Source organism: Eubacterium sp. AF19-12LB, assembly GCF_003479125.1.
Lineage (GTDB): Bacteria > Bacillota > Clostridia > Lachnospirales > Lachnospiraceae > Eubacterium_U > Eubacterium_U album.
Window position 1 is genome coordinate 189,634 of record NZ_QUGP01000001.1, and the last position, 204,399, is coordinate 394,032.

The following is a 204,399-nucleotide window of genomic DNA, read 5'->3' on the forward strand; positions in this document are numbered from 1 at the left end:
GAAGTATATGCAACTGTTAAGGAAACTGCAGAATATGGCGTAGTTTCTAAAGGAAAAACAGCATCAACATCAGGAGCAGAGACAGATGCAATGGCAGCAGCAAATGCATTTGATGGAGATGAAGGAACGAGATGGTCATCAAATTTTGCAGATGATGCATGGATTTCAGTTGACTTAGGAAAAACATATGCAATTGATAAGGTTGTACTTAACTGGGAAGGTGCATATGGAGAATCATATAAGATTCAGACATCAACAGATGGAAAGAATTGGACAACAGCAAAGGATGTAACAGGAAAGAGCGGAGGTATAGATACAATTACATTTAACACAGTAAATGCAAGATATGTAAAAATGCAGGGTGTTAAGAGAGGACTTCCGTATGGATACTCATTATGGGAAATGCAGGTATACGGAAAGTAAAATACTAGATTAAAGGACAGGTATTAAAGAGGCTTCATGGCATGAAAAAGGGCTATGGGCCTCTTTTATATAATTATATTAGGAAAATTGGAGGGTAAAAAATGAACAGGAGAAAGTTAGTGTCAATGGCACTTTCTTTAATGATGGTTACCGCATCATTAGGAACAATTAACGGAACAGCTTCGGTAAAAGGAGCAGACACATGGAGAAGTAGTTTATATCCGAGTAACTGGACACCCGGATACACGAACAGTAGCGGACAGTTTTTACAGGATTTTTCATATGCAGGATATGAAAAAGGTGAAAAAGAAGTTCCAACTCAGATGAGTGGAATGTATGTAAATGTAGTAAATTATGGAGCTGACAGTACAGGAGCGAAAGACTCAACATCAGCAATTCAAAATGCAATCAACGCTGTTGAGGCATCAGGTGGTGGAACAGTATATCTTCCGGAAGGAACATACAAGGTAAAGCCAACTACTTCAAATTCAGCAGCTTTAAGAATAAAAGACAGCAACATCTTATTTAAAGGAGCAGGAAAAGGAAAGACTTTTATAAGATGCTATGCGGAAAATATGAGATATAGTCAGGTTATTAATGTATCTCCAAATGGTGGTACATGGAATAGTGCTGACGATGGAAATTATTATAGTTTGTCACAGGATATACCAAAAACACCAACAAATAAAATTTATTTGAGTAATGTTGGAAATTTAAAAGTTGGTGATTGGGTAATTATCAGAAGTGACAGAACAGCTGCATGGATTAATGAACATCAGATGTCAGGATTCTGGTCAGCAAGTGTAAATCCTACAACAATGGGAACAACATTTTATAGACAGATAACAGCAGTAGATAAGAATAGTAAGACAATTACAATTGATATCCCTACAAGATATTATATGAAAACAAGAGACAATGCCAGAGTTTATAAAGTAACTCCAAAGCAGCAGAATGTAGGATTGACAGACTTTTCCATTGGAAATAAAGCCAACAGCAAGACAAATGGCTGGGGAGAGGAAGACTATAAGACAAGTGGAACAGGAGCATATGATGCAAATAATGCATTTTTGATTAAATTTGCATTAAATGTAAACTGTTTTGCAAAGAATATTTCTACATATCAGGCAGAAAATGCAAGTCAAATTCATATGATTTCGAACGGACTTGATTTAAGCCAGTGCAGAAGCATTACAATTGACAGCTGTGATTTCAGTCATCCACAGTATGAAGGTGGTGGCGGAAACGGTTATGGAATGAATGTTTGTTCACAGGAAGCATTAATTAAAAATTGCTCATCAACAAGTGCAAGACATAGTTTTTCATTTAAATATGCATATACAAGTGGAAATGTAATTTATCATTATACATCAACAAATCCAAAATACGGAAGTGATTTCCATATGTATTTAAGTATGTCTAACTTAATTGATAATGAAGAACTTAATGGTGATTTTGTTGAATCAAATGTAAGACCATATGGTGGCACTGCAGGAAACAGACATGGTTATACATCAACAGAAACTGTTTTCTGGAACACAAAAGGAAATTATTATAAGTCAGGAATGAATTATATTATTGATTCAAGACAGTTTGGAAATGGTTATATTATAGGAACTCAAGGTGCTGCTACAAATGTTAAGACAACACCTACAACAATGTCTTCACAGTATGGAACTGTAAATACAGCACCGGAAGACTATAAAGAAGGAATTGGAAAAGGAGCAACATTATATCCACAGTCACTTTATTACGATCAGCTTGAAAAGAGACTTTCGAAATCAAGTGGAGGAGAGACAGTAACAGAAACAGCAAAGAAAATTCCGGGAACAATTAATGCAACTGAGTATGCAAGTGCTACATCAGGAATAACAAAGAATACATCAACAACACCAAATTATGTGGGAAATCTTGTGTCAGGGTCTTCATTAGAATATAAGGTTAATGCAGAAGACGGAACGTATAAGGTAAATATAGGTTTAGCAGCAGGAGATGTAAAATATAATGCAAAGAACATTACAGTAAAAGTTGATGGAACAAATGCGATAAATGTACCGGTTATAGGAAGTACAAGTTGGACAGAATTTGTACAACACAATTTACAGCTGACATTATCAAATGGTGAACACACAATTGCAATTAGTTCAGTTGATGGAGCAGTTAATATTGGAGATATTGTATTTACTAAGAAAATAGTAAAAGAAGAAGCGACTAATGTAGCTAAGGGCAAAAATGTTACAACTTCAGGAAATGAAAATAATGAGTTTGCAGGTAGTAATGCAGTAGATGGAAATAAAGATACAAGATGGTCATCAAATTTTGCAGATAATGCATGGATTGCAGTAGATTTAGGAAAGACATATGCAGTTAGTAAAGTTGTACTTAACTGGGAAGCAGCATATGGAGAAGCATATAAAATCCAAATATCAACAGATGGAAATAACTGGACAACAGTAAAGGATGTAACAGGAAAGAACGGAGGTATAGATACAATTACATTTAACACAGTAAATGCAAGATATGTAAGAATGCAGGGTGTTAAGAGAGGTTTACCATATGGATATTCATTGTGGGAAATGCAGGTGTTAACAAAATAATGCTTTGCAGAAAAAACGGATAATGCCGGTGTTACAATTATTGACATTGACCAAATAATACTTTGAAAATCATAGGAAGAAATTTAATTATCTTATAAAATAATTTCTTATCCTTCACCCCATTTGGGCAGAGTACAATTTACCCAAATGGGGTATTTTAATTTGACAAAGAAATTAATATTCTCTATACTCCATATAGTAGTAAATTAACAATGATTTATATATTGCCCCGAAGCCTGTTGATATTAAGAGAAAGAGCATTTGTCCCCGTCGGTTCAATGTTTTGCCATGTGGAATGATTAGAACCAAAGGTTCTAAAGTCAGACCATATGGCAAAACGTTAGAACCGCTACGAGGGACAAGCAGCGCGAGCGTTCTTTCGTTAATATCAACAGGCTTCGGGACAGATAATGAATAGACATAATTGAATATTAAAATGGAGAGAAAAATGTATACAAAAATAGTGGGAACAGGAAGTTATCTTCCAAAAAAAGTATTAACAAATGATGATATAGCACAGCTTGTAGATACAAATGATGAATGGATCAGGGAAAGAACAGGAATACAAAGCCGTCATATAGTCGAAGACGAAACTACGGTTACTATGGCATCAATGGCAGCAAAGGATGCACTTGAAAATGCAAATTTGCAACCTGAGGATATAGATTTAATAATAGTAGCAACTGTTTCAGCAGATAATCTTTTGCCTAGTACAGCATGTAGCGTTCAGAAGGAGTTAGGGGCTGTAAATGCAACTGCATTTGATATAAATGCAGCATGCTCAGGATTTTTATTTGCACTCAATACAGCAGATGCGTACATAAAAACGGGCATGTATAAAAATGCACTTTTAATTGGAGTGGAGACTTTGTCAAAAATCGTAGACTGGAATGACAGGGGAACATGTATTTTATTTGGTGACGGAGCAGGTGCAGCAGTTGTTGCAGCAAGCGAAACACCGGGAATTTTAGCAGGAATACAGGGCGCAGATGGAGCAGGCGGAGATGTATTAGCGTGCAAAGGACGTGAAAACAATAATCCTATTGTGAAAGGAGATTTGACACCGGGATATGTCTCAATGGAAGGTCAGTCAGTATTCAAATTTGCAGTAAAAAAAGTTCCTGAATGCATAGATGAAGTCCTAAATAAGGCAGGAAAGAATATAGATGATGTTGAATTATTTGTGCTTCATCAGGCAAATTTAAGAATTTTAACTTCTATATCAAAGAGAAAGAAAATACCTATGGACAAAATTCCTGTAAATCTGGATACATGCGGAAATACTTCTGCGGCAAGCGTACCGATACTTTTAGATAAAGTAAATAAAGAAGGAAAAATTAAAGAAAACGATTTGATTTTACTTGCCGGATTTGGTGCCGGATTAACTTGGGGAGCGGCACTTATACAGTGGTAAAGTTTTTTATCCAGGAGGAAACAAAATGAACGAAGTTCATTTTCTCTAAAAGTTTCCGACGAATAGCCGCCGACCGAAGGGCGTGGCATTACATAATTTATATACAGTAATTTAATGAAATAATGGGATTAGGTAAAATGGAACAACATACACACAGAAAAGAATTTGTAAGGGGAATAAAAAATGGAATACCAATAGCCATGGGATATCTGGCTGTGGCATTTACATTAGGAATAGCGGCGAAAAAAGCAGGAATTACAGCATTTCAAGCAGGATTAACAAGTTTTGGACTTCATGCATCAGCGGGAGAGTATATTTGCTTTACTTTGATTGCAGCTCATGCAGGTTTAATAGAAATGGTTGTTATGGAAGCGGTTGCAAATGCAAGATATTTGCTTATGTCATGTGCATTGAGTCAGAAAATCCCGGCAGACACACCAATTTGGAAAAGGCTCATAATGGGATATTTTATAACAGATGAAATATTTGGAGTGTCAATACTGACAGACGGGAAATTAGACCCATATTATAATTTCGGAATGGCAGCAGTTGCATCACCTGCATGGGTATTTGGAACTGTATTTGGCGTAGTGCTTGGAAATTTTCTTCCTATTTCAGTGGTTAGTGCATTAAGCGTAGGTTTATATGGAATGTTTATAGCAGTTATCATACCTCCTGCGAGAAAGAATAAAATAGTTGCAGTATTGATAATAATCAGCTTTGTCGCAAGTTACATATTTAATAAATTAGCATTATTTTCAGCTATATCAAGTGGTGTGAAAATAATAATACTTACAGTAGTAATTTCACTTGGAGCAGCAATTTTGTTCCCTGTAAAGGAGGAAAAATAATTGAACAGTAAAATATATATTTACATATTTGCAATGGCACTTGTTACATATCTGATAAGAGTGCTTCCTCTTACATTAATAAGAAAAGAGATAAAAAATCAGACATTAAAGTCATTTTTATATTACGTCCCATATGTAACATTGGCAGTAATGACGTTCCCGGCAATTTTGGATTCTACGCAGAGTACATTATCTGCAATCATAGCACTTATTACTGCAGTTGCACTTGCATGGTGGGGAAGAAGTCTGTTTCAGGTGGCAGTTATCAGTTGCGTAGTAGTGTTTGTAGTAGAATTTGCTGAAAAAATATTAGATATACTATAAGGAAAAAAATATCGGAGTTATGATAATGCGTAGTAAAAAATACGGAATAACAGTTGTTAATTTCAAATAAAGAAAGTGTTTTTAGTTAACAAAAGTGTGGCAAAAATTCTGAAATTTAGCGCAGTCTATTGTAATAATTTATATATACAGTAAAATTGAAAAAGTGATGAGAAATCGATATTTTACAAGAGAGTTTGTAAAGTATATGCTAGTTACAATATAAATTTGAGTCAAATATACAATGCTATATAAAAGGAGAAGATATGAAATCAGAAGCAAAGAAAAAAGTAGCCGTTTTTCTTGTGGCGGCACTAATTGCTACGACGGTGCCATTTAATTTTACAAGTGTAAAGGCACAGGCAAAAACAAATCAGAATAATAAATATTCAGTAAGGGTAAATGCTGAAGAAGAACCGGTGACTGTTGATGGTAGTCAGCAGGAAACAACAAAAGAATCACAGGAAACTACAGAACCATCAAAAGAGACAAGTACAAAAGAGACAAGTACAACAGAAACTTCTACAGTACAGGAATCATCAACTACAGATATTACAACAACACAGCCTGTAACTGAAACAACAACACAGGCTCCTACGGTAGAGACAACAACACAGGCCCCAACAACACAGGTCCCAACAACGGAAGCACCAACAACATCAAAAAAGACAGCATGGGGAGAAAGTAACGGTAAATTCTATAATGACAAATTAAAGCAAATTACAGGCGCTGTTGCAAAAGGTTTAGATGTAAGTCATCATCAGGGAAAAATAGATTGGGAAAAAGTTAGTAAATCGGATGTTGACTTTGTTATTATCCGTTGCGGATATGGAAACAATTTAACAAGTCAGGATGACAAATATTTTGCACAAAATGTTGCAGGATGTGAGAAGTACAATATTCCTTATGGAATTTACATATATTCGTATGCTTTAAGTAAGTCTGATGCAAAGAGCGAAGCAAATCATGTTTTAAGATTAATTAAATCTACAGGCGCAAAACCAACATATCCTATTTATATAGATTATGAAGATTCATCACAAAACGGACTTACTCCAAAGCAGTTAGGAAATTTTGCTACAGCATTTTTTAATAAGACTATTGCAGCAGGTTATAAGGCAGGCGTTTATGCAAATCTAAATTGGTGGACAAATAAACTTACAGATAGCAGATTTAATCAATGGACAAAGTGGGTAGCACAATATAATTCGGCATGCTCATATACAAAGCCTTACCAGATATGGCAATCAACATCAACCGGAAAAGTTCCCGGAGTAAATGGAAATGCAGATTTGAATTTCCTTATGCAGTTTGATTGTATAGAAGACGGACATATTTATTCACAGTGGGTAACTACAAAAAGTGCAACTATATTTGCAAAAGGAACTAAAGTAAGAATTTGTAGTGTATGTGGAAAATTACAGACAAAAGAGACGAAAAAACTTAAGCCTACAGGAAAATTAAATACAACAAAGGTTACACTAAGATTCCGCAGAAAATATAATAGAATACGAGTATCAAATTTATCAGCAGGCGATAAAGTAAAAAGTTATAAATCATCTAATAAAAAAATAGCTACCGTTAATAAGAAAGGTGTTATTAAAGCGAAGAAGAAGAAAGGAAAAGCTACAATTACAGTAAATCTTAAGAGTGGCAAGAAATTAAAAGTTAAAGTAACTGTAAGAAGAAAATAAAAGATGAATAAATTACTTGTTATATAGTAATAATAAATAATGAAAGTAATTTTGCAATTTATAAATGTAAAAAATGTGTTTTGGTTTTAGTAAAACTGAAGCACATTTTTTATTGCCATATTGCATATCTAAATTATATGGGATGAATTACATTTGAAGCATTTATAGAAGAAGTAAATTTTTTGTATGGCAATTAGCTAAATGTTATTGGTGGATATAATAGATTTGTGGTATAATATAGTTTTATGATGCTAGGATTGTGGGAGTGCATAGCACGAAACAATTCGTAGGAATTAAAGTTGGAGGCTTTAGACCCCCCCAACGTCATTTTATATTACATATGAATTTGATAGAGGTGAAGAAAGATGCCTATTAAAGTAAAACAGAATTTGCCTGCACAGCATATTTTAGAGCAGGAGAATATTTTTGTAATGACAGAGCAGAGAGCTATGACTCAGGATATACGACCATTAAATGTTTTAGTATTGAATTTAATGCCGACTAAAATTGTAACTGAGACACAGCTTTTAAGAAAATTATCTAATACTCCATTACAGATTCAGGTGGAATTTTTACAGACAGTAACATATAAATCGCAGCATACAGACAGTAGTCATTTAGATGAATTTTACAAATCATTCGATGAAGTAAAAGATCATTTTTATGATGGATTGATTATCACAGGGGCACCACTTGATTTTATAGATTATGAAGATGTCGATTACTGGGATGAAGTATGCAAGATAATGGAATGGTCAAAGAAACATGTACATTGTACATTCCATTTGTGCTGGGGCGCTTATGCGGGCCTTTATTATCATTATGGTATTAGAAAGAGAGACAGAATACCTAAGCTATCAGGAATTTATAAACATCATATTCTTAAGAAAAATGCTCCACTATTTAGAGGATTTGATGATGTATTTTACGCTCCACATTCAAGAGCAACTGAAATTACAAAAGAGCAGATTCTTGCGGAACCTAAACTTGAATTGATGGCAGAATCGGATGAGGCCGGAGTAGCAATTGTTAAAAGCGAGGATAGTAGACAGTTCTTTGTATTTTGCCATTCGGAATATGATGCTGATACTTTAAAATTAGAATATATACGAGATACGGAAAAGGGAATGAATCCTAAAGTTCCTGTAAATTATTTCCCTGATGATGATCCAACAAAAGAGCCGGTTGTTAATTGGCGTTCAGCAGGACAGTTGTTATTCACAAACTGGTTAAATTATTATGTATATCAGACAACACCGTATGATGTAAATGCAGTTAAAAATGAGTAAATAGGGAGGTTTGTATGTTTGGACCATATGATAAGAAATTTGATAAAAATAAAAACGGAATAATGGAAGACGATGAAAAGTTAGAAGAACAGGCTTACATCAGATATTTAGCAGAAAAAGATGATGAAGGTGAAGAAGATGATGATTTTGACAATGGTGAGTCAGTGTAGAGTTTAAATAGTTAACATAATGAACAAACATTAGCGTGTTAAAGTTTGTTTATTATGCCTATGACATTTTGTCGGTTAAAGGAGTATAATAAATACATAGCCGAAAAGAAAAGTCAGAGGTGAGATAAGTGTTTAAAATAGGAGAATATGTTGTACACGGCAGAAATGGGGTTTGTAAGATTGATGACATTACTAAGTTAGAGATATCGGGTGCCGACAAAGATAAGTTATATTATGTTTTGGTACCAATGAAATCTGAACAGAGTAAAGTATTTTATCCTGTAGACAACAACAGGGTAACAATGAGATCAGTTATTTCAAAAGATCAGGCGGAAGATATTGTAAATGAGATTAAAAGTATTGAGCCGTTGTGGATTAACAATGAAAGACTTAGAGAGGCTAAATATAAAGAAGCAATTTCGTCATGTGATTGTGTTGAATGGATTAGAATTATTAAGACATTGCATATGCGTAATAAGGAAAGAGTTCAACAGGGAAAGAAAATTACATATGTTGACGACAGATATTTAAAAGAAGCAAAAGAAAATCTATATGAAGAATTTTCAATTGCTTTAGATATTGAAAAGGACAATGTGGAACAGTACATAACTGACCACCTATAAAAAAAGACCATCATTTGATGGTCATTTTTATTCTAAAAATATTAAAATTTTATAAGCATAATCTATTCATCTAAATTATCATGGTTGTTGTAATCGTAGTCATTTGAACTATTATCATAATTTGAATTGTCATTATTATAGTTGCCATTGTCATAACTATTACTAAAGCCTGAACTATGACCATTATAATCATTACCATATCCATTGTTATTATAACCACTGCCATAACCTGAATTATTATCAAATCCATTAGCGTTGGTATAACCGTTATAATTATTATAACCTGTTCCGGTAAATCCATTATTAGGTTTTGAACATAAAGCTACATACAATTCCATGTCAGTATATGCCTGATATGGTGCCACATAGAAAAGACCGACAAGACCTAAAGTTAATGATGACAAAATATTCCAACCTATAAATGACAAATCAAGAACGAAGGCATTCCATTTTTCACCATCCATCATAGAGCGGCTTCTTGCAAATGCTTCATCTGTACTCATATATGGATTCTCAGCAAGTAAATAAGGAATCATACGATATTCATAGGATTTGATGATTCCGGGAAAGACAAATAACAATGACCAGAAAAATGTGTAAAGCTGTTTTAAGAACATTGTTTTTGTAACATTTCCATATCCTTCTTTAAATGTAAATCCTACACTACCAATATTATAATTGTCTTCAGTTCTTGAACGAATAAACCAATGCTGGCACCCAACCTGCAAAGGATTAAATACAAAAACATTTAAAAGTATTGAAAGTAATCCAACTATTAATATTATATATGAGAGTCCTTGAAGTATTGTATTAACATTTACTCCTGGGAAAATGGAAGATATGTAATTCTTCATGTATGCTGACATATCTGAATATGATGAGTCAGGAATAGGAGAATCAGATAGTATATTATTAATATCTGAACTGCTATAATAATTATCAGAAGTTGCGTTAGAGAAACTGTTTCCAAAAGAAAAAGTTCCCAATGTAATTGATAAGATAACAGCTACAACAACTGATGGCCAATAGTTAGAATGAAATCTTTGCTTTGCAGCTGCTTTAAGTTCTATTCTGTTCCACATAAAATAATCTCCTGCGAATGTATTTATAAAATTTAGTTACTGTGTTATTATAATACAAAACAAAAAAGAAATAAATAAAATAGCATTTTTTTTCGTATATATATATGGATGCTTAATTTAAAACACAGGGAGGATATGTACATATGTATTGTAAACATTGTGGAACTCAATTGGCAGATTGGCAGAAGACATGCCATATATGTGGAACGCCAGTTGATTCAGATGCTAAGAAAACTTTTTTAGATGATATCGATTTCTCAGAAACAGAGGAACTATCGGATGCAATTAATGCGGATGAAGGCAAGACAAAAATCTTTAACGTAGAAGAAGATGATATATCTAAAACTCAGGATTTATCAGGCATGGCTGATACAAAGATTTTTGAAGAAAATAAAGCTATGGAATTTGAGGACATAGAACCTCAGGAAGTTGATGACTTTAATTTTAACACTACAGATTTTCAGTTTGATGATGAAGCGGAAAATGCTCAGAAGGAGAGAGCAGGAGTTATAGAAGACCTGTTTTACGGAGAAACTGACGATGATGGTATAGAAGAAGACGAATTAGAAATATTAAGAGAGAGCAATAAGAATAAAAAGATGAGTATTATTGCATTAGCATTAGCAGTAGCAGCAATACTTATAGTTGTTCTTGTAATTATTCTTGCAAATAATCTGACAGGTGGAAATAAAGATGCTAAAGAAACCGAAAATACCACTCAGGAGACAACAACACAAGAATATACAACAGAAGAATACACAACAAAAGCAACAGTTGTAACAACTTACAAGAAGGAAACAACAACAGAAGAAAAGACTACAGAAAAGAAAACAAAGAAAGCTAAAGAAACAACAACGGCAGCACCAACAACAGTGGCGCCAACAACAGAGGCTCCTACAGTGGCACCAACAACAGTAGCGCCAACACAGGCGGCTACAGTAGCACCAACACATGCAGCGGCACAGGATAATGATAATAATGCAGCAGATTCTAATGATGGAGCAGAATAGATATAGAATTTTAACAACAGGAAAGGATGACATAAAATGAAAGTATTAGAAAATTTACAACCGGCAAGTGTATTTAAATATTTTGAAGAGATAACACAGATACCACATGGTTCAAAGAATGTAGAGAAGATAAGTAATTACCTTGTAGATTTCGCAAAGGAACATAATTTAAAGTATATTCAGGATGAAAGCAAAAATGTTATTATTTTTAAAGATGCATCAGAAGGATATGAAAATGCGGATACGGTAATCATTCAGGGACACATGGATATGGTTGCGGTTAAAGAAGCTGATTGCAACAAAGACATGGAAAAAGAAGGCTTAGATTTAGAGGTTAATGGAGATTACATTAGTGCAAAAGGAACATCTCTTGGCGGTGACGATGGTATTGCAGTGGCAATGGCTTTAGCCATTTTAGATGATGACAGCATTAAACATCCGGCAATTGAAGCAGTATTTACAGTAGATGAAGAAATTGGAATGTTGGGTGCAGCAGCACTTGATACATCAGTTTTAAAAGGAAAAATTTTATTAAATGCTGATTCAGAGGATGAAAGAGTATTTACGGTAAGTTGTGCAGGTGGTGGAACAGTAGAATGCAAAGTTCCATTTCAGCATGAACCTGTAAACGGACAGATATTTGAAATAAAGCTTGATCAATTTACAGGAGGACATTCAGGGGCAGAAATTCATTTAGGAAGAGCTAATGCAAATGTTGCTATTGGAAGAATCTTATTAAATCTTGTTCAAAATATGGATATAAGAATTATTTCAATTAATGGTGGAGAGAAAGACAATGCAATTGCCAAATTAAGTGAAGCTGCAATTGCCGTATTACCTGAAAACGTTGATAAAGTAAAACAGATAGTAGAAGAAACATTTGAAGAGATAAAGGATGAATACAAGCATACAGACCCTGATATGAGACTTACAACTAATGTTCTTCCAAGTCAGGTACTTGATGTTGCAACAGTTCCAACTACAATTAGAGCAATTATGACTTTAGTTAATATGCCACACGGTGTACAGAAAATGAGCCATGATGTAGAGGGATTAGTTCAGACATCACTTAATTTAGGCGTGTTAAGAACAAATAAAGATGACATAATATTTACTTATTCAGTAAGAAGTTCAAAAGATTCAGAAAAGAAATATTTAATAGAAAAAATTCGCTCATTAGCGGATTTACTTGGAGAAGAAATAAGCATAAGCGGAGAATATCCGGCATGGGAATATGTTGAAAATTCTAAAGTGCGCGATATTATGGTAGATGTATATAAGGAAATTTACGGTAAAGAACCTATAGTTGAAGGAATTCATGCAGGACTTGAGTGTGGAATCTTTTCATCAAAATTAGAAGGACTTGATTGTATTTCATTTGGACCGCAGATGCATGATATTCATACGACAAAAGAAGTGTTATCTATAGCATCAACAGAAAGAACATGGGAATTATTGTTAAAAACTTTAGAGAGACTTAAATAAATGATAATAGAGAAACTCTTGCATTAGGATTTAATTTTTTGAAATTAAGTCAAAGCGAGAGTTTCTTGTGTTTATATAAGAAGAGAAAGATTTGGAGATACAGATATGAGCGAAAAAAGATATTTACAGTTACTTTCAGAAAAATACCCAACGATACAGTCTGTGTGTACAGAAATTATAAATTTAAATGCAATATTAAATCTTCCAAAAGGAACAGAACATTTTATGAGTGATTTGCATGGAGAGTATGAAGCTTTTTGTCATTTGTTAAATAACTGTGCAGGTGAAGTAAGAGACAAAGTAGACAGAATGTTTAGTGACATTATGACGAAGGAAGAACGAAAAGAGATATGTACATTAATCTATTATCCGAAAGAAAAAATGAATTTGCTTAGGCAGGAAGACAAACTGACGGACGGTTGGTATAGGGATAATTTGAAAAAACTTATTAATATAGCAAAGAAATTTTCATCAAAGTATACACGTTCTAAAGTGAGAAAAGCCATGCCTCAGGACTATAGATATATTATTGATGAACTTTTACATATGCAGGAAGATGAAGACAATAATCAGATTGTTTATCATGAAAAAATATTAGACACAATTATTAGTATAAAAAATGCAGAGGAATTTATAGAAGCATTATCGACCCTGATAAAGCGTCTTGCGGTAGACCATTTGCATATAGTGGGGGATGTATTTGACAGAGGAGAACATCCTGATGATATTCTTGATTTGTTGATGGAACACCATTCAATAGATATACAGTGGGGAAATCATGATATTTTGTGGATGGGAGCAACAGCCGGAAGTGATGCGTGTATTGCCACGACAATAAGAAATAATATTCAGTATAATAATATGCAAATGCTTGAAAACGGATATGGAATAAGTCTTAGAACTTTAACGCTTTTTGCAGAAAGATTATACCCGGATATGGAACCTATGAAAGCAGCATTAAAAGCAATTTCAGTCATTTTATTTAAATTAGAAGGACAGATTATTTCAAGACATCCCGAATATAATATGGATGATAGAAGACTTTTACATAAAATAAATTATGAAAATGGAACTATTGAAATTGAAGGAAAAACATATGAGATGAATGATGTTAATTTTCCAACAGTTGATAGAGAAAATCCGTACGAATTATCATCAGAAGAAAAGCAACTCGTGAAAGAACTTCGAAGAATGTATGTTAATAACAAACGTTTAAAACAACATATAGAATTCTTATATGCAAAAGGAAGTATGTATTGTTGTTTCAATAATAATTTGTTATATCATGGCTGCGTTCCTTTGGATGAGGATGGAAATTTTGCTGTTATTAAATTAAATGACAAGAATTATAAAGGAAAAGATTATCTTGATTATGCTGATAAAATGGCGAGAAAAGCTTATTTTAATAAGAATAATCAGGATGAACTTGATTTTATGTGGTATTTGTGGTGCGGTGAAAATTCTCCGCTATCAGGAAGAAGAATAAAGACATTTGAAAGAACTTTTATTGATGATAAAAATGCATGGAATGAACCTAAGAATCCATATTATGATTTTTATAAAGATGAAAAAACATGTAATATGATTCTTCATGATTTTGATATGTATTCACCAATGTCTCATATAATTAACGGCCATACGCCAATCAGGGTAACAAAAGGAGAAAAGCCGGTTCATGCAAATGGCAAACTTATAATAATTGATGGCGGATTCTGCAAAGCATATCATGATACTACAGGTATTGCAGGATATACATTAATTTATAATTCCCACAGCATGAGACTTATGTCACATCAGCCATTTGAAAGTATTGAAACGGCACTTGAAGAAAATAAAGATATTGAATCAACTGCAGATAGAATAGAGACTATAGATAAACGAGTTATGGTTAGAGACAGTGATATAGGAAAAAATATTAAGAAGCAAATAAAAGAACTTGAGGAATTACTCGAGGGTTATAGACAAGGTGAAATAAAGGAAAGAGTATAACTGTATAACAGCCCTTTAAAATATAATCAGGTTAAAGAATATAGTCGGATTTGAAGCTAGATTAAATTAAGAGTACAACTTGAAAAGAACCATCACTTGTTCTGAATTGACATATGAGTTAACAACTGATTTGACAACTGACAAGACAGATGATATAATGCCACCTAATGAAAACACGAAAGGAAAATACTGGTTCTATAAAACATAATGGCGAATCAGTTCAGGTGGCAAAATGGAAAATATGATAGCACGTATTGAACAGTTAAAGCAGGAGAAAGATGTTGCAATAGTAGCACATTACTATGTAGATGGACAGGTGCAGGATATCGCAGACTATGTAGGAGATTCATTTGCATTAAGTAAGATTGCAACAATAGTTCCACAGAAGAATATTTTGTTCTGTGGTGTACTTTTTATGGGAGAAAGTGCTAAGACATTAAATCCTAAGAAAACAGTTATGATGCCGGACTTATCAGCAGATTGTCCTATGGCTCATATGGTTACAGTAGAAGATATATTAAATGTAAAAGAAAAGTATCCTGATGTTGCGGTTGTATGTTATGTAAACTCAACAGCAGAAATAAAAGCATATTCAGATGTATGTGTAACTTCATCAAATGCAGTAAAAGTTGTAAAGGCATTACCAAATAAAGACATATTCTTTGTTCCTGATAACAATTTAGCGCATTTTGTAGCAAAACAGACACCGGACAAGAACTTTATATTCAACGATGGATATTGTCATGTACATAAAAAAATAACAACACAGCATATTGCAGACGCAAAGAAAAGACATCCCGGAGTTAAAGTCTTAACACATCCGGAATGTACAGAAGATGTATTAGCTGTTTCAGACTTTATAGGAAGTACAGCTGAAATTATTGACTATGCAACAAAGTGTGAAGATGAAGAATTTTTAATTGCCACCGAAATCGGAGTATTTCATGAACTTCAGAAAAGAAATCCGGATAAGAAATTCTATCCGGTTAAGGATTCACAGATTTGTCCAAATATGAAAAAGATTACACTTGAAAAAGTGTTAAACGTATTAGAAACATTTGATAATCAGGTTGAATTACATGAAGAGATAAGACAGAAGGCTAATTATCCATTATCAAGAATGCTTGAATTAGCAAAATAAAGATTAGAATTCGTTAATAAGAAATTAAAATATACAGATTAAATATAATTTATTTTTTTTAGAATAGAAAATCTCTTTATAGAAAGTGAAGTAAAATGAAAACAGATATAGTAATTGTTGGAAGTGGATGCTCAGGACTTTATTGTGCATATAATCTTCCAAGAGATAAAGAAATATTAATAATTACAAAAGATATAGTTGAGCATAGTGATTCATATTTAGCACAGGGTGGAATGTGCATGTTGACAGATGAAGAAGATTATGACAGTTATTTCTATGATACAATGAGAGCCGGACATTTTGAAAATGATACAGCTGCAGTAGAAACAATGATAAAATCTTCATCGGATATAGTAACAGATTTGGTTGAATTTGGAGCAGATTTTCATAGAGAAGAGGATGGCTCATTAAGTTATACAAGAGAGGGTGCACATTCAAGAAACAGAATAATATTTCATGAAGATGTAACCGGAAAAGAAATTACAAGTCATATTTATGAAAGAGTTAAACAACTGCCAAATGTTACAATAAAAGAACATTGGACAATGGTGGACATTCTATGTGAAGATAATGTATGTTATGGTGTGGTGGTAAAGAAAGATGACGGCACACTTGATACAATAACGGCTAATTATACAGTATTAGCAAGTGGTGGAATTGGTGGAATTTACAGATATTCTACAAATTACAGACATTTGACAGGAGATGCAATTGCACTCGCTTTGAAACACGGAATTGAACTTAAGAATACAAATTATGTTCAGATTCATCCTACAACATTTTACACTGAGAATGAGACAGATAGAAGTTTTCTTATTTCAGAATCAGTAAGAGGAGAAGGGGCAGTTCTTTTGGATAAAAAAATGGAAAGATTTACAGATGAACTGCAACCAAGAGACGTTGTTACCAGAGAAATAAGAAAACAAATGAAAAAGGACGGAACTGATTTTGTGTGGCTGTCTATGAAACCAATTGACAGAGAACAGTTAGAAAGCCATTTTCCAAATATAGTAAAACATTGTAGAGAATATGGCTATAACGTGCCTGATGACTGCATTCCAGTAGTACCGGCACAACACTATTTTATGGGTGGCATAAAAGTAAATCTTGAAAGTAAGACATCAATGGACCAGCTTTATGCAGTAGGAGAAACTGCATGTAATGGGGTTCATGGAAAGAACAGACTTGCAAGTAATTCGTTATTAGAAAGTCTTGTATTTGCGAAAAGAGCAGCAATCCAGATGGGAGAACAGTATAACACTACAAAACAGAAGGAATTTGAAAACATAGATATAACAAAATACCAGGATGGAGATGCCCTTGCAAAAGAGTACAAAAAACTTGTTTTAGATGAAATAGACAGATTAAATAATGAAGCACAACAGGCAGTTTAAATAAATAAGTTAAACAATCAGATTAAATGATAGATATAAAGTGAAAGATTAAACAGTGAGGTATTATAAATGTACGATCCAATTACTTTGAAATTAAGCGTTGATCCATTAGTATTAAGCGCATTAAAAGAAGATGTGACAAGTGAAGATGTAACCACAAATGCTGTAATGCCAACAGCACAGGCTGGCGAAGTAGATTTAGTATGCAAGGAAGATGGAGTTATTTGTGGACTTCAGGTATTCAGAAGAGCATTTGAACTTTTAGATGAAAATACAGAATTTGAATTCTACGTTCAGGACGGGGATGAAGTAAAAAAAGGACAGCTTATGGCAAAGGTAAGAGGCGATATCAGAACTTTGTTAGTAGGTGAAAGAACAGGACTTAATTATCTTCAGAGAATGAGTGGAATCGCAACATACACACATTCTATAGCAGTATTACTTAAGGATAGCAAAATAAAATTATTAGATACAAGAAAGACAAGCCCGAACAACAGAATATTTGAAAAATATGCTGTAAGAGTTGGTGGTGGAAATAATCACAGATACAACTTGACAGATGGTGTTCTTTTAAAGGATAATCATATAGGTGCTGCAGGTGGTGTCAAAGAAGCAATAATGGCAGCAAAGGAATATGCACCATTTGTAAGAAAGATAGAAGTTGAAGTAGAAAATCTTGAAATGGTAAAAGAGGCAGTAGATGCAGGAGCAGATATAATCATGCTTGATAATATGAGCCATGAAGAGATGAAAGAAGCAGTGGAAGTTATAAATCATAAGGCAGAAATTGAAATTTCAGGAAATGTTACTAAGGAAAATATAGCAAAATTAATTGATTTAGGTGTTGATTATATTTCTAGTGGTGCATTAACACACTCTGCACCAATTATGGATATTTCACTTAAAAACCTTCACAGAATATAAGACACATGAGAGATGGCACTTAATATATTTGATATTAGATATATCAAATTTTAAGAGTCGGACATTAAACATTCATATATTTAAAATTGTAGGAGATAGGAATTTATGAGCGGAGAAAAGAGAAGGGAAAATCTGTTGAAAATATTGCAGGAAAGCACAAATCCTGTATCTGGAACGGAATTAGCTGAAAAATTTAATGTAAGCAGACAGATTGTTGTTCAGGATATTGCACTTCTTAGAGCAAAAAATCACGAAATTATTTCTACTCATAAGGGTTATATTTTAAATGACGAAGAAACATTTAAAAGGGTGTTTAAAGTAAAACATACAACAGAGCAGATTCCTGATGAATTAAATCTTATTGTAGATTTAGGCGGAGTGGTAGATGATGTGTTTGTGTACCACAAAGTATATGGTGTCATAAAAGTTGACATGAACATAAAGTCCCGTCGTGATGTAAAAAAATATATTGAAGGAATTGAAAGTGGCGTGTCTACACCGCTTATGCAAATAACTTCAGAATATCATTATCATACTGTATCTGCTGATTCAAAAGAAACATTAGATGAAATACAAAAGGAACTTGACGAAAGCGGATATTTGGTAGCTTTAAGAGATTATGAACCAGTAGATTTCTGGAGCAGAGTAGATGAATAAAGATGAGGAGAATTGTAATGCAAACTTTTTACTATACGGTAGTCAGCATTGATGGAGACTATGCAAATTTAAAAAGAACAGATATTGAAAGTGAAAATATAAAGTTGGTAGCAAGAGCTTTACTACCAGAGGGAATAAATGAAGGCACAAATCTTAAATATGAGATGTTACAATATGAAATTATTGAGTAAAGTACTATAGGATGATGGAATATCTATATTTTAAAAAATAAATATCCTCATAAAAGTGTTGAAATTGATGAAAAGTTCCCTCATAAAAATGTAAAAAAGTTAAAAAAATCGCTCATAAAAATGTAAAATAGTGTGATGTTTTATTCAGAAATAAATTATCAAAGTACAAGTAAGATATTTTCAAATAAAAAATACGCACAATATTTGAAGGAGTATTTAATATTAAATGATATATTGGCCAATACACTTGGTGGCGTATTTGGACATGAAGTTTATGCAATAGTTAGTAAAAAACAGGGAAAAGCTTTCAATTGAAGGCTTTTCCCTGTTTTTGGTTTATATTTATTTGTTCTGATTATCGAGTGATGCGTTAACAAATCCAAGGAATAATGGATGAGGTCTGTTAGGTCTGCTCTTAAATTCAGGATGTGCCTGAGTAGCAATGAAAAATGGATGAGATGGAATTTCTACCATTTCAACAATTCTTCCGTCAGGAGAAATACCTGAAAGCATCATTCCGTTGTTTGTTAAATCCTTTCGATAGTCATTGTTAACTTCGTAACGATGACGATGACGTTCATGAATTAATTCTTCTTTATATAATTTGTATGCTAAACTGTCTTTAGCTAATTTACATGGGTAAGAACCAAGTCTTAATGTTCCACCGATATTATCAACACCTTCCTGATCAGCCATAAGAGAAATTACAGGATGAGTAGTTGCTGAATTAAGTTCAACACTATGTGCATCTCTAAATCCTACAACATGTCTTGCAAATTCAACAATTGATAATTGCATACCAAGGCAAAGACCAAGGAATGGAATGTTGTTTTCACGTGCATAACGGATAGCAGAAATTTTCCCTTCAATACCACGGCTTCCAAATCCACCCGGAACAAGGATTCCTGAAACATCGCCAAATACTTCAGCAGCATTTTCATCTGTTACAGTTTCTGAGTCAACCCATTTGATATTTACACTTGCGTTAGCAGCATATCCGGCATGCTTTAATGATTCAACAACGCTGATGTAAGCATCGTGTAATGCAATATATTTTCCAACTAAAGCAACAGTAACCTCTTTTGTAGGATTCTTTGCTGATTTAACCATTGCTTTCCAATCATCTAAGTCAGGTTCAGGACAATCAAGATTTAAACTTTCGCATACAATTTCAGCCAGATGTTCTTTCTCCATTGCAAGAGGTGCTTCATAAAGCATGTCTACAGTTAAATTTTGTACAACATGGCTTGCAGGCACGTTACAGAAAAGACTGATTTTATCTTTTAAAATATCATCAATTTCAAATTCTGTACGGCATACAACGATGTCCGGCTGAATACCAAGTCTTTGTAATTCTTTAACACTCATCTGAATTGGTTTTGTCTTCATTTCCTCAGATGCAGGGAGATAAACCATTAATGCAACATGAATAAGAATGCAGTTTTCATGTCCAACATCATGCTGGAACTGTCTGATTGCTTCGATATATGGCTGTGATTCAATATCACCAACTGTTCCACCTACTTCAATGATTGCGATTTCAGTTTCTTCATTTAAACTTCTGTGAAAACGGCTTTTGATTTCATTTGTGATATGAGGAATAACCTGAACAGTTCCCCCACCAAAGTCGCCACGACGTTCTTTAGTAAGAACAGACCAGTAAACTTTACCGGTTGTTACATTTGAATTTTTTGTAAGACTTTCGTCGATAAATCTTTCATAATGACCTAAATCAAGGTCTGTTTCAGCACCGTCATCAGTTACGAAAACTTCGCCGTGCTGGATTGGATTCATTGTACCGGGGTCAATATTAATATATGGATCAAATTTTTGCATTGTTACTTTGTATCCACGTGCCTTAAGAAGTCTGCCAAGGGAAGCGGCTGTAATTCCTTTGCCAAGGCCGGATACAACACCACCGGTTACAAATACGTATTTTACTGACATAATTTTCCTCCTATAATTCAATCAGAAAAAATTGATTTTATCAAATATATTTAAGTCCGAAAAATAATTAAAACAATATTTCTGAAAGTGTTTTGTTGTACCTATTTTATTATATTAAAATGCTCATCTTCTAAAAAAACAAACACGATTAAAATATACAACATATAAGAAAGCAATACTATAAAAAATCAGAAAAAATGAATTTTTGAAAAAAAAACTTTTGATTATATAGTGAAATACAAAAAATATGTAATTATTATGCATACTTTAGTTTATAATAATAAGAAAAAAGCACTGACAAATTAAAATAAATAATTATAACCTTTATAATAAGCACTTTGGATAATAATTAAATAAATCGAAAGTATAAGTGCAGGATTATATGAGTCAACGAAAAAAATAAGTGGCATATATAATTACCGGATTATTTGAGTAAACGAAAAAAATAAAGGTGATATATAATTACCGGATTATTTGAGAAAATGAAAAAAATAAAAATTTAATATTTGTTAAATCTTTTTTCATAAAATAACATTAGTATGGTATGTGAGATAAAAAATATGCTATATAACTGGCATTAATTAAGACAAAATGATAAAATAAACTACAATTACACAGTTGACAGGAGAATTTTAGATGGACAATAATTTTTATCAAAATAATAATCAAAATAATAATGGCAACAATAATGGTAATAATTCAGGTAATAATGGTAATGGCAACAGGCCTAACAAAAATACAGTTATACCTATAGTAATCGCAATTGTTGCTGCATTTTTATTTATGTCACTTTCATCTTATATGACAAGTGCGTTAACAACAAAGGAAATAACATATAATCAGTTTATAGCTTTGTTAGAGCAGGACAAAGTTGATACAGTAGTATTTGACAAAGGAAAAATAGTATTAACATTAAAAGGTTCAGAAAATTCATTTATTCAGTATAAATATTGGACAACAGACTTAGAAGATAGAGATATTTCACTGATTCAGGAATTAAAAACAAAATATACTGATGTTAACTTTAAGGCACAATTTGACAGCGGTTCACAGGAAATAATTTTCTATGTAATACAGCTTGTTATTATGTTTGCCGTATTCTATTTTATCTTTGGCATGATGATGAAAAGAAGTGCCGGTGGCAAAAATGGAATATTTGGAGTTGGAAAGAGCAATGCCAAAGTTTACATTCAGAAGGAAACCGGTGTTACATTTAAAGATGTAGCCGGACAGGATGAAGCTAAGGAATCAGTAGTTGAACTGGTAGATTTCCTTCACAATCCCGGAAAATATGCAGAAATTGGGGCGAAACTTCCAAAAGGAGCTTTGCTTGTAGGACCTCCGGGAACTGGTAAAACCTTACTTGCAAAGGCAGTAGCAGGTGAAGCTAAAGTACCGTTCTTCTCATTATCAGGTTCAGATTTTGTTGAATTATATGTTGGTGTAGGTGCATCAAGAGTTAGAGATTTATTTAAACAGGCAGAGGAAAATGCACCATGTATTATATTTATCGATGAAATTGATTCTATTGGTAAGAGCAGAGATTCAAAATATGGTGGCGGTAATGATGAAAGAGAACAGACATTAAATGCATTGCTTGCTGAGATGGATGGATTTGATTCTTCTAAAGGTATTTTAATCTTAGCTGCAACTAACAGACCGGAAGTACTTGATCCGGCATTGTTAAGACCGGGACGTTTTGACAGACGAGTAATCGTAGATACACCTGATTTACAGGGAAGATTGGAAACATTAAAAGTACATTCTAAAGATGTTAAGATGGATGAAACAGTAAATCTTGAAGAAATTGCATTGGCAACAAGTGGAGCTGTTGGTTCAGACCTCGCAAATATGATTAATGAAGCAGCAATTAATGCAGTTAAAGCCGGTAGAAAAGCGATTTCACAGGCTGATTTATTTGAAGCTGTAGAAGTTGTAATTGCAGGTAAAGAAAAGAAGAACAAGATTCTTGGAGCAGAAGAAAAGAAGATTGTTGCTTATCATGAAGTTGGTCATGCTCTTGTAACAGCAATTGAAAAGGATGCAGAACCTGTACAGAAGATTACAATTGTACCAAGAACGATGGGTTCTTTAGGATATGTAATGACAGTACCTGAAGAAGAAAAATATTTGATGTCACAAAGCGAACTTGAAGCAAGACTGGTTATGCTTCTTGCCGGAAGGGCAGCAGAAGAAATTGTATTTGATTCAGTTACAACAGGTGCTTCAAATGATATGGAAAAGGCAACAAAGATTGCAAAATCAATGATTGCAATGTATGGTATGTCAGAGAAGTTTGGACTTATGAGTCTTGAACAGGTAGAAAATCAGTATTTAGGAAGAAGTACAAGTTTAAATTGTAGTGAAAAGACAGCTTCACAAATTGAAGAAGAAATAAAGATTCTTTTGAAAGAAAAATACGAAGAAGCAAAGAGAATTCTTACAGAAAACAGAGACAAGCTCGATAAGATTGCTGAATATTTATATGAAAAAGAAACAATCACAGGAAAACAGTTTATGGAAATATATCATCAGTGCCAGGCACAGGAAGCAGGACAACAGGATGCCGGTGAAACAGTAGAACAGCAGAACGATGACAATGCAGATAGTCAGGTGACAGATGATAATCAATAATTAGGTAATATGAATTGATGTAGATGTAATGAAATCAATTCATATAATATACAAATAAAAGTGAATTAAATTAATTAATTCATAAAATATATAATTAAAATAAAGACTATACTTTTACTGATACGCGACACTCATATAGGACAATGAAATATAAAAGTTTTATATGGGGGAGCATATCATTTTAAGTATAGTCTTTATTTCATTAAATTGAATTCATATGCAAAATGCGTGCAATGCCGTGTCCATAGTATTGAAAATCACGCCCATAAAATCTGGTTAAAGCCCCAATCGATTATTTTGCCCCATAAATAGTTTTATGATAAAATGACTTTGAAGCCTACGGATTGTTCAGTGCTACGCACTCCCACAATCCTACCCAATATTCGCATATCGTGGGAATTATCCCACTTTTTTGCTCATATTGGGGCGGGTCTCAAGGTCTTTTACCCACTTATGAGTAAGCTCATGTGGGCTTAAACCATTTGATCCTGGCATTAAATTATTAATAAGCACAAGAGGTAAACATGGAGAGAAATTGGGATTTGTCAGAGATGACAGATGGAAAATTATATACAGAAAATGATTTGGCAAGGATAGGATGCAACGACTGCGAGGGATGCAGCAAGTGTTGTCACAATATGGGAGAGTCAATAGTGCTTGATCCATATGATATATACCAATTTGCAAAAGCCGGAATCACAATGGAAGAATTGATGAGCAGGGCGGTGGAATTAAATGTAGCAGACGGTGTCATTTTGCCAAACTTAAAAATGCAGGAAGACGGTGGGAAATGTTATTTTCTAGATGAAAACGGAAGATGCAGTGTGCATTCAAACAGACCTGGTATATGCAGATTGTTCCCGTTAGGCAGAATATACGATGATAATGATTTTAAATATTTTAATCAGATTTATGAATGCCCGAAGAAAAATAAAACTAAAGTTAGAATAGATAAATGGCTTGGAATAGATAATATAAATAAATACCATGAATACATTGTTATATGGCATTATTTCCTAAAAGACATACAACATATATTGAAAGGAATGCAGGATGAAAGTCAGATTAAAACAATAACAATGTATTTGGTAAAATTATTTTATTTAATGCCATATGATGTGAATAATGAATTTTATTTGCAATTTACACAGAGAATAAATAAGGTGAAAGAAGTAATAGGATAGAATGTTTAATTTTCAGGAAGAATTAAAAAAATTGCCGGAAACTCCGGGCGTATATCTTATGTATGACTCTCATGATGATGTAATTTATGTTGGAAAAGCAGTAAAGTTAAAGCGAAGAGTGAGTTCATATTTCAGAAAAGATGTAAAAAAAAGAGGACCGAAGATTGAATCAATGGTTCAGAAAATAAGCAGGTTTGAATATATTCTTACAGATTCAGAATTAGAGGCGCTCATATTAGAATGCAATCTTATAAAAGAATACAGACCAAAATACAATACAATGCTTATGGATGATAAAAGTTATCCGTATGTGCAGGTAACGATAAATGAAGATTATCCAAGAATTTTATTTGCAAGAAGAATGAAGAAAGACAAGAGCAAGTATTTTGGACCATTTACAAGTTCAGGAGCGGTAAAGGATACGATAGACCTGCTTCAGAAAATGTATCACATAAGAAATTGCAATAAGTCAATAGTTACGGATGATACACTGACAGCTGATGGTGAACATAAGCAGGTGCCCAAAATAAATGGAAGACCGTGCCTTTATTATCATATAGGACAGTGTGATGGGGCTTGTCAGGGCTACATTTCAAAAGCAGATTATAGAGAAAATATAAATAAGGCTATAAAGTTTCTTGAGGGAAATTATAAAGATACAATAAAAGAATTAGAAGAAAAAATGATGAAGGCATCAGAGGCTTTAGATTTTGAAAAAGCCATGGAATGCAGAGATTTGATAAATAGCATAAATCATGTTGCCGGAAATCAGAAAATTACAACGCATCAGTTTGAAGACAGGGATATTATAGGATATGCAGAGGAAGGAAATGATGCAGTAGTTCAGGTTTTCTTTGTCAGAAATGGCAAATTAATAGGAAGAGAACATTTTTACATGAATACTGTTCCGGGTGATACAGGGATGGATATCGTAACTAATTTTATCAAACAGTATTATGTGGGAACTCCGTTTATTCCAAGAGAGTTATTTGTGCCAACAGAAATTGAAGATGAAGAACTGATAAGCAAATGGCTTAGCAGAAATCAAAACTTTACGGTAAAAATTGTAAAACCGAAAAAAGGTCAGAAAGAAAAACTTGTGGAGCTTGCAAATAAAAATGCGAGAAATCTCCTAGAACAGAATAAGGAAAAATACAGAAGAGAAAAGCAAAAAACAATCGGAGCCGTAAAAGAAATTGAAGAATTGCTAAATTTAACAAATATTCATAGAATGGAAGCTTACGATATTTCTAATACTAACGGATATGAATCAGTAGGCTCGATGATAGTTTATGAAGATGGGAAGCCAAAAAGAAACAGTTATAGACGATTTAAAATTAAATGGATAAAGGGCGCTGATGATTACGGAAGTCTTACGGAAGTTCTTACTAGAAGATTTTCCCATGGATTAGAGGAAAGAGAAAAAATGGATGAAGACGGAAGAGATTATGAACTTGGAAGTTTCAGCAAATTTCCTGATATTATTATGATGGATGGTGGAAAAGGACAGGTTAATGTTGCCCTTGAAGTGCTTGATAAACTTCATTTGAACATACCGGTATGTGGAATGGTTAAGGATGATAATCATAGGACAAGAGGGCTATATTATAACAATATAGAAATTCCGATAGACAGAAATTCGGAGGCATTCAAATTAATTACAAGAATTCAGGATGAGGCACATAGATTTGCAATTGAATTTCACAGAAGCCTTAGAGGTAAAAAACAGGTTAAATCTATTCTTGATGACATCCCGGGAGTTGGTCCGGCAAGAAGAAAGGCTCTGATGCAACATTTTAAATCGATTGACAATATAAAAGAGGCATCATTAGAAAATTTAGAGCAGGCACCTTCTATGACAAAAAATATTGCAAAAAGTGTTTATGATTTTTTTCATTAAATTAGTGTACAAAGAGTGTTTATGATGTTAAAATCTAGGAAGAATATATTACGGAAATAGTAAAAAAGGGCTTAAGAATAGGTTTATGCAACATATTCTTATGTGAAATAAAAAATAGGAGGAACATAGATATGGCAAAAGTAAAGTTTTCAAAAATAATAGAAAATTATAATCTTAAAAATTATATACCGGAAATTGATACTAATAAGATAATGATAACAATTCCGGAAGTAAACAGACCGGCTTTGCAGTTAGCAGGATTCTTTAATCATTTTGATAAAGAACGTGTACAGATTATAGGAAATGTTGAGTGGGCATATATTTCAGAAATGACTCATGAGAAACGTATTGAAATGTATAACATGTTAATGACAAGCGGAATACCTTGTTTAGTAATATGTCAGGGAATTGAGCCGGATGAAGATTTGATTGAGGTAGGACGAAAGAATGGAGTACCTGTTTTATCAACAGATATGACAACGTCAAGTTTTTATGCTGATTTGACAAGATGGCTTAATGTAGAACTTGCACCTTGTATTTCAATTCACGGAGTTTTAGTTGATGTTTATGGTGAAGGTGTTTTGATTATGGGTGAAAGCGGAATTGGTAAAAGTGAAGCTGCCCTTGAACTTATTAAAAGAGGACATCGTCTTGTAACAGATGATGTTGTAGAAATAAGAAAGGTAAGTGAAGAAACATTAATTGGAACTTCACCTGATATAACAAAGCATTTTATTGAACTTCGAGGAATAGGTATTATTGATGTTAAGACTTTGTTCGGTGTTGAAAATGTTAAAGATACACAGAACATTGACATGGTAATAAAATTAGAAGAATGGAACAGAGAAAAAGAATATGACCGTTTAGGGTTAGAGGACCAGTATATTGAATTCCTTGGAAATCAGGTTGTATGTTACTCAATACCTATAAGACCGGGTAGAAACCTTGCGGTTATTGTAGAAGCAGCGGCAGTTAACCACAGACAGAAGAAGATGGGTTATAATGCAGCAAGAGAACTTTATAACAGAGTTCAGAATAACATTATGAAAAAAAGTGAAGAAGAAGATGATTAGGAGGAAAATAAAAAAATGAAGAATTATTGTTTTGGCATTGATGTGGGAGGAACAACAGTAAAGTTAGGACTTTTCAGCACAGCAGGAGAACTTTTAGACAAATGGGAAATTACTACAAGAACAGAGAACTTTGGTGAAAATATCCTCTCAGATATTTGCGAGGCAATGGAGGCTAAGTTAGCAGAAAAAGAAATAAGCCTTGATGATATCGAAGGCGTAGGAATCGGACTTCCGGGACCTATTACAAATGACGGAACAGTTCTTCAGTGTGTAAACCTCGGATGGGGAACATTTAATGTAGAAGAAAAGTTATCTGAAATGTTCAGAGGAATAAAGGTTAAGGCAGGAAATGACGCTAATGTTGCAGCTTTAGGAGAAGCATGGCAGGGTGGCGGAAAAGATTATGATGATATCGTAATGATTACACTTGGAACAGGTGTAGGCGGTGGAGTTATAATTAATGGAAAGATTCTCACAGGCTACAATGGTGGAGCAGGTGAAATTGGTCATATGCATGTAGATGATAATGAAACAGACAGCTGTAATTGTGGAAGAAAAGGATGCCTTGAACAGTTTACATCAGCAACAGGTGTTGTAAGACTTGCAAAACGCTTAATGAATAATACAGATAAAGAAACAAAGATGAGAGAATTTGGAGAAAACATCACAGCTAAAGATGTATTTGACCTTGCAAAAGAAGGAGATGCAGGAGCAAATGAAGTTGTTGAAACAATGGGTACATATCTTGGAACAGCAATGTCACATATCGCAGTAGTTGTAAATCCTCAGGCATTTATCATAGGTGGAGGTGTTAGTAAGGCAGGACAGTTCCTTATTGATGCTATTAAAGATAAATACCGTGAAACATGTTTTGCAGCATGTGGTGACGCAGCAGTACATCTTGCAACATTAGGAAATGACGCAGGAATGTATGGTGCAGCAGCAATGATATGTAAATAAATATCAGTTTTTATAAAGTAGATTTGTAGAAAATGTTAATCATAAATGTATTTTTTTGTGAATTTAACATATTTGCCTTTAAATCTAATATAGAAACATAATCAAAATAGTTGAATGGAGATTTTTTCAATGAATAAAAGTCTGGAAAACAGATTAAAATTAATTGCCGGTGATAGTAATGTGCGATGTGATGAACCGATGAGTTCACACTGCACATTTAGAGCCGGAGGAACTGCAAAATACTATGTAATCCCTGATGAATATAAAAAAGTCAGGGATGTTCTGCGTTTATGTGTAGAAGAAAATATTCCATATTATGTCATTGGAAATGGAAGTAATTTATTAGTACAGGATGATGGATTTGATGGTGTGATAATTGAAATTGATTCTGCATTAGCGAAAATAGAAATAAATGGAAATGAGATAGTTGCAAAGGCAGGAGCCAAATTATCTAAAATTGCAGTAAAGGCATTAAACGAAAGCCTGACAGGATTTGAATTTGCCCATGGAATTCCGGGAAACTTAGGTGGAGCGGTAACGATGAATGCCGGTGCATATGGTGGGGAAATGAAGGATGTTCTTAAGTGGGTTAAGGTACTTGATAATAATGGAGAAATGAAAACTCTTAAAGCAGAAGAACTAGAGTTAGGGTATAGAACAAGTATTATTGTAAAAGAAAAAATGATAGTACTTGAAGCATGCATTGAGTTGCACGAAGGCAACAGAGATGAAATAGAAATGCATATGAAAGAATTAATGGCTAAAAGAAAAGAAAAACAGCCTTTAGAATACCCAAGTGCCGGTAGTACATTTAAAAGACCGGAAGGATATTTTGCAGGCAAATTAATTCAGGATGCAGGATTAAAGGGCTACCGTGTAGGTGGTGCAATGGTATCTGAAAAACACAGTGGATTTGTAATTAATTATGATAATGCAACAGCAACAGATATCATTAATTTGATGAAAGATGTGAGAAAAAAAGTATACGAAGAATTTCAGGTGACTCTGGAACCGGAGGTTAAAATATTACCGGCTGTTAAATGGTAATAAAATGAAAGGACAATTATGAGATTTGTTATAGTTACAGGAATGTCAGGCTCAGGTAAGATAACAGCACTTAAAATCTTAGAAGACAGCGGCTATTATTGTGCAGATAATCTTCCTATAGAACTCATAGGAACGTTTGCTGATTTAGTTTATAGTCAGACGAGTGAAGTTAACAGAGTAGCCATAGGTGTGGACATTCGTAGTGGACAAAATTTGGGCAAAATAAATAAAGTTCTTGAGCAAATGAAAAATAAAGGTCAGGAATATGAAATTTTATTTTTAGACTGTAGTAAAGAAATGCTCATCAAGCGATTTAAAGAAACAAGAAGAGCTCATCCTATGGGTGAGAATAAAAGTGTTGCCCACGGCATAAAAGTTGAGCAGGAAAGGCTTGCTTTCTTGCGTGAGCAGGCGGATTACATCATAGATACAAGTAATCTGCTTGTAAGAGATTTGCGCGTAGAATTGGAAAAAATATTTGTTCAGAGTAAAGGGTACAAGAATCTGTTCATATCGGTATTGTCATTTGGTTTTAAACATGGAATACCGACAGATTGTGACTTAGTATTTGATGTAAGATTTTTGCCAAATCCATATTATGAACCGGAGCTTAAGCATAAAACAGGGCTCGACAGAGAGGTACAGGAATTTGTTTTAAATGCAGATGTAACTCAGGTATTTCTGGAAAAATTAATTGATATGGTAAGATTCCTTATTCCAAATTATATCGCAGAAGGAAAAAATCAGCTTGTAATTGGAATTGGATGTACAGGAGGACACCATCGTTCAGTAACAGTTGCAGGAGAGCTATATGCCGCACTTGATGTTGAAGACGCCCAATATGGAATAAAAATATCACACAGAGATATTAACAGATAGTTGTTTTAAAAACAAAAATAAAATAGCTGTTAAAAGACGGAGATATTTTAATGACAACATAATTAATAGATGTTAGCAGACAAGAACTTTTTAGTAGGAGTAAAAATGTCATTTTCAGGTGAAGTAAAAGAAGAATTATCGAGGCAAATGAGTAATGCACAGCATTGTAGAATTGCTGAAATTGCCGCGATTACAAGTATGTGCGGGAATGTAATTATTTCCTGGGATAACAAATATTCTATCAAGATGAGAACTGAAACATTGGCTGTTGCAAGGAAGTATGCAAATTTAATAAAAAAATCATTTAGAATAAAACCTGAAATTTCCATAAGGACAAGTGCATATTCTAATAAGTCAAGAACATATACTGTTAATATAAAGAATCATGAGGAAAGCCTTAAAATACTTCAGGCAACAAAATTAGTCAATAATGATGGTGATATTGAGGAAATATTGTCAGTACAAAATAATATAGTAATAATGAAGAATTGCTGTAAAAGGGCATTCCTTAGGGGAGCATTTATGGCAACAGGATCAATTAATGACCCTAACAAATCGTATCATTTTGAGATAGCATGCAATAATGAACTTAAGGCTAAACAGATACTGGATATACTGAATATTTTTAATATTGAGGGAAAAACGGTTGCAAGAAAGGGTAATTGTGTGGTATATATCAAAGAAGGCGAAGGCATAGTGGATGTTTTAAATGTTATGGAAGCACACGTTGCTCTTATGAAAATGGAGAATGTAAGGATTCTTAAAGGTATGAGCAACTATTATAACAGACAAGTTAATTGTGAAGCAGCCAATATTAAAAAAACAGTTAATACGGCATGCAGACAGATTGATGATATCCAATACATAATAGATAAAGCAGGCATAGATTATTTGCCGGGTAAACTTCAAGATATTGCCATGGTGAGACTGGAAAATCCGGACTCTTCATTGCAGGAACTTGGTGGATTGCTTGAGCCACCACTTGGAAAATCAGGAGTAAACCACAGATTACGCAAAATAAGCGAAATCGCAGACGATTTAAGAGGTAATACCCAGGGAGGATTAGATCAATGACGACAAAGGACATAACAATAGGAATTCAGACAGGATTGGAAGCAAGACCGGTAGCGGTATGTGTACAGGTGGCAAGTCAGTTTCAGAGCAAGATTTATGTAGAACATGGAAATGTTAAGGTAAATGCAAAGAGCATCATGGGAATGATGACATTAGGACTTGCATCAGGTGAAACAGTTACTGTAACAGCTGAAGGTGAGGATGAAGTTCAGGCTATTGACAAAATTGAAGAATATCTTAGCAATAATGCAGAGTAAGATGTATTAATATTAGGCAGGAAAATATAAATATATAAGAAAATTATTGGTAATAGGATAAATAAAAAGATGCTGTTGTGTTAAACGCGACAGCATCTTTTTATTTGAAAATTATAGCTCTTTGTCAAGCGTAGTGCTGTGCAAAAGTCACCTCGAAAATCGTTCCCCCAGTCTTGCCTGATTTGATACAAATACTGCCATCATGTACTCTAACGATTTCACGGACAAAAGCAAGACCTAGCCCTACGCCACCCAGCTCCCGGCTTCTGGATTTATCAACACGGAAGAATGGCTCGAACACTCTCTCCCTAAGCTCCTTTGGTATTCCGCTTCCCGTATCTTCTACAGACAGATAAACATGCTTGTTTCTCTGATATGCGGTTACTGTAACCTGTCCGAGTGGATGGTTATATTTGATGGCATTCTCAACCAGATTGTATACAAGCCTGTAAATAAGGATATCACTGCCTATCATAGTGGCATTCTCACATTTTCCAATCAGCTTTATATTCTTTTCCACAGCAAGAGGCTCAAGGTCTGCCAAAACCTCTTCAACAATAGCATCCAATATAATTTTATCATCCCTTCCCACCGTCTGAAGCTCACTCATGTCAAGAAGAGTCTTTACCATCCTGTTTAATTTATCATTTTGTTCCGTAACCATTTTTATGGTCTGCAAAGTGTCTGCATCATTTCCCGGGTGAGAGGCAGAATTATATAAATCAAGCTGTACCTGCATTAACGCTAATGGAGTACGCAACTCATGTGCTGCATTTGCAGTAAACTGTCTCTGTATCTCAAATGCTTCCGACAGACGCTCAAGCATCTTATTATAAGAAATACCCAGCTGGTTCAGTTCCTTAACATTGTTTTCCTCTATTCTTGAATCAGACAGATTCTGAGCCTGTACCTCTTCAATTTTATCTGAAAACTCCCTGATTGGTCTGAGTGCATGCCCGCTTATAAAATAAGTGACGGCACCCCCCAAAAGCGCCAGCAAAACCGTGATTATCAGACTGTTTCTTTTATAGTCGGCCTTATTATTGTACACCTGAACCGAAAATTCATCCGCAAACTCATCCCACTTATCGTCCGGTATGCTGATATATATTTCATCTGATTTGTTCCCTTTTTCATCCCCCTGTGACTCTACCGCATCCTGCAGAGAATCGATGTAATGCACACCATTTTTATAGACAAACATAGTCAGGCAGCCACATATAATAGCAATACACAATGTAGTAATGCACGTAAGTCTCCACTGTAGCGACATTCTTTTCATCTGTCAGACTCCTCCCGTATTTTATAGCCTTCACCTACCTTGTTCTGAATGGGATCATATCCCAGCTTCGCCTTAAGCTTTTTTCTAAGTGAAGACATATGTACCCTGATTGCTCCGCTAAAGCTGTCTGCCGTGGCATCCCACACATGCTCTATCAGCTCCTCCTGACTCACCGGTCTGCCTATATTGATAAGTAAATATTCCAAAATACCATTCTCTTTTCTTGTTAGTGGAACCGGCTCTTCCTTTGCATATGCCTCACGTTTAATCGTATCAAACTTTATTTCTCCGCATTTAAGACATATATCATTCTGTACAAATTTCCTTCTTGTCAGGCTTCTGATACGTGCCTCAAGCTCCTGCAGATGGAATGGTTTTTCCATGTAATCATTTGCTCCTGCATCCAGTCCCTCTACCTTATCAGCAATCTGACCTCTTGCAGATAATATCAAAACCTTAGTTTCATCATTGTATTTTCTAAGCTCCTTAAGAAGCTCCATGCCATCCATCCCCGGCAGATTCAAATCCAAAACTATCAGATCATAATTCTCCGACAGTATACATTCAAGAGCCTCTTTCCCATCATAACAGGTATCCACCTCATAGCCGGCAGCATACAGACTCTTTGCAACCATATCACATATTTGTTTCTCATCCTCAACAATTAATAATCTCAAAATGTTCTCCTACTTCTTAACAATAATTTTACAACCTATATTGTATAATACCAAAGTCAGCTGGTCAACAATACAACAAAAAAGGAGCAACATTATGTTGAAATACCAAAAAACATGTCAAATCATTCTGCTTATCCTTGGTGTATCCATGATAAGCTATGGTGCAGTCAGAGGTGAGGCGGCTACAGTGCTTGGTAAAGCAATAAAACTATGTCTGGAGTGTGTCGGAATTGGATAAGGAAAAGAAATTACTATCAAGAAAACTGGCAAAAATACGTGGCTGGATACAGGCCGCAGCAACGCTGCTGACCAATATTCATATTCCAAATTTATTTAAGGGTAAAATATATCAGGGCAATGCAAAAACAGTATGCGTACCCGGATTAAACTGCTACTCCTGCCCTGCCGCGACAGGAGCCTGTCCAATAGGGGCATTTCAGGCAGTTGTCGGATCATCAAAATTTAAGTTTTCATACTACATAACCGGATTTTTTATTTTACTAGGTGTAACTCTCGGCAGATTTATATGTGGTTTTTTGTGCCCATTTGGATGGTTTCAGGATTTACTTCATAAAATCCCCGGAAAGAAATTATCCACAGCCAAACTAAAGCCTCTTAGGTACCTAAAATATGTCATTCTTATTGTTTTCGTTATACTTCTTCCGATGCTTGTAACGAACTCTATAGGAATGGGAGACCCGTTCTTCTGCAAATATATCTGTCCTCAGGGTGTTTTAGAGGGTGCTATACCGTTATCTATTGGAAATGCTGCTATCCGTTCTGCACTGGGAAAGCTTTTTTCTTTCAAGTGTATGATTTTAATTGCAGTGATTGTACTAAGTATCTTATTTTACAGGCCCTTCTGTAAATGGATTTGTCCGCTTGGAGCAATCTACTCATTATTTAATAAGGTCAGCCTGCTCAAAATCACCGTTGATAGCAGCAAATGTGTCGGATGCGGTCAATGCTCAAAGGCATGTAAGATGGATGTGGATGTGTGTAAGACACCGGATCACCCCGAGTGCATACGCTGCGGTGCCTGCATAAAGGCCTGTCCGAAGGACGCCATCTGCTACCGGTTTATGGGAAAATCATGTCAAAAAAATGACAACAGATAGCTATTAAACATTTTACTATTATTTTAAAGGAGAAATTACTCATGAAAAACAAATTATTATTTATTTCTATTTTTACACTCTGCATAGCATTATCACTTACAGCATGTGGCTTAAAGCAAGCTTCCACAACAGATTCTAAGAACACTCAGACTGAAGCCGGCTCAGAAGCATCCGGCAAATCAGATTCCAGGCTTGATGATTTATATCAGCAGGAAAATCAGCTTTTTGCAGATCACGCTGATGTGTGGAACAAGGCATTTGGCATGATGAACAAAAGTGAAGCCGATCCAAACGGAAATTATGCTGATTATCTTGCCGGTACCGTAGAATCAAACAAGAATTCATTCACAGACGATGAGCTTAAAACACTTAATGAGGATATTGAAACCATACGAAAAATCGAGGAACAGATAGCAGAGCTTGAAAACAAAAATACATCATCAGACGATAACAAGAAGGATAGCTCTAAAGCCTCATCTGTATTCAGTGATTTTTCCGGTGAGGATTTTGATGGCAATAAGGTTGATGACAGCCTGTTTTCCGGTAATGCAGTAACAGTCGTCAATTTCTGGTTTACCGGCTGCAAACCATGTGTCGCTGAATTATCCAAGCTTAACGAATTAAATGATGCTATCAAATCAATGGGTGGAGAAGTTGTTGGCATCAACACTGAGACCTTCGATGGCAATAAAACAGCTATCAAAGAGGCTGCCTCTGTTCTTGAAAGCCAGGGTGTCAAATATCGTAATCTGTCAATTGACTCCTCTAGTGCTGCCGGTAAATATGCCTCAGAAATCATGGCCTTTCCAACAACTATACTTGTTGACAGAAATGGCAATATTGTAGGCGAACCAATGCTCGGCGGAATTGATAACAAGGACAACTATGATGCCCTTATGAAGCAGATTCAGTCTGTAATTGATGCAGACAGCACAAATAAATAGATGTCTACATATAAAAAGCTCCTGTGCATTGCACAGAGAGCTTTTTTTGAACATTACTATAATGTCAAGGAATCGCTCTTAATTGTCGTTGGGGAAAGAGTAATTATAAAGCGTTGAAATAAATCTCTTAATATAATAAAATCAAGATAAAAAAATATATAAAGGAGAGGGTGTTATGCATGTAAAGAAAATGATTGTATTCACAATGTTTATGCTTATGTCTGTGGGAATTTGTGGATACTCAAATGATACTAAACAACAGACGGTTAAGGAAGAAAAAGGCGTTGAAATAAATGCGGAAAATTTTCCTAGCGAATATGTAAGAGAATTAGTCAGCGAATCCTTTGATTCCAATAATGACAATCAATTGAGCCAAAATGAAATTGATGCAGTAACAGAATTATGGATAGATCCTGATGATACATATACTTATATGGATGGATTGGATAATAGTAATTACAAATATTCTGTTATTGACTGTAGAGGACTGGAAATATTTAAAAATGTAGAGAAAATAAGAATCTGTGCGGAGACTGTTGAACATAACGATGAACAAATAGAAAAATATGGCTTGTTAAATTTTGAAAAATTATATGAATTAGATAAAGTTAAAGAATTGTTTATATCAGGAGAAAAATATAAAGCAAAATATGAATTAAATCGCTTCCCAAATTTGGAAAAAGTACAATTGAACTATATTAAAAATTTAGATCAAATAAAATTTGGAGATAAAATAAAACAGATAAAATTTAATTCTGTATATACCGATAGTGTTATAGACCTTTCAAAAGTACATAGTTTAGAAAGATTTAAGGCAATAGGATTTAATTGTAATGGCATCGTGTATGGTAAAAATAAGAAACTTAAAAATATTTCCATGAAAGAAATAGGTAAAGGAATAAAAGAAATAGATGTATCAAAGTTAAAGAATTTAAGAAGACTTGAAGTATGGTACTCAAAATATTTAAAAAATATTAAAATTGGAAAAATAAAAAATATAGATTTATATGAATGCAAAGGAATAAAAGAATTAGATATATCGAAATGTGATAAATTGAAGAGAGTGACAGTAATAACTACGGGAATTGATAAAGTGCGAATGAGTAAAACGCCATCAATAAATCATTTATGTTTATCATTTAATAAAATAGAAAACATTGATTTAACAAATGCAAAAATTCATTCTCTTTCTTTGCAAGGAAATCCTATAAAAAACATAGATGTATCAAAGGCAAAGAAGATTGATAAGATATATGTAAAAAAATCTCAAAATGTAAAAAAAGGAGATAAACAACAAATTAAAATAATAAGGAGGTAGAATATGAGAAAAAAGCATCCGGTTTTTATATGCATTACTGTAATCAGTAAATAAGTATATAAAACCGGATGCTTTTTATAGAAGAATGTAAAAGTCTTATCCAAATTTTCTTTTGATTTCAGCTATAAAATCTTTCGGGTTAAAAGATTTACTTTCGGAGTTTGCGTTTCCTGAATTTCTTTTTGCTTCGTTCATTAATACGGTATGATTATCGATTGGCTCATTGCTTGTAATTATGGAACGGTATGTGCCGTCACTACGCATAATACGTGCCTTTGTGTTATCATCCTGCTGAACTTCGATAAAATGCATTATTTTTTCTTTTACATATTTATCTTTAATAGGGCAACCAACTTCTACACGCTTGTCCATATTTCTGGTCATAAAGTCGGCAGAGGAAATATACATAATTTCATCGTTCCCTGAACCAAATAAATATATTCGGGAGTGTTCTAAGTATCTTCCAACAATACTCTTTATAAAGATATTATCAGTTTTTCCTTCAACCTGAGGAAGAATGCAGCAAATACCACGAACAATCATCTGAATATTAACACCGGCAAGAGAAGCCTCAGCTAATTTATTAATAAGAGTCAGGTCAGATATTGAATTGAATTTAAGAAAAATACGTCCTTTTGTTCCTTTAGCAATTTCTCTATCAATAAGTTTAATAATTTCTGACTTCATTGAATTAGGGGCAACAAGCAAGGTGGAATAGTTTCCTTCAAGATTCCCAATTGCCATGTTTTTGAAAAATTCATTTGTGTCAGTTCCTATTTCCATGTCAGAGGTCATAAGTGAAAAATCAGTATATTGTTTTGATGTCTTTTCGTTGTAATTTCCGGTGCCTATCTGGGTAATATAGGAAATTTTCCCACGCTCTCTTCTTGTGATAAGGCAAACCTTTGAGTGAACTTTATAACCTTCAAATCCGTAAATTATACGGCAGCCTGCCTGTTCTAATCGCTGTGACCAGTCAATGTTATTTTGCTCATCAAATCTGGCACGTAATTCTATAAGTACAGTTACATCTTTATCATTTTCCGCAGCCGCACACAAATAGTCTACAATTTTGGCATTTTTTGCAAGGCGGTATATGGATATCTTTATTGAAATAACAGAGTTATCATAAGATGCCTCTTTAAGTAATTTTAAAAATGGGTCCATGCTTTCGTATGGGTATGATAAAAGCAAGTCTTTTTTCTGAAGCTGTTTGATTATGCTTTCATTTAATCTAATATCACTACTTGGCTGAGGTTCAAATGGTGGATAAATTAATTCGCTTTTTACACTGCCTGATATCTTATCTTCTAATCCGAATGCGTATGACATTGTTAAAGGCGAAGAAGTAATAAACACCTGAGCTTTAGTTAATTCAAGTTTCTCACATAGAAAGCGAAGAAAATTACCACTTATCTTATTCTTTAATTCAAGTCTTACAGGGGCAAGTCGTTTTCTTGAATTTAATAATTGCTGCATTGCATCACGAAAGTCTTCATCTACATCAAAAGCTTCATCTCCTGACGCAATATCAGCATTTCTTGTTACTGAAAATACAGTACTTTCTATAATTTTATATGAACTGAATATTGTATCAGCAAAATAAGAAACCACATCGCTTGTAAAAACATACCTTACATCTGCACCGGGCAGGAAAATTACTTCCGGAAGGGCAGTTGGAATTGGAATTATACCAAATAGTTCATTTTCCTTTTTTTCATCCGCATTAGTTAATGTAGCACCCACATATATATTTTTATTAACTAAAAATGGAAATGGATGGTGTGGGTCGATTATTTGAGGTGAAAGTATAGGATTAATCTGTGTCAAAAAATAGTTCTTAAGATATTTTAATTCCTTTTTCTCAATTTCATTCATTCTCAGACCGTGAACACCATAGGTTTTTAACTGCTCAGTAACATTTTCATAAATTTCATCTCTGAAATTAATTAATGGTTTTACAGCACGAAAAATGGCTTCAAGCTGTTCAGCGGGAGTCATTCCTGTTTTATTATCTTTATGATTGCTCTTAATCAGACTCAAATCATGAAGAGTACCAACACGAATCATAAAAAATTCATCAAGATTACTTGTAAAGATTGATATAAATTTAAGACGTTCTAATAAAGGTACTGTTTCGTCTGTAGCCTCGGATAAAACACGTTGGTTGAATCTTAGCCATGACAATTCTCTGTTTTGTGTATAATTTTGTAAATTCTCTTTCATTCAAATCTCCTTAATTAATGGTTATCTTATGGTTTTGAGACTGCTGCAGGTGGTAGGCTCGTAAGCATTTTTTTGCAAATTGATACACAGCCCACACGTAAAAGTGTAATTACTTACAAATTTTTACTTTCTAGTATATTTAGAAGATAGCCTTCGCGTACACCATATGGGCTAACGGTAAAATTAGTGCATCCATAATGTTTTGCAACTGAATTGATTATTGCAATTCCGGGAATTATAGTGTGGATACGTCCGGGAGTTGCCTTAATGATTGCGGATACCAATTTAGACTTGTCTTTCTTTGCCAATTTCAAAATTTTATTTAAACGTTTGCATTCAAAGCCTGTATATCCTGAATTCTCATTAAAAAGTTCATCGCTTAATTTACAACAGGCACGTGCAGAACCACCTACTCCGAATAAAACAGTCGAGTTAATGGTTTCAGACGAAAGAGGTAGTGTATTAAGTATTTCACTTACATGATTATTGATATTTTTGATTTCTGATTTAGTAGGAATAATATCTTCAACGTAATTTGTGTACATATTTAATGAACCAACAGGTATTGAACATGTAGACAATAATGTGCCGTTTTCAAAATAAACAAGTTCAGTACTTCCTCCACCTACATCAACTAATAAGCCGTTTCCGGATGAAATGCTTTTCATTGTACCATAGTAGTCGTACAAAGCTTCTTCTTTGCCGGAAATGATTTCAATATCAAAACTACAATGTTTTTTTATTTCAGCTAAAACTTCTTCTGAGTTACTGATATTTCGTAATGAAGCGGTTGCAAATGCGTGAACTTCTTTTACATCCACACTTTCCAAAATGGTTTCAAATTTGCTTAAAGCTTCAATGGCTTTTAAAATACCTTTTTTCGAAAGCATATTGTTATTGTCAATATAACCGGCAAGCCCGGCAGGAATTTTAGAATTAAGCATTTGTTGAATCTCATTGTCTATTACTTTATATAAAACCATTCGTATTGTATTTGAACCAATATCTATAATTGCGTACATATAAACCTCCAAAAAATCTGATTTAATTAAAAAGAAATTGCAAATTAATTAGCAAAATTTATGTAATTAATAGGAGAACATTAGTTTAAATATTTTATTGATAGTATTTACATATATAAGAAATTATAAACAGTCAAAGTAAAATCTAAATATGACCAATGTATATTGTGCATAAAATTAATAAGTAACATAAATCATAGGCGAAAGTGAATAAAAATATTTTTGTTTAGAGAAATTATTTAGTAAAATCCAATAAAAAATTACGCGAAAAATTCAATAAAAAACAAAATTGAAAACAACAAAATACAATAAATGCCAAAAATAGAAAAGAAATTAAAAAATAATGTTACCATAATAAAATTTGAACCCTTTTTTTTAGTAAAATAAAAAGGTAAAAATAGTATATAAGAAAAAGTACTTATCGCGATTGAGAAGCGATATCACAAAAAAATAAAAATATTTTTAGGAGGGTTTTATGAGAACATTGAACCGTTTTGCACCAGGATTCAAAAGAATTATGGTTGCAGTCTTAGCTATTGCTATGCTCGTATCTTCAGTTTCATTTTCAAAAGGTACAAATGCAAAAGCAGCAGCATCAACTATTGGAAGCGCAGAAGACTATTCTGTAACAGCAACGGACGTATCAGACAGTCTTTGCAGAATCACATTTACACCAACAAATCCGGCAGCTTATGTAATTATTCATTACAAAGTTAACGATGGAGAGCAGGTTAATGTTGGAATGAACGCTAAGGGTTCATGTTTCGAATACGATATCAACAATGTTAAAAAAGGTGATAAAATCGATTGCTCATTTACATATAACAAAGGTGGACTTCAGTATGATTCATCAATGATGACATACACAACAGGATCAGCTCCTGTAACAGATACAAGTATTGAAGCACCATTTGGTTTAGTAGTTGCAAGTCCTGCAAATGGAGAAATCAGTGTAGTATGGGGAAGAGGAAACGTTGACTCATATAATGTTTACATTGACAATGCATTAGTAGGAAGCAAGTTGGGATGTGGATATTATGTTTATAAAGGATATGCAGCAGGCACTCATACAGTAAAAGTTACTACAGTAAGTGGTAATAAAGAATCAGCAGCTGCAACAGCTAGCGTAAATGTTACAGGTTCTGTTGCCCCAACAACAAAGGCACCTGAAACAACAACAAAAGCGCCACAGACAACAAAGGCACCTGAAACTACAACAAAGGCGCCACAGACAACAAAGGCACCTACATCAAATATTGAAGCACCATTTGGATTAGTAGTAGGAAATCCTGAAGCAGGAAAAATCAGTGTAGTATGGGGAAGAGGAAATATTGACTCATACAATGTTTACATTGATGGTAAGAGAGTAGCATCAGCTGTAGGTTGCGGATATTATGTATATGAAGGATATGCAGCAGGAAGTCATACAGTAGCAATTACTACAACAAAGAACGGAAATGAATCAGCACAGACTACAATGACAGTAAATGTTGCACAGTCAGCAGTTGCCCCAACAACAAAAGCACCAGAAACAACAACAAAGGTACCACAGACAACAAAGGCACCTGAAACTACAACAAAGACACCACAGACAACAGAAGCAATTGGGGTTGACTCAAGTCTTCCTGCACCATTTGGTTTGGTTGCTTCATCACCTGTAAATAATCAGATTACAGTAGTATGGGGATATGGAACAATTAACTCATACAATGTATATGTAGATGATACAAGAGTTGCAAAGAAAGTAGGATGTGGCTCATACAAGTTTAAAAATATCGTAGCAGGAACACACACAGTTTCAGTTGCTACATATAAAGATGGAAAAGAATCAGCAAAAGTAAGCGTAACAGTAACAGTTAACGGTTTAACTGAAATTGCTACAACAGCTCCGGCTGAAAAACCAACATACAGTGAAGCAATTCCTGAAACAAGAGCAGACTTAAAAGCAAACGAAGACAGAATGTATTTCCAGATGAACAATAAGACAAAAGGTCAGTATTCAGATGATCAGGTTTATTGGTGCATACTTGGAAAGAATCCAAAAACACATGAATTATGTTATGTTGATACAAATGGAAATTTAATTCCTGTAAGCTTATCAATGAATACAGTTAAAAAGGGAGACAGAATGTGTGCAAATATCTGCAACACATTAGCTCAGAAAGATTATGTTTATATGCCTGACATTGAATCAGGAAGAATGTACTTAAGCTATGGTTCACCTGTTTATATTACAATTAACCAGGGTGCAGATGGAAATATGGGATTTGCAGGACCTGACCTTAACAATGCATCAGACCCTAATGCAGATGTATTATTTGAATTTATTGAATTTACAATTACAAACAAAGAATACTGGGGCAACACATCAAGAGTAGATTTCTACAGCTTCCCAATGGCTACAAGATTAATTGGTGAAGGCGGATGGAACAACTTCCCTGGTGATGCAGATGTTTACGATAAGACAGTAGGTGATTTAGGAACAAGAGCAGAAATGTTTGCAGCATTTAAAAATGAAGTACCTGCAGCATTCCAGACATTACTTACAGATAAGAGAATCATGGCACCATGTAAACTTACATTTAACGAAGGAAAGCAGTATTCAAATTATTTTGATAACTATATCAATAAATTCTGGTCAAAATATTCTACACAGGATTTAGTATTCTCATGTGATGCCGGAACATTCAGAGGACGTGTACATGGAGATACAATGGTATTTACAAAAGACGGTGTTGGTGGAACATACACAATTTACAAGCCAACAACTCAGGATGTATTAGAAGGAAAAGGCAACATGGCAAGAGGTAACTCAACAGAATTAGTTATCGAAGCACAGCTTTGCGCAGCATTTAACAGAGGTGTTGCAACAGAACCTGAAAATTATGATAATGAAAGTGCTTACTATAAGAATAGCAATTCAAATTTCTATTCAGGATTCTTCCACAATCATTCATTTGACAGACTTGCATATGGCTTCTGTTATGATGATGTAAATGACCACAGTACATTATTACATTACACAAATCCAACAGGATTAATCATTGACCTTAAATGGTAAAAAATTAATAAACTGTAAAAGGTAATAGAAATAAAAGACGTTGTTCTTACAATGAAAATTGTAAGGATGACGTCTTTTATATAATAAATAATTGTTAGATTTGCATCTATAAATAAATATATAAAGTAATCGGAGTTGTATATAAATATATTGATACAATATTAAAAATTTATTAATATAAAAAATATGTAGACAAAACATAAACAATGTATTACTATACAAAATAGTTAAACGATAATGTTTAAACAAAAAAGAAAAAAGGAGAAGATGGGATAGAGGGGTTTTAACCATTTTCAAATTTGTTTTCTTTAGTTATTGGTATGAGTAGTAGTAAAAACTTAAGAAAATATTTATAATGAAAAAATTCTAATATTCTGTAAAAAAGTATGAACAAATTATTTAAGAAAATGATTGCATTTATTCTTATATTTGCAATTATGACAACAAGTATCAATTTATCTGTATTCGCAGATATAGTCTCAGGACCGATTATGTATAACAATACTTCTTATGACACAATTGAGGAAGCTGTAAATAAGGCAACAGAAGATGGAGATGAAAATCCGGTAATTTATCTGAAAAGAAATATTGAATTTGGTGGGAGTGTAACACTTTCAGAAAATCAACATATGACAATTAGTTCGAATGATGAAAATAAAGTTGTGATAAGTTTTACATGTAATACAACAAAGTCAGATACGTTTTTCACAGTACCGGAAACAGCAAATTTAACATTTCAAAATATTGATGTAGAAGGAAATAGAGTTAAAACTACACAGGAAGATGGAAAAGTAAAATATGAAAATAAATATGCGGCGAACAAGAGCTTTATTATTGTAAAAGGAAAGGTAGTTCTAAATAATACAATATTTAGGAATTTTTCAGTAAATGATGATAAATCTATTTTTGAATTGAATAATGGTGCGTTAGAAATGGATAAGAACTCTGGAATTACAGAATGTGATAATCAGGGGATTTATGCAAGCAATGCTCTGATCAGAGTATATAATAAGGGCAATATAACTGGTGGAACAGTTTCAAATGTTAGAGGGTGGTATGATATTGGAGTAGGATGTGTTTTCTATTCTAATGATTTATTGGAAGTAAGTGATGTAAATATTAGTAATGTTGTAATAAGAGTTGCAAGAGCCAAGGAATTCACAATGAATAATTGTGATATTAGTGAGATATATTCATATGGTGAAGCGATAGATGCAGAAAAATTATATATTAAAAATTCAAAGTTTTATCATAATGGTTCTCATTACGGAACAAGTACATTAGCATTTGATTATGGTGAGATTATAAATACATCATTTGAAAAGGAATATGTAAGATATGGTTGGACAAATATTTTAGTAAGAAAAAGAGCAGTTATGGCTGGTGTAAAGTTTGTTAATAACAGGAACGATATTAAGATTGAAAAGAATGCTTCGGTTATTGTTAAAGAAGGAAAGATAGATAGTGAAAAATTTGGCAAGGATATTGAAGTAAATTCAAATGAATTTAGCGGTAATTCAATGTGTGCATTTTTTGTTGATAGTACAGCAACACTTATTGTTGAAGAAGGAACGTTTAGTGGGAACAATAATGATATGGGTGGTGCAATTAATAATCAGGGTAATACAATATTAAAAAAAGTATCTATTTTTGATAATAAGGCTAGGAATAGTAATGATAAGAATGTTAATAAGGTTACATATGGAAACGGAATTTATAATAATGGCACATTAGAGGTATATAGCTTAGCAAACATTCAGGATCAGATTATGCTTGGAGAAGGTAAAATAGTTACCGTTAAAGAAAAACTTATGTATCCTATAGATATTGTTGTAGAGGAGATAATTGGAGATGAATTTAGAGCTATTGCGCAATATGAGACGGAAGAATCAGAGGCAGATGCTTATATAAATGCTACAGAAGCTATATGGAAATTATCATCAGTAACAGACGATAAGCAGGATAATATTACAGCCAGTGGAAACAGAATTGGATTAGTTAGTGAAATTAATACACAGAATATTAAGTGTGTTGACAATAATAATCAACCTATAGAAGGAGTGAATTTTACTCTTTGGAAAGTAATTAATGGAAGAAAATATAAAATGGGAATTACGGGGGCTACAAATGAAGATGGCATACTCGAAATTGTACGTTTGCAAAAAGGAGATTATTCAGTAACATTAGATAAATATCCTGATGGATATTATCCAAATGAAAAAATAGATTATTTATTTACTACATCAAATGATAATACAGTAAAAATTATAAATCTTGGAGAGTTTAATGCAGAACCGACAGCGATTATTACATTAGATAAGGAAAAGTTTGAAGTAGGTGAGACAGTAAACTTTTCAGCTGCTGAATCTTATGATGATCATACTGATAAAGAAAATCTTAAATACTCATGGGATTTTGGGGATGGAAAGAAATCTGGCAGCTTAGAAGCAACACATAAATATTATTTGCCGGGAACTTATGTTGTTATATTAACAATTACAGATGAAAAAGGAAGAACAAATACTGCTGTACAGGAGATAGAAGTAGAGGGCTCTGATACATATAGAAAATTAAAAGTAAGGGTTGAATCGACGGAAACAGGTGAATTGCTTACGGGAGTTGACATATATGTGTTAAATGACAATAATGAAGCAATTTGGAAAAATTCTAATAAAACAGGTATATTAGAAGTTTATTTATTACCTGGAGAATCATATAGTGTATATGCAGAGGATAAAAATGAAAGGTATTTGCCACGTCAGTCAAAAGTGATAATGGGTGAAGAGGATAAGGAAATAGTATTATATCTTAGCACTAATGATACAGTAAAAGGTAAAGTTACTGCTTCTGAAATGACATATGGAGAGATTAAAGAAGCAGGAATTGACATGGACTGTGATGATAACCAAAGGATTATCAAGTATGAAGTAACTTTAGTATTTGGTCCTAAAGCATCTCAAACATCAGATGTGCGTAGTTGGGAAATTTATTCAGAAGAGGTTTCAGGTGACATAAAAATTAAAGCAAAATCAGAAACTACTTCCGGAGAATTTAAAATCAATACATATATAAAAGGAAATTCAGTCTTTTTCTTAATTGTTGATGGAACTACTAAATATTTGTGTGATATGTTTCATGTGCAATTAGTGGTGTTTAATACTTCAACACAGGAATTTATTACTGATTGCGAAGCAAAATTATGTCTGCCGGATGGATTAGCACTTGCAAAAATGATTGAAGGAAAATCTAATGAAGCAATTAAAAAAATTGGAAGGATTGATAAATCTAGTGAGGCTTGTGCTGATTGGTATGTAAGAGGGGAGAAAAACGGAGATTATAAGGTGTCGACGATTGTAACCGGAAAGATGGATGATGGGACAGGCGAGACGGAACCATATGAATTTATTCATCAGTTTGAATCTCAAGACATTCTTCATGTAACAGGAGAGGCAGCTTTGGAACTGAAGATTGCAGCTAATTCTATTGCATTTTCCGGAAAAGCATATCCTATTAGAATGACATATACAAATGTTTCAGATAAAACTTTATATGGATTGAAGTTTTTCTTTGATAGGGAAGAACAAAAGGCTATTGATGGAACAATATATTTAGAAGAGTATGATACGACACATAAAGTAGTAAACCATCCAGTAGAGAAAATAGAAGGAAAAAATGGTATTTTTTGTGAACGTTTATTACCAGAAGAATCATTTACAATTACATATGTAACAACTATTGAATTCTCTAAATTAAAATCATATTTAAGTGGTATTGTGACAAGAGTTTTAGAAGGTTCAAGTACAACATTTAGAAGCACTTCGTATGAAATTATAGAGGTTCCGGATTATGATAATGATTGGAATATTTGGAAAAATTCAATTGAACATTATGTAGGAGAACCAGTAAATTTGTATACTGGTGGATTTACATATAAATATACAGATATAATTGCAAGGGGAAGACATGAATTAACATTTGAAAGAAATTATGATTCCAGAAGAAAAGTTGATAATGGACTTGGCATAGGATGGTCATCAACATATGATTATGTACTAACAGATGATAGTGAAAACGATGAAATAACTGTTAGTTATCCAAATGGAGAAAAATATATATTTTTTAATCCAAACGATAATGGAATATATGAATCTTATGGTATGTGTGGAAAAACGCTTAAAAAGAATAATAAAGAATATATATTAACTGATGTAGCAAATAAATTAAAATTTGATTGTAATGGTAAGTTGATTTCTATTATAGAGAGTGATGGTTGGGAGACTGTATTAACATATAATAACGGATTGTTGGAAAATGTATCAAGTGATGCAGGCGAGATGAAATTTATTTGGGAAAGCACAGGATATAATGGCGATAATGAAGAAGTGGGTAAGAGTAACACAAATTCATTAGAGGATATTATTAAGAATTATGATCCTGCAAAAATTGAATGGGATGCAAATAAAATAAAAGTCACTCCGAAAAAAATAGAAAATCATATTAAAACGATTAACATCAATGGAGAAAATATCACATTCACTTATAATGGGGATAATCTAGATACAGTTACAAATCTTGATAAAGATACTATGTCATTTAGTTATGATGATAATTATAATCTTATTAGTATAAAAGATTTTGAAAACGTTGAAACTATAAAAAATATTTATGATAGAAAGTGTAGAGTGACTAGTCAGGTATCAAAGGATGAAGGAACATTCACATATACTTATGATGATGAAAAATATAGAAATATATGTAAAGGGGATAATGGATATAAAAATACTGTTGAATATGATGAAAATGGAGCAATCATTCGCGAAATTGCAGGTGATATAACTGAATATACATATAATGGATATGGAAAAGTTGTAGGAGCAAAAGATTCAGATGGTATTGTATATACAGCATATGATAATAACGGAAATATTGTAAAAATGGTATATCAGGATGGAACATATGAAGAGTATACTTATCAAAATAATTTGATGACATCATATACAAACAGAAATGGTGAAATGCAGAAATATGTTTATTCAAATGAAGGACTTTTACTTAAACTCATAGATGCTAATAATAATAGCATATCTTATGAGTATGATGTAAAAGGAAATCTGGTTAAAGAAAAAACAAGTGAAGGCATCGTTATTAAATATACTTATAACAAAGCAGGATTGGTGGCAACAAAGACGGACGGTAATGGAAACGTTATCAGATATACATATGATGATTTTGGGAGGACTGTCAAAGAAACTGATAATGATGGTAATGCAAAAGAGTATACATATTCGAGAGCAGGTAAAGTTTTAAGTGAATCTGATGAAAACAAAAATACTATTAAATATAAAGTAAACAAAAATGGATTTATAACAGAAACTGTAGATACTTGTGGCAATTCTGAAAAAACAACATATAATGCACAGAGCAAGATAACAACAGTTAAATCAAAAGCCGGTTATGAAACAAAGTATGTTTATGATAAAATGGGAAATGTTACATCAGAAACAGATGCGCTTGGTAATAAAGTGAAATACACATATGATTCTTACGGAAATGTGACATCAAGAGTTGATGAAAATGATAATATATGGATGTATTCCTATGATAAGAAAGGGAGACTTAAGTCAATATCAGATCCTTATGAAAATAAAGATACATATATATATGATGACAATGGTTGGTTAATATCAAAGAAAGATGCTAACGGAAATAGCTATTCATATGAATATGATGGAACTGGCAAGGTATTGGCTGAAATTGATGAAGAAGGTAACAGAAAAACATATAACTATGATAGTAATGGCAATTTAATTACAGAGACGGATTTTAACAACAACGTTACTGTTTATACATATGATGGAGATAATAGATTAAAGAAACTAGAAACAGATAAGTGCATAACAAAATATACATATGATAATTGTAATAATGTGATTGCCATTGAAAAAGTAGATAATTCAAAAGAAAATGATAAAGTATCGAAAATATTATATACTTATGATTTCGCCGGTAGAGTGACAAGCTTTACAAATGCTAATAATAGTGCAAAGGGAAGTGATAAAGTATTATATACATATGATAAGGCAGGAAATCTTGCAACTGTAACAAAACAGAATGGGACAATAGATGCCGGAACAATTACATACACATATGATGGAAACAATAATCTTGTTTCATTAAAGAATGAAAGAGGATATGAGGAAAAATATGTCTATGATGAGCAAAGCCGATTGGTAAGTAAAACGGATGCAAATGGCGAAGTTTCATTATATGAATATGATTGTGATGACAATCTTACATTTGAATGTAAACCAAACAATTATTCTGAAAAATACGAATATGATGCAGTTGGTAAAGTTAAAAAAATGACATACGCCGAGGGAAAGGGTGAAAATTATTTACCGTATGCTGATTATTTATATGAGTATGATAAAGCAGGACGTTTAATTAGCGAAAAGGCTAAGGATAGTGAGTCCAAGTCGACAGTCGAGTTGGGACACTATACATACGATAAAGCAGGTAATGTGAAAACCATAACAGATGGATTAGGTAATGAAACATCATATGAATATAATAAGCGTGGAGATGTTACTGCTTATAAAGATGGAAATGGAAATGTTACAAGATATAGCTACGATGGAAATGGTAACATTATAAAAAAGTAGAGGCAAATAATAATGAGATTACTTTTGTATATGATTCAATGAATAATGTTATTGAACAAAAAGAAAGTAGCGGTAAAATTTGCAAATGGGAATACGATGCAAGTGGTAATATTACAAAATATGTAGATTCAGAAGGTCATACGACAAAATATGAGTATGATTTAAATGGAAATAATACTAAGATTGTTGATGCAAAAGGTAACTATGTATCAATGGAATATAACTATTTGAATCTTTTAAGTAAAAAGGAATCTAACGGAAAATTACTTGAAACATATAGTTATGATAATGCTGGAAATTTGATAAAGAAAATAGACAGCAATGGAACTGTGTATACATATGAATATAGTGCAACAAACCAAATCACAAAAATGGTTAAAACATCAAAAAATGGTAAGGCAAAATACAGTGAAATATATTCATATGATAAGGGGGACAATCTAAGTAAAATTACTTATGACGATGGGACAGAAGAGTCGTTTACATATAACGGGAATGGAGATGTTACATCTTATAAGGATAAGAATGGAAATAAGACTTTATATTCATACAGTTATAATGGAAATCTTGTTAAAGTAACGAAACCGGATGGAAACTTTAACTGTTATAGTTATGATGAAAATAACAATTTGACAGTTAAGGAAGAATGTGATGCCAAAACAGGAGAGAGTCATTTGACTAACTATAGTTACGATGCTAATGGTAATTGTACTAGAGAAGGCGTAAGTCTTGGAGAAGATAAAAAATATATATACACTTACTATAAATATGATTGCATGAATAATCTTATAAGTGTAAGTGATTCACCAAATGATGCAAAAGCACCTAATAAGACATATAAATATGATTTAGATAATAATGTTATTGAAAAAACAGAAGGTCAGGATACTATAACTTATTGTTATGACAAGGACGGCAACTTAATTTCAATGATTACACCAAACAACGAGGTGTCGTTTGATAGAGATAACCTTGACAGAATTGTTAATACAAATCAGAATGGAAAGCATGTGTCATACGAATATGATGCTGATGGAAATAAAAGTAAAATAACATATTCTGATGGAAAGGTTGTATCATATGAGTACGATGGAAATGGAAATATTATTTCTTTAAAAAATGATAACAAGTCAACATATTTTACATATGATTATTTAAATAATATAACAGAAAAGTCATCAAATGGTGTTGGTGAAACATATAAGTATGACAACTCACATAATCTCGTTAAGGTGTATGCTACAGAGGGAATAAGAGCTTATCTGATTGACAACTATGAATACGATGCTAATGGAAATATTATAAATCATAAAGAGTCAGGTAGATATACAGAAAAAACAAAGGAAACAAAATATGAATATGATGTTGAAAACAAATTAACCAAAGAAACAATTATTTCAGATGGGAAAGAATCAACAACAAAATATGAATATGATGGTTTTGGCAACTTAATATCAGAAACAAAAGATTCGTATAAAACATATTGCAAATATAATCATTTGAATCAGTTAATAGAGAAATATAATGATAATGATATAGATGCTTCCGGACTAATTAAAGGAATAAAGTATTCATATGACAGTCATGGTAATCTCGCATCAATAAATGATTATAAATCAAGTGTTATTGCGAAATTTAGTGCAACATATAATGAAAATGGACAGATTAAGACAGCTTTCAAAAATGTTAATACAAATGGAATCAAAGATATCACAAGTAACTATGAATATGATGGTTCCGGAAATTTAATAAAAGAAGCAAATGTGGTTCAGTCGTTGACAAATAAGACATCAACAGAGACGCAGTATATTTACGACTATACGGAAAAGAACCCGACAGTTTTATCAGAAATAAAAAACAATGGAGTAACAATTGATTATGCATATGGATGTGACAATAAAAAAACAGATGTTACAGTTGATACAAACATACTTTACAAAAAGACTCATGAGACATATAGTGTAAGCACAGACATAATAGGCTCTACAAGATGGGCGTTTGACTCAATAGGAAATGTTTGTGCTAGCACGGAGTATGATGCATGGGGAAATGTAACTGAAAATTCAGGTTTAACTGTTAATGCGTCAGTGCCTACAGTTAATATTACAAAGAGTTATACGGGACATATTTATGATGAGGGAACCAGATTTTGGAATGCAGGCGCAAGAGAATATGATCCGTTTACAAAAAGATTTACATCAATGGATCCAGAAAACGGAAACATATATATGCCGGAAACATTACATAAATATTCATATGCTTCGAACAACCCGGTAATGAATGTTGACTTAAATGGACGCTTTACAACATCAACATTTGAAAAAGCAGCATGTTCGGCTGTAAAAGCGGCAATAGGAGGAATATACACATTTACAGAAACAACGGTTAATGTGTGGAATGATTTTAATAATCTGATAGACAGAATACCGGCTCCGGTAAAGGCAGCGGTAGCAATTGCAGGTACAGGTGTGGCAATTGCATCAGGAGTTGCACCGGGAGCAGCAGTCTTAACAATGGCTATGGCAATGGGAGAAGGAGCAGCGGTAAATCTGGCTTTCTATGCAGTGGGCAGTTATGTTACAGGAAAACAGATGACATGGAAGGATGCTATAAAGACAGCCGGAAAAGGAGCGTTAGACGGAGCATTCCTTAATGGAATAGGACAGGGCATTGCAGGTGCAGGAAGGATTCTGGTTAATAATAAGGCAGGAATAAAGAACTTTTATGTAGACGAGACCGGTTCCGTTAAAATAGATGGGTTAAGTGATGGTAAGAGTGGTAGTACTTCTAATACTTCTAATACTTTATACCATTATACCAATAAGAAAGGTATGAATGGAATTATTGATTCAAATCAATTGAATCCGTCATTGAAAGCTAATAATCCTAAAGATGCTAGATATGGAAATGGTCAATATTTATCAGATATAACACCAGATTCAGTAACGCCAGGGCAGCTTGGAAAGAAATTTATTAATGTTCCAAACAAATACAAATATACCAATTATGTTGAAATAGATGTATCGGAGTTAGATGTGGTAAAAGGTAGAGGTGGAGTTTTTGTAATTCCGAATAAAGTTCCGTTAGATTTAACAAATAGAATTATCAGTTATGGAAAGGTGGGACAATAAATTGCTAGATAAGAAATATATTTATCTCCAAGATGAGGGGGATAAGTATTGGATAGAATTAGATGGAGAAAACTATGCTGTTCGACAAATATCTAGGGATACTTGTGGTAGATATCATTTATCATGTTTTGAGGATTGTCTGGCAGAAGGAGTTTTTGAGGAAAAATGTATCGAAAAGATAATATCAAAAAATGAATTTCAAGAATTGTGGTATAGTTGTTTAGCCAGATTTTCGAAACAATGGAAGTCTGTTAAAACAAAATATAAAATTGGTTCAAATGTTCTGGGGAGAGTAGAATATTATTATCCACAAGGAATTATTTTGAAAGGTACCGATTTTACTGCTTTATATAGGGGAAAAAATAACTATAGATTGCATGAAGAAGTAAGTGTAAGAATAGTTAAATATGATGATGACAACATGTGGTTTGTAGTAGAGTAATTTGTTTAAAGGTTGTGATATAGTTATTATTTCACAGCCTTTACTCTATTACGAGCAGTAGAATTACATAAGATTTACTTTTGAAAAGCAGTAATTTTAGTCCAATTATTGCTTCAAAAGGCAGTAAATCACATACAGATTTTTGATGGAAAGATGGTATCGGATTCTTTTGATTTTACTTTCAAGATATTACGAGAATCCATTTTTATTTAGAAATTTAGCTGTTACGTAAGATTTTTTCGTAATTAAGTTTCACTTTATTTAATATGAATTATGACATTCAGAGACAGATAATAGCCTGTTAAATGCAGACAACTAAGAGAATGAAGTGTCAATTTCCAGTAATCTGAAACTATTTGCATCTGAGAATACCAAAATTCTCCAATCTTAATCCACACTTCCTAACATCATATCTCTGTTTTGATTCATTTTGATTTTCTGAATATAAATCAAACTAATATCTCCAGAAACCAGCTCGTCCATCGATAATGCATATTTCCATAGATCCGTGGAATATTACTTTTATCATAGTGTTTGAATTTTGTATATGCTCGATTATCTGAAGCAAGAATTGTAGCTTCAAAAAACAAATAGTTCCGGGAATTTGATAAAAGAGGCAAATGAGGTTCAGTCGTTGACAGACAGAGACACAGTACGGCAATAGGAGGAATATACACATTCACAAAAACAACAGTTAATGTGTGGAATGATTTTAATAATCTAATAGACAGAATACCGGCTCCGGTAAAAGCGGCGGTAGCAATTGCAGGTACAGGTGTGGCAATTGCATCAGGAGTTGCACCGGGAGCAGCAGTCTTAACAATGGCTATGGCAATGGGAGAAGGAGCAGCGGTAAATCTGGCTTTCTATGCAGTGGGCAGTTATGTTACAGGAAAACAGATGACATGGAAGGATGCTATAAAGACAGCCGGAAAAGGAGCGCTAGACGGAGCATTCCTTAACGGAATAGGACAGGGCATTGCAGGCGCAGGAAGGATTCTGGTTAATAATAAGGCAGGAATAAAGAACTTTTATGTAGACGAGACCGGTTCCGTTAAAATAGATGGGGTAAGTGGTGGTAAGAGTAGTACTCCATCTTATGGAGCATATAGTACTAAAATCGATTCCAAGGTTACTGCAGTAGAAAAACAAGAATTGCCGAGTTGGTTAATTGATACCTATAAAGATGGGCAATATCGTACTGTAGTAACTAATGAGGAAATTACTGTATATCGTGCATTTGGATATAATGCGGAAGCTGGTGGTGCATTTGCGACAAGTAATCCTTCTATAAATAGAGTACAAACAAAAGTTGATAGTGCAATACTACTAGAGTGGAAAAATACGCTCAGGTATGAGGCAGAGATTGTTATCCCCAAAGGAACAACTTTGAATATAGGACGTGTAGGAGAGCAATATACTATGAGCGGAGCAAGACTGTCAGGAGGCGCGGATCAAATCTTATTGCCACAAAATTGGGATTTGAATTGGATTAAGAGTATTAGAAATATTAAACCTTAAGGAGCATTTATATGAACACTATATTAGAATTAAAAAAACAAATTGAAAAGGTAATTTTATTGTTAGAACAACGCTTGATAGATGACCCAGATAGGCCCATTTTAAAAACTTTATATGATAGATATGTGAGGGCTGAAGAAATATTAAACAATAATGACGATATTAAAAAAATAATGATTATTGGTGGGTGTAGAGCATATTTGGATGCATTTAGCGATTATATGAATCCATTGCTAATTGAGATGGACAAAGCAGAAAAAATGTTTTCGAATATGAATGTGAAAAAATAAATTGAAAAAACAAAAAAATCAACGGTATTCCATAATCTTAGAAACATTATGAAATAGCGCTGATTTTCTGTTAGTCTTTAATAGTCAGCTAGTTGCATCAATAAGGAAAAAAGAATTGCATGCCTATGCAGAAAACAACTGCCGTGTAAGCGGATTTTTATGCTTGTATGGAATCTGTCGACTGCATTATGACTTTTCTCTGCACATCCGACAAGTAAAGTTGTTTATATTTATCATGGAGTTTATTCTCTTGTCTTGTGGTTTCAAGATAGTTGGCATTATACTTTATGTTATGGTGTATGTTGTTATAAGGCCGTTCATCCAAGCAGCTGGCAGTTATGTTGCAGGGAAGCAGATGACATGGAAGGATGCAATAAAGACATCCAGAAAAGGAGCATTAGATGGAGCGTTTCTTAATGGAATAGGCCATAGTATTGCAGGTGTAAGAAGAATACTTTCTAATAACAAGGCAGGAATAAAGAAGTTTTATGTAGATGAAACCGGTTCTGTTAAAATAGATGGGGTAGGTGGTAGTAAGGCTGATATTACTACAGAAATTGGATATAATGCGGGAGATACTCAGGTAAGAGTAGATGGTGATTGGACTGAAAATGATATGAAACAAGCATTGTTAGGACATCCACCCAGAGGTAGATGCTGGAATATGCAAAAGTATAGTTACTATGTATTCACATGAGGGGGAAACATTACAGGAAATGCAAATAGATTTTTATGAGGCATTATTAAAATTTGGTTTAAAATGTGACGAATAGAAATTGATTAAAATAAAAAGAGCTTGAGATATACCTCAGGCTCTTTTTTGTGTTATAATAACATATACTATGTGCATTTGTTAAATACTTATGGATAAAACCTGAATAATGAAATGGAGATAGATATTATGAAAAAGGACTGGAAGAGAGAATATTTTTCAATCCCAAATTTAATGGGATATTTTAGACTGATTTTAATACCGGTATATTTAATGGTATATATTCACGCAGATGGAATGAAAGATTATGCAATTGCGGCGGGAATTTTATTGCTGTCAGCGCTTACGGATTTCTTTGACGGAAAAGTTGCAAGAAGATTTGACATGATAACTGATTGGGGAAAAATTCTTGATCCTATAGCAGATAAACTTACTCAGGGAATTGTTGTTATAAGTTTGATTTTCAGATACAGATTTATGGCGATTGTGTTGGTTATATTTATAGTCCAGCAATTGGGACAGGGAATTTTAGGACTGATATATATTAAAAAAAGCGGAAAAGTTGAGGGCGCGAAAATGTTTGGAAAAGTAAGCACGGCATTTCTTGACTTTATGGTATTAGTTTTAGTTATATGGATAGATATACCGAAAAATGTTGCATTGGCAATGATGACAGTGTCAGTATTTTTAATGACAAATTCATTGCTTAGATATTTTGATTATTATTACAAAGAGATAAGGAAATAAAATGAATGAAGTTCATTTTCTAAAGATATTTCCGATGACCAGCCAACAATTAAATGGCTAGGCAATAACACATTTTTTATAGGAGATTAACATATGAATTTTGCTCATTTACATGTGCATACAGAGTTTAGTTTGTTAGACGGCTCGAGTAAAATTAAAGAAATTACGGCAAGGGCAAAGGAACTTGGAATGAATAGTCTTGCGATTACTGACCATGGTGTTATGTATGGGGCGATAGACTTTTATCGCGCTGCAAATGCCAATGGAATTAAGCCGATTATCGGATGTGAGGTTTATGTTGCACCGGGTTCAAGATTTACTAAAGAAGCAGGGGAGAGCGAAGACCGTTACTATCATTTGGTTTTGCTTGCCGAAAATAATAAAGGATATAGCAATTTGTCAAAAATCGTATCAAAAGGATTTGTTGACGGATTTTATTATAAACCACGAGTAGATTACGAGGTGTTACAGGAATTTCACGAAGGTATAATATGCCTAAGTGCATGTCTTGCAGGTGAGGTGCAGAGATATCTGGCAAGAGGAATGTACGAAGAAGGAAAAAAAGCAGCGCTTAAATATCAGGATATTTTTGGAAAAGGCAATTATTTTCTTGAAATGCAGGACCATGGAATTCCTGAACAGCGTATGGTTAATCAGCAGCTTATGCGTATGAGTCAGGAGACAGGTATTGAGTTAGTGTGCACAAATGACGTGCATTATACTTATGATACCGATGTAGAAGCGCATGATATTTTGTTGTGTATCCAGACAGGTAAAAAGCAGTCAGATGAAAATCGTATGAGATATGAGGGAGGGCAATATTATTTAAAAAGTCCCGAAGAGATGGCTGAATTATTTAAATTTGCGCCTGAAGCATTAGAAAATACGCAGAAGATTGCAGACAGATGTAATGTTACATTTGAATTTGGTGTTACAAAACTTCCTAATTATGAAGTGCCTGAAGGTTACACTCCGGCAACATATTTGAGAGAATTGTGCAATAATGGATTGCAGAAGAGATATGTCGATACAAAGCTTGATTATGATTGCCCGATGTCTTTAGGACAATTGAAAGAACGCTTAGATTACGAACTTAGCACAATTGAAACCATGGGATACGTGGAATACTTCCTTATCGTATGGGATTTTATAAATTATGCAAAGACAAATGGAATTGCAGTAGGTCCGGGACGAGGTTCGGCAGCAGGAAGTATAGTTTCGTATTGCCTTGAAATTACGGATATTGACCCTATTAGATATAACTTACTTTTTGAAAGATTTTTAAATCCTGAGCGTGTGTCCATGCCCGATATTGATATTGATTTTTGTATCGAAAGAAGGCAGGAAGTTATTGATTATGTAGGAAGAAAATATGGCAAAGACCATGTCGCTCAGATTGTTACATTTGGAACTTTAAAAGCCAGAGGTGTGCTTAGGGATGTAGGTAGGGTACTTGATATGCCATATGCACAGGTGGATGCAATTGCAAAGACAATTCCTAAGGAATTGAACATTACTCTTGATGGAGCTTTGAAGGAAAGTAAAGAGTTTAAGGATTTATATGAGAGTGATGAACAGATTAAATATCTTGTTGATATGTCACGAAGACTTGAAGGGCTTCCACGTCATGCTTCAATGCATGCGGCAGGTGTAGTAATTTGTGCAAAACCTGTTGAAGAGTATGTTCCGCTTTCAAGAGCAAGTGACGGTTCAATTACAACCCAGTATATAATGACAACATTAGAAGAATTGGGACTTTTAAAAATGGACTTTTTAGGATTGAGAAACTTAACTGTAATTCAGAATGCGGTTAGATTTGTTGAAAAAGACCATAATATAAAATTGGATATGCATAGCATAGATTATGATGATAAAAAAGTATTGGCTTCTATAGGAACAGGAAATACAGAAGGAATTTTCCAGTTGGAAAGTGGCGGTATGAAAGGGTTCATGAAGGAATTAAAACCTCAGAATCTTGAAGATATAATAGCCGGAATATCACTATATCGTCCGGGTCCTATGGATTTCATTCCTAAATATCTTGAGGGAAAAAATAATCCGGAAGCAATTACTTACGACTGCCCGCAACTTGAGCATATATTAGAGCCAACTTACGGCTGTATTGTATATCAGGAACAGGTTATGCAGATAGTTAGGGATTTGGCAGGATATACATTAGGACGAAGCGACTTGGTTAGAAGAGCCATGTCAAAGAAAAAAGATTACGTTATGCAGCAGGAAAGACAGAACTTTGTTTATGGAAATAAAGAAGAAAATGTACCGGGCTGCATAGCAAATGGAATAGATGAAAAGACTGCAAATAAAATTTATGATGATATGATTGATTTCGCCAAATATGCTTTCAACAAGTCTCATGCGGCGGCATATGCAGTTGTTGCCTATCAGACAGCATATTTGAAATACTATTATCCGGCAGAATTTATGGCAGCTATGCTTACATCTGTCATGGATAATGCAGAAAAAGTATCTGAATATATTTATTCATGCCGCTCAATGGGAATAAAAATACTTCCTCCGGATATAAATGAAGGAGAAAGCGGATTTTCTGTATCTGAAAATTGCATACGATATGGTTTGACTGCAATTAAAAGTGTAGGAAAAAATATTATTGATGCGATTGTAATGGAAAGAAATGCAGCAGGAAAATATAAATCATTAGAAGATTTTATCTCAAGAACAAGTCCGCTTGGAGTTAATAAGAGAGCTGTTGAAAACTTTATTAAGGCAGGGGCTTTGGATTCGCTTGGAGCGACAAGAAAACAAATGATGATGGTTTATGTTCAAATCATGGATTCAGAGGCACAGGAAAGAAAAAACACCATGGCAGGTCAAATGAGTTTATTTGATTTTGTAAGCGAAGAAGATAAAGCAGATTTTGAAATTAAAATGCCTGATGTTGGTGAGTATTCAAGTGACCAGATGCTTGAATTTGAAAAAGAAGTTTTAGGAATCTATGTTAGTGGACATCCTTTACAGAAAGAAGAAGCAAGATGGCGTAAGCATATTACAAATATTTCCACTGATTTTGCTGAAGTAGGAGAAGATGAGGAAAATACAAAAGTCGAAGACAAGGCAAGAGTAACAATAGGTGGAATAATTACCGGAATTACAAAAAAATATACAAGACAGGGGCAGCCTATGGCATTCTTAACATTAGAAGATTTGTTAGGTTCTGTTGAAGTAATTGTATTTCCAAGACAATATGAAAAATATAAAACACTGATTGCTGAGGATAATCAGATATTTGTTAACGGACAGGCAAGCTTAGAAGAAAATGCAGCAGGTAAAGTTATTGCAAATGATATAAAAGCATTTGATGAATATGGTACAAGTCTTTGGATTGCATTTGCAGATAAAGATGATTATACAAATAAGGAAGCAGAGCTGTTTGAATTACTTTCTGAAAATAAGGGAAAAGATAAGGTTATAATATATCTTGTGAAGGAAAAACAGAGTAAAATGTTGCCTGCTATGTATAGAGTAGATTCAAATGATACATTAGTTGAAAAATTAAAGGCTATGTATGGAGAAAAATTTGTAACAAAAGTATTAGAGTAGTATTTGTAACAAAGATATTAGAGTAACATTTGCAATAAAGATATTGTAGTAACAGTTGCAACAAAATTGTAAAGCAGCAATTGTAACAAAGATATTAGAATAATTGATAAATAATAAAATTATCAGATATTTATTTGGGAGTAAAAATGAAAGTTGATAAAGCTATAAAAGCTACATTTAATACAAATTTAATAATTCTTAACGGCTTTTTAGTTGCTCTTTTAGTAGGAACTATATTGTTAATGTTGCCCGTTTCCTCTGCAAGTGGAAATGGAACAGATTTTATTACGGCATTGTTTACGGCAACGACATCGCTTTGTGTGACAGGTCTGGTAGTTGTGCCTACATATGCATACTGGAGCATATTTGGAAAAGTAATAATACTTATATTAATACAGCTTGGCGGGCTTGGGATTATTAGTTTTACAATTGGATTTCTAATTATAATAGGAAAGAAAATTTCTTTGAAAGAAAGAAAAATGATACAGGAATCGTATAATCTTGATTCGGCACAGGGTGTCTTAAAAATATTGAGAAAAATATTTGGAATCACTCTAAAAATAGAAGGAATAGGAGCGATACTTTATTCCATACAGTTTATTCCTGAATATGGAATCGTAAAAGGAATCTGTTACAGCGTATTTCATTCGGTATCTGCGTTTTGTAATGCGGGAATAGATATAATTGGAAATGACAGTCTTGTTAAGTATCATGGAAATGTGCTTGTCAATTTTACAACTGTGATGTTAATCATATGTGGTGGTATTGGATTTATTGTATGGCTTGATATCGGTGGCATAATAAGTGAAATCCGTAACAAAAAATTGAGCCCAAATAAATTTATAGAAAGAATGAAATTGCATACAAAGCTTGTATTGATTACGACAGCTATTTTAGTTGGAGGAGGATTTTTATTTATTCTTTTATTTGAATATAATAATCCGGACACGCTTGGGAATATGACATTTGGAAATAAATGCTTAGCGGCTTTATTTGAAGCGGTAACGCTTAGAACAGCAGGATTTATTACTGTGCCGCAGGCAGGATTTAGAGATGGAACATTTATGATAATGTGTGGTTTGATGATTGTTGGCGGTTCCCCTTTTGGAACAGCAGGTGGAATTAAAACAACTACATTGGCACTTATTTTTCTACTAACCTGGTCAACTATAAAAGGCAAGGAGGATATAGAGGTTTGCAGAAGAAGAATAAATAAACAAAATGTCAGAAGTGCAGTAGCAATCGGAACAATAGTACTTAGCATACTTGCAGTAGCAATTATGGCGTTAAGTTTTACGGAAGATGCACCTTTGAAGGTAATTACATTTGAGGCTGTTTCAGCCCTTGGAACAGTTGGACTTAGTATGGATTTTACAGCAAGTCTTACAGCTATAGGAAAACTTATTATAATAGTACTTATGTTCTTTGGAAGAGTAGGACCTATAACGATTGCCATGGCAATGGCAGGCAGGGCAAGAAAAGATAGAAAGATAACGAATTATCCTGAAAAGAGAGTAATGATTGGATAAAATTCAAACAAGTAATGTGATTATATTTTTAAAATGTAATATTCAGTAATAAACGGATGAAATTTAAATGAAATAAAGTATGCAGAAATTATTTTATATTAAAAAATTTTGTATACAGTTTTAAACAAATGAATTAGAAGGAGCATAAAATGAAGGACGTAGCGGTTTTTGGAATTGGAAAATTAGGAAAAACATTTGCAGTAACTTATTCAAAAAAAGGTGGAAAAGTTTTTGCAATTGATAGACGTCAGGAAAGAGTAGATGGAATTGCAGAAGATGTGACATATGCCATAAGAGCCGATGTTACAGAGGAAAATGTTGTAGAAAATCTGGGAATCAATAATGTAGATGCGGTAGTAGTTGCCCTTGGAAATAATTTTGAGGCAAGCATAATTGTTACTACAATATGCAAATCTTTAGGGATTCCATACATTGTTGCTTCAGCGATGGACAAATTACAGGCAGATGTACTGATGAAAATTGGTGCGGATCATGTTATTTTACCGGAAAGTGAAACTGGAAAAAGGCTTGCAAATGGAATGGCAAGTGGAGGGCATTTTCAGGATATTGCTGATTTGTCAGATGAATTTAGCATAATTGAAACTAAGGTTCCAAAAGAATGGATTGGTAAAAGTTTAATAGAATTAAATCCAAGAAAGAAATTTGGATTCAATGTAATAGCAGAGAAGGTAAATGGTGTTTATAAAAATAATATAGATGCGGATAAACCTTTTGGAGATCAGGAATCAATAATTGTAATTGGTGATAATGAGAAATTATTAAGAGTATTTAAAGAGGGTTAAAAAATGATAATCACATCAAATACAAATGAACAGATAAAGAATTTAATTCATTTAAAGGATAAGAGCAAAGCCAGAAAAACTTCAGGAACATTTATTGTAGAAGGAATTAAAATGTTTCAGGAAATACCAAAAGAAGATTTTATTAAGGCTTATGCTTCTGAAAGCTTTTATGAAAAAAGAAAAGAAGAAATATCAGATTATTTTAAGAAAAATAATTTAAAAGAAGATGTTCAACTTGTTAGCGACAGTGTATTCAAAAAAATATCAGATACAGTAACGCCACAGGGAATATTAGCTGTTGTAAGACAAAAAACATATTCTATTGAAGATATAATAAAATCAAGAAATAAAGAAAAAAGCTGTATTGTTGTACTTGATAGAATTCAGGATCCCGGGAATCTCGGTACAATAGTAAGAACAGGCGAAGCTGCCGGAATTACAGGAATAATTATGAGTAGTTCAACTGCAGATATTTATAATCCAAAAGTTATACGTTCTACGATGGGGTCAATTTACAGAGTGCCATTTGCAATAGTAGCTGATTTGCCTAAAGCAGTAGATATATTAAGAGAAGATGGTATAACATGTTTTGCAGCACATTTAAAGGGTGAATTATATAATTCAGGAACACTTACAAAGGATTGTGCTTTATTAATTGGAAACGAAGCAAATGGATTAAGTGATGAAGTAGCAAATAAAGCAGACAAACTAATTAAAATCCCTATGGCAGGAAAAGTAGAATCACTAAATGCGGCAATTGCAACATCAATATTAATGTATGAAGCAACAAGGTAAAAAGGTTCTAAACTTTGGATTTCTCCATGCTTGACAAAGAAACAAAAAAACTCCCACATTTGTATCTTATTCTTGTAAAGTTCTATGATATCAATAAAGAACGCCCGCGCTGCTTGTCGCTCGTAGCAGTTCTAAATATTCAGCACATAGACCGGCTTTGAAACCTAAAGTTTCAGCCGGTCTATGCACCGAATATTTGAACCGACGGCGCCAAATGCACTTTATTTGATATCATAGAACTCCACAGTTATGAGAACAAATGTAGGAGTCTTATTTTATAAAGCTGATAATTTCTCTACAGCTTTGTCATCAAGTATTTCTTCAAAATGTTCAAGATAAAATAAATCTTTTGCATACGTTGCACTTTCAATTTGACCGTGTTCTGTGATAAATCCTAAAATTTTATTTAATACTGAAGGCTCAGTTGATTCTAAGCATATAGATAAATAATATTTATTGTTATATGGAGATTTATATACAGAACTATCTCCTTTAAAATAAGGCATGATTAACTTTGTTACAGTAATCACATCGCTTAAATTATCATATATTGAAATATTGTAAAGCAAGTCAGAATCACCGGAATTATCCGATACTTCGTCCTTTACAGATGAAACAATGTTGTCTAATTCTTCCGGATTAATATCGTCAAATGGATCAAAAGCATCTTCCTCTTTATTAGAAGAAAATAATTTAGCTAAACTGCTTCCGCGGTCATCTCCATCTTCAACTTTTGTAATCAATAAAACGATATTTTCAGGAGAAACCGGAATTGCTTCAACCATAAGAGGTTTGTCGTTTACTTCAAATCCAAAATCCTCATTGGCCTGACGCATCATATCTTGAAAAAGTTCCTTTGTTTTCCCTGCCCCAAAAGCCAATTCACTGAATTTAATATGTCTGTCTTCTAAATCAGCACGGCTTATTGTGCAACGAATCTGCTTATCATTGATTTTTTCAATTTTCATAAAATCACCTCACTAACAGTTTAGATTCGTATAGTTTATTATATCCACTATAAAAAAATATGTAAAGTTTTCATCCATATTTTAATATGTAATATATTGCAAATATGGAAAAGTTTCAATATAAAATAAGGATATTTGACAAAATATTCTTATTTATATTTATATTATACGTCAAAAAAGAACACAATATGTCAAAAAAATGAAAAATATATGATATATATGATAAATAAGATGTTGGGGTCAAAAGCCCCAACTTTGACGCCTGCGGATTGTATTTTTTAACAAATCGTTCTAAATTAATGTTGCGTATTTTATACAATATGTGTATAATGATTGAGAGAAGGAGTATATGTTATAATATGGGTAAGAACACTTCTTTGCAACTATTGGAATGCCGATATGCAACGACTTACTATTAATAAGTTTTATGAAATGTTAATATATATCACAATTATTATTTAAAGTATTAATAGTTTGACCTTTTATAATACGGAGTATACGGAATTTCCCTTAAACAAATAAAAGAGCCGGTTATATATAATAATATTTGTCAGATAATGTATTTGAACAATTATTATAATAACGGGCTCTTAGTTTTTTGCTAATTTATTTTATAGAGAACACATACACCATTTTCCATAAACACGTTTACCTTTAACAATTTTAAAAGGTCTGATTTTTACATATAAATATTGTTTTGACGGATTGTTTGAATCCGTATTAATTCTTCCGTTTAATACAACTTTTGCTGAAGTGTTTTTTCTGCCAACATCCATAGCCTTGTATTTTTTGAAGTTTTTATTTGTAGCATATCTTATCTGATATCCTGATGCTCCGGTAACCTGATTCCAATGGATTGTGCCTGAAAATTTTTTCTTGTTTTTAAACTGACTTAATAAAGAAATATAGGCATTTGTTTTTGCAGATTTAATTCCGGCAGAATAACATATTCTCAAATTATTACAGCCATCAAAAGCTGTATCCGAAATAGAAAGTTTGTTACCGTTAATTGTAATATTTTTAAAATCAGAACAATTGCTAAATGCAAAACTTTCAATATTTGTCACGGAATATGGAAGGGTTATATTCTTTAATATAGTATAAGCGAAAGATGAGTTGCCAATAGTTTTAATACCATGTCCAAAAGACACATTTGTGAGTGGATTATTTTCAAATGCACCTTCACCAATTATTTCAATATTATCGCCTAAAGTTAAATCAGAAATACTATTGCGACTAAACATATGATTTGGAATTGTCTTAAGGTTTAAAGGAAAGTTTATAGTTTCAATAGCGTTATCAGCAAATACATAGTCACCCCATGTAAGAACAGTTTCAGGAAGTGTTATGCTTTTAAAATTACATAATCTAAAAGCACGATTTCCTATATAATATAATTTGTCAGGAAAATTAATTTCCGAAAGATATATGCAACCATTAAAGGCATCATCTCCAATTTTTAAAAGAGTAGATGGAAGTATAACTTTTTTAAAAGAGTATCTTGAGTCTGTTACATATGAATTAAATGCGTTAGGAGCAATTTCTGTTACTCCCTCGGGAATTTCAACAGTCGAAAGTCTGCCGTTATAACCGATAACAACATTGTCGTTTGTAATAAACATACCATTTTCAAATCTCAGTTTATTGCCAAGAGCCAGTGAAAGATGATAAATATCTATGCGGGCTAATGAACTGTAAAGAGTAGAAATGCTTAAGGAATCAAGTGTGTCTGATCCAATTGCAATGTCAGTTACAGAGGTCTGAGAAACAGAGGCCTTAGCAAAATATTTATCTTTTTCTATGGTTGTAACGCTTCCGGGAATCACTAGTTTTGTAAGATTAGTACAGCATGCGTAAGCATCGGAAGACGAATCTGTCTGGGCATAAAGAATAGACTGAAGGTTAAATTCCTGACAACCATCTTCAATAATTAGTTCAGTTCTTTCAGAAGGAACACGAACTATGTTCAAACCATTTTTAGAATAAATTATACCATTTATAGATTTATATGCAGGGTCTTTTTTGTAAACTACAAGATTGTTTGTTTTTACTGTTGAAACTACATCTAACTTAAGAGACGATGAAAACTTAACTGTTTCAATTATAGTATCTCCGCTTATGGAATCGTATGCATCATCCCCCGGGAGTGTCTTAACATTATAATTTCCGGGAACTGATAATTTAGACAATGAATCACAAGAAGAAAATGCACATTGTCCAATAGTGCTAACAGTGTTTGGTACTATAATCTTTTTTATTTTTGTTCCGTAAAAAGCGTAACAATTTATGACTTTCAAAGTGTTTGGAAGCTTAACTTTTTGCAGATTTTTACAATTATAAAATGCGTATTTAGAAACAGATGTAACGCCATTTCTTATAATAACGGTATGTATTTGTCTGTTCTTTTTAAATGTCATTGAGTTAGGCATTTTACCTTTTCCATAAATGGTAATAGTTCCATCCTTTATTTTATATTTGACGGAAGCTATCTGAGTGGAAGAGCTACTTTGATTGATTTTTGCTGCCGCATTTACATTTTTTGAAATTGCACTATTTCCAAAAATAAATATAGAACAAAAAAATGTAAGGATTAATAAAGTTACACCAGATTTAAAAGTTTTTGCCATATAAATCCCTCCTCTCACAGCTTTGAACAGCTGGATAAATTTGAAATTTTTCATACAAATAAATATGTATTTTCCGCTCATACTAATTGATTTAATTATACCAAAATATAGTCTGAAATTAAACAAAAGTTATTAAATCTTAAGATATATAAAGATGAAATTATGTTATATATATGTTATGATGTAGTAGTTAAATATTTGCAAAAAATATGCTAATAAAATGATGTGAATATCAAAAATATGCATAATAAATTGGTAAGCCTATAGTAGTGTTCAATTTAGGAAGATATTCACAGAGGAGGAAGAACAAGTGAGAAAGAGCATAAAGTATATAATGACAATGGCTACAATTTCAGCCATGGCAATGACAATGACAGGATGTTTTGGACCGGAAACAAGTAAAGAATATGTTACTTTGAATGATTATATGATGCTTCATTATACAGATGATGATGGAAATGAGGTTACAGCGACATCTGCAGATGGAAATGAAATGGCAGCAGTTGCCTGTGATAATGAATATGTAAATAAATATGCATTTGAAAAAGATGGCGATACTTATATGGATATAAGTGGCGTGAAAAAATATATTGATGACAGATTTTACTATGACAGTACGGAAAATACAGTTATGTATACTAATGCAACTACAATATATACAAGCCCTGTAGGCAGCAATGAAGTTACAGGCAATACAAAAGAAAATCTTGATTTTACATCATCAGTTATGGATGGTGAGATATGTTATGTAAATTTAAAATATATAAGCAAATACATTGATTTTGATTATAAATATGCAAAAGCAAATGGGGATAAGCCTGCAGTTGTTGTAGTTAATACAAAAAGCCGTGAAGATAAAAATGGCACTGTAAAGAAAAATACTCAGATTAGAACAGATGCAGATTATATGGCTGATATTGTTAGTGACGTAAAGGCTGATACAAAACTCACAATTTTAGATAAAGGTGATGAATGGGATAAAGTTGCTACAGACGATGGAGTTATAGGTTATATTTTAAATAAGAGAGTTAAAGTAGGAAAAACAACAAAAGTTTCATATAAAAATGATTATGATACATATACGCATAATGTTTTAGATAAAAAGATAAGCCTTGCATGGCATCAGGTTATGTATTCATCAAGTAATTCAGGGTTAAGTGACATGATAAAAAACGCTAAAGGTCTTAATGTTATTTCACCAACATGGTTTAGCGTAAGTGATTCAAAGGGAGAAGTGTCATCAATAGGCTCAGCGGATTATGTAAAGAAGGCACATAGTGCTGGACTTGATGTATGGGGACTTGTAAGTGATTTTGAAACAGATGGCAATGGAGATTATTATATAAAAACAGTTGTAAATAATACAAAAGCAAGACAAAAGATGGTTTCTAATATAATGAAATATGCATCATTATATGATTTAGATGGAATTAATGTAGATTTTGAATATATAAATGTTTCTGAGGGAGCCGGATATTTACAGTTCTTGAGAGAATTGTCAATTGAATGCAGAAAGAAAGGTATAGTTTTATCAATAGACAATTATCAGCCGTCTGCATGGACAGAATTTTATGACAGAAATCAGCAGGGAAGATTAGCAGATTATGTTGTTGTAATGAATTATGACGAACATACAACTTCAAGTAATGAGGCAGGATCAGTATCATCATTGACATTTACGGAAGAAGGTTTAAAAAATACAATTGATGAAGTGGGAGATGCTTCAAGAGTAATTAATGGAATGCCATTTTATACAAGAATATGGACGGAAACTCCTGAGGACGAATCAGATGGAAATGGAAAATTAATCGAAGATGCTGCAAATGGTAATTATGTTTTGTCAACAAAGGCTGTTTCAATGGATGCGGCAAAAGAAGCGTATACAGAAGCAGGGGCTACACCTAGTTATAATGAAGAAACAGGACAAAATTATGTTGTTTATGAAAAAGGAAGCAGCACATATATGATTTGGCTAGAAGATGAGACTTCAGTAAAGGCAAGACTTGAGTTAATGAACAAGTACGAAATTGCCGGGGCAGGATATTGGAAATTAGGATTAGAGTCAGACGATATATGGAATACGATTTCACAATATTTTAAATAATTACTCATAAAAATTGTTTTGGCTTCATATAATTTTAAAGAAGGAGTGAGGCCATGATTAATACAAAACGAGTTTTTTACATTTATTCTTACAAAAGAGGAGTAAAGGGCAGAAATGTAGGATTTGCCAGAATCAGGGGAAGAGATGATAATTATAAGTTGAATGTATCCATTAAAGTTCCGGTAGAATATGGTGCTGAGAATATGGAAATATGCCTGCTTAAAAGAAATCAGGGATTTGTATCCGGATATAAGGTTGGCACAATGACACCATTTAATGAAATATGTAAATTCAATACCGTGATTAGTTCGAAAAAATTGCGGGAAGCTGAATTTGATATAAATGATATTGATGGAATTTATATATTTGGAACAGAGCAGGATGGATATGCTTTTTTTGCAAAAATGGAGGATGAATTGAATGATCATCCAAAAGAATTATTTGATTATCAGATGGACAAATTTAATAGGAATTCACAACTTGTATATGTAAATTAGGAGCATTGCCAATGAATGAAAAATACATGAAAGAGGCAATTAAGCAGGCAAAAAAAGCTGCTTCAATAGGTGAGGTACCGATAGGTTGCGTAATTGTTTATAAAGATAAAATTATAGGTAGAGGCTATAATAGAAGAATGACAGATAAAAATGCTTTGAGTCATGCAGAATTGAATGCAATAAAAAAAGCAAATAAGGTGTTAGACGACTGGAGACTTGATGACTGTGAAATGTATGTAACAACAGAACCGTGTCAAATGTGTGCCGGTGCAATTGTACAGGCAAGGGTAAAAAAAGTTTACATAGGTTGTATGAATCCCAAGGCAGGTTGTGCCGGTTCTATTATGAATTTGTTTAATGTAGATGCTTTCAATCATCAGGTAGAAAGTGAAAATGGAATTCTTGAAGAAGAGTGCAGCATGTTACTTAAGGAGTTTTTTAGAAATCTTAGAAATAAAAAGTAGTTTCATTTAGTATTATTTTACGTTGACAAAGTAAAATAAAATAATGTATACTAAATGTCTGTAATTGAATAAGTTTAAAACTTCCGCGCAGCCGGGGAGATAGCGGTGCCCTGTACCTGCAATCCGCTACAGCAGGGGTGATGCTTTGCGTCGGGTCTATTTTGTAGAGCTGCCCTTTATAAGTGATGTTGACGCTTGGGTCTTGTGCAACGGAAATTTGTGAATCGTGTCAGGTCAGGAATGGAGCAGCACTAAGCAAAACCTTTCGTGTGACGCGAGGGTGCCTGAGCTGAGTTAACTGTAGAGGTAACGTCTATGAGATTTTCACAAAACAAAGCGCGCGGATTAAAATAAAAAGAGCTATGACTTTATAAGTTATAGTTCTTTTTTTGCCGAAAAAAAGATTCACATATATAAGGTGGTTTGCTATAATGAAGCAATGTATTTAATATGACGATTAGGTATAAATGCATAATATAAAAGATACTAAAATAGAAATGCAAATGAGTAAAAGTATAATTAAAAAATAAAGCGTGGTAAAAAATGAAAGATATGGTTGGTAATAAATTTATGAAACTAAAAAATGAACTTCATATTGGGAAGAATGACATAATAGCTATGGGGTTAATGCTATTGGCATTATTAATACTTATGCAGTATAGAACATATAGACCGTTTTTAGATGAATCAGACAATTTTTTAGGAGGAAAAATATTAAGCCGTGGCGGGGTTATATATAAAGATTATATATCCCAACATATGCCGGGGATGTATTACATTGTTGGAATTATTGTAAAGTTAGGCTTTACGGAAATTCAGGAAATACGTACATGCTTTTATTTATTAATATTTTTGTCGTGGATAGTTATGTATTTTAGATACAAAAATATATTTTCATCGTGGATAATTCCCACTTTTGTATTTATGTATTTGTCTATGTTCAGTATTTCTAAAGGACATACAGTGTTGGCTGAACAGATAGAAATTATCGCGTTTATGGTGCTTATATGTGAATTATTTTTATTTTTTAAAACAAAAAAATTAAAATTAAGTTCAGCAATTTTTATTTCAATTAGCACATGGTTAGCAATTGCCTGTGCTATGACTGCGGTATGGACAATATTTTTTATGGCACTTATATTTATCATAATTTATATTGAACAATTAAAAAGTAGTGAAAATAAAAAAAATATAATGAATGAGATTATAAGAACCAGTGTGATAATAGCAATTCCTTTTATAATATGGATGGTTTATTTATTAAAAACTAATTCAGTAGAAGAATGGTTTTACCAGGCATATAAATTTAATCAGGAAGTGTACGGAAAATATGTTAATTTCTCAGGAATATTTAAAACGGTTATTGATCCGTTTTTTGGATATGGAAATATGATATGGAAGGCAGTTCAACAATTAACAGTATCGCTTTATTCAAGTGCAATAATTTTGGCGTATGTAGTAGTTAATATTCTTTTTTGCATAGAAATGAGTCGAAAAGGGAAAATATATGGAATACTTATGTTTGTTACCATTATAGCAATGGGAAATAGAAGTTTTGGTATATGGTCATCAGATGAAAATATGCATGCAACACCGTATTTGGCAATGACGGGATTTATGTTAGCGTATTTGTTATTTGAAGTTTGGAACGTTCGAAAAGTGACAATAATAATGCTAACATTTCTTATGATTGTACCGATTACATCAGCTCTTAATGAAGTGAGCGAATATAATAACAATATTAAATATGTAGAAACTTCTGATACGGCAAAATATATAAATGCATTAACTAAAAAGAATGAAAAGATATTTTTGGTTGGTTTTAATGAATATAATGATTACAATGCATATAATAGAATGCCGGCAACAAGGTTAGTACATATTCATCCGTGGTTTATGGAAGAGTTTCAACAGGATGTAATTAATGATTTGGAAAAAAATAAAACAAGAGTAATTGTTAACGCTGAGGATATGGATATATGGGGATATAAATATGTAGATTATGCCGCATCTTTGAGAAATTATATATTACAGAATTATACTCAGATTGGAAAAAGTGAAGCAAATGTATGGGTGCGAAATGATTATTACGAAAAGGCTCTTGAAAAACTGAATTATGACAATAATATGATAGTGCCAAATAATGAAGAATTAAAAGGTATTACATCAATAAATGGAAAGAGAGTGTCGGAATGTTTTGTACCTAAGGTGAAAAAATTGGTTAAAATTTCAACATATATAACAATAAACGGGGATATAAGAGATGGATATTATATGGTGGATTTATATTCTCAAAAGGATAAAAAATGTATTTATAGTAGTGTAGTTCCGATTAGCGGAATAGTTGATGGATGGCAAATGTTTGACTTAGATGATGTTAAAGTGACTCCGGGGAATAAATATGAAGTAAGAATTTCAGTAGCAGGCGTGTCTGAAACATGTAATGTTAATATAGGAGTTATAAAAAATAATGCATCATTAAAAACAAAAATTAACAACAAATTGATTAATCAGGATTTAGCCTTAAGAGTTTATGGAAAATAGAATGAAAAATAGTCCCAAATATTGGATATATTCTAATATTTGGGATTTATTTTTGTTCCAAAATATTATATAATGAATCCAAAGGTATGCCCATTTATAGGAATGAAAACATTTTTATAAATACTAAGCATATTTTTTAGATTTAAAATAGACACAGGAAGGAGCGGGCTAATGTCATATACAGCTTTATATAGAAAGTTTAGACCGGCAACGTTTGACGAAGTAAAGGGACAAGATCATATTGTTAAAACTTTACAGAACCAGATTGAAGCTAATAGAATAGGCCATGCATATCTTTTTTGTGGAACACGAGGAACAGGTAAGACAAGTATTGCAAAGATATTTGCGAAAGCAGTTAATTGTGAACATCCGGTAAATGGAAGCCCATGTAATGAATGTGCATCATGCAAAGCTATTGCAGCAGGAAGTTCAATGAATGTAGTTGAAATCGATGCGGCTTCTAATAATGGTGTTGATAATATCAGACAAATTAGAGAAGAAATTCAGTACTCACCAGCGGATGGAAAATATAAGGTTTATATTATTGATGAAGTACATATGCTGTCTATAGGAGCGTTTAATGCGTTATTAAAGACATTAGAAGAACCACCGGCATATGTTATTTTTGTGCTTGCAACTACCGAACCACATAAGATTCCTATAACAATTCTTTCAAGATGTCAGCGATATGATTTTAAGAGAATCACTATAGATACGATAGCAGACAGACTTTCAGAATTGATGGAGAAGGAACAGGTTACAGTTGAAGATAAGGCAATCAGATATGTTGCAAAGGCAGCAGATGGTTCTATGAGAGATGCGTTAAGTCTTTTGGATCAGTGTATTGCTTTTTATTTAGGACAAACACTTACCTATGATAATGTACTTGAAGTGTTAGGTGCTGTAGACACAGAAGTGTTCAGCAAACTTATCAGAGGCATTATAAATGGAGATGTTGTTGGTAGTCTGCATATATTGGATGATATGATAATGCAGGGAAGAGAACTTGGACAGTTTGTAAATGATTTTATCTGGTATATGAGAAATTTATTATTAGTTCAGACATCAGATAATGTTGAGGATGTAATTGACGCATCCGCAGACAGAATCCAGGCATTAAAAGAAGAAGCGCAGATGGTTGAGACCGAAGTTCTTATGAGATACATAAGAGTTTTTTCGGATTTGTCAAATCAGATAAAATATTCTTCACAGAAAAGAGTTTTAATAGAAATAGCTCTTATAAAGCTTAATAAACCGGCAATGGATACGGATGTAAGTTCCTTATTAAACAGAATGGCTTTAATTGAAAATAAATTAGAAAATGGTGTTGTTGCAGTAAGCCCTACAACAACGCAAAGTGCCACACCGGAGAGGCAGTCACAACCTAAAAAGAAATTTGATAAGGCGATACCAAAGGATGTGCAGGAAGTTGCTGATAATTGGGGAATGGTACAAAAACATTTGCCAACACACTTTAGAGCATATTTTAAAGACGCAAGATTTAGTGTGAAAGGTGACAACATATTACTTGTTGTATTTAAACATGGTGCAGTAGGTTATAATCAGTGTAATAAGCCGGAAGTCATAGAAATGCTAAATACAATTATTAGCGAACAGATAAAGAAAGAAGTTACAGTTGAAGTACAAATGCTTGAAGATAATCAGAATTTTGCAGATGTATATCAGGAAGTAATCTCAAGAATAAACATGGATATTGAAGAGGAGGATTTTTAACATGGCAAGACGTGGAGGATTTCCAGGTGGCGGAATGCCACAGAATATGAACAATTTAATGAAGCAGGCTCAGAAGATGCAGAAGCAGATGGAAGAAGCTCAGGCAAATCTTGAAAGCCAGGAATTTACAACTACAGCCGGAGGCGGTGCAGTTGAAGTGACAATTACAGGTAAGAAAGAAATTACAAAAGTAAAAATTGATGAAGAAGTTGTAGACCCTGATGACATTGAAATGTTAGAAGATTTAATTATGGCTGCAGTAAATGAGGCAATCAGAACTGTAGAAGAAAATACAACACAGCAGATGTCTAAAATAACAGGCGGTCTTGGCGGATTATTTTAAGGAGTAGACATTGGATTATTACAGTGGATATATATCAAAGTTGATTGAGGAACTTTCCATACTTCCGGGAATTGGCGCTAAGACAGCGTCAAGACTTGCATTTTATATATTAGATATGCCACAGGAACAGGTGGAAGAGTTATCCCAATCAATTATTGATGCTAAGAAAAATGTAAAATATTGTAAAAAGTGTTTTACTTTGACAGATCAGGACATTTGTCCTATTTGCGCAAGTAAAGACAGAGACCATAAAACAATTATGGTTGTAGAAAACACAAAAGATATGGCAGCCTATGAAAAAGTAGGAGAATATAAAGGGGTATACCATGTATTACATGGTGCCATAAATCCTTTAATGGGAATTGGACAGAATGATATAAAACTTAAAGAATTATTTGAAAGATTAAAAGATGATGTAGATGAAGTTATAATTGCTACAAATTCCAGCGTTGAAGGTGAAGCAACGGCGATGTACATAAGCAAAGTCGTTAAACCTTTAGGGATAAAGATAAGTCGAATTGCCAGTGGAGTACCGGTAGGTGGAGATTTAGAATGTATTGATAACGTTACGTTACTGAGAGCGTTACAGGGAAGAGTGCAGATTTAGATTAAGTCATAATTCGCAACGGCGGATGAATGAAAGGTGTTTATCAAAATGGATAGAAATGAGTATAACTTTAAAATAGAAGAAATGAGAGTAGCTGTTCGTAATAAAGATTACGAAAGAGCAGTGCAAATCGCAGACTCTCTTGATTATAGAAGAGAAAAAGCAAATGACATTTTATCCCTAATAGCAGATGCATACGAAATGGCAAAGCAGTATGATAAGGCAAAGCAGGCTTTGATTATTGCTTATGAAAATACAAATACAGGAAGACATTTGGCTTATAGGTTGTGTTTGTTGTCAGCAAAATTACAGCAGTTTGATGAAGCAGAAGAGTTTTATCAGGACTTTGTTGAACTTGCACCTAGGGACAATGATAAATATATATTGCAGTATGAAATGCAGAAAGCAAAGAAGGTTCCAATTGGAAAACTAATAGAAATCCTTGAAAAGTATATTCAGGAAGACATGGAGGAAAAATGGGCTTATGAATTAGCTAAGTTATATCATGAAGCAGGAGATGAAGAAAACTGCGTTGATATGTGCGATGAAATAAGCTTATGGTTTGCTGAAGGAAAATATGTAAATAAGGCTATGGAGTTAAAAAAACTTTACAGACCACTTACAAAGCTTCAGCAGGAGAGATATGACAATTATAGATTAGGCAGAAAGCCTTTACAAAAGATAGAAAAAGATGAGAGAAAAGAAAACAAACAGGCAGGAGACATAGAAGATAACTTATCAATAGATAATGCCATCTCTGAAGATAAAGAGAAAGAATCAGTGTCGGTAAAGATAGCTGATGAGGTTATTGACGAGAGACCAAGCATTCCATTTATGATAAGAAAGGATAATTTTAAAGAAAGTATCAGAAAGCTTAAACATCCTGTTATAGAAAGTATTCACAAGTCAAATGACGAAAAGAAAGCCGAAGGTGAATCGGAACAAAAAGAACTGTTTGCACAGCAGAACAATCCTGATGTACAGGAGATATTTGTAAAGCAAAATGATCCTGAAATGCATGAGATTACTTTTGAAGATGAATTTGAAAAAGACGAATTGGAGTTAGAATCAGAAGAAAATTCAGAATCAGAGGAGAATCCAGAAGTGAACAAAAATTTGGAATCAGAAGAAAACTTGGAATCAAAAGAAAATGAGTTTATAGTCGATGAAGCTAATATTGAAGAAAGTTCTAAAGAAAAGTCAGATTATTCAGCTAAAGAAGCGACAGATGAAAGCGATGGCAAGTTGGATGTTGAAAAAATAGCTGTTGAAAGCGATTCTACAGAAAACAATGTCGATAAAGAAGCGGAAACTATTTTGGATGGTAAAGAGAATGTTGATGCTATACAAGAAAATGATTCTGATGAAAAAAGTCTTAGCGAAGAAGATAATGCTTCAAATAACGAAAGCATAACTGATGATGAAGAAGATCAGATAGTTAAAAAGCAGAATACAGGACAATTATCAATAGAAGAAGTTTTACATAAACTTCAGGATAGGGGAATTCTTAAGGCGGACACAGTTGAAAAGGCAGTTAAGGCCTTAGATGAGGCAGAAAATATTGTCGAAAAAACAGAAGAAGATTTTGAAAAAATAAATCCTGACTATAAGAGAATTCAGTCGATACATGAAGGTCTTGGTATAGATGAAGAAGGAAATGAACAGGAAATCGAAGATACTGAGACATATAACTATGATAATGAGCAGTATTTTGATGAAATTGAGATAAGTAATCAGGGAAAAGAGATACAGCATGCCGGTGTATCAGAATTTGAAAATCCTACTCATGATAAGGAACTTGGTGCAGACCACGAAAAAGAATTAGATATGGTTCAACGTGGACTTGAATCATTTGCAGCAGAAGCGGCAGCAGATGTATTTGTTCCTGATGTTGATACCGATGTTATAGAAGAGGAAATTAAATTCCAGACAGGTGAAATTTCATTTGGAACAATGGATTTAAATGAAATAGTAAACCAGTCTGCTGCTCCTGAAAGACATAATGAAAAAAGAATTAATGTAAGTTCAAATGATATTTCAGATACGGTTCAATTAGAAAAGCATACATCTTCAATTCCAAATATGGATAATGAGATGACAGAAATAACATTGGATCCGATTGATTTTGAAAAAACAGATAATATTGAAAAATCACCTGAAACAAATGAAATTCCAAATTTTGATATTGAAGCTTTGGAAGATACAGAAACTGCAGGTGAAACAAAAGCAACACCGAATACCGATATGGATACTTTAGGTAATGAAGAAGCCGTAGGTGAAACAAAAGTAATACCAAACATCGACATTGAAGCTTTGGAAGATGAAGAAGTCGCAGGTGAAACAAAAGCAATACCAAATATCGAAGAGGAATTGGAAAAGGCAGCTGAGTCAGAACAGACAAATGTACCAACATTGGATTTGGAATTCGATATGCCTGAGATAATTAGTGGTACAGATGATTCAGTATTAGGGAATCAGTTGCCGGAAGAAGATTTGGTAAATTACGACATAGAGGAAACTATTCAATATGAAAAGGAAGAACTTGAAGAATTAAATAATATTATAGATTCCGAAAGAATGATGAATATTGAAGGTGAGCCTGAGGAGTTGCCAGAATATGAAGAGCCTGAGGTTGTTACAGAAAAATTACCTAAAAAGCGTTTAAGTGAATTATCAGCAGATTTAGAGGAAATATTTAACAATGATATTATTGATTTCAGAGATATGCCTGCTGAAGAACTTGAAAGAGAACGAAGAGAGTCAATTTTAATTTCAGACATTGATAAAACAATGGAATTAGAAAGACCTAAGAGTATCAGTGATTTGGTAAAAGAGGCGGAGGAAAATATAATTTCTGAAGAGCCTGAATTGCTGGATGAACCTTTAGAAGAAACAGTTGGTGAGTCGGAAAGTGATACAATTGATGAAGACGCAGTTGAATCAACAGAGCCGGAAATGGAATCGCTAGGAAAAACGGAAAACAAACCTGTTGATGAATTAGAAAACGAATCAACAGAGGAGTTTGAAATAAATAGTACTGATGAATCCGAAAACGAATTTGCGGAAACAATAGAAGATTATGAAACAATTGATGACGTGGAAGAAGTTGAAGATTCATCAGAAAATTTAACTAAAGACGAGCCGGAAGAAACAAAAAAATCAGATATGGAAAATGTTGAAATGCCTGAAGTATCAGCCGAAATGGATAAGATTGCGCAGGAAATTGAAAGCATGCCGGAGATAAGCATACCGGAACTTGATATACCTAAGATAGAAATTCCAAATCTCGATTTACCTGATTTGAGCGATGAGGATGCATTAGAGTTAAGTGATTTGACGGATGTTGCGGATTCTAAAGAAGATTCAGAATCAGTTGATGGGCTGGATGATAATGATGAAGTAGAAGATAGTAAATTAAAAGGATCATTAGATAAATCAGAAGATTATGTTGAATCAGAGCCAGAAGAAGTTGAACCTGCAGAGCAGGAATCAGATGCAGTAGAAGAAGGTAAAGGTTCAGAACAGGAAACAGAACAGAAATCAGCAGAGAAAGAATCTGAAACAAAAGAAGAAAAAGATAATTCAGGAACAAAAATTGTAACAGATGAAGATATGAAGGTGTTTGCAAATTATACAAACATTGAAGGATTGGACGATACAATAAAATACACAATTGAAAAATTAGTCAAAGAATTTGTGCCTGATGGAAATTCTTCTAATGGAAACATAGCAATCAGTGGTGATGAAAAAAGTGGAAAAACTACATTGGCTATTGATATAATCAAGATGGTTAATGCAAAGAGAGGCAGAACCGGAAGAAGAATTGCTAAAGTAAATGCGGAGGTATTAAACCGAAGAGGATTTACAGCTGCATTAAACAAACTTATGGGAAGCGATTTAATTGTAGAAAAAGCTACAGATTTGAATAGTGAGCAAATAGATGAGATAATTAAGTCTGCTAAACTTTATACAAATGACATGTTGATAGTTCTTGAAGGAGAAACTGATGCAATGGCAGATATGTTTGATGAGAATGAAGAGTTAAAACAGATTTTTGATTATCCTATTCTTATTAAGACTTATAATGTAAAAGAATGGGTAGCTTATGGTGTTCAATATGCTAAAGATAACGGCTTTAATATCAACGAGATGGGAATGCTTGCATTATTTAAAGCTATAGATGACTGGTATGGAACAAAGAAAGAAATCAGTCAGAAGGATGTTGAACAAATATTAGATGCAGCCATAAAAAGGGCAAAACATAAATTAGGCAGAAAAATCGTTGGTATTTTTAAAACAAAAGATAAAGACGATTTGCAGATATTAAAAGAAGCAGATTTTAATATTAAATAAAAGAAAGGAATTAAAATGGAAAATTTACAGCTTGAAAAAATAGCAAATGAAGTGCGTAAAGGTGTTATTAAAGGCGTACACAGCGCAAAATCAGGACATCCGGGTGGATCATTATCAGTAGCCGACATGTTAACATTTTTGTATTTCGAAGAAATGAATGTTGACCCTAAAAATCCTAAGATGGAAGACAGAGACAGATTAGTTTTATCAAAAGGTCACGTTGCACCTGCTTTATATGCAGTGTTAGCAGAAAAAGGATTCTTCCCTAAGGAAGATTTAACAACTTTAAGACATATCGGTTCTTATTTACAGGGACATCCCGATATGAAGCATACACCGGGTGTTGATATGTCAGCAGGTTCATTAGGACAGGGTGTTTCTGCAGCAGTAGGAATGGCTTTAGGCGCAAAGATTGATAACAAAGATTACAGAGTATTTGCAGTTACAGGTGATGGCGAAATTCAGGAAGGACAGATTTGGGAAGCAGCTATGTTTGCAGGAGCAAAGAAGTTAGATAACCTTACTGTTATTGTCGATAATAATAACCTTCAGATTGATGGAACAATTGAAGATGTATGTTCACCATACCCAATTGATAAGAAATTTGAAGCATTTAATTTCCATGTAATTAATATAGATGCTCATAATTTTGATGAAATTAGAGCAGCTTTAAAGGAAGCAAGAGAAACAAAAGGAATGCCTACAGCAATTATTATGAAGAGTATTAAAGGAAAAGGCGTTTCGTTTATGGAAAACCAGGCTTCATGGCATGGTGCAGCTCCAAATGATGAGCAGTTTGAACAGGCAATGGAAGAATTAGAGAAAGCAGGTGAAGCATTATGTCAGAAGTAAAGAAGATAGCAACAAGAGAAAGCTATGGTAATGCACTTGTAGAATTAGCTAAAGAGCATGATAACGTAGTAGTATTAGACGCTGATTTAGCAGCAGCTACAAAGACAGGCATTTTCAAAAAAGCAAACCCTGACAAATTCTTTGACTGTGGTATTGCAGAAGCAAATATGATGGGGATTGCAGCAGGACTTTCAACAACAGGTAAAGTTCCTTTTGCAAGTACATTTGCTATGTTTGCAGCAGGAAGGGCTTACGAACAGATTAGAAATGAAATTGGATATCCACATCTTAATGTAAAAATAGGAGCTACACATGCAGGTATTTCTGTAGGTGAAGATGGAGCTACACATCAGTGTAATGAAGATATTGCTTTAATGAGAACAATCCCTGGAATGACAGTTATTAATCCATGTGATGATGTAGAAGCAAGAGCGGCAGTAAAGGCAGCATATGAAATTGACGGACCTGTTTATTTAAGATTTGGACGTTTGGCTGCACCTGTATTAAATAAAGAAGATTACAAGTTTGAAGTAGGCAAGGGTGTAACAATGCGTGAAGGTAAGGACCTTACAATTGTTGCAACAGGACTTATGGTATCTTCAGCTTTGGAAGCAGCAGAAAAATTGTCACATGATGGAATTGAAGCTACAGTAATTAATATTCATACAATTAAGCCATTAGATGAAGAGTTAATTGTAGAATCAGCAAAGGCTACAGGTAAAGTAGTAACTGTTGAAGAACATTCAGTTATTGGTGGACTTGGAAGTGCAGTTTGTGACTGCTTAAGTGCAAAATGTCCTACACCTGTTACAAAAATTGGTGTTCAGGATGTTTATGGACATTCAGGACCGGCTGTTGAGTTGTTAAAAGAATTTGGTTTAGATGGCGAAGGCGTATATAAATCAATTAAAGAAATAATGTAAAAGATGCAATTGACATTAAATTTTTTAAGGAATATATGAATAAAATAAACGTCAAATTAAAATAATTAAATGTCAATTTAAAATACAAAAGGATTTGTATTATAAAATAAGCAAAATCGATTTTTAGTTGAAATTTAAAAAATCATTTGCTAGAATACATTGCATGATAAGAAATGCAAGGGCGCAGACGAAAGAAGTCAGTGCCCTTGTATTTTTTTTGTATTAGTAATTATACAGTAATTAATATTTACCGGATGATTACAAATGAGAAGAAAAAATTCTCAAAACTTGGAAAGTGTTTCCCCTTTAAAAATGCTTTCTTAAGTAAAATCTTTAGGACAATGAAAAAAGAATGGAGGAATTAGTTATGGACGCAAATGAAATTTTGGAGGCAGCTACAAGTAGTAGTTTTGCAATTTGGTTCTTAATTGGTGCAAGTTTAGTATTCTTTATGCAGGCCGGTTTCGCAATGGTTGAAACAGGATTTACCAGAGCAAAGAATGCAGGTAACATTATCATGAAGAACCTGATGGATTTTTGTATCGGTACTATAATGTACATTGTTTTAGGTTTTGGACTTATGATGTCAGAAGATTATGTAATGGGAATCATTGGTATTCCAAATCTTGACATCTTCACAAATTACAGCAACTTCAATTGGTCACAGTTCGTATTCCAGTTAGTATTCTGTGCAACAGCAGCAACAATTGTTTCAGGAGCTATGGCTGAAAGAACAAAATTCAGTGCTTATTGTGTTTACTCAGCAGCAATCAGTTTGATTGTATATCCTATTGAAGCAGGTTGGGTTTGGAACTACGGCGGAAACGGATGGTTACAGAAATTACATTTCGTAGATTTCGCAGGTTCAGCAGTAATCCACTCAGTAGGTGGTATGGCAGCTTTAGTCGGAGCAATTATTCTTGGAGCCAGAATTGGTAAATACACAAAGAAAGCAGATGGAACAATTATTTCAAATGCTATCGGTGGACATTCAATAACACTTGGAGCTCTTGGATGTTTCATCCTTTGGTTTGGATGGTATGGATTTAACGGTGCAGCTGCAACAAACACAGACAGTCTTGCATCAATCTTTATGAATACAACAATCGCTCCTGCAACAGCAACAGTTGTATGTATGATATTTACTTGGATTAAAGATGGAAAACCTGATGTAGGTATGTGCTTAAATGCATCACTTGCAGGTTTGGTAGCAATTACAGCAGGTTGTGCTTCAGTTGATACAATTGGTGCTTTAGTAATTGGTGCAGTTGCAGGTATTTTAGTAGATGTAGTAGTAGAAGTACTTGATAAGAAGTTACACATTGATGACCCTGTTGGGGCAGTTGGTGTTCACTGGGCAAACGGTGTTTGGGGAACAATTGCAGTAGGCTTATTTGCAACAGGTAAAGGCGACACAGTTCAGGCATTTGCAGATGGTTCTTATTACGCAGGTTTATTCTACGGTGGTGGAGCAAAATTATTAGGAATTCAGATTTTAGGTATTGTTGCTATTGATGTATACGCAGCAATCATGATGACAATTGTATTCCAGCTTATTAAACATACAATTGGAATTAGAACAACAGCAGAAGAAGAAATTATTGGTATGGATATATCAGAACATGGTCTTGCATCAGCATATGCAGACTTCCTTCCTACAACACCTTCATACATGGGTGAAAGCGTAGGAGCAGTAGATGTAGCAAATCTTGAACCTGCTACATTATCAATTGGTGAAGCAAAACCAACTGGAAAATATACAAAGATTACAGTTATTTGTAATGAAGATAAATTTGGAACCCTTAAAGACACAATGGCAGCTATCGGTGTAACAGGTATGACAGTTATCCAGGCAATGGGCTGTGGTGTTGAACAGGGAAAGAGTGGTGTTTACAGAGGTGTTAAGATGAGCATGAACCTTCTTCCAAAGGTTAAAGTTGAAATTGTTGTATCAACAGTTGATCCTAATCTTGTAGTAGCAGCAGCTAGAAAAGCTCTTTATACAGGCGGTGTTGGCGATGGTAAGATTTTCGTAACAGATGTAGAAGATGTAATGAGAGTCAGAACAGGTGACACAGGTATTGCAGCACTTTCAAATGAGTAAATACTCAACAATATAATGGATATTTAGGAACTCTGTTCTTAAAATATATTTTACTTAATCTCATTAAAGGGGCCGGTGGTTATCCATCGGCTCCTAAATTTGTTTGCAAATAACGTTCACAGACTGGTATTTACCACTTACTGCTAATAAAATACCACTTACATAAAATCTATTTACATCCACATAATTTGCAAATATAATCATCACATAAGGAGTCAGATATGAAAGTAATCGTAAATGTGGATGAAAACTGCATAGAGGAACAGGTAATAATAAATTGCCACGAACTGAATGAGAATATAATTAATATTCAGAAAACTATCTCAGCGATGGAAAACCAGAGTCTTAAAATTGAGCTTAAACAGGGTGAAAAAGAATTTTATATAGATGTTGGTGAAATTCTTTTTTTTGAAACTGATAACAATCAGGTTATGGCTCATACAGCAAATGAGATATTTTTAACAGGCAGTAAATTATACGAATTGGAGAAAATATTACCATGGTACTTTAGCAGAATATCAAAGTCAGCAATTTTAAATGTAAAGAAAGTGTATGCGATTACAAGAAATCTGACAGCGTCAAGTTTAATTGAATTTGAAGGAACGCCTAAACATGTATATGTTTCAAGGGCATATTACAAGCCGTTAAAAGAAAAATTAGAAGAAATGAGGAATATGTGATGAAAAAAAACAATATTTACTGGGGAATGATATTTATAATAATGGCTGCATTAATTGTAGTTAATGGTCTGGGTCTGATTGAAGGCGTGGGTGTCTGGAGTATAATTTTTACAGTACTTTTTGGTGCTGCATTATTAGATGGAATCGTAAGATTACAGGTAACAACAATATTATTCTCGCTTGCTTTTTTAGCAATTGTCTGGTCAGAGCAACTTCACATTGAAAGTATAACTCCATGGCCGATTCTGTTTGCAGCATTGTTAGGAAGTATTGGAATAAGCATGATATTTGGAAAGAAAAATAAAAAATGGAAAAAAGATTACTCAGGTGGAAATCATTATTACAGCAATAATAGTAGTAATGAAGGAAAATATTTTGATGAAAATGTCAATGTAGAGCAGGATAGCGGAGAAGTAGTAATATGCGAATCAAAATTTGCAGGAACTGTTAAATACATTACTTCAAATAATTTAAAAAAAGTATATGTAAGAAATGAATTTTCAGGAATGTCAATTTATTTAGATAAGGCAAAAGTGCCAAGTAAGAGACTTGAAATAGAAATAAAGAATTCATTTGGAGGAGTGGAAATTTATATTCCGGCTAACTGGATTGTAGAAAATGAGTTAAATTGTTCATTTGGCGGCTACGACGAAGAAGGTACAAAAGCACCAACAGATGCTGAAAGCGTGACAGTTGTTATTAAGGGATCAGCAAATTTGTCTGGCGTTACAATAAAATACATTTAAATATAGAAGTAGTAGCAAAAGAGGTATGAGAAAAATAAACCTATAATAAAATTTAGTATAGAATTAAAAAGCAATCAATTACAATAAAAGAATAAGTATAAGAAAAAAGACTGAACAGTATGCATGCATGATATGTGTCCAGAATTCTGGGTACATATCAGCACACTGTTTGGTCTTTTTTGATTAGAGCATATGCTACAATGCAGAAAATACTTTTGTCTTGTGAATAAATTTTATTAAAGTTTATTCACATAGACCATAGGAGGGAAAAAGTAAATTATCAGAATTTGTGTATTATAAATTTTATCATTGACAAAGAAAAGAATAAGTATTAAAGTAATATCAAAATAATATCGCTTTAATACTTAGGAGGATAAAGTTATGGATGAAAATGTAAAGTTAAGTAATGTAAAGGAAAGGGAAATTACTAAGAAAAATGGATTCGCAATGTTATTTGCCAATATACTTGGATATGTAGCAACAGTTGTGACGTTTGTACTAGGATTAGTTTTTGCAATAAACTATGAAGATGTTAATGACGTGATATTTGGATTAGGAATCGGTTTATTTGTTGTTAGTTTAGCGTTATTAATTGTATCTATTGTTCTGTCATGTGGACTAAAATCAGTTAATCCTAATGAAGCAATGGTATTTACTCTTTTTGGTGAATATTATGGCACAATTAAAAGTGCAGGATTTTATTTTATAAATCCATTTTGTAGTGCAGTAGTTCCTAACGAAGAAACAACAGGAAATATCTTTGAAATTTCTTCTGATGCTAATGGTAACAGCTCAGCAAAAGTTGCCGGAGTTACAAAAAAGAAAATATCAACTAAGGTTATAACATTAAATAATGAGAAACAGAAAGTGAATGATGCTTTAGGAAATCCGATAATTATCGGAGCGGTGGTTATTTGCAAGATAATTGACCCTACAAAAGCAGTTTTAAATGTTGATAATTATATGAAATTTTTATCAACTCAGTGTGATTCTGTAATAAGAAATATTTCAAGATTGTATCCTTATGATATAATATCAGATGAAAATGAGGATGATAACGAAAAGACTCTACGTGGAAGCAGCCAGGAAATTGCAGATAGTATGGAAGTAGAGTTACAGAAAAAGGTTGAAGATGCCGGAATAGAAATTATGGAAGTTAGAATAACTCATTTGTCATATGCAGAAGAAATAGCTGCAGCAATGCTTCAGAGACAACAGGCAACGGCAATTATTGCAGCAAGACAGAAAATTGTTGAAGGCGCAGTAAGTATGGTTAAAATGGCAATTGACCAACTTGGAGAAGAAGAAATTGTGGTGCTTGATGAAGAAAGAAAAGCTGCTATGGTAAGTAATCTTTTAGTTGTGTTATGTGGAAATAAAGAAGCACAACCAATTGTGAACAGCGGAAGTATTTATTAATAAAAATAGAAAATAATAAATTGAAAATTAATTCATCAGATAATAATGTTAAAATAAGTCAAACAATTGTGCTAAAATAAATTAAAAAAGTTATGACTATTTGAAACTATATATATTGAAAAAACAGTGAAAGGAGCCGGTATGGATAAGGAAGAACAACTTAATAAAAAAGAACTTGAGCTCCAAAAACGTTTAGAAAATATTTCTAATATGGAAAAAGAAATATTAACAAAAGAAAAAAAACTAAAAGAAAAAGAAAAGGCAAAGAAACAGGTGTTGTTAAGACTGTCCCCTTCATTATGGGAAGAGATTGCAGCATGGGCAGAAGATGATTTCCGCTCAATAAATGGCCAGATTGAATATCTTTTAGCGGAGTGCGTAAAAAAAAGAAAAGGAAAATAGTGTGAAAAACAACGGATGATTTTAATATTTCTTAAAATCATCCGTTGTTTTTTCTATTTTAAAATCATATTTTTTGCATTCCAAAATACTATTTTTTATTTATCTTCCATTCTAATGGGTCACCTAAATCTGTTTCAGAAGATTCAAATTCTTCGTCAGTATTATTAATTAATGGAGAAGATGTTCCAAAGTCATTTGATACAGAGTTATTTAATATAGAAGATTCAAAATCATTTAAGCCCAAATCATTTAAATCAGAATTATTAGCTTCTGTAGCGTTTAATTCAGAAGACGCTTTATTGATAGCTTCTGCATCCTGAGAATCACCGGCATTTAAAACATTAAGAGAAGTTTTTACAATAGTTTCAACTTCATCTTCAGTTATGCCCATTTTCTTAGCCAACTCTTCAAAAGTTGGAGCACGACCAAGCAATTCAGTAAGGTCTCTGGAAATTTCATCTAATTCATTCATACGGTTAGCCAGATGTTCGCCAACACGGTCTTCGTTAATTTGGTCATTGATGACAAGAGTTAATGTATTTCTGATGGCATCATCAACATAAGCTGCAAATTCATCTGAAGAACCATTAAATTCAGAAAGAGCTATCATTAATCCGATATTTGCTTCCTGAATTAAATCACCATAAGTTACACCCTGCCCACGAAATTCATTTGCAATGCCAGCTACTTTTGAAAGTTGAGATTCAACAATTTTATTAGTAACAGAAAGGTCTCCGTTTGCAAGCAAATCAAGTAAGTTAGCAAGCTCGGCTTCTGATATTTCATCAATAGCTTCTAAATCCTTTTTATACATTTCAATAAAAGCAAGTTCAGCTTCAGTTTCTACAACTTTACTTTCAGCTGCTTTTACGGTCTCTAATTCCTTAGCCTCTTCTTCCTTAGGATCAATAGTCACTTCTTCAGAAACAATATAATCCATTCCATCAATTTTTATTTTACTTTCCTGTAAGTACTTATATATAAATTCGTATTGCTTTTCATCTTCTATTATGTCATTGAAAAAAGTATGAATGTCTTCAGTAGACACATGGTTTGCATTAGCTGCCGCAAATTCTATTAAAGAAGACAAAGCATCATTAAAAAGTAATTTTTTGTCCATGAATTCTCCAATCCGCTTTTTGTAAAGTAAAAGCAATTTTGATACATAAATGATACATAAAAGCCTTGCAAAAATCAAGGATAATAGGTAACATTATTTTGAAACGGGAAGGTGGATTGAAATGATTAAAAAAATAATAAATTCCAATATAGTAAGACTGATAGGAGCACTTTTATTTTTGACAGTATGTGCAGTAATAGGCGCAGGATTGTCATATGTAAATTATGAATCTAATCCTACTGATGAGGCAGTTGCATATTTCAAAGCATTTTTAGCTCAGGATTATGATACAATATATGGTCTTGTAAATCAGCCAAAGAATACATATATAAACAAAACTGCATACACAGACAGAGTGAAAAAGATAAGAGAATCTATTGTAATTGATTCATATGAAATTTCTGAGCCATATAAAGAAAATGGCAAAAAGACAGTAGATATTATATGTAATAATGAAACAACAGAAACTAACCAGACAATAAAATTGGTATTTGATGAAGTAAAACATGGAATGCAGATTATTCCTGATTATAAAGTAGATATATCAAAAATGCTTGTAAAAAACGTAAATTTTGTTGTGCCGACAGGAGATGCTTTATATATAAATGGAGAAGTCGTAACAAAAGACATGGCTAAGGTCACGACAGACGCGAATACAAATACAGATACATATCATTTTGATAAAATACTTTACGGAGCATATGACGCAAATGCGATAAACAGATATAGTCAGATAGATTTAAAACCTGAAATTCTTCAGGAAGGAACTACAATTAATTTCGACGCTACAGCATATCATGCAAATTTAGAATTTGAAGAAAAAATAAAGGCAAATGCAGACAATATGATTACTCAGTTTTATGTTAATGCAAGGGAGAAAAAAGGCAATAATAAAGAGTTAAAAGCATATTTCGCAAATGATAAAAAACTTCAGAAAAAGGTTGATAAATATTTAAAAGAAACAGAAGAAGTATTATATTGGCCAGAAACAAAGAACATTGATAAATATTCAGTAGTTTCATTTGAACCAGGAGAAATGAAACATCAGAGTGTGTATAATAATGACAATACATTTACTGTTACATATGATTTTACTTATACATACGTGTCTTCTACAGATACTGCTATTTATACAAGTTATGTTTACAGTATAGGTGGTTCATGTAAAACAAAAATGACTTTAACCTATACATTAAATGAAGATCAAACATTAACCCTTACAGATATAAAAGTCAAAAATAAAAATCAAAAAGAAAAGGGAGAAGATTAATGTCAAAAGAAATTTGGAAACCGGGGAATATGATATTTCCTTTGCCTGCAGTTTTGGTAACGGTAAGTGATAACGAAGGTAATGACAATGTACTGACAGTTGCATGGACAGGCACAATATGTACAAATCCGGCGATGGCTTATGTATCAATACGACCATCGCGACATTCGTATAAGATGATAAAAGAAACAGGAGAATTTGTAATAAATCTGACTACAAAAGATTTGGCGTATGCAACAGATTATTGTGGAGTTAAATCAGGAAGAGATGTCGATAAATTTAAAGAAGCACATTTGACAAAAGAAAAGGCACAGTATGTAAAGGCTCCATTAATAAAAGAAAGTCCGGTGAACATTGAGTGCAAAGTTGTTGATGTAAAAGAATGTGGTTCTCATGACATGTTTATTGCAAATGTATTAGCAGTACACGCAGACAAAGAATATATGGATAAGGATGGAAGATTCCAATTAGAAAAAGCAAATCCAATAGTATATTCTCATGGACATTATTATAGTTTAGGTCAAAATCTTGGAAGATTTGGTTATAGCGTAATGAAGAAAAAGAGAAAAAATTCTGCAAATAAAAAGAAAAGATTAGAAAATAAGAGATAAAAAGTCGAAAAATGCAAAAGCATAGATATTTAGGAAAAGCTACTAGGAAAAAGGCAGGTGGCAGTGTATGGAACAAATTATATTTCATATTGATGTAAATTCAGCATTTTTAAGTTGGACTGCAGTAAAACTGCTAAAGGAAGGCAATGATGTAGATGTAAGAACAATTCCGGCTATCATAGGTGGTGACAGAGAAAAACGTCATGGAATAGTCCTTGCAAAATCAATATCAGCTCAGAAATATGGAATAAAAACAGGTGAGCCGGTGGCTGATGCATTAAAAAAATGCCCTGATATTATGATAATACCACCAGAACATGAGTATTATCATGAACAAAGCAGAAAATTTATTTCCATATTAAAAGAGTATACTTCAGATATTGAACAGGTAAGTGTTGATGAATGTTATTTTGATTACACGGGAATTCAAAATAAATTCAGTTCATACATGACAGCAGCAGAGGTTATAAAAAACAGAATTCAAAATGAATTAGGATTTACAGTAAACATAGGAATTTCTTCTAAAAAAGTATTAGCAAAAATGGCATCAGATTTTGAAAAGCCAAATAAAATACATACATTGTTTCCGGAAGAAATAAAAACAAAAATGTGGCCCCTTCCGGTTGGTGAACTATTTATGGTAGGCAAATCAAGTGTGGAAGTTTTAAATAAATTAGGAATCCATACAATAGGTCAGTTAGCAAATACACCTGTTAATATAGTGGAATCACATTTGAAAAAACACGGGAAAATTTTGTGGGAGTATGCAAATGGAATTGATGATTCAAAAGTAAATGCTACAAAAGAAGATTTGAAAGGAATTGGAAATTCTACAACACTTCCAACAGATTTAGACAAAATAGATGATATAAATTTAGTATTATTACAGTTGGCTGTAAAGGTAAGCGGACGATTGAGAGAGTCCGGACAAAAAGCAAAAACAATTGCCATTGAGATAAAGTATAATGATTTTTCAAAAATGTCTCATCAGACAAGTTTGTATAATGCTACAAATGTAGAAAATGAAATATACGAAAATGCAAAACAGTTATTTAAGGATATTTGGACAGGAAAGCCGGTAAGACTTTTAGGAATAAGAACAGCGAATCTTGTAGGAGAAGATGAGCCGGAGCAAATGTCAATATTTGAGCTTATGAATGAAAAACAATCACAAAAGGTTCAACCGTCCAGAGAAAAAATGAAAAAACTTGATAAGGCATTAGATGCAATAAAAGAAAAATATGGAGAAGATGCCGTGTCAAGGGCAAGTCTTTTAAATAAAGATAAAATAAAGAAACATTAAATACTAATAGCTAATTTTACAAAGTGTAAGCAGTAGCAAAAAATTATAAAATTGATAAAGTATTAAATAGCAACAAATAGAGAAAGGACTGAAAATGAAGGAAAATATTGTTTTAATAGGAATGCCGGGAGTAGGAAAAAGTACAGTAGGAGTAATACTTGCAAAGTTGATGGGATACCAGTTTATAGATGCTGATTTGGTAATTCAGGATAGAGAAAATAAATTGCTTAAAGAAATAATAGCTGAAAAAGGAATAGATGGATTTATTCAGGTAGAAAATGATGTAAATAAATCATTAAATCCTAAAAAAGCCATTATTTCAACAGGCGGAAGCGTAGTGTACGGCAGGGAAGCAATGGAACATTTGTCAGAAATTGCAACTGTTGTATATTTAGAGCTTGATTTGGCAAACCTAAAAAAGAGACTTGGCAATTTGAAAAACAGAGGCGTAGTTTTGCGTGATGGACAGGCGCTTGATGATTTATTTAACGAAAGAGTACCCCTTTATGAAAAATATGCAGATGTAGTGGTAAATGAAAGTAACATAAATGTAGAAGAAACTGTGCAGTTAACATTAGAAAAAATAAAAGAGTACAAAGGCGAAAAATAGGGCAGATGTAAAAATAGGAAAAAACGAATGTGAATAAAATAATTTGTTAATACAAAGGCGAATAATAAGATAATTCACTTACTTATGAACAAACTCATGTAGGCTTAGAACTTTTGAGCCTGGTAGCATGTGAACAAAATAACAATTTATTTGGAGGCGTTTACAATTAAAAATGAATAGTAAGTATATAAACAAATGCCATGCAGTATCATATGTTGTGGCAGGAATTTTAATACTTATGATAATCCTGTTTAATTTTTCTCAAATGATAATGGAAACATGGGCATATAGTTTTATGATTTTAGAAAATGATAAAACTATAAAAGTTATTCAGGCAAATGATACCTCAGATACACATTTAGCTAAAAATCATAAAGAAAGTGATGGCGCAGTTAAAGAAATTTGCAATACAAAAATATCTTCTATAAAAGGTGAAAAAGCTGACTATTTGGAAGATACAGCAAATAAGGAGTCTTTAAAAAATACAATAAATAAAGATTATTTGAGAAGGACAGCAAATAATGAAATAAACCAAACTGATGATAATTCAGTACAGAATGTATCAAATACTGTGATACAACTTAGAAAACCTGTAAGTGGTGGAGTGACAACTTCAGTATTTGGAGACGTGGTTGACAGAAGAACCACACATTTGGGACACGACTGGGCAGTTGAAGTTGGAACAAGCGTATGTGCGGCAGCAGATGGTACAGTAGAAAAAGCATATTTAAGTGACAGTTATGGATATAATATACTGGTAAATCATGGAAATGGACTAAAAACCAGATACGCTCATTTAAGTAAAATCTTAATTAATTTAGGTGATACGGTTGAACAGGGAAGGATAATAGGACTTAGTGGAAATACCGGAGACAGTACAGGTCCGCATCTTCACTTTGAAGTAATACAAAATGATAAGCATGTAAATCCACTTAATTTTCTTAAATAGGTAACATTTTCAACAAAAAAACATATAATAAATTGTGAAAATGTATGAATTAATCGGTTTACAAAGAGCGATAATGTGTTATAATTAGTCTATGCGTAAAGAAGCAAAGGATAATTGTATTAGAATTTAATTCTCATACAAGTGACATAATAGATAGAAATAAATAGAATTTTAAAGTTAGACCGAATTAGTGAATTAGATGATAAACTATTTCGGTCGGTTTTTGCTTTGAGTTTTTACAACTCAATTATATACATAAATACCCGAGGTGCATAATGGAACGTTATATTATAAAAGGCGGAACACCACTCAATGGAGAAGTGGAGATAAGTGGTGCTAAGAACGCAGCTTTAGGTTTATTAGCAGCGGCTATTATGACTGATGAAGAAGTGACAATAGATAATTTACCTGACGTTAGTGATATTAATCATTTGATTGATGCAATTGCTAACATTGGTGCCACAGTCGATAGAGTAGACAGACACTGCGTTAAGATAAAAGGTGACACAATTACATCATGTGTAGTTGAATATGAACAGATGAAGAAAATAAGAGCTTCTTATTATTTAATTGGAGCGTTACTTGGTAAATTTAATAAGGCCGAAGTAGCTCTTCCAGGTGGATGTGACATAGGAAGCAGACCAATAGATCAGCATATAAAAGGATTTAGAGCTTTAGGTGCAGAAGTTGATACAGAACATGGCATGGTAGATGCCAGAGCAGAGAAGTTATTAGGAAATCATATATTCCTTGACGTTGTATCAGTAGGAGCAACAATTAATGTTATGCTTGCAGCTTCAATGGCTCAAGGTAAGACAATTATTGAAAATGCAGCTAAAGAGCCTCACGTTGTAGATGTAGCTAATATGCTTAACAGTATGGGAGCTAATATCAGAGGTGCAGGAACAGATAAGATTAGAATTGAAGGTGTAGAGAAGTTACACGGAACAGTTTATTCTACAATTCCTGATCAGATTGAAGCAGGAACATTTATGTGTGCAGCAGCAGCAACAGGCGGAAGTGTTCTTGTAAAGAATGTTATTCCTAAACATTTGGAATGCATTTCAGCTAAGCTTATTGAAATGGGTTGCGTAATAACAGAATACGATGATGCGGTAAGAGTTAAAGGTGGAGAATTTATTAGAAATACTCAGATTAAGACGTTACCATATCCGGGATTCCCAACAGATATGCAGCCACAGATGGCAGTTGTACTTGCAATGGCCAATGGTAGCAGCACAGTAACAGAAAGCATTTTTGAAAACAGATTTAAATATGTAGATGAACTTAACAGAATGGGTGCAAGAATTAAAGTTGAAGGCAATACAGCTTTAATAATGGGCGTAAATGGTCTTACAGGAGCACCGGTTTGTGCACCTGACTTAAGAGCAGGAGCAGCGTTAGTAATTGCCGGACTTGCAGCAGAAGGATTTACAACTGTTGAAGATATTGTTTACATTAAGAGAGGTTATGAACACTTCTCTGACAAGTTAAGAGGACTTGGAGCAACAATTGAAAAGGTTGACAGTGAAAAAGATGTTCAGAAATTTAAATTAAAAGTAGGCTGAATATCATAATTGTATTAGGTTAAAAAATATATTTATATAATAAAGAAAGCTATCAATTTAAAGTTGGTAGCTTTCTTTATTGTTAGCGTACTTGAAGGCACGCGTTTTTTATTGTTATAAAAAAGAAAAATCAACTAAATTGATAAATAAAATACAAAATATTAAAAAATATCAATAAAAATGATTAAAAATGTCACTTTAATTCTAGATTTGCATATGTTATTATTATCACAGTTAAAACATAAACAAATGCATAGAAGAGGAACAGTAATTATTGAGCGACTTTCAGAAAGCTGTCGGTTGATGTGAGACAGTAGGAGTGATATAATGAACTCGCCTTAGAGCAGCCGGCTGAACGTATTAGTAGGTCAGGACGGATTCCACCGTTAAAGGGAGCGGATGTCATGAGCATCCAGTAAGGGCATGTCTATACATGAAGTAGAGTGGTACCGCGATGATTCGTCTCTATAATATCTTTTGATATTATAGAGCTTTTTTACGTTATAGGGCAATTTGCTACATTAATGTAATAAAGTAAAATAAATCAATTAAAAAACATCAAGGTACAGATTTAGATGCAAGTTACATATATTTATTAAAGGTTAGAAGGAGTAAGAACTATGATGGATTGTACAAAATATGAGAAACAGTATTTTATGCCACCTACACCAACATTTGATTGGGTTAAGAAAGAAAAGATTGAAAAAGCACCAATTTGGTGTAGTGTTGATTTAAGAGATGGAAATCAGGCTTTAATTGAACCAATGAGCTTGGAAGAAAAATTAGAATTCTTTCAGATGTTAGTTAAAGTGGGCTTTAAAGAAATCGAAGTTGGATTCCCGGCTGCATCAGAAACAGAATACAATTTTATGAGAGCCTTAATAGAAAGAAACATGATTCCTGATGATGTTACAGTTCAGGTATTAACACAGGCAAGAGAGCATATTATTAAGAAAACTTTTGAAGCTGTAAAAGGATGTAAGCATGCAGTAATTCATTTGTATAACTCTACATCAGTTGCACAGCGTGAGCAGGTATTTAAGAAGTCAAAAGAACAGATTAAAAAGATTGCCGTAGATGGAGCAAAATTATTAAAAGAATTAGCTGATGAAGTAGATGGAAACTTCTCATTTGAATATAGTCCTGAAAGTTTTACAGGAACAGAAGTAGACTATGCATTGGAAGTATGTAATGCTGTATTAGATGTATGGCAGCCACAGCCTGACAATAAAGTTATAATAAACCTTCCTGCAACAGTTGAAAATTCTTTACCACATGTATTTGCAACTCAGATTGAATATATGCACAAGAATTTGAAATATCGTGATGCAGTTACTATTTCATTACATCCACATAATGACAGAGGATGTGGTGTTTCAGATGCCGAATTAGGGTTATTAGCAGGTGCTGACAGAATTGAAGGAACTTTATTTGGAAATGGTGAAAGAACAGGTAATGTTGATATTATTACATTAGCAATGAATATGTTCTCACATGGAGTTGATCCAAAACTTGATTTCAGTGATATGCCACATATTTGCGAAACATACGAAAAATTAACAAGAATGAAAGTTTCTCCACGTCAGCCATATGCAGGTGATTTGGTATTTACTGCATTTTCAGGTTCACATCAGGATGCTATTTCAAAAGGAATGGCATACAGAGAAGCAGGTCATACAGAAAAATGGAATGTTCCATATTTACCAATTGATCCTAAGGATGTTGGAAGAGCATACGATTCAGATGTAATCAGAATTAACAGCCAGTCAGGAAAGGGTGGCGTAAGCTACATCTTAAAACAGAATTTTGGTATGGATTTACCGGATGGAATGAAGGAAGAAGTCGGATACACAGTTAAGGATGTTTCAGATAAAGAGCATAAAGAATTATCACCAAATTGGGTATACCAGATATTTGAAGATAAATACATTACAAATAATACAGTATTCAGCGTACCTGAATGTCATTTCCAACAGAAAGACGGAATTATAGCTGAGGTTACAATTGCATATGATGACAAAGTCAGAGTTATCAAGAGCACAGGAAACGGAAGACTTGATGCCGTAAGTAATGCATTTAAGCAGTACTTTAACATAAGTTATGAATTGTCAGTATATGAAGAACATTCATTATCAAGAGGTTCATCATCAAAGGCTGTATCATATGTAGGAATCAGTCATAATGGTAAGATGTTCTGGGGTGTTGGAATTGATGCTGATATTATTAAGTCATCAATTCAGGCTTTGACAGTTGCAGTGAATCAGTTAGAAAGTGAAGTAGGAGTAAATGCCTGTAAGGATGACAGATTAAATGAAATAATGAATTATATTCATACAAATTATTTGACAGTAACTTTAGATGAATTGGCTGATGAATTCCATTTGTCAAAACCATATTTATCAAAGTACATTAAAGAAAAATCAGGAAATACATTTGGTGATATTGTTAAAAATGTAAGAATGAAAAAGGCAAGAGCTTTACTTAAGAGTGGAAGCATGACTGTTGAAGCAATTGCAGAAAATGTTGGTTATCAGAATGTTGAACATTTTAACAGATTGTTTAAGAAAAAATATGGAATGACTCCTGTTCAGTTCAGAAACAGCAAATAATTGGGAAAAATAAGAGATTCTTAAGTTGTAATCATTATATAATATGATACAATAATAAGTAACAAATAAAGAGGCGAAAATAAAACGAACGAAGTTCGTTTCTTAAAATATTTTCGCCGACCAGCCGCTGACCGAAGGGAGGGGGCATTACAGTATTATAGGAGGAGAGAAATATATGAGATCAACAAAGGTAAAAGTTTTAGCGGTAACAGCAGCAGTAACAGTTATGTTTACAGGGTGTATGACAGAAAATGCTAATGTAAAGATTAATTCAGATGGAACAGCATCTGCAGTAGCTACAGTAGATATTGATAAAGCAAGCATGGATACATGGTTAACTTCATCAGGACTGACAACTTCAGATATTTCTGATGGAAAAGAAATGAAAGTTGTAACAAAAGATGGCAAGGAATTTTACGAAGCAACAGAAACTTACTCATCAACAGTTGATAAGATTGGTGAAGTAGTAAAAGAAGCATTATCAAGTGATGCTTATGTAACAAGCACTACATTATACAGTGAAGTAAGTTTGGCACAGAGTGAGTCAGTTGCTATGTACTCAGCTATGGGAATCGACACATCAGCTATTACACTTAACTTTAGCATTGAGTTCCCTGCAGCAATTACATCAACAACAGGAACAATTGATCCTGCTAACCCAAACAAAGCTAATTTTGTTATTAACTTAGCAACAACAAATATGATAGTATTTGCAACAACAGATTCTACAGTAACATCTGATGCAGTTAAAGCAACAGTACAGAAACTTAACCAGGTAGGAAAAGTTAAAGTTAAGAGTCTTAAGGCAAATAAAGTAAAAGGTAAAAAGGCAACAGCTACTTTAAAATTTAAAAAGGCAGCTCAGGCTAAGAATTACCAGATTCAGTGGTCTACAAATAAGAACTTCAAGAAGAAAACAAGTGCTACAGCTAAGAAAGTGAGATACACTATTAAGAACTTAAAGAAGGGCACAAAGTACTTCGTAAGGGTAAGAGCCGCAAAGACAAATTACTGCGGAACAGAAGTTTATGGCGATTGGTCAGTTAAGACAGTTAAAACAAAAAAATAAAACAGATTTTATAATAAAAGCAAATTTATGATAGAATTTGAAAATTAATAAGAACACCGATATGTTAATAAGATTAGGAATTTAATCTTTAGATGTTAATATATCGGTGTTTTTAATTGTTAAAAAAAGAAAAGTAACTACTGACAATTTAATATATTAGGAATTTATGGAAAGAAAATAGATAATAAAATTAATGATGTTAGTATAAGGATAATTAATTAAATTTATATAATGAAAAAATATGACTGTTAATTATTAATAAAATAAAAAATAATAAAAACGTTTCTAAAATAATAACACTTTCATAAAAATGCGTATTGTAATGTTTTTATTTAAGTGGTAAGATTAATGAAAATAGCTTTAAATAAGCTTACATAATACACTACTATCATATATAACAAAATGTTTTGGGGAAGACATTATTACTGAACACAATTTTTATATGTAGTTAGAAGATAAAACTATTTATGAGAGAGAAACCGGCACTTTGTAGGGAAGAGTGTCGGATTTTTTATTTCATTTGGGAAAAACCAAATATAGGAGAAGAGATAAGTTCGATAAATAGGGGAGGTAAATTAAATAATGGATACAATGCTTATTGTAGATGACAATGAGATTGATAGAAATATCATTGCTAATTATTTTGCAGAAGATTTTATGATTCTGGAGGCGCAAAGTGGAGAAGAGTGCTTTAGAATTTTAAAAGAGTACAAATATAATATTGATATTGTATTATTGGATAACTGGTTACCTGATATGACAGGTGTGGATATTCTTAAGGAAAGAAAGTTAGATCAAAGATTTGCAGATATTCCTGTTATTATTGTTACAGTTAACAATGATTCAGCAAATTTAATCGAAGCTTTTAAAAATGGAGCAGATGATTACATAACAAAGCCGCTTGTAAGGGAAGTAATTAAGGCACGTGTAAGCAATGTTTTGATTGCTACAAGAAAATACGCAGAAATACAAAAGAAAAACAGAGAATTGTCAGAACTTTCCGAACTTGATCAGATGACAGGGTTATATAATAAGATGACAACTGTTAATAAAATTAATAACCGGCTTTATGAACATAAGAATCATATAGGTGCAATTATTGTTGTTGATATGGATGATTTTAAATATATAAATGACAGTGAAGGACATTTGATTGGTGACCATGCAATAAGACGAGTATCGAGAATATTGAAGGATAACTTTAGAAAAGAAGACATAATAGGTCGAATTGGCGGAGATGAATTTGTTGTATTTTTAAATGATATTCCGGATAAAGAGATTGCCAGAAGAAAGGCAAGAGATATAATTAGAATATTTAAAGTAAAGAAAAGTACAGTGATTAAAGGAAGAACTACTGTAAGTGTCGGATTAGCATTTGCTGATAATGGAACAAATGATTATAAAGAATTATTTGACAGAGCTGATAAAGCTTTAGCAGAAGCAAAGAAATATGGTAAAGCATGTTACCATGAATATGGCGTGGATGATTATGGTACTTATGAAGAAAAAAGAGAAAGCGTTATTGTATATAGTAAAAGCCGAACCATATGTCATGTGATAGATAAGGCAATCAGTAGTAAATATAATGTAATTGAAGTTATTTCGTCAGATGAAATAGATAAAGTTATAAAGCAACAGCGCGAAATTAGGATTATAATTGCGGATTTATCAAATGATGAAGATGATGGAAAATTAATTATGGATTATTTAGATAAGAATAAGGATATAGCAGGTATTCCTAAGATTGCAGTTTGCAAGGAAAGCAATATCGAGCAGTGTAAGATAGCAATTCAGGGAGGCGTTGTTGATTTGATGATGGAACCTATTGAAAAAGATATTGTGAGAAGAAGAGTATCAAGAATAATTAAAGATGAGGAAAAGTAAATACTAACCATAATATAGTTAGTAATATTCATTTTTAATTTTAATCCAAGCTTTAATAATTAGTTGAATAAATCCTTAAAATAAATATGAAATCTTCGAAAAAGAGGAGGCAATAACCAAATCTTTTTCGGGGATTTTTTATTGACAAAAAGAGGATGTTATGTGATAATAACTTTAATGCTTTAAAGCGTAACGGTTTAAAGCGACGATAAAGGTATGTAACTAAAAGTGGAGGAACAAAATGTTAGTTAAAGTTTTATTATTGATTGTATTTTTTGCAGTCATGATTGGAATTGGTGTGTATACAAGAAAGCATGCCACAGATGTTAACGGGTTTGTATTGGGTTCAAGATCTGCAGGACCATGGATTACAGCATTTGCATATGGAACATCGTATTTTTCAGCAGTTGTTTTTGTAGGATATGCAGGACAGTTTGGTTGGAAGTACGGTATTGCTTCTACATGGATTGGACTTGGTAATGCCATACTTGGTAGTTTGTTAGCATGGTTTGTATTAGGTAGAAGAACAAGAGTTATGACTCAGCATATAGATGCTAAGACAATGCCTGATTATTTTGGAAAAAGATATAACAGTGATGCACTTAAAATAGCAGCCAGTGTTATTACATTTGTATTTTTAATCCCATATACAGCATCTGTATATAATGGCCTTTCAAGACTATTTGGAATGGCATTTGACATACCATATAGCACAGTTGTTATTATTATGGCAGTGCTTACAGGACTTTATGTTATTCTTGGTGGATATATGGCAACAGCAATTAATGACTTTATTCAGGGGATTGTAATGTTGTTTGGTATTTGTGCAGTTATTTATTCAGTATTAAACGGACAGGGTGGATTTTACAGTTCATTGTCAAAACTTGCAGCGCAGGTGCCTGTAGAGGGAGATGTAATTAAAGTTGCAGGTGACGGAATTTTTGCATCATTTTTTGGACCTGACCCATTAAATCTTTTAGGAGTAATTATTTTAACTTCATTAGGAACATGGGGACTTCCTCAGATGGTTGGTAAATTTTACGCAATTAAAAGTGAAAAATCAATCAAGACAGGTATGATAGTTTCAACTGCTTTTGCAGTAGTTGTTTCAGGTGGATGTTATTTCTTAGGAGGATTTGGAAGATTATTCTCTGATAAAATTGATATTGCAACCGGTGGATATGATTCAATTATTCCTACAATGCTTTCAACACTTCCTGATATATTAATAGGTATTGTAATTGTGTTAGTATTATCAGCTTCAATGTCAACACTTTCCTCATTGGTACTTACATCAAGTTCAACAATTACAATTGACTTTTTGGGAACAACGGTATTAAAGAAAACGGCAGAAAAGAAACAGGTATTACTTATGAAAATTTTCGTAGTAGTATTTGTAGCAATTTCAGTAATTATCGCATTAAATAAAGATAGTATTCCTAATATTGCTCAGCTTATGGGTTACTCATGGGGAGCTTTAGCAGGAGCATTCCTTGCGCCATTTATGTATGGATTATATTGGAAGAAAGTTACAAAGGCTTCTGTATGGGCAAGTTTTATTTTCAGCATCATAGTTACTGTGACAAATATGATTTGGGGCTACATACAGTCACCAATTAATGCAGGTGCATTTACAATGCTTGTAAGTTTAATCCTTGTACCTGTTATAAGTTTAATAACACCTAAGATGAAAAAAGAAGAAACAGATAAATTATTTGAATGCTTTGAAGAAAAGGTAGAAGTTCCGGTAAAGGATGCTTTGGATTAATAAAAATATAAAAATAATTTTTGAGAATTCAGGTAAATTGAAAATATAGAAAGTCTTTAGTCATTGACTTACATAAAATCTCTGTTTATAATTTTATGGTGAGCGTAAGCTTAGATACATAAAATAGAATAAACTGTTCAACAACACAAGGGCAGAAGAAAATGGAGGAGTACAATAATGCAGGAATTTAAACCGGTAAAAGAAGGAAAAGTACGTGAGATTTACGATAATGGAGACAATATGATTATTGTTGCAACAGACAGAATCTCAGCATTTGATGACATCTTAAAGAACAAGATTACAGACAAGGGTGCGGTTTTAACACAGATGTCAAAATTTTGGTTTGATTATACAAAGGATGTTGTTCCTAATCATATGGTATCAACAGATGTTAAAGATATGCCGGAATTTTTCCAGAATGACAAATTTGCTGGCAGAAGTATGATGTGTAAGAAGTTAGAAATGCTTCCAATCGAATGTATCGTTCGTGGATACATTACAGGAAGTGGTTGGGCAAGTTACAAGGAAAATGGAACAGTTTGCGGAATAAAACTTCCTGAAGGTCTTGTAGAATCAGATAAGTTGCCTGAACCAATTTATACACCAAGTACAAAGGCAGAAATCGGACTCCATGATGAAAATATTTCATTTGAACAGAGTGTAGAAGTATTAGAAAAAGCATATCCTGGAAAAGGTGCAGAATATGCAGAAAAGATTAAGGATTGCACAATTGCTTTATATAAGAAATGTGCAGAATATGCTTTAAGCAAAGGAATCATTATTGCAGATACTAAATTTGAATTTGGTTTAGATGAAAATGGAAACGTAGTAATTGGTGATGAAATGTTAACACCTGACAGCTCACGTTTCTGGCCACTCGAAGGATATAAACCGGGACAGGGACAGCCTTCATTTGATAAGCAGTACGTAAGAGACTGGTTAAAAGCTAACCCTGACAATGATTTACTTCTTCCGGATGAAGTTGTTGAAAAGACAGTTGCTAAATATAAAGAAGCATATGAATTATTAACAGGTGAAAAATTTGCATAGTTTGATATGTATATAAACCTTTAAAATCCCCATAAAATTTGATTGTGCGATTTAAAAGCATAATTGAATTTTATGGGGATTTTTTTGCAAAAGTGATGAGTGATAAGAGATTATGCAAGCCATTATTAGAAAGTATATTGAATATAAAAATAAGGGATATAGAATATGTAGATTATGAAGAAACAATTCAGATGACAATAAAATCAAAAGGAATAAGATTAGATATATATGTTGAGGATGATAATAATACAGTGTTTAATCTTGAAATGCAGACAACAGCGTATAAAGAATTACCAAAAAGATCAAGATATTATCAGGGAGTTATAGATCTAAACATGATTGAAAAAGGTGAGCCATATGATATACTTAAAGAAAGTTATGTCATATTTATTTGTACATTTGATTTCTTTGGAAAGAACAAATGTATTTATGAGTTTGAAAACTTATGTATAGATGATTGTGGAATTAAACTTAATGATGGAACGCATAAGATATTTTTAAACACAAAAGGGGATAAAAAAGGCATAAATAAAGAACTGAAATCATTATTGGAATATTTTGATGGCAAAGAACCGGAAAGTGATTTGACAAAACAAATTGATGAAAAGGTAATTGCAGTCAGAAAAAATACGAGATGGAGGCGAGAGTATATGTCGTTACAGATGGAGATGAATCTGAAATATAGAGAGGGATTGAAGGCTGGAGAGGCAAAGGGTCAGGAGAATATAAACAAACTTAACACTATATTATTAGCAGAAAAAAGATATGACGATTTAGAAAAATCTGCTAAAGATATTGAGTATCAGAACAAATTAATGAAAGAGTATAAAATTATAGAGTAAAGGGCGAAACATTATATGTAAGAGTGATTAACCTGATATAATTATTATTTAACATACAAAACTTAAAAGAATATTATACAACGAAAAATCCGGAATTAGAGGTGCGAATAAAGCAATCTAAATCCGGATATTTTTTTGCAAATATGTAAGAAAAATGCAGGGGTCAGTTTGTGAAAAAAATGAAAAAATTATCTGGTATAGTATTAGTAAAGAAAGCGGAAAAAACTAATAATCAGGGTAAATTTGTTAAAAGAGGTGAGAATATGGGTAGATATAATATTATTTACACAAAAGAAAGACTAGTACAATCCAATTGCCCGTTAATGCTTGACCGATACGCATTAACAAAGGATGAAGCAAATGGAAGAATGTTGGCTCAGTTAAAACTGCGAAACATAGGTGAGAAGACAGTTGTTGCAGCTTATTTTACTCTTGTCGGATATGATATTGAACAAAATAAAGTAGAAGAAATAGAAGAGTATCAATTTTTAGATTTGAGAATAGCAACAGGGGTACAATTTGGAAATGATAAGGCAATATATTTTAAAAATAAAAGCATAAGAAATATTGAAATTGTATGTACCAAAGTCTTTTTTGATGATGGAGATAAGTGGGAAAATCCAAATTTTGATGCAGTATATCATGATGTTTTTAAATCAAAAAGATTATATCCAATTTTAAGTAGAGCGGCAATTGATTATATTGACAGAAAAGAGTTGCAAAAGTATGGCAATAATAGCTTTTTTAAATGTGTACCGATAGAAGATGAAGAGAATGGAATAAGACAATGTGTATGTGGAGCATATTTAATGCAGAATGTACAGAGATGTTATATATGCCATAGAGAAAAAGAGTGGTTTAAAGAAAATCTCAATCAAGATTTAATAAATGAAAAAATAAAAAAAGAAAAAGAAGCAGAGAGGGAAAGGAATAAAAAATTTATAAATAGAGCAAAGATAACTGGAGTTGTTGTAGCTGTTATAGCTATGGTTGTAGTTACGATTAATCTGGTAAATAGCAGAATTATTATTCCTTCTAAACAATATAAACAGGCAATTGAATATATAAATAAAGGAAAAATTGAGAAAGGTAGAGAAATTTTAAGCCATATAAAGGGATATAAAGATTCAAAAGAAATTTATGATGGAAAAGCTTATGATATTTATGGCGATAAACTGTGCAGGGAAAAGAAATATAAAGAAGCAATTTCAATATATAAAACAAGTGATAAAAAATCGAAAGCCATTACAGACGGAGTTAATGAACTGATAGCTCAGGGCGATATAAAAGGAGCCAAAGATATTTATAAAAAAATAGACTGGGATGGAGTAAAAGATGAAAAAGAATATAATGATTTAGTTGATTTGGGTATAAACCTTACAAACTATACAGGGGAAGATATTGAATTAAAAATTGATATTCTTGAATTAATTAAAGATAGGAATGAAAATGGTGCAAATCTATATAATGAAACTGTTTATGCAGTTGGAACGGATTTGTTAAATCAAAAAAAATATTTTAAGGCAATGCAATATTTTGAGAAATGTCCAGGATACAGTGACACTGCTGATAAACTTAATCAGATTTATTATGAATGTGGAAAGAATTATTACGATAGGAAACAATATCAAAAAGCTGTTGAACAATATCAACAAGCTAATGGGTATGGCAATTCACAAGATATGGTAAACAAATCAATGTATAAGTATGTTAAGTCAAAGAAATGTAAAAGGACAGAAACTACATTAGCATATATAAAGTCATTAAAGAAGCTTAACTATAGGGATAGTGCTCAAATATACAAAAATATGACAAAGTGGAAAGTTAAAATATATTTTAATGATTCCAGATATAGTGAAAAAAAACAATCATCAGTAAGTATAGGTTATTATGATTACTTGTATTGTCATGTAGATGTAAGTGGTGGAGAAACAGAAAAATCAAAATTTAAAATGTCATATACTACTCAGTGGAGTGGAGAAAGTGTAAGCAAAAAAGATAAATTTAGCGGAAAAGTAAGTGATGGATCTAGTTACTATGTTTACTGGGACGATTTAGATGATGTAAATTCGACTGTCACCGTAAGAGTATACAATAATGATACAGGTGAATTACTTGGATCTGCAAGTTGCAAGGTTAAGGGAGAGTACAGTTACCTGTATTAAAAATAAAATTTTTTAATCATTATAAATGATAGAAAGAGGAGGAAATAATTATGATAGTATTTGGTTTGATAATTCCAATAATAATGCTATTTGTTAGCTATAAAATTTCTGAATTGTTTTACAAAGTGGCAAAAATGAAAGGACATGGAGAAAAACATTTTATATTATGGTTGTGCTTTTTCTTAAATATTATTGGTTACCTGTATGTGATTGCACTTCCGGATTTACATTTAAGAAATGGAAGTGGTAATGGTAATAGTGGTGATGATACATATGTTATAGAAGATGAAGAATTACCACAGATATAGGGTAACAATATAACAAGAAGTGATTCGGGATTATAAATGCAATGTAAGCAATTTAATTCCGGATTATTTTATTGTTTAAATAAAAAATGGAGGGGTCAGTTTGTGAAAAAATCGAAAAAATTATCTGATATAGTATTAATAAAGAAAATGGAAAAAACTAATAAATGAGGAAAATTGTGAAAGAGGTGGAAATATGGGAAGATATAATATTTTATTTACAAAAGAAAAACTTATCCAATCAAATTGTCCTTTAATGTTAGAGAAATATGCATTAACAAAAGATGATGCAACAGGAAAAGTGCTTGCACAGTTAAAACTAAGAAATATTAGCGAAGATACTATAATTGCTGCTTATTTTGATATAGATGGTTATGATATTGAACATAATAAGGTCGAAGAATTAAAAGAATGTCAGTATTTAGATTTGAATGTAGCTAAGGGACAACAATTTGGAGCACGGAATGCTATACATTTTGAAAATAAAAATGTTAGGGAAGTCGAAATAGTATGTACAAAAGTATTCTTTCGCAATAAAGATAAATGGGAAAATGAAGATAAAGAAGCAAAATTTCATGATGTATTTAAGTCAAAAAGATTATCAGATATATTATGCCCGGAAGCATTGGAGTACTTACAAATTGTTGAACAAAAGAAATATATGAATCTTAATTATCTAAAGTGTGCACCGGTTGAATATGAAGGCATAAGACAATGTGTTTGTGGTGCATATTTATTAAATGATGTTGATACATGTTATAAATGTAAAAAGTCAAAACAATGGAACGAGATTAATTTAAATGAGAGTGATTTACTTGAAAAAGGAAAACAGTACAAAGAGGAACTAGAGCAGAAAAAGGAAAAAGAATTAGAAGAACAGAAAAAGAGAGATGAAGAAGCAAAAATAAGAAAGAAAAAGAATAGAAAAAGATTAAAAAAGTTTGTAGCGATTGGAAGTGTTGTATTAGTTATATTTTTTGCAATAATTTTTGCTCTTGAAAAAGATGCAATTAATTATTCTATGGGAAAACGTAACTATGATAACAAGCAATATGAAAAATCAATAGAACGATTTGAAAAAGCAAATTACTATAAAAATTCAGAAGATATGATTAATAGTGCAATGTATAAATACATTAAATCAAAAGATAAAGAAGCGAAACTTACACTTAAATATGCAAAAAAATTATCAGAATTAAATTATAAAGATAGCGTAGAACTATATGCAGATATGCAGGAAAAACGTGAAGCAAAAGTATACTTTAACAATTCAGAGGAAGGAACAGAAGAAGAGTCCACAGTGAATATAGAAAAGGGTGGAAAGTTATATTGCCATGTATTAATAAGTTCTGAAAGTGAATCTGCATTCAACATTACATATACAGCTCAATGGAATGGCGAAAAAGATGAGGGCAAAAAATATGATTTAAGCGACAGGGCAAGAAATAAATCAAACTTATATGTAAGTTGGGATAAATTTGATAAGAAAGATTCAGAAATTACAGTGAAAGTATATAATGAAGCTACGGGAGAAATGATAGGATCTGCAAAATGTAACTTAAATATAGAAGAATAATTAAATGATATAATAAACATAGGAAAGGGGACATTAATGAACGTACAACGTATTTTAGATGAAAAGATAAAAAATTATACACAAAATAACGGACAGAAATTGGTTGAACAGACATTGTGGAATAATTCAACGGTAGTTTATACAATAGAATATAAGCAGAATATGGAAATGTCCCTTATCGCAATTTATTTAGAAAAAGAAAAAGCATATTTAAAAGATACAATAGAAAAAATATGCGAGGATAGTAAAAAAACAGAATATTTGGTAAAGTGCAACCAATGGACAACAGAAAAGCTTAATGAAGGACAGATAATAGTTATTGAAACAGAAAAGATTACAACATTGATTGAAATGGCTTTAGATGAAAATATAAATTTGTCTGACAATACGGAAGAAGAAAAGAAAATTTGGTTATGTAATTTAATGGAAAACGTAACTGAAAGTGTAGAATATATAATAAAAAAATATCCCGGATTTAATATTTACATAAATAATGAAGAAATTTGTGTTAATGAAGCCGGACAGGGAAAAATATTACTGTTTGATTTAATAAATAATGAAGTAAAAACAAATAATGAAGCATACGAAATTGTTACTATTTTTAAACAAGTAGCAAATGGTATGAACATAAAGTTCGGTATAAAAATCCAGGAACAGAAGATAGAAAATTTACGTAAGGAATGCCTTGAATATATTGAGAGACATAAGCGTAAAAATGAGAAAGATAAAAAAATATATAAAGAGAATATAAAAAAAGCAAATAATGGAAATAAAGAATCAGAATTTATAATTGGTTATTTATATGAAAATGGACGTGGCGTACCTCAAAATATAAATGAAGCTGTAAAATGGTATAGAAAGTCGGCAAAAAAGAAATATACAAAGGCACTTAATAATCTTGCTTATCTTTATCAAAATGGGAACGGTGTAGAAAAAGACAAAAGAAAAGCAGAAGAATTATTAAAAATGTCAGCAAAACAAGGTGATGACGTCGCGTGTTTAAATTTAGGAATTTTATATCAGACAAATAAAGAAATAAATATGGAAAATGCAAAATTCTGGTATAAAAAAGCAATGAATAAAGGAAATGAAGTAGCTGAAAGAATGTATAAGAGAATTCGTGAAAAAGAGAATTTATAAATAAAATTTACAAAAAAAGAGAGCTTGCAATTTTTCATGGGCAGGAAAAAGGAAGAAAAAATGAAACATGTAAATACTACAGAAATGTATTTTAAAGTCATTAACTGTGAAGAGGCTGATGAATTAAAAGAAATAATTAATAAATACAGTCCGTACTACTCGAATTGGAGAGATTATGTAAATAATGTAATGTTAAGTAATGGCCTATCTTACGAAAAATTAGGTAAAATATGTGGATTTAGCAAAAATACTATTAAATCATGGGCAAAAAGTAACAAAGTGCCAAAATCCAGAGAAAGTTTTATAAAATTTGGAATGGGATTAAGATACAATTTTCAGGAAATTAATTTTATTTTACAGAGATATGGGAAATATCCTAAACTGTATTCTAAATCATTAGAAGATGCAATCTGCATTTACGTCATATCTCATTATCCTAAGGACGAAAATGTAAATGCGTATGAAACTTATTTGAATATGAAGGAAAAATTCCTGGATGTATTAAAAACAAAAAATAAAAGAAGATATTTAAATGATTCAAAAAATAAAACAATAGATGTTGAGCAAATAATAATAAATATGTCAGATGATGAAGAACTTTTTGATTTCATTAGAAAAAATGAAGTAGAGTTTTTTAATAGTTACTATAAACTGATAGATTATATTGAATCATATGTTAAGGCTGAAAGTGTAGGCGGTTCTTACCATAGTCTTGTTAAAGATGAAAATTTGGACAAAGGATTTGAAAAGATGATTTCAAATTTAAAGAACTGGGGAGAGGTGCCAAACAGAAACAGGCTTATAGCACTTGGAATAAAATTGAATATGACAGGACCCGAAATAAATCAACTTTTAAATTATGCAAATATGGAAAAACTATGTCCTAAAGATAAGATAGAGTGTATAATATTATATGTATTAGCAAATATTGATATTGCAAATCCATATTACCAGATGAATCATATGTCTATTGCGGCACAATATACAGAAAATCCAGAAATGAAAAATAAATGCGAAAGTCTTCTTATGGAATTGACAGGACTTAGAGAATCTGAGGAAATAAGAGAAGACGTAGAATTTTATATAAAAGATGCATTGGAATCCTTAGATATGGAAGATGAAGAAAATGGAATTTTGCAATTGTTTTTGGAAGGATAACAAATGAAGAATAACGAATTGGTTTTCAGACATAAAATATCAAACAACAAAGTCGTATTTTATCTTATGGCATGTGCATTTGCAATTATAATTTCATTAGGAGTTAGTGCTAAATGTAGTGCTGCGGTAAGTGATTTAGAGTATATATATAATCATACAGATTTTGAGCAGGGAAAGAGCGAATACTATTACAAAAAATATAATTATGAAGATATTCAATATGTGAATCCTGATTCCAAAAAAAATAGATATACACATATACCTGAGTCATGTGTATATTACAAGGGAAATGAATTTGGCGAATATGTTCATATGCATCATTTTAATATGTATTATGGGGATCAATATCGACAGCCGGTAGTAATAATAACGTTTTGTGCTAATGTAATTAATAATGAGACTACTAATTGTGAAATATGGATAAATGGAGAATTTGAAGATACAGTGAAATTAGGTAGAAATACTCTAACAATGATAGGTAAGCTTCCAATTGAAAGATTTTCTTAAGCAGGAGACTATACGATAGAAGTTATTGCGGAAGGGATAGATGGCAAAAAAATGGTAGCCAGTAAGTTGATTAGGGTATCCAGACCTTATATACCACCGGAAACATCGTTAATAAATAAAATAGAAAATACTTCTAACAATACAGGTCTTAAGGTTGAATGGGATGATTTAGGAGCAGTAAAGTCTTATTATGTTTACAGAGCTAAAGAAAAAGATGGATTTTATAAGCTAATGGGTATAACTTATGAGCCATATTTGATAGATGAGGATGTTGAAGCGGGACAGAAATATTGGTACAGGGTTGTTGCTAATTTTTCAAATGATGAAAAGTTTCAGTCGGCTGATGTGGAAGGCAGTTTAAAGCCGATAGAAAGTCTTGCGGCTGATAACAACGGACAAACTATAAATAAAAGTAAAACTACAAGCGGTAGAAATACAAAACTTAACAAACCTAAAATAAGCATAAAAAAGAAGCGAAGAAACTGGCAGATATATTGGGGAATTATATCTGATAAAAGTACAGGTATAGATGTTTACATGAAAAACGGCTATGGAAAATATAAGAAATATAGAAAGATAAATACGACAACAAAATTAAAGAAAAGTAAAAACAAAAAAGGAGCAGTAGGAATAACAAGCTCAAATAAATCTTTAATTAAGGGAGTAAAATATAAATTTAAGGCAAGGACATTTTATTATAAAAAAAATGGCAGGAAAGTATATAGCAAATGGTCGAATGTTATAAAATTAAAAGGCTGAGAAAGTAACTACAGGAGATAAATATGGACTCTATTATAGGCAGAACGATACTTGGATATAATGTTATAGAGAGAATAGGTGCAGGTGGATTTGGTGATGTCTACAAAGTTGAAAGAAACAACATTGTAGGTAATGTAACAAGAGCCTTGAAAGTCATCACTTTGCCAAGAGACAATGAATATATAGAAATATTAAATTCAATGGGTGGCGATAAGGAAAAAGCCGATACATATTTTCATAAAGAATTAGACAGAGTTGTAAATGAAATTCGTGTGTTTTCCATGATTTCTGAAAAAGACAACCACAATATTGTTTCGTACTATGAAAGTGATGTCGAAAAGGTTGGAGAATATAAATACAACATATACATTCTTATGGAATTTTTGACTCCACTTGACAAATGGATGCAAAATAACAACATAACAGTGGAAAATGCATTAGATATAGGAATCGGAGTAGCTGATGCTTTGGACATTTGCCATAAAAACGGAATAATTCACAGAGATATTAAATTAAGTAACATATTTGTATCTAAGTATGGAGTATTTAAAATAGGTGATTTCGGTGTATCTAAAAATATAAATAATGCAACTATGACAAAGACAATCAAAGGAACACCAAATTATATAGCACCTGAGGTTTACATAGGAAAAAATAAATATGATAGTTCAGTAGATAATTATTCTCTTGGAATTCTGCTTTACTATCTGTTCAACAAATTAAGATTTCCGTATTATCCTAATTTTCCAAATGAGTACACACAGGAGGATTCGGATAAGGCATTTTATAAGAGAATGAATTATGAAGAGGTAGAAAGTCCTGTTTGTGCACCTGAATGTGTTGCAAATATAATAAAAAAGGCAATTTCGGAGCGCGCTAAAAGATATAGTAGTGCCAAAGAGTTGTCTAAAGATTTATTAGATGCCAAATCGAATTTAATGCAGAAAGAGTTGGAAACAAAGATAGGATTTGAACCAAGGGTTGCTACAGATGATTGGGTTGAAAATGATAAAGAACGAAGGCTTGTGCAGGATTTAAACGGAGATAGCGAAAGCACTGTTAGTTTTATCGAACAGGGAATTACTGTTTTTGAAAAAAGAGAAGAAGATAAAACTGGTAATTTGCAAAAAAGAAAATTAGTAATTGCAGGTTCGGTTTGCGTGATTTGTATAATCGTAGTAGCTTTATTTTCAGGGAAAATGTTTTTGGACAGACAAAATAATGATAAGTCATTAGCAACGGCCGAAACATCAGAACAGGCGAATGAAAGTCAGAGCAAAGCATTAAAAGAAAACGAAGAATCAGCGATGGAGACTTTAAATGCAAATCAATCACAGCTGGATGAAAATTTAAACACTGAATCCGAAGTAAATCAAGCAAACCCAAATCAAAATTCTGAATCAGGAGCAGGACAGATTGATAATAATCAAAATCCTGAGCTGGGAGCAGGACAGATAAATAATAATCAAAATCCTGAAGATATGACAGTAGTAGAGATTACAAAGAAAGCAAAAAAGAAAAAGCAGCAGACAACTAAGGCACGGGTTCAGGAAACAACGAGTGCTCCAAAACAGAATAATGTAACACAAAAACCAACTCAAAAACCGACACAAAAACCAACGCAAAAGCCAACGCAGAAAAAATACGAGGATTTTGATTTTAAGAGTGTAGTTGAATAGGAAAGAAGGGATTATTTATGAAAAAGAAATTAATGGTATTCTTTTTAGCACTTATGTTATGTGCAACAACAATTCCTGTGGTAGTTACAGCCAATGCTCTGACAGGAAAAATTAACAATTCAGGATATAAGACAGAAAATGAAATTTATTTTAATCTTCCACATCGCGGATTGATGAAATACGATGTCGAAAGTGGCGATGCTGTTAAACTCAATTCACTAAAATTAGGAGACGGATCCAGTACATGGGGAGTAACAGTCGTAGCACACAAAGGTGATTGGTTATACGGAGAGTGGAACCAGTCAACAGGGACTGCATATAATGAGGGAAGCTATATTGTCAGAATAAATGCAAAAACAGGTAAGATAATTAAATTGGCAGAAGGAACCCAGCCTGTGGTAAAAGGAAAGAAAATCTATTTTTCCGGTTTAGATAAAGAAGAAGTTGATTTTGGAGAATACAATTATAAAAAATCAGAACAAAATTATGTTTGTGATTTGTATGGAAAACATTTGAAAAAGACAAACAAAAAAATAAAAATTAAAACAACAAATGAAATAGGCAAGAATTTTAAATTGTACAAAAAGTATAATGAAAAAGGCACAAAATATAATATGAATGTCATATTGAAATTCCCTAACGGAAATAAAGAAATCATAGGCAAATATTTTGAACCATAAAGTTTATTAAAAAACATATAAATCATAAATTAGATGTGCAAATTTGAACTCAAAAATATATGAAACATAATCCTAAACAAGAAATTGATTGCCATCAAATAAGGGGCGCCCTGGAAGTGAAAATGTAGCTTTCAGGGTGCTTTTTTGCTGTATATGATAGGGGTCAGTATGTGAAAAAAATAAAAAATTTTAGTGATATAATATGCATAACAAATCATTTAAATAATTTGTACGGATTGAGTAGAAAAATAAGGAACTATAGGCAAAAGATTTAAGGTAAACAGGAGGAAGAAACAATGAAACAGTTAAAGAAAATATTATGTATGTTTATGGCTTTATTAATGGTACTTACAGTAATTAATGTGTCAGATGTAAGTGCAGCAGCAAAGCCTAAATTAAACAAAAAGAAAGTAACAATGTATGTAGGAAAAACATGTCAGCTTAAAGTGAAAAACTATAAAGGAAAAGTAAAATGGTATATAGATGATAATAGTATTGCAAAAGTAAGTAAAAAGGGAAAAGTTAAAGCAAAAAGTTCTGGAATAACATATGTTTATGCTGAGGTAGGTAATGATTATCTTACATGTAAGATAAAGGTTAAAAACAAAAAATCATCAAAAACAACTGCTACAACGACACCATCAACGACACCATCAACAACACCGGCAGTTGAGATAGAACCAGAGTTAAACATTCAATTACCTAGTGTTCCATGTTCCTATAATGATTACACTTATAGTGGAAGAATCGATACAAGTTGTACAATATCAAATGTTCGTATTGAAAAAAGCTATTTTAAATATGATAATGATTTTTCAGTAAAATTATATGTTTCAGGAACGAAGACATATGATTCTAATGGAACAAAACACAGTTCAGCTGTAGACGTAGGTTGGAAATTATATGATATGAATAATAATGTTGTTGAAAGTGGAACAGTTTATTCACCAGGAGTAAGTATTGGAGAAAATTTTGTAGATGCATACACTTATATTAGCACAGATTTAAAACCAGGAAATTATAGATTAGTATTTGTAAATACAATTTAATATAACTTAAGATGCCATAGGAGTAGTAAAATCTTAACTTCTATGGCATTTTTAAACAGTAATTTATGTTTGAAAATAGATATAAGATATAATTTTATCTTAAAGAGGAGAAAGAAAGATGAATAAATTAAAGAAAATATTATGTATGTTAATGGCTCTTTTAATGGTATTGACAGTAATTAATACAACAGATGTTAGTGCGTCAGTAAGGCCAAAACTGAACAAGAAAAAAGTAACAATATATGTAGGAAAAACTTTTAACCTTAAGATAAAAAATTACAAGGAAAAAGTAAAATGGTTTTCAGAGGACAAAAGAATTGCAACTGTTAATAAAAAAGGTAAAGTAACAGCAAAAAAACAAGGAACAGTAACTATTTGTGCTACAGCTAGTAATTTTGTCCTTTTATGTAAAGTGAAAGTTAAAAGAAAAAAAACTAAATTATCGGATACTAATACATCAATCACAAATCGGACACAAACACAACCATCAGCACCGACATCAGCACCAACACCGACTCCTACACCGCAAATATCAGCAAAAGAAAAAGTAAAAAATATTTGTTTAACAAATGGAACAGTTGATTATAGTAGCTCGGACGGAACTTATTATTGGATAGGAAAAGTAAATTATTATAATGGAAATCAATTTTTTTGCAGATTAGCTTATAGTTCTACATATGATAAAATTACATTGGTTGAGTTATCAGGAAACATAATGACAACGATAGAACTAAATGATGCTACGGCTTCGACTTGTGAAGTTAAATTTTTTGATGGAGATAGTGTAATGTATGGAAATGGAATTTTATATAAAAATTTGATGTCTGATGACAATGCAGCCACATTTACAGATTACAATATCCCAATAGGTGCAATTTATTCAGGTGAAAAATTAGCTACAATTATGGCAAAATTATCATTGACTACATTTAATATTATGATGAACGAATATTCTTCAGATGTTAGCTCATCAAGTTTTGGTTTCCCATTCTAAGAAAAGACGTTTGGAATTGTATATTAATATTTAACAGTAAAAGGCAAGGACAGAAAAATCCTTGCCTTTTATATTAAAATGTAAAAATAAATTATGTAAACTAAATTACGGATTTTGACTGATTTTTATATAATATTCTGTAAAAAATAACGGTTTTATTAGTATAAATTCTATTGATTACAGATGATAAACAAATCCCCCAAACCACACAACATAAATCTTCAATACAAACCCTGCCTTCCCACTATATAAATATCCCCCAAAATACATCTCTACATTCATTGACGAATATATCCTAATTAGGTATAATTTACTTTATGAGTTTAAAGCAAAAAAGCAGTAAATTATGCTAAATACAAAATAATATGAAGTGCATTTGTATTGCACTATCAGTTTTATACATAATGACGAAAGGCAGGTTACATATTTTGAGTAAAAAAATTATGTTAGGTAACGAGGCGATTGCCAGAGGAGCATATGAAGCAGGAGTTAAAGTTACTTCAGCTTATCCTGGCACACCAAGTACAGAAATTAGTGAAAATGTTGTTAAATACCCGGGGATTAAAGCTGAGTGGGCACCGAATGAAAAAGTAGCAACAGAAGTTGCAATTGGTGCATCTATGGCAGGAGTTCGTTCAATGTGTATGATGAAACACGTTGGTGTAAACGTTGCATCTGACCCATTATACACAGTATCTTATATCGGTGTTAATGGTGGTATGGTTTTAGTTGCAGCAGATGACCCCGGAATGTACAGTTCACAGAACGAACAGGATTCGAGAATGGTTGCAAGAGCAGCAATGGTTCCTGTTGTAGAACCATCAGACAGTGAAGAAGCAAGAGTATTTACAAAGAGAGCGTATGAACTTTCAGAAAAATATGACACTCCTGTAATTCTTCGTTCAACAACAAGACTTTCACATTCACAGGGAATTGTTAATCTTGAAGAAAGACAGGAAATAGAAGATAAGCCATATGAAAGAAATGTAGCAAAAAATGTTATGATGCCGGGAAATGCAATTAAGCGTCATATTTTTGTAGAAGAACGTTTAAAGAGAATGGCAGAAGATGCATGTACATTAGACATTAATAAAGTTGAATACAACGATACAAAGATTGGTGTTATTACAAGTGGTATCGTATATCAGTATGTAAAAGAAGTATTACCTAATGCATCAGTTCTTAAGTTAGGATTGGTAAATCCACTTCCTATGAAACTGATCGAAGAATTTGCATCAAAGGTAGACACATTATATGTTATAGAAGAATTAGAGCCTGTAATAGAAGAACAGGTTAAGGCTCATGGAATCAAATGTATTGGAAAAGAAATTTTTACAGTACAGGGTGAATACAGTGCAAATATGCTTAGAAAAGCAATCTTAAAAGAAGATTTAGATTTAGATACACCTGCACAGGCACCGGCAAGACCACCAATTCTTTGTCCGGGATGTCCTCATAGAAGTACATTCTCAGTATTAAAGAAATTAAAAATTCATGCAGCAGGTGATATCGGATGCTACACATTAGGAGCTGTAAATCCTTTAAATGTAGTAGATACAACAGTTTGTATGGGTGCAAGTATTTCAACACTTCACGGTATTGAAAAAGCTAAAGGAAAAGATTTCATAAAGAACTGGGTTGCAGTAATTGGTGATTCAACATTTTTACATACAGGTGTTAATTCACTTATGAACATGGTTTACAATCAGGCAACAGGAACAGTTATGATTTTAGATAACTCAACAACAGGTATGACAGGTCATCAGGATCACTCAGCAACAGGAAAAATGTTAAATGGTGAACCAACATACGCTATTGATTTAGTAGATTTGTGTCATGCAATCGGTGTAAAGCATGTAGAAGTTGTAGATGCATTTGATATTAAGAAATTGGAAGAAGTAATTAAGACAGAAGTTGCAAGAGATGAAGTTTCTGTTATTATTTCTCAGTCACCATGTGCATTACTTAAGTCATTTGTACCAAAGGGCAAATGTTATACAATTCCTGAAAAATGTAAGAAGTGCGGAATGTGTCTCGTACCGGGATGTCCTGCAATTACAAAGAATGAAGACGGAACAGTTTCAATTGATGCAACAATGTGTAACGGTTGTGGATTATGTATGCAGAATTGTAAATTCGATGCAATTGGATTAAAAGAGAGAGGTGACAAATAATGGCAGATACAAAGAATATTATGATTGTTGGTGTAGGCGGACAGGGTACACTTCTCACAAGTAGAGTTTTAGGTGGAATCACAATTGAAAGCGGATATGATGTAAAACTTTCAGAAGTTCATGGGATGGCACAGCGTGGAGGAAGCGTTGTTACATTTGTAAGATATGGAGAAAAGGTAGCTGAACCAATTGTTGAAGAAGGTCAGGCAGATGTATTAATCGCATTTGAACGTCTTGAAGCATTAAGATATGCACATTTTCTTAAAAAAGACGGTGTAATTATCGTAAATGACCAGAGAATTGACCCTATGACAGTAGTTACAGGATTAGCAGAATATCCTGAAAACATTATTGAAAATCTTAGCAAAAAACATAAAGTAATCGCAGTAAATGCAATGGATGAAGCATTAAAACTTGGAAATTCAAGAGTATTTAATGTAATTATTTTAGGCGTTGCTGCAAAACATATGGATTTTGAAAAAGATAAATGGATTGAAGTTATAAAAGCAACAGTTCCACCAAAGACAGTAGACATTAATATTGCTGCATTTGAAAAAGGATACGAATTAGCATAATAAAAATAAACAATAAAGAAGGTGCAGTTGTGATAATTGATACACATACACACACTTTTCCGGATAGAATTGCCGCCAGAGCATTAGCCGGAATGGAGAAGAGTATTGTCGATAAACATGATTGGAATGTGAAGATAAAGGTGGCAGGAACAAGAGATGCACTTAGTGAATCTACAAAGAAAAACGGTGTCGATATTTCTGTGGTTGTTCCTGTGGCAACAAAACCTGAACAGTCTGCAAGTATTAATGAATTTGCGGCACAAACTAATGAAAAAACAAAGGAAACAGGCGTATTTTCATTAGGCGCAATACATCCTGACAATGAAGATTATAAAGATATATTAGATGACATTAAGAAAAAAGGATTAAAAGGAATTAAGGTTCATCCTGACTATCAAAAGGTTGAATTTGATGACCCAAGATATCTTAGAATTTTTAAATATGCAGATGAACTTGGTCTTGTAATTGTAACACACGCGGGAGAAGATATAGGTCTTCCGGAAAAGATTCACTGTACACCTGATATGGTGCTTAATGTACTAAACAAAGTTAATCCTAAAAAATTAGTCCTTGCTCATATGGGTGGATGGAATTTATGGGATGAGGTAGAAGAAAAATTAGTGGGAAAAAATGTCTATTTTGACACGGCTTTTTCTTTTGAAAAAGGTATTCCCCACTTAGAAAAAGAACAATTTTTAAGAATTGTTGAAAAACATGGTGCAGATAAAATTTTATTTGCAACAGACAGTCCGTGGTCTGATCAGGGATATACACTTGAAAGATTAAAAGAATTTGGAATGCCTGAAAAAGCATTGAACCTTATATTAGGGGAAAATGCAAAAAAACTATTTGAATTTTAATGAGGTAGAGAAATGCCAATCACAGAGATTTTAGAGAAGAACGCAAAAGAATACGGAAAAGATGTCTGCTTAGTAGAAATTAATCCGGACTTGCAGGAAAAGAAAAGAGTAACATGGAGAGATTACGAATTAATCGAATCCAATCCAATGTGTCAGTATAGAAGAGAAATTACATGGCACGTATTTAACGAAAAAGCAAACCGTTTTGCAAATCTGCTCATTAGCAGAGGAATTAAGAAAGGCGACAAAGTAGCAATTCTTTTAATGAACTGCTTAGAATGGCTTCCAATTTATTTTGGAATTTTAAAGGCAGGAGCTTTGGCTGTCCCATTAAATTTCAGATACGCAGCAGACGAAATAAAATACTGTGTTGAACTTGCAGAAGTAGATGTATTAGTATTTGGACCTGAATTTACAGGCCGTGTAGAAGAAATCGTTGATGAAATTGATGAAAAGAGAATTTTATTCTATGTAGGTGGTGACTGCCCAACATTTGCTGAAGATTATGATAAGTTAGCAGCAAATTGCCCAAGCTATTCACCTGACATTAAATTAACAGATGATGATTATGCGGCAATTTACTTTTCATCTGGAACAACAGGTTTCCCTAAAGCTATTTTACATAAACACAGAAGTTTAATGCATGCAGCAAAAGTTGAACAGAAACATCATGGACAGACTAAGGATGATGTATTTCTTTGCATTCCTCCACTTTACCATACAGGCGCAAAAATGCACTGGCTTGGAAGTTTTCTTGTGGGAGGCAAGGCAGTATTGCTTAAAGGTGTTACACCAAAGACTATTCTTGAAACAGTGTCAAATGAGCAGTGTACAATTGTATGGCTTTTGGTACCATGGGCTCAGGATATTTTGCTTGCAATAGAAAAAGGCGATGTTAAGCTTGAAGATTATAAATTAGACCAGTGGAGACTTATGCATATTGGTGCACAGCCGGTTCCACAGAGCTTAATTAAAAAATGGAAAACAATTTTCCCTCATCATCAGTATGACACTAACTACGGTCTTAGTGAATCAATTGGACCTGGTGCTGTACATTTAGGAGTCGAAAATATTGACCATGTTGGTGCAATCGGTGTTCCGGGATATGGATGGAAAGTTAAGATTGTGGATGAAAATGGTGTAGAAGTTAAGCAGGGAGATGTTGGTGAATTAATCCTTAAAGGACCTGGTGTAATGGAATGTTATTACAACGACCCTAAGGCAACAGCAGAAACGCTTAAAGATGGTTGGTTATACACAGGAGATATGGCTGAGCAGGACAGTGAGGGATTTATATACCTTGTAGACAGAAAGAAAGACGTTATTATTTCCGGTGGTGAAAATATTTATCCGGTTCAGATAGAGAATTTCTTAAGCAAACATCCTGATATAAAAGATGTAGCTGTAATAGGTATTGCTGATACAAGATTAGGTGAAATATCAGCTGCAATTATTGAATTAAAACCAGGTGTAGCAACAACAGAAGAAGATATTAATAATTTCTGTAAGGAACTTCCACGTTACAAGAGACCTAGAAAAATTATTTTTGCGGATGTACCTAGAAATCCAACAGGTAAGATTGAAAAACCTAAGTTAAGACATATGTATAACAGCGAAAACTTAGTAGATGCCCAGAACAGAGCGTAAAAGGGTAAATAATTAAATAAATTAAGATAATGCGAAAAGGCATAGCCCATAGAATTAAATTCATGAGTTGTGCCTTTTTTTGGCTCTTAAAATTTATGAATAAACAGAACATATTATATCAAATTAAATATAACGGTAAACAATATATTGACACACAAAGTATTAGAGAATAATATATGTATATATCAAAGGGACAATACAATTTATAGGAGGAGCGATATGAAAAAGTATTTGGCGGGAATTACAAGTGCAATTGCAACACTAGCATGTATCTTGGCAAACTATCTGGTGAGACTTGTTAATAAGGAAGTTTCAATGTCTTATAAGGCATGGGAAGGAATAGGAAAAGAGATTATTATTTACATAGTCTTAGGATTGATTATTGGATATAATATTTATGTATTAAGCAAAAATATTAAGAATAATACAATCACAATAATAGTTGCCGTAATTGTTAACATAGTAATTGCAGCTATTATGTTTTATTGGTGGGATCAGGTATGGACAATAGTTTTATTAGTGGGAAGTTATTTAACACTATTATTAACAAAGATAATTGAAAAAGAAGCATAAATAATAAAAGCGATAGAGTTCTGATATGAATCCACAACACAAGTTGAGATAATATCATTAATTCTATCGCTTTTATATTTAAAGGAAAGAGGAGGACACAGAGATGAGAAAAAGAAGATGCAAATGGGGAAATTGTTTCACTGCTTTATTAGTATGTGTAATGAGTGCAAGTGTTTTTGCGGCAACAGCTAGTAGAACAACTGTATATGCAGATTCAGAAGATAAATCGATTCAACTGGAGTACAGATGCTATGATACAGAAAAAGATAGAGGAATAATTATAGATTAAATATAGAAGAGGCAGTTGCGTCTGTGATTAAATCACTAAAGCAACTGCCTCTTCTTAGATAAGTATATTACTGCCGGATTATTCCGGTAATATTATTCAATTTTATTTAAACTGGTGATTCTGTATCTGTAATCTGCATCCTGGTACATAACCACTGAAATATAAGTAACTGCTCATATCAATAGTTTTACTATTGTATGAAACTGTATTGTCTCCATTTAAAACATCTTTAGCAGCTTTAATGCAGTCAGAATTTAAATTACCGCTGTCATATAATGATAATGATCTGCTAAGAGAACCATTTCTTGCAGGAGTAAACTGTCCACTCTGGTAAACAACTCCACTAACTGTGTTAGGGAAGAGAGTAGATCTTACTCTGTTCATAACTACAATTCCTACAGCTTTCTTACCGGCATAAACCTGATTGCCTGATTCACTGTAAATAATTGAAGAAAGCATTCTTAAATCACTGCTGTTGTAACGATTCTTAACTATTATATTAACTGTTCCGTAAGTTGAACCATTAACTTTACTTGTTATTGTAATTGTTGCCTTGCCGGCCTTTAAACCGGTAACAGTACCTTTCTTTGAAACCTTGGCAACTTTCTTGTTGCTTGATTTAAAAGAATAGTAATCAACATTATTACCATTGCTTTTTAAAAGTTTCTTTATCTTGTATGTCTTATTTACCTTAACTGTCTTCGTAATACTTATCTGTGATTTGTTTGTTGAATTAATATCTGCGTTTACCATTGTAATGCTTGATGCAATAAGCATAAATGCTATCATTAGTAAACTATAAATCTTTAATTTCACAACTACCTCCAAATGTTACGCTTATATTTTACAAATGTTACAAATTTGTTACGTTTATTAATAATGCCTTAAAAAACAGTTTTTGTCAAGGGTTTTCTTAAAGGAATAATATGACAAACCGTAATAAATAATAAAAAATGAGAACAAAAACGAAAAAAATCGAATTAATTTGTTACGGTTTGTAACAATTGAAAATGGAATATATAGTGAATGAAAAGAGTGGTTCATACAAGTACTTGATGAAAATGCAATATATCATATTTTAAGTTGCAATGACTCATAAAAATTTATTTATAATAAGAAAAATTTTTTGGATATTGTAACATTTATGCTAATTGACAAATATAAAATTATATGTTACTTTTTTCAGAAGAAAAGTATATAAATTAACTGCCACCGGGTAGGAGCGGATAACGCCGGAATTCGTATCGTTAGGTCTTAGAAGATATGAATGCCGGCGATTTTTTTGCAATAAATAACAGAAGAAAATAGTGGACGGCAGAATTTGTGTAATAAAAGAATAATGAAATGCTAAACAATATTTTTAAAATAGAAAGAGGGAATAATGAACAGAAACTTAAAAGAATTTATTAAATATACAGTTTTTAATGTTTTAGGAATGATAGGGTTGTCATGCTATATATTAGCAGATACTTTCTTTATATCATTTGGACTAGGTGCAAATGGACTTGCGGCTCTAAATTTGGCACTGCCGGTTTACAGCGTTATTAACGGAAGTGGGTTAATGCTTGGAATAGGTGGAGCTACTAAATATGCAATAATGAAAAATCAGGGAAATAAGAAGTATAATGAAAGTTTTATGAATACAGTGTTTATGGCAATCGTTATTGGAATAATATTTTTCTTAACAGGGATTATTTTTTCGGGAAATATAGCAACGCTGTTGGGGGCAAATAAACAGGTTTACCATATGACATCTATTTATTTAAAAGTTCTTCTCATGTTTGGTCCGGCATTTGTATTAAATAATGTAATGAATGCATTTGTTAGAAATGATGGAAATCCCAGACTTTCTATGATAGCAATGTTAGTAGGTAGTTTTGGCAATATTATTTTAGATTATTTATTGGTAATTAAATTTAGCATGGGAATGTTTGGAGCTGTCCTTGCAACTGGATTTTCGCCGATTATGGGACTTATGGTGTTATCGGGACATATTGTTTCAGAGAATAGCAACATTAAATTTAAAGTAGCAAAAATAAGAGCGTCATTTATTAAATCAATCATAATGCTTGGAATTCCTTCGTTTGTTGCAGAAATGTCATCAGGCATAGTGATTTTTGTGTTTAATATAATTATATTAGGCTTACAGGGAAATGTAGGGGTGGCAGCATATGGTGTTATTGCAAATTTAGCCCTTGTAGTGATTTCAATTTACACAGGTGTAGCACAGGGAAGCCAACCTTTGTTTAGTGCGGCATATGGGAAAAATGACAAGAAGATGCAGAAACAGTTATTTAAATATGCAATTACTGCTGTAACTTTGATTTCTATAGTAATATATGCAGTTATTTTGTTATTTGCAAATCCAATTACTTCTATATTTAATGGCGAAGGAAATATGCAGCTTCAGGCTATAGCAGTTAAAGGAATGTATTTATACTTTACTTCAATTTTATTTATTGGAATGAATATTGTGATGGCTACTTATTTTGCTGCAAGAGAAAAAGTAATTCCTTCATATATAATATCTTTTGGCAGAGGGTTTGTGGTTATAATTCCAATGGCGTTTATAATGAGTTTTCTATGGAAAATGACAGGTGTATGGCTGGCAATGACTGTAACTGAGGGAATAATTGCTGCTGTCGGAGTGGCACTAATAAAAAAAGCTTAGGCCTTTAAGGTCTAAGCTTTTTTATATAAATTATTTAAACATATGATGTGCAATTCTAAATTTACTTCTGTAAATATATCTGCTAAAGAATAATGTCTTTGTCATGTTGATAGTTGAGTTCTTGTAAATAACTGTCTTATCACCATTTAATGCTTCCTTAGCTGCTGCAATACAGTCAGGATCCATTCTTCCGCTATCATATAATGCTAAAGATCTGTTAAGTGAACCGTTTCTTGCAGGAGTGAACTGTCGTCTCTGATAAAGAACACCTTTAATTGTGTTAGGGAAGAGACTTGATTTTATCCTGTTAGCAACTACAATACCAACAGCTTTCTTTCCAGCATATGGTTCTCCACATGCTTCACTGTAAATGATAGATGACATATATCTTAACTGACTTGCTGTGTAACTGCTCTTAACATCAAGATTAACAGTGGCATATACTGAATCATCTGTGTCAGAAGTAACAGTAACAGTTGTTGAACCTGTCTTAAGACCGGTAACAGTACCTGCCTTTGAAACCTTAACTACAGTTGAGTCATCAGCTGTAAAAGTCATATCTTTTACTGATTCAGAATCAAGATTTAATGATTTCTGTAATTTGATTTTCTTGTTAACTTTAACTGATTTATTAATATCTAATGTATTGTCTGTGTTATCTGTACTAGTTATATTGTTGTATGAATTTTCTGTTGATGTTTCTACTTCTGAAGCTGTTGATGTTTCAGTTGCTACTGTATTAGTATCAGGTATTGAAACTGAATCATCAGCGTGTACTGTTACAAGTCCTACTGCTGCAAACATAAAAGTAAAAACTAAAGAACTGTAAATTTTACGTTTCAAAACTAACCTCCAATTATTATATAATTAATTACGAATAATTATTACGAAAAGTCGTAAATTTATTACAAAAATATTACGCCTATTAATAATGCCTTAAAATTCAAAAAATGTCAAGAGTAGGACACAGTCTTTTAACATATTTAAGAATAGGATAAAGAAAGATAAATAAGTTGCAATGAATAGTTTGTTTTGTTAAAATTTAAAAAGGTTTTGCCGTATAAATGGGCATTCTGAGCAAAAATGGTTAAAAATTTTTTCTAACAAATATATAGAATAAATAAAAAGAAAGTAAAAAATAAAAAAATTTACTAAAATATATAAAAATTTCATTTTTTTGTAAAAATTATTGAAATTTGAAATAATTAGAATAATGAAAAGAGGCATTAATTTGAATATATTATCAGTTGAAAATATAACACATTCTTTTACGGAAAGAAAATTATTTGATAAAGCAAGCTTTTATCTTCATGAAGGAGACAAAGTAGGTGTTATTGGCATAAATGGAACAGGAAAATCTACATTATTAAAAATAATGGCAGGAATAGAAGAGCCGGATGAAGGAAAAGTAATTAAGGCATCGAATTTAATGATTCACTATTTGCCACAGAATCCTAAGTTTAATGATGAGGATACGGTCATAGAAAGTGTACAGAATATGGTACATCATCATGCAAATGAAAATGAACTTATAGAAGCTAAAAGTATGATGACACGTTTAGGAATAACGGATTTTGAACAGAAAACAGGAGAATTGTCAGGAGGACAGAGAAAAAGACTGGCTTTGGTTTCGGTGTTGCTTACACCATGTGATATTTTAATTTTAGATGAACCTACAAACCATTTAGATAGCACAATGGCTGAGTGGCTTGAAAATCAGCTTAAGGCATTTAAAGGCGCTCTTGTAATGGTAACTCATGACAGATATTTTTTAGATAGTGTAACAAATAGAATAATCGAACTTGATAAAGGAAAGATTTACAGTTATCAGGAGAAATATTCAGGATATTTGCAACGTAAGGCAGAAAGAGAAGCGAGTGACAAAGCCAGCGAACGTAAACGTCAGAGTATTTTAAGAAAAGAAATTGAGTGGATGCAAAGAGGTGCAAGAGCAAGGTCTACGAAGCAGAAAGCTCATATTCAAAGATATGAAAATTTGAAAAATCAGCAGGGAATAGTAGAGGATGAAAAAATTGAACTTAGCAGTATAAAGTCCAGAATGGGAAGAACAACCATCGAAATTGAAAATATTTCTAAGGCTTACGGAGACAATGTGTTAATCAAAGATTTTACATACAATTTCCTGAAAGGTGACAGAGTCGGATTTGTAGGAAAGAATGGATGCGGAAAAACAACTTTGATGAAGATTATTGATGGCCGAATTAAGCCTGACAGTGGAAATATTAATATTGGACAGACAATTAAGATGGGTTATTATACTCAGGAAATTGAAAATGACAAAGATGCGGGAATTGCTTATATGGATTCTGAAGACAGAGTTATTGATTACATTAAAAATACTGCTGAATTTGTCAGAACTGAAGAAGGGCTTGTTTCGGCATCAGTTATGCTTGAAAGATTCTTGTTCCCATCATCACAACAGTACAGTAAGATTGGCAAATTATCAGGTGGCGAGAGAAGAAGACTAAATCTTTTAAGAGTTCTTATGGAAGCACCAAATGTTCTTATTTTAGACGAACCTACAAATGATTTGGATATAGAAACAATGACAATATTAGAAGATTATTTAGATAGTTTTGATGGAATTGTAATTACTGTTTCTCATGACAGATATTTCCTCGACAGAGTTGTAAGAAGAATATTTTCATTTGAAGGAAATGGTGTGATTCGTCAGTATGAAGGTGGTTACACAGATTACATTAATAAAAAGAAGGAAAATGAAACACCGGAAGAAAATATTTTTTCAAATTCAAAGTCAAAAAATTCTTCAGAAGATAAAAATGGTAAGCCAGACTATAAAAATAGAAATAAAAAATTGAAATTCTCTTACAATGAGCAGAGAGAATATGAAACCATAGAAGATGACATATCTAAATTAGAAGAAAAACTTGAAAAATTAGATGATGAAATGAACAAAAATGCTACTAATTCTGTAAAACTAAAAGAATTGATAGATTCTAAAGAAGAAACAGAAACTCTTTTAATGGAAAAGATGAACAGATGGGAATATTTAGAAGATTTGGCTAAAAAAATAGAAGAGCAGGGAAGGTAAATATTGTTTATAGAAATGATAACCATAAAATAAAGGCAAGGGAAAATTTTCCTTTGCCTTTGTTGTTTCCTAATATAATAAAGTCTGTTAATGAACAGATTGTTCAGTTCTTAAAAATGTCTGATAGAATATTTTCATGATATTCTTTGTTTACTGATTATCAGATACTTTATCTAAACACTCTAAGAATTTCTCATGGTATTCAGTCATGTTGTTTTTTAATGAAACAGGTCTTCCGTTTTTACTTAAAAAGCAATGGCTTGTAATGCCTCGAGTTGTTACTTTGCCGGATTTTTTATCAACTATTTCATAATTTAATTTCATACGAATGCCATTGTATTCGATAAGGCTAACCTTAATAAGCATTGTTTCGCCAAACTGAACCATACGCTTGTATTCACATTGAACACTAAGAACAGGTGACATAATACCATTCTCTTCTAATTCTTTATAAGGTATACCTAAGGAATCCATAAAAGCAATTCGGGCTTCTTCAAAATATCTTAAGTAATTTGAATGATGAACAACTCCCATCATATCAGTTTCATAATAATTTGCTTTTCGCTCATATGTAAATGTCATATTAAAAATCCCTTCTATCTTATTTAAATCATTGTATCTTTAATTTTTATTAACATTATTAGTATACATCATTTTACAAAAATGTGTTATCAAAAATATTGACAATAAAAATGCGATTTTGTATAGTGTATCTGGGTTTAGTTTTACTAAACTTTAAGGTTAGTATTTGAAAATAAAGGAAAAAATAATGGATATAGGATTTAAGATAAAAGAATTGAGAATGGAGAGGGGATTAACGCAGGAAGAACTGGCTGACAGGGCAGAACTTTCTAAGGGGTTTATTTCTCAGGTTGAAAACAATCTTACATCTCCATCAATTGCAACATTGACAGATATTTTGCAGTGCCTGGGAACGGATTTAAAAGATTTTTTTAATGATACGAAGGATGAGCAGATAGTTTTTTCAAAAGAGGATTATTTTGAAAAAAATGATAGTGAATTAAAGAATTCCATACAGTGGATAATCCCTAATGCCCAAAAGAATACGATGGAACCGATTCTTCTTACATTAGAACAGGGAGGTTCGACGTATCCGGACAATCCTCATGAGGGAGAAGAATTTGGATACGTATTAAAGGGAAGCGTGGAAATTCATATAGGTGGAAAGATTTATAAGGCAAAAAAAGGCGAGTCATTTTATTATGAGGCAAAATATAGCCATCATATAGAATCGAAAAAAGGTGCAACAATAATATGGGTAAGTTCACCACCGAGTTTCTAAAAATATCGAAACAATAATGGTAAGTTTATCACTTGATTTATAATGACGACTAAGAACTACCATAAATTTATAGGTGTGTTGATTAACGTATACAATTGTAAAAAATTGGAACTATTAAAAAGATTGGAGGATGTACAGTGAGTAATAAGATTATTGAATTAAAAGGAATAACAAAGACATTCGATGACCAGCAGGTTTTAAAAGGAATAGATTTAAATATATATGAAAATGAATTTTTGACATTGCTTGGACCTAGTGGATGCGGAAAGACAACACTTCTTAGAATTTTAGGCGGATTTGAATCGGCAGACAATGGAGAGGTATTGTTTAATGGTAAAGATATTGCAAAGGTTCCGCCATATAAAAGAGAAATAAATACGGTATTTCAGAAATATGCTCTTTTTCCATTTTTAAATGTATATGATAATGTGGCTTTTGGTCTTAATTTGAAAAAAATGGATAAGGACGTAATAGATAAAAAAGTTAAAAATATTTTAGCTTTAGTTGGACTTGAAGGATTTGAAAAGAGAGATGTTACAAGACTTTCAGGTGGACAGCAGCAAAGAGTTGCCATAGCAAGAGCTCTTGTAAATGAACCTAAAGTTTTGCTTCTTGATGAACCACTTGGAGCGCTTGATGCAAAATTAAGAAAGGACATGCAGATTGAACTAAAAAAGATTCAGAAAGAAGTAGGAATTACTTTCGTATTTGTAACTCATGACCAGGAAGAAGCGTTGTCAATGTCCGACACGATTGTTGTTTTAAATGATGGTGTTATCCAGCAGATTGGTACGCCTATGGACATTTACAACGAACCTGAAAACAGATTTGTTGCAAATTTTATTGGCGAGTCAAATATTATAGAAGGAAATATGCTTAAGGATTGTCTGGTAAAATTTGATGATATTGAATGGGAGTGCGTTGATAAAGGGTTTAAAGATAATGAAGAAATTGAAGTAGTTCTTCGTCCTGAAGATATGGATATTGTAAAACCCGAAGAGGCACAGCTTGTAGGCACAATTATTTCAAAGGTATTTATGGGAGTTCACTATGAGTATCTTGTTGAAACAAAATATAGAAATTATAAAGTTCATACAACAGATGATTATGAAGTGGGGCTTAAGGTTGGAATGACAATTGACCCATTTGACATTCAGGTTATGTATAAGATGGATTATTAATAGGAGGAAACAAAATGAACGAAGTTCATTTTCTATAAATGTTTCCGACGAATAGCCACCGACCGAAGGGCGGGGGCATTACATGTTTTACAGGAGGAAGAAATGGGACATTATAAAAATTTAATAAAACCGTATGTGTTCTGGTCATTTTTGCTTATTGTTGTGCCGCTGTTATTGATTGTGTTGTATTCAGTTACGGCAGGCGACAATTCCGTGTTGACCATACATTTTACATTAGACAATTTTAAGAAAATATCAGATCCTGTATATTTAAATGTATTTATAAAATCTCTTAAGATGGGATTGATTACTACAGGAATTTGTGTGGTGTTTGCATATCCGATGGCATATATTATTGCAAAATTTGACGAGAGTGTTCAGGATATTTTAATTTTGCTGGTTACAATTCCTATGTGGATTAATACTTTGCTTAGAACTTATGCATGGATTAGTTTGCTATCAGACAATGGAATTGTAAATTCGTTATTAAAGGTTTTAGGAATAAATCCTGTAACAATGATGTATACAGATTTTTCAGTTGTAATGGGATTAGTATGTGACTTGCTTCCGTTTATGGTAATTCCAATCCATACATCTCTTGCCAAAATGGATTATTCCTTAGTAGAGGCAGCAAATGATTTAGGAGCAAATAGATTTCAAACTTTTACAAAAGTTATTTTTAAACTTTCGATTCCGGGTGTTATAAGTGGTGTAACGATGGTGTTTTTACTTTCAATATCAAGTTTCGTAATTCCATCTTTACTAGGTGGACGTCAGTATGTACTTATTGGAAATTTAATTGAAAATCAGTTTATATCAGTTGGAGACTGGAATTTCGGAAGTGCGATTTCTATTATCCTTGCAATTATTATATTAGGATTAATCAGATTAATGAAAAAGATTGACTCTGAGGAAGCAGGAGGTGAATAGATGAATAAGAAAGTTTCAATAGGACCAAAGTTATATATTGCGTTGTGTTTTATATTTTTCTATTTGCCAATTGCAATTACAATGTTATTTTCATTTAACTCATCGAAGTCACTTACTCATTTTACAGGATTTTCATTTAGATGGTATGAAAAATTAATTACGGACAGAGATATTATTTCGGCTGTTTATGTTTCAATCAGTATTGCCATAATTTCAACATTGGTATCAACTGTTCTTGGGACAATTACTTCAATCGGACTTTCAAGAAGTAGAAAGGTTCTTAAAGAATGGGTTCTTAGCGTAAATGACCTTCCTATTATGAATCCTGATATTGTTACGGCTATAGGTCTGATGATTTTATTTTCTTCTATTAAATTAGGTAGAGGATATTTGACAATGTTGCTTGCACATATCGCATTTTGTACGCCATATGTAATAACAAGTGTTTATCCTAAGGTAAGACGAATGGATCACAACCTTGCAAATGCTGCAATGGATTTAGGAGCAACACCTTTTCAAGCACTTACAAAGGTTATAATTCCAATGTTAAAGCCTGGAATTTATGCTGGAATGCTACTTGCATTTACAATGTCACTTGATGACTTTGTAGTTTCATATTTTGTAACGGGAAATGGTGTCCAAAACATTTCAATAGTAGTTTATAACATGACAAAAAGAACAAATCCGACAATTAATGCACTGTCAACTCTTCTTATTTTAGCAGTTGTAATTATTTTGATTGTTGTAAACGTAATTCCTGCCATTGCAAAAAGACAGCACAGAGAGGCAAATGAAATTGCATCAAAGGGACATGGAGTGTGGAAGAAATTTGCTCCGGTGCTTTCAGTTATATTGGCAATTGCAATTGCGGGCGGATGTGTTTATGGATTTGTTAAAGAACAAAACCGTCAGGTACTTAGAGTGTTTAATTCAGGAGAATATATGGATACAAATCTTCTGACTAAATTTGAAAAAGAATATGACTGTGAAGTTGTTTACGAAACATATGATTCAAATGAGTCAATGTATACAAAACTGTTAAGTGGAGCTGAGTATGACATTTTAGTACCGTCTGACTATATGGTTGAAAGACTTATAAAAGAAGAAAGAATTCAGCCGATTAATTGGGATTTAATAACAAATAAGGATAATGTTATCAGTAATCTGTTTGAGAATGAATATGATCCTGAAAACAAATATACAGTGCCTTACTATTGGGGAACTGTAGGAATTTTATATAACAAAAATATTGTAGATAAGGCAGATTTGGCACAAGGTTGGGAAATCTTAAAAAATAAAAAATATGCAGGCAATATTTATATGTATGATTCAGAAAGAGATTCATTCATGGTTGCATTGAAAGTGTTAGGTTATTCAATGAATACTTCAAATCATGATGAACTAAAGAAAGCATATGACTGGCTTGTTGACCAGCGTGAAATTATGCATCCTGTTTATGCCGGAGATGATGTTATTGACAATATGATTTCAGGCAATAAAGCAATGGCAGTTGTATACTCAGGAGATGGAGCGTATATTATGTCAGAAAATGAAGATATGGATTTCTTTGTCCCTGAGCAAGGCTCAAATGTGTGGTATGACAGTATGGTTATTACTAAGCAGTGTAAAGATACAAAACTTGCTAATGAATTCCTTAATTTTATGCTAAGGGAGGACGTGGCAAAGCAGAATACGGAATATATAGGATATGATAGTGCAGTAAAATCGGTTTATGAATATTTTAGAGATGATGAATATGAAGGAATTTCAGCATGTGCGCCTGATATTTCAAATCCGTTAAATGAAACATTTAAATATCAGGATACTGAATTAAAAGAATTCTGTGCCGGTTTATGGACAAAGGTTAAGTCTTATTAGAATTGAGTATCGCTATTATGACTTATAAAAATAAGTATGAGTTGCAATCTATAGAATTGTAACCGATTACGAATAAAGAAAAAGTCTTATTAGAAAAAGGAGCATTATGGCAAATATTATAGAGATAACTGATTTTAATTCTCCGCAGTTAGATATTTATGCAAGAATGTCGGAAGGGCAGCTTCTTAACAGGCATGAACCTGAAAAAGGGATATTCATAGCAGAAAGTCCAAAGGTAGTTGAAAGGGCGTTGGATGCGGGATGTGAGCCGATATCAATGCTTGTTGAACATAAGCATATTGATGGAGAAGCAAAACCTATTATAGACAGATGTAGAGAAGTTCCTGTGTATACGGCGCCATTTGAAGTGCTTACACAGTTGACAGGATTTAAATTAACAAGAGGAATGTTGTGTGCAATGCATCGCCCACAACTTCCTAATGTTTCAGAAGTTTGTAGCAAAGCAAGGCGTATAGCAGTTCTTGAAAATGTAATGAATCCAACAAATGTGGGAGCAATTTTTCGTTCGGCAGCAGCTTTAAACATGGATGCGGTTTTGCTCACTCATGGATGTAGTAATCCGTTGTATAGAAGAGCGATAAGAGTAAGTATGGGAACTGTATTTCAGATTCCGTGGACTTTTTTGAACGAAGAAAAAGGAGTAAGTGGACTTAAAGAATTAGGATTTAAGACAGCCGCTATGGCATTAACTGATGATTCGGTATCAATTGATAACGAGGAACTTTTGGCAGAAGAAAAACTTGCAATAGTTCTTGGAACAGAAGGGGACGGACTTGCTAAAGAAACAATTGCAGACTGTGATTATACTGTAAAAATTCCGATGTCTCATGGGGTAGATTCATTAAATGTAGCAGCAGCCAGTGCAGTTGCATTCTGGCAAATGGGAAAATAATGTGGGCTTAGACCTTTTACTTCAGGCATTTTAAAATTAAAAGTGTAAGACTAAAATCGACTTTGTCCACTTCAAAGTGGAAATAAACTTTTCGCTTCACGTTAAAATTAAATAAAAAAAATCGCTTGACAAAAGAGTGTGGTTATTGTACTATAAAACACGCGAGTGCGACTCAAAGCAAGCGCATCATGAATAAGTGATGTGCCCAGTTAGCTCAGTTGGTAGAGCAGAGGACTGAAAATCCTCGTGTCTCTGGTTCGATTCCGGAACTGGGCACTCCGCGGGTGTAGTTCAATGGTAGAACACTAGCCTTCCAAGCTAGATACGTGGGTTCGATTCCCATCACCCGCTTTTGTTATGCCTAAAAATGCGTGTAGAATTTCTTAAAAGAAATATATTAAATATACTTAATCAAAAGAACCCACATCATCGCTGATGTGGGCTCTTTTGATGTTACTATATTATTTTTTCTGATAAACTCTTACATAATCAATAATAAATTCAAAAGGAATATTAGAATCATCTACAGGTCCGCCAAGCCCACCGCCGACAGCAGTATTTAATATGAGATAAAAAGGCTTGTCAAACGGCCATGAATCATGGCTTTGGTCTGTGTCATCAGCTTTGTTGTAACGACAGTAGCTTTTGCCATCAACGAAATATTCGATATAATCTTTAGTCCATTCCATTGCATAGACATGAAAATCATCTGAAAAATCAACGTCAAAAGTTACATTTGTTGTGTACTGAATGCCATCCTTACGTGTATGATTGTGATTTTTAGAATGAAGGCTGAACAATAAATGCTTTTTTAACCTTCCAATATGTTCTAAAATATCAATTTCACCACAGTTTGGCCAATGATCATTTTCAGGGATAGGAGGCAAAATAGCTCGTTGCTCCTTGCTCATGTTAAAGAAATCTGGGCGGCCATCATGTCTTGTAGGAATTCCGTCAGGTAATTTATGAGGCTTAATATATGGCATCATCCATATTGCGGGCCATGAGCCGACACCTCTTGGCACTTTGGCACGAAATTCAAAATAACCATATGTCCACATTCCTTTATTTAAGGTGTTGACTTTTCCTGATGTGTATTCTCGGTCGCCATCCTTTTGCTTTAAAGAACGTATTGTTAAATGACCATCTTTCACAAAAACATTATCAAGTCTGTCAGTATAGGCCTGAAGCTCACGATTTGGCCACTGAAAGTTTCCGGTTTCATAATTCCATTTTTTAGAATCTAATTTTCCTTCGTAATCAAATTCATCATTCCAAACTAAATTGTATTCATTAATATTCATAACTATCTCCGATAAAATTTAAAATTCTTTTTGAATTTAACAATGAAAATATTTTTATGCAACACCTTTTTAAAATAATTTATACATAATAAATTGTTTTGGTGTACAATCACTATTGAGAATAAAATAAAAATATGTAAATATTGGGAATGATTGTGAATACATAACGTATAATATTAAATTTTACACAGTCAGAATAATGAGATTAAAAATTCTACAGTATTAAAAAAAATAATAATCTAAAAGAGGAAATAAAATGAATATAGTTTTAGTAGCAATAAATGCAAAATATATACATTCAAATTTAGCAGTTTACAGCCTGAAAGCATATGCAGAAAAATATGCAAAAAATGAAAATATAGAAATAGAAATTGCAGAATATACAATAAATCAGACAGAGGACGAAGTACTTAGAAATTTATATGAAAGAAAGGCTGATATTTTAGCATTTTCATGTTATATATGGAATTTGCAAATGACAAAGCATGTAATTGAAAATATGAAAAAGGTTGCGCCTAATGTACCGATTTATATGGGAGGTCCTGAGGTCTCGTATAATGCTAAAGAATTTCTTTTACAAAATAATGAAGTAGAAGGAATTATGCGCGGAGAGGGAGAAAAAATATTTGCAAATTTTGTTACGGCTGTGTCAGAGGAGAATAGACCGATACCAAATCTTTCCAATATAAAGGGAATGGTTTATAGAAGTGCGAGCGGTGAAATTATTGAAAATGAATTGGAAAGCCCGCTCGATATGTCGGATATTCCATTTGTGTACAAAGATTTAAAACAGTTTGAAAATAAAATAATGTATTATGAGACGAGCCGTGGATGCCCATTTTCCTGTAGTTATTGCCTCTCATCGATAGATAAAAAATTAAGATTTAGAAATTTATCTTTAGTAAAAGAAGAATTGAAGTTCTTTATAGATAATAAAGTCGCACAGGTAAAATTCGTAGACAGAACATTTAACTGCAAGAAAGACCATGCAATAGAGATATGGAAGTTTATAAAAGAACATGACAATGGAATAACGAATTTTCATTTCGAAGTTGCAGCAGATTTGATGACAGATGAGGAAATAGAAATTATTAAAGATATGCGTCCAGGACTAATCCAGTTAGAAATTGGAGTGCAGTCTGTAAATGAGATGACTATTTCAGCAATAAACAGAAAGACAAATTTAGACAAAATAAGAGAAAAAGTTGCTAAGATTAAATCATTTGGAAATGTACATCAACATCTTGATTTGATTGCGGGATTGCCTTATGAAGATTATGATTCATTTGCAAATTCCTTTAATCAGGTTTATGCGATGAAACCTGACCAATTGCAGTTAGGATTTCTTAAAGTACTTTATGGTTCAAATATGAAACTTATGAGCGGGGAATATGGAATAAAGTACTTGTCATATCCACCGTATGAGGTTTTAGAGACAAAATGGATTTCATATGAGGATGTGCTTAAATTAAAGGAAGTGGAAGAAGTAGTTGAAATATACTATAATAGTTTTCAATTTTCTAATTCAGTTATGTATTTAGAAAAAATGTTTGAAACTCCATTTGAATTTTATGAAGAGCTAGGCACGTTTTATAAAGCAAACAGCATGAATGGTGAAAAACATTCGCGAATTGCAAGATATATATTGTTAAGAAAATTTGCAGAATTATTAATAAAAGAAGAAAATAGACCGATAGATATTAATAAGTTTGACGAATTATTAACATTAGATGTATATTTGCGTGAGAATATAAAAACAAGACCGTTATTTGCAAAAGATATTAATAACTTTAAGAAGGAAAAGCAAAGTATTTACAGAAATGAGAAAATATATGAAGTAATTCCTGCGTACAGGGATTATGATAGCAAGCAGATTGCAAAAATGACTCATATAGAAGTGTTTGAAAGAATTTATGAAGCACAGTCAAATCCGAAATATATTTTATTTGACTATAAAGACAGAAACGCGTTAAACAGCGAAGCAAACACAATTGATGTTACAAATTTAGTTGAAAGGTTTGGAGAGAATAATGACTAATGAATATGTCTGTGTGGATATTGAAACCACGGGATGTAAACCAATGGAAAATAAAATAATCGAAATAGGTGCTGTAAAGGTTAAAGATGGAAAGATAGTTGACACATTCTCACGTCTTATAGACCCTGAATGTAATATCCCTTATTACATAACTAATCTTACAGGAATAACAAATGATATGGTAAAGGGGCAGGATACGATAGCTATTGTGCTTAAGGACTTTATTGACTTTGCAGAGGGTGATGTGATAATGGGGCATAATATAATGTTTGATTATAGTTTCCTAAAATGCAATGCCATGGCGTACAATTATAAATTGGAAAAAAGGGGAATTGATACGTTAAAGATTGCAAGAAAAACTATGCCTGAATTAGAAAGTAAGGCGCTGGATTATTTGTGCAGATATTTTGGAATTCTTGACGAAAATCATCATCGTGCATTTAATGATGCTGCAGTTACGGTTGAATTATACAATATTTTGTGTGGCAAATTTGGTGCAGAGTACAAGGAAGTATTTGAACCACAGCCGCTTGTGTGTAAAATAAAAAAAATACAGCCTGCCACGGCAAAACAAATAAAATATTTAAAAGATTTAATGGCATATCATGGTATAGAAGAGCAAATTGAATACGACAAACTGAGCAAAAATGAAGCATCTAAAAAAATAGACAAAATTATAAGCAAAAAGGGAAGAATTTTTGGCTTTGAGAACAAATAGTGTTGTGTTATACTGTGATAATATAGGTCTATAAGCAAAACTATTATGGAATTTATAAGAATTTGCATTGCTAAAGTTAAGAAAATGGTGATAACATATGCAACCTGGGCAAATATGCAAATTAAAAATTCCTACAAATTATAAAAGTATATAAAGGAGAATTGACATGAATTTTTTTGATATGTTCAATAAGAAGAAAAACCAGAGAATCATTTCAGGCGTAATAATTGCAGTAGTTGTACTTGCAATGGTAGTGACAACAGTATTTTCTGTTATGCCGTAAATATAGAAGAGAAAACAAAATGAATGAATTTCATTTTTCTATAAATGTTTTCGACGAGTAGCCGCCGACCAAAGGGAGGGGCAATACAGATTAAGAGGAGGAAAACAAGTGAAAAGTATAAAGAAGAGCGTTGCTGTTATAACAGTAGTTGCAGCTGTACTTGGAATGTCAGTATTTGCATTTGGAGCTGCATCTTCTAAAAATTCAAAAGATAAAGATGTAATCAAAAGTGGAGTAAGAATTGAAAGTATAGACGTAAGCGATTTGACAGAAGAAGAAGCAAATACTAAGGTAAAAGCTTATGTAAAAGAAAAAACAAATGTGCCGGTTAAGATTGATGTAAATGGTACAGAGGTAAAAACTAATTTAAGTGACTTAGGATATAAATGGACAAACAAGTCAGTAATTGAAGAAGCAGTCGGAGTTGGAAAATCAGGAAATGTCATAAAGAGATATAAAGACGGACTTGATTTGAAAAATGAAGGAATTGAGCTCAAACTTGAATTTGGAATTGAAGAAAAAAATATGAAAGACAATTTAAAGAAAATTTGCGACAGCTATAATGTTGAAGCAAAGAATGCGTCTTTAAAACTTACTTCTTCAGGGTTTGAAGTTATACCTGAGCAGGATGGTGTCGTTATTGATTATGATGTAACAGTATCAGGTTTATATGATTACATAACAAAGGAATGGGATAACAAATCAGATATTTTATATACAGCAGAAACAAAGGTGTCTAAACCTAAATATACATCAGAAGATTTAAAAAAAGTTTCTTCTACACCTATGGGAAGTTACTATACTTCATTTTCTGTAGGAACTTCATATGATAATAGAAATAACAATATTAAACATGGAGCTGAAGTATTAGACGGAATTCTTTTATATCCGGGAGAGCAGTATTCATTAAATGAACATTTGGCACCATGGACAGCTGAAAATGGATGGTATCCTGCAGGAACATATGTTGATGGTGGTGTAGCAGACAGTTATGGCGGTGGTATTTGTCAGGTATCAAGTACACTATACAATGCATTGCTTGAAGCAGAAATTAAAGTTGTAGAAAGATATTCTCATTCAATGTCAGTAGCTTATGTGCCATTGGCAGCGGATGCAGCTTTAGCAGGAGATTATAAAGACTTAGTATTTGAAAATAATACGGATGCACCTATTTACATTCAGTCTGTATATAATGCAGGTGGAACATTGACATTTAAAGTTTATGGCCATGATACAAGAGACAGTAGTCGCTCAGTAAAATATGTAAGTGAGACAGTTAAGGAAATACCAATCGGAACAAAGGTTACAAAGGATTCTTCAAAACCTACAAGTTATGAATCAGTAACTGAAAATGGTCATGTGGGATATGTTGCTAAGCTTTGGAAAGTTACATATGAGAATGGAGAAGAAGTTGATAAGGAATTGTTACACACAAGCACTTATGCAATGACTCCAAGAAAAGTTGTAAGAGGAACAAAGAAAGCAGACAAAAAGGGAGAAGAAACGACAGATAAAAAAGATGATTCTGACTCAGATTCAGATAACAAAGAAGAAACAACAAAGAAAAATGAAAAGGCTGAAAAGACAACGTCAGCTAAGGCTAAAGAAACAAAGAAGTCAGAAGAATAAAATAATATATATGATAGGCGGTGGCTTATGCGTAGAGGAAAGATTTCTGAAATCGCTTTAAAACGTTCTGTTTTAAAAAATATAAAAAACAGAAATGCTAAAGTGGTTAGAGGAGCAGATTTAAGTAATGACGCCTGTGAAATACAATTAGAAGACGTTACGGTTGTAATGTCTTCTAATTGTATAGAAACATGGTTTGACGGATGCATAGAGTTTAATGTAGCAAAGGGAATGAATAATATATATGTGCAGGGTGGAATTCCACTTGCGGCAGAAGTTTCAATTGCATTACCATTAGAATATGAAGAAAAGCAGCTTGGCAAATTAATGAGAAAGCTTAATGAAGTATTTGGCAAATACAATGTGCAGATTTCAGGAGGTCATACTACTGTTTCTGCTAATGTAAATCAACCTATAATTATGTTTACTATAATGGGTAGTAAGTGCTACAATGTAAATTGTTTGAAGGATGTTAAGCCCGGACAACAGATTGTTATGACAAAATCCATAGCAGTTGGTGGAACGGGACTTATATCTAATGCTAAGACGGATATTTTAAAAGAAAAATTCATAAATACATATGTTGATAAATGTAAAGATATTATAAATTATATTTCAATTGAAGACGAATCACGTATAGCCTTGGAATGCGGAGAGGTTGCTTTACATGACATTTCTACAGGAGGAGTTTTTGCAGGAGTATGGGAACTTACATCTGCAAGTGGTCTTGGAGTGAAAATTGAATTACAAAAGATTCCGGTATGGCAGGAAACAATTGAAGTATCAGAAGTATTTGATATTAATCCTTATATGCTTGATGGTACAGGTTCTTTATTGATAGTAACAAATAATGGGGAAAGGCTTGTAGATGTTTTAGAAGAAAAAGGAATTAACGCAAGCGTTATAGGAATAATAACATCCGATAAAAACAGAGTATTGATAAATGGAGATGAAACAAGATTTCTGGAACCTCAAAGAGGCGATGAAATATATAAGTTATTCTAAAAGGAGAGGTAGAATATGAGAGAAGAAATTCTTCGGTTATTAGAAAAAAATAGCAGAATAGATATTAAAGAGATTGCTATTTTAGTTGGAAAGACAGAAGCTGAAGTGGCAAATGAAATAGCACAGATGGAAAAAGAGGGGATTATAAGAGGTTACTATACTTTGATAAACTGGGATAATACAAATGATGAAAGAGTATCAGCACTTATAGAAGTTAAGGTAACACCGCAAAGAGGAATTGGGTTTGATAAAATTGCTGAGAGAATCAGTAAATTTGATGAAGTAAAATCAGTATATCTTATGTCAGGTGGATTTGATTTTACAGTAATATTAGAAGAAAAGACAATGAAAGAAATTGCTCAGTTTGTTACAAGTAAATTATCTACTTTAGATGAAGTGTTAAATACAGCAACACATTTTGTATTGAAAAAATACAAAGATTACGGTGTGACAATGATGGAAGAACATAAAGATGAAAGGATGTTAGTGACGCCATAATGAAAAATCCAATATCAAATGTAGCAATGAATATGCAACCATCAGGAATAAGAAAGTTTTTTGATATCGTTAGTGAAATGAAGGATGCTATTTCACTTGGCGTTGGAGAACCGGATTTTGACACTCCATGGCATATTCGTGAAGAAGGAATTTATAGCTTAGAAAAAGGAAGAACATTTTACACATCTAATGCGGGACTCATGGATTTGAGGAATGAAATTTGCAATTATCTTGATAGAAAATTAGGATTACAATATGATCCTGCTAAAGAAGTGGTAGTTACAGTAGGTGGAAGTGAGGCTATAGACATAGCGATAAGAGCTATGATTAATCCGGGAGATGAGGTGTTAGTTCCACAACCGTGCTTTGTATCATATGTCCCTTGCGTTCAGTTAGCGTATGGCGTGCCTGTAACAATTGATTTAAAAGAAGAGGACGAATTTAAATTAACAAAAAAATTGTTGCTAGAACATATAACAGACAAAACAAAATTGCTTGTATTACCATTTCCCAATAATCCAACAGGAGCAACTCTTGATAAGCATGAATTAGAAGAGATTGCTCAGGTTTGCATTGAAAAAGATATATATGTATTATCAGATGAAATTTATTCAGAACTTTCATATAAAGAAAAGCATATTTCAATCGCATGTATACCAGGGATGAAAGAAAGAACAGTTCTCATAAACGGATTTTCAAAGGCTTATGCTATGACAGGATGGAGATTAGGCTATGCGTGTGCACCGCACGTTATTATGGAGCAGATGATTAAACTACATCAATTTGCAATTATGTGTGCACCGACAGTAAGTCAGTATGCAGCAGTTGAAGCTTTGAAAAATGGTGACAGAGATGTCGAAAGAATGTGTGAGTCATATAATGAAAGAAGAAGATTTGTTGTTTACAGACTTAGAGAAATGGGCCTTGAATGTTTTGAACCTTATGGAGCATTTTATGTATTCCCGAGCATTAAGAAATTTGGAATGACATCAGAAGAATTCGCAACCAGATTATTACAGGAAGAAAAGGTTGCTGTAGTTCCAGGCGATGCATTTGGAAAATGCGGGGAAGGATATTTAAGAATATCTTATGCATATTCTATTGATAGCCTAAAAACTGCATTAGACAGAGTTGAAAAATTTGTCAAAAAACTGGAACAAAAATAAATGATAATTATTTAGAAAAAGTTGCGATATAAGTAATTGTTGAAAAACTCCAATATAAAAATTAAAATTATAATGCCAGTAATTATAAAAATACAATGTAAATAATTTATTGGAAGTAACGTTATAAGTAATTATCAAATTCATATTTTTATAAATAAAAAATAGCAAATCATAATTTGAAGAATTTGCATTGAAAGAGGGAAAAGATGAATATCGTTTTATTAGAACCTGAAATACCACAGAATACAGGAAACATAGGAAGAACATGTTGCGCCACAGGAACAAAACTACATTTAATAGAGCCTATGGGATTTAAAATTAATGAAAAATCAGTTAAAAGAGCCGGAATGGATTATTGGGAACATTTAGATGTTACAATCTATGAAAGCTATGAAGACTTTTTGGAAAAAAATCCAAATGCGAAAATATGGATGGCAACAACTAAGGGACCAAACAGATATAGTGATGTTAAATTTGAAGAAAATGATTACATCATGTTTGGAAAAGAAAGTGCAGGGATACCTGAGGAAATATTAGTTGAAAATCAGGAACATGCAATACGAATCCCAATGAATCCACAGATTCGTTCATTGAATCTTGCAAATTCAGTAGCAATCGTATTATATGAAGCTTTACGTCAGAATGATTTTGCAGGAATGCAAATGGAAGGACATTTGAGAAAATACGATTGGAAATAATAAAAATTGACATATTTTAATGCCGAAAGTTAAAAAAATCTACAATAATAGCAGGAAAACTGTTGTTTTGTAGGTTTTTTTTGGTTAAAAACGATTTTAATAAAGTTACCGTATTTTAGGACTAAAATTCGTATTAAAATATATCAAATTCCACATTAAAATTAGTCGAATATTTTTGAATCAAACCATTGCAAAACAAATAATTAAGTGATATATTAGTCTCGATTAGTGGAGACATTATGTGTTTTTGTTGTACTTTTTATAGAAGAAACAAGTAAAAAAAACGCATTTTGCCATAAAAATAACATACATGGAGGTTTATAGATGGAAACTTTAGAATGTATTAAAACAAGAAGAAGTGTCAGAAAGTTTAAGACAGATTCAGTAAGTAAAGAAACAATTGAGAAACTTGTATTGGCAGCATCATATGCACCTTCATGGAAAAATACTCAGACAACAAGGTACATTGCTATAACTAATGAAGAAGTTAAGGCAAGATTAGCAACAGAATGTTGTGCAGAACACAACGCTCAGATAATCAATGGAGCCCCTTTACTTATAGCAACTTTAATTGTGGACAAGCGTTCAGGATTTGAAAGAGATGGAAGCTTTTCTACATCTAGAAAGGATGCATGGCAGGCATTTGACAATGGTATTGCAACACAGACTCTTTGCCTTGCGGCAAATGACCTTGGATTAGGAACGGTTGTTATGGGACTTTATGATATAGATAAGGCCAGTGATATAATTGGAGTTCCTGAAGGTCAGCTTTTAATGGCTTTAGTTGCTGTAGGATATCCGGATGAGAAACCGTCTGTACCGAAGAAGAAGACAGTAGAAGATTTATTGAGTTACTGTTAATAAAAGCACTAATATGTTAGAAAAGCGCAAGCTTTTATATATTTATTTTTAGGAGGAAGAACAAAAATGAGAGAAGAATGGACAGGATTTAGCAATGGCGCATGGACATCAGAAGTCAACGTTAGAGATTTTATCCAGAAAAACTACACACCATATGATGGTGATGCTAGTTTCTTAGCAGGACCAACACAGAACACAACCGATTTATGGAATCAGGTACTTGATCTTCAGAAGAAGGAAAGAGAAGCTGGTGGTGTTCTTGATATGGATACAAAAGTTGTACAGACAATCACATCACACGGTGCAGGTTACTTAGACAAAGATAAAGAAACAATCGTAGGTTTCCAGACAGATAAGCCTTTCAAGAGAGGTCTTCAGGTTAACGGTGGTATCCGTATGGCTATGAAAGCTTGCTCAGATAACGGCTATGAAGTAGATCCGGAAGTTGTAGATTTCTACACAAACTATAGAAAGACACATAACGCAGGTGTATTTGATGCTTACACACCTGAAATCAGAACATGTAGAACAAACCACATCGTAACAGGTCTTCCTGATGCTTACGGACGTGGACGTATCATTGGTGACTACAGAAGAGTTGCATTATACGGTGTTGATACACTTATCGTAGATAAGGAAGCTCAGAAGGCTGCTACACCTACAGAAATGAGACCGGAAGTTATTCGTGATAGAGAAGAATATTCAGAACAGATTAGAGCTCTTAAGGAATTAAAAGAATTAGGTAAGATTTACGGATTCGATATTTCTAGACCAGCTCAGAATGTACAGGAAGCTATTCAGTGGATGTACTTAGCATACTTAGCAGCAGTTAAGGAACAGAATGGTGCAGCTATGTCACTTGGACGTACTTCAACATTCATCGATATCTATGCGCAGAGAGACTTAGAAAACGGTACATTTACAGAAGAACAGATTCAGGAATTCGTTGACCACTTCATCATGAAGTTAAGATGCGTTAAGTTCGCAAGAACACCTGAATACAACCAGATTTTCGCTGGTGATCCAGTTTGGGTTACAGAATCAATCGGTGGTGTAGGTATTGACGGACGTCATATGGTAACAAAGACATCATTCAGATACCTTCATACATTAGAAAACTTAGGTGCAGCTCCAGAACCAAACCTTACAGTACTTTGGTCAACAAGACTTCCACAGGAATTCAAGAAATACTGTGCTAAGCTTTCAATTGAATACTCATCAATGCAGTACGAAAACGATGACTTAATGAGAGTATACAATGGTGATGACTACGGAATCGCTTGTTGTGTATCTTCAATGAGAATTGGTAAAGAAATGCAGTTCTTCGGAGCTAGAGCAAATCTTGCTAAATGTCTTCTTTACGCTATCAACGGTGGTGTTGATGAAAAGACTAAGGTTCAGGTAGGACCTAAGTACAGACCAATTACATCAGAATACCTTGATTATGATGAAGTAATGGAAAGATACGAAGATATGATGAAATGGTTATCAGGAGTATATGTAAATGCTCTTAATATCATTCATTACATGCATGATAAATACTCATATGAAAGAATCCAGATGGCATTACATGATGCTCACGTTAAGAGATGGTTTGCAACAGGTGTTGCCGGACTTTCAGTAGTAGCAGATTCACTTTCAGCTATGAAATATGCTAAGGTTAAAGTAATCAGAGATGAAGACGGATTAGCAGTAGATTATGAAGTAGAAGGTGACTTCCCTAAATATGGTAACGATGATGACAGAGTAGATAGCCTTGCAGTTATGATTGTTGACAAATTCATGGGCTACTTAAGACAGCACTACACATATAGAGATAGTATCCCAACACAGTCAATTCTTACAATTACATCAAACGTAACATATGGTAAGAATACAGGTAACACACCTGATGGAAGAAAAGCTGGACAGCCATTCGCTCCAGGTGCTAACCCACTTCACGGAAGAGATACTCATGGTGCAGTTTCATCACTTGCATCTGTAGCTAAGATTCCATTTGAAAACGCTAGAGATGGTATCTCAGATACATTCACAATCATCCCAGATGCTCTTGGAAAAGATTGTGACGTATTCACAGGTGATCTTGACGCTGACGAACTTGGTCTTGATATCGACGATCTTATCAAGTTACAGCAGTAATAAAAAATAAAAGGAAATGATTCAGAATGACAACAGGAATAATTCATTCAACTGAAAGCTGTGGGACAGTAGATGGACCTGGCGTAAGATTTGTAGTGTTCTTCAAAGGGTGCCCAATGAGATGTGCATATTGCCATAATCCGGACACATGGACTATGGAGGGCGGTACAGAAATGACTGTTCAGGAGCTTCTTGACGAATACCAAAAGAAAGCACCATTTTATAAAACCGGAGGTATCACCGCTACAGGCGGTGAGCCAATGGTACAAATAGATTTTCTTACGGAACTGTTTGCCGCAGCGCATAAAAAAGGAATTCATACCTGTCTGGATACATCAGGTGTAACATTTAGACCTGATAATCCGGAAAATCTGAAAAAAGTAGATAAATTACTTGAAGTAACCGATTTGGTTATGCTGGATATAAAACACATTGATCCGGAAGAACACAAAAAGTTGTGCAAACAGCCAAATGATAATATTTTGGCATTTGCAAAATATCTTAATGATAAAAAGATTCCAATATGGATAAGACATGTTGTGGTTCCGCATATTACAATGAACAAAGAATATCTTTATAAGTTAGGTCTATTTATAGGAAAACTTGAGATGGTTAAGGCATTAGATATTTTACCATATCATGATATGGCTAAACCAAAGTATGCAGAGCTTGGGATTGATTATCCATTAAAGGATATAGAGCCAGCTACTAAAGAAATGGCTGTAGCGGCTAGAAAAATAGTGTTACAGGGATTTAGAGAATCCAGGATAAAATTATTAGAAGAGAAAAACAAATAGGAGGTAGAGAAAATGGCAGCAAGTGCAAAACAGATTGATAATTTAGTTTCATTAATAGATGGATATGCAGAGGAAGGCGGATATCATCTTAACGTTAACGTATTAGTTAGAGATACATTACTTGATGCTCAGCAGCATCCAGAAAAGTATCCACAGCTTACAATCCGTGTATCAGGATACGCTGTAAACTTCATCAAGTTAACAAAAGAACAGCAGGATGATGTTATTAGCAGAACATTCCACGGAAATCTCTAAGATTAAGTTGGATAGTTTACTAAATAACTATTAAATAAGAGACTGATTGTATTTAATGGTAATGAATTACCGTTATAAAACAATTGGTCTCTTTTAAATTATTAGATGCAGTGCATATAAAATTGTGCTATAGTGATATAAAGCGTCCAAAAGACGATAAAATTCGTGATATGATATCATGGAAATTTAATATAATCATAAGGATGAATGATATGAAGTTATTAGAGGAAAGAATCAGAAAAGATGGAATACTTAAAGAAGGCAATGTATTAAAAGTTGATAATTTTTTAAACCATCAGATGGACATTGAATTATTTAATGAAATGGGAAAAGAATGGAAGAAATTATTTGCAGACAAGAATATTAATAAGGTGTTAACAATTGAAGCTTCAGGAATAGGAATTGCTTGTATTGTAGCACAGTATTTTAATGTACCGGTCGTATTTGCTAAAAAAGCACAAAGTATTAATATTGATGGTGAAGTATATTCAACTAAAATAGAATCATTTACTCATAAGAAAGTTTACGATGTAATCGTTTCAAAGAAATATATAGGACCTGAAGATCATGTATTAATTATTGATGATTTCCTTGCTAATGGATGTGCACTTCAGGGATTAATTCAGCTTGTCGAAGACGCGGGTGCTACAGTTGAAGGAATTGGAATTGCTATTGAAAAAGGATTCCAGCAAGGTGGAGAAATAATAAGAAATAAAGGAATTAAATTAGAATCATTAGCTATTGTAGATGGAATGAATCCTGAAACTGGAGAAATAATATTCAGAAAACAGAAACAAAGTTATTAGCCGGAAGTAAATACATTCTGGAAAACCGAAATAAGTGTGTTTCAGACTTTTGGTTCTGACGTTACTAAAAATATAATAAAAAGAGGCGATAGATATGCACAACATAGTTTCAAAATTATTAATTTACGGAAATATGCCGGAAGATTCGATATTAATGGAATTGAGTAATATTATAAGAGAATATAAGGGTGAGAATTACAAGAAGGATGAGATTATTACGAGAATATATCATCAGATAAAGAGAATTCTTGAAATTTCAACAGATTATGCGTTTGATAAGAATTTATGGCATAATTATCTTACATATTTACTTATTACAAATGAAAATCCATTTAGTTTGACTTGTGAAAAGGTAGGAGCAAGTGATGGAAGTGTAAATTATTTCGCAAAAAATGATTTTAAGCAGTTCAAAAAATTGTTTGATTATGATTTTGGACCTATGGAAGAAGAACTTGGAATTGATTGCTTTTCAAGAATTGAAAATTATAAGGCTATAGGTAAACCTGAATTAATGTACAATAAAAATGTAAGCGAAAAGGTTAGAGCGTTAAGTGAAAAATTGGAAAACACAAAAAATGAAGATGAATTTTTTACATGTGTTACTGATTTCTACAAAGATTATGGTGTAGGAATGTTTGGACTTAATAAGGCATTTAGAATTAGTGACAATGACGGCAAATTACAATTTCATGCTATTAATAATATGGAACAGGTTGCATTGGATGACCTTGTAGGATATGAAATTCAGAAAAAGAAACTTGTGGATAATACAGAAGCATTTGTACAAGGAAGAAAGGCAAACAACTGTCTTTTATTTGGTGACAGTGGAACAGGAAAGTCAACAAGTATAAAGGCTATTGTTAATGAGTATTATGACAAGGGTCTTAGAATGATTGAAATTTATAAACATCAGTTTAAAGACCTTTCGAATGTAATAGCAAGTATTAAGAATAGAAATTATAAATTTATTATTTATATGGATGATTTGTCATTTGAAGAATTTGAAATTGAATATAAATTCCTTAAAGCTGTAATAGAAGGTGGCGTTGAAACAAAACCGGAAAATGTATTAATATATGCAACATCTAACAGACGTCATTTGATTAAGGAAACATGGAATGACAGAAGCGATGTCCAGGTGGATAACGGAATGCATAAATCAGATACAATGGAAGAAAAACTTTCTCTTGTAAACAGATTTGGTGTGACAATTAATTATTCTAAACCAAGTCAGAAGGAATTCTTTAACATTGCAGTAGAATTATGCAGAAGAGCTGGAGTTACAATGAGCGACGAAGAGATAAAGGCTGAAGCAAATAAGTGGGAATTAAGCCATGGTGGTATCTCAGGAAGAACAGCGCAACAGTTTGCAAATTATCTTGCAGGACAGCGGAAATAATAAGCAATAGTAGTAGGTGGTTTGGGAAAGTATGGTGATTTGATGAAAGTATATAAATTCGGAGATATTCCTGTCGGAGTAGAAACAAGAGGTGTTTATTTTAATGATAATTGTATTAATTATTTAGCTGAAAAAGCAAAACCGGAGTTTGTAATAAAGGCTACAGACAAGGATTTGGAATTCGAACAGATGCAGTCAGAAGATGATCAGACTTATCCTAAATCCTATTTGGAATTTATAGCTTTATATAGAAAGTTTTGTGAAAAAGCGATTGATTATGGGGTTATTCTAGTTCATGGAAGTGTGCTTGAAATTGATGGAAAGGCATATATGTTTTCGGCTCCAAGTGGAACAGGAAAATCAACTCATGCTAAATTATGGAGAGATTGCTTTGGAGACAGAGTGACTATGATAAATGATGACAAGCCGCTAATTAAATTTAGGGAAGATGGAATATATGCGTATGGTACGCCTTGGGATGGAAAGCATCATTTATCAACTAATATGAAAGCAAAACTTGCCGGGATTTGTTTCTTGCATCAGGCTAAGGAAAATCATATAGAAAAAGCAACAAAGGAGAATGCAGTTAAGCATCTTATGAACCAGGTGTATAGACCAAGAGATATTATGGCAATGAGCAAGACATTAGAATATGTTGATAAAATTGTTAATGAGATTCCGATATACGAAATGGGATGTAATATTTCAAAGGAGGCAGCTGCTGTTGCATATGATGCAATGAAGGATGGAACACTGTAGTATGGAAGATAAGAAAATAGAAGATATTATTAAAGAAAAAGGTTTCTATGTCGCGACAGTAGTTGGAGACAGTATGATGCCAATGTTACATAATAAAAAAGATTTGGTGAAAATTGTTCCGACTGATTCTATTTTAAAAGAGAATGATATTCCGTTATATAAACGACCTACAGGAGAGTATGTTCTACATAGAATAATAGCTGTGAAAAGGCAATATTACATTATTTGTGGCGATAATAGAACCCATAAGGAAAAAGTTCCTTTTGATTGGATTGTGGGCGTTTTGGAAGAATTTGAAAGAAATGGCGCAACATACAAAACAGATAATGCAGAATATTTAAATTATGTGGATAAAATGCGGAAAACTTTTTGGAAGAGAAAGTTAAAAAACATAGTAATAAAAATTAAGAGAAAAATAAGAGGAAAATGATGAAAAAGAAAACTTTATTGATAACAATGGTTTTGACAATTGTAATGTCTACATCAGTATTTGCAGCAGGAGGAGACAATTATGGAGAAGATATTTTTGGAACAACATCTTCCCGAGTAACGACAACTAAAGCGAGTGCGACAGAAAAGACAACTGATAAAGAAAATATAAAAAATAATGTTGAAACATGTGCTGCACAAAATAGCACAGAAAATAAAAATATATTAAAAAAGGCTAAGATTGTAAGTATTAAGAGAGTTAATGGAAATAAAGCCAAAATAAAATTAAAGAAAATTGATAGTGCATCAGGTTACCAGCTATGTTATTCTACAAATAAAAAGTTTAAAAATAACAAAAAGGTGTCTGGCTCTAAATTGTCATACAAGTTAAAGTTAGTGAAAAAGGGGAAAAAATACTATGTAAAAGCAAGGGCATTTTCCTTAAGCAATAATAAAAAGGTGTATGGAAAATGGAGCAAAGTTAAAAAAATATAAAAAAAGTAAAAAAGTGCTTGCAAAGGTTACTGCTTTATGATAAAATTATTTCCGTTGCAAGAGCAATGGCCCATCGCCAAATGGTAAGGCACTGGACTCTGACTCCAGCATTTTCAAGGTTCGAATCCTTGTGGGCCAGTTAAAAACCACTTCATAATGAAGTGGTTTTTTTAGCTTTATGATTATGATACATGTTTATTATTTGCAACCAGCCGGATTGTATAAATAGAAGTTCTTTTTATTATTTAAATCATCTAAAACCATTCTGAGAGCTTCACCAAAACGTTGGAAATGAACAATTTCCCTAGCTCTTAAAAATCTTATTGGGTCAGCAACCTCATTATCCTTAACTAATGTCAAAATATTGTCATAAGTAGTTCTCGCTTTTTGTTCAGCAGCCATATCTTCAAATAAATCAGTAATTGGGTCGCCTTTTGATTGAAATTCACATGCATTAAATGGGATGCCTCCAGCAGCTTGTGGCCATACGCCTAAAGTGTGGTCAACGTAGTACTTTTCGAACCCTGCAGTGTCTACCTCGTTGCAAGGAAGATCCTTGGTAAGTTGATGAACAATGGTTCCAACTATTTCTAAATGTCCAAGTTCTTCAGTTGCGATATCGTTTAAAAGTCCTGCAACTTTAGGATTAGACATAGCATATTTTTGTGACATATAACGCATTGCAGCGCCTGCTTCGCCGTCAGGACCGCCATACTGAGATATTATTACCTGTGCAATTTTGGGGTTCCTAAATTTTATATTTACCGGGTACTGAAGTCTTTTTTCATAACTATACATTAGCAATTACCTCCTTCCCATGGTAAAGGGGAATCGTTCCAATTCCAATAATCCTTAACATCAACGTCGTAGGCTGTAATGGGACCAAATTCCCTTGTATATTCATCTACGGCATCCATTCTTATTTTTTTAACTTTCTTATAATATTCAATCGCTTCAGAGCAACTGGGATGAGTATCTAAAAATAATTTTACGTCATCCATTGCAAAACTTGCCTGATTAATTATTTTCATAAGTTTTAAACGATTTGCATTATTCTTCATTTCTACCCCTCCATGGTTTATTTAAATCTTTAAATATGGTTCCGCATTCAAATGCATCACACATATCGAAAAGTTCACCCCATTTTTGCCATGGAACAAATGCCATAGCCGGATTCATTTTATCAACATGATCAGTTCCTATGTCACAACCATCTTTATGACAAGGGCATGAATTCATTTCTTTATCATGTTTATCGCCTTTTTTATCCGGACCAGCATTTTTGCATAAAGAACAAGGCTGATTCATATTTCCATGCATTTGGTTGCGACCACGGTACATATTGTTCATTCGTGCCTGATTGCCACATCTGCAGGGAGGTATTTGGTTAGAATGCATATTACAGTTTGTGCAGTTCATTTATACACCATCTTTCTAATGTTTACATTAGTATTTTATGCAAATAAAAATAAAAAGTTCTGAATATAGATATAGTTTTTTGTCACAAATTCGTTTATACTAGAAATAGTTTGACTTTTTAGGAGGAAATTATGAGAAATTGTTTAGTTGCCCAGTCGGGCGGACCAACAGTAGCAATAAATGCAAGTCTTGCAGGAGTTATACAGGGAGCTATTGATAGTAAAAAATTTTATAAAGTATATGGTTCGATTAATGGAGTTCAGGGGCTTTTAAATTCAAGACTTATGGATTTGACACATAAAGTTGAGACAACGCCTATGTTTATAGAATTATTAAAAAAATCACCTTCAATGTATTTAGGGTCATGTCGTTATCAGTTGCCTGATTATAAAGAGGATGATACACCATATGCGTACATCTTTAAAAAATTTGCCGAATATGAAATAGATGCATTTTTCTATATTGGTGGAAATGATTCTATGGATACAGTTGATAAATTAAGCAAATATGCATTAGCAATAGGAAGTGATATTAAGATAATTGGAATTCCTAAGACAATCGATAATGACTTATGCGTAACAGACCATACTCCGGGATATGGTTCAGCAGCTAAATATATTGCATCAACATTACTTGAAATAGGTCATGATACAAGCATATATCCAATTAATAGTGTTACTATTGTGGAAATTATGGGAAGAGATGCAGGGTGGCTTACAGGAGCAGCTGCATTGGCAAGAAACACATATAATGATGCACCGCATCTTATTTATTTGCCGGAAGTAGCTTTTAATAAAGATGAATTTATTGAAGATGTAAAGGCTGCTATGGATAAATATAATAACGTTGTAGTTGCTGTTTCAGAAGGAATAAAAGATGCAGATGGGAATTATATAAGTGCGACAAATGCTGTTGAAGATACATTTGGACACAGTCAGTTAAGTGGAACAGGGAAGTGCCTTGAATATATTGTGAAGGAAAGCATTCAGGTAAAAGTACGTTCAGTTGAAATAAATATTTTACAAAGAAGTGCAGCTCATATGTCATCAATTACAGATATAGGTGAAGCATTTAGATTAGGAAGACATGCAGTTGAATGTGCAATTGCAGGAAAGACAGGAATAATGGTTACAACTATTAGAAAAGATAATGAGCCTTATTCAGTAGATATGGGTGAGACTCCTGTTGAAAATGTAGCAGGACTTGTAAAGCATGTACCAAGAGAATGGATAAATGAACGTGGAAATAATGTTACACAGGAATTTATAGACTATGCATATCCCTTGATTTTAGGGGAGCCGGTTGTTAAATATCAAAGAGGAATACCTGATTATCTTGATATATCACATTTATTCCCTAATAAATTTGACAATTAAAGTTAAAAAATATAATAAAAATATTTTTTAAAAATGAAAAAATGGGTAAGTTTAAAATAAAAAAATACTTATCCGTTTTTTGATAAAAATTCAAAATATAACGTGTATAAAAGGTTTGATAAAATAAGGCAAAATAATTAAAAAGAAGGAAAAAGTAAAAACGTTTTTAGAAAAACTAAAAAAAGAGTACTTTTAAATTAAAGTGAATACTTTTTATGACAAATTTTATGTGGTATATTTAAATTGGTATAATGGCTATTTTTGAATTGATGAAATTTACAGATAGCATACAATATAAAATTAGGAAAAGGAGAAAATAAAGAATGAAAGGGTTTAAAGAAAAATTATTAACTGGAACATTAGCATTTACAATGGTATTAACTAGTGCAGCAGTTCAGTTTAATACAACAGAGGTTAAAGCAGACACTGCAGGAAGTGATTACAAACTCGTATGGAGTGATGAATTTAATGGGACAGCTCTTAATACAGACAACTGGACATATGATTTAGGAAATGGAGGATCAAATGCAGGTTGGGGAAATAATGAAAAAGAGTATTACACAAACAGAACAGATAATGTCTATGTATCTGATGGAACATTAAAGATTACAGCATTAGAACAGAAATTTAATAGATATAATTATACATCAGGAAGAATCAAGACAGCAGGAAAACAGACTTTTAAATATGGACGTATGGAAGCAAGAATAAAACTTCCATCATTAAAAGGTGTGTGGCCGGCATTCTGGATGCTTGGAGTTGATCAGAAAGGATGGCCATGGTGTGGGGAAATTGATATTTTAGAAGCATGGAATACAGATAATTTCGCACAGGGAGCTTTTCATTGGAATACAGGTGGAGAAAGTAATGCATATAGTCCAAATTATATTGCAAGACAGCTTAATGCAAGGTATACAGCATATAATTGGTACGATAAAACACAGTGGCATATTTATGCAGTTGAATGGAATGATAAGAAAATAAATTATTTTGTAGATGATACATTATATTTTTCAGTTGATGTTACAAGTGCAGATAAAAAGGATGAAGCATCTAAGTATTATTATTTCCTTTTAAATGTGGCAGTAGGTGGAAATCTTCCGGGAACAACTCCTACATATAACACTTTACCTGCGACAATGGAGGTGGATTATGTAAGAGCTTATCAGAAAACAAGCGATCAGGGTGGAAATACAGCTACATGGACTGAACAAGGCGAGGTGCCTATACATACAGTTACATTTAAAGATGAAAATAAAGTAATGAGTACATTTACATGTTATGATGGTGAAACTCTTGAAATCCCAAGTGTATATGCCGGAGAAAATGGTTTTGAAGGCTGGTATACAAGTGATAATCAGAAAGCAATTAACACTATGAGAGTTAGAGGCAGTATTGAGTTGACTGCAAAATGGTCAGTACCACATAAGGTTGAACAGGATATTACAGATAATAATAGAGATAATAATAGAGATAATAATATAACTACTATGCCTTCAGTAAAAAAAGCTGTTATAAAGTCAGCCGTAAAGAAGAAAGGAAAAGCTGTCATCAAAATTAAAAAGATAGCTAAAGTTTCAGGTTATCAGTTGAATGTGGCACAGAATGTTAAATTTAAAAAAGTAAAAACTATAAATACAAAGAAAACAACTGTAATTGTCAAAAAAATAAAGTCAAATAAGAAATATTATGTTAGAGTCAGAGCTTATAAAGTAGTGAATGGTACTAAAGTATATGGAAAATGGAGTAAAGTAAGAAAAGTAAAATAATCTTTTGATATGTTCTATAATAAAAATTATGCTAAGAGCAAAATAAAAACATAGAAGTACAATTTAAAAGTAGGAGAACATTATGAGAAAATTAATGAACAAAGTAATAGGTACAACTCTAGCAATAGCGATGGTTGTTACATGCATGCCGGTGGCAAATGTAAAAAATGTTCATGCAGCAGAAAAAAAGAATACAGCATATAAGCTTGTATGGAGTGATGAATTTAATGGAACATCACTTAATATGAATAACTGGAATTATAATATTGGAAATAGTGGAACAGACGGAAAAAATCCAGGCTGGGGAAACAATGAATTAGAATATTATACAGATAGTGAAAAGAATGTAAGTGTTTCAGACGGAACATTGAAAATAACAGCAATTGAAGAAAAAACAGTTGATCCAAAAAATTCTAAAGTTACATATTCTTATACATCAGGTAGAATAACAACAGCTGGAAAACAGGATTTTCAGTATGGCAGAATGGAAGCAAGAATAAAACTTCCATCATTAAAAGGTGTATGGCCGGCATTTTGGATGCTTGGAGTTAATCAGAAAGGATGGCCATGGTGTGGAGAAATTGATATTTTGGAAGCGTGGAATACAATTAGCTTTGCACAGGGAGCTTTCCATTGGAATGCAGGAGTTGGAGATGACAGTCCATATGATAACAAATATGTTTCCGGTCAGTTGAATGCTTCATATTCAAGATATAACTGGTATGACAAAACGCAGTGGCACATTTATGCAGTTGAATGGGACAATGAATATATACATTATTTTGTAGATGATGTTGAATTTTATAAAGTAAATATTTCAACAGCAGATAAAAAAGACGAAGGAATGAAATCATATTACTTCTTATTGAATATGGCAGTTGGAGGAAATCTTCCGGGAGTAGCACCTGATGCAGGAACACTTCCGGCAACAATGGAAGTAGATTATGTCAGAGCATATCAGAGAACAAGTGATAATGGAACCAATTCGGCAAAATGGACAGAACAGAATCAGGTTCCTACATATCAGATAACCATGAAAGATGGAAAGAAGACTGTGTCAAATGTTAATGCATATGACGGAGAAACACTTGATTTGCCTGTTTTAACAAAAAAAAGATATACATTTAACGGCTGGTACACAAGTGACGGAAAAGAAATAACAGAAAAGTACAGAGTAAGGCAGAATACAACTATAGTAGCTAAATGGACAAAGGTAACTGTAAAGCAGCCTAAATTAACAAAATTAGTTAATAAAAAGAAAGGCACTATTTATGCTAAATATAGTATAAAAGGAAAAAAAGCAGATAGTCCAAAGGGTTACCAGATAAAATATGGAACAAACAAAAAGTTGAAAAAAGGAAAAGTTACTTCAACAACTTCAAAAAATATTACTATTCCATTTTTGAAATCAGGTAAGACTTATTATGTTAAGGTAAGAGGCTATAAATTGGATTCAAAAAACAAAAAAGTATTTGGAAAATGGAGTAAAATAAAATCAATTACCGTAAAATAAGAAAAAACACAGGGTAAAATTAGTAAAACTAATGGTTTTAAATAAGAAATATGTTTGCAATACTCTGAAAATGGGGTATAATAAACACGGTTAGAAAAAATCTCTATAAATATAAAACATACGGAGGTACAATATGTTAGTTTCAGCAAAAGAAATGTTAGAAAAAGCAAAAGCAGGTCATTATGCTGTAGGACAGTTCAACATCAACAATCTTGAATGGACAAAGTCAATTCTTTTAACAGCAGAAGAATTAAAGAGCCCTGTTATTTTAGGTGTATCTGAAGGTGCAGGAAAGTACATGACAGGATTTAAGACAGTAGCTGCTATGGTTAAGGCTATGGATGAAGAATTAGGAATTACAGTTCCTGTAGCTCTTCACTTAGATCACGGAACATACGAAGGATGTTATAAATGTATTAAGGCAGGATTTACATCTATTATGTTTGATGGTTCACATTATCCAATTGAAGAGAACATTGCTAAGACAAAAGAATTAGTAGCAGTAGCTCATAATATGGATATGTCAATTGAAGCAGAAGTTGGTTCAATTGGTGGTGAAGAAGATGGAGTTATCGGAAGAGGCGAATGTGCTGACCCTGATGAATGTAAGGCAGTAGCTGATCTTGGTGTAGATATGCTTGCAGCAGGTATCGGTAACATTCATGGAAAATATCCTGAAAACTGGGAAGGACTTAGTTTTGAAACTCTTGATGCAATTCAGCAGAAGACAGGAATTATGCCATTAGTTCTTCATGGTGGTACAGGTATCCCAGCAGATATGATTAAGAAAGCAATTGATCTTGGTGTATCTAAGATTAACGTTAATACAGAATGTCAGTTATCATTTGCTGATGCAACAAGAAAGTACATCGAAGCAGGAAAGGACTTAGAAGGAAAAGGATTTGATCCTCGTAAGTTACTTGCTCCAGGTGCAGAAGCTATTAGAGCAACAGTAAAAGAAAAAATGGAATTATTCGGTTCAGTTGGAAAGGCTTTTGAATAGGCATATAACAGACCGGGCATCCTGAAATATATTTTTAGGAAGCACATAATATTAGTAACAATGGGCTCCTGCTTGAAGCGGGAGCCTTTAATAATATTTAGGATTTAAAAGAGTATTTTATTGTATGAATAGAAAAGAATTTGTAGATAATAAAATAGAAAATAATATCAAAATAAGAGATAATAAAATAGATGATGAATTAAGGATAGGATTTGATTCTGAAAAGAAAGAAAATACTGAAAAGAAAGAAAATACTGAAAAGAAAGAAAATACTGAAAAGAAAGAAAATACTGAAAATAAGAAAAACAAAATATCAGGAATTGCATATAACATAGTGAGGGTAATAGCATTTACCGTTGCCGGTATAGCATTTGGATATGCATCATATGAATTGATGGATTCATATTTGGATTATACAGCAGCTCAGGAAAAATATAGTGCAGTTGATGAAATGTTTAATCAGATACAGAGTACAGAACAGACGGCAGATACGTCAGATACAGCTCAGACAGCTAGTAGTGCAGAATACCAGGGAACAATAACCAAATGGGTATGGGACTATGATGCAATGTTAAAATATAATGATGAGTCAAAAGGATATATTAAACTTGATGGCACAAGAATTCAGTACCCTATAGTTCAGCATAGTGATAACGATTATTACTTGGTAAAAGGTTCAGATAAAGTGGCAAATGGTGGTGGAGCTATTTTTATGGATTCACGTTGTGGAGGACTTGATGCCAGAATGAGTGTTGTGTATGGACACAACATGATGGATGGTTCAATGTTTCACGACTTAATGAAATTTTCAAAAGAAGATTTTTGCAAGAAAAATCAGACATTTGATGTTTATGTGGGACATCGTCATTATATTTATCACGTATTTTCATCATTTAGAACTAAGGCAGATAATGAAGATATATATAAGTTTGGCTTTAAAGATGATGATGAGTTTGCTAAATGGATTAAGAAGACTTATGACAAGAGTAATTTCAAGTATGACAGTAAAATGCCAGGTGTATCAGACAAGATTTTGATATGTTCTACTTGTGTGGATAACAATGGTAACAGAATGGTTGTATGTATGTACAGAGGGGAAGAAGTAGTAGATTAGTGTAAGCTAACTTAATTTTATTAAGTAATACTTAAAAAAATAAGGGATTTTAGGGAATGGTATTGATTTTTATTAAGAAATAGTGTAACTTATATATCGACGAGGGAAACCTCACCGCTAAATGAGATTAAGAACAAGGGCGTTCTTCAAAGAATTATTTGGAGAAGAGCCTTTTTTTATTACAAGGCTAAAGACATATAGAGTGGACAGAGTAAATGCCTTTTTAAATTAGCGGAATGAAAAATAGTTAAGTATAGAAAGGAACAGACACTATGGGAGTTAATGTATCAGAAGTATTTGGACAGAATGTATTCGATGAATCAGTAATGAAGAATCGTTTACCTGAAGCAACTTACAATGAAATTAAGAAAATTATGCACGAAGGTGGAGATATCACAATGGATATCGCAAACATCGTTGCACAGGCTATGAAGGAATGGGCTGTTGAAAAAGGTGCTACACATTATACACATGTATTCCAGCCATATATCATTTCAGTAGGAGCTGAAAAACATGATTCCTTCGCATCATTACCAACAGATGGTAAGATTGATAATACATTTACAGGAAAAGATTTATTAATGGGAGAACCTGATGCATCATCATTCCCATCAGGTGGATTGAGACAGACATGTGGAGCAAGAGGTTATACAGCATGGGATGTTACATCACCTGCTTACATAAAAGATGATACACTTTGCATTCCAACAGCATTTTGCTCATACACAGGTGAATCACTTGATACAAAGACACCTTTACTTAAAGCAATGCATGCAGTAAGTAAATATGGTATAAGACTTTTAAGATTATTAGGAAATACAACATCAAGAAGAGTTCTTTCATATGTTGGTCCTGAACAGGAATATTTCTTAATTCCTGAAGATTTATATGAACAGAGACCTGACCTTAAATTCTCAGGACGTACACTTTTCGGTGCTATGCCTCCAAAAGGACAGGAAATGTCAGATCAGTATTTTGGTGATATTAGAGAAAAAGTTAAGAAATTTATGTCAGACGTTGATGAACAGTTATGGAAATTAGGAATCACAGCAAAGACACAGCATAATGAAGTTGCTCCTTGTCAGCATGAAATTGCACCTATTTTCTCAGTTTCAAATGTAGCATTAGATAATAACTACTTAGTAATGAACGTATTAAAGAAGACAGCTAAGAAGTATGGATTAGTTTGTTTATTACATGAAAAACCATTTGATGGAATTAATGGTTCAGGTAAACACAACAACTGGTCACTTACAACAGATGACGGAATTAACTTATTCAAACCAGGTAAAGAACCTGAAAATAATAAAGTATTCCAGTTAGTACTTGCATGCCTTATGTCAGCAGTTGACAAACATGCAGTATTGCTTAGAACAGCCGCTTCTAACACAGGTAACGATCACAGATTAGGAGCAAATGAAGCACCACCTGCAATCATTTCTATTTATTTAGGAGATCAGGTTGGAGATGTAGTAGATCAGATTATTAAGAATGGAAAAGCTACTTCAAGCCTTCATTCAGGTGTAATTGATTTTGGTATTAACAAACTTCCTGTATTAGAAAAGGATCCTACAGATAGAAACAGAACATCACCATTTGCATTTACAGGTAACAGATTCGAATTCAGAATGGTTGCTTCATCAAACTCAATTGGTGATACAAATACAGTACTTAGTGCAATGATGGCAGAAGCATTTGCAGATGCAATTGATGCTCTTACAGGTGCAGAAGATTTAGATAAAGCTGTAGAAGAATATACAGTAAAACTTATGAGAGAACATGAAAGAATTATCTTCAACGGAAACGGTTATTCAGCAGAATGGCCTGTAGAAGCTGAAAAGAGAGGACTTCCAAACTGCAAGTCTATCGTAGATGCAATTCCTTCATTAGTAGCTGATTCAACAGTTAAGATGTATGAAAGATTCAATATTATGTCTAAGGCAGAACTTGAAGCTCGTAAGGAAATCTTATTTGAACAGTATGCAGGAGTAAGAAATATCGAAGCTTTAACTATGATTGATATGGCAAGCAAGATGTTTATCCCATCAGTTGTATACTATACAAAAGAACTTGCTGATACAGCAATTGCAGTAAAAGAGGCAGGAGCAGATGCTTCAACTCAGATAGAATTATTAAATGCTGTAACAGCTAAGTTAAATGAAACTAAAGCAGGATTAGAAGACTTAAAGAAGGCAACAGCTAAGGCTCAGAGCATTGATAACAATCAGGAAAAGGCAGAAAGCTACAAGTCAGAAGTAATGGCAGCAATGGCAGAACTTAGAAAACCTGTAGATGAACTTGAAATGATTGTAGACAAAGAAGTATGGCCGGTACCTTCATATGGAGATATTTTATTCTACTAAAATCAAAAACTAAATATGATAAATAGCGAAAGTGCACCGAAAGAATGAAAACTTCCGGTGCACTTTTGATTTGAGTGGCAAGCAGCGCGAGCGTAAATTTCAATAAATATATCAGGGCCTTTCAGCCTTATTTGAAGAAAACAGAAATTAATCCGTTTACAATAATTATTAAAGTTATCAAAGGTAAAATCCATTTACAATAAATACGTATTTTATTTGGAACCTTAAGTCCTGAGCCTAAATTAACCTCAGCAATGTAATTATCCCATCCCCATCCATATTTGCTTGTACAGAATAAAGTGTAAATCAGGGAACCAATTGGAAGAATTAAATTACTAATCATAAAATCTTCTAAATCTAAAACACTAGTTCCATCACCTAAAGGATGAAAACCTGATAGCAGGTTAAATCCTAAAATACAAGGAAGAGATGCTAATATAATAACAATAGTATTTACAATAGCTGTTTTCTTTCTGGACCATCCCCATAAATCCATGCATGAGGACATAATGTTTTCAAATACTGCAATTACAGTTGAAAAAGCGGCAAATGCCATAAATATAAAGAAGCAGCTTCCCCATATTCTTCCGCCGGGCATTTGAATAAATATATTAGGTAAAGTAACAAAAATAAGACTAGGTCCCTGATCTGGGTTAACTCCAAATGCAAAGCATGATGGAAAAATAATAAGTCCTGATACAATTGCTACAAAAGTGTCTAAAGCGACAATGTTTATTGATTCACCTAATAGGCTGCGGTCCTTGCCCAAATAACTTCCAAAAATTGCCATAGAACCCATTCCTATACTAAGTGTAAAGAATGCCTGATTCATAGCAGCAACAATTACATTTACCAATCCGATTTCTTTTATTCTATTAAAATCAGGAACAAGATAAAAATATAATCCTTTATCAGATCCATCAAGGAAAATACTGTTAATGGCTAAAACTACCATAATTATTAAAAGTGCAATCATCATTGTTTTTGATATTTTTTCAACACCATTTTGTAAGCCTAAAGAGCATACAAGGAAACCAAGGATAATAACAATTACAGTCCAGAAAATCATTTCTGATGGAACATTAAGCATATCAGAAAAATGAGCCTGCACATCTGCTGTAGTAGCGTTTGTAAAATCACCTTTTGCCATGTCGAAAAAGTATCGTAACATCCATCCGGCAACAGTAGTGTAAAACATCATTAAAATATAATTTCCAGCCATTCCAACATATCCATGAAGATGCCAATATTGCCCTTTCTTTTCCAATGCCTTAAATGAACGTGAAATGCTTTGCTGACTTGCACGCCCGACAGAAAATTCCATAGTAAGAATAGGTAAGCCTAAAATTACTAAAAACAAAATGTAAAATAGTACGAAACATCCGCCTCCATTATTACCTACAACGTAAGGAAAGCGCCACACATTGCCAATTCCAATGGCGCATCCAGCAGAAATAAGGATGAAGCCAAGTCTCGATTTAAATTTTTCTCTTTCCATTAAATACCTCGATTCTATAGTGGTTCTTGCATCATATTAAAGAAATTAAAAGAATTTGTCAATTTAACGTGTTAGTGCATTAAAATTATATAAAAATATTTAGTAAATTTTGAAGAAAATTATTGTAAAATAGGGGAGTGTAAAGCCTTTCTTAGTTGAAATGAACAAACAATTGTTGTAGAATTAAGTGGCGTGTAAATACTAAAAATGAATAAAAAAGAAAAGTACTAAATTTTGATATTCATAATCTTATATTAATAAGAAATACAGATAGCAAAATTAAATTTTCCATACTTAATTTCAGTATTAAATTTAATAATATATAGAATAGAAAGGAGGAGCATCATGTTAGACGAGTTAGATGAATTAGTGAAAAAAGTAATTGAACTAATTGAAGATAAGAAATATGTACTAGTAAAAAAAGAGTTTGCTGACATGAATGAGGCGGATATAGCTGAAGTATTAGAAGAACTTCAGGAAGAACTGCCAACACAGGAATTTATAAGGGTATTCCGATTGCTCCCCAAAGATATAGCGGCAGATGTATTTGCTCATCTTCCTGTAGAAATTGAGCAGTATATAATTAATTCCCTTACAGATAAAGAAACAACAAACATTATTGAAAACATGTTTGCTGATGATGCTGCCGATTTGATGGAAGAAATGCCGGCGAGTGTTGTAAGAAGAATTTTGGCATTGGCTTCGGATGAAACACGAAATGATATAAATCATTTGTTAAAATATCCGGAAGATTCTGCCGGTAGTATTATGACAGTCGAATTTGCTGACTTGAAGGAAAACATTACTGTAAAGCAGGCGTTAGAAAGAATTAGAAAAATAGGAATTGATAAGGAGACAATCAATACCTGTTACGTACTTGATTTGCAAAGGCATTTGGTAGGATCGGTAACACTTAGAACTTTGCTTCTTGGCAATCCTGATGCTATTGTAAGCGATATAATGGATGAAAATGTGATTACTGTAAGTACGTTAGATGATCAGGAAACTGTAGCCAGACAATTCCAAAAATATGACTTTATGGCAATGCCTGTAGTAGATAGTGAAAACAGACTCGTTGGTATTATTACAGTCGATGATATTTTGGAAATTATTGAAGAAGAGGCAACAGAAGATATGGAAAAGATGGCAGCTATTTTACCATCTGACAAGTCATATTTTAGAACGGGAATATTTGAAACATTTAAATCAAGAATTCCATGGCTTCTTATATTAATGATATCAGCTACAATTACAGGTACAATAATAGACAGTTTTGAAGCAAAACTTGCAGGAATTACAGGATTAGTTGCTTTTATACCTATGTTAATGGATACCGGTGGAAACTCAGGTGGACAGGCATCAGTAACTATCATTCGTGCAATATCTCTTAATGAAGTAGAATTTAAAGATATATTTAAAGTAATATGGAAAGAAATAAGAGTTGCAGTTTTGTGCGGCTTAACATTAGCGGTAGTTAATTTTATAAGAGTTTTAATTATGAATGCTTTAGGAACAGGAATTACTCACGAAGCTATAATGGTAAATATTACTGTGTGTATTACACTGTGTATTACGGTAATGTGTGCTAAGTTAGTTGGATGTATGCTTCCAATATTAGCAAATCAGTTGGGATTTGATCCGGCAGTAATGGCTAGTCCGTTTATTACAACAATCGTGGATGCTATTTCACTTGTATTATTCTTAAAGATTGCAACATTTATGTTAATGTGATAAAGTTTTGTATTGAAAAACCAAAGAGAGATACAAATACTTGTATCTCTCTCGGGTAAATTTATTCTAATAAAAAAAGGGAGGAGAATCGACTCCTTAGCCGATTCACGAATATGCCTGATGCATATTCAAAATTATGAAAAAATATGAAAAAACGAGTAACAAAATCAGTAACAACTGTTTTTGTTTACAATATATATACTAAAGTTAAATCGTGAAAAAATGATGTTTTCAATGTGAAAGTATATTTAATTTAGTATGAACAAAATATGAACGGAGGAAAGACAATGGCAGACAAGAATCCAATAGTAACAATTGAGATGGAGAATGGAGATATAATGAAAGCTGAATTATATCCTGAAGTTGCTCCTAATACAGTAAATAATTTTATCAGCCTTGTAAAAAAAGGCTTCTATGATGGAATAATTTTTCATAGAGTAATTGAAGGATTTATGATTCAAGGTGGAGATCCTGAAGGAACAGGAATGGGTGGCCCGGGATACAGTATTCAGGGTGAATTCAATTATAATGGTTTTGCAAATGACCTTAAGCATACACCGGGAGTGTTATCTATGGCTAGAGCAATGGATCCGGATAGTGCAGGATCACAGTTCTTTATTATGCATGAAGCCGCACCACATTTGGATGGACAGTATGCTGCATTTGGAAAAATCATCGAAGGAATGGATGTTGTTGATGCAATAGCAACAACAAAGACAGGTGCGATGGACAGACCTGTTAATGAACAGAAGATGAAAAAGGTCACAGTTGAGACATTTGGTGTTGAATACGACGAACCTGAAACATACTAATATTAATTTAGTGAATTATAAAAATGTAATGGTTATATACTAAAAATAGAATTGAATTTAGTTAAATATCATTTAATATATCAATTATATATGGAAAGTATTGAATTATAAAAGAGTTAATATTACAATTGGTTTGTCAGAAAGACCTTGGAGAGGGTCTTTAAAAACTACTACTGTATAGATAGAAGGAGAACTTATCATGGCACAGATTACAAAGAATATGATTATCGGCGATATTTTAAAAATTAATATGGGAGTAGTTCCTATTTTATTAAATGAAGGAATGCATTGTATAGGATGTCCTGCATCTCAGGGAGAATCATTAGAAGAAGCTTGCATGGTACATGGCATTGATGCTGATGCGCTTACAGTAAAGTTAAATGAATTTCTTGCAAATGTAGAAAATGAAGAAAATAAATAATATTGTATTAAAAATCTAATGAAGACAGCAATGTTATATATTTCTTATGAAACAATATATTAAAATTAAGATTGTTTTAAATTAACAAATAAAAAGCAATTGCACCAATGTATTAAACGTGGTGCAATTGCTTTTTATAATATATGTAATTGTTTAATTATAATGTAATAAAACCTGTAGCTTTGTCGATAACATAGTAAGCACGATTATCTTCAGGTTTGATATAAAGTTCAACAGATGTAACTGTTTTCTTTCCTGTTTTAGCTGTGTAATCAGCTTTAGCAGCTTCCTTTAATGCTTCAACATCAAATTCTTTTCCATAGAACTGAACTAATACTTTTTCAACTTTTTTAGCGGCAGCTTTTTTAGTTGTAGTCTTTTTAGCAGCTTCCTTCTTAGGTTCAGCTTTAACAGCTTCTTTTTTTACTGGAGTAACTTTAGCAGCTTCCTTCTTAGGTTCAGCTTTAACAGCTTCTTTCTTTACTTCAGTAACTTTAGCAGTTTCCTTCTTAGGTTCAGCTTTAACAGCTTCTTTCTTTACTTCAGTAGCTTTAGCAGCTTCCTTCTTAGGTTCAGCTTTAACAGCTTCTTTTTTTACTGGAGTAACTTTAACAGTTTCCTTTTTTGTGTCCTTAACTTCAGCTTTTGTATCAATTTTTTTTGCAGTTTCTTTTGCAACAGTTTTTGTAGCTTTTGATGTTGCCATAATGAAATCCTCCTTTTTGTAAGGTCGATTAATAAAAGCCCACCAATATTGTAAGTAAATCAACCTATATAAATAAAATTTTCTATAATATTCCGAAGATAATAATAACGCGGGCAAAAAAAAATTGCAATAAATGGAAAACAAATTTGGCAATACACACAAATAATAAGTCGTAATTTAAAAAAATGTATCAAATATACCAATAAAAAAGTGCCTTAAATATAGTAAATAATTGTTAATTACAGTCTGATGTTTCATACAATTATGAATTAATAAACATATAAAATAGAGGAAAACCGGTATAAATAATGTTGATATTGAACCCTAGGACAAATGCCTATTAAGGCTATTCACTTTGAAAAATTGTTTTTCATATTTGCAAAATCAGGTAATTAAATGTATTCAAAGTAACATAATATTTATTGTAAAAAGATATATATGTATGATAGAATAATATAGAAAAATGCAGAAAGGAGCGAAATATGGATTATGTTGTAGTATGGCTGGCTCTGTTTGTTATACTTGCAGTTTCAGAGTTAATAACAATGGGATTAACAAGTATATGGTTTGCTGTAGGAGCACTGGCCGCATGCTTAGTTTCGGCATTGGGGGCAAATTTGATTGTGCAGGCAATAGTTTTTGTTGTTGTGTCAATCTTAATATTATTATTTATTCGCCCATTTGCAGTAAATTATATTAACAAAGATCCTGAAAAAACAAATGTTGAGTCCATGGAAGGAAAGGTTGGAGAAGTGACGGCTGATATAAACAACGTACTTGCAACCGGAACTGTAAAGATTGATGGAATGGACTGGACAGCAAGAACTGATAATGGAGAAATCATAGAAGCCGGAGAATATGTAAAAGTATTAAGGGTTGAGGGTGTCAAAGTTATTGTCGAAAAAACGGAACTAAATAATTGAGCATGAAGTAAGATTGAGGAGGAGTAAAATGCCATTATTAATTGTAGTAGTAGTATTAGCGTTGATTTTAGTATCAACATGCGTAAAGATTGTACCACAGGCACATGCCTATGTTATTGAAAGACTTGGAGGATATAAATGCACATGGTCTGTAGGTCTTCATTTTAAAGTGCCATTTTTAGATATGGTAGCAAGAAAAGTTAACTTGAAGGAGCAGGTTGTTGATTTCGCACCTCAGCCGGTTATTACAAAGGATAACGTAACAATGAGAATTGATACGGTTGTATTTTTCCAGATTACAGATCCTAAACTTTTCTGTTATGGTGTAGAAAGCCCTATTATGGCTATTGAAAATTTAACGGCAACAACTCTTAGAAATATTATTGGTGATTTGGAATTAGATGAAACACTTACATCCAGAGAAATTATTAATGCTAAGATGAGACAGTCTTTAGATGAAGCAACAGATCCATGGGGAATTAAAGTTAACAGAGTGGAACTTAAGAACATTATTCCACCAACAGCAATTCAGGATGCGATGGAAAAGCAGATGAAGGCTGAACGTGAACGTAGAGAAGCAATCTTAATTGCAGAAGGTGAAAAGAAGTCAGCTATTCTTAGAGCAGAAGGAAAGAAAGAATCAGCAGTACTTGAAGCAGAGGCAGAAAAACAGGCAGCAATCTTAAAAGCTGACGCTGAAAAACAGAAAAGAATTCTTGAAGCAGAAGGTGAAGCACAGGCAATTCTTAAAGTACAGAATGCAACTGCAGAAGGTATCAAATTAATAAAAGAAGCAGGAGCAGACCAGTCAGTACTTACATTAAAGAGCTTAGAAGCATTTGCTGCGGCAGCAGACGGTCAGGCAACAAAGATTATAATCCCATCTGACATTCAGGGACTCGCAGGCTCAGTAAAAGCAATAACAGAAGTAATAAAAGACTAATAATAAAAAAAGACAGGTTCTTAAGAAAGCTTGCTTTCAGAGAGAACCTGTCCCTTTTTTTGAGGATACTACGAATGCCACAAAAATTACCGCAAAATTGCCACATCAGTATAATTGAATAAGTGAATATGAAACTTTATAATAAACAAAGGCAGACGAATGATTAGAGGGGAAAAATGGATAAGATAATAAAAAAGACAATCATAGGAGTTATGTTATGCGTTGCCTGCATAACAATATGTGCATGCAATGGAAAAGAAAAAATAAAAGAGACAACTGCTGTAAATGATAATACATATATAGAAGAAACAACAAATCAAGAAGTAAGTACAAATAATGAAGAAAGTACACAGGACGCTTTAGATGAAGCAATTAAGCAGTTAGAAGAATTAAATGATATTTTAAAGGATTAAAAGGAAGGGTAAAATGAAAAGAATAGCACAGACATTTTTTATAACAATGACAATAATTATGATTTATAGCATGAGTGCATTTGCGGCAGTAGATTATAATGTTATGACAAATGAAGAATTAGATGTAATTATAGAAGACAATAATTCTATTATTGATACTAAAAGTGTAAAACTTACAGAAATAAACAATAAATGCATAGAATTAATAAAAAAGAATACAAAACCAACAGAAGAATTTAAAATAAAAATAAATGAATATACTGAAAATTTGAAAATATATACTGAAAGAATACGTGCACAGAAGGAAGTGTGCCAGAAGAAAAGCTTAAAGATGGAAAATGCAAAATTAAATAATAAGAAGAAAAGTTATATAAAAAAACAACAGATAAAATATATAAAGAGTCAGAACAAGCTTTCATCTATTTTGAGAAAAGCTACAAAAGAATCAAATGAAATGAAAAAATATATTAGAAGCAGTCAAAAATTAACAGAAAGCAAGGTTATTACAACAACAGACAGAAGATTAAATTGCGATAACCGAAAATTACAGATAGCATCGTTAGAATTAGAATCCGTAGTTTCAGAAAATTAAAGATAACCGTAAATAGGAGGAAACAAAATGAACAAAGTTCATTTTTTATAAATGTTTCCGACGAATAGCCGCTGACCGAAGGGCGGGGGCATTACATATTTTATAAGAGGGATAAAAATGAGCGAATTAATTTATATAGCTGATGATGAAAAGAATATACGTGAGTTAGTAAAATGTTTCTTAGAAAATCAGGGATATGAAGTTGAGACATTTTCTAATGGAGATGATTTATTTAAAAGATATAAAGAAAAAAATGCTGACATGATAATTTTAGATGTTATTATGCCGGGAACAGATGGTGTAGAAATATGCAGACAGATAAGACAAATAGCAAATGTTCCAATAATCATTTTATCAGCAAAAGATAGCGAAGAGGATAGGATAAAAGGAATAAGCGTTGGCGGGGATGATTATCTGACAAAGCCGTTTTCACCAATAGAACTTGTGGCGAGAGTTCAGGCATTATTTAGAAGAATTTCGATGGATAAGGTAGAAAAAGTAGAAAAGGTTACATTTGGAAATATAAAAATTGATGTGACTAAGAAGCAGGCATATGTAGATGATGAGGAAATTGCTCTCACACCACTGGAATTCGACTTTCTTAAATATCTTATACAAAAGAATAATCAGGCAATTTCTAGAGAAGAATTGCTTAAAGAAGTGTGGAAAATCGCATATGATATTGATACAAGAGCTACAGATGATACAGTAAAGAGGCTTAGAAGAAAAATAGCAGACAGCAATGTAGAAATAAAAACAGTATGGGGATATGGATTTAAAATGGCATTAAAGAAGCAGGTGTAAAATGAGAACGATATATAAACAATTATTGTCATCAATGCTTGCAATTTCAGTTGCAGTGCCTATTATAATCTTAGTTATTTTTAATGTTGTAATGACTAATAATATACAGACTACGGCTAAAAAGGAATTGTCAAGTACAATGACAACTATGGAAAAACTTGTGCAAACATCGTATGAAGAAGGGGATTCGTCAGAACTTCTTACAAATTTAGTTGCAGCTCTTACTTCCACAAAATTATCAGGAAACACTAATTTTTATATTTTGAGAAATGAAAATATAAGTTTTAAGAGTGATAGTGGGTTTGAAATAAATGATGGTCAGATAATAAAAATTTCAAAATCAAAAAAAGATATCCACAGAGAAAAAATTAATAATTATCAATGTTACACTTCAGTTGTATCTTTGGACAATTACGAGGGTGTTAAAAATGCATCAATGGTATTTGTAACCAATACGAGGAATGGGACGGACAATCTTGTAAATTCTAATGTAATATTAATGGTTATTATACTTATTTGCATGATAGTAAGTGTTGTATTTTCCGTAAAATTGTCAAAAAGTATTAGCAATCAGATTATGAAAGCCTGTGCTTACGCAAATGAAGTAGGAAACGGAATATTTACAAATAAAATTGAAGGGCAGTCAAATAAAGAAATAGAAGATTTGTATAAGAGCCTTAATCATATGGCTGCAAAATTAAAAGCAAATGACGAAAATCAAAAGAGTTTTTATCAGAATATTTCTCACGAGTTTAGAAATCCACTTATGTCAATACAAGGTTATGCAGAAGGTATTGAAAGTGGAATATTAAGCGATAATGTAGGGGCGGCATCAGTCATCAGACAGGAAAGTATAAAACTAAATAAGATGGTGGCTGAACTTCTTACATTATCCAAATTTGATAGTAAGATGTATAATGTTTCCATTGAGAAATTTAATGCAAGAGAGATTATGTTAGATGCTTTGCAGAGAATAAAAGGAATTGCATTAAAAGAAGAAATCGATATTGATATGGAAATAGATAAACAGATGAGCATAAATATTGACGAAGATTTGTTCCATAATGTTATTTTAAACATTACATCAAATTGTATTAGATATGCAAAAAAACAGGTTTTTATCAGAGGATATGTAAGGGATGGCAAAAACGTAATTGAAATATACGATGATGGAGATGGAACAATTGAAAAGAACATTCCTCATTTGTTTGAAAGATTCTATAAAGGAGAAAAAGGAAACTTCGGATTAGGTCTTGCAATAGCAAAAGAAGCAATGGAAAACATGAATGGAAATATAACTGCAATACCAAATGGAGAAAGCAAAATTCCGGGAAATTATAAAATTAAATTTCTGCTATGTTTTAGCTAATATTTGTCAAATTAATTTGGTTAAGGCAAATTGAATATTAAAAAATGTCAAAATGGGAAAAGAGTTGTATTAATAATTAACAGATATTTACTCTACTTTATTAACATTAGTAAGTTTTTCTTGACAAATTCTGTATTTTGCGTAAAGTTAAAAAAGACGAAATGACAAAGAACGGAGAAAAAACAGAATGTTTAATGAAAAAATGGTTTTGTGTGCGTCTAATGCATATGAAAAAAAGTATTATTTAAACGATCAATTTTCTAATCTTCCGGAGCGTGTAAAACAGGAATTGCAGATTATGTGTGTGCTGTTTACAGAAGAAGTAGGTGGAATTCTTATTTTGCAATATGAAGAAGATGGAACATTACAGATTGTCACAGAGGCAGATGAGGGAGACCTTTTATATGATGATATAGGATGCGGATTAAAGGTTAAGCAGATGCAGCTTGATAAGAGAGAACTTTTAGAATCACTGGAAATGTACTATAAAGTATTTGTTTTAGGAGAGGAATAAATGTTAATTACAGTTGACGCCGGTAATACTAATATCACACTTGGTGTATTTAAAGAAAAAAAAGTTTATGCTACATTTAGAATGACAACTCAGATGGCAAGAACATCAGATGAATATGGAGTATTAATTGCAGAAATGCTTGGACGAAAAGGTATTTCACCTAAAGATATTGAAGCAGTAATAATATCATCGGTTGTACCTAAGATTATGTACTCATTAACAAATGGAATTTACAAATATATTGGATTACATCCTATTGTTATTGAGGCAGGCACAAAGACGGGAATAAAGATTCAGCGTGCAAATCCTAGGGAAGTTGGAACAGATAGAATCGTAGATGCAGTAGGTGCATATGAATTGTATGGTGGACCATGTATTGTAATTGATTTTGGAACAGCTACAACATATGATTTAATTACAAAAGATGGAACATTTGCAGCAGGAGTTACATCTCCGGGTATCAGAATTTGCGCAAAGGCATTATGGAATGATACTGCAAAGCTTCCTGAAATTGAAATTAAAAAGCCTGAATCAATACTTGGAAAAGATACAATTACGAGTATGCAGGCGGGTATAGTTTATGGCTATATCGGACAGACAGAGTACATCATAGATAATATGAAAAAGGAAAGCGGACTTCTCAACGCAAAAGTTATTGCAACAGGTGGTCTTGGAAGAATTATTTATGAAAATACGGATAGAATAGATATTTATGATAAGGAACTCACTCTTCAGGGAATGAGACTTATTTACGAAAAAAATAAAAAGTAAAGGTGCTTAATGAAGATAGGAAATATTGAAATTGAAAATTGTTTGGCACTTGGACCAATGGCAGGAGTAACAGACCTGCCATTTCGCTTGTTGTGTAAAGAGATGGGGTGCAACATGCTTTACACGGAAATGGTTAGTGCAAAGGCAATTCTATATAAAAACAAGAATACCAAAGAATTATTGAATATAGATAAAAATGAACATCCTGTAGGAGTTCAGTTATTTGGCTCTGACCCTGATATAATGGCACAGATTGCAGCACAGGTTGAAGAAGGAGAGTGCGATTTTATCGACATAAATATGGGATGCCCGGTTCCTAAAATTGTAAATAACGGCGAAGGTTCAGCATTGTTAAAACAGCCAAAATTAGTAGAAGAAATTCTTACAAAAATGGTTAAGGCCGTAAATAAACCTGTCACTGTAAAGATACGAAAAGGCTTTGAAAATGGAACGGTTTATGCTGTTGAAATTGCAAAAATTGCAGAAAGCTGTGGTGTATCGGCTATAGCAGTTCATGGAAGAACGAGAGAACAATACTATAGTGGCAAGGCAGATTGGGATGTAATAAAAGATGTAAAAAAAGCAGTAAAGATTCCTGTAATTGGAAATGGAGATATTTTTTCAGCTGAGGATGCAAAGGCAATGAAAGAATATACCGGATGTGACGGATTAATGGTTGCAAGAGGTGCAAGAGGAAATCCATGGATATTTAGAGAAATTAAAGAATATCTTGAAAATGGGAATGTTATAGACAAACCGAAAATAAATGATATAAGAGAAATGATTATAAGACATGCTAAAATGCTTGTTGATTATAAAGGTGAGTATACAGGTATTAGAGAAATGCGAAAACATATCGCATGGTATACGGCAGGTTTGCCACATTCAGCAGAACTTAGACGTATGTGTAACCAGATTGAAACTATGGAAAATTTAATAGAGACGGTTAACGCGAAACTGCAATAAACATTGACATTAATGCCGTGTTAGGCTATTATTAATTGTAAAACTTTAAATATAAAAATTTGATCGGAGGATTAAAAAATGGCAGAAACAAAGAAGAACGTACTTACAAAAGCCGGACTTGATAGATTGGAAAAAGAATTAGAAGATTTAAAGGTAAATAGACGTAGAGAAGTCGCTCAGAAAATTAAGGAAGCAAGAGAACAGGGCGATTTATCAGAAAACGCTGAATATGATGCTGCAAAAGATGAGCAGAGAGATATTGAAGCAAGAATAGATGAAATCGAAAAAATTCTTAAAAATGTTGAAGTAGTTGCTGATGAGGACGTTGATATTAATAAAATCAGTGTTGGATGTCATGTAAAAATCTTCGATTATGAATTTGATGAAGAATTAGAATTTAGCATTGTAGGTTCTACAGAAGCAAACAGTCTTCAGCAGAAGCTTTCAAATGAATCTCCATTAGGAATGGCATTACTTGGTCATGAAGTAGGTGATGATGTACTTGTTGAATTAGCAGATGGAGAAGCTAAATATAAAGTATTAGAGATTAAGAAGGTACTTTAATTTTAATAAAAATTCACAAAAAGATATAGATATAAAGGAGTAACAATGGGACAGCAGAATAACCAGAATCAGCAGCAGGATATTAATCAGCTTTTAAAGGTAAGACGTGAAAAATTAGCTGATTTGCAGGAAAAGGGAAAGGATCCTTTTCAGATTACTAAATATGAAGTGACACATCACAGTCAGGAAATTAAAGATAATTTTGATAAATTAGAATGCGTACATGATGAAGAAGGAAAATTAATTAGAGATGACTCTAAATTAATTTCAATTGCCGGACGTATTATGTTAAAACGTGTAATGGGTAAGGCTTCATTCTGTAACGTTCAGGATAGAGATGGTAACATTCAGGTTTATGTTGCAAGAAATGATATAAGCAAAGAAGAACCATGGGAAGAATATAAGGATTTCAAGAAAATGGATATCGGTGATATCGTTGGAGTTAAAGGTTATCCATTTAAGACTAAGACAGGTGAAATGAGTATTCATGCAACAGAAGTTACTCTTCTTACAAAGAGTCTTCAGATTCTTCCTGAAAAGCATCATGGTCTTACAAATACAGATATGAGATACCGTCAGAGATATCTTGATTTAATTATGAATCAGGAATCAAAGGAAACTTTCATTAAGCGTTCAAAGATTATTAAGGAAATCAGAAACTTCCTTGATGCAAAAGACTTTATGGAAGTCGAGACACCTATGCTTGTACACAACGCAGGTGGTGCAGCAGCAAGACCATTTGAAACACATTACAATTCATTAGATGAAGATGTTAAACTTCGTATTTCTCTTGAATTATACCTTAAGAGACTTATCGTTGGTGGTTTAGAAAGAGTATACGAAATCGGTAGAGTATTTCGTAACGAAGGTGTAGATACAAGACATAATCCTGAATTTACACTTATGGAATTATATCAGGCATATACAGATTACTATGGTATGATGGACCTTACAGAAGAAATGTTCAGATACCTTGCAGAAAAAGTTGTTGGAAGTACAAAGTTTACTTACAACGGAATTGAAATCGATTTTGGTAAGCCATTTGAAAGAATCACAATGGTTGATTGTATTAAGAAATACACAGGCATTGATTTTGATACAGTTGCTACAGATGAAGAAGCTAAGGCTTTAGCAAAAGAACACAATATTGAATTTGAAGAAAGACATGGAAAGGGTGAAATCATTAACCTCTTCTTTGAAGAATTCTGTGAAAAGAACCTTATCCAGCCTACATTTGTTATGGATCATCCAATTGCAATTTCTCCACTTACTAAGAAAAAACCGGAAGATCCTACTAAGGTAGAACGTTTTGAGTTATTTATTAATACATGGGAAATGTGTAACGCATACTCAGAACTTAATGACCCAATTGATCAGAGAGAAAGATTTAAACTTCAGGATGCAGCTGCTGACGCAGGTGATGAAGAAGCTAACCATACAGATGAAGACTTCTTGTATGCACTTGAAGTAGGTATGCCTCCAACAGGTGGTATAGGTTATGGAATAGACAGACTTTGTATGTTATTAACTGATTCACAGGCTATTAGAGATGTATTGTTATTCCCGACAATGAAGAGCTTGGATAAATAAACCTAGTGTTTATGCGGGATTGAGGCATTTGAGTACGTCAAAGGACGCATTAAAAGACGTATTTTGGCATAGTCATTTACATCAGTATGAAAGAGTACACAATCTGAAAAGAATAAGACTCAATCGAATATGAACTACTAAGAGGACATTTTCTAAAGAAATTTAGAAGATGTCCTCTTTTTTGCGTTATGGAGAAAATACGTCATTTGTTATGAAGTCAAAGTGAAAGGAGCACAGCAATGGATGAATCAAAGAAAAAAGATAGATATGAGGATGCAAAAAAGTTTGTAAGATATTCAGATGGTGCAAAGATGTACAGTATGGGAATGACAAAATTTCAAGAAGTGGCTAAGGATGCCAAGGCTTGTTATAAGATTGGTCAGCTTGTACTTGTTAATACAGAAATATTGGATAAGTATCTTGAAACTTTTCATATTACAGATTCTGAGTTTTATAAGTAGGTGATGTTATGGTAAATACATTGAGTGGTTCAGTTAGTGCCTATAGAAAAGAAATTGTAAAACCAAGATTTATTCGTATTGATGAAGTAATGGCTTTATTAGATGTAACACGAGATGAGGCAATGGATATAGCATTAGCTGCTGGAGCAAGATATCAGCTTGCAAAGATTATATTAGTACATAAGGAAAGGTTGATGAAATTTATGAAACATTTTGCAAGAGTGCCTAGTTCAAACAAAATCGTAGAAAAGAAGTTTGTAAGAATTGGGGAAGCTTCAATGACATATAGCATAGGGCATCATAGATTTATTGAAATGGCTAGAGCAGCGGGTGCTGTATATAAGATTGGAACAGCTAAGGGAAATACTATATTAATAAATTTGGAAATTTTTGATGATTATATGGAGCAATTCAGAGAACCGCCAACAGAAATGAAACATCCATTGCCAAATGTGAAAGGAGACTGATGAATGAGTTACTCATATAAGTGCTATTCAGATACAAAGGATTTTATGAAAAAATTTGTAAATGCAGAGGAAGGAGCGATTATTTATGGGATAAGTAAATCTAGAATCATAGTAATTGCGAGAGAGGCAGGAGCAGTCTATAAAGTCGGTAATTCAGCATTAATCAATACGGAATTATTTGAAAAATATCTTGAACGATTCAGAGAGCCGGCAAGAGAACTGCCTAAGCATACATGGAACAAATTAAAGGAAATGACAAATACACCAAAAACTGGTGAAAATTCGTAAAAATACACCAGTGGTGTCACTTCCGTAAAATTAAAGTGCATTGTAGAATATCAATTGTCCAAGAGAGATTGGACATAACAATTGAATAATCAGTTACAGATTTGCAAAGTAGTTTGCACTGCAGAGTATCTGTAGGTAGTAAAATTACGGGGCATGTACCTGGAGGATGAAAGTCACAGCTATCATATTAGTAGTCTGATGGATTGAAAGATGAAGGGCGAGAAGCTGGATGGAAATCTGGTAAAAGGAATAGGCATGTTGCGTAAGGATAATTAACCACAGAGGGCGAGAAGTTCGTCCTTATCCTCAAAAGGCTAAAAGAGGAGATAGTGCTTCTGATAATTCAGAAGGGCGTCGTGAAACACATTTTGTGGCTCGTCTGTAACTCCCGGAGGTGAGAACACCTCTTTGTACACGGGGCGATATAGGAGTCTAGAAGACTGGCGTGTACCTACATGCTTAGCGTTAAGCATAGCCATGTAGACTATATCACTTCCAAATTCAAATTCTGTCTATATGGCAACTAATTTGAAGGAGGATAAAGTGGTGATGGGATTTAGCATAGCATTAATAATTATTGTTCTTATCGTATTGTATTCGTTAGCTAGGACGGCAGGAGAGTCGGACAGGACAATGGAACAGATAAGAGAGCAATCACTCCTTGGAAGGGAGGAGAGCTCTGGTGGGAACAGTTGAAAAAAGAGATAAGCATAAGAAACGCAGGTTTGTATCTCCAGAAGAAAAGCTTGAAAGAGAATTAAAAGATTGTATGCATTGTAGATTCTTCTGGGGACATAACAACAGATGTGCCAATGGAACATGTTGTAAACCATCTAAGAAAAAGGAACAGAAACTTCCGACGGAATGTGTCGGATGTCCATATTATCGAGGGAATGGTTATTGTTTTCCTTGTATGCGAAAGCTGATAGGAAAGTAGGTGGTTAAGATGTTCAAGTGGCTGTTTAAGAAGAAAGGATGTGCAAAACACATGAATAACAAGTTAGAAGTAATCGGCATTGATCATGGATGGTCAATGATGAAAACAATCTCTCAGGTATTTGTCACAGGTGTTAAGGAGATTACAACAACTCCGGCACTTTTCGGCGATGTACTTGAGTATGAAGGAAAGTTCTATAAGGTTGGAGCTGTGAGGCAGGAAGTAAAGGATACAAAGGTCGAAGATGACAGCTTTTATCTTCTCACTCTTGCAGCAGTTGCCAAGGAACTTAAAAGAAGAGGTCTTGCAGAGGCAAAGGTATTTCTTGCTGTAGGACTTCCACTTACAAGATTTGGAGCAGAGAAGAATGATTTTATCAAGTACCTGACAAAGAATAAGCGTGTAAGCTTCAAATATGAGAATGAGTCATATCATATTGAAATTGATGATGTGGCAGTATTTCCTCAGTGCTATGCAGCAGTAGTGGACAAGATTCCTGCTATGGCAAAGAAAACACTGATAGTAGATATTGGAAGCTGGACAATCGACATTATGCCGGTAATCAACAAGTCACCGGATGAATCAAAGTGTGTGACGATTCCAAAAGGTCTTATTACCTGTATGCGTTCTATCAATGAGCAGTGTGTAAGACAGCTTAACGGAGAGGTAGACGAGTCAGAGATACAGAACATCATGCGATATGGCAGGTCAGATATTGATGATGAATACTTTGCCATTATCAAGGCAGAGATAGAGGATTTTGTTGATAAGGTATATAACTCAATCCGTGAGTTTGGGTATAACTTAAAGACTACACCGATTGTATTTGTCGGTGGCGGGGCAGTTGTGATGAAGAATTTTGGCAGTCACGATGCAAAGAACATTTCCTATAACCTTGATGTAAAGGCAAATGCAAGAGGATATGAACAGCTTGCCACGATGGGACTTAAAAGCACTAAGCGATTATCATAAGGAGGCAGATGATGGGAAGAAGACTTGAATATGAAGTAAAAACTTCTGTCCGCCTCAACATGAGCAATCCTCAGCATGTGAAAATCAATGATGTGATTCAGAACCTTGATCCAAAGATTTTCAAATCTAAGAATCAGTTCATCATAGATGCGATTCAGTTTTACATTGATAATTATGGAAAAGAAACCTTTGTTATCAAGAAGAAGGAAAAAGAGAGGGCTGAATATATCCGGTCAGAAGATATTGATGACATTAAGGAAGAAGTCATTGAAGCAGCAACCAATGAGGCTAGAAAAGAGGTAATAAAGCTGTTAGGCGGAGTGATATCCGGGATGAATGTTGGTCAGCCGGTAATTATGCAGGCAGCCAATAGTGAAGCACAAGAACTTACAGAAGATGTTATGGACGATGCAGATGTTGCAGGTCTTGCAATGGGATGGATGTCGAAAGGAGACTGATTATTATGAGAAGAGTTATGGGAGCCGTAGGAACAGTGATTTTAGAGATACTCAAGTGGATATTAAGGATAATTCTTGGAGCTTTGAAGCTGGTCTTAGGACTTGCCAGAATAATTCTTCTTCTATTCGCAATGGTGGCAAGGGTATTTCTTTCATTCGTAAGAATGGGCACATTCTGAGAGGAGGTGAGCGAATGCAGGTAAAGGGTTTATTCTTAAATTATAAGAAAAACAGAAGACTTATGCAGTATTTCTTTAAAATAAGAGAGCTGGTATAATGAAAGGAGTTTAAGATGCACAGAATACGGGACAGTCCTATGTGTCCCGTGCATTACAGATAAATAGTTCACTGCAAGGGTGGATGGCACGGAACACAAAGCCCGTCCCTCTTGCGGAGAAGGGATGGGTGATTACTATGAAGAAGATAAGTATTATCTTATTATCCGCAGTACTGGTCTTTTCAATGGCTGCCTGTAATGGTGGTAAGGAAAAGGCTGATAATCAGACAGAGAAACAGACGGAAAGCGTAAAGCCAACTGAAGAAGTAGCAATGGCAACGGAAGCTGTCACAGAGGTCACAACCGAAGCTGGAAGTGATGAGACAGAGAAAGATATTGCCGAGGCTAAAGATTCAGAAGAGAAGACTGATAAAGAAGATAACCGATCCGCAGATAATAAAACTGCTTCAAAGCAGGAAGAAAAGCCAAAGCAGAATGACGAGCCGGAACAGAAAGCTCCTGTAAATGATAATGAGGAAGCTGGCGGAAATCAGAGTAATGCAGGTAATGGTGGTCAGACTACAGACAGTCCGAAAGACAATGTGAGCAACCCACAGCCTGCATCCGTGGCATACAGTCCACAGAATGTTGTGTCACTTGCAACAGCAAAGTGTCAGGCAGGAGGAATGATTACCACACAGCAGAATTTACAGAACCATTTGAATGATGGCAGTATCACGCAGGAAGAGTACAATGAGTATTATCCTTACGATGGTATGGAAGGCTCTTATTATAGTGTGTTTGTAGAGACAGACCTTAACAAAGCAAGTACCATTGATGGACAGCGGTTATCATCTGAGGATGCAATCGCAGAATATATTGCAAGTATGTTACTTTTGGAAACAGATCCGGTATTCTACATCAGTTATGATGGAGTTTACACGACAGGCGGCACAGACTATTACGAGTTTCGATGTCACAGATAAATAAAAACGAATAGAAGCAGAAGGAAGAAAGATGTAAGCCATAAACTTATGTCTTTCTTTTTTTATGCGTAAATTAAGGAGGAAAGAGCACATGAAACAGAAACTAAAGCGTTTTATGGCAGGATTTATGGCTATGCTCACACTGGTTGGAACACTCTTTACGAATGGTACAACAGCATTTGCAGCCAGTCCGCAGGCAAATATTGCGTTCTGGAATGCATCAGTCAAAAATTCCGGAGAAGTAAGTGAGCTAAAGCCCGGATTTAATCATGGCAAGATTCTGTATTCAATTCTTGACGGAAATTCGGCATATTGTATGAATTTCGGATTAAGAGCAGATGGCGGTCAGCTTATGAACAGCTACGATGATGCAAGCACATCAATGTCAGCACAGCAGAGAAAGCTTTTAAGTTACTGCCTTTATTATGGGTTTAACAGTACACAAAAGGCGGCACCAAGCAACAGCCAGTGTGATGAGTATATCGCAACTCAGGCAATGGTATGGGTAATTGTAGCAGATATTTTTGGAACTGGAAGTGGTGATTCGGCAGCGAGAAAGCTCTGCAACACAGCACCAAGTCCTGATTCTTCATACAGTTATTATGAGAGACTCAGGGACAATATCAGCAGCTCCTACAATGCAACACTTCCAAGTTTTGCATCACGCAGAACCAGTGAGGCACCAACTTATGAGCTGAAGTGGAATGAGGGAAGTCAGAGATTTGAAACAACATTATATGACAGCAATGGTGTTTTATCGGATTTTGATTTTGGCATCAGCGGATATTCTGTTGATAAGAATGGCAACAGTATTACCATATCTTCAACGAGTGTGAATACTACAGCTACAACAGGAACATTCACATCCAATGCAGGCAAGGTTGAGACAACATCAAGCTGTGTATTCTGGCTTACAGGAAAAAGCGGATATCAGGAGTTTATTTCTGAAAGACCGACAGCAGATCCTGTCAAAGCCTATATCAAGGTCAAGACAGAGAACATCGGATATGGTGAGCTTACAAAGACAGATGAGTCAAGCGGAGTGAAGCTTTCCGGTGCAGTTTATGGAATCTATTCTGACAGCGGATGCACAAACAGAGTACAGACCATGACAACAGATGGAAACGGATATGCAAAGTCAGCTGCACTTGTTGCAGGCACTTATTATGTAAAAGAAATTACCGCACCAAAGGGATATGTCCTTTCCGGTAAGGTTCATACACTTACTGTAAAAGCAGGACAGACAACGGGAATCTCTGCAACAGATAAAGAGCAGCTTGGAGCAATCACAATCTATAAAGAGGGTGAGGTGCTTAGCTCATGGAATGGAAGCAATTTCACCTATGAGAAAAAGAAGCTTTCCGGAGCAGCATTCAAGGTAACTGCCGGGGCAGATATCTACAAGGCAGATGGTACAAAGGTGTATAGTGCTGGCGATGTTGTAGCAGAAAGCCTAACAACAGGAACTGACGGACAGGTGGTATTATCTGACCTTCATCTTGGAACTTATGTGATTACTGAGATTAAGAGCATTGACGGATATACAATCAATACCACACCTCAGACAGTAGCAGTTGAGTATAAGCACCAGACTGTGACAGTCCAGTATGAATCAACTACGATTGAGAATACAAGACAGAAAGCGGATGTATCTGTCGTAAAGAAGGACTCTGACACAGAGAACCCTCTTGAAGGCGGCAAGTACACACTTTATGCCGGAAATGACATCAAAAACTATGCCGGACAGGTTATTGTGACAAAGGGTACAGCTCTTGAGACAGTAACTACAGGTGAGGACGGAAAGGCAAGCTACAGCGCGGATCTGCCAATCTCTAACGGATATTATGTATCAGAGACACAGGCACCATATGCGTATATCAGAAACAGTAAAGATGTTTACAGCTTCAATTTCAATGTATTACCTGAAACACAGGCAAAGGCATCATTCAGTCATACATTTGTGAATGACAGAACGACAGCAAAGATTCATATCTACAAGGTAGACAAGGAATCAGGCAAGGCAGTTGCCCAGGGAGATGCAAGCCTTGAAGGTGCAGTTTATGGTCTTTATGCAAGAAACGATATCGTGCATCCGGACGGAGCAACAGGAGTCGTATTCAAAGCAGGTGACCTTGTAGCAACACTTACAACAGATAAGAATGGAGAGGCAGAGGTCAATAACCTTTACCTTGGAAATTATTATGTAAAGGAAATCACTCCATCAGAGGGGTATCTCTTAGACGAAGAGGAACATGATGTGGTATGTGATTATGAGGGAGACCTTGTAGCAGAGGTATCAAGAAGTACAACTTCAGCAGAGCAGGTAATCAAGCAGCCATTCCAGCTTATCAAGGTATCTGACAATGGCGATGATACTGAAGCAGGACTGCTTGCAGGTGCAGAGTTTACAGCTTATTTGAAATCATCTTTACCTGTAAAGGCAGATGGAAGTTATGACTTTGACAAGGCATCTCCGGTTGTAATCGGGGAAAACGGAGCAACAACAATCACATCCGATGACAAGGGGCATGCAGTTTCCATTGCAATTCCTTATGGAACTTATGTGGTAGTTGAGTCAAAGACTCCGCATAACATGAAGACGATCAAGCCATTTGAGGTAAAAATCAGCGAGAACCATCCTGACAAACCTCAGACATGGAGAGTATTCCTTGACAGGGAGTTTACTGCAAAGCTTCGTGTAATCAAGAAGGATTCCGATACAAAGCAGACAGTACTTGTGCCAAATGCAGAGTTTAAAATCTTCAATATTGATAAGAACGAATATGTAAAGCAGTACACAACTTATCCGTCAAAGGTAGAGCATACTTCATTCTTTACTGATGAGGACGGAGATTTAATCTTACCGGAGGCACTTAAAATCGGTAACTACCGCATTGAGGAAGTGTCTGCACCATTTGGATATGTTGTAAATGATAAGTATGTCAACATCTCGGTTGATACTGATACAGCATTTGAGACAGATGGTGATACAAATGATGCAATCATCACCGTGGAATATTCCGATGCCCCTGCAGTCGGAGAGCTGACTGTAGAAAAGAAGGGAGAGGTACTTGACGGATTCAAGGGTGGACTTCTTGCAAGCTCATATGAGAAAGAGTTTGTTTATAAGGAAGGCTCACTTGCCGGAGCAAAATTCAAAGTTTATGCTGCGGAAGATATTTACACAGCAGACAACCAGAAGGATGCAGACGGAAACCGCATTAAGTATTACAGCAAGGGAGACCTTGTGACAACTCTTACAACTGGCAAGGATGGAAAGGCAACAGCAAAGAATCTTCCTCTTGGACAGTACAGAGTTGTGGAAGTGGAAGCTCCATACGGATATGTATTAAATCCGAATGAGCAGAAAGTGACATTCACATATGTGGATGATAAGACACCTGTTATCAAGGAAAGCCTTACTTTCTCAGATGACAGACAGAAGCTTGATATGTCAGTGACTAAGCTTGATGCAGAAGATAACACACCGATTGCAGGTGCAGTATTTGGTCTTTATGCAGATGAGGATATCAAGAATGCTGATGGCAGAGTTATTATCGAGAAAGGCACACTTCTTGAGAAGGCAACATCTGATGAGAATGGAAAGATTGCTTTTGTTAAGAATTATCCATTTGCAAAATATGTTGCAAGGGAGCTTGTAAAGCCTGCCGGATATGTGACAAATGAGGAAGCAGTAAACTTTGATACAAAATATCAGGGACAGGATGTTAAGACTGCTGTATATAACAGCGAGTATAAGAACACTCCTACAACCTTTGAGTTTACAAAGACAGATATCACAAGCGGTGCAGAGCTTACAGGTGCAACACTTACTGTACTTGATAAGGATGGAAATGTGGTAGACACATGGACATCTGATGCTAAGGAAGCACATGTAATCAAGAGACTTGTAGTTGGAGAGATTTACACTCTTCGTGAGGAATTTGCTCCTTACGGATATCTCAAGGCAGCAGATATCCAGTTTACAGTTGAGGACACAGGCAAAGTGCAGCATGTAGAGATGAAGGATGAAGTTCCTACAGGTTCCATCGTTATCAATAAGGACGGCGAATTTGTAACAGATACCACTCTTATGAAGGGGTACTGGTACGACTTTATCTTCAATTTCTTCAAGGACAGCCTTGCAGGAGTAACTTTTGATGTATATGCAAAAGAGGATATCGTAAGTGCTGACGGACTTGACACTGTATATCATAAGGCAGGAGACAAGGTGGCAACCATCGTGACAAATGATAAGGGTATCGCAAGAATTGATGACCTTCCACTTGGCAGATATTATCTTGTTGAGACAAAGACCATTGATGGATTTGTATTAGATGATACACCGATTGAAGCAGACCTTTCCTATATCGACCAGAATACAAAGGTTGTGTTTGCAGGAATGGATGTGACAAATGAGCGTCAGAAAGTGCAGATTACTGTAACCAAGACTGATTCAGAGACTAAGGAAGCACTTGAGGGAGCAGTATTCGGTTTATTTGCGAAAGAAGACATTGTGAACAAAGATGGCAAGGTAATCGTAAAAGCTGATACACAGATTGAGAGAACAGTAACAGGCAAGGATGGAAAGGCTGCATTTACCTCTGACCTTCCGCTTGGACAGTATTATGTCAAAGAGATTGAGGCCCCAAAGGGCTATGTGAAGTCTGATAAGATTTTTGATGTGGATGCTTCATATCAGGGAGATAAGGTAAAGGTTATCGAGTTTGAGGCAGCATTTGAAAATGCACCTATTAAGGTAGAAATTTCAAAGACTGATATCACAGGAGAGAAAGAGTTGCCTGGAGCAAAGCTTTCAGTAATTGATGCTGATGGAAAGCTTGTAGAAAGCTGGACATCTGAGGCTGGAAAGACTTATATGATCGAAAGACTTCCTGTTGGAAAGTACACACTTCGTGAAGAATCAGCTCCTTATGGATACAAGGTGGCGAAGGATGTGACCTTTGAGGTAAAGGAGACTGCCGAGATTCAGAAGGTATCCATGAAGGATGAGCAGGCAGTAGGTAAGATTGTCATTGAGAAAACTGACAAAGTAACCGGAAAGCCGATTGAGGGTGTTGTATTTGAAGTAAGGGATAAGGACGGAAAGGTGCTTGATACACTCACTACTGACAAGAATGGTCATGCAGAGAGCAAGGAGCTTCCTATCTGTACTTACAACGAGGATGGATCATTCAAAGAAGATATCCATTATACAGTTGTTGAGACTAAAGCAGCTGACGGATATATCCTTGATGAAACAGCTCATGATGTAACTCTTCGATATGATGACAATGCACCGGATGTTGTTGTAACAACTCTTAAGCTTGTCAATGTACCGACAGAGCCTAAGCTTCCACAGACAGGCGACAATGCAAATCCGCTTCTTTATCTTGGAATTGGTGCACTTGCACTTATTACAGGTGTTGGAGTCGGACTTCGTGGAAGAAAGAAAAAGAATAAACAGTAACAATTAACCTTGCGGGGAATGTAAGCCAGTGACTTATGTTCTCCGCTTTTTTGATTTGGAGGACAAACAGTGGTAGGAGAAAGAATCAGATATTACAGAAAACGACAAAAAATGACACTCAGGGAACTGGGCGAGAAAAGTGGTTTTGAAAATAGAGGTGATGTAAGAATTGCCCAATACGAAAATGGTTCAAGAGTTCCAAGGACGGGAACGTTGAACAGGATTGCAAAGGCACTTGGCATTCCGCCGGAAGAATTATTCTGTGAGGACTGTAGAAAGTGCATGTTTCTCAAGAATTATTACAGAAAGAAAAGAAAATCTCATACCACTTTTGATATGGGAATCGAAGAAGACAACAGTTACAGAGAACACAAAAATCCCGAGGATGAAGGGATTTTGTATGACAATTTAGATTAAGGAGGAACCGTAATATGATGAATTATGAGATTTTTAAGGAAGTAGTAAAAGAAAAGTTTATGGATTATATGCCTGAGAAGTTCAAAGGAATGGAGCTTGTGGCAGAGCCAGTGGAAAAGGTGAATGTGACTCTTGATGGCATCATCTTAAGAGAAGAAGGCAGGAACATTTCGCCTACGATTTATATCAATGACATGTATAAGAAGTATCAGGACTGTGGTGATCTTGAGGAAACACTTATGGCTGCATGTGACTTTATGGAAAGGGCATATGAGCAGGCTCCGGTTGTTGATGTGGACAGCATTATGAGAGATGCTAACGAGAAGATTGTATTCCAGCTCATCAATACAGAGCAGAATAAGACCTTTTTGGAACAGGTACCTCACAGGGAGTTCCAGGATCTTTCTATTGTGTACAAGGTAATTATCAGTGCCGATAAGGATGCGGTGCAGAGTTCAAAAATTACAAATGAATTTGCAAAAAGACTTGGGATGAGCGAGGAACAGCTCTTTAAGTGTGCTGCTGAAAACACAAGAAGGCTCTTTCCACCTGTAGTACGAAGCATGAATGACATTATGAAAGAAATGTTCGCAAGGGATGGGATGCCACAGGAGATTGCAGATATGATGATAGCCGAGATTCCACCGGAACAGACAATGTGGGTGATTTCCAATGAAAAGGGTATCAATGGCGCAGCATCCATGCTTTATGAGAATGAGCTTCATGAGCTGGCAGAGAGTTTAGAGAGTGACCTTTATATTCTCCCTTCGAGCGTGCATGAGGTTATTGCAGTATCTTCAGATATGGGAAGCCCTGAGATGCTTGCACAGATGGTAGTCGAGGTAAATATGCAGGAGGTGTCTTTGGACGAGAGACTTTCCAATCAGGTATATCACTATGATAAGGATTTAAGAAAACTCACACTTGCAACTGATACACCTAACAAGAGACTTGATGGTATCGTTGCAGAACCTCCCCTTGTATATGATGCGAAGGAAAAGTCCAGATAGGAGGCAGTTATGGAGCAGGAACTTACAATGGAAGAACTCATTGCTCTCATAAACAGCCAGAAAGGTGACTTTGTTATCCGTGTCGAGTTTGGAGAGGAGGCGGTGTCTGATGCCAAAGAAGAATGACTTCAAGCTTGATGTGGTTTCGGTAAGACTTGTAAAGGATGCTCCGATTTATTCGGAGCACACCTTTAACAATCCGGCGGATATAGCTGCTGTCATGGGAGACTGTATGTGCCAGTTTGACAGGGAAGTAGTGTGTGTGGTCAATCTAAGGTCAGATTTAAAACCTATCAATGTGCATTTTGCAAGTGTTGGTTCTTTAAATGAGGCAATGGCACATCCGAGAGAGCTGTTTAAATCAAGTATCTTAAGCAATGCTGCAAGCATGATGTTAATCCATTGTCATCCATCCGGAAATGTATTCCCAAGCAAGGCAGACACGATGATGACAGACCGCATGAACAAGCTGTGTGAACTGATGGGAATACCGCTCATTGACCATATCATAGTCGGTGGAGACAATCGTGAATTTTTCAGTTTCAGGGAAAAAGGCATGATTGATAATCCTAAGATTACCCTGAGCACAGATTACCGGACACTTGATATCAAGTCACCGCTTGTAGCAGAGCAGGGAAAGGCAAGGTGAAAGCATGGATGGAAGATTTACGGATGAAGAGCTTGCCATAGCAAAGAGTGTTGACCTGTGTGCAGTTGCAGAAAGCCTTGGGTATACGGTAAAGAGGATTGGCAAATACCACACTTTAAAGGAGATGGATTCCATCCGTATCTATAACAGAAGCCATTGGTACAGATGGTCAAGGCAGTTTGACAAAGGCAACAATGGCGGCTCACAGATAGATTTCTTACGGGTATTTTGTAGAATGAGTGTAAAAGAGGCTGTGTTCTGGCTTCTGGACTTTGCAGGATACAGAAGAATCGAGAATCCTGTAAAGCAGCCACTTGTTCATCAGGTATCGCAGAAGCAGGCAGAGGAGAGAAAGCCGTTTGTCCTACCGGAACCGGCAGGAGATAATTCCTATCTTATTTCATATCTGAATCAGGAGAGAGGAATCAGCAGAGCAGTCATAGATCTGTTTTTAAAAGATGGATTGATTTATGAGAGCAGGCATTACCACAATGTTGTTTTCAAGGGAAATGATAAAAATGGAGTGACAAGATTTGCAAGTATGAGAGGCGTGTTTGATAAGCAGGGCAAGCCATTCAAGTGTGATGTCACAGGCAATGATAAAAACTATGGATTTAATGTAGTAAATGTTAACAGTACAGAGCTTGTAGTATTTGAGGCTGCAATCGACCTTATGAGTTATGTGGATATCTTCACGGATTATGAATCAAATAAGCTGGCACTTGGGATGCTTGCAGATGCACCACTTGAGACTTTTCTTCGGGAACATCCGCAGATTACTTCCATCCGGTTCTGCCTTGATAGAGATGAGCCGGGGAGAAAAGCAGCAGCTGAACTTATGAGAAAGTATTATGAGCTTGGATATGAGGTAGAAGACTGTCCGCCTCCAGCCGGATATAAGGATTACAACGAGTGGCTTGTGGCGGCAAAGCTTAATCTGAACAGGATGAATAAGCGAGCAGATGAACCAGTCAGGGCATGAGAAACCGGATTTTGATGTGTGGGGGCAGAAAGCGCCCCCAAAACAGCAAAGTGGGGGCAGAAAGTGCCCCCAAAATGTCAAAGTGGGGGCAAAAAGCGCCCCCGCAATTCGGACACGATAAAAACCGGATTGAATTCAGTATAAAAGTGGGGGCAGAAAGCGCCCCAAAAATAACAAAGTGGGGGCAGAAAGCGCCCCCAAAGTAGCAAAGTGGGGGCAAAAAGCGCCCCCACTTCCATAAACAGAGGGTTTTAGGGAGATTTTCTCCCTAACTAGATGGCATTAGGACAGAGATGTCTCTAATGCGTATCTAGCCGTAAACCTAAGAGATTCAGACAGGCGTGTGGGTGGAAGAGATATACAAAACACGGATAAGGGAGGTGCAGGAAAGCAATGGATAAAGAACTTACAATAATCGCAGAACCAGAGGAACTTATTGCTTGGGCAGACACATTTGATATCTTACTAAACCCTTCGATAGAAGATGCTGCAATTCTGCTTAACTATATGGAAGGACATGATTATGCCATTGGCATAGATTCAGATGGGAAGATGTACAGGCAGGATATTGCTGAAGAGAATGGCGAGATAGAACCATATTTGATTGATGATGTTATAGATATTGTCTGTGAATGGAACTATGAACTGATACTTGATGCGGAAGCACACAGGAGTGATCCAAAGGATTTTAACGACTATAACGAGTATCAGAGCAAGTATGAAAGTCTGAAAGCAGATGAAAAGAGACTGGACAGATTGTTTGATAAAACCAGTTATGGTAAGGAACTTATAGAAGTTGCTACAGAGCTTGCAGACAGGGTTATTGCCCAGCTGGGTAATAAAGAACTGGAAAAAGCTGCTGTAACAGTAGCAGAAGGAGTAAGAGAATACAGTACGGGTAAGAGAGGAAGGTGATTCTATGGCTGATAAAGTTCATTGTATAAGGAAAACACTAAGACTTATGCCACAGGAAGCGAAGGTACTTTCTGATAAGGCAAAGGCAAATGGAATGAATGAAGCCGAATATATCAGGCTTCTAATCAGTCAGAAACCAAATGACTATCCGGAAGTAAGGAAACTTCTTAAAGAGCTTATCAATGAGATAAACCGAATCGGCATTAACATCAATCAGATTGTATTTAACAGCAATGCACAGCTGTATTCCAAGAAAGATAAGGAACAGCTTGTGGCATATATGAAAAAGCTGAATCAGTCTGTCAGCGAGGCGGTGGTAAAGATTGGCAATCAGTAAGATACTTCATATGAAGGACAGCGGGAATTCTTTTCATGCAAGGCATTTGAAACGGGCACTGGATTATGTGATGAATCCTGAGAAAACGCAGGGAGGAAGACTTGTGGGAGCTATAAACTGCCAGGCAGATATGGCTTTTGAACAGATGATGGATACAAAGAAGCAGTTTGGAAAAACAGACAAGCGACAGGGGTATCACATCATTCTTTCTTTCAAAGAGGATGAGGTGGAACCGGATAGGGCTTTTGAGATAACACAGAAGTTTGTAGCAGAATATCTTGGTGATGCCTATGAAGCGGTATTTGTGGTTCATGATAATACAGACCATGTTCATTCACACATTGTATTTAACAGTGTAAGCTTTGTGGATGGGAAAAAGTATCGCTACGAGAAAGGTGACTGGGCAAAGTATATCCAGCCAATTACCAATAAGCTGTGTCAGGAGTATGGTCTTTCCATTATAGATGTGGAGGATGGCAGCAAAGAGAAACAGCACGAGAATTATAAGGATTGGAGCGAATATCGTGAAGGCAGCTTTGTGTGGGCAGATATGATAAAAAGAGATTTGGATGCCTGCATTTTACAGGCAAATGATTTCAGAGGATTTCTGGAACTGCTGTCGGAAAAAGGATATGAGGTCAAGCAGGGAAAGTATCTGGCAGTCAGACCACAGGGGATGACAAGATTCAGAAGATGTAAGACTCTTGGCGAGAATTATTCACAGGAAGCTATTGTGGAGCGTATTGCGAAGGAAGATTTATCTTTTTACCAGTCACAGAATGAGGAAAAACAGGCAGCGATAGTAAAGTGCTATGTCAAAAGATACCGCAGGGCGAAGATGTCAGGCTTGCAGAAAAGATATTATGCAAAGCTTTACCGGATTGGGAAGCTGAAAAAGAAGCCATATAGTCAGGTATGGAAGTATAGGGATGATATCCGAAAGATGCATAAGCTGCAGGAGCAGTATCTATTTCTGGTAAGGCATAAGATTGAGAGTGCGGAAGAACTTGTATCGGTACTTGATAATCTGACGGATAAGAAAAAAGAAGCATCAAAGGAAAAGAGTAAGACCTATAAGGCAAAGGAAAGATTTAAAGATATTTTTGACAAGGCTGAACAGATTCGGGAGCTTGATGATGCGGAATCGTGTTATCAGAGTGGGGATACCTTCTTTGAAGATGAGCACAATGCATGGGAAAGGCTTAACACTGAACTTTTAGCACAGGGATACAGTGTGGAAGAGGTCGAGAGTCTTAGAAAGAAATATGAGAGCAAGTATGCACAGGACTGTAAGGCAGAACGGGCGGTATCAAAGGAACTTAGCCTTGGAAGATCAATATGGAAGGAACTTACTGTATCAGCTTCGGCAGAAGAGAAGCAGTATGACAAAGAAACAATAAGAGACAGAAAAGAACAGCCGGTACGTTAGGCTGTTTTTTTAGTGGTTAGGAGGCATATATGGAAGAAAAAAGAGCGCCATTAAGTGAAATGGCGATTGAGAGAAAGATACAGATTCTTCGTAATAAGCATATGGACAGTGAGGTCATTGCTCTTGTCAAAAGCGATTATGAATATGGACTGACTGATGATGAAATCGGTCTGTATCTTAACAAAAGTTATGACATTGAACAGATGAAGGTGTTATCAAAATGCCTGCATAAGGGTGTATCAGAAGAGTTGTTAACGCTGCTGAAAGATAGCAGGATGGCAGCACCTAAGATGCAGACAGTATTGGATTACTATGAAAAAGGTGTGCCGATTGATGCAATCAGAGAGGTAGTCCAAAAAGATGATACAGCAGTAAACATGCGCAGGATGTTTGATGTGGTATTAGATAAGCTTAATAAAGCCAAAGAGCAGATGCCACAGGATTTAGAGTATGTGAAAAGTCTTGTAGCTCAGATGGATGAAGTGGTTGAAAAGATCAATCACCAGAATGAAAGGTATGATGCCCTGAATAAGAAGCTTTCTGAAATAGAAACTTCCAAAGATGATGAGGAAGTCAGGGAGCGTCTGGTCAAGGAGAACCAAGATAAGGATGCTCTTATCAACAGTCAGCAGAATGAACTGAATAAGGCAAGCAGTACGATTGCAAGGCTCAGGGATGATATTGAGAAAAAGGATAAGGAGATGAAGCGTATGGGAGACAGAATAGAGTCATTGGAAGATAAAATCATAAGTGTTGCCACAGAGAATAAGAAAGAGGCAGAAAGTAAGGCAGAGCCGCAGGAAATCCAGTCCGTATCACAGGCAGATAAAAAGATGGTTGATACAGTTGCAGTTCCTCAGAATATGCAGGCTGTGGCAAACGGGATTCCGGTCTATTATCAGATTCCGGTAGTTGATGGTACCGGAAATGTGGTGCAGAGACTTCCGATTGAGAGAAGTGTGAGAAAGAGCAGCAACAGCGGAGTGGCAAGCCTTTTTGCAAGACTTTCTTTTAAGAAAAAGTCGAGAGCAGACATTGTAAAGCTTGTTGCATCGGGCGATCTTGTTCCGGCACAGCTTGTCCAGATTAAGAGTGCAATAGAAAAGGGACTTACGGAGACACAGCTTATAGAGCTTATTACCAATAATATTTCAGCAGAAAAGATGAAGGAGATCATTGAGATTGCTGTGCTTGAAAACAGTATGGCAGATTAGGAGGTACTTATGAATTTAGCAGTAGTAAATGAAGCAGTAACAGAGATGAATGGTGTGGAGCATCAGTTTACAGAGGAAGAGAAAAACTTTGTTGTCCAGTTCGCATTCAGAAGCGGCAGCAAGGAAGATACGATTTCTCTTATTGAAGCATTGGCACATTCGGCGGATAAGGCTGAGTCGGACGAGATTATGGTCACATACAGGGCTAAATATGATATGAAGCCTGCATGGGTGGAACAGGTGGAAAACCTGCTTGTGGCACTTGAAATGTACCGTATCGAGGAGGAAAAAGCAATTAATCATCTGGCAGATATTTTGAATGCTTATGGTATTGATGTATCAGCCGAGGAGATCCGTACTACAGAGACAGAAACACTTAAAACAACAGTCAGAGAGAAAGCGGAGGTGCGATAATGGCAGAAGAGATTCAGGAAGCGGTGCAGATCATCCGTGTTGCTTATGATGGCATTGAGATTGCCATGAAGGTAGGAAGTGGAGGAATAGCTGCCATGCAGAAGGCAATAGATTTCTTAAAAGGGATGCTTGATTATGAGAAGTCACTTGGCAAGACATCCATGAGAAAGCTGCTCTTAAAGGGCGGTGATTTACAGGTGTTACAGTTTAATACCGAAGATATGAAAAAGGTTGAAAAGATGGCAAAGAAGTATGGAATACTCTATTCAGTACTTCCGGACTGCAACAGGAAAGACGGACTGAGTGAGGTAATCTTTCATACAGAGGCAGTTCCACGTGTGAATATGATGATACAGAAGCTCAAGTTTGGCAAGATTGCCACATTTGACGATTATCTGAAGAATGGAGATGAAAAATCACTTGGCAAGCTGATGGATTTTTTGAAGAAACAGCAGGGAAACGAGAAAAGCCACACGATAGAAGGGGATAGGGTTAATTCCGCTATTGACGGACTGATTGAAAAGGTAGGAATGTTTGCAATGGAAAAGAAAGCTATCAGTGTGGATCAGGTCAAGGAGAATTTCAGTATCAATGGTGAGCAGGCTGAAAGTGTTATCAGACAGCTTGAGACAATCGGTGTGCTTGGCAGCAAGAATGAAGATGGCACCCATACAGTAATGATGGACAAGGATGCATTTATTAATCGTGTCAGAGGTTATCAGGACCTTGCTGAGAGAATGAGGGCGGTTGCGGCATCAAAGAATGCGAACCTGTCAGATGTGACTATCAGCAAGAAGCTGATTATAGAAGAGAATGACCATGCTGTTAAGACCAGAGTTCCCGGCACATGGGGAGAAGAGGCAAAATATGTATGGCTCCGTAAGGAAAACATCATGGAGATTCATGGTGGAAAGACAATGCTTACCTTCCTTGATTCAACCAAGGATTATAAGCTCTACGATGAGCAGAATCGTGTGGTGACAACCCAGAAAGGAACCGAGCTTTATACTCACTATGATAAGGTGGAATCATCTGTCAGGGAGCGTTACGAGAAAGTGCAGAAGCAGCAGAAAAAGACAGCGCAGAAGAAAACTGTTACCACAAAGAAAGCGAGGTAGCAGCCTATGCAGACAACAAAGAAAAAGCCGTCACTGATATTCATTCTTGTGGGTGCAGTGTTAGCAGGGTATCTTGGTTATCTGATAAATGGTGCGTGGACGGAAGGGATTGCCTTTAATGAATTTATGGACAGATTCAATGAAGTATGTGCTGTTCCTTTTGCCAATTATTACAATTCTAATACAGTAAAAGCAGTAGCCATTGCATTAGGTATCTATGCGATGGCTATTGTCATGTATTACACCAGTCAGAGAAACTATATGCCTGGCAAAGAATTTGGTACGGCAAGATTTGAAAATCCGAAGCAGGTCAACAAGATACTTGCAGATAAGGATGAAAATTTCAACCGGATACTCAGCCAAAATGTGAAGATGTCGCTGGATTTCAGGAGACTCAAGCTCAATGGAAATATCCTTATCTGTGGTGGTTCCGGAGCAGGAAAAACATTTTATGAAGTAAAGCCGAATCTGATGCAGATGCCGCATAACTGTTCCTTTATCTGTACCGATCCAAAGGGAGAAATCCTTAGAAGCTGCGGGCAGATGTTAAAAAATAACGGATATAACCTGAAAGTCATTAATCTGTTAGAGATGGATAAATCAGACTGTTACAATCCATTTTCCTATATCAGAGAGGAAACAGATGTGGTCAAGCTGATTACAAACCTTATCAGCAATACGACACCAAAGGGAGCGACACCAAGTGATCCGTTCTGGGAAAAAGCGGAAGGATTGTTCTTACAGGCTATCTTTTATTATGTGTGGCTGGAGGTACAGCCGGCAAAGAGAAACTTTGAGACAGTACTTAAACTTCTTGGAGAGGCAGAGGTTACAGAGCAGGGGAAGGCATCAAAGCTGGATGTGCGTATGAAGTTTTTAGAGGAAAGTTCTCCACTTGGAGCCAATCATCCGGCAGTCAAGCAGTACAACAAATGTATGAGAGGTGCAGGAGATACAGTCCGTTCCATTATCATCAGTGCCAACTCAAGACTTGCATTTCTTGAGAATAAGCAGGTTTTACGATTACTCTCAAAAGATGAGCTTAATCTGTCAGATATCGGTATTGGAGTGAATGGAGATGGGGAGACAAAGACAGCCCTCTTTTGTGTAATCCCTGATAGTGACAAATCCTATAACTTCATTATCGGTATGTTATACACGCAGATATTTCAGGAATTGTACTATCAGGCAGACTTTAACTGCGGAGGCAGACTGCCAATCCATGTGACATTTATGTTAGATGAATTTGCAAATGTCGCATTGCCAGATGACTTCTGTTCGCTGTTATCGACAATGCGAAGTCGTGAGATTTCAAGTATTATCATTATTCAGAACTTTGCCCAGCTAAAGGCACTTTTTAAAGATACCTGGGAGACAATTCCCGGCAACTGCGATACTTTCATCTATCTTGGTGGAAATGAGCAGAGTACACACAAATACGTGTCAGAGTTGCTTGGAAAAGGTACGATTGATAAGAAGTCAAGTGGAGAGACAAAGGGCAGACAGGGAAGCTCTTCAAGAAACTATGATGTATTAGGAAGAGAGCTGTTTACACCGGACGAAGTCAGAAAACTGGATAACAAAAAGTGCATTATTTTTATCCGTGGTTTTGATCCTATCATGGATAATAAGTTCATACCATTCAATCATCCGATGTTTAACCAGACAGTAGATGGCAAGGGAGAGCCTTATGTTCATCAGATAAGAGGAGCAGATAATCTTATCGGTCCGCCATTTGAGATTCTTTCAGACAAGGCAGTTAAGTATTATGAAAAACTGAAGGATAAGGGCGAGAATGTGTATATTGATTCTCTTACCTATGAGCAGTTTATGATGCTTGGTGATGCGGAATTAAGCAGGAGATTCTCCATGCAGGATGAAGCAGAGCAGAAAGCAAAGATTGACAGGGAACAGGCAAATGAGCTTGAGTATGTCGATGAGTCGCAGAAGTCTGATACTACAGAAAGTGCCAACTCTTCTAATGGAAGTGCTGGTGCTAAGCCTGTAAGGAATCCAGAGAGGGAAAAGCCTAAGTGGGAGGATACTATCACAAACCGAATGCTGCACTGGTCATATACACCAGAGCAGAAAGAGGAAGTGAAGAAAGCTCTTGCTGCAGGTGTTCCAAAGTCAACGATTCTGACGTATTTCTATCCGGAGGTTACTGTGGAGAAGATGAGTTCATATCGAAAGAAGCAGTAAATGTTATCGCATAGGCACAGAAACCGTGGTATAATGTGCCTATGTGAGAAAAATTATTATTTAGAACTTATTTGCTTATATGATAAGCAGAATGGAGGCTTTGCGAGATGAAAGTAATCATTATAAATGGAAGTGCAAGAAAAGGAAACACTCTTACAGCGATTGAGGCTTTTGTAAAAGGAGCATCTGAAAAAAACGAAATTGAAATCATTGAACCTGACAAACTTAATATTGCACCATGCAAGGGCTGTGGTGCCTGTCAATGTTCTAAGGGATGTGTAGATAAGGATGATACAAATCCTACAATTGATAAAATTGCTGCCGCAGATATGATCCTTTTTGCAACACCGGTTTATTGGTGGGGAATGTCAGCACAATTGAAACTTATTATTGATAAGTGTTATTGCCGGGGAATGCAGTTAAAAAATAAAAAAGTTGGCACGATTGTTGTAGGCGGTTCTCCAGTTGACAGTATCCAGTATGAGTTGATTGATAAGCAGTTTGACTGTATGGCAAAATATCTTTCATGGGATTTGCTTTTCCAGAAGTCATATTATGCAACAGCAAAGGATGAGCTTTCTAAAAATCAGGATGCTATGAAAGAGCTTGAGGATATTGGAAAAGATTTATAAAGCTTGTGATGAAAATCAGGAATTGAAGGAGAATTATTTTTTGAAAATCAATAAAAATGTATTAAAAAAAGATCTCAAAGAGATTAATGCAATCGAAAAATTATTCCAGTATTTTATATCAGAACAAGTTGATGTCGAAAATGGAAAAAGTGCAAAGTTATTATATGAAGAATTAGGGTGGAACCAAAATGTAAGTTATGATGTAATTAATTCATTTTGGATAACTTTTTCATATGCAATGAGATTAAAATATCCGGGCAAATATCGTATAGCAAAAGCAGGGAATGTAAAAATTTATAAACATCATAATACTGATTGGGGATATGATTCGTTTCCAGAAAAATACTTCAAAGAAAACTCAGAGGAAAGAGGTCAAGTAAATGATTTATGTAAAGAATATCCAGATATTTTAAAATTGGCAGATATGTGTCATACTGTAGCGAATTTTATGCCTTGTCCAGAAAGGTTTAATTCTGTAAAAGGACTATTAGGTGATGTAAGAGATTACTTACCGTTGATGATTGATAAGATACAACTATGTGTTGATGCTGGAAAAGACCTAGAGTATTATCACTTAGGTAGTTTACAAAAAGTAGACAATAAAATCGTTAAAGATTGGCATAGCTTTTTTATTAAAAACCAAGAAAAATATTGTTTGAGTATGTATTACCAAGTCAAAAAAAACAGAATTAGTGGAATTACGTTTTTTAAAGGTCAATCTTTATCTTATCCATGTCCACTAGAAAAAGAAGAGGTAGAAGAATGCTTGAAAACCATGTTGGACAAAATAAACAAAAGAGCAGATCTAATACTTAATAGGTATAATGAAGAACATAAATCAAATAGTTAAATTTCTGTTTGTCTGACTCACAACAATTTAATATCAAACTAATACAAGCACTTTAGCCAATAAAGGTTAAGGTGCTTTTTTTGCGCCTTGAAAGGAGGTGGTTACAGCTAAACACATCGGGAAAAGCCCGATTTAATCATTACAACAGGCATTGCCTGATCATATAGAGTAACTTTTAACAGCCAGTTAGGGATTATCCCTGCTAGCTTATTTTTTTATCAAAAAGGAGACAAACAACATGAGAAAAGAACAGATTATTACGACAAACAACAATCAGATGGAGGAGAAAGGCATGAAGAGCAGATTCATTCACTTTAAAAAGAGATTCGTTCCGGCATTATCCGGAGCACTTATGGGAGTAATGCTTATGAGCACTACTTGTTTTGCAGCAGGTACAGGTACTTCCGCAGTAACACAGCCGCTTGAGAACTTAAAGACACTTATCATTGCAGTCATTGGTGCTGTTGGTGTCATCATTCTTGCAAAGAATGTCATGGAGTTCGCACAAGCCTATCAGCAGCAGGATTCATCTACTATGAACTCTGCACTGAAAGGAATTGTAGCAGGTGTCATGATGGCTGGTATTTCAACAGTACTGACATTCTTAGGCTTCTAAGATTGGGGAAAAAGAGTTCCCCTTTTAGTAAAAGGAAAGAGGTGAATAACAAGTATGGATATTTTTAAGCTTGGAGACAAGATCCTTGCACTTCTTGAGGCGGTGTTTGGGTTTTGGAACAATCAGATATCCCTGGTCTTTGCAATGCTTGGACAGTCACCGGTCAGTTTCAAGGGCGGAGGTCCTTGGGCAGTTATTGAGGGTATTGAGCCGGTCTTTGTAGCGGTCGGCTCTTCCCTCGTTGTGCTGTTCTTTGTTATCGGTTTCTGCTCGGAAAGCATAGATGTAAAAGATGAGATGAGGTTTGAGTCTATATTTCGTATGCTTATCCGACTGGGACTTGCAGAATGGTTTGTTGCAAATAATGTCACGATTATGAAAGCGTTTTTTACTTCCATAGGAAATCTGGTGGGACTTATATCTGCCGGGACAACGACGCAGCTTGCCATTGACAGTACACAGGCAGACATCATTAAGGGACTCGGATTTGGTGAGAGTCTGGTAATGCTGATACTTACAGCTTTGCTTGCAATCATCATTATTATCTGTGGATTCTTTATCATTTACACAGTGTATTTCAGGTTCTTAAAGATACTGATTATTGTGCCGCTTGGTGCGATTGCATGCTCCACAATGGCAGGAAACAGAATGGTCAGTCATACAATGGCTACCTACTGCAAATATTTTCTTTCGTGTGTATTCGAGGCAGTAACGATGGCACTTGCAATTGTGGTATGTAATGCATTTATCAATGCAGGACTTCCGGCATTTACAGGAAGTTACGCTGACTGGGCACAGACACTTATCTATCTGTGTGAAATGACATTTACGATAGCAATGACTGTTGGAAGTGTGAAGGGAGCACAGACACTTACAAGCAAGGCATTTGGATTATAGAAGGAGGCAGAAATGGATAATGAAAAGAAACAGGTTACTTATAATTCAAGCATAACCGGAGAAACGCAGGTGACATTTGATATCCAGCAGTATATGAATAACAGGGCAATGTTTATTGGTCTTATGTGTAATGAAGATGGACATGAGGAGCATTTTGGGGATGTGACTGTGAATTTGTCGGTTGCAGCACCAAATTACTGCGGATATCTGAATGTGAATGACATGCCGGATATTGAAAAGTTTATTACAGACAATGACATTGGAGAGTTTACAGGATTCACGCAAAGGAGTGGTTTCTGCGAATATCCGCTTTATCTGTTCAATGTAGATAAGCTTAGAGAACTGTGTCCGGATGGAATGGATAAGTATGAGGCGAATATTGGAATGACAAGAAAGCCGGAGACAAAGGATTTATCAAGATAGGAGGCAGGGACAATGGTAATCGAAGTAAACAAGGATATTGACCGCTATCAGGAATCGGTTGCGATGGGACTTACTGCAAGGCAGCTTATATTTTCCATTGCAAGCGTAGTAGTCGGTGGCGGTATCGTCCTTCTTCTTTACAAGTATATCGGTCTTACGGGTTCTGCTTATGTGGCAATTCCCTGTGTGGCACCGATTGCACTTGGCGGATTCTATTCCTTTAACGGGATGAATTTCTACGAGTATATGGGAAAGAAGCTGCATTTTATGTTTGGGAACAGGACACTTACCTATGTATCAACAGAGGGAGAGCCTGCAATAAAGCAGTTAGAAGCAGAACAGAATGAACAGGTAAAGAAGAAAGGCAGAAAGGCTGAACCGGAGACTGTAACAGCTGATTCGGCTGTAAAGAAGCAGGAGGAGTTTGAAGCAATGAAGAAAAAGACGAGAAACATGCTGCTTGGACTTGTCGCAGTCATTGTGGCGGCAGCAGCAGGCATTGCAGCATATAAGGCAATGCATTAGAAACGAATAGTATCTGACCGCAAGGTCGGGAACACAGCCCGCAGGGTGAAGTTCCCGGCGGGCTTTCATTATAAGAAAGCGAGGTTAGAGACATGGGTTTATTTACAGACGGATTTAAGTTATTAAAGAAGGCGAGTGAGCCTTTGTATAAGACACCTAAATCCATTCAGGAAACCATAGAGATTATGGCGGTGGCTGAAAACGGCATTTTTGAAGTGAGCAAAAATAAGTATTCCAAATGCTACCGCTTTCAGGACATCAATTACACGACAGCAACGGAGGATGAGCAGATCGGTATTTTCGAGAGGTATTGCAAGTTCCTAAATTCGCTGGACTGTAATTATAAGATTACGATCAACAATAAGAACAAAAACATGGATGAACTCCGTGACAAGGTTCTGATTGCTGAGAAAAACGATGGCTTCAATAATTATAGAAGAATCTACAATGACATCATTGAGGAGAAGATTATTGAGGGCAGACAGGGGATTGAGCAGGAGAGATACCTGACAATCACGATTGAGAGAAAGAACTTCGAGGAGGCAAAGGCACAGTTTGCTACCCTTGAGGCAACGATACACAAGGCTTTCATTGAGCTTGGGGCAGAGATTGTTCCGCTTAATGGCAATGAGAGACTGAAAGTGCTCTATGATTATTATCATCTTGGAGATGAGGGCAGCTTTGATTTTGATATCAAAAAGGCAAAGAAGGTCGGAGCAGATTTTAGAAATGATCTGTGCAATGGGATGGTGAAATATTTCCCGGACCATTTTGAGGATGAGAGTAAATTCTGCAAGGCACTTTTTATCAAAAAGTATCCGAGCAGTTTGTCAGACAGATTTATCAATGAGATTACTTCCCTTCCGGTTCATTCCATCACGAGCATTGATGTGGTGCCTGTTCCTAAGGATTTGACTACAAAGGTGCTTCAGAAGAAATACCTTGGTATTGAGTCGGATATCATTAAGCAGCAGAGAGTCCGTAATAAGAATAACGACTTTTCTACGGAAATTTCATATGCCAAGAGAACGGAGAAAAAGGAGATTGAGGAAATCATGGATGATGTTCGTGAGAATGACCAGTGCCTTTTCTTCGTGGGAGTTACTATTATTCTTATGGCAGAGAGCAAAAAAGAGCTTGATAGCGTCTGTGAGACAGTGGAGACTATCGGAAAGCGTAACAGCTGTACGATTGATACACACTACTTAAAGCAGAGGGAGGCACTCAACACAGCGCTTCCGATTGGTGTAAGACAGGTGGAGACAATGCGTACCCTTCTTACCCAGTCACTTGCGGTGCTTATGCCATTCAATGTGCAGGAATTAAATGACAGCACAGGGAACTATTATGGTATCAATCAGATCAGCAAGAATGTGAATATCGGTAACAGAAAGAAGCTGATAAACGGAAATGGCTTCGTTTTCGGAGTGCCGGGTTCCGGTAAATCCTTCTTCTGTAAGATGGAAATGGGCAGCGTATTCTTGTCGGGAGATGATGAGATAATCGTCATAGATCCAATGAACGAATACTTTGATATTGCTGAGACTTATGGTGGAACAGTGGTAAATATGTCCACTTACACGGATAACTATGTGAATCCGCTGGAGATGGATGTATGGAGCCTTGATCCGAATGATTCCAAGGGAATGGTAAGAGAAAAAGGCGAGTTTATGCTTGGTCTTTGTGAGCAGTGTATCGGAGACAGCTTAAATTCAAGACAGAAGTCAATCATAGACCGATGTGTAAGAAAGCTGTATATCGACATTGCAAGAAGCAAAGAGAAGTATATCCCGGTGATGAGTGATTTTTACGATATCCTTATGGCGCAGCCGGAGGAGGAAGCAAAGGACATTGCACTGTCACTAGAGCTTTTCGTAAATGGTTCGCTTAACATCTTCAATCACCAGACAAATGTGGATGTGGATAACAGATTTACAGTATATGGCATCAGGGACTTGGGTACAGAACTTAGTCCTATCACAATGCTTGTTATGATGGAATCCATTCAGAACAGGATTGTTGAGAATGGCAAGAGAGGCAAGGCAACATGGCTCTATATTGATGAGTTCCATGTTCTGCTTAATTCCGAGTATTCTGCAAAATACTTGCAGCAGCTCTGGAAGAAGGTAAGAAAGCAGGGAGGTCTTTGTACCGGTATCACGCAGAATGTTGTCGATCTGTTGCAGAATTACACAGCAACCACAATGCTTGCAAACTCTGAGTTTGTGGCACTCTTGAAGCAGGCAAATACAGATAGTTCAAAGATGGCGGAGGTTATCGGGGTATCAGAGGCACAGCTTCGGTTCGTAACTAATACCGCCTCTGGAATGGGACTTATTAAGTGTGGTTCGGTAGTAATTCCCTTTGATAATCAGATCAGCAAGGATACGGATTTGTACAGGCTGTATAATACCAACATTCATGAGAAGATTGCGGAACAGAAGAAAAAAGAAGCAATGCTGCAGTGATAACAGATGAATTTTTATAGAATCTATAGTATAATCAAGAGGTCGGATGAATGTCCGACCTTGATGATAATAAATTAGATATTCCCTATTTTTAAGAAGAAAGCATATAAGATTCGATATGAAAAATAAATAAGGAAGCAGTTCTAAAATGTATCATTTGTACCGGAGAACATGTGGCTGGATTTTAAGATATGCTTATCGTACACTTTGACGAGAATATGTTGATTGGGGATGCAGCGGACCTGGATGCATTTATGGAAATGTATGGTGTGGAAGCAATTTCCAAGGAATATTTGTAATTATTAGGGAAAAGAAAATTTGAATTTGCACTTCCATAAGGTGAAATGTATTGACACAAAAAATACAGTATGATAGTATTGCCATTAGAAGAAAGAAAGGCACATTTTGTGTAAGGTGAGGAAAT

176 protein-coding genes, 3 tRNA genes, 1 other RNA gene and 1 other annotated feature are annotated in these 204,399 nt (G+C 33.9%); of the genes, 162 read left to right on the forward strand and 18 right to left on the reverse strand.

The window, feature by feature from the left end; all coding sequences use genetic code 11:
* The 9 genes from DWX29_RS12760 to DWX29_RS00815 all read left to right on the forward strand — a co-directional run.
* Positions 1-423, forward strand: a 423-nt coding sequence (locus DWX29_RS12760; RefSeq protein WP_199663669.1) for a discoidin domain-containing protein, incomplete at its 5' end; no start/stop codon positions are given.
* Between the two features lie 101 nt (positions 424-524).
* Positions 525-3,020: a discoidin domain-containing protein gene (locus tag DWX29_RS00785; protein ID WP_118564948.1), complete on the forward strand. Its 2,496-nt coding sequence runs from the start codon at positions 525-527 to the stop codon at positions 3,018-3,020.
* 448 nt (positions 3,021-3,468) lie between these two features.
* Positions 3,469-4,434 (forward strand): beta-ketoacyl-ACP synthase III, encoded by a 966-nt coding sequence (locus tag DWX29_RS00790; RefSeq protein ID WP_022088850.1) that lies wholly within the window; start codon positions 3,469-3,471, stop codon positions 4,432-4,434.
* A gap of 137 nt (positions 4,435-4,571) precedes the next feature.
* Positions 4,572-5,285, forward strand: coding sequence for an AzlC family ABC transporter permease (locus DWX29_RS00795; RefSeq protein ID WP_243053214.1), 714 nt, complete (start codon positions 4,572-4,574; stop codon positions 5,283-5,285).
* Positions 5,286-5,609, forward strand: coding sequence for an AzlD domain-containing protein (locus DWX29_RS00800; RefSeq protein ID WP_022088852.1), 324 nt, complete (start codon positions 5,286-5,288; stop codon positions 5,607-5,609).
* A 263-nt stretch (positions 5,610-5,872) separates the two neighbouring features.
* A complete protein-coding gene (locus DWX29_RS00805) occupies positions 5,873-7,300 on the forward strand; it encodes a glycoside hydrolase family 25 protein (RefSeq protein WP_118564949.1) in 1,428 nt (475 codons plus the stop codon).
* Between the two features lie 365 nt (positions 7,301-7,665).
* Entirely contained in the window at positions 7,666-8,589 is a 924-nt protein-coding gene (gene metA, locus DWX29_RS00810; RefSeq protein ID WP_022088854.1) for a homoserine O-succinyltransferase, read from the forward strand.
* A 14-nt stretch (positions 8,590-8,603) separates the two neighbouring features.
* Positions 8,604-8,759: a hypothetical protein gene (locus DWX29_RS12600; RefSeq protein ID WP_158562616.1), complete on the forward strand. Its 156-nt coding sequence runs from the start codon at positions 8,604-8,606 to the stop codon at positions 8,757-8,759.
* Between the two features lie 128 nt (positions 8,760-8,887).
* Positions 8,888-9,382 carry a CarD family transcriptional regulator gene (locus DWX29_RS00815; protein WP_022088856.1) on the forward strand — a complete coding sequence of 165 codons (495 nt, stop codon included), beginning with the start codon at positions 8,888-8,890 and terminating at the stop codon, positions 9,380-9,382.
* A gap of 62 nt (positions 9,383-9,444) precedes the next feature.
* On the opposite strand, the gene DWX29_RS00820 is transcribed toward DWX29_RS00815, so the two are convergent.
* A complete protein-coding gene (locus tag DWX29_RS00820) occupies positions 9,445-10,464 on the reverse strand; it encodes a DUF975 family protein (protein ID WP_118564950.1) in 1,020 nt (339 codons plus the stop codon).
* A 143-nt stretch (positions 10,465-10,607) separates the two neighbouring features.
* Between DWX29_RS00820 and DWX29_RS00825 the strand changes: the two genes are divergently transcribed.
* From DWX29_RS00825 to DWX29_RS00860, 9 genes are all read left to right on the forward strand, one after another.
* Positions 10,608-11,474 carry a zinc ribbon domain-containing protein gene (locus tag DWX29_RS00825; RefSeq protein WP_118564951.1) on the forward strand — a complete coding sequence of 289 codons (867 nt, stop codon included), beginning with the start codon at positions 10,608-10,610 and terminating at the stop codon, positions 11,472-11,474.
* Positions 11,475-11,510: 36 nt separating this feature from the next.
* Positions 11,511-12,959, forward strand: coding sequence for an aminoacyl-histidine dipeptidase (locus DWX29_RS00830; protein ID WP_118564952.1), 1,449 nt, complete (start codon positions 11,511-11,513; stop codon positions 12,957-12,959).
* Positions 12,960-13,064: 105 nt separating this feature from the next.
* Positions 13,065-14,948 carry a fructose-1,6-bisphosphatase gene (locus tag DWX29_RS00835; protein WP_118564953.1) on the forward strand — a complete coding sequence of 628 codons (1,884 nt, stop codon included), beginning with the start codon at positions 13,065-13,067 and terminating at the stop codon, positions 14,946-14,948.
* A gap of 79 nt (positions 14,949-15,027) precedes the next feature.
* Complete coding sequence (locus DWX29_RS13010; RefSeq protein WP_279218116.1) at positions 15,028-15,156, forward strand: hypothetical protein; 129 nt, start codon at positions 15,028-15,030, stop codon at positions 15,154-15,156.
* Positions 15,157-15,180: 24 nt separating this feature from the next.
* Positions 15,181-16,089 carry a quinolinate synthase NadA gene (gene nadA / locus DWX29_RS00840; protein ID WP_022088861.1) on the forward strand — a complete coding sequence of 303 codons (909 nt, stop codon included), beginning with the start codon at positions 15,181-15,183 and terminating at the stop codon, positions 16,087-16,089.
* 95 nt (positions 16,090-16,184) lie between these two features.
* Positions 16,185-17,483: an L-aspartate oxidase gene (locus DWX29_RS00845; protein ID WP_118564954.1), complete on the forward strand. Its 1,299-nt coding sequence runs from the start codon at positions 16,185-16,187 to the stop codon at positions 17,481-17,483.
* A gap of 69 nt (positions 17,484-17,552) precedes the next feature.
* The gene (nadC, locus tag DWX29_RS00850) at positions 17,553-18,407 is read left to right on the forward strand and encodes a carboxylating nicotinate-nucleotide diphosphorylase (protein WP_022088863.1); all 855 of its coding nucleotides are present in this window, start codon (positions 17,553-17,555) and stop codon (positions 18,405-18,407) included.
* Between the two features lie 105 nt (positions 18,408-18,512).
* On the forward strand, positions 18,513-19,064 hold the full coding sequence (locus DWX29_RS00855) for a 3H domain-containing protein (RefSeq protein WP_022088864.1): 552 nt from the start codon (positions 18,513-18,515) through the stop codon (positions 19,062-19,064).
* A 17-nt stretch (positions 19,065-19,081) separates the two neighbouring features.
* On the forward strand, positions 19,082-19,255 hold the full coding sequence (locus tag DWX29_RS00860; protein WP_022088871.1) for a hypothetical protein: 174 nt from the start codon (positions 19,082-19,084) through the stop codon (positions 19,253-19,255).
* A gap of 342 nt (positions 19,256-19,597) precedes the next feature.
* On the opposite strand, the gene DWX29_RS00870 is transcribed toward DWX29_RS00860, so the two are convergent.
* A complete protein-coding gene (locus DWX29_RS00870) occupies positions 19,598-21,202 on the reverse strand; it encodes a CTP synthase (RefSeq protein WP_022088876.1) in 1,605 nt (534 codons plus the stop codon).
* A 636-nt stretch (positions 21,203-21,838) separates the two neighbouring features.
* Between DWX29_RS00870 and ftsH the strand changes: the two genes are divergently transcribed.
* The 9 genes from ftsH (at position 21,839) to DWX29_RS00915 (ending at position 32,210) form a co-directional block, all read left to right on the forward strand.
* Positions 21,839-23,836 (forward strand): ATP-dependent zinc metalloprotease FtsH, encoded by a 1,998-nt coding sequence (gene ftsH / locus DWX29_RS00875; protein ID WP_118564956.1) that lies wholly within the window; start codon positions 21,839-21,841, stop codon positions 23,834-23,836.
* 524 nt (positions 23,837-24,360) lie between these two features.
* A complete protein-coding gene (locus tag DWX29_RS00880) occupies positions 24,361-25,020 on the forward strand; it encodes a YkgJ family cysteine cluster protein (protein ID WP_117908379.1) in 660 nt (219 codons plus the stop codon).
* 1 nt (position 25,021) lies between these two features.
* Positions 25,022-26,920, forward strand: a complete 1,899-nt coding sequence (gene uvrC, locus DWX29_RS00885; RefSeq protein WP_118564957.1) for an excinuclease ABC subunit UvrC — start codon at positions 25,022-25,024, stop codon at positions 26,918-26,920.
* 131 nt (positions 26,921-27,051) lie between these two features.
* Complete coding sequence (gene hprK, locus DWX29_RS00890) at positions 27,052-27,993, forward strand: HPr(Ser) kinase/phosphatase (RefSeq protein WP_022088880.1); 942 nt, start codon at positions 27,052-27,054, stop codon at positions 27,991-27,993.
* A gap of 15 nt (positions 27,994-28,008) precedes the next feature.
* The gene (locus DWX29_RS00895; RefSeq protein WP_117908383.1) at positions 28,009-28,953 is read left to right on the forward strand and encodes an ROK family glucokinase; all 945 of its coding nucleotides are present in this window, start codon (positions 28,009-28,011) and stop codon (positions 28,951-28,953) included.
* Positions 28,954-29,082: 129 nt separating this feature from the next.
* Positions 29,083-30,000, forward strand: coding sequence for a UDP-N-acetylmuramate dehydrogenase (gene murB, locus DWX29_RS00900; RefSeq protein ID WP_022088882.1), 918 nt, complete (start codon positions 29,083-29,085; stop codon positions 29,998-30,000).
* Positions 30,001-30,018: 18 nt separating this feature from the next.
* Entirely contained in the window at positions 30,019-30,879 is an 861-nt protein-coding gene (gene rapZ / locus DWX29_RS00905; RefSeq protein WP_022088883.1) for an RNase adapter RapZ, read from the forward strand.
* A 105-nt stretch (positions 30,880-30,984) separates the two neighbouring features.
* Complete coding sequence (gene whiA, locus DWX29_RS00910) at positions 30,985-31,953, forward strand: DNA-binding protein WhiA (protein WP_118565027.1); 969 nt, start codon at positions 30,985-30,987, stop codon at positions 31,951-31,953.
* Positions 31,950-32,210: an HPr family phosphocarrier protein gene (locus DWX29_RS00915; protein ID WP_118564958.1), complete on the forward strand. Its 261-nt coding sequence runs from the start codon at positions 31,950-31,952 to the stop codon at positions 32,208-32,210. Before whiA ends, DWX29_RS00915 begins: the two co-directional genes overlap by 4 nt.
* Before the next feature lie 124 nt (positions 32,211-32,334).
* On the opposite strand, the gene DWX29_RS00920 is transcribed toward DWX29_RS00915, so the two are convergent.
* Positions 32,335-33,492, reverse strand: coding sequence for a HAMP domain-containing sensor histidine kinase (locus DWX29_RS00920; protein ID WP_117908385.1), 1,158 nt, complete (start codon positions 33,490-33,492; stop codon positions 32,335-32,337).
* Positions 33,489-34,169, reverse strand: a complete 681-nt coding sequence (locus DWX29_RS00925; RefSeq protein WP_022024520.1) for a response regulator transcription factor — start codon at positions 34,167-34,169, stop codon at positions 33,489-33,491. The genes DWX29_RS00920 and DWX29_RS00925 overlap by 4 nt, the downstream gene beginning before the upstream one ends.
* A gap of 94 nt (positions 34,170-34,263) precedes the next feature.
* Between DWX29_RS00925 and DWX29_RS00930 the strand changes: the two genes are divergently transcribed.
* From DWX29_RS00930 to DWX29_RS00945, 4 genes are all read left to right on the forward strand, one after another.
* Positions 34,264-34,407, forward strand: coding sequence for a CD1871A family CXXC motif-containing protein (locus DWX29_RS00930; RefSeq protein ID WP_009263530.1), 144 nt, complete (start codon positions 34,264-34,266; stop codon positions 34,405-34,407).
* Complete coding sequence (locus DWX29_RS00935) at positions 34,400-35,287, forward strand: 4Fe-4S binding protein (protein WP_009263529.1); 888 nt, start codon at positions 34,400-34,402, stop codon at positions 35,285-35,287. The genes DWX29_RS00930 and DWX29_RS00935 overlap by 8 nt, the downstream gene beginning before the upstream one ends.
* A gap of 41 nt (positions 35,288-35,328) precedes the next feature.
* Positions 35,329-36,231: a TlpA disulfide reductase family protein gene (locus DWX29_RS00940; protein WP_118564959.1), complete on the forward strand. Its 903-nt coding sequence runs from the start codon at positions 35,329-35,331 to the stop codon at positions 36,229-36,231.
* Positions 36,232-36,406: 175 nt separating this feature from the next.
* Positions 36,407-37,549: a hypothetical protein gene (locus tag DWX29_RS00945; RefSeq protein ID WP_118564960.1), complete on the forward strand. Its 1,143-nt coding sequence runs from the start codon at positions 36,407-36,409 to the stop codon at positions 37,547-37,549.
* A gap of 96 nt (positions 37,550-37,645) precedes the next feature.
* On the opposite strand, the gene ppk1 is transcribed toward DWX29_RS00945, so the two are convergent.
* Both ppk1 and DWX29_RS00955 read right to left on the reverse strand, forming a co-directional pair.
* Complete coding sequence (gene ppk1 / locus DWX29_RS00950; RefSeq protein WP_118564961.1) at positions 37,646-39,775, reverse strand: polyphosphate kinase 1; 2,130 nt, start codon at positions 39,773-39,775, stop codon at positions 37,646-37,648.
* Between the two features lie 113 nt (positions 39,776-39,888).
* Complete coding sequence (locus DWX29_RS00955) at positions 39,889-40,797, reverse strand: phosphatase (RefSeq protein WP_118564962.1); 909 nt, start codon at positions 40,795-40,797, stop codon at positions 39,889-39,891.
* A 475-nt stretch (positions 40,798-41,272) separates the two neighbouring features.
* On the opposite strand from DWX29_RS00955, the gene DWX29_RS00960 reads away from it, so the two are divergent.
* The 12 genes from DWX29_RS00960 (at position 41,273) to rlmB (ending at position 64,069) form a co-directional block, all read left to right on the forward strand.
* On the forward strand, positions 41,273-43,858 hold the full coding sequence (locus DWX29_RS00960; protein ID WP_118564963.1) for a beta-1,3-glucanase family protein: 2,586 nt from the start codon (positions 41,273-41,275) through the stop codon (positions 43,856-43,858).
* Positions 43,859-44,244: 386 nt separating this feature from the next.
* Positions 44,245-50,520, forward strand: coding sequence for a PKD domain-containing protein (locus tag DWX29_RS00965; RefSeq protein ID WP_118564964.1), 6,276 nt, complete (start codon positions 44,245-44,247; stop codon positions 50,518-50,520).
* A gap of 38 nt (positions 50,521-50,558) precedes the next feature.
* Positions 50,559-53,651: an HYD1 signature containing ADP-ribosyltransferase family protein gene (locus tag DWX29_RS00970; protein ID WP_118564965.1), complete on the forward strand. Its 3,093-nt coding sequence runs from the start codon at positions 50,559-50,561 to the stop codon at positions 53,649-53,651.
* Between the two features lies 1 nt (position 53,652).
* Complete coding sequence (locus tag DWX29_RS00975) at positions 53,653-54,093, forward strand: hypothetical protein (RefSeq protein WP_022088057.1); 441 nt, start codon at positions 53,653-53,655, stop codon at positions 54,091-54,093.
* Between the two features lie 699 nt (positions 54,094-54,792).
* Entirely contained in the window at positions 54,793-55,614 is an 822-nt protein-coding gene (locus DWX29_RS12885; protein WP_117908403.1) for a hypothetical protein, read from the forward strand.
* 11 nt (positions 55,615-55,625) lie between these two features.
* Positions 55,626-55,904, forward strand: a complete 279-nt coding sequence (locus DWX29_RS00985) for a hypothetical protein (protein ID WP_022089321.1) — start codon at positions 55,626-55,628, stop codon at positions 55,902-55,904.
* 355 nt (positions 55,905-56,259) lie between these two features.
* Positions 56,260-56,601: a hypothetical protein gene (locus DWX29_RS00990; RefSeq protein ID WP_147365031.1), complete on the forward strand. Its 342-nt coding sequence runs from the start codon at positions 56,260-56,262 to the stop codon at positions 56,599-56,601.
* A gap of 204 nt (positions 56,602-56,805) precedes the next feature.
* Positions 56,806-57,363 (forward strand): CDP-alcohol phosphatidyltransferase family protein, encoded by a 558-nt coding sequence (locus DWX29_RS00995; protein ID WP_022089323.1) that lies wholly within the window; start codon positions 56,806-56,808, stop codon positions 57,361-57,363.
* A gap of 93 nt (positions 57,364-57,456) precedes the next feature.
* Positions 57,457-60,942, forward strand: coding sequence for a DNA polymerase III subunit alpha (locus DWX29_RS01000; protein WP_118564967.1), 3,486 nt, complete (start codon positions 57,457-57,459; stop codon positions 60,940-60,942).
* Between the two features lie 146 nt (positions 60,943-61,088).
* On the forward strand, positions 61,089-62,471 hold the full coding sequence (locus tag DWX29_RS01005; protein ID WP_118564968.1) for a potassium transporter TrkG: 1,383 nt from the start codon (positions 61,089-61,091) through the stop codon (positions 62,469-62,471).
* A 149-nt stretch (positions 62,472-62,620) separates the two neighbouring features.
* On the forward strand, positions 62,621-63,274 hold the full coding sequence (locus DWX29_RS01010; protein ID WP_117908413.1) for a TrkA family potassium uptake protein: 654 nt from the start codon (positions 62,621-62,623) through the stop codon (positions 63,272-63,274).
* Positions 63,275-63,280: 6 nt separating this feature from the next.
* Positions 63,281-64,069 (forward strand): 23S rRNA (guanosine(2251)-2'-O)-methyltransferase RlmB, encoded by a 789-nt coding sequence (gene rlmB, locus DWX29_RS01015; RefSeq protein WP_118565028.1) that lies wholly within the window; start codon positions 63,281-63,283, stop codon positions 64,067-64,069.
* A 275-nt stretch (positions 64,070-64,344) separates the two neighbouring features.
* Here the strand turns inward: rlmB and DWX29_RS01020 are convergent, their stop codons facing one another.
* Both DWX29_RS01020 and DWX29_RS01025 read right to left on the reverse strand, forming a co-directional pair.
* Positions 64,345-65,037, reverse strand: coding sequence for an adaptor protein MecA (locus DWX29_RS01020; RefSeq protein ID WP_022089328.1), 693 nt, complete (start codon positions 65,035-65,037; stop codon positions 64,345-64,347).
* A gap of 611 nt (positions 65,038-65,648) precedes the next feature.
* On the reverse strand, positions 65,649-67,664 hold the full coding sequence (locus tag DWX29_RS01025; RefSeq protein WP_158574478.1) for a leucine-rich repeat domain-containing protein: 2,016 nt from the start codon (positions 67,662-67,664) through the stop codon (positions 65,649-65,651).
* A 310-nt stretch (positions 67,665-67,974) separates the two neighbouring features.
* On the opposite strand from DWX29_RS01025, the gene DWX29_RS01030 reads away from it, so the two are divergent.
* The 16 genes from DWX29_RS01030 (at position 67,975) to DWX29_RS01105 (ending at position 87,436) form a co-directional block, all read left to right on the forward strand.
* Positions 67,975-69,768, forward strand: a complete 1,794-nt coding sequence (locus DWX29_RS01030; RefSeq protein WP_118564970.1) for a glycosyl hydrolase family 18 protein — start codon at positions 67,975-67,977, stop codon at positions 69,766-69,768.
* A 53-nt stretch (positions 69,769-69,821) separates the two neighbouring features.
* The gene (locus DWX29_RS01035) at positions 69,822-70,265 is read left to right on the forward strand and encodes a hypothetical protein (RefSeq protein ID WP_022089331.1); all 444 of its coding nucleotides are present in this window, start codon (positions 69,822-69,824) and stop codon (positions 70,263-70,265) included.
* A 5-nt stretch (positions 70,266-70,270) separates the two neighbouring features.
* Complete coding sequence (gene tadA, locus DWX29_RS01040; RefSeq protein WP_117908419.1) at positions 70,271-70,729, forward strand: tRNA adenosine(34) deaminase TadA; 459 nt, start codon at positions 70,271-70,273, stop codon at positions 70,727-70,729.
* Between the two features lie 83 nt (positions 70,730-70,812).
* An RNA gene (gene ffs, locus DWX29_RS01045) (signal recognition particle sRNA large type) lies at positions 70,813-71,073 on the forward strand.
* Between the two features lie 199 nt (positions 71,074-71,272).
* Positions 71,273-73,273: a hypothetical protein gene (locus DWX29_RS01050; RefSeq protein WP_118564971.1), complete on the forward strand. Its 2,001-nt coding sequence runs from the start codon at positions 71,273-71,275 to the stop codon at positions 73,271-73,273.
* A 171-nt stretch (positions 73,274-73,444) separates the two neighbouring features.
* Positions 73,445-75,007: a DNA polymerase III subunit gamma/tau gene (gene dnaX / locus DWX29_RS01055; RefSeq protein ID WP_022089334.1), complete on the forward strand. Its 1,563-nt coding sequence runs from the start codon at positions 73,445-73,447 to the stop codon at positions 75,005-75,007.
* A 1-nt stretch (position 75,008) separates the two neighbouring features.
* The gene (locus DWX29_RS01060; protein WP_022089335.1) at positions 75,009-75,350 is read left to right on the forward strand and encodes a YbaB/EbfC family nucleoid-associated protein; all 342 of its coding nucleotides are present in this window, start codon (positions 75,009-75,011) and stop codon (positions 75,348-75,350) included.
* Positions 75,351-75,360: 10 nt separating this feature from the next.
* The gene (gene recR / locus DWX29_RS01065; RefSeq protein WP_022089336.1) at positions 75,361-75,957 is read left to right on the forward strand and encodes a recombination mediator RecR; all 597 of its coding nucleotides are present in this window, start codon (positions 75,361-75,363) and stop codon (positions 75,955-75,957) included.
* A gap of 48 nt (positions 75,958-76,005) precedes the next feature.
* Entirely contained in the window at positions 76,006-80,310 is a 4,305-nt protein-coding gene (locus tag DWX29_RS01070) for a hypothetical protein (protein ID WP_118564972.1), read from the forward strand.
* 15 nt (positions 80,311-80,325) lie between these two features.
* Positions 80,326-81,162 carry a transketolase gene (locus tag DWX29_RS01075; protein ID WP_022089338.1) on the forward strand — a complete coding sequence of 279 codons (837 nt, stop codon included), beginning with the start codon at positions 80,326-80,328 and terminating at the stop codon, positions 81,160-81,162.
* Positions 81,150-82,085: a transketolase family protein gene (locus DWX29_RS01080; protein WP_118564973.1), complete on the forward strand. Its 936-nt coding sequence runs from the start codon at positions 81,150-81,152 to the stop codon at positions 82,083-82,085. Before DWX29_RS01075 ends, DWX29_RS01080 begins: the two co-directional genes overlap by 13 nt.
* Positions 82,086-82,452: 367 nt before the next feature.
* Complete coding sequence (locus DWX29_RS01085; protein ID WP_243053215.1) at positions 82,453-84,189, forward strand: ammonium transporter; 1,737 nt, start codon at positions 82,453-82,455, stop codon at positions 84,187-84,189.
* A 221-nt stretch (positions 84,190-84,410) separates the two neighbouring features.
* Positions 84,411-84,869 carry a LytTR family DNA-binding domain-containing protein gene (locus DWX29_RS01090; RefSeq protein ID WP_022089342.1) on the forward strand — a complete coding sequence of 153 codons (459 nt, stop codon included), beginning with the start codon at positions 84,411-84,413 and terminating at the stop codon, positions 84,867-84,869.
* On the forward strand, positions 84,869-85,615 hold the full coding sequence (locus tag DWX29_RS01095) for a LiaF domain-containing protein (protein ID WP_118564975.1): 747 nt from the start codon (positions 84,869-84,871) through the stop codon (positions 85,613-85,615). Before DWX29_RS01090 ends, DWX29_RS01095 begins: the two co-directional genes overlap by 1 nt.
* 381 nt (positions 85,616-85,996) lie before the next feature.
* The gene (locus DWX29_RS01100) at positions 85,997-87,034 is read left to right on the forward strand and encodes an SPFH domain-containing protein (RefSeq protein WP_117908430.1); all 1,038 of its coding nucleotides are present in this window, start codon (positions 85,997-85,999) and stop codon (positions 87,032-87,034) included.
* 210 nt (positions 87,035-87,244) lie between these two features.
* The gene (locus DWX29_RS01105; protein WP_117909009.1) at positions 87,245-87,436 is read left to right on the forward strand and encodes an Arc family DNA-binding protein; all 192 of its coding nucleotides are present in this window, start codon (positions 87,245-87,247) and stop codon (positions 87,434-87,436) included.
* Between the two features lie 88 nt (positions 87,437-87,524).
* Here DWX29_RS01105 and DWX29_RS01110 read toward each other — a convergent pair whose 3' ends face one another.
* Positions 87,525-88,556 carry a sigma-70 domain-containing protein gene (locus tag DWX29_RS01110; protein WP_118564976.1) on the reverse strand — a complete coding sequence of 344 codons (1,032 nt, stop codon included), beginning with the start codon at positions 88,554-88,556 and terminating at the stop codon, positions 87,525-87,527.
* A 121-nt stretch (positions 88,557-88,677) separates the two neighbouring features.
* On the opposite strand from DWX29_RS01110, the gene DWX29_RS01115 reads away from it, so the two are divergent.
* From DWX29_RS01115 to DWX29_RS01255, 29 genes are all read left to right on the forward strand, one after another.
* Positions 88,678-89,826, forward strand: coding sequence for an NTF2-like N-terminal transpeptidase domain-containing protein (locus DWX29_RS01115; RefSeq protein WP_118564977.1), 1,149 nt, complete (start codon positions 88,678-88,680; stop codon positions 89,824-89,826).
* Positions 89,826-90,437 (forward strand): flavin reductase family protein, encoded by a 612-nt coding sequence (locus DWX29_RS01120; RefSeq protein WP_022089348.1) that lies wholly within the window; start codon positions 89,826-89,828, stop codon positions 90,435-90,437. Before DWX29_RS01115 ends, DWX29_RS01120 begins: the two co-directional genes overlap by 1 nt.
* A 67-nt stretch (positions 90,438-90,504) precedes the next feature.
* Positions 90,505-91,740, forward strand: coding sequence for a DNA polymerase IV (locus DWX29_RS01125; protein ID WP_118564978.1), 1,236 nt, complete (start codon positions 90,505-90,507; stop codon positions 91,738-91,740).
* Positions 91,741-91,834: 94 nt separating this feature from the next.
* Positions 91,835-92,350 carry a shikimate kinase gene (locus DWX29_RS01130; protein WP_118564979.1) on the forward strand — a complete coding sequence of 172 codons (516 nt, stop codon included), beginning with the start codon at positions 91,835-91,837 and terminating at the stop codon, positions 92,348-92,350.
* A gap of 172 nt (positions 92,351-92,522) precedes the next feature.
* The gene (locus tag DWX29_RS01135) at positions 92,523-93,299 is read left to right on the forward strand and encodes a M23 family metallopeptidase (protein ID WP_117908441.1); all 777 of its coding nucleotides are present in this window, start codon (positions 92,523-92,525) and stop codon (positions 93,297-93,299) included.
* Between the two features lie 275 nt (positions 93,300-93,574).
* Complete coding sequence (locus tag DWX29_RS01140) at positions 93,575-94,867, forward strand: UDP-N-acetylglucosamine 1-carboxyvinyltransferase (protein WP_022089352.1); 1,293 nt, start codon at positions 93,575-93,577, stop codon at positions 94,865-94,867.
* 245 nt (positions 94,868-95,112) lie between these two features.
* Positions 95,113-95,337, forward strand: a binding site (T-box leader).
* 150 nt (positions 95,338-95,487) lie between these two features.
* Entirely contained in the window at positions 95,488-97,476 is a 1,989-nt protein-coding gene (locus DWX29_RS01145) for a 2-isopropylmalate synthase (RefSeq protein ID WP_118564980.1), read from the forward strand.
* 175 nt (positions 97,477-97,651) lie between these two features.
* The gene (locus tag DWX29_RS01150) at positions 97,652-98,545 is read left to right on the forward strand and encodes a fibronectin type III domain-containing protein (protein WP_118564981.1); all 894 of its coding nucleotides are present in this window, start codon (positions 97,652-97,654) and stop codon (positions 98,543-98,545) included.
* A 582-nt stretch (positions 98,546-99,127) separates the two neighbouring features.
* Complete coding sequence (locus DWX29_RS01155; protein WP_118564982.1) at positions 99,128-100,429, forward strand: diguanylate cyclase; 1,302 nt, start codon at positions 99,128-99,130, stop codon at positions 100,427-100,429.
* A 241-nt stretch (positions 100,430-100,670) separates the two neighbouring features.
* Positions 100,671-102,197: a sodium:solute symporter gene (locus DWX29_RS01160; RefSeq protein WP_118564983.1), complete on the forward strand. Its 1,527-nt coding sequence runs from the start codon at positions 100,671-100,673 to the stop codon at positions 102,195-102,197.
* A 177-nt stretch (positions 102,198-102,374) separates the two neighbouring features.
* On the forward strand, positions 102,375-103,247 hold the full coding sequence (locus tag DWX29_RS01165; protein WP_117908453.1) for a phosphoribosylaminoimidazolesuccinocarboxamide synthase: 873 nt from the start codon (positions 102,375-102,377) through the stop codon (positions 103,245-103,247).
* 95 nt (positions 103,248-103,342) lie between these two features.
* Positions 103,343-104,089 (forward strand): Rpn family recombination-promoting nuclease/putative transposase, encoded by a 747-nt coding sequence (locus tag DWX29_RS01170; protein ID WP_118564984.1) that lies wholly within the window; start codon positions 103,343-103,345, stop codon positions 104,087-104,089.
* Positions 104,090-104,259: 170 nt separating this feature from the next.
* Complete coding sequence (locus DWX29_RS01175; protein WP_118564985.1) at positions 104,260-106,254, forward strand: tetratricopeptide repeat protein; 1,995 nt, start codon at positions 104,260-104,262, stop codon at positions 106,252-106,254.
* A gap of 50 nt (positions 106,255-106,304) precedes the next feature.
* Positions 106,305-106,562: a hypothetical protein gene (locus DWX29_RS01180; protein ID WP_118564986.1), complete on the forward strand. Its 258-nt coding sequence runs from the start codon at positions 106,305-106,307 to the stop codon at positions 106,560-106,562.
* A gap of 193 nt (positions 106,563-106,755) precedes the next feature.
* Positions 106,756-108,135: a hypothetical protein gene (locus DWX29_RS01185; protein ID WP_118564987.1), complete on the forward strand. Its 1,380-nt coding sequence runs from the start codon at positions 106,756-106,758 to the stop codon at positions 108,133-108,135.
* Between the two features lie 36 nt (positions 108,136-108,171).
* On the forward strand, positions 108,172-109,275 hold the full coding sequence (locus tag DWX29_RS01190; RefSeq protein WP_118564988.1) for a tetratricopeptide repeat protein: 1,104 nt from the start codon (positions 108,172-108,174) through the stop codon (positions 109,273-109,275).
* A 60-nt stretch (positions 109,276-109,335) separates the two neighbouring features.
* Positions 109,336-110,433 (forward strand): hypothetical protein, encoded by a 1,098-nt coding sequence (locus DWX29_RS01195; protein WP_118565029.1) that lies wholly within the window; start codon positions 109,336-109,338, stop codon positions 110,431-110,433.
* Positions 110,434-110,436: 3 nt separating this feature from the next.
* On the forward strand, positions 110,437-110,940 hold the full coding sequence (locus tag DWX29_RS01200) for a hypothetical protein (protein ID WP_118564989.1): 504 nt from the start codon (positions 110,437-110,439) through the stop codon (positions 110,938-110,940).
* A 51-nt stretch (positions 110,941-110,991) separates the two neighbouring features.
* Positions 110,992-111,699, forward strand: a complete 708-nt coding sequence (locus DWX29_RS01205) for a hypothetical protein (RefSeq protein WP_118564990.1) — start codon at positions 110,992-110,994, stop codon at positions 111,697-111,699.
* Positions 111,700-111,722: 23 nt separating this feature from the next.
* Positions 111,723-113,378, forward strand: a complete 1,656-nt coding sequence (locus DWX29_RS01210) for a serine/threonine-protein kinase (RefSeq protein ID WP_118564991.1) — start codon at positions 111,723-111,725, stop codon at positions 113,376-113,378.
* Positions 113,379-113,395: 17 nt separating this feature from the next.
* Complete coding sequence (locus tag DWX29_RS01215) at positions 113,396-114,058, forward strand: hypothetical protein (RefSeq protein ID WP_118564992.1); 663 nt, start codon at positions 113,396-113,398, stop codon at positions 114,056-114,058.
* Between the two features lie 296 nt (positions 114,059-114,354).
* On the forward strand, positions 114,355-115,107 hold the full coding sequence (locus DWX29_RS01220) for an Ig-like domain-containing protein (protein ID WP_118564993.1): 753 nt from the start codon (positions 114,355-114,357) through the stop codon (positions 115,105-115,107).
* Positions 115,108-115,225: 118 nt separating this feature from the next.
* Positions 115,226-116,101 carry an Ig-like domain-containing protein gene (locus DWX29_RS01225; protein WP_118564994.1) on the forward strand — a complete coding sequence of 292 codons (876 nt, stop codon included), beginning with the start codon at positions 115,226-115,228 and terminating at the stop codon, positions 116,099-116,101.
* A gap of 404 nt (positions 116,102-116,505) precedes the next feature.
* The gene (iorA, locus tag DWX29_RS01230; protein WP_346432185.1) at positions 116,506-118,275 is read left to right on the forward strand and encodes an indolepyruvate ferredoxin oxidoreductase subunit alpha; all 1,770 of its coding nucleotides are present in this window, start codon (positions 116,506-116,508) and stop codon (positions 118,273-118,275) included.
* Positions 118,275-118,850: an indolepyruvate oxidoreductase subunit beta gene (locus DWX29_RS01235; RefSeq protein ID WP_022089113.1), complete on the forward strand. Its 576-nt coding sequence runs from the start codon at positions 118,275-118,277 to the stop codon at positions 118,848-118,850. Before iorA ends, DWX29_RS01235 begins: the two co-directional genes overlap by 1 nt.
* Before the next feature lie 29 nt (positions 118,851-118,879).
* Positions 118,880-119,710, forward strand: a complete 831-nt coding sequence (locus tag DWX29_RS01240) for an amidohydrolase family protein (protein WP_117908457.1) — start codon at positions 118,880-118,882, stop codon at positions 119,708-119,710.
* Positions 119,711-119,722: 12 nt separating this feature from the next.
* A complete protein-coding gene (locus tag DWX29_RS01245) occupies positions 119,723-121,357 on the forward strand; it encodes a class I adenylate-forming enzyme family protein (protein WP_117908459.1) in 1,635 nt (544 codons plus the stop codon).
* Positions 121,358-121,576: 219 nt separating this feature from the next.
* Complete coding sequence (locus tag DWX29_RS01250) at positions 121,577-121,930, forward strand: hypothetical protein (RefSeq protein ID WP_117908461.1); 354 nt, start codon at positions 121,577-121,579, stop codon at positions 121,928-121,930.
* Positions 121,931-122,033: 103 nt separating this feature from the next.
* A complete protein-coding gene (locus DWX29_RS01255; RefSeq protein ID WP_118564995.1) occupies positions 122,034-122,219 on the forward strand; it encodes a hypothetical protein in 186 nt (61 codons plus the stop codon).
* A 102-nt stretch (positions 122,220-122,321) separates the two neighbouring features.
* Here the strand turns inward: DWX29_RS01255 and DWX29_RS01260 are convergent, their stop codons facing one another.
* Positions 122,322-123,035 (reverse strand): cell wall hydrolase, encoded by a 714-nt coding sequence (locus DWX29_RS01260; RefSeq protein WP_147365032.1) that lies wholly within the window; start codon positions 123,033-123,035, stop codon positions 122,322-122,324.
* A 565-nt stretch (positions 123,036-123,600) separates the two neighbouring features.
* On the opposite strand from DWX29_RS01260, the gene DWX29_RS01265 reads away from it, so the two are divergent.
* Positions 123,601-124,890, forward strand: a complete 1,290-nt coding sequence (locus DWX29_RS01265; RefSeq protein ID WP_118564997.1) for an MATE family efflux transporter — start codon at positions 123,601-123,603, stop codon at positions 124,888-124,890.
* A gap of 30 nt (positions 124,891-124,920) precedes the next feature.
* Here the strand turns inward: DWX29_RS01265 and DWX29_RS01270 are convergent, their stop codons facing one another.
* On the reverse strand, positions 124,921-125,733 hold the full coding sequence (locus DWX29_RS01270; protein ID WP_118564998.1) for a cell wall hydrolase: 813 nt from the start codon (positions 125,731-125,733) through the stop codon (positions 124,921-124,923).
* A 388-nt stretch (positions 125,734-126,121) separates the two neighbouring features.
* Here DWX29_RS01270 and DWX29_RS01275 point away from each other — a divergent pair, with 388 nt between their 5' ends.
* Positions 126,122-127,963 (forward strand): ABC-F family ATP-binding cassette domain-containing protein, encoded by a 1,842-nt coding sequence (locus DWX29_RS01275; protein WP_118564999.1) that lies wholly within the window; start codon positions 126,122-126,124, stop codon positions 127,961-127,963.
* A gap of 150 nt (positions 127,964-128,113) precedes the next feature.
* Here the strand turns inward: DWX29_RS01275 and DWX29_RS01280 are convergent, their stop codons facing one another.
* Positions 128,114-128,545 carry a thioesterase family protein gene (locus tag DWX29_RS01280; RefSeq protein WP_022089123.1) on the reverse strand — a complete coding sequence of 144 codons (432 nt, stop codon included), beginning with the start codon at positions 128,543-128,545 and terminating at the stop codon, positions 128,114-128,116.
* Positions 128,546-128,732: 187 nt separating this feature from the next.
* On the opposite strand from DWX29_RS01280, the gene DWX29_RS01285 reads away from it, so the two are divergent.
* The 7 genes from DWX29_RS01285 (at position 128,733) to DWX29_RS01315 (ending at position 134,519) form a co-directional block, all read left to right on the forward strand.
* Positions 128,733-129,266, forward strand: a complete 534-nt coding sequence (locus DWX29_RS01285) for a helix-turn-helix domain-containing protein (RefSeq protein ID WP_118565000.1) — start codon at positions 128,733-128,735, stop codon at positions 129,264-129,266.
* 137 nt (positions 129,267-129,403) lie between these two features.
* Positions 129,404-130,447 (forward strand): spermidine/putrescine ABC transporter ATP-binding protein, encoded by a 1,044-nt coding sequence (gene potA / locus DWX29_RS01290; RefSeq protein ID WP_022089125.1) that lies wholly within the window; start codon positions 129,404-129,406, stop codon positions 130,445-130,447.
* A 102-nt stretch (positions 130,448-130,549) separates the two neighbouring features.
* Entirely contained in the window at positions 130,550-131,377 is an 828-nt protein-coding gene (locus tag DWX29_RS01295) for an ABC transporter permease (protein ID WP_022089126.1), read from the forward strand.
* On the forward strand, positions 131,378-133,255 hold the full coding sequence (locus tag DWX29_RS01300) for an extracellular solute-binding protein (protein ID WP_118565001.1): 1,878 nt from the start codon (positions 131,378-131,380) through the stop codon (positions 133,253-133,255).
* 106 nt (positions 133,256-133,361) lie between these two features.
* On the forward strand, positions 133,362-134,168 hold the full coding sequence (locus DWX29_RS01305; protein ID WP_118565002.1) for an RNA methyltransferase: 807 nt from the start codon (positions 133,362-133,364) through the stop codon (positions 134,166-134,168).
* A 203-nt stretch (positions 134,169-134,371) separates the two neighbouring features.
* Positions 134,372-134,444 (forward strand) — tRNA-Phe (locus DWX29_RS01310).
* A 4-nt stretch (positions 134,445-134,448) separates the two neighbouring features.
* Positions 134,449-134,519: transfer RNA gene (locus tag DWX29_RS01315), tRNA-Gly, on the forward strand.
* A gap of 110 nt (positions 134,520-134,629) precedes the next feature.
* Here DWX29_RS01315 and DWX29_RS01320 read toward each other — a convergent pair.
* Positions 134,630-135,472, reverse strand: coding sequence for a glycoside hydrolase family 16 protein (locus DWX29_RS01320; RefSeq protein WP_118565003.1), 843 nt, complete (start codon positions 135,470-135,472; stop codon positions 134,630-134,632).
* Positions 135,473-135,728: 256 nt separating this feature from the next.
* Here DWX29_RS01320 and DWX29_RS01325 point away from each other — a divergent pair, with 256 nt between their 5' ends.
* The 17 genes from DWX29_RS01325 to DWX29_RS01405 all read left to right on the forward strand — a co-directional run bounded on the left by DWX29_RS01325 (position 135,729) and on the right by DWX29_RS01405 (position 151,586).
* A complete protein-coding gene (locus DWX29_RS01325; RefSeq protein WP_022088691.1) occupies positions 135,729-137,510 on the forward strand; it encodes a B12-binding domain-containing radical SAM protein in 1,782 nt (593 codons plus the stop codon).
* A complete protein-coding gene (locus tag DWX29_RS01330) occupies positions 137,503-138,228 on the forward strand; it encodes a 3'-5' exonuclease (protein WP_022088690.1) in 726 nt (241 codons plus the stop codon). The genes DWX29_RS01325 and DWX29_RS01330 overlap by 8 nt, the downstream gene beginning before the upstream one ends.
* A 391-nt stretch (positions 138,229-138,619) precedes the next feature.
* Positions 138,620-140,140 carry a VanW family protein gene (locus DWX29_RS01335; protein ID WP_118565004.1) on the forward strand — a complete coding sequence of 507 codons (1,521 nt, stop codon included), beginning with the start codon at positions 138,620-138,622 and terminating at the stop codon, positions 140,138-140,140.
* Positions 140,141-140,167: 27 nt separating this feature from the next.
* Positions 140,168-141,145: an AIR synthase-related protein gene (locus DWX29_RS01340; RefSeq protein WP_118565005.1), complete on the forward strand. Its 978-nt coding sequence runs from the start codon at positions 140,168-140,170 to the stop codon at positions 141,143-141,145.
* 15 nt (positions 141,146-141,160) lie between these two features.
* Complete coding sequence (locus tag DWX29_RS01345; protein ID WP_117908485.1) at positions 141,161-141,643, forward strand: Lrp/AsnC family transcriptional regulator; 483 nt, start codon at positions 141,161-141,163, stop codon at positions 141,641-141,643.
* Entirely contained in the window at positions 141,643-142,809 is a 1,167-nt protein-coding gene (locus DWX29_RS01350) for an aminotransferase class I/II-fold pyridoxal phosphate-dependent enzyme (RefSeq protein ID WP_118565006.1), read from the forward strand. Before DWX29_RS01345 ends, DWX29_RS01350 begins: the two co-directional genes overlap by 1 nt.
* A gap of 206 nt (positions 142,810-143,015) precedes the next feature.
* Positions 143,016-143,507: a tRNA (uridine(34)/cytosine(34)/5-carboxymethylaminomethyluridine(34)-2'-O)-methyltransferase TrmL gene (gene trmL / locus DWX29_RS01355; RefSeq protein ID WP_022088684.1), complete on the forward strand. Its 492-nt coding sequence runs from the start codon at positions 143,016-143,018 to the stop codon at positions 143,505-143,507.
* Positions 143,508-143,831: 324 nt separating this feature from the next.
* Positions 143,832-144,368, forward strand: coding sequence for a nitroreductase family protein (locus tag DWX29_RS01360; RefSeq protein WP_022088683.1), 537 nt, complete (start codon positions 143,832-143,834; stop codon positions 144,366-144,368).
* A gap of 66 nt (positions 144,369-144,434) precedes the next feature.
* A complete protein-coding gene (gene pflB, locus DWX29_RS01365) occupies positions 144,435-146,507 on the forward strand; it encodes a formate C-acetyltransferase (RefSeq protein WP_022088682.1) in 2,073 nt (690 codons plus the stop codon).
* Between the two features lie 26 nt (positions 146,508-146,533).
* A complete protein-coding gene (pflA, locus tag DWX29_RS01370; RefSeq protein WP_022088681.1) occupies positions 146,534-147,304 on the forward strand; it encodes a pyruvate formate-lyase-activating protein in 771 nt (256 codons plus the stop codon).
* A 12-nt stretch (positions 147,305-147,316) separates the two neighbouring features.
* Entirely contained in the window at positions 147,317-147,559 is a 243-nt protein-coding gene (gene grcA3, locus DWX29_RS01375; RefSeq protein ID WP_022088680.1) for an autonomous glycyl radical cofactor GrcA3, read from the forward strand.
* Between the two features lie 212 nt (positions 147,560-147,771).
* Complete coding sequence (locus tag DWX29_RS01380) at positions 147,772-148,365, forward strand: xanthine phosphoribosyltransferase (protein ID WP_118565007.1); 594 nt, start codon at positions 147,772-147,774, stop codon at positions 148,363-148,365.
* 94 nt (positions 148,366-148,459) lie between these two features.
* Positions 148,460-149,764, forward strand: a complete 1,305-nt coding sequence (locus DWX29_RS01385; RefSeq protein ID WP_117908491.1) for an ATP-binding protein — start codon at positions 148,460-148,462, stop codon at positions 149,762-149,764.
* 21 nt (positions 149,765-149,785) lie between these two features.
* Positions 149,786-150,523: a hypothetical protein gene (locus DWX29_RS01390; RefSeq protein ID WP_147339779.1), complete on the forward strand. Its 738-nt coding sequence runs from the start codon at positions 149,786-149,788 to the stop codon at positions 150,521-150,523.
* Between the two features lies 1 nt (position 150,524).
* Entirely contained in the window at positions 150,525-150,953 is a 429-nt protein-coding gene (locus DWX29_RS01395; protein WP_022088676.1) for a S24/S26 family peptidase, read from the forward strand.
* Positions 150,953-151,447 carry a hypothetical protein gene (locus tag DWX29_RS01400; RefSeq protein ID WP_118565009.1) on the forward strand — a complete coding sequence of 165 codons (495 nt, stop codon included), beginning with the start codon at positions 150,953-150,955 and terminating at the stop codon, positions 151,445-151,447. The genes DWX29_RS01395 and DWX29_RS01400 overlap by 1 nt, the downstream gene beginning before the upstream one ends.
* A gap of 66 nt (positions 151,448-151,513) precedes the next feature.
* Positions 151,514-151,586, forward strand: a tRNA-Gln gene (locus tag DWX29_RS01405).
* Positions 151,587-151,645: 59 nt separating this feature from the next.
* Here DWX29_RS01405 and DWX29_RS01410 read toward each other — a convergent pair.
* The 3 genes from DWX29_RS01410 to DWX29_RS12890 are packed head-to-tail and all read right to left on the reverse strand — an operon-like array spanning position 151,646 to position 152,797.
* A complete protein-coding gene (locus tag DWX29_RS01410; RefSeq protein ID WP_117908498.1) occupies positions 151,646-152,245 on the reverse strand; it encodes a manganese catalase family protein in 600 nt (199 codons plus the stop codon).
* Positions 152,245-152,508, reverse strand: a complete 264-nt coding sequence (locus tag DWX29_RS01415) for a spore coat protein CotJB (RefSeq protein ID WP_022088615.1) — start codon at positions 152,506-152,508, stop codon at positions 152,245-152,247. Before DWX29_RS01415 ends, DWX29_RS01410 begins: the two co-directional genes overlap by 1 nt.
* Positions 152,498-152,797 (reverse strand): spore coat associated protein CotJA, encoded by a 300-nt coding sequence (locus DWX29_RS12890; protein WP_243002989.1) that lies wholly within the window; start codon positions 152,795-152,797, stop codon positions 152,498-152,500. Before DWX29_RS12890 ends, DWX29_RS01415 begins: the two co-directional genes overlap by 11 nt.
* Before the next feature lie 200 nt (positions 152,798-152,997).
* Between DWX29_RS12890 and DWX29_RS01425 the strand changes: the two genes are divergently transcribed.
* From DWX29_RS01425 to DWX29_RS01450, 6 genes are all read left to right on the forward strand, one after another.
* Positions 152,998-154,242: a 6-phosphofructokinase gene (locus tag DWX29_RS01425; protein WP_118565010.1), complete on the forward strand. Its 1,245-nt coding sequence runs from the start codon at positions 152,998-153,000 to the stop codon at positions 154,240-154,242.
* Between the two features lie 323 nt (positions 154,243-154,565).
* Entirely contained in the window at positions 154,566-156,011 is a 1,446-nt protein-coding gene (locus DWX29_RS01430) for a glycoside hydrolase family 16 protein (protein ID WP_118565011.1), read from the forward strand.
* An 82-nt stretch (positions 156,012-156,093) separates the two neighbouring features.
* Positions 156,094-157,524 carry a family 16 glycosylhydrolase gene (locus DWX29_RS01435; protein WP_022088611.1) on the forward strand — a complete coding sequence of 477 codons (1,431 nt, stop codon included), beginning with the start codon at positions 156,094-156,096 and terminating at the stop codon, positions 157,522-157,524.
* Between the two features lie 133 nt (positions 157,525-157,657).
* Positions 157,658-158,527: a class II fructose-1,6-bisphosphate aldolase gene (fba, locus tag DWX29_RS01440; protein WP_022088610.1), complete on the forward strand. Its 870-nt coding sequence runs from the start codon at positions 157,658-157,660 to the stop codon at positions 158,525-158,527.
* Positions 158,528-158,651: 124 nt separating this feature from the next.
* Positions 158,652-159,641 carry a class B sortase gene (locus DWX29_RS01445; protein WP_118565012.1) on the forward strand — a complete coding sequence of 330 codons (990 nt, stop codon included), beginning with the start codon at positions 158,652-158,654 and terminating at the stop codon, positions 159,639-159,641.
* Between the two features lie 272 nt (positions 159,642-159,913).
* Positions 159,914-162,004, forward strand: coding sequence for a glutamine synthetase III (locus tag DWX29_RS01450; RefSeq protein ID WP_118565013.1), 2,091 nt, complete (start codon positions 159,914-159,916; stop codon positions 162,002-162,004).
* 127 nt (positions 162,005-162,131) lie between these two features.
* Here DWX29_RS01450 and DWX29_RS01455 read toward each other — a convergent pair whose 3' ends face one another.
* Entirely contained in the window at positions 162,132-163,502 is a 1,371-nt protein-coding gene (locus DWX29_RS01455; RefSeq protein ID WP_022088607.1) for a sodium-dependent transporter, read from the reverse strand.
* Between the two features lie 345 nt (positions 163,503-163,847).
* On the opposite strand from DWX29_RS01455, the gene mgtE reads away from it, so the two are divergent.
* The 3 genes from mgtE (at position 163,848) to DWX29_RS01470 (ending at position 166,466) form a co-directional block, all read left to right on the forward strand.
* Positions 163,848-165,233: a magnesium transporter gene (gene mgtE, locus DWX29_RS01460; protein ID WP_117908510.1), complete on the forward strand. Its 1,386-nt coding sequence runs from the start codon at positions 163,848-163,850 to the stop codon at positions 165,231-165,233.
* Between the two features lie 287 nt (positions 165,234-165,520).
* Positions 165,521-166,045 (forward strand): peptidylprolyl isomerase, encoded by a 525-nt coding sequence (locus DWX29_RS01465; RefSeq protein ID WP_118565014.1) that lies wholly within the window; start codon positions 165,521-165,523, stop codon positions 166,043-166,045.
* A 199-nt stretch (positions 166,046-166,244) separates the two neighbouring features.
* Complete coding sequence (locus DWX29_RS01470) at positions 166,245-166,466, forward strand: DUF1858 domain-containing protein (protein WP_022088604.1); 222 nt, start codon at positions 166,245-166,247, stop codon at positions 166,464-166,466.
* Between the two features lie 157 nt (positions 166,467-166,623).
* On the opposite strand, the gene DWX29_RS01475 is transcribed toward DWX29_RS01470, so the two are convergent.
* Positions 166,624-167,172: a DUF6465 family protein gene (locus DWX29_RS01475; protein ID WP_117908511.1), complete on the reverse strand. Its 549-nt coding sequence runs from the start codon at positions 167,170-167,172 to the stop codon at positions 166,624-166,626.
* Between the two features lie 482 nt (positions 167,173-167,654).
* Here DWX29_RS01475 and DWX29_RS01480 point away from each other — a divergent pair, with 482 nt between their 5' ends.
* The 39 genes from DWX29_RS01480 to DWX29_RS01675 all read left to right on the forward strand — a co-directional run bounded on the left by DWX29_RS01480 (position 167,655) and on the right by DWX29_RS01675 (position 203,975).
* Positions 167,655-168,095 (forward strand): NfeD family protein, encoded by a 441-nt coding sequence (locus DWX29_RS01480; protein ID WP_022088039.1) that lies wholly within the window; start codon positions 167,655-167,657, stop codon positions 168,093-168,095.
* A 28-nt stretch (positions 168,096-168,123) separates the two neighbouring features.
* Complete coding sequence (locus DWX29_RS01485; RefSeq protein WP_022088038.1) at positions 168,124-169,038, forward strand: SPFH domain-containing protein; 915 nt, start codon at positions 168,124-168,126, stop codon at positions 169,036-169,038.
* 176 nt (positions 169,039-169,214) lie between these two features.
* A complete protein-coding gene (locus DWX29_RS01490; protein WP_022088037.1) occupies positions 169,215-169,451 on the forward strand; it encodes a hypothetical protein in 237 nt (78 codons plus the stop codon).
* A gap of 13 nt (positions 169,452-169,464) precedes the next feature.
* Positions 169,465-170,043: a hypothetical protein gene (locus tag DWX29_RS01495; RefSeq protein WP_118565015.1), complete on the forward strand. Its 579-nt coding sequence runs from the start codon at positions 169,465-169,467 to the stop codon at positions 170,041-170,043.
* A gap of 117 nt (positions 170,044-170,160) precedes the next feature.
* Positions 170,161-170,847: a response regulator transcription factor gene (locus DWX29_RS01500; protein WP_118565016.1), complete on the forward strand. Its 687-nt coding sequence runs from the start codon at positions 170,161-170,163 to the stop codon at positions 170,845-170,847.
* A 1-nt stretch (position 170,848) separates the two neighbouring features.
* The gene (locus tag DWX29_RS01505) at positions 170,849-172,216 is read left to right on the forward strand and encodes a HAMP domain-containing sensor histidine kinase (RefSeq protein WP_118565017.1); all 1,368 of its coding nucleotides are present in this window, start codon (positions 170,849-170,851) and stop codon (positions 172,214-172,216) included.
* A 187-nt stretch (positions 172,217-172,403) separates the two neighbouring features.
* Positions 172,404-172,730 (forward strand): DUF6145 family protein, encoded by a 327-nt coding sequence (locus tag DWX29_RS01510; protein WP_022088033.1) that lies wholly within the window; start codon positions 172,404-172,406, stop codon positions 172,728-172,730.
* Complete coding sequence (locus tag DWX29_RS01515) at positions 172,731-173,501, forward strand: type III pantothenate kinase (protein ID WP_117908516.1); 771 nt, start codon at positions 172,731-172,733, stop codon at positions 173,499-173,501. It abuts the gene before it with no gap.
* Positions 173,502-173,510: 9 nt separating this feature from the next.
* Positions 173,511-174,467, forward strand: a complete 957-nt coding sequence (gene dusB, locus DWX29_RS01520) for a tRNA dihydrouridine synthase DusB (RefSeq protein WP_117908518.1) — start codon at positions 173,511-173,513, stop codon at positions 174,465-174,467.
* 78 nt (positions 174,468-174,545) lie between these two features.
* Positions 174,546-175,031, forward strand: a complete 486-nt coding sequence (greA, locus tag DWX29_RS01525; protein ID WP_117908520.1) for a transcription elongation factor GreA — start codon at positions 174,546-174,548, stop codon at positions 175,029-175,031.
* A gap of 45 nt (positions 175,032-175,076) precedes the next feature.
* Positions 175,077-176,621: a lysine--tRNA ligase gene (gene lysS, locus DWX29_RS01530; RefSeq protein ID WP_117908522.1), complete on the forward strand. Its 1,545-nt coding sequence runs from the start codon at positions 175,077-175,079 to the stop codon at positions 176,619-176,621.
* A gap of 239 nt (positions 176,622-176,860) precedes the next feature.
* Positions 176,861-177,082, forward strand: a complete 222-nt coding sequence (locus tag DWX29_RS01535; protein ID WP_008395358.1) for a DUF6462 family protein — start codon at positions 176,861-176,863, stop codon at positions 177,080-177,082.
* An 8-nt stretch (positions 177,083-177,090) separates the two neighbouring features.
* Entirely contained in the window at positions 177,091-177,549 is a 459-nt protein-coding gene (locus tag DWX29_RS01540; protein ID WP_008395356.1) for a DUF6462 family protein, read from the forward strand.
* A 3-nt stretch (positions 177,550-177,552) separates the two neighbouring features.
* Positions 177,553-177,837, forward strand: coding sequence for a DUF6462 family protein (locus DWX29_RS01545; RefSeq protein WP_005340582.1), 285 nt, complete (start codon positions 177,553-177,555; stop codon positions 177,835-177,837).
* Between the two features lie 543 nt (positions 177,838-178,380).
* A complete protein-coding gene (locus tag DWX29_RS01550; RefSeq protein WP_243003008.1) occupies positions 178,381-178,533 on the forward strand; it encodes a hypothetical protein in 153 nt (50 codons plus the stop codon).
* Positions 178,520-178,774, forward strand: a complete 255-nt coding sequence (locus tag DWX29_RS01555) for a hypothetical protein (protein WP_077326156.1) — start codon at positions 178,520-178,522, stop codon at positions 178,772-178,774. The genes DWX29_RS01550 and DWX29_RS01555 overlap by 14 nt, the downstream gene beginning before the upstream one ends.
* 9 nt (positions 178,775-178,783) lie before the next feature.
* Positions 178,784-179,746: a ParM/StbA family protein gene (locus DWX29_RS01560; RefSeq protein ID WP_330394027.1), complete on the forward strand. Its 963-nt coding sequence runs from the start codon at positions 178,784-178,786 to the stop codon at positions 179,744-179,746.
* A gap of 8 nt (positions 179,747-179,754) precedes the next feature.
* Positions 179,755-180,204, forward strand: coding sequence for a hypothetical protein (locus tag DWX29_RS01565; RefSeq protein ID WP_008395352.1), 450 nt, complete (start codon positions 179,755-179,757; stop codon positions 180,202-180,204).
* A 5-nt stretch (positions 180,205-180,209) separates the two neighbouring features.
* Positions 180,210-180,383, forward strand: a complete 174-nt coding sequence (locus tag DWX29_RS01570) for a hypothetical protein (protein WP_172622380.1) — start codon at positions 180,210-180,212, stop codon at positions 180,381-180,383.
* Positions 180,384-180,618: 235 nt separating this feature from the next.
* A complete protein-coding gene (locus DWX29_RS01575; RefSeq protein ID WP_242950293.1) occupies positions 180,619-181,407 on the forward strand; it encodes a hypothetical protein in 789 nt (262 codons plus the stop codon).
* Positions 181,408-181,498: 91 nt separating this feature from the next.
* Positions 181,499-186,877, forward strand: coding sequence for a SpaA isopeptide-forming pilin-related protein (locus DWX29_RS01580; RefSeq protein ID WP_172622379.1), 5,379 nt, complete (start codon positions 181,499-181,501; stop codon positions 186,875-186,877).
* A gap of 69 nt (positions 186,878-186,946) precedes the next feature.
* Complete coding sequence (locus DWX29_RS01585; RefSeq protein ID WP_055306798.1) at positions 186,947-187,294, forward strand: helix-turn-helix transcriptional regulator; 348 nt, start codon at positions 186,947-186,949, stop codon at positions 187,292-187,294.
* A gap of 14 nt (positions 187,295-187,308) precedes the next feature.
* On the forward strand, positions 187,309-188,304 hold the full coding sequence (locus DWX29_RS01590) for a DUF5688 family protein (RefSeq protein ID WP_117813362.1): 996 nt from the start codon (positions 187,309-187,311) through the stop codon (positions 188,302-188,304).
* Between the two features lie 109 nt (positions 188,305-188,413).
* Complete coding sequence (locus DWX29_RS01595; RefSeq protein ID WP_004611525.1) at positions 188,414-188,953, forward strand: JAB domain-containing protein; 540 nt, start codon at positions 188,414-188,416, stop codon at positions 188,951-188,953.
* Positions 188,954-188,957: 4 nt separating this feature from the next.
* A complete protein-coding gene (locus tag DWX29_RS01600; protein ID WP_077326150.1) occupies positions 188,958-189,935 on the forward strand; it encodes a DUF3991 and TOPRIM domain-containing protein in 978 nt (325 codons plus the stop codon).
* A 393-nt stretch (positions 189,936-190,328) separates the two neighbouring features.
* Positions 190,329-190,850, forward strand: a complete 522-nt coding sequence (locus DWX29_RS01610) for a multidrug transporter (RefSeq protein ID WP_077326146.1) — start codon at positions 190,329-190,331, stop codon at positions 190,848-190,850.
* Positions 190,851-190,854: 4 nt separating this feature from the next.
* Positions 190,855-191,187, forward strand: coding sequence for a plasmid mobilization relaxosome protein MobC (mobC, locus tag DWX29_RS01615; protein ID WP_055262787.1), 333 nt, complete (start codon positions 190,855-190,857; stop codon positions 191,185-191,187).
* Positions 191,174-192,616 (forward strand): relaxase/mobilization nuclease domain-containing protein, encoded by a 1,443-nt coding sequence (locus DWX29_RS01620; protein ID WP_347497638.1) that lies wholly within the window; start codon positions 191,174-191,176, stop codon positions 192,614-192,616. The genes mobC and DWX29_RS01620 overlap by 14 nt, the downstream gene beginning before the upstream one ends.
* 29 nt (positions 192,617-192,645) lie before the next feature.
* Positions 192,646-193,830, forward strand: a complete 1,185-nt coding sequence (locus tag DWX29_RS01625; protein WP_118565018.1) for a hypothetical protein — start codon at positions 192,646-192,648, stop codon at positions 193,828-193,830.
* Between the two features lie 9 nt (positions 193,831-193,839).
* Positions 193,840-194,244, forward strand: a complete 405-nt coding sequence (locus tag DWX29_RS01630) for a hypothetical protein (protein WP_117715718.1) — start codon at positions 193,840-193,842, stop codon at positions 194,242-194,244.
* On the forward strand, positions 194,244-195,362 hold the full coding sequence (locus tag DWX29_RS01635) for a PcfB family protein (protein WP_118565019.1): 1,119 nt from the start codon (positions 194,244-194,246) through the stop codon (positions 195,360-195,362). The genes DWX29_RS01630 and DWX29_RS01635 overlap by 1 nt, the downstream gene beginning before the upstream one ends.
* A gap of 6 nt (positions 195,363-195,368) precedes the next feature.
* Positions 195,369-197,564, forward strand: coding sequence for a VirD4-like conjugal transfer protein, CD1115 family (locus DWX29_RS01640; protein ID WP_118565020.1), 2,196 nt, complete (start codon positions 195,369-195,371; stop codon positions 197,562-197,564).
* Between the two features lie 107 nt (positions 197,565-197,671).
* The gene (locus DWX29_RS01645) at positions 197,672-198,196 is read left to right on the forward strand and encodes a flavodoxin family protein (RefSeq protein ID WP_014081098.1); all 525 of its coding nucleotides are present in this window, start codon (positions 197,672-197,674) and stop codon (positions 198,194-198,196) included.
* Entirely contained in the window at positions 198,180-199,046 is an 867-nt protein-coding gene (locus DWX29_RS01650) for a hypothetical protein (RefSeq protein ID WP_117715711.1), read from the forward strand. Before DWX29_RS01645 ends, DWX29_RS01650 begins: the two co-directional genes overlap by 17 nt.
* A gap of 238 nt (positions 199,047-199,284) precedes the next feature.
* On the forward strand, positions 199,285-199,662 hold the full coding sequence (locus DWX29_RS01655) for a hypothetical protein (RefSeq protein ID WP_005340540.1): 378 nt from the start codon (positions 199,285-199,287) through the stop codon (positions 199,660-199,662).
* 54 nt (positions 199,663-199,716) lie between these two features.
* Positions 199,717-200,559 carry a hypothetical protein gene (locus tag DWX29_RS01660; protein ID WP_004611540.1) on the forward strand — a complete coding sequence of 281 codons (843 nt, stop codon included), beginning with the start codon at positions 199,717-199,719 and terminating at the stop codon, positions 200,557-200,559.
* A 12-nt stretch (positions 200,560-200,571) separates the two neighbouring features.
* A complete protein-coding gene (locus DWX29_RS01665; RefSeq protein ID WP_055062572.1) occupies positions 200,572-200,982 on the forward strand; it encodes a DUF4313 domain-containing protein in 411 nt (136 codons plus the stop codon).
* Between the two features lie 12 nt (positions 200,983-200,994).
* Positions 200,995-201,507, forward strand: coding sequence for a PrgI family protein (locus tag DWX29_RS01670; protein ID WP_055062573.1), 513 nt, complete (start codon positions 200,995-200,997; stop codon positions 201,505-201,507).
* A 92-nt stretch (positions 201,508-201,599) separates the two neighbouring features.
* Positions 201,600-203,975: a VirB4-like conjugal transfer ATPase, CD1110 family gene (locus DWX29_RS01675; protein ID WP_077326136.1), complete on the forward strand. Its 2,376-nt coding sequence runs from the start codon at positions 201,600-201,602 to the stop codon at positions 203,973-203,975.
* Positions 203,976-204,399 lie beyond the last annotated feature (424 nt).

What these genes read in the sequence shown, in the direction of transcription:
- DWX29_RS00785 (WP_118564948.1), top strand. Translation starts at nt 525, where the DNA reads ATGAACAGGAGAAAGTTAGTGTCAATGGCACTTTCTTTAATGATGGTT.
- DWX29_RS00790 (WP_022088850.1), top strand. Translation starts at nt 3,469, where the DNA reads ATGTATACAAAAATAGTGGGAACAGGAAGTTATCTTCCAAAAAAAGTA.
- DWX29_RS00795 (WP_243053214.1), top strand. Translation starts at nt 4,572, where the DNA reads ATGGAACAACATACACACAGAAAAGAATTTGTAAGGGGAATAAAAAAT.
- DWX29_RS00805 (WP_118564949.1), top strand. Translation starts at nt 5,873, where the DNA reads ATGAAATCAGAAGCAAAGAAAAAAGTAGCCGTTTTTCTTGTGGCGGCA.
- metA (WP_022088854.1), top strand. Translation starts at nt 7,666, where the DNA reads ATGCCTATTAAAGTAAAACAGAATTTGCCTGCACAGCATATTTTAGAG.
- DWX29_RS12600 (WP_158562616.1), top strand. Translation starts at nt 8,604, where the DNA reads ATGTTTGGACCATATGATAAGAAATTTGATAAAAATAAAAACGGAATA.
- DWX29_RS00820 (WP_118564950.1), bottom strand. Translation starts at nt 10,464, where the DNA reads ATGTGGAACAGAATAGAACTTAAAGCAGCTGCAAAGCAAAGATTTCAT.
- DWX29_RS00825 (WP_118564951.1), top strand. Translation starts at nt 10,608, where the DNA reads ATGTATTGTAAACATTGTGGAACTCAATTGGCAGATTGGCAGAAGACA.
- DWX29_RS00830 (WP_118564952.1), top strand. Translation starts at nt 11,511, where the DNA reads ATGAAAGTATTAGAAAATTTACAACCGGCAAGTGTATTTAAATATTTT.
- DWX29_RS00835 (WP_118564953.1), top strand. Translation starts at nt 13,065, where the DNA reads ATGAGCGAAAAAAGATATTTACAGTTACTTTCAGAAAAATACCCAACG.
- nadA (WP_022088861.1), top strand. Translation starts at nt 15,181, where the DNA reads ATGGAAAATATGATAGCACGTATTGAACAGTTAAAGCAGGAGAAAGAT.
- DWX29_RS00845 (WP_118564954.1), top strand. Translation starts at nt 16,185, where the DNA reads ATGAAAACAGATATAGTAATTGTTGGAAGTGGATGCTCAGGACTTTAT.
- nadC (WP_022088863.1), top strand. Translation starts at nt 17,553, where the DNA reads ATGTACGATCCAATTACTTTGAAATTAAGCGTTGATCCATTAGTATTA.
- DWX29_RS00855 (WP_022088864.1), top strand. Translation starts at nt 18,513, where the DNA reads ATGAGCGGAGAAAAGAGAAGGGAAAATCTGTTGAAAATATTGCAGGAA.
- DWX29_RS00860 (WP_022088871.1), top strand. Translation starts at nt 19,082, where the DNA reads ATGCAAACTTTTTACTATACGGTAGTCAGCATTGATGGAGACTATGCA.
- DWX29_RS00870 (WP_022088876.1), bottom strand. Translation starts at nt 21,202, where the DNA reads ATGTCAGTAAAATACGTATTTGTAACCGGTGGTGTTGTATCCGGCCTT.
- ftsH (WP_118564956.1), top strand. Translation starts at nt 21,839, where the DNA reads ATGGACAATAATTTTTATCAAAATAATAATCAAAATAATAATGGCAAC.
- DWX29_RS00880 (WP_117908379.1), top strand. Translation starts at nt 24,361, where the DNA reads ATGGAGAGAAATTGGGATTTGTCAGAGATGACAGATGGAAAATTATAT.
- uvrC (WP_118564957.1), top strand. Translation starts at nt 25,022, where the DNA reads ATGTTTAATTTTCAGGAAGAATTAAAAAAATTGCCGGAAACTCCGGGC.
- hprK (WP_022088880.1), top strand. Translation starts at nt 27,052, where the DNA reads ATGGCAAAAGTAAAGTTTTCAAAAATAATAGAAAATTATAATCTTAAA.
- DWX29_RS00895 (WP_117908383.1), top strand. Translation starts at nt 28,009, where the DNA reads ATGAAGAATTATTGTTTTGGCATTGATGTGGGAGGAACAACAGTAAAG.
- murB (WP_022088882.1), top strand. Translation starts at nt 29,083, where the DNA reads ATGAATAAAAGTCTGGAAAACAGATTAAAATTAATTGCCGGTGATAGT.
- rapZ (WP_022088883.1), top strand. Translation starts at nt 30,019, where the DNA reads ATGAGATTTGTTATAGTTACAGGAATGTCAGGCTCAGGTAAGATAACA.
- whiA (WP_118565027.1), top strand. Translation starts at nt 30,985, where the DNA reads ATGTCATTTTCAGGTGAAGTAAAAGAAGAATTATCGAGGCAAATGAGT.
- DWX29_RS00915 (WP_118564958.1), top strand. Translation starts at nt 31,950, where the DNA reads ATGACGACAAAGGACATAACAATAGGAATTCAGACAGGATTGGAAGCA.
- DWX29_RS00920 (WP_117908385.1), bottom strand. Translation starts at nt 33,492, where the DNA reads ATGAAAAGAATGTCGCTACAGTGGAGACTTACGTGCATTACTACATTG.
- DWX29_RS00930 (WP_009263530.1), top strand. Translation starts at nt 34,264, where the DNA reads ATGTTGAAATACCAAAAAACATGTCAAATCATTCTGCTTATCCTTGGT.
- DWX29_RS00940 (WP_118564959.1), top strand. Translation starts at nt 35,329, where the DNA reads ATGAAAAACAAATTATTATTTATTTCTATTTTTACACTCTGCATAGCA.
- DWX29_RS00945 (WP_118564960.1), top strand. Translation starts at nt 36,407, where the DNA reads ATGCATGTAAAGAAAATGATTGTATTCACAATGTTTATGCTTATGTCT.
- ppk1 (WP_118564961.1), bottom strand. Translation starts at nt 39,775, where the DNA reads ATGAAAGAGAATTTACAAAATTATACACAAAACAGAGAATTGTCATGG.
- DWX29_RS00955 (WP_118564962.1), bottom strand. Translation starts at nt 40,797, where the DNA reads ATGTACGCAATTATAGATATTGGTTCAAATACAATACGAATGGTTTTA.
- DWX29_RS00960 (WP_118564963.1), top strand. Translation starts at nt 41,273, where the DNA reads ATGAGAACATTGAACCGTTTTGCACCAGGATTCAAAAGAATTATGGTT.
- DWX29_RS00965 (WP_118564964.1), top strand. Translation starts at nt 44,245, where the DNA reads ATGAACAAATTATTTAAGAAAATGATTGCATTTATTCTTATATTTGCA.
- DWX29_RS00970 (WP_118564965.1), top strand. Translation starts at nt 50,559, where the DNA reads ATGAATAATGTTATTGAACAAAAAGAAAGTAGCGGTAAAATTTGCAAA.
- DWX29_RS00985 (WP_022089321.1), top strand. Translation starts at nt 55,626, where the DNA reads ATGAACACTATATTAGAATTAAAAAAACAAATTGAAAAGGTAATTTTA.
- DWX29_RS00990 (WP_147365031.1), top strand. Translation starts at nt 56,260, where the DNA reads ATGACATGGAAGGATGCAATAAAGACATCCAGAAAAGGAGCATTAGAT.
- DWX29_RS00995 (WP_022089323.1), top strand. Translation starts at nt 56,806, where the DNA reads ATGAAAAAGGACTGGAAGAGAGAATATTTTTCAATCCCAAATTTAATG.
- DWX29_RS01000 (WP_118564967.1), top strand. Translation starts at nt 57,457, where the DNA reads ATGAATTTTGCTCATTTACATGTGCATACAGAGTTTAGTTTGTTAGAC.
- DWX29_RS01005 (WP_118564968.1), top strand. Translation starts at nt 61,089, where the DNA reads ATGAAAGTTGATAAAGCTATAAAAGCTACATTTAATACAAATTTAATA.
- DWX29_RS01010 (WP_117908413.1), top strand. Translation starts at nt 62,621, where the DNA reads ATGAAGGACGTAGCGGTTTTTGGAATTGGAAAATTAGGAAAAACATTT.
- DWX29_RS01020 (WP_022089328.1), bottom strand. Translation starts at nt 65,037, where the DNA reads ATGAAAATTGAAAAAATCAATGATAAGCAGATTCGTTGCACAATAAGC.
- DWX29_RS01025 (WP_158574478.1), bottom strand. Translation starts at nt 67,664, where the DNA reads ATGGCAAAAACTTTTAAATCTGGTGTAACTTTATTAATCCTTACATTT.
- DWX29_RS01035 (WP_022089331.1), top strand. Translation starts at nt 69,822, where the DNA reads ATGATTAATACAAAACGAGTTTTTTACATTTATTCTTACAAAAGAGGA.
- DWX29_RS01050 (WP_118564971.1), top strand. Translation starts at nt 71,273, where the DNA reads ATGAAAGATATGGTTGGTAATAAATTTATGAAACTAAAAAATGAACTT.
- dnaX (WP_022089334.1), top strand. Translation starts at nt 73,445, where the DNA reads ATGTCATATACAGCTTTATATAGAAAGTTTAGACCGGCAACGTTTGAC.
- DWX29_RS01060 (WP_022089335.1), top strand. Translation starts at nt 75,009, where the DNA reads ATGGCAAGACGTGGAGGATTTCCAGGTGGCGGAATGCCACAGAATATG.
- DWX29_RS01070 (WP_118564972.1), top strand. Translation starts at nt 76,006, where the DNA reads ATGGATAGAAATGAGTATAACTTTAAAATAGAAGAAATGAGAGTAGCT.
- DWX29_RS01075 (WP_022089338.1), top strand. Translation starts at nt 80,326, where the DNA reads ATGGAAAATTTACAGCTTGAAAAAATAGCAAATGAAGTGCGTAAAGGT.
- DWX29_RS01080 (WP_118564973.1), top strand. Translation starts at nt 81,150, where the DNA reads ATGTCAGAAGTAAAGAAGATAGCAACAAGAGAAAGCTATGGTAATGCA.
- DWX29_RS01085 (WP_243053215.1), top strand. Translation starts at nt 82,453, where the DNA reads ATGGACGCAAATGAAATTTTGGAGGCAGCTACAAGTAGTAGTTTTGCA.
- DWX29_RS01090 (WP_022089342.1), top strand. Translation starts at nt 84,411, where the DNA reads ATGAAAGTAATCGTAAATGTGGATGAAAACTGCATAGAGGAACAGGTA.
- DWX29_RS01095 (WP_118564975.1), top strand. Translation starts at nt 84,869, where the DNA reads ATGAAAAAAAACAATATTTACTGGGGAATGATATTTATAATAATGGCT.
- DWX29_RS01100 (WP_117908430.1), top strand. Translation starts at nt 85,997, where the DNA reads ATGGATGAAAATGTAAAGTTAAGTAATGTAAAGGAAAGGGAAATTACT.
- DWX29_RS01105 (WP_117909009.1), top strand. Translation starts at nt 87,245, where the DNA reads ATGGAAAAAGAAATATTAACAAAAGAAAAAAAACTAAAAGAAAAAGAA.
- DWX29_RS01110 (WP_118564976.1), bottom strand. Translation starts at nt 88,556, where the DNA reads ATGGACAAAAAATTACTTTTTAATGATGCTTTGTCTTCTTTAATAGAA.
- DWX29_RS01115 (WP_118564977.1), top strand. Translation starts at nt 88,678, where the DNA reads ATGATTAAAAAAATAATAAATTCCAATATAGTAAGACTGATAGGAGCA.
- DWX29_RS01120 (WP_022089348.1), top strand. Translation starts at nt 89,826, where the DNA reads ATGTCAAAAGAAATTTGGAAACCGGGGAATATGATATTTCCTTTGCCT.
- DWX29_RS01125 (WP_118564978.1), top strand. Translation starts at nt 90,505, where the DNA reads ATGGAACAAATTATATTTCATATTGATGTAAATTCAGCATTTTTAAGT.
- DWX29_RS01130 (WP_118564979.1), top strand. Translation starts at nt 91,835, where the DNA reads ATGAAGGAAAATATTGTTTTAATAGGAATGCCGGGAGTAGGAAAAAGT.
- DWX29_RS01135 (WP_117908441.1), top strand. Translation starts at nt 92,523, where the DNA reads ATGAATAGTAAGTATATAAACAAATGCCATGCAGTATCATATGTTGTG.
- DWX29_RS01140 (WP_022089352.1), top strand. Translation starts at nt 93,575, where the DNA reads ATGGAACGTTATATTATAAAAGGCGGAACACCACTCAATGGAGAAGTG.
- DWX29_RS01145 (WP_118564980.1), top strand. Translation starts at nt 95,488, where the DNA reads ATGATGGATTGTACAAAATATGAGAAACAGTATTTTATGCCACCTACA.
- DWX29_RS01150 (WP_118564981.1), top strand. Translation starts at nt 97,652, where the DNA reads ATGAGATCAACAAAGGTAAAAGTTTTAGCGGTAACAGCAGCAGTAACA.
- DWX29_RS01155 (WP_118564982.1), top strand. Translation starts at nt 99,128, where the DNA reads ATGGATACAATGCTTATTGTAGATGACAATGAGATTGATAGAAATATC.
- DWX29_RS01160 (WP_118564983.1), top strand. Translation starts at nt 100,671, where the DNA reads ATGTTAGTTAAAGTTTTATTATTGATTGTATTTTTTGCAGTCATGATT.
- DWX29_RS01165 (WP_117908453.1), top strand. Translation starts at nt 102,375, where the DNA reads ATGCAGGAATTTAAACCGGTAAAAGAAGGAAAAGTACGTGAGATTTAC.
- DWX29_RS01170 (WP_118564984.1), top strand. Translation starts at nt 103,343, where the DNA reads ATGAGTGATAAGAGATTATGCAAGCCATTATTAGAAAGTATATTGAAT.
- DWX29_RS01180 (WP_118564986.1), top strand. Translation starts at nt 106,305, where the DNA reads ATGATAGTATTTGGTTTGATAATTCCAATAATAATGCTATTTGTTAGC.
- DWX29_RS01185 (WP_118564987.1), top strand. Translation starts at nt 106,756, where the DNA reads ATGGGAAGATATAATATTTTATTTACAAAAGAAAAACTTATCCAATCA.
- DWX29_RS01190 (WP_118564988.1), top strand. Translation starts at nt 108,172, where the DNA reads ATGAACGTACAACGTATTTTAGATGAAAAGATAAAAAATTATACACAA.
- DWX29_RS01195 (WP_118565029.1), top strand. Translation starts at nt 109,336, where the DNA reads ATGAAACATGTAAATACTACAGAAATGTATTTTAAAGTCATTAACTGT.
- DWX29_RS01200 (WP_118564989.1), top strand. Translation starts at nt 110,437, where the DNA reads ATGAAGAATAACGAATTGGTTTTCAGACATAAAATATCAAACAACAAA.
- DWX29_RS01205 (WP_118564990.1), top strand. Translation starts at nt 110,992, where the DNA reads ATGGTAGCCAGTAAGTTGATTAGGGTATCCAGACCTTATATACCACCG.
- DWX29_RS01210 (WP_118564991.1), top strand. Translation starts at nt 111,723, where the DNA reads ATGGACTCTATTATAGGCAGAACGATACTTGGATATAATGTTATAGAG.
- DWX29_RS01215 (WP_118564992.1), top strand. Translation starts at nt 113,396, where the DNA reads ATGAAAAAGAAATTAATGGTATTCTTTTTAGCACTTATGTTATGTGCA.
- DWX29_RS01220 (WP_118564993.1), top strand. Translation starts at nt 114,355, where the DNA reads ATGAAACAGTTAAAGAAAATATTATGTATGTTTATGGCTTTATTAATG.
- DWX29_RS01225 (WP_118564994.1), top strand. Translation starts at nt 115,226, where the DNA reads ATGAATAAATTAAAGAAAATATTATGTATGTTAATGGCTCTTTTAATG.
- iorA (WP_346432185.1), top strand. Translation starts at nt 116,506, where the DNA reads ATGACGAAAGGCAGGTTACATATTTTGAGTAAAAAAATTATGTTAGGT.
- DWX29_RS01235 (WP_022089113.1), top strand. Translation starts at nt 118,275, where the DNA reads ATGGCAGATACAAAGAATATTATGATTGTTGGTGTAGGCGGACAGGGT.
- DWX29_RS01245 (WP_117908459.1), top strand. Translation starts at nt 119,723, where the DNA reads ATGCCAATCACAGAGATTTTAGAGAAGAACGCAAAAGAATACGGAAAA.
- DWX29_RS01250 (WP_117908461.1), top strand. Translation starts at nt 121,577, where the DNA reads ATGAAAAAGTATTTGGCGGGAATTACAAGTGCAATTGCAACACTAGCA.
- DWX29_RS01255 (WP_118564995.1), top strand. Translation starts at nt 122,034, where the DNA reads ATGAGAAAAAGAAGATGCAAATGGGGAAATTGTTTCACTGCTTTATTA.
- DWX29_RS01265 (WP_118564997.1), top strand. Translation starts at nt 123,601, where the DNA reads ATGAACAGAAACTTAAAAGAATTTATTAAATATACAGTTTTTAATGTT.
- DWX29_RS01280 (WP_022089123.1), bottom strand. Translation starts at nt 128,545, where the DNA reads ATGACATTTACATATGAGCGAAAAGCAAATTATTATGAAACTGATATG.
- DWX29_RS01285 (WP_118565000.1), top strand. Translation starts at nt 128,733, where the DNA reads ATGGATATAGGATTTAAGATAAAAGAATTGAGAATGGAGAGGGGATTA.
- DWX29_RS01295 (WP_022089126.1), top strand. Translation starts at nt 130,550, where the DNA reads ATGGGACATTATAAAAATTTAATAAAACCGTATGTGTTCTGGTCATTT.
- DWX29_RS01300 (WP_118565001.1), top strand. Translation starts at nt 131,378, where the DNA reads ATGAATAAGAAAGTTTCAATAGGACCAAAGTTATATATTGCGTTGTGT.
- DWX29_RS01305 (WP_118565002.1), top strand. Translation starts at nt 133,362, where the DNA reads ATGGCAAATATTATAGAGATAACTGATTTTAATTCTCCGCAGTTAGAT.
- DWX29_RS01320 (WP_118565003.1), bottom strand. Translation starts at nt 135,472, where the DNA reads ATGAATATTAATGAATACAATTTAGTTTGGAATGATGAATTTGATTAC.
- DWX29_RS01325 (WP_022088691.1), top strand. Translation starts at nt 135,729, where the DNA reads ATGAATATAGTTTTAGTAGCAATAAATGCAAAATATATACATTCAAAT.
- DWX29_RS01330 (WP_022088690.1), top strand. Translation starts at nt 137,503, where the DNA reads ATGACTAATGAATATGTCTGTGTGGATATTGAAACCACGGGATGTAAA.
- DWX29_RS01340 (WP_118565005.1), top strand. Translation starts at nt 140,168, where the DNA reads ATGCGTAGAGGAAAGATTTCTGAAATCGCTTTAAAACGTTCTGTTTTA.
- DWX29_RS01345 (WP_117908485.1), top strand. Translation starts at nt 141,161, where the DNA reads ATGAGAGAAGAAATTCTTCGGTTATTAGAAAAAAATAGCAGAATAGAT.
- DWX29_RS01350 (WP_118565006.1), top strand. Translation starts at nt 141,643, where the DNA reads ATGAAAAATCCAATATCAAATGTAGCAATGAATATGCAACCATCAGGA.
- trmL (WP_022088684.1), top strand. Translation starts at nt 143,016, where the DNA reads ATGAATATCGTTTTATTAGAACCTGAAATACCACAGAATACAGGAAAC.
- DWX29_RS01360 (WP_022088683.1), top strand. Translation starts at nt 143,832, where the DNA reads ATGGAAACTTTAGAATGTATTAAAACAAGAAGAAGTGTCAGAAAGTTT.
- pflB (WP_022088682.1), top strand. Translation starts at nt 144,435, where the DNA reads ATGAGAGAAGAATGGACAGGATTTAGCAATGGCGCATGGACATCAGAA.
- pflA (WP_022088681.1), top strand. Translation starts at nt 146,534, where the DNA reads ATGACAACAGGAATAATTCATTCAACTGAAAGCTGTGGGACAGTAGAT.
- grcA3 (WP_022088680.1), top strand. Translation starts at nt 147,317, where the DNA reads ATGGCAGCAAGTGCAAAACAGATTGATAATTTAGTTTCATTAATAGAT.
- DWX29_RS01380 (WP_118565007.1), top strand. Translation starts at nt 147,772, where the DNA reads ATGAAGTTATTAGAGGAAAGAATCAGAAAAGATGGAATACTTAAAGAA.
- DWX29_RS01385 (WP_117908491.1), top strand. Translation starts at nt 148,460, where the DNA reads ATGCACAACATAGTTTCAAAATTATTAATTTACGGAAATATGCCGGAA.
- DWX29_RS01395 (WP_022088676.1), top strand. Translation starts at nt 150,525, where the DNA reads ATGGAAGATAAGAAAATAGAAGATATTATTAAAGAAAAAGGTTTCTAT.
- DWX29_RS01400 (WP_118565009.1), top strand. Translation starts at nt 150,953, where the DNA reads ATGAAAAAGAAAACTTTATTGATAACAATGGTTTTGACAATTGTAATG.
- DWX29_RS01410 (WP_117908498.1), bottom strand. Translation starts at nt 152,245, where the DNA reads ATGTATAGTTATGAAAAAAGACTTCAGTACCCGGTAAATATAAAATTT.
- DWX29_RS01415 (WP_022088615.1), bottom strand. Translation starts at nt 152,508, where the DNA reads ATGAAGAATAATGCAAATCGTTTAAAACTTATGAAAATAATTAATCAG.
- DWX29_RS12890 (WP_243002989.1), bottom strand. Translation starts at nt 152,797, where the DNA reads ATGAACAATATGTACCGTGGTCGCAACCAAATGCATGGAAATATGAAT.
- DWX29_RS01425 (WP_118565010.1), top strand. Translation starts at nt 152,998, where the DNA reads ATGAGAAATTGTTTAGTTGCCCAGTCGGGCGGACCAACAGTAGCAATA.
- DWX29_RS01430 (WP_118565011.1), top strand. Translation starts at nt 154,566, where the DNA reads ATGAAAGGGTTTAAAGAAAAATTATTAACTGGAACATTAGCATTTACA.
- DWX29_RS01435 (WP_022088611.1), top strand. Translation starts at nt 156,094, where the DNA reads ATGAGAAAATTAATGAACAAAGTAATAGGTACAACTCTAGCAATAGCG.
- fba (WP_022088610.1), top strand. Translation starts at nt 157,658, where the DNA reads ATGTTAGTTTCAGCAAAAGAAATGTTAGAAAAAGCAAAAGCAGGTCAT.
- DWX29_RS01445 (WP_118565012.1), top strand. Translation starts at nt 158,652, where the DNA reads ATGAATAGAAAAGAATTTGTAGATAATAAAATAGAAAATAATATCAAA.
- DWX29_RS01450 (WP_118565013.1), top strand. Translation starts at nt 159,914, where the DNA reads ATGGGAGTTAATGTATCAGAAGTATTTGGACAGAATGTATTCGATGAA.
- DWX29_RS01455 (WP_022088607.1), bottom strand. Translation starts at nt 163,502, where the DNA reads ATGGAAAGAGAAAAATTTAAATCGAGACTTGGCTTCATCCTTATTTCT.
- mgtE (WP_117908510.1), top strand. Translation starts at nt 163,848, where the DNA reads ATGTTAGACGAGTTAGATGAATTAGTGAAAAAAGTAATTGAACTAATT.
- DWX29_RS01465 (WP_118565014.1), top strand. Translation starts at nt 165,521, where the DNA reads ATGGCAGACAAGAATCCAATAGTAACAATTGAGATGGAGAATGGAGAT.
- DWX29_RS01470 (WP_022088604.1), top strand. Translation starts at nt 166,245, where the DNA reads ATGGCACAGATTACAAAGAATATGATTATCGGCGATATTTTAAAAATT.
- DWX29_RS01475 (WP_117908511.1), bottom strand. Translation starts at nt 167,172, where the DNA reads ATGGCAACATCAAAAGCTACAAAAACTGTTGCAAAAGAAACTGCAAAA.
- DWX29_RS01480 (WP_022088039.1), top strand. Translation starts at nt 167,655, where the DNA reads ATGGATTATGTTGTAGTATGGCTGGCTCTGTTTGTTATACTTGCAGTT.
- DWX29_RS01485 (WP_022088038.1), top strand. Translation starts at nt 168,124, where the DNA reads ATGCCATTATTAATTGTAGTAGTAGTATTAGCGTTGATTTTAGTATCA.
- DWX29_RS01490 (WP_022088037.1), top strand. Translation starts at nt 169,215, where the DNA reads ATGGATAAGATAATAAAAAAGACAATCATAGGAGTTATGTTATGCGTT.
- DWX29_RS01495 (WP_118565015.1), top strand. Translation starts at nt 169,465, where the DNA reads ATGAAAAGAATAGCACAGACATTTTTTATAACAATGACAATAATTATG.
- DWX29_RS01500 (WP_118565016.1), top strand. Translation starts at nt 170,161, where the DNA reads ATGAGCGAATTAATTTATATAGCTGATGATGAAAAGAATATACGTGAG.
- DWX29_RS01505 (WP_118565017.1), top strand. Translation starts at nt 170,849, where the DNA reads ATGAGAACGATATATAAACAATTATTGTCATCAATGCTTGCAATTTCA.
- DWX29_RS01510 (WP_022088033.1), top strand. Translation starts at nt 172,404, where the DNA reads ATGTTTAATGAAAAAATGGTTTTGTGTGCGTCTAATGCATATGAAAAA.
- DWX29_RS01515 (WP_117908516.1), top strand. Translation starts at nt 172,731, where the DNA reads ATGTTAATTACAGTTGACGCCGGTAATACTAATATCACACTTGGTGTA.
- dusB (WP_117908518.1), top strand. Translation starts at nt 173,511, where the DNA reads ATGAAGATAGGAAATATTGAAATTGAAAATTGTTTGGCACTTGGACCA.
- greA (WP_117908520.1), top strand. Translation starts at nt 174,546, where the DNA reads ATGGCAGAAACAAAGAAGAACGTACTTACAAAAGCCGGACTTGATAGA.
- lysS (WP_117908522.1), top strand. Translation starts at nt 175,077, where the DNA reads ATGGGACAGCAGAATAACCAGAATCAGCAGCAGGATATTAATCAGCTT.
- DWX29_RS01535 (WP_008395358.1), top strand. Translation starts at nt 176,861, where the DNA reads ATGGATGAATCAAAGAAAAAAGATAGATATGAGGATGCAAAAAAGTTT.
- DWX29_RS01540 (WP_008395356.1), top strand. Translation starts at nt 177,091, where the DNA reads ATGGTAAATACATTGAGTGGTTCAGTTAGTGCCTATAGAAAAGAAATT.
- DWX29_RS01545 (WP_005340582.1), top strand. Translation starts at nt 177,553, where the DNA reads ATGAGTTACTCATATAAGTGCTATTCAGATACAAAGGATTTTATGAAA.
- DWX29_RS01560 (WP_330394027.1), top strand. Translation starts at nt 178,784, where the DNA reads ATGTTCAAGTGGCTGTTTAAGAAGAAAGGATGTGCAAAACACATGAAT.
- DWX29_RS01565 (WP_008395352.1), top strand. Translation starts at nt 179,755, where the DNA reads ATGATGGGAAGAAGACTTGAATATGAAGTAAAAACTTCTGTCCGCCTC.
- DWX29_RS01570 (WP_172622380.1), top strand. Translation starts at nt 180,210, where the DNA reads ATGAGAAGAGTTATGGGAGCCGTAGGAACAGTGATTTTAGAGATACTC.
- DWX29_RS01575 (WP_242950293.1), top strand. Translation starts at nt 180,619, where the DNA reads ATGAAGAAGATAAGTATTATCTTATTATCCGCAGTACTGGTCTTTTCA.
- DWX29_RS01580 (WP_172622379.1), top strand. Translation starts at nt 181,499, where the DNA reads ATGAAACAGAAACTAAAGCGTTTTATGGCAGGATTTATGGCTATGCTC.
- DWX29_RS01590 (WP_117813362.1), top strand. Translation starts at nt 187,309, where the DNA reads ATGATGAATTATGAGATTTTTAAGGAAGTAGTAAAAGAAAAGTTTATG.
- DWX29_RS01595 (WP_004611525.1), top strand. Translation starts at nt 188,414, where the DNA reads ATGCCAAAGAAGAATGACTTCAAGCTTGATGTGGTTTCGGTAAGACTT.
- DWX29_RS01600 (WP_077326150.1), top strand. Translation starts at nt 188,958, where the DNA reads ATGGATGGAAGATTTACGGATGAAGAGCTTGCCATAGCAAAGAGTGTT.
- DWX29_RS01610 (WP_077326146.1), top strand. Translation starts at nt 190,329, where the DNA reads ATGGATAAAGAACTTACAATAATCGCAGAACCAGAGGAACTTATTGCT.
- mobC (WP_055262787.1), top strand. Translation starts at nt 190,855, where the DNA reads ATGGCTGATAAAGTTCATTGTATAAGGAAAACACTAAGACTTATGCCA.
- DWX29_RS01625 (WP_118565018.1), top strand. Translation starts at nt 192,646, where the DNA reads ATGGAAGAAAAAAGAGCGCCATTAAGTGAAATGGCGATTGAGAGAAAG.
- DWX29_RS01630 (WP_117715718.1), top strand. Translation starts at nt 193,840, where the DNA reads ATGAATTTAGCAGTAGTAAATGAAGCAGTAACAGAGATGAATGGTGTG.
- DWX29_RS01635 (WP_118565019.1), top strand. Translation starts at nt 194,244, where the DNA reads ATGGCAGAAGAGATTCAGGAAGCGGTGCAGATCATCCGTGTTGCTTAT.
- DWX29_RS01640 (WP_118565020.1), top strand. Translation starts at nt 195,369, where the DNA reads ATGCAGACAACAAAGAAAAAGCCGTCACTGATATTCATTCTTGTGGGT.
- DWX29_RS01645 (WP_014081098.1), top strand. Translation starts at nt 197,672, where the DNA reads ATGAAAGTAATCATTATAAATGGAAGTGCAAGAAAAGGAAACACTCTT.
- DWX29_RS01655 (WP_005340540.1), top strand. Translation starts at nt 199,285, where the DNA reads ATGAGAAAAGAACAGATTATTACGACAAACAACAATCAGATGGAGGAG.
- DWX29_RS01660 (WP_004611540.1), top strand. Translation starts at nt 199,717, where the DNA reads ATGGATATTTTTAAGCTTGGAGACAAGATCCTTGCACTTCTTGAGGCG.
- DWX29_RS01665 (WP_055062572.1), top strand. Translation starts at nt 200,572, where the DNA reads ATGGATAATGAAAAGAAACAGGTTACTTATAATTCAAGCATAACCGGA.
- DWX29_RS01670 (WP_055062573.1), top strand. Translation starts at nt 200,995, where the DNA reads ATGGTAATCGAAGTAAACAAGGATATTGACCGCTATCAGGAATCGGTT.
- DWX29_RS01675 (WP_077326136.1), top strand. Translation starts at nt 201,600, where the DNA reads ATGGGTTTATTTACAGACGGATTTAAGTTATTAAAGAAGGCGAGTGAG.